Origin of the sequence: Klebsiella sp. CN_Kp091, assembly GCF_040065095.1 — a bacterium.
GTDB lineage: Bacteria > Pseudomonadota > Gammaproteobacteria > Enterobacterales > Enterobacteriaceae > Klebsiella > Klebsiella aerogenes.
The window spans coordinates 227,139-452,142 of the sequence record NZ_JBEAIO010000049.1; the positions used below are offsets into that span (position 1 = coordinate 227,139).

At 55.6% G+C, this 225,004-nt stretch carries 224 protein-coding genes and 3 pseudogenes (2 of these 227 only partly in view); 100 read left to right on the plus strand and 127 right to left on the minus strand.

Annotated elements, in window-relative coordinates:
• The 5 genes from rsxA to blr all read right to left on the minus strand — a co-directional run.
• Positions 1-540 carry the 5' portion of an electron transport complex subunit RsxA gene (gene rsxA, locus ABLV17_RS21630; protein WP_015366851.1) on the minus strand. The gene continues 42 nt to the left of window position 1, outside the view, so only the first 540 of its 582 coding nucleotides appear in the window; its start codon is at positions 538-540; its stop codon lies off the left edge, out of view.
• 78 nt (positions 541-618) lie between these two features.
• A complete protein-coding gene (locus ABLV17_RS21635) occupies positions 619-1,059 on the minus strand; it encodes a DUF2569 domain-containing protein (RefSeq protein WP_015366850.1) in 441 nt (146 codons plus the stop codon).
• 78 nt (positions 1,060-1,137) lie between these two features.
• Positions 1,138-1,353: a transcription modulator YdgT gene (gene ydgT, locus ABLV17_RS21640; RefSeq protein WP_015366849.1), complete on the minus strand. Its 216-nt coding sequence runs from the start codon at positions 1,351-1,353 to the stop codon at positions 1,138-1,140.
• 214 nt (positions 1,354-1,567) lie between these two features.
• Positions 1,568-2,938, minus strand: coding sequence for a GH1 family beta-glucosidase (locus tag ABLV17_RS21645; protein ID WP_213317643.1), 1,371 nt, complete (start codon positions 2,936-2,938; stop codon positions 1,568-1,570).
• A gap of 110 nt (positions 2,939-3,048) precedes the next feature.
• Positions 3,049-3,186 (minus strand): division septum protein Blr, encoded by a 138-nt coding sequence (blr, locus tag ABLV17_RS21650; RefSeq protein ID WP_015366847.1) that lies wholly within the window; start codon positions 3,184-3,186, stop codon positions 3,049-3,051.
• A 170-nt stretch (positions 3,187-3,356) separates the two neighbouring features.
• Between blr and ABLV17_RS21655 the strand changes: the two genes are divergently transcribed.
• Positions 3,357-4,397 carry an oxidoreductase gene (locus ABLV17_RS21655; RefSeq protein WP_308958954.1) on the plus strand — a complete coding sequence of 347 codons (1,041 nt, stop codon included), beginning with the start codon at positions 3,357-3,359 and terminating at the stop codon, positions 4,395-4,397.
• 33 nt (positions 4,398-4,430) lie between these two features.
• Here the strand turns inward: ABLV17_RS21655 and add are convergent, their stop codons facing one another.
• Both add and ABLV17_RS21665 read right to left on the minus strand, forming a co-directional pair.
• Entirely contained in the window at positions 4,431-5,435 is a 1,005-nt protein-coding gene (gene add / locus ABLV17_RS21660) for an adenosine deaminase (RefSeq protein WP_087858491.1), read from the minus strand.
• Between the two features lie 238 nt (positions 5,436-5,673).
• Entirely contained in the window at positions 5,674-6,069 is a 396-nt protein-coding gene (locus tag ABLV17_RS21665; RefSeq protein ID WP_087858492.1) for a DUF1398 domain-containing protein, read from the minus strand.
• 345 nt (positions 6,070-6,414) lie between these two features.
• Between ABLV17_RS21665 and metQ the strand changes: the two genes are divergently transcribed.
• Positions 6,415-7,230 (plus strand): methionine ABC transporter substrate-binding lipoprotein MetQ, encoded by an 816-nt coding sequence (gene metQ / locus ABLV17_RS21670; RefSeq protein WP_087858493.1) that lies wholly within the window; start codon positions 6,415-6,417, stop codon positions 7,228-7,230.
• Here metQ and ABLV17_RS21675 read toward each other — a convergent pair whose 3' ends face one another.
• The gene (locus tag ABLV17_RS21675) at positions 7,231-7,659 is read right to left on the minus strand and encodes a MerR family transcriptional regulator (RefSeq protein WP_087858494.1); all 429 of its coding nucleotides are present in this window, start codon (positions 7,657-7,659) and stop codon (positions 7,231-7,233) included.
• Between the two features lie 80 nt (positions 7,660-7,739).
• Between ABLV17_RS21675 and ABLV17_RS21680 the strand changes: the two genes are divergently transcribed.
• The gene (locus ABLV17_RS21680; RefSeq protein ID WP_348854605.1) at positions 7,740-8,966 is read left to right on the plus strand and encodes an NADH:flavin oxidoreductase/NADH oxidase family protein; all 1,227 of its coding nucleotides are present in this window, start codon (positions 7,740-7,742) and stop codon (positions 8,964-8,966) included.
• Positions 8,967-8,999: 33 nt separating this feature from the next.
• Here ABLV17_RS21680 and yedF read toward each other — a convergent pair whose 3' ends face one another.
• From yedF to malX, 5 genes are all read right to left on the minus strand, one after another.
• Entirely contained in the window at positions 9,000-9,233 is a 234-nt protein-coding gene (gene yedF / locus ABLV17_RS21685; RefSeq protein ID WP_015366840.1) for a sulfurtransferase-like selenium metabolism protein YedF, read from the minus strand.
• On the minus strand, positions 9,230-10,441 hold the full coding sequence (yedE, locus tag ABLV17_RS21690) for a selenium metabolism membrane protein YedE/FdhT (RefSeq protein WP_348854606.1): 1,212 nt from the start codon (positions 10,439-10,441) through the stop codon (positions 9,230-9,232). Before yedE ends, yedF begins: the two co-directional genes overlap by 4 nt.
• A gap of 164 nt (positions 10,442-10,605) precedes the next feature.
• Positions 10,606-10,809: a putative selenium delivery protein YdfZ gene (ydfZ, locus tag ABLV17_RS21695; RefSeq protein WP_015705242.1), complete on the minus strand. Its 204-nt coding sequence runs from the start codon at positions 10,807-10,809 to the stop codon at positions 10,606-10,608.
• Between the two features lie 92 nt (positions 10,810-10,901).
• Positions 10,902-12,086 (minus strand): MalY/PatB family protein, encoded by a 1,185-nt coding sequence (locus ABLV17_RS21700; RefSeq protein ID WP_087858496.1) that lies wholly within the window; start codon positions 12,084-12,086, stop codon positions 10,902-10,904.
• Positions 12,087-12,134: 48 nt separating this feature from the next.
• Positions 12,135-13,727: a maltose/glucose-specific PTS transporter subunit IIBC gene (gene malX / locus ABLV17_RS21705; RefSeq protein ID WP_348854607.1), complete on the minus strand. Its 1,593-nt coding sequence runs from the start codon at positions 13,725-13,727 to the stop codon at positions 12,135-12,137.
• Between the two features lie 173 nt (positions 13,728-13,900).
• On the opposite strand from malX, the gene ABLV17_RS21710 reads away from it, so the two are divergent.
• Positions 13,901-14,929, plus strand: a complete 1,029-nt coding sequence (locus ABLV17_RS21710; protein WP_015705245.1) for a Mal regulon transcriptional regulator MalI — start codon at positions 13,901-13,903, stop codon at positions 14,927-14,929.
• A 57-nt stretch (positions 14,930-14,986) separates the two neighbouring features.
• Here ABLV17_RS21710 and ABLV17_RS21715 read toward each other — a convergent pair whose 3' ends face one another.
• Together ABLV17_RS21715 and manA are read right to left on the minus strand one after the other, a co-directional pair.
• Entirely contained in the window at positions 14,987-16,480 is a 1,494-nt protein-coding gene (locus ABLV17_RS21715; RefSeq protein WP_348854608.1) for a YdgA family protein, read from the minus strand.
• Between the two features lie 97 nt (positions 16,481-16,577).
• Positions 16,578-17,756: a mannose-6-phosphate isomerase gene (gene manA, locus ABLV17_RS21720; protein WP_087858499.1), complete on the minus strand. Its 1,179-nt coding sequence runs from the start codon at positions 17,754-17,756 to the stop codon at positions 16,578-16,580.
• Between the two features lie 196 nt (positions 17,757-17,952).
• On the opposite strand from manA, the gene fumA (ABLV17_RS21725) reads away from it, so the two are divergent.
• Positions 17,953-19,599, plus strand: coding sequence for a class I fumarate hydratase FumA (fumA, locus tag ABLV17_RS21725; RefSeq protein ID WP_032714392.1), 1,647 nt, complete (start codon positions 17,953-17,955; stop codon positions 19,597-19,599).
• Between the two features lie 144 nt (positions 19,600-19,743).
• On the plus strand, positions 19,744-21,144 hold the full coding sequence (gene fumC / locus ABLV17_RS21730) for a class II fumarate hydratase (protein WP_113374684.1): 1,401 nt from the start codon (positions 19,744-19,746) through the stop codon (positions 21,142-21,144).
• On the opposite strand, the gene tus is transcribed toward fumC, so the two are convergent.
• Positions 21,134-22,066 carry a DNA replication terminus site-binding protein gene (gene tus, locus ABLV17_RS21735; protein ID WP_045392408.1) on the minus strand — a complete coding sequence of 311 codons (933 nt, stop codon included), beginning with the start codon at positions 22,064-22,066 and terminating at the stop codon, positions 21,134-21,136. The genes fumC and tus overlap by 11 nt on opposite strands.
• A gap of 73 nt (positions 22,067-22,139) precedes the next feature.
• On the minus strand, positions 22,140-23,441 hold the full coding sequence (rstB, locus tag ABLV17_RS21740) for a two-component system sensor histidine kinase RstB (protein ID WP_113374685.1): 1,302 nt from the start codon (positions 23,439-23,441) through the stop codon (positions 22,140-22,142).
• A 190-nt stretch (positions 23,442-23,631) separates the two neighbouring features.
• Here rstB and ABLV17_RS21745 point away from each other — a divergent pair, with 190 nt between their 5' ends.
• Positions 23,632-24,213, plus strand: coding sequence for a hypothetical protein (locus ABLV17_RS21745; protein ID WP_308958978.1), 582 nt, complete (start codon positions 23,632-23,634; stop codon positions 24,211-24,213).
• A 6-nt stretch (positions 24,214-24,219) separates the two neighbouring features.
• Here ABLV17_RS21745 and rstA read toward each other — a convergent pair whose 3' ends face one another.
• Positions 24,220-24,936, minus strand: coding sequence for a two-component system response regulator RstA (gene rstA, locus ABLV17_RS21750; RefSeq protein ID WP_032707933.1), 717 nt, complete (start codon positions 24,934-24,936; stop codon positions 24,220-24,222).
• A gap of 125 nt (positions 24,937-25,061) precedes the next feature.
• On the opposite strand from rstA, the gene ABLV17_RS21755 reads away from it, so the two are divergent.
• The gene (locus ABLV17_RS21755; RefSeq protein ID WP_015366825.1) at positions 25,062-25,397 is read left to right on the plus strand and encodes a GlpM family protein; all 336 of its coding nucleotides are present in this window, start codon (positions 25,062-25,064) and stop codon (positions 25,395-25,397) included.
• Here the strand turns inward: ABLV17_RS21755 and folM are convergent.
• The 3 genes from folM to ydgH form a co-directional block, all read right to left on the minus strand.
• The gene (gene folM / locus ABLV17_RS21760) at positions 25,394-26,116 is read right to left on the minus strand and encodes a dihydromonapterin reductase (protein ID WP_308958977.1); all 723 of its coding nucleotides are present in this window, start codon (positions 26,114-26,116) and stop codon (positions 25,394-25,396) included. The genes ABLV17_RS21755 and folM overlap by 4 nt on opposite strands.
• Before the next feature lie 37 nt (positions 26,117-26,153).
• On the minus strand, positions 26,154-27,536 hold the full coding sequence (locus tag ABLV17_RS21765; protein ID WP_015366823.1) for an amino acid permease: 1,383 nt from the start codon (positions 27,534-27,536) through the stop codon (positions 26,154-26,156).
• A gap of 177 nt (positions 27,537-27,713) precedes the next feature.
• A complete protein-coding gene (ydgH, locus tag ABLV17_RS21770) occupies positions 27,714-28,664 on the minus strand; it encodes a DUF1471 family protein YdgH (RefSeq protein ID WP_032711543.1) in 951 nt (316 codons plus the stop codon).
• A gap of 519 nt (positions 28,665-29,183) precedes the next feature.
• On the opposite strand from ydgH, the gene pntA reads away from it, so the two are divergent.
• The 3 genes from pntA (at position 29,184) to ABLV17_RS21785 (ending at position 32,431) form a co-directional block, all read left to right on the plus strand.
• Positions 29,184-30,713, plus strand: a complete 1,530-nt coding sequence (gene pntA / locus ABLV17_RS21775) for a Re/Si-specific NAD(P)(+) transhydrogenase subunit alpha (RefSeq protein ID WP_113374689.1) — start codon at positions 29,184-29,186, stop codon at positions 30,711-30,713.
• A 10-nt stretch (positions 30,714-30,723) separates the two neighbouring features.
• The gene (pntB, locus tag ABLV17_RS21780) at positions 30,724-32,112 is read left to right on the plus strand and encodes a Re/Si-specific NAD(P)(+) transhydrogenase subunit beta (protein WP_020078971.1); all 1,389 of its coding nucleotides are present in this window, start codon (positions 30,724-30,726) and stop codon (positions 32,110-32,112) included.
• A 130-nt stretch (positions 32,113-32,242) separates the two neighbouring features.
• Entirely contained in the window at positions 32,243-32,431 is a 189-nt protein-coding gene (locus ABLV17_RS21785; protein ID WP_045392396.1) for a YdiH family protein, read from the plus strand.
• 135 nt (positions 32,432-32,566) lie between these two features.
• Here ABLV17_RS21785 and uspE read toward each other — a convergent pair whose 3' ends face one another.
• The 3 genes from uspE to ogt form a co-directional block, all read right to left on the minus strand.
• Positions 32,567-33,517 (minus strand): universal stress protein UspE, encoded by a 951-nt coding sequence (gene uspE / locus ABLV17_RS21790; RefSeq protein ID WP_045392393.1) that lies wholly within the window; start codon positions 33,515-33,517, stop codon positions 32,567-32,569.
• A 151-nt stretch (positions 33,518-33,668) separates the two neighbouring features.
• Positions 33,669-34,421 carry a fumarate/nitrate reduction transcriptional regulator Fnr gene (gene fnr / locus ABLV17_RS21795; protein ID WP_004862555.1) on the minus strand — a complete coding sequence of 251 codons (753 nt, stop codon included), beginning with the start codon at positions 34,419-34,421 and terminating at the stop codon, positions 33,669-33,671.
• 194 nt (positions 34,422-34,615) lie between these two features.
• Positions 34,616-35,131, minus strand: a complete 516-nt coding sequence (gene ogt / locus ABLV17_RS21800; protein WP_308958943.1) for a methylated-DNA--[protein]-cysteine S-methyltransferase — start codon at positions 35,129-35,131, stop codon at positions 34,616-34,618.
• 452 nt (positions 35,132-35,583) lie between these two features.
• Between ogt and ABLV17_RS21805 the strand changes: the two genes are divergently transcribed.
• Positions 35,584-35,703 (plus strand): phosphatidate cytidylyltransferase, encoded by a 120-nt coding sequence (locus ABLV17_RS21805; RefSeq protein ID WP_087858541.1) that lies wholly within the window; start codon positions 35,584-35,586, stop codon positions 35,701-35,703.
• Between the two features lie 32 nt (positions 35,704-35,735).
• Here the strand turns inward: ABLV17_RS21805 and abgT are convergent, their stop codons facing one another.
• The 3 genes from abgT to ABLV17_RS21820 all read right to left on the minus strand — a co-directional run bounded on the left by abgT (position 35,736) and on the right by ABLV17_RS21820 (position 40,133).
• A complete protein-coding gene (abgT, locus tag ABLV17_RS21810) occupies positions 35,736-37,262 on the minus strand; it encodes a p-aminobenzoyl-glutamate transporter (protein WP_113374691.1) in 1,527 nt (508 codons plus the stop codon).
• Positions 37,263-37,377: 115 nt separating this feature from the next.
• Positions 37,378-38,823, minus strand: a complete 1,446-nt coding sequence (locus ABLV17_RS21815; protein ID WP_308958942.1) for a M20 family metallopeptidase — start codon at positions 38,821-38,823, stop codon at positions 37,378-37,380.
• Positions 38,823-40,133, minus strand: coding sequence for a M20 family metallo-hydrolase (locus ABLV17_RS21820; protein WP_348854610.1), 1,311 nt, complete (start codon positions 40,131-40,133; stop codon positions 38,823-38,825). Before ABLV17_RS21820 ends, ABLV17_RS21815 begins: the two co-directional genes overlap by 1 nt.
• A gap of 166 nt (positions 40,134-40,299) precedes the next feature.
• On the opposite strand from ABLV17_RS21820, the gene ABLV17_RS21825 reads away from it, so the two are divergent.
• Together ABLV17_RS21825 and smrA are read left to right on the plus strand one after the other, a co-directional pair.
• Positions 40,300-41,208 carry a LysR family transcriptional regulator gene (locus ABLV17_RS21825; RefSeq protein ID WP_087858508.1) on the plus strand — a complete coding sequence of 303 codons (909 nt, stop codon included), beginning with the start codon at positions 40,300-40,302 and terminating at the stop codon, positions 41,206-41,208.
• A 102-nt stretch (positions 41,209-41,310) separates the two neighbouring features.
• Positions 41,311-41,874 (plus strand): DNA endonuclease SmrA, encoded by a 564-nt coding sequence (smrA, locus tag ABLV17_RS21830; RefSeq protein WP_087858509.1) that lies wholly within the window; start codon positions 41,311-41,313, stop codon positions 41,872-41,874.
• On the opposite strand, the gene ABLV17_RS21835 is transcribed toward smrA, so the two are convergent.
• Complete coding sequence (locus tag ABLV17_RS21835) at positions 41,871-42,677, minus strand: IclR family transcriptional regulator C-terminal domain-containing protein (RefSeq protein ID WP_015366809.1); 807 nt, start codon at positions 42,675-42,677, stop codon at positions 41,871-41,873. The two genes, smrA and ABLV17_RS21835, sit on opposite strands and share 4 nt — an antisense overlap.
• Positions 42,678-42,844: 167 nt before the next feature.
• On the opposite strand from ABLV17_RS21835, the gene ABLV17_RS21840 reads away from it, so the two are divergent.
• The 6 genes from ABLV17_RS21840 to pcaC are packed head-to-tail and all read left to right on the plus strand — an operon-like array spanning position 42,845 to position 47,909.
• A complete protein-coding gene (locus tag ABLV17_RS21840) occupies positions 42,845-43,531 on the plus strand; it encodes a 3-oxoacid CoA-transferase subunit A (protein ID WP_032707939.1) in 687 nt (228 codons plus the stop codon).
• A gap of 10 nt (positions 43,532-43,541) precedes the next feature.
• Positions 43,542-44,198, plus strand: coding sequence for a 3-oxoacid CoA-transferase subunit B (locus ABLV17_RS21845; protein WP_087858510.1), 657 nt, complete (start codon positions 43,542-43,544; stop codon positions 44,196-44,198).
• 10 nt (positions 44,199-44,208) lie between these two features.
• A complete protein-coding gene (gene pcaF, locus ABLV17_RS21850) occupies positions 44,209-45,411 on the plus strand; it encodes a 3-oxoadipyl-CoA thiolase (protein WP_020078965.1) in 1,203 nt (400 codons plus the stop codon).
• A 9-nt stretch (positions 45,412-45,420) separates the two neighbouring features.
• Positions 45,421-46,773 carry a 3-carboxy-cis,cis-muconate cycloisomerase gene (locus tag ABLV17_RS21855; RefSeq protein WP_113374696.1) on the plus strand — a complete coding sequence of 451 codons (1,353 nt, stop codon included), beginning with the start codon at positions 45,421-45,423 and terminating at the stop codon, positions 46,771-46,773.
• Positions 46,763-47,530: a 3-oxoadipate enol-lactonase gene (gene pcaD, locus ABLV17_RS21860; protein ID WP_308958788.1), complete on the plus strand. Its 768-nt coding sequence runs from the start codon at positions 46,763-46,765 to the stop codon at positions 47,528-47,530. Before ABLV17_RS21855 ends, pcaD begins: the two co-directional genes overlap by 11 nt.
• Positions 47,520-47,909 carry a 4-carboxymuconolactone decarboxylase gene (gene pcaC, locus ABLV17_RS21865; protein WP_308958786.1) on the plus strand — a complete coding sequence of 130 codons (390 nt, stop codon included), beginning with the start codon at positions 47,520-47,522 and terminating at the stop codon, positions 47,907-47,909. The genes pcaD and pcaC overlap by 11 nt, the downstream gene beginning before the upstream one ends.
• A 154-nt stretch (positions 47,910-48,063) precedes the next feature.
• On the opposite strand, the gene ABLV17_RS21870 is transcribed toward pcaC, so the two are convergent.
• The 3 genes from ABLV17_RS21870 to ABLV17_RS21880 form a co-directional block, all read right to left on the minus strand.
• Entirely contained in the window at positions 48,064-49,680 is a 1,617-nt protein-coding gene (locus tag ABLV17_RS21870; RefSeq protein WP_308958785.1) for a mechanosensitive ion channel domain-containing protein, read from the minus strand.
• Positions 49,681-49,829: 149 nt separating this feature from the next.
• Complete coding sequence (fumA, locus tag ABLV17_RS21875) at positions 49,830-51,482, minus strand: class I fumarate hydratase FumA (RefSeq protein ID WP_348854613.1); 1,653 nt, start codon at positions 51,480-51,482, stop codon at positions 49,830-49,832.
• Positions 51,483-51,537: 55 nt separating this feature from the next.
• On the minus strand, positions 51,538-53,043 hold the full coding sequence (locus ABLV17_RS21880; protein WP_032707943.1) for an anion permease: 1,506 nt from the start codon (positions 53,041-53,043) through the stop codon (positions 51,538-51,540).
• A 639-nt stretch (positions 53,044-53,682) separates the two neighbouring features.
• Here ABLV17_RS21880 and ABLV17_RS21885 point away from each other — a divergent pair.
• Positions 53,683-56,460, plus strand: coding sequence for a flavocytochrome c (locus ABLV17_RS21885; protein ID WP_308958784.1), 2,778 nt, complete (start codon positions 53,683-53,685; stop codon positions 56,458-56,460).
• A gap of 62 nt (positions 56,461-56,522) precedes the next feature.
• Positions 56,523-57,473, plus strand: coding sequence for an FAD:protein FMN transferase (locus tag ABLV17_RS21890; RefSeq protein ID WP_308958783.1), 951 nt, complete (start codon positions 56,523-56,525; stop codon positions 57,471-57,473).
• On the opposite strand, the gene dcuR is transcribed toward ABLV17_RS21890, so the two are convergent.
• A complete protein-coding gene (dcuR, locus tag ABLV17_RS21895; protein WP_087858519.1) occupies positions 57,454-58,173 on the minus strand; it encodes a two-component system response regulator DcuR in 720 nt (239 codons plus the stop codon). The two genes, ABLV17_RS21890 and dcuR, sit on opposite strands and share 20 nt — an antisense overlap.
• A complete protein-coding gene (locus ABLV17_RS21900) occupies positions 58,170-59,786 on the minus strand; it encodes a sensor histidine kinase (protein WP_308958782.1) in 1,617 nt (538 codons plus the stop codon). Before ABLV17_RS21900 ends, dcuR begins: the two co-directional genes overlap by 4 nt.
• Positions 59,787-60,090: 304 nt before the next feature.
• On the opposite strand from ABLV17_RS21900, the gene ABLV17_RS21905 reads away from it, so the two are divergent.
• The 3 genes from ABLV17_RS21905 (at position 60,091) to ABLV17_RS21915 (ending at position 63,995) form a co-directional block, all read left to right on the plus strand.
• Complete coding sequence (locus ABLV17_RS21905; protein WP_308958781.1) at positions 60,091-61,011, plus strand: N-acetylmuramic acid 6-phosphate etherase; 921 nt, start codon at positions 60,091-60,093, stop codon at positions 61,009-61,011.
• Between the two features lie 244 nt (positions 61,012-61,255).
• On the plus strand, positions 61,256-62,911 hold the full coding sequence (gene mqo / locus ABLV17_RS21910; protein ID WP_316423838.1) for a malate dehydrogenase (quinone): 1,656 nt from the start codon (positions 61,256-61,258) through the stop codon (positions 62,909-62,911).
• Positions 62,912-63,068: 157 nt separating this feature from the next.
• Complete coding sequence (locus ABLV17_RS21915) at positions 63,069-63,995, plus strand: LysR substrate-binding domain-containing protein (protein WP_213317623.1); 927 nt, start codon at positions 63,069-63,071, stop codon at positions 63,993-63,995.
• Here ABLV17_RS21915 and mdcH read toward each other — a convergent pair.
• From mdcH to ABLV17_RS21960, 9 genes are all read right to left on the minus strand, one after another.
• Positions 63,985-64,887, minus strand: coding sequence for a malonate decarboxylase subunit epsilon (gene mdcH, locus ABLV17_RS21920; protein WP_348854783.1), 903 nt, complete (start codon positions 64,885-64,887; stop codon positions 63,985-63,987). The two genes, ABLV17_RS21915 and mdcH, sit on opposite strands and share 11 nt — an antisense overlap.
• On the minus strand, positions 64,887-65,504 hold the full coding sequence (locus ABLV17_RS21925; protein WP_087858524.1) for a malonate decarboxylase holo-ACP synthase: 618 nt from the start codon (positions 65,502-65,504) through the stop codon (positions 64,887-64,889). Before ABLV17_RS21925 ends, mdcH begins: the two co-directional genes overlap by 1 nt.
• A 3-nt stretch (positions 65,505-65,507) precedes the next feature.
• Positions 65,508-66,467 (minus strand): AEC family transporter, encoded by a 960-nt coding sequence (locus ABLV17_RS21930; RefSeq protein ID WP_004148291.1) that lies wholly within the window; start codon positions 66,465-66,467, stop codon positions 65,508-65,510.
• Between the two features lie 136 nt (positions 66,468-66,603).
• Complete coding sequence (gene mdcE / locus ABLV17_RS21935; protein ID WP_087858525.1) at positions 66,604-67,404, minus strand: biotin-independent malonate decarboxylase subunit gamma; 801 nt, start codon at positions 67,402-67,404, stop codon at positions 66,604-66,606.
• On the minus strand, positions 67,404-68,237 hold the full coding sequence (locus ABLV17_RS21940; RefSeq protein ID WP_012541866.1) for a biotin-independent malonate decarboxylase subunit beta: 834 nt from the start codon (positions 68,235-68,237) through the stop codon (positions 67,404-67,406). The genes mdcE and ABLV17_RS21940 overlap by 1 nt, the downstream gene beginning before the upstream one ends.
• Positions 68,230-68,529, minus strand: a complete 300-nt coding sequence (gene mdcC, locus ABLV17_RS21945; protein WP_008805033.1) for a malonate decarboxylase acyl carrier protein — start codon at positions 68,527-68,529, stop codon at positions 68,230-68,232. Before mdcC ends, ABLV17_RS21940 begins: the two co-directional genes overlap by 8 nt.
• 17 nt (positions 68,530-68,546) lie before the next feature.
• Entirely contained in the window at positions 68,547-69,389 is an 843-nt protein-coding gene (locus ABLV17_RS21950) for a triphosphoribosyl-dephospho-CoA synthase (RefSeq protein ID WP_087858527.1), read from the minus strand.
• Positions 69,389-71,044: a malonate decarboxylase subunit alpha gene (mdcA, locus tag ABLV17_RS21955; RefSeq protein ID WP_113374705.1), complete on the minus strand. Its 1,656-nt coding sequence runs from the start codon at positions 71,042-71,044 to the stop codon at positions 69,389-69,391. Before mdcA ends, ABLV17_RS21950 begins: the two co-directional genes overlap by 1 nt.
• Before the next feature lie 225 nt (positions 71,045-71,269).
• Complete coding sequence (locus ABLV17_RS21960; RefSeq protein WP_271032602.1) at positions 71,270-72,304, minus strand: AI-2E family transporter; 1,035 nt, start codon at positions 72,302-72,304, stop codon at positions 71,270-71,272.
• A gap of 448 nt (positions 72,305-72,752) precedes the next feature.
• On the opposite strand from ABLV17_RS21960, the gene mdtJ reads away from it, so the two are divergent.
• From mdtJ to ABLV17_RS21975, 3 genes are all read left to right on the plus strand, one after another.
• The gene (gene mdtJ, locus ABLV17_RS21965) at positions 72,753-73,115 is read left to right on the plus strand and encodes a multidrug/spermidine efflux SMR transporter subunit MdtJ (protein WP_087858530.1); all 363 of its coding nucleotides are present in this window, start codon (positions 72,753-72,755) and stop codon (positions 73,113-73,115) included.
• On the plus strand, positions 73,102-73,431 hold the full coding sequence (mdtI, locus tag ABLV17_RS21970) for a multidrug/spermidine efflux SMR transporter subunit MdtI (RefSeq protein WP_087858531.1): 330 nt from the start codon (positions 73,102-73,104) through the stop codon (positions 73,429-73,431). The genes mdtJ and mdtI overlap by 14 nt, the downstream gene beginning before the upstream one ends.
• Positions 73,432-73,531: 100 nt before the next feature.
• Positions 73,532-75,688, plus strand: coding sequence for a bifunctional diguanylate cyclase/phosphodiesterase (locus ABLV17_RS21975; protein ID WP_308958116.1), 2,157 nt, complete (start codon positions 73,532-73,534; stop codon positions 75,686-75,688).
• Here ABLV17_RS21975 and ABLV17_RS21980 read toward each other — a convergent pair whose 3' ends face one another.
• A complete protein-coding gene (locus ABLV17_RS21980; protein ID WP_162750230.1) occupies positions 75,689-76,501 on the minus strand; it encodes a serine protease in 813 nt (270 codons plus the stop codon).
• Between the two features lie 653 nt (positions 76,502-77,154).
• On the opposite strand from ABLV17_RS21980, the gene ABLV17_RS21985 reads away from it, so the two are divergent.
• On the plus strand, positions 77,155-77,412 hold the full coding sequence (locus tag ABLV17_RS21985) for a hypothetical protein (RefSeq protein ID WP_308958118.1): 258 nt from the start codon (positions 77,155-77,157) through the stop codon (positions 77,410-77,412).
• A gap of 158 nt (positions 77,413-77,570) precedes the next feature.
• On the opposite strand, the gene asr is transcribed toward ABLV17_RS21985, so the two are convergent.
• The 3 genes from asr to ABLV17_RS22000 form a co-directional block, all read right to left on the minus strand.
• Positions 77,571-77,990 carry an acid resistance repetitive basic protein Asr gene (gene asr / locus ABLV17_RS21990; protein WP_113374707.1) on the minus strand — a complete coding sequence of 140 codons (420 nt, stop codon included), beginning with the start codon at positions 77,988-77,990 and terminating at the stop codon, positions 77,571-77,573.
• Positions 77,991-78,162: 172 nt separating this feature from the next.
• Entirely contained in the window at positions 78,163-79,650 is a 1,488-nt protein-coding gene (locus tag ABLV17_RS21995; RefSeq protein WP_308958115.1) for a carboxypeptidase M32, read from the minus strand.
• A 322-nt stretch (positions 79,651-79,972) separates the two neighbouring features.
• Positions 79,973-81,223 (minus strand): MFS transporter, encoded by a 1,251-nt coding sequence (locus tag ABLV17_RS22000; protein ID WP_063447887.1) that lies wholly within the window; start codon positions 81,221-81,223, stop codon positions 79,973-79,975.
• Between the two features lie 131 nt (positions 81,224-81,354).
• Between ABLV17_RS22000 and ABLV17_RS22005 the strand changes: the two genes are divergently transcribed.
• The 3 genes from ABLV17_RS22005 to bioD all read left to right on the plus strand — a co-directional run bounded on the left by ABLV17_RS22005 (position 81,355) and on the right by bioD (position 84,425).
• Positions 81,355-82,257: a LysR family transcriptional regulator gene (locus tag ABLV17_RS22005; RefSeq protein WP_087858534.1), complete on the plus strand. Its 903-nt coding sequence runs from the start codon at positions 81,355-81,357 to the stop codon at positions 82,255-82,257.
• 124 nt (positions 82,258-82,381) lie between these two features.
• Positions 82,382-83,602 carry a sugar metabolism global transcriptional regulator Mlc gene (gene mlc, locus ABLV17_RS22010; protein ID WP_087858535.1) on the plus strand — a complete coding sequence of 407 codons (1,221 nt, stop codon included), beginning with the start codon at positions 82,382-82,384 and terminating at the stop codon, positions 83,600-83,602.
• A gap of 127 nt (positions 83,603-83,729) precedes the next feature.
• Positions 83,730-84,425 carry a dethiobiotin synthase gene (bioD, locus tag ABLV17_RS22015; protein ID WP_087858536.1) on the plus strand — a complete coding sequence of 232 codons (696 nt, stop codon included), beginning with the start codon at positions 83,730-83,732 and terminating at the stop codon, positions 84,423-84,425.
• Here bioD and clcB read toward each other — a convergent pair.
• The 6 genes from clcB to ABLV17_RS22045 all read right to left on the minus strand — a co-directional run bounded on the left by clcB (position 84,378) and on the right by ABLV17_RS22045 (position 90,757).
• Complete coding sequence (clcB, locus tag ABLV17_RS22020; protein ID WP_308958114.1) at positions 84,378-85,673, minus strand: voltage-gated ClC-type chloride channel ClcB; 1,296 nt, start codon at positions 85,671-85,673, stop codon at positions 84,378-84,380. The two genes, bioD and clcB, sit on opposite strands and share 48 nt — an antisense overlap.
• A gap of 101 nt (positions 85,674-85,774) precedes the next feature.
• Entirely contained in the window at positions 85,775-86,383 is a 609-nt protein-coding gene (gene dmsD / locus ABLV17_RS22025; RefSeq protein WP_308958113.1) for a Tat proofreading chaperone DmsD, read from the minus strand.
• 42 nt (positions 86,384-86,425) lie between these two features.
• Positions 86,426-87,283, minus strand: a complete 858-nt coding sequence (locus tag ABLV17_RS22030; RefSeq protein ID WP_308958112.1) for a DmsC/YnfH family molybdoenzyme membrane anchor subunit — start codon at positions 87,281-87,283, stop codon at positions 86,426-86,428.
• 1 nt (position 87,284) lies between these two features.
• The gene (locus ABLV17_RS22035) at positions 87,285-87,902 is read right to left on the minus strand and encodes a DMSO/selenate family reductase complex B subunit (RefSeq protein ID WP_348854617.1); all 618 of its coding nucleotides are present in this window, start codon (positions 87,900-87,902) and stop codon (positions 87,285-87,287) included.
• Between the two features lie 10 nt (positions 87,903-87,912).
• Positions 87,913-90,336 (minus strand): selenate/tellurate reductase subunit YnfE, encoded by a 2,424-nt coding sequence (ynfE, locus tag ABLV17_RS22040; protein WP_348854618.1) that lies wholly within the window; start codon positions 90,334-90,336, stop codon positions 87,913-87,915.
• A 148-nt stretch (positions 90,337-90,484) separates the two neighbouring features.
• A complete protein-coding gene (locus ABLV17_RS22045; protein ID WP_087860674.1) occupies positions 90,485-90,757 on the minus strand; it encodes a DUF1161 domain-containing protein in 273 nt (90 codons plus the stop codon).
• 103 nt (positions 90,758-90,860) lie between these two features.
• Between ABLV17_RS22045 and ABLV17_RS22050 the strand changes: the two genes are divergently transcribed.
• The gene (locus ABLV17_RS22050; RefSeq protein ID WP_271032466.1) at positions 90,861-91,571 is read left to right on the plus strand and encodes a YnfC family lipoprotein; all 711 of its coding nucleotides are present in this window, start codon (positions 90,861-90,863) and stop codon (positions 91,569-91,571) included.
• On the opposite strand, the gene speG is transcribed toward ABLV17_RS22050, so the two are convergent.
• Entirely contained in the window at positions 91,565-92,125 is a 561-nt protein-coding gene (speG, locus tag ABLV17_RS22055) for a spermidine N1-acetyltransferase (protein ID WP_015366764.1), read from the minus strand. The two genes, ABLV17_RS22050 and speG, sit on opposite strands and share 7 nt — an antisense overlap.
• A 51-nt stretch (positions 92,126-92,176) precedes the next feature.
• Complete coding sequence (locus tag ABLV17_RS22060; protein ID WP_015366763.1) at positions 92,177-92,518, minus strand: DUF1283 family protein; 342 nt, start codon at positions 92,516-92,518, stop codon at positions 92,177-92,179.
• A 113-nt stretch (positions 92,519-92,631) separates the two neighbouring features.
• On the opposite strand from ABLV17_RS22060, the pseudogene ABLV17_RS22065 reads away from it, so the two are divergent.
• The 7 genes and pseudogenes from ABLV17_RS22065 (at position 92,632) to ABLV17_RS22095 (ending at position 100,572) form a co-directional block, all read left to right on the plus strand.
• Positions 92,632-92,993 (plus strand): annotated as a pseudogene (locus tag ABLV17_RS22065) (YnfA family protein).
• 132 nt (positions 92,994-93,125) lie between these two features.
• Positions 93,126-94,409 (plus strand): MFS transporter, encoded by a 1,284-nt coding sequence (locus ABLV17_RS22070; protein ID WP_047048077.1) that lies wholly within the window; start codon positions 93,126-93,128, stop codon positions 94,407-94,409.
• Between the two features lie 142 nt (positions 94,410-94,551).
• Positions 94,552-95,766, plus strand: a complete 1,215-nt coding sequence (gene manD, locus ABLV17_RS22075) for a D-mannonate dehydratase ManD (protein ID WP_087860676.1) — start codon at positions 94,552-94,554, stop codon at positions 95,764-95,766.
• Between the two features lie 10 nt (positions 95,767-95,776).
• Positions 95,777-96,796, plus strand: coding sequence for a Zn-dependent oxidoreductase (locus ABLV17_RS22080; RefSeq protein WP_308959059.1), 1,020 nt, complete (start codon positions 95,777-95,779; stop codon positions 96,794-96,796).
• A 42-nt stretch (positions 96,797-96,838) separates the two neighbouring features.
• Positions 96,839-98,221 carry an MFS transporter gene (locus tag ABLV17_RS22085; protein ID WP_213315999.1) on the plus strand — a complete coding sequence of 461 codons (1,383 nt, stop codon included), beginning with the start codon at positions 96,839-96,841 and terminating at the stop codon, positions 98,219-98,221.
• Between the two features lie 208 nt (positions 98,222-98,429).
• Complete coding sequence (locus tag ABLV17_RS22090; protein WP_271032468.1) at positions 98,430-99,893, plus strand: mannitol dehydrogenase family protein; 1,464 nt, start codon at positions 98,430-98,432, stop codon at positions 99,891-99,893.
• Between the two features lie 247 nt (positions 99,894-100,140).
• On the plus strand, positions 100,141-100,572 hold the full coding sequence (locus ABLV17_RS22095; protein WP_213316001.1) for a universal stress protein: 432 nt from the start codon (positions 100,141-100,143) through the stop codon (positions 100,570-100,572).
• 45 nt (positions 100,573-100,617) lie between these two features.
• Here the strand turns inward: ABLV17_RS22095 and ABLV17_RS22100 are convergent, their stop codons facing one another.
• Positions 100,618-101,304, minus strand: coding sequence for a GntR family transcriptional regulator (locus ABLV17_RS22100; RefSeq protein WP_113373457.1), 687 nt, complete (start codon positions 101,302-101,304; stop codon positions 100,618-100,620).
• Between the two features lie 93 nt (positions 101,305-101,397).
• The gene (gene ydfG, locus ABLV17_RS22105; RefSeq protein WP_308959061.1) at positions 101,398-102,147 is read right to left on the minus strand and encodes a bifunctional NADP-dependent 3-hydroxy acid dehydrogenase/3-hydroxypropionate dehydrogenase YdfG; all 750 of its coding nucleotides are present in this window, start codon (positions 102,145-102,147) and stop codon (positions 101,398-101,400) included.
• Positions 102,148-102,319: 172 nt separating this feature from the next.
• Here ydfG and dcp point away from each other — a divergent pair, with 172 nt between their 5' ends.
• The 3 genes from dcp (at position 102,320) to ABLV17_RS22120 (ending at position 106,115) form a co-directional block, all read left to right on the plus strand.
• Entirely contained in the window at positions 102,320-104,359 is a 2,040-nt protein-coding gene (gene dcp, locus ABLV17_RS22110; RefSeq protein ID WP_348854619.1) for a peptidyl-dipeptidase Dcp, read from the plus strand.
• Between the two features lie 355 nt (positions 104,360-104,714).
• Positions 104,715-104,975: a hypothetical protein gene (locus tag ABLV17_RS22115; RefSeq protein WP_087860683.1), complete on the plus strand. Its 261-nt coding sequence runs from the start codon at positions 104,715-104,717 to the stop codon at positions 104,973-104,975.
• Between the two features lie 24 nt (positions 104,976-104,999).
• The gene (locus ABLV17_RS22120; protein WP_087860684.1) at positions 105,000-106,115 is read left to right on the plus strand and encodes an AAA family ATPase; all 1,116 of its coding nucleotides are present in this window, start codon (positions 105,000-105,002) and stop codon (positions 106,113-106,115) included.
• Between the two features lie 4 nt (positions 106,116-106,119).
• Here the strand turns inward: ABLV17_RS22120 and ABLV17_RS22125 are convergent, their stop codons facing one another.
• On the minus strand, positions 106,120-107,385 hold the full coding sequence (locus ABLV17_RS22125) for an MFS transporter (protein ID WP_087860685.1): 1,266 nt from the start codon (positions 107,383-107,385) through the stop codon (positions 106,120-106,122).
• Between the two features lie 41 nt (positions 107,386-107,426).
• A complete protein-coding gene (locus ABLV17_RS22130) occupies positions 107,427-110,534 on the minus strand; it encodes a beta-galactosidase (RefSeq protein ID WP_348854620.1) in 3,108 nt (1,035 codons plus the stop codon).
• Positions 110,535-110,742: 208 nt separating this feature from the next.
• Between ABLV17_RS22130 and ABLV17_RS22135 the strand changes: the two genes are divergently transcribed.
• The 3 genes from ABLV17_RS22135 (at position 110,743) to ABLV17_RS22145 (ending at position 113,436) form a co-directional block, all read left to right on the plus strand.
• On the plus strand, positions 110,743-111,807 hold the full coding sequence (locus ABLV17_RS22135; protein ID WP_047067385.1) for a LacI family DNA-binding transcriptional regulator: 1,065 nt from the start codon (positions 110,743-110,745) through the stop codon (positions 111,805-111,807).
• Positions 111,808-112,189: 382 nt separating this feature from the next.
• Complete coding sequence (locus tag ABLV17_RS22140; protein ID WP_087860688.1) at positions 112,190-112,438, plus strand: hypothetical protein; 249 nt, start codon at positions 112,190-112,192, stop codon at positions 112,436-112,438.
• A gap of 41 nt (positions 112,439-112,479) precedes the next feature.
• Complete coding sequence (locus ABLV17_RS22145; RefSeq protein ID WP_308957930.1) at positions 112,480-113,436, plus strand: sensor domain-containing diguanylate cyclase; 957 nt, start codon at positions 112,480-112,482, stop codon at positions 113,434-113,436.
• Positions 113,437-113,556: 120 nt separating this feature from the next.
• Here the strand turns inward: ABLV17_RS22145 and mgtS are convergent, their stop codons facing one another.
• The 3 genes from mgtS to ftrA form a co-directional block, all read right to left on the minus strand.
• A complete protein-coding gene (gene mgtS, locus ABLV17_RS22150; protein ID WP_087860690.1) occupies positions 113,557-113,652 on the minus strand; it encodes a protein MgtS in 96 nt (31 codons plus the stop codon).
• Positions 113,653-113,791: 139 nt separating this feature from the next.
• Positions 113,792-114,007, minus strand: a complete 216-nt coding sequence (locus tag ABLV17_RS22155) for a DUF4177 domain-containing protein (protein ID WP_015366741.1) — start codon at positions 114,005-114,007, stop codon at positions 113,792-113,794.
• A 61-nt stretch (positions 114,008-114,068) separates the two neighbouring features.
• Entirely contained in the window at positions 114,069-115,073 is a 1,005-nt protein-coding gene (gene ftrA / locus ABLV17_RS22160) for a transcriptional regulator FtrA (RefSeq protein ID WP_113373450.1), read from the minus strand.
• A gap of 68 nt (positions 115,074-115,141) precedes the next feature.
• Between ftrA and ABLV17_RS22165 the strand changes: the two genes are divergently transcribed.
• Both ABLV17_RS22165 and ABLV17_RS22170 read left to right on the plus strand, forming a co-directional pair.
• A complete protein-coding gene (locus tag ABLV17_RS22165) occupies positions 115,142-115,555 on the plus strand; it encodes a rhodanese-like domain-containing protein (protein WP_113373449.1) in 414 nt (137 codons plus the stop codon).
• A 142-nt stretch (positions 115,556-115,697) separates the two neighbouring features.
• A complete protein-coding gene (locus ABLV17_RS22170; RefSeq protein WP_015366738.1) occupies positions 115,698-116,801 on the plus strand; it encodes a cobalamin-independent methionine synthase II family protein in 1,104 nt (367 codons plus the stop codon).
• 29 nt (positions 116,802-116,830) lie between these two features.
• Here the strand turns inward: ABLV17_RS22170 and ABLV17_RS22175 are convergent, their stop codons facing one another.
• Together ABLV17_RS22175 and ydeE are read right to left on the minus strand one after the other, a co-directional pair.
• Positions 116,831-117,301, minus strand: coding sequence for a helix-turn-helix domain-containing protein (locus ABLV17_RS22175; protein ID WP_087860693.1), 471 nt, complete (start codon positions 117,299-117,301; stop codon positions 116,831-116,833).
• Positions 117,302-117,417: 116 nt separating this feature from the next.
• The gene (gene ydeE, locus ABLV17_RS22180; RefSeq protein WP_308957935.1) at positions 117,418-118,602 is read right to left on the minus strand and encodes an efflux MFS transporter YdeE; all 1,185 of its coding nucleotides are present in this window, start codon (positions 118,600-118,602) and stop codon (positions 117,418-117,420) included.
• Positions 118,603-118,795: 193 nt separating this feature from the next.
• Here ydeE and eamA point away from each other — a divergent pair, with 193 nt between their 5' ends.
• Complete coding sequence (eamA, locus tag ABLV17_RS22185) at positions 118,796-119,695, plus strand: O-acetylserine/cysteine exporter (RefSeq protein WP_308957936.1); 900 nt, start codon at positions 118,796-118,798, stop codon at positions 119,693-119,695.
• 42 nt (positions 119,696-119,737) lie between these two features.
• Here the strand turns inward: eamA and ABLV17_RS22190 are convergent, their stop codons facing one another.
• The 5 genes from ABLV17_RS22190 to marR all read right to left on the minus strand — a co-directional run bounded on the left by ABLV17_RS22190 (position 119,738) and on the right by marR (position 121,842).
• On the minus strand, positions 119,738-120,229 hold the full coding sequence (locus ABLV17_RS22190; RefSeq protein WP_308957938.1) for a YbjP/YqhG family protein: 492 nt from the start codon (positions 120,227-120,229) through the stop codon (positions 119,738-119,740).
• Positions 120,226-120,597, minus strand: coding sequence for an NlpC/P60 family protein (locus tag ABLV17_RS22195; protein WP_087860697.1), 372 nt, complete (start codon positions 120,595-120,597; stop codon positions 120,226-120,228). Before ABLV17_RS22195 ends, ABLV17_RS22190 begins: the two co-directional genes overlap by 4 nt.
• A 173-nt stretch (positions 120,598-120,770) precedes the next feature.
• Positions 120,771-120,977, minus strand: coding sequence for a multiple antibiotic resistance protein MarB (gene marB, locus ABLV17_RS22200; protein WP_087860698.1), 207 nt, complete (start codon positions 120,975-120,977; stop codon positions 120,771-120,773).
• Positions 120,978-121,006: 29 nt separating this feature from the next.
• Positions 121,007-121,390 (minus strand): MDR efflux pump AcrAB transcriptional activator MarA, encoded by a 384-nt coding sequence (marA, locus tag ABLV17_RS22205; RefSeq protein ID WP_015366733.1) that lies wholly within the window; start codon positions 121,388-121,390, stop codon positions 121,007-121,009.
• A 17-nt stretch (positions 121,391-121,407) separates the two neighbouring features.
• Positions 121,408-121,842: a multiple antibiotic resistance transcriptional regulator MarR gene (gene marR / locus ABLV17_RS22210; protein WP_015366732.1), complete on the minus strand. Its 435-nt coding sequence runs from the start codon at positions 121,840-121,842 to the stop codon at positions 121,408-121,410.
• Positions 121,843-122,104: 262 nt separating this feature from the next.
• Here marR and ABLV17_RS22215 point away from each other — a divergent pair, with 262 nt between their 5' ends.
• Positions 122,105-122,773 (plus strand): MarC family NAAT transporter, encoded by a 669-nt coding sequence (locus ABLV17_RS22215; RefSeq protein WP_045394562.1) that lies wholly within the window; start codon positions 122,105-122,107, stop codon positions 122,771-122,773.
• 99 nt (positions 122,774-122,872) lie between these two features.
• On the opposite strand, the gene ABLV17_RS22220 is transcribed toward ABLV17_RS22215, so the two are convergent.
• Positions 122,873-124,072 carry a sugar transporter gene (locus ABLV17_RS22220; protein ID WP_213316010.1) on the minus strand — a complete coding sequence of 400 codons (1,200 nt, stop codon included), beginning with the start codon at positions 124,070-124,072 and terminating at the stop codon, positions 122,873-122,875.
• A gap of 194 nt (positions 124,073-124,266) precedes the next feature.
• Here ABLV17_RS22220 and ABLV17_RS22225 point away from each other — a divergent pair, with 194 nt between their 5' ends.
• A complete protein-coding gene (locus ABLV17_RS22225; protein WP_087860700.1) occupies positions 124,267-125,064 on the plus strand; it encodes a PhzF family phenazine biosynthesis protein in 798 nt (265 codons plus the stop codon).
• A gap of 42 nt (positions 125,065-125,106) precedes the next feature.
• On the opposite strand, the gene ABLV17_RS22230 is transcribed toward ABLV17_RS22225, so the two are convergent.
• The 6 genes from ABLV17_RS22230 to ABLV17_RS22255 all read right to left on the minus strand — a co-directional run bounded on the left by ABLV17_RS22230 (position 125,107) and on the right by ABLV17_RS22255 (position 130,957).
• Positions 125,107-125,784 (minus strand): SDR family oxidoreductase, encoded by a 678-nt coding sequence (locus tag ABLV17_RS22230; RefSeq protein ID WP_308957942.1) that lies wholly within the window; start codon positions 125,782-125,784, stop codon positions 125,107-125,109.
• Positions 125,781-126,254 (minus strand): YhcH/YjgK/YiaL family protein, encoded by a 474-nt coding sequence (locus ABLV17_RS22235; protein WP_213316013.1) that lies wholly within the window; start codon positions 126,252-126,254, stop codon positions 125,781-125,783. The genes ABLV17_RS22230 and ABLV17_RS22235 overlap by 4 nt, the downstream gene beginning before the upstream one ends.
• Positions 126,251-127,417 (minus strand): exo-alpha-sialidase, encoded by a 1,167-nt coding sequence (locus tag ABLV17_RS22240; protein WP_308957943.1) that lies wholly within the window; start codon positions 127,415-127,417, stop codon positions 126,251-126,253. Before ABLV17_RS22240 ends, ABLV17_RS22235 begins: the two co-directional genes overlap by 4 nt.
• A 2-nt stretch (positions 127,418-127,419) precedes the next feature.
• Entirely contained in the window at positions 127,420-128,832 is a 1,413-nt protein-coding gene (locus tag ABLV17_RS22245; protein ID WP_113373440.1) for a sodium:solute symporter family protein, read from the minus strand.
• A gap of 73 nt (positions 128,833-128,905) precedes the next feature.
• Positions 128,906-129,790, minus strand: a complete 885-nt coding sequence (locus ABLV17_RS22250; protein WP_308957944.1) for a dihydrodipicolinate synthase family protein — start codon at positions 129,788-129,790, stop codon at positions 128,906-128,908.
• Positions 129,791-130,957: an iron-containing alcohol dehydrogenase gene (locus ABLV17_RS22255; RefSeq protein WP_348854626.1), complete on the minus strand. Its 1,167-nt coding sequence runs from the start codon at positions 130,955-130,957 to the stop codon at positions 129,791-129,793.
• A gap of 175 nt (positions 130,958-131,132) precedes the next feature.
• Between ABLV17_RS22255 and ABLV17_RS22260 the strand changes: the two genes are divergently transcribed.
• Genes ABLV17_RS22260 through ABLV17_RS22270 form a run of 3 tightly spaced genes read left to right on the plus strand, consistent with a single transcriptional unit; the run spans position 131,133 to position 134,110 of the window.
• Positions 131,133-132,368 (plus strand): four-carbon acid sugar kinase family protein, encoded by a 1,236-nt coding sequence (locus tag ABLV17_RS22260; RefSeq protein WP_348854627.1) that lies wholly within the window; start codon positions 131,133-131,135, stop codon positions 132,366-132,368.
• On the plus strand, positions 132,361-133,347 hold the full coding sequence (locus ABLV17_RS22265; RefSeq protein ID WP_348854629.1) for a D-threonate 4-phosphate dehydrogenase: 987 nt from the start codon (positions 132,361-132,363) through the stop codon (positions 133,345-133,347). Before ABLV17_RS22260 ends, ABLV17_RS22265 begins: the two co-directional genes overlap by 8 nt.
• A 1-nt stretch (position 133,348) precedes the next feature.
• A complete protein-coding gene (locus tag ABLV17_RS22270) occupies positions 133,349-134,110 on the plus strand; it encodes a DeoR/GlpR family DNA-binding transcription regulator (RefSeq protein WP_213316019.1) in 762 nt (253 codons plus the stop codon).
• A 10-nt stretch (positions 134,111-134,120) separates the two neighbouring features.
• Here the strand turns inward: ABLV17_RS22270 and ABLV17_RS22275 are convergent, their stop codons facing one another.
• Positions 134,121-134,999: a LysR family transcriptional regulator gene (locus ABLV17_RS22275; protein ID WP_015705323.1), complete on the minus strand. Its 879-nt coding sequence runs from the start codon at positions 134,997-134,999 to the stop codon at positions 134,121-134,123.
• Between the two features lie 105 nt (positions 135,000-135,104).
• Here ABLV17_RS22275 and sad point away from each other — a divergent pair, with 105 nt between their 5' ends.
• The 7 genes from sad to ABLV17_RS22310 all read left to right on the plus strand — a co-directional run bounded on the left by sad (position 135,105) and on the right by ABLV17_RS22310 (position 142,234).
• On the plus strand, positions 135,105-136,490 hold the full coding sequence (sad, locus tag ABLV17_RS22280) for a succinate-semialdehyde dehydrogenase (RefSeq protein WP_213794087.1): 1,386 nt from the start codon (positions 135,105-135,107) through the stop codon (positions 136,488-136,490).
• A gap of 80 nt (positions 136,491-136,570) precedes the next feature.
• Complete coding sequence (gene glsB / locus ABLV17_RS22285) at positions 136,571-137,497, plus strand: glutaminase B (protein ID WP_045394518.1); 927 nt, start codon at positions 136,571-136,573, stop codon at positions 137,495-137,497.
• Positions 137,497-137,865: a DUF4186 domain-containing protein gene (locus ABLV17_RS22290; protein ID WP_308957954.1), complete on the plus strand. Its 369-nt coding sequence runs from the start codon at positions 137,497-137,499 to the stop codon at positions 137,863-137,865. Before glsB ends, ABLV17_RS22290 begins: the two co-directional genes overlap by 1 nt.
• Before the next feature lie 114 nt (positions 137,866-137,979).
• Positions 137,980-139,401 (plus strand): diguanylate cyclase, encoded by a 1,422-nt coding sequence (locus ABLV17_RS22295; RefSeq protein ID WP_308957956.1) that lies wholly within the window; start codon positions 137,980-137,982, stop codon positions 139,399-139,401.
• A gap of 81 nt (positions 139,402-139,482) precedes the next feature.
• Positions 139,483-140,022: a GNAT family N-acetyltransferase gene (locus ABLV17_RS22300; RefSeq protein WP_308957958.1), complete on the plus strand. Its 540-nt coding sequence runs from the start codon at positions 139,483-139,485 to the stop codon at positions 140,020-140,022.
• Between the two features lie 103 nt (positions 140,023-140,125).
• On the plus strand, positions 140,126-141,577 hold the full coding sequence (locus ABLV17_RS22305; RefSeq protein WP_348854631.1) for a tagaturonate reductase: 1,452 nt from the start codon (positions 140,126-140,128) through the stop codon (positions 141,575-141,577).
• Between the two features lie 216 nt (positions 141,578-141,793).
• Positions 141,794-142,234, plus strand: coding sequence for a GNAT family N-acetyltransferase (locus ABLV17_RS22310; protein WP_348854633.1), 441 nt, complete (start codon positions 141,794-141,796; stop codon positions 142,232-142,234).
• Positions 142,235-142,393: 159 nt separating this feature from the next.
• Here ABLV17_RS22310 and denD read toward each other — a convergent pair whose 3' ends face one another.
• The 5 genes from denD to otnK form a co-directional block, all read right to left on the minus strand.
• Complete coding sequence (gene denD, locus ABLV17_RS22315) at positions 142,394-143,377, minus strand: D-erythronate dehydrogenase (protein WP_348854634.1); 984 nt, start codon at positions 143,375-143,377, stop codon at positions 142,394-142,396.
• Between the two features lie 19 nt (positions 143,378-143,396).
• A complete protein-coding gene (locus ABLV17_RS22320) occupies positions 143,397-144,713 on the minus strand; it encodes an MFS transporter (RefSeq protein WP_348854635.1) in 1,317 nt (438 codons plus the stop codon).
• Positions 144,714-144,776: 63 nt separating this feature from the next.
• Complete coding sequence (otnI, locus tag ABLV17_RS22325) at positions 144,777-145,556, minus strand: 2-oxo-tetronate isomerase (RefSeq protein ID WP_113373428.1); 780 nt, start codon at positions 145,554-145,556, stop codon at positions 144,777-144,779.
• A complete protein-coding gene (locus ABLV17_RS22330) occupies positions 145,556-146,185 on the minus strand; it encodes an aldolase (protein WP_348854636.1) in 630 nt (209 codons plus the stop codon). The genes otnI and ABLV17_RS22330 overlap by 1 nt, the downstream gene beginning before the upstream one ends.
• Entirely contained in the window at positions 146,182-147,450 is a 1,269-nt protein-coding gene (gene otnK / locus ABLV17_RS22335) for a 3-oxo-tetronate kinase (RefSeq protein ID WP_348854638.1), read from the minus strand. Before otnK ends, ABLV17_RS22330 begins: the two co-directional genes overlap by 4 nt.
• 221 nt (positions 147,451-147,671) lie before the next feature.
• Between otnK and ABLV17_RS22340 the strand changes: the two genes are divergently transcribed.
• Entirely contained in the window at positions 147,672-148,445 is a 774-nt protein-coding gene (locus ABLV17_RS22340) for a DeoR/GlpR family DNA-binding transcription regulator (protein ID WP_015705335.1), read from the plus strand.
• On the opposite strand, the gene tam is transcribed toward ABLV17_RS22340, so the two are convergent.
• Entirely contained in the window at positions 148,435-149,199 is a 765-nt protein-coding gene (gene tam / locus ABLV17_RS22345) for a trans-aconitate 2-methyltransferase (protein WP_348854639.1), read from the minus strand. The genes ABLV17_RS22340 and tam overlap by 11 nt on opposite strands.
• Positions 149,200-149,376: 177 nt before the next feature.
• Between tam and ABLV17_RS22350 the strand changes: the two genes are divergently transcribed.
• The gene (locus ABLV17_RS22350) at positions 149,377-150,177 is read left to right on the plus strand and encodes an MBL fold metallo-hydrolase (protein ID WP_348854640.1); all 801 of its coding nucleotides are present in this window, start codon (positions 149,377-149,379) and stop codon (positions 150,175-150,177) included.
• A gap of 6 nt (positions 150,178-150,183) precedes the next feature.
• On the opposite strand, the gene ABLV17_RS22355 is transcribed toward ABLV17_RS22350, so the two are convergent.
• Positions 150,184-150,474, minus strand: a complete 291-nt coding sequence (locus tag ABLV17_RS22355) for a hypothetical protein (protein ID WP_015366702.1) — start codon at positions 150,472-150,474, stop codon at positions 150,184-150,186.
• Between the two features lie 215 nt (positions 150,475-150,689).
• Positions 150,690-151,874 carry an MFS transporter gene (locus tag ABLV17_RS22360; protein WP_348854641.1) on the minus strand — a complete coding sequence of 395 codons (1,185 nt, stop codon included), beginning with the start codon at positions 151,872-151,874 and terminating at the stop codon, positions 150,690-150,692.
• 250 nt (positions 151,875-152,124) lie between these two features.
• On the opposite strand from ABLV17_RS22360, the gene ABLV17_RS22365 reads away from it, so the two are divergent.
• Entirely contained in the window at positions 152,125-152,298 is a 174-nt protein-coding gene (locus tag ABLV17_RS22365) for a hypothetical protein (protein WP_213316030.1), read from the plus strand.
• A gap of 51 nt (positions 152,299-152,349) precedes the next feature.
• On the opposite strand, the gene ABLV17_RS22370 is transcribed toward ABLV17_RS22365, so the two are convergent.
• On the minus strand, positions 152,350-153,228 hold the full coding sequence (locus tag ABLV17_RS22370) for a DMT family transporter (RefSeq protein WP_348854642.1): 879 nt from the start codon (positions 153,226-153,228) through the stop codon (positions 152,350-152,352).
• A gap of 98 nt (positions 153,229-153,326) precedes the next feature.
• Here ABLV17_RS22370 and ABLV17_RS22375 point away from each other — a divergent pair, with 98 nt between their 5' ends.
• Together ABLV17_RS22375 and ABLV17_RS22380 are read left to right on the plus strand one after the other, a co-directional pair.
• The gene (locus ABLV17_RS22375; protein WP_348854784.1) at positions 153,327-154,655 is read left to right on the plus strand and encodes a PLP-dependent aminotransferase family protein; all 1,329 of its coding nucleotides are present in this window, start codon (positions 153,327-153,329) and stop codon (positions 154,653-154,655) included.
• A gap of 174 nt (positions 154,656-154,829) precedes the next feature.
• A complete protein-coding gene (locus ABLV17_RS22380) occupies positions 154,830-156,002 on the plus strand; it encodes a YbfB/YjiJ family MFS transporter (protein ID WP_348854643.1) in 1,173 nt (390 codons plus the stop codon).
• On the opposite strand, the gene ABLV17_RS22385 is transcribed toward ABLV17_RS22380, so the two are convergent.
• Positions 155,937-156,821 (minus strand): LysR family transcriptional regulator, encoded by an 885-nt coding sequence (locus tag ABLV17_RS22385; protein ID WP_348854644.1) that lies wholly within the window; start codon positions 156,819-156,821, stop codon positions 155,937-155,939. The genes ABLV17_RS22380 and ABLV17_RS22385 overlap by 66 nt on opposite strands.
• 91 nt (positions 156,822-156,912) lie before the next feature.
• Between ABLV17_RS22385 and ABLV17_RS22390 the strand changes: the two genes are divergently transcribed.
• Positions 156,913-157,971, plus strand: a complete 1,059-nt coding sequence (locus ABLV17_RS22390; RefSeq protein WP_348854645.1) for a nitronate monooxygenase — start codon at positions 156,913-156,915, stop codon at positions 157,969-157,971.
• A gap of 18 nt (positions 157,972-157,989) precedes the next feature.
• On the opposite strand, the gene ABLV17_RS22395 is transcribed toward ABLV17_RS22390, so the two are convergent.
• From ABLV17_RS22395 to ABLV17_RS22410, 4 genes are read right to left on the minus strand one after another with little or no spacing between them, the layout of a single operon-like run.
• Complete coding sequence (locus ABLV17_RS22395; protein ID WP_161798788.1) at positions 157,990-158,649, minus strand: methionine ABC transporter permease; 660 nt, start codon at positions 158,647-158,649, stop codon at positions 157,990-157,992.
• The gene (locus ABLV17_RS22400) at positions 158,646-159,437 is read right to left on the minus strand and encodes a methionine ABC transporter ATP-binding protein (protein ID WP_213292570.1); all 792 of its coding nucleotides are present in this window, start codon (positions 159,435-159,437) and stop codon (positions 158,646-158,648) included. Before ABLV17_RS22400 ends, ABLV17_RS22395 begins: the two co-directional genes overlap by 4 nt.
• Positions 159,434-160,240, minus strand: coding sequence for a MetQ/NlpA family ABC transporter substrate-binding protein (locus ABLV17_RS22405; RefSeq protein ID WP_348854646.1), 807 nt, complete (start codon positions 160,238-160,240; stop codon positions 159,434-159,436). The genes ABLV17_RS22400 and ABLV17_RS22405 overlap by 4 nt, the downstream gene beginning before the upstream one ends.
• 18 nt (positions 160,241-160,258) lie before the next feature.
• Positions 160,259-161,287 (minus strand): isopenicillin N synthase family oxygenase, encoded by a 1,029-nt coding sequence (locus ABLV17_RS22410; RefSeq protein WP_087860825.1) that lies wholly within the window; start codon positions 161,285-161,287, stop codon positions 160,259-160,261.
• A gap of 296 nt (positions 161,288-161,583) precedes the next feature.
• Between ABLV17_RS22410 and ABLV17_RS22415 the strand changes: the two genes are divergently transcribed.
• Positions 161,584-161,859, plus strand: coding sequence for a VF530 family protein (locus ABLV17_RS22415; RefSeq protein ID WP_047048980.1), 276 nt, complete (start codon positions 161,584-161,586; stop codon positions 161,857-161,859).
• A gap of 6 nt (positions 161,860-161,865) precedes the next feature.
• Here ABLV17_RS22415 and ABLV17_RS22420 read toward each other — a convergent pair whose 3' ends face one another.
• The gene (locus ABLV17_RS22420) at positions 161,866-162,825 is read right to left on the minus strand and encodes an AraC family transcriptional regulator (protein ID WP_113373413.1); all 960 of its coding nucleotides are present in this window, start codon (positions 162,823-162,825) and stop codon (positions 161,866-161,868) included.
• Between the two features lie 104 nt (positions 162,826-162,929).
• Between ABLV17_RS22420 and ABLV17_RS22425 the strand changes: the two genes are divergently transcribed.
• Complete coding sequence (locus ABLV17_RS22425; protein ID WP_047079209.1) at positions 162,930-164,129, plus strand: MFS transporter; 1,200 nt, start codon at positions 162,930-162,932, stop codon at positions 164,127-164,129.
• Between the two features lie 193 nt (positions 164,130-164,322).
• Here the strand turns inward: ABLV17_RS22425 and ABLV17_RS22430 are convergent, their stop codons facing one another.
• Complete coding sequence (locus tag ABLV17_RS22430; protein WP_015366686.1) at positions 164,323-164,571, minus strand: hypothetical protein; 249 nt, start codon at positions 164,569-164,571, stop codon at positions 164,323-164,325.
• 275 nt (positions 164,572-164,846) lie between these two features.
• Positions 164,847-165,830, minus strand: coding sequence for a zinc-binding dehydrogenase (locus ABLV17_RS22435; protein ID WP_348854648.1), 984 nt, complete (start codon positions 165,828-165,830; stop codon positions 164,847-164,849).
• 174 nt (positions 165,831-166,004) lie between these two features.
• Here ABLV17_RS22435 and ABLV17_RS22440 point away from each other — a divergent pair, with 174 nt between their 5' ends.
• Positions 166,005-166,919 carry a TIGR03571 family LLM class oxidoreductase gene (locus tag ABLV17_RS22440; RefSeq protein ID WP_015366684.1) on the plus strand — a complete coding sequence of 305 codons (915 nt, stop codon included), beginning with the start codon at positions 166,005-166,007 and terminating at the stop codon, positions 166,917-166,919.
• Here the strand turns inward: ABLV17_RS22440 and ABLV17_RS22445 are convergent.
• Entirely contained in the window at positions 166,916-167,800 is an 885-nt protein-coding gene (locus tag ABLV17_RS22445) for an SDR family oxidoreductase (RefSeq protein WP_015366683.1), read from the minus strand. The genes ABLV17_RS22440 and ABLV17_RS22445 overlap by 4 nt on opposite strands.
• A 458-nt stretch (positions 167,801-168,258) precedes the next feature.
• On the opposite strand from ABLV17_RS22445, the gene ABLV17_RS22450 reads away from it, so the two are divergent.
• The 6 genes and pseudogenes from ABLV17_RS22450 to ABLV17_RS22475 all read left to right on the plus strand — a co-directional run bounded on the left by ABLV17_RS22450 (position 168,259) and on the right by ABLV17_RS22475 (position 170,694).
• Positions 168,259-168,444 (plus strand): general stress protein, encoded by a 186-nt coding sequence (locus tag ABLV17_RS22450; RefSeq protein ID WP_004143718.1) that lies wholly within the window; start codon positions 168,259-168,261, stop codon positions 168,442-168,444.
• Between the two features lie 88 nt (positions 168,445-168,532).
• Positions 168,533-169,033 carry a ferritin-like domain-containing protein gene (locus tag ABLV17_RS22455; protein ID WP_348854649.1) on the plus strand — a complete coding sequence of 167 codons (501 nt, stop codon included), beginning with the start codon at positions 168,533-168,535 and terminating at the stop codon, positions 169,031-169,033.
• Between the two features lie 26 nt (positions 169,034-169,059).
• On the plus strand, positions 169,060-169,275 hold the full coding sequence (locus ABLV17_RS22460; protein WP_032705768.1) for a hypothetical protein: 216 nt from the start codon (positions 169,060-169,062) through the stop codon (positions 169,273-169,275).
• A gap of 24 nt (positions 169,276-169,299) precedes the next feature.
• Positions 169,300-169,806 carry a DUF892 family protein gene (locus ABLV17_RS22465; RefSeq protein WP_015366679.1) on the plus strand — a complete coding sequence of 169 codons (507 nt, stop codon included), beginning with the start codon at positions 169,300-169,302 and terminating at the stop codon, positions 169,804-169,806.
• Positions 169,807-170,070: 264 nt separating this feature from the next.
• Positions 170,071-170,397 (plus strand): annotated as a pseudogene (locus tag ABLV17_RS22470) (alpha-amylase family glycosyl hydrolase); the annotation flags it as partial.
• A gap of 57 nt (positions 170,398-170,454) precedes the next feature.
• Positions 170,455-170,694, plus strand: a complete 240-nt coding sequence (locus ABLV17_RS22475; RefSeq protein ID WP_348854650.1) for a hypothetical protein — start codon at positions 170,455-170,457, stop codon at positions 170,692-170,694.
• Positions 170,695-170,699: 5 nt separating this feature from the next.
• Here the strand turns inward: ABLV17_RS22475 and ABLV17_RS22480 are convergent, their stop codons facing one another.
• Positions 170,700-171,146 carry a YetF domain-containing protein gene (locus ABLV17_RS22480; RefSeq protein ID WP_087860738.1) on the minus strand — a complete coding sequence of 149 codons (447 nt, stop codon included), beginning with the start codon at positions 171,144-171,146 and terminating at the stop codon, positions 170,700-170,702.
• A gap of 11 nt (positions 171,147-171,157) precedes the next feature.
• Complete coding sequence (locus ABLV17_RS22485) at positions 171,158-171,661, minus strand: hypothetical protein (protein ID WP_348854651.1); 504 nt, start codon at positions 171,659-171,661, stop codon at positions 171,158-171,160.
• 143 nt (positions 171,662-171,804) lie between these two features.
• Here ABLV17_RS22485 and ABLV17_RS22490 point away from each other — a divergent pair, with 143 nt between their 5' ends.
• Together ABLV17_RS22490 and ABLV17_RS22495 are read left to right on the plus strand one after the other, a co-directional pair.
• The gene (locus ABLV17_RS22490; RefSeq protein WP_087860740.1) at positions 171,805-172,209 is read left to right on the plus strand and encodes a YdeI family stress tolerance OB fold protein; all 405 of its coding nucleotides are present in this window, start codon (positions 171,805-171,807) and stop codon (positions 172,207-172,209) included.
• Between the two features lie 15 nt (positions 172,210-172,224).
• Positions 172,225-172,389 (plus strand): hypothetical protein, encoded by a 165-nt coding sequence (locus ABLV17_RS22495; protein WP_348854652.1) that lies wholly within the window; start codon positions 172,225-172,227, stop codon positions 172,387-172,389.
• 37 nt (positions 172,390-172,426) lie between these two features.
• Here ABLV17_RS22495 and ABLV17_RS22500 read toward each other — a convergent pair whose 3' ends face one another.
• Both ABLV17_RS22500 and ABLV17_RS22505 read right to left on the minus strand, forming a co-directional pair.
• Positions 172,427-173,572, minus strand: coding sequence for a PLP-dependent aspartate aminotransferase family protein (locus ABLV17_RS22500; protein ID WP_348854653.1), 1,146 nt, complete (start codon positions 173,570-173,572; stop codon positions 172,427-172,429).
• Between the two features lie 9 nt (positions 173,573-173,581).
• Positions 173,582-174,958 carry a pyridoxal-phosphate dependent enzyme gene (locus ABLV17_RS22505; protein WP_348854654.1) on the minus strand — a complete coding sequence of 459 codons (1,377 nt, stop codon included), beginning with the start codon at positions 174,956-174,958 and terminating at the stop codon, positions 173,582-173,584.
• A 95-nt stretch (positions 174,959-175,053) separates the two neighbouring features.
• Between ABLV17_RS22505 and ABLV17_RS22510 the strand changes: the two genes are divergently transcribed.
• Both ABLV17_RS22510 and ABLV17_RS22515 read left to right on the plus strand, forming a co-directional pair.
• Positions 175,054-175,227, plus strand: coding sequence for a hypothetical protein (locus tag ABLV17_RS22510; RefSeq protein ID WP_213794067.1), 174 nt, complete (start codon positions 175,054-175,056; stop codon positions 175,225-175,227).
• An 83-nt stretch (positions 175,228-175,310) separates the two neighbouring features.
• Entirely contained in the window at positions 175,311-175,796 is a 486-nt protein-coding gene (locus ABLV17_RS22515; RefSeq protein ID WP_045360825.1) for a hypothetical protein, read from the plus strand.
• 50 nt (positions 175,797-175,846) lie between these two features.
• On the opposite strand, the gene ABLV17_RS22520 is transcribed toward ABLV17_RS22515, so the two are convergent.
• Positions 175,847-177,181 (minus strand): gluconate:H+ symporter, encoded by a 1,335-nt coding sequence (locus ABLV17_RS22520; protein ID WP_308957979.1) that lies wholly within the window; start codon positions 177,179-177,181, stop codon positions 175,847-175,849.
• Positions 177,182-177,250: 69 nt separating this feature from the next.
• Positions 177,251-178,321, minus strand: a complete 1,071-nt coding sequence (gene uxuA, locus ABLV17_RS22525; RefSeq protein WP_308957980.1) for a mannonate dehydratase — start codon at positions 178,319-178,321, stop codon at positions 177,251-177,253.
• Between the two features lie 262 nt (positions 178,322-178,583).
• Here uxuA and ABLV17_RS22530 point away from each other — a divergent pair, with 262 nt between their 5' ends.
• Positions 178,584-178,742, plus strand: a complete 159-nt coding sequence (locus tag ABLV17_RS22530) for a YqaE/Pmp3 family membrane protein (protein ID WP_259924650.1) — start codon at positions 178,584-178,586, stop codon at positions 178,740-178,742.
• A 54-nt stretch (positions 178,743-178,796) separates the two neighbouring features.
• Here ABLV17_RS22530 and ABLV17_RS22535 read toward each other — a convergent pair whose 3' ends face one another.
• The 4 genes from ABLV17_RS22535 to ABLV17_RS22550 form a co-directional block, all read right to left on the minus strand.
• Positions 178,797-179,897: an NADH:flavin oxidoreductase/NADH oxidase gene (locus ABLV17_RS22535; protein ID WP_087860745.1), complete on the minus strand. Its 1,101-nt coding sequence runs from the start codon at positions 179,895-179,897 to the stop codon at positions 178,797-178,799.
• Between the two features lie 118 nt (positions 179,898-180,015).
• Positions 180,016-181,629: an FAD-NAD(P)-binding protein gene (locus tag ABLV17_RS22540; protein WP_308957981.1), complete on the minus strand. Its 1,614-nt coding sequence runs from the start codon at positions 181,627-181,629 to the stop codon at positions 180,016-180,018.
• A 71-nt stretch (positions 181,630-181,700) separates the two neighbouring features.
• Entirely contained in the window at positions 181,701-182,186 is a 486-nt protein-coding gene (locus ABLV17_RS22545; RefSeq protein WP_087860747.1) for a GNAT family N-acetyltransferase, read from the minus strand.
• Complete coding sequence (locus tag ABLV17_RS22550; RefSeq protein WP_015705366.1) at positions 182,174-182,440, minus strand: DUF1778 domain-containing protein; 267 nt, start codon at positions 182,438-182,440, stop codon at positions 182,174-182,176. Before ABLV17_RS22550 ends, ABLV17_RS22545 begins: the two co-directional genes overlap by 13 nt.
• Positions 182,441-182,712: 272 nt before the next feature.
• Here ABLV17_RS22550 and ABLV17_RS22555 point away from each other — a divergent pair, with 272 nt between their 5' ends.
• Positions 182,713-183,948: an MFS transporter gene (locus ABLV17_RS22555; protein WP_047067471.1), complete on the plus strand. Its 1,236-nt coding sequence runs from the start codon at positions 182,713-182,715 to the stop codon at positions 183,946-183,948.
• Positions 183,949-183,991: 43 nt separating this feature from the next.
• On the opposite strand, the gene ABLV17_RS22560 is transcribed toward ABLV17_RS22555, so the two are convergent.
• The 6 genes from ABLV17_RS22560 to surE all read right to left on the minus strand — a co-directional run bounded on the left by ABLV17_RS22560 (position 183,992) and on the right by surE (position 189,226).
• Positions 183,992-184,489, minus strand: coding sequence for a heme-binding protein (locus tag ABLV17_RS22560; RefSeq protein WP_087860748.1), 498 nt, complete (start codon positions 184,487-184,489; stop codon positions 183,992-183,994).
• Between the two features lie 95 nt (positions 184,490-184,584).
• Entirely contained in the window at positions 184,585-185,202 is a 618-nt protein-coding gene (locus ABLV17_RS22565) for a response regulator (RefSeq protein WP_213794065.1), read from the minus strand.
• Positions 185,202-186,521 carry an ATP-binding protein gene (locus ABLV17_RS22570; protein WP_308957982.1) on the minus strand — a complete coding sequence of 440 codons (1,320 nt, stop codon included), beginning with the start codon at positions 186,519-186,521 and terminating at the stop codon, positions 185,202-185,204. Before ABLV17_RS22570 ends, ABLV17_RS22565 begins: the two co-directional genes overlap by 1 nt.
• Positions 186,518-187,105, minus strand: coding sequence for a hypothetical protein (locus ABLV17_RS22575; protein ID WP_308957983.1), 588 nt, complete (start codon positions 187,103-187,105; stop codon positions 186,518-186,520). Before ABLV17_RS22575 ends, ABLV17_RS22570 begins: the two co-directional genes overlap by 4 nt.
• Positions 187,106-187,126: 21 nt before the next feature.
• Positions 187,127-188,080: a hypothetical protein gene (locus ABLV17_RS22580; protein WP_087860752.1), complete on the minus strand. Its 954-nt coding sequence runs from the start codon at positions 188,078-188,080 to the stop codon at positions 187,127-187,129.
• A gap of 276 nt (positions 188,081-188,356) precedes the next feature.
• Entirely contained in the window at positions 188,357-189,226 is an 870-nt protein-coding gene (gene surE / locus ABLV17_RS22585) for a 5'/3'-nucleotidase SurE (RefSeq protein ID WP_348854656.1), read from the minus strand.
• A 361-nt stretch (positions 189,227-189,587) separates the two neighbouring features.
• On the opposite strand from surE, the gene ABLV17_RS22590 reads away from it, so the two are divergent.
• The 3 genes from ABLV17_RS22590 to ABLV17_RS22600 all read left to right on the plus strand — a co-directional run bounded on the left by ABLV17_RS22590 (position 189,588) and on the right by ABLV17_RS22600 (position 192,798).
• A complete protein-coding gene (locus ABLV17_RS22590; protein WP_308957985.1) occupies positions 189,588-190,385 on the plus strand; it encodes a histidine phosphatase family protein in 798 nt (265 codons plus the stop codon).
• 61 nt (positions 190,386-190,446) lie between these two features.
• Complete coding sequence (locus tag ABLV17_RS22595; RefSeq protein ID WP_308957986.1) at positions 190,447-191,754, plus strand: OprD family outer membrane porin; 1,308 nt, start codon at positions 190,447-190,449, stop codon at positions 191,752-191,754.
• Between the two features lie 591 nt (positions 191,755-192,345).
• Positions 192,346-192,798, plus strand: a complete 453-nt coding sequence (locus ABLV17_RS22600) for a nuclear transport factor 2 family protein (protein ID WP_113373393.1) — start codon at positions 192,346-192,348, stop codon at positions 192,796-192,798.
• A gap of 119 nt (positions 192,799-192,917) precedes the next feature.
• On the opposite strand, the gene ABLV17_RS22605 is transcribed toward ABLV17_RS22600, so the two are convergent.
• The gene (locus ABLV17_RS22605; protein ID WP_113373392.1) at positions 192,918-193,394 is read right to left on the minus strand and encodes a hypothetical protein; all 477 of its coding nucleotides are present in this window, start codon (positions 193,392-193,394) and stop codon (positions 192,918-192,920) included.
• Positions 193,391-194,146, minus strand: coding sequence for a winged helix-turn-helix domain-containing protein (locus ABLV17_RS22610; RefSeq protein ID WP_348854659.1), 756 nt, complete (start codon positions 194,144-194,146; stop codon positions 193,391-193,393). Before ABLV17_RS22610 ends, ABLV17_RS22605 begins: the two co-directional genes overlap by 4 nt.
• A gap of 302 nt (positions 194,147-194,448) precedes the next feature.
• On the opposite strand from ABLV17_RS22610, the gene ABLV17_RS22615 reads away from it, so the two are divergent.
• From ABLV17_RS22615 to ABLV17_RS22635, 5 genes are all read left to right on the plus strand, one after another.
• The gene (locus tag ABLV17_RS22615; RefSeq protein WP_348854660.1) at positions 194,449-195,198 is read left to right on the plus strand and encodes a fimbrial protein; all 750 of its coding nucleotides are present in this window, start codon (positions 194,449-194,451) and stop codon (positions 195,196-195,198) included.
• A 76-nt stretch (positions 195,199-195,274) separates the two neighbouring features.
• The gene (locus ABLV17_RS22620) at positions 195,275-195,781 is read left to right on the plus strand and encodes a CS1 type fimbrial major subunit (protein ID WP_087860770.1); all 507 of its coding nucleotides are present in this window, start codon (positions 195,275-195,277) and stop codon (positions 195,779-195,781) included.
• Between the two features lie 74 nt (positions 195,782-195,855).
• Positions 195,856-198,573: a TcfC E-set like domain-containing protein gene (locus tag ABLV17_RS22625; RefSeq protein ID WP_348854661.1), complete on the plus strand. Its 2,718-nt coding sequence runs from the start codon at positions 195,856-195,858 to the stop codon at positions 198,571-198,573.
• A 1-nt stretch (position 198,574) separates the two neighbouring features.
• Positions 198,575-199,732, plus strand: a complete 1,158-nt coding sequence (locus tag ABLV17_RS22630; RefSeq protein WP_348854662.1) for a CfaE/CblD family pilus tip adhesin — start codon at positions 198,575-198,577, stop codon at positions 199,730-199,732.
• Between the two features lie 10 nt (positions 199,733-199,742).
• Positions 199,743-200,294 carry a LuxR C-terminal-related transcriptional regulator gene (locus ABLV17_RS22635; RefSeq protein ID WP_087860773.1) on the plus strand — a complete coding sequence of 184 codons (552 nt, stop codon included), beginning with the start codon at positions 199,743-199,745 and terminating at the stop codon, positions 200,292-200,294.
• On the opposite strand, the gene ABLV17_RS22640 is transcribed toward ABLV17_RS22635, so the two are convergent.
• Complete coding sequence (locus tag ABLV17_RS22640; protein ID WP_348854664.1) at positions 200,277-201,200, minus strand: LysR family transcriptional regulator; 924 nt, start codon at positions 201,198-201,200, stop codon at positions 200,277-200,279. The two genes, ABLV17_RS22635 and ABLV17_RS22640, sit on opposite strands and share 18 nt — an antisense overlap.
• 130 nt (positions 201,201-201,330) lie before the next feature.
• Between ABLV17_RS22640 and ABLV17_RS22645 the strand changes: the two genes are divergently transcribed.
• The gene (locus ABLV17_RS22645) at positions 201,331-202,719 is read left to right on the plus strand and encodes an MFS transporter (protein ID WP_348854665.1); all 1,389 of its coding nucleotides are present in this window, start codon (positions 201,331-201,333) and stop codon (positions 202,717-202,719) included.
• 43 nt (positions 202,720-202,762) lie between these two features.
• On the opposite strand, the gene hpxK is transcribed toward ABLV17_RS22645, so the two are convergent.
• The 7 genes from hpxK to hpxU form a co-directional block, all read right to left on the minus strand.
• Positions 202,763-203,989 carry an allantoate amidohydrolase gene (gene hpxK, locus ABLV17_RS22650; RefSeq protein WP_348854666.1) on the minus strand — a complete coding sequence of 409 codons (1,227 nt, stop codon included), beginning with the start codon at positions 203,987-203,989 and terminating at the stop codon, positions 202,763-202,765.
• On the minus strand, positions 203,986-205,227 hold the full coding sequence (locus tag ABLV17_RS22655; RefSeq protein ID WP_348854667.1) for an alanine--glyoxylate aminotransferase family protein: 1,242 nt from the start codon (positions 205,225-205,227) through the stop codon (positions 203,986-203,988). Before ABLV17_RS22655 ends, hpxK begins: the two co-directional genes overlap by 4 nt.
• Positions 205,228-205,241: 14 nt before the next feature.
• Positions 205,242-205,979, minus strand: a complete 738-nt coding sequence (locus tag ABLV17_RS22660; RefSeq protein ID WP_015705410.1) for an amino acid ABC transporter ATP-binding protein — start codon at positions 205,977-205,979, stop codon at positions 205,242-205,244.
• Positions 205,960-206,616, minus strand: coding sequence for an amino acid ABC transporter permease (locus ABLV17_RS22665; RefSeq protein WP_348854786.1), 657 nt, complete (start codon positions 206,614-206,616; stop codon positions 205,960-205,962). The genes ABLV17_RS22660 and ABLV17_RS22665 overlap by 20 nt, the downstream gene beginning before the upstream one ends.
• Positions 206,616-207,281, minus strand: coding sequence for an amino acid ABC transporter permease (locus ABLV17_RS22670; protein WP_087860779.1), 666 nt, complete (start codon positions 207,279-207,281; stop codon positions 206,616-206,618). Before ABLV17_RS22670 ends, ABLV17_RS22665 begins: the two co-directional genes overlap by 1 nt.
• A gap of 9 nt (positions 207,282-207,290) precedes the next feature.
• A complete protein-coding gene (locus tag ABLV17_RS22675) occupies positions 207,291-208,076 on the minus strand; it encodes a transporter substrate-binding domain-containing protein (protein WP_032712624.1) in 786 nt (261 codons plus the stop codon).
• 212 nt (positions 208,077-208,288) lie between these two features.
• A complete protein-coding gene (gene hpxU / locus ABLV17_RS22680) occupies positions 208,289-209,128 on the minus strand; it encodes a MurR/RpiR family transcriptional regulator HpxU (protein WP_348854668.1) in 840 nt (279 codons plus the stop codon).
• 178 nt (positions 209,129-209,306) lie between these two features.
• Between hpxU and hpxW the strand changes: the two genes are divergently transcribed.
• Genes hpxW through hpxZ form a run of 4 tightly spaced genes read left to right on the plus strand, consistent with a single transcriptional unit; the run spans position 209,307 to position 212,869 of the window.
• A complete protein-coding gene (hpxW, locus tag ABLV17_RS22685) occupies positions 209,307-210,890 on the plus strand; it encodes an oxamate amidohydrolase (protein WP_348854669.1) in 1,584 nt (527 codons plus the stop codon).
• 10 nt (positions 210,891-210,900) lie between these two features.
• Positions 210,901-211,089 (plus strand): oxalurate catabolism protein HpxX, encoded by a 189-nt coding sequence (gene hpxX / locus ABLV17_RS22690; protein WP_348854670.1) that lies wholly within the window; start codon positions 210,901-210,903, stop codon positions 211,087-211,089.
• Positions 211,086-212,483: an AtzE family amidohydrolase gene (locus ABLV17_RS22695; protein ID WP_348854671.1), complete on the plus strand. Its 1,398-nt coding sequence runs from the start codon at positions 211,086-211,088 to the stop codon at positions 212,481-212,483. Before hpxX ends, ABLV17_RS22695 begins: the two co-directional genes overlap by 4 nt.
• Entirely contained in the window at positions 212,480-212,869 is a 390-nt protein-coding gene (gene hpxZ, locus ABLV17_RS22700) for an oxalurate catabolism protein HpxZ (RefSeq protein ID WP_348854672.1), read from the plus strand. The genes ABLV17_RS22695 and hpxZ overlap by 4 nt, the downstream gene beginning before the upstream one ends.
• Positions 212,870-213,547: 678 nt before the next feature.
• Here the strand turns inward: hpxZ and puuE are convergent.
• The 3 genes and pseudogenes from puuE to ABLV17_RS22715 form a co-directional block, all read right to left on the minus strand.
• A complete protein-coding gene (gene puuE, locus ABLV17_RS22705) occupies positions 213,548-214,480 on the minus strand; it encodes an allantoinase PuuE (RefSeq protein WP_015705419.1) in 933 nt (310 codons plus the stop codon).
• Positions 214,371-215,236: pseudogene (gene hpxA / locus ABLV17_RS22710) on the minus strand (allantoin racemase). Before hpxA ends, puuE begins: the two are co-directional and overlap by 110 nt.
• Positions 215,236-215,952 (minus strand): GntR family transcriptional regulator, encoded by a 717-nt coding sequence (locus tag ABLV17_RS22715; RefSeq protein WP_015705421.1) that lies wholly within the window; start codon positions 215,950-215,952, stop codon positions 215,236-215,238. The pseudogene hpxA and the gene ABLV17_RS22715 overlap by 1 nt, the downstream one beginning before the upstream one ends.
• Positions 215,953-216,095: 143 nt before the next feature.
• Between ABLV17_RS22715 and ABLV17_RS22720 the strand changes: the two genes are divergently transcribed.
• Together ABLV17_RS22720 and guaD are read left to right on the plus strand one after the other, a co-directional pair.
• A complete protein-coding gene (locus ABLV17_RS22720; RefSeq protein WP_015366599.1) occupies positions 216,096-217,592 on the plus strand; it encodes an NCS1 family nucleobase:cation symporter-1 in 1,497 nt (498 codons plus the stop codon).
• An 84-nt stretch (positions 217,593-217,676) separates the two neighbouring features.
• Positions 217,677-218,990 carry a guanine deaminase gene (gene guaD, locus ABLV17_RS22725; protein ID WP_348854673.1) on the plus strand — a complete coding sequence of 438 codons (1,314 nt, stop codon included), beginning with the start codon at positions 217,677-217,679 and terminating at the stop codon, positions 218,988-218,990.
• Between the two features lie 43 nt (positions 218,991-219,033).
• Here the strand turns inward: guaD and uraH are convergent, their stop codons facing one another.
• From uraH to ABLV17_RS22740, 3 genes are read right to left on the minus strand one after another with little or no spacing between them, the layout of a single operon-like run.
• The gene (gene uraH / locus ABLV17_RS22730) at positions 219,034-219,360 is read right to left on the minus strand and encodes a hydroxyisourate hydrolase (RefSeq protein WP_316423904.1); all 327 of its coding nucleotides are present in this window, start codon (positions 219,358-219,360) and stop codon (positions 219,034-219,036) included.
• Positions 219,357-219,857 carry a 2-oxo-4-hydroxy-4-carboxy-5-ureidoimidazoline decarboxylase gene (gene uraD, locus ABLV17_RS22735; RefSeq protein ID WP_348854674.1) on the minus strand — a complete coding sequence of 167 codons (501 nt, stop codon included), beginning with the start codon at positions 219,855-219,857 and terminating at the stop codon, positions 219,357-219,359. The genes uraH and uraD overlap by 4 nt, the downstream gene beginning before the upstream one ends.
• The gene (locus ABLV17_RS22740) at positions 219,835-221,217 is read right to left on the minus strand and encodes a nucleobase:cation symporter-2 family protein (protein ID WP_308958836.1); all 1,383 of its coding nucleotides are present in this window, start codon (positions 221,215-221,217) and stop codon (positions 219,835-219,837) included. Before ABLV17_RS22740 ends, uraD begins: the two co-directional genes overlap by 23 nt.
• Before the next feature lie 359 nt (positions 221,218-221,576).
• Between ABLV17_RS22740 and hpxO the strand changes: the two genes are divergently transcribed.
• A complete protein-coding gene (gene hpxO, locus ABLV17_RS22745; RefSeq protein WP_348854675.1) occupies positions 221,577-222,731 on the plus strand; it encodes an FAD-dependent urate hydroxylase HpxO in 1,155 nt (384 codons plus the stop codon).
• Here hpxO and hpxR read toward each other — a convergent pair.
• On the minus strand, positions 222,710-223,645 hold the full coding sequence (gene hpxR, locus ABLV17_RS22750; protein ID WP_047048397.1) for a LysR family hpxDE operon transcriptional regulator HpxR: 936 nt from the start codon (positions 223,643-223,645) through the stop codon (positions 222,710-222,712). The genes hpxO and hpxR overlap by 22 nt on opposite strands.
• Before the next feature lie 125 nt (positions 223,646-223,770).
• Between hpxR and hpxD the strand changes: the two genes are divergently transcribed.
• Together hpxD and ABLV17_RS22760 are read left to right on the plus strand one after the other, a co-directional pair.
• Complete coding sequence (hpxD, locus tag ABLV17_RS22755; RefSeq protein ID WP_308959019.1) at positions 223,771-224,808, plus strand: molybdenum cofactor-independent xanthine hydroxylase subunit HpxD; 1,038 nt, start codon at positions 223,771-223,773, stop codon at positions 224,806-224,808.
• A gap of 15 nt (positions 224,809-224,823) precedes the next feature.
• A protein-coding gene (locus ABLV17_RS22760) for a PDR/VanB family oxidoreductase (RefSeq protein WP_113373368.1) crosses the window boundary here: on the plus strand, positions 224,824-225,004 show its beginning. The gene runs 788 nt beyond the window's last position; the window shows 181 of its 969 coding nt (coding positions 1-181); it begins with the start codon at positions 224,824-224,826; its stop codon lies beyond the right edge, outside the window.

Sequence of the window (225,004 nt, forward strand, 5' to 3'; positions counted from 1 at the left end):
CATTAATCCTGCGGTCACCAGCGCAATCGCGTTACCGCGAAACGGCGCGGGAACATCGGCAACTACTAGTCGTTCGCGAATGGCGGCGAATAACACCATCACCAGCGAGAAACCGACGGCGGCGGCGAAACCGTACAGCGCGGACTGCAGGAAATTATGCCCGAGGTTAATATTCAGCAATGCCACGCCAAGCACCGCGCAGTTGGTGGTGATTAACGGCAGGAAGATCCCCAGCAGGCGATACAGCGCCGGGCTGGTTTTACGGACCACCATCTCGGTAAATTGCACCACCACCGCGATGACCAGGATAAAGGCCAGGGTGCGCAGATAAACAAGGTTTAGCGGGATAAGGATCCAGGTGTCGATCAACCAGGCGCAAATCGAGGCCAGCGTCATCACGAAGGTGGTGGCCAGTCCCATCCCCATAGCGGTTTCCAGCTTTTTGGAAACCCCCATAAACGGGCACAATCCAAGGAACTTCACCAGCACGAAGTTATTAACAAGGACAGTACCGACAAAGAGCAGTAAATAATCAGCCATTATTGGACCTGAAACGAAAAAAAGCCGCCTATTATCGAATAAATCGATACCGGCGACAACAGGTGAACTGTGTGGTTATTACGGATTGACGAAGGTCCGCTTAACCCGCGCAGAACGTCGAAAATAGGGCGCAAACAGTGCTGCGGCAAGCAACGGAAACAGCAGTTGGCGCATGGCCAGAAGATCCGAAATCGGCGAAAAAGCGAACGCCTTAATCGCCAGCAGCAGCGAAATAAGCAGCCAGATAATGTAGTGTTTGGGTACCACCGCGCGGCGTTTGAAAAAAGCTATTGTCAGCCACAGGGTATAATACCACATCGCGACGGCGAACAGCAGCGAGGCCAGCCATAGCGCCAGATGGCCGAAGCTCATCGCTTTCAGCAATGCCCAGGTCTGCGGCGCCATCAGCGCATTCGCGTACAGTATTAATGATAGGGAGGTGCTGAGCAGCGCGAGCAGTAACCACGCCAGCGGCGCCAGTAGCCATCCGCCGATACGTTCTGCAGATTGAGAGGACATCGTAACCCCCGGATTCAACGCCAGTTAGTTAATTTCAGGGCGGGAAGTATAAGCAACTGGCGTGAATGATAACAGTCTTTATTGCACGTAACGCCATACCGACTTCGGCACCTGGCCGACATCGAACAGTTTTCCGCCAGAGACTAACTCGGCGCGGCGGTGATCGGCGGCGCGATACATGTTGACGATTTCATTGGTGTCAGAGAGAGAATAGTTAAGATGATCAAAAAGTTTTTCTAGGCTTTCCAGCGAACTAATTTTGCGGAATTTTAATAAATAATCCTGAACGGTCATTTGTGTATCCATTTAATAATCGGAATTAAGTCGAATATTACCAATTTTCTGTAAACCGTGTTTCAACTAACAGCGCCTTCTTGATGGGCCGGCGGAATTATTTCGGTTGCCAATACTAAAAACAAGAACTGATTAGGATCCTGGCATCGTAAAAAGAAATTTAAGAATATTCTACAACCAGATCAGGCGCCGGACGGCGCCTGAGGGGGGAAGATTAACGCTGTTCGCCTCGGCTGGCAATAACGTTTTGGTACCAGAAATAACTCTTTTTTCGTTTGCGGGCGCGGTTCTGCTGGTGATCGACGTAGACAAAGCCATACTGCTTCTGATAGCCGTTGAGCCAGCTTAGCAGGTCAATAAAGGACCACGGGTAAAAACCGCGGACATCCGCACCTAATGCTATTGCTTTTTCCAGCGCATTAATGTGGCTACTCAGATAGTCAATTCGCGGATCGTCGACAATTTCACCGTCAATTATCGGATCTTTTGCCCCCAAACCATTTTCGGTGATATAGATTGGGATATCGCCATAGCGCTCTTTTATCATCATGATGCCGTCGGTTAATCCCTGCGGCCAAATTTCCCAGCCCCATTCAGTATAAGTACTTTGCGGATTGCGGACGAAATAAAATAATCCATCCACGCCGGACTCGCCGACGCCTGGACCTTCTTGCGGCGTGGCGGAGACCGTCTCCCGACGATAATAATTCAGGCCGATAAAATCACAGCGGTTTTCCTTGAGCAGCGCATCGTCGCCCGGCGCAAAAAGGGGTACATTCCACAGCGCCTGAGCCTGACGGAGCAAATCGGCTGGATAGACGCCTTTCAGTACCGGATCGTATAGCCAGTGGGTATGGATAGCATCGGCCAACGCGGTGGCCCTGATATCCTCGGCGCTTTGCGTCAACGGCGTATGGGGCTGCAGGACGTTAACGAAACCGATCTGGCCGTTAATGTTCATTTCACGGAAGGTCTTAACGGCCAGCGCGTGGGCGACAAAGACATGGTGACAAGCCTGGATGGCGCGAGCCGGGTCGCGTACCGCCGGTGGATGGCAGCCATTAATATAACCGTGGCCGATAAATACGATGGTTTCGTTAAAGGTTGCCCACAGCTTGACCCTGGAACCGAAGCGCTGATAGCACAGACGAGCGTATTCGGCGAAGGCTTCCGCTGTGCTGCGAGCCTCCCAACCCCCTTCGTCCTGCAATGCCTGCGGTAAATCCCAGTGATAAAGGGTGATCATTGGTTCGATATTGTGCGCCAGCAGTTCGTCGATCAAATCGCTGTAAAACTGTACGCCGGGTTCATTGACTTCGCCACGGCCATGAGGCAATAACCGTGGCCAGGAGATAGAAAAACGGTAGCTTTGTAGCCCCATTTCAGCCATCAGGGCGACATCTTCACGAAAACGATGATAGTGATCGACGGCGATATCGCCATTGGTGCCCTGAAAGGTGGTTCCCGGCTGGTGCGAGTAAATATCCCAAATAGATGGGCCTTTGCCATCGGCATCGTGCCCGCCTTCAACCTGGTAGGCGGCCGTTGCTGCCCCCCAGAGAAAATCTTGCGGAAATGCGGCCATCAAAAAAACTCCTTATCAAGTGATAAGGAGAGTGTATTGAATGGCGCGACAAATCTGCAACCGGTTTCTGAAACCGGTTGCAGATTTGCGGCGAGTATCACTTTTTGCCTTTATTTCGCCTGTACGGTGCTAGCCGGGGGCGGGGACTGATAATCATCGATTTGATGCGCAACCACCAACAGCACAGCCGAAACGCCAAACACAACCCAACCAATAAGTTCTACAATGCGGGTAAAAACAGTCGTCATAATTCTAAAGCGGAAAGTTAAAATGGATTGAAATGTTACTAAACCGCGGAAACAACGCAAGTATTACCGCCCATGCATTGCGCAACTGACGCAAAGATGAACAGCGTGCACGGATAAGCGGAAGATAAAGGTTTATAGTAGAAGTCATGGTTGCCTGCGAGGATGACGCCATGAGTGATGCTATAAGGGTAGGACTGATAGGCTATGGTTATGCAAGCAAGACATTTCACGCGCCATTGATTTCCGGTACGCCGGGTATGGCGCTATCGGCCGTGGTCAGTAGCGACGCGCAAAAAGTACTGACAGACTGGCCGGCGACCCAGGTGGTGGCTTCAGCGAGTTCGCTATACGCTGATCCTGATATCGATTTGATTGTTATTCCGACTCCCAACGATACCCATTTCCCTTTGGCGCGAGCGGCGCTGGAGGCGGGTAAACACGTCATTGTTGACAAACCTTTTACCGTGACACTGTCACAAGCACGCGAGTTGGATGCTATCGCCAGAAGCCGCGGGCGGCTGTTATCGGTGTTCCATAATCGCCGTTGGGATAGCGATTTTCTCACGCTGAAGGCCTTGATTGCCGCAGGGGATTTGGGGGAGGTCAGTTATTTTGAATCACATTTCGATCGTTTTCGCCCGCAGGTTCGTGACCGCTGGCGTGAGCAGGGCGGCCCTGGCAGCGGTATCTGGTATGACTTAGGCCCGCATCTGCTCGATCAGGCGGTCAATCTGTTTGGCCTGCCGGTGAGTATTGCCGTCGATCTGGCGCAGCAGCGCCCCGGCGCGCAGGCGACGGATTATTTTCACGCGGTGTTAGTTTATCCGCAACGGCGAGTGATTTTGCACAGCACGCTGCTGGCGGCGGCAGAAACGGCGCGATATATCGTCCATGGTTCACGAGGAAGCTATGTGAAATATGGTCTCGATCCGCAGGAAGAACGTTTGAAAAACGGCGAACGGTTGCCGCAGGAGGATTGGGGCTACGATATGCGTGACGGTATATTGACCCGTGTTGAAGGTGAAGAGCGCGTCGAGGAAACCTGGCTGACGCTCCCCGGGAACTATCCCGCTTATTATGCGGCGATTCGCGATGCGCTCAACGGCAGCGGAGAAAACCCGGTACCCGCAAGCCAGGCGATTCAGATTATGGAACTGATTGAACTGGGGATTGAATCGGCACGGCACCGGACGGCGCTGTGCCTGATTTAACAGCATGCTCCGCCTGCACGGCGGAGCTTTGGCTTAATTAGCCTTTAGAACGCGTTGGATCAGCGCCTCTTTTTCCTGACGGCTGAGGAACGCCAGTTCCAGACCGTTAATTTGCGCCTGACGGATCTGCTCGCGGTTGAGGCCCGCCGCCGGTGCGGCGACATTGTACTCGTGAATAATATCCACACCCTGTACCGCCGGATCGTCGGTGTTAATGCAGGCCAGCACGCCGTGATCGAGGAAGGTCTTCAGCGGGTGCTGCGCCAGTGAGGCGACGGTACTGGTCTGGATGTTCGACGTCAGGCAGGATTCAATGCCAATACGTTCAGCGGCGAGGTAGTCCATTAGCTTCGGATCCTGCACGGCTTTCACCCCATGACCGATGCGTTCGGCGCCCAGTTCACGAATGGCCTGCCAGATACTTTCCGGCCCGGCTGCTTCACCTGCGTGGACGGTAATACGCCAACCCGCGTCACGCGCGCGACGGAAATGATCCATAAACAGCGCGCCAGGGAACCCCAGCTCATCGCCAGCCAGATCCAGCGCGGTGATCCCATCGCGATGGGCCAGCAGGGCGTCGAGTTCCTCTTCACAGGCCGCTTCGCCGAAGGTGCGGCTCATGATGCCAATCAGACGCGCCTCGACGCCGAAATCACGGCAGCCTTCGCGTACTCCGGCAATCACCGCTTCGACGACGCCGGCGACCGGCAGCTGATGGGTCATCGCCATATAACGCGGAGAAAAACGCAGCTCAACGTAGTGCAGGCCGTTGCGCGCGGCGTCTTCAACGTTTTCCCAGGCAACACGGCGGCAGGCTTCCAGAGAAGCCAGCACCTTCACGCCCCAATCGAGTTTCGCCAGGAAGCTAACCAGGTCTGGTTCATTGCTGGTGACCTGCACATGCGGACGCAGCGTTTCAAGGGTATCTGCCGGGAGAGTAATATTGAACTGGCGGCCAAGATCGAGAATGGTTTGGGCACGGATGTTGCCGTCAAGATGGCGGTGAATGTCTGTTAAAGGCAAAGTTGAATCAATCATGGTCGCACTCATTTTTTAGTTGAAGTGCACGATATTATACATCAGCAGCGTAACCGTTTAAAAGTACGGAAAAAATCCCATGGATACATGGAGATGGGGGGGGGCAAAGTCTGTTTTTGCGCAAATAAAAAGCCATTTCCCTTTTCTGTTGCGCAACTTGAGGTGTTGAGCGGCCCCAAGCGTAAACTAACTTCCGGGCCGTCTGAATATCTGGATGAGCGTTTAATAATTTCTGCGATTAAAAGGGGAGAATCATATTTTCCATATGCAATAATGTGTTGTCTTTTGACCAGTAATGGCGCGTTTTTTCATTAAGATCAACCACCCATTTAAATACCCCGGCATTTGCCAGTTCGGCGCAATAGTTATCAAAAGGAGTGACACCACTAAAGTGGCGTCGCGCAGCTTCTCGGGTGAGCGTTCTGCAGGCCTGCGAGTTAACACGCAGCAACTTTCTGTTGCTTTTCAGGGAAACGAAAGTATCTGATGACATAACAAAATTCACATTCCCGGTAGCAACAAAATAGATGTAATAAGAGACATTATTTTCAATGAGTACTTCAGTAAATGAAATAAAATCCGCATCAGTACGTACTCGCTCAAAAATGGTTCTGAGCAAATCCAGAAGCTCCATGGTTTTCCTTGTGGGTCGTGTGTGCGTGCGATACGGCTTTATATACAGCTAGTGTATATAAAACGTTCACTTATCTATTTATTATAATGCTAATTATATAAACTTAATTTTAATGTGTGTAATGGTATTGGAACAGTGTTTCAAGTGTTACAAAGTATTGCTTCAGCGCAAGAAATCAGCAGTTCCACTGGCGGGGGAGTAAAAGCAGCGTGGCGACTTATCAATAGCGTTTCGCTATTAGTCATAGAGAATCAGTATTTAATCTTAGTAAGACGCTTATATATAGTGTCCCGGACTGAAATTCCTGCCATCGTCAGCAGGCTATATTAAAAGGACACCGGGAAAATGGCTTTTTCACTTAAAGGTTTTACTCATTCATTGGCTCTCGTTGGCGCGTTGCTACTGGCGGGTTGTGGGCCAAAAGATCGGGATCCTAATCATATTAAGGTGGGGATTAGCGCGGGTATCGATCAGCAAGTCTGGGCGGTGGTGCAAAAAGTCGCCAAACAAAAATATAATCTCGATGTCGAGGTGGTGACTTTCAATGATTTCGTTCTGCCAAACGAGGCGCTGAACAATGGCGATCTCGATATCAATGCTTTCCAGCATAAACCCTATCTGGATAAACAGATTCAGGAGCGCGGCTATAAGCTGGTGGATGTTGGTACCACATTTGTCTATCCGATAGCCGCTTATTCAAAGAAAATTACCGCCATTTCGCAGCTTCCGGACGGCGCCCAGGTGGCGGTGCCTAACGACCCAACCAACCTTGGACGCTCACTGCTATTGCTGGAGAATCAGGGGCTTATCACTCTGAAAGAGGGAGTAGGTCTGCTGCCAACCGCGCTGGATATCGTCAATAACCCAAAGAAGCTGAAAATCGTCGAGATTGAAGCGCCGCAGCTGACCCGTGCGCTGGATGATAAACAGGTGACAATGGCTATCATTAATACCACCTTTTCCAGCCAGATTGGCCTGTCGCCGACGCGTAATGGTCTGTTCATTGAGGATAAAAATTCACCGTACGTCAATATCTTTGCCAGCCGCGAAGATAATAAAGATAGCGCAAAGGTGAAGAACCTGGTGAAAGCCTACCAGACCGACGAAGTCGCCAACGCCGCCGCCGAATTGTATAAAGGCGATGCGGTGAAAGGCTGGTAGCTATTCTTCCTTCGCCGTCCGGTCCTGCACATCCAGCACCTGAGATAACACGCGCCGCGCATTAGCGGCGCAGTCAATGTCATCCGGCTTCTGTTGTATCTCATCAATAACGCTTACCAGCTGCGCTTTACCGTACGCGAGTTTCTGTTCCAGTTTTTCAATATCCGCCACTTTTTGTTGCAGGGTGGTGAGTAGCGTTTGTCGGTCCCAGTGGTTGAGATCGGACGGTAACAGGGCGGCGATTTCTTCAAGAGTAAATCCCGCCGCCTGAGCGGTAGTAATCAGTCCCAGCACGACCAGCGTTTCTTCCGGATAGCTGCGATAGCCATTGGCTTTACGCTGCACGGTTTTGAGGATCCCCGCCCGCTCGTAATAACGGATCCGCGAAGGAGCCAGGCCGCTGCGTTTTGCCAGTGTACCGATATTCATTTTTATTCCTCATAAGCTGCTTGACCTTAAACTTAACTTTAAGGTTATGGTTTGTCCAGTTCACTGACTGGAGCCCTGACATGACCCTTTTTACCCCTCTGCGACTGGCCTCTGGCGTCGTCATTAACAACCGCATCGCTAAAGCGGCGATGGAAGAAAATATGGCCGATGCCGATCATGCGCCGTCAACGGAATTACTCATGCTTTATCAGGCCTGGGCGCAGGGCGGCGCCGGGGTGATTATTACCGGTAATGTGATGGTGGACGCCCGGGCGATGACAGGCCCGGCAGGCGTGGTGCTGGAAGATGAACGACATCTCGACAAGTTCCGCGCCTGGTCGCAGGCGGCACGGGCGAATGGCGCGCAGGTGTGGATGCAGATCAATCATCCTGGGCGACAGATGCCTGCGGGCCTGGGACAGGAGACGCTGGCCCCTTCGGCGTTGGCGCTGGATCTTGGGTCGCAATCTTCGCGCTTTCGCCTGCCGCGGGCGATGGATGAGAAGGATATCGCCGATGTGACGCGACGGTTCATCACCACCTCCCGGTTAGCGGAACGCGCTGGATTTCACGGCGTCGAAATCCATGCCGCCCACGGTTATTTGCTGAGCCAGTTCCTCTCGCCGCTCAGTAACCAGCGCACCGACCAATATGGCGGGAGCATTGAAAATCGCGCCCGTCTACTGCTGGATATCGTGCGCGGCGTCCGCGAGACGGTGGCGGCGGATTTTACCGTGGTGGTTAAACTCAACTCAGCGGATTTCCAGCGCGGCGGTTTTTCGATTAACGATGCCAGGACGGTGGTGCAAATGCTGGCGGAAAGCGGCGTCGATCTGGTCGAACTTTCCGGCGGCAGCTACGAAGCGCCGGCGATGATGGGCACCATGCGTGATGAGCGAACGCTGGCGCGGGAAGCTTACTTCCTGCAGTTTGCCGAGCAGATCGCCGAAGTGGCGACCATTCCACTAATGGTCACCGGCGGCGTGCGGCGGCGTGAAGTGGCGGAAAGGGGGGTGAATAGCGGAGTTGCGCTGGTGGGGATCGCCACGGCGATGGCGATTGTGCCCAATTTGGCGCAGTACTGGCGTGAGGGGGAGTACGATGCGCCACTGCTGCGTCAGGGTAACTGGAAGAACAAGGCCATTGCCGCCAGCGCGCATATGGCGGCGGTGAAATATCAGCTGCAGCGGTTAAGCCGCCACCGCGCGGTGCGGCCGCAGGTCTCACCACTGTGGGCGTTGCTGACGGCGCAACTGACGGCGAAACGGCAGGCTAAACGTTATCGGCGCTGGATGGCGGGCAAGTAATGACAGCCGGTAGCGCGCTACCGGCCCTTCTCGTCACTTTTGAATCAGATAGCGGATCGTCGGCCCATCCTGCTGAATATCCAGCACGGTATAGCCGTGATTTTTAGCATCGTGCGGGATGTTGTTGATTGACTGCGGACAGTCGCTCACCACTTCAAGTATTTCCCCTTTTTTTAGTGCCGGCATTGCTTCAAGCGTGGCCACGGCTGGGTAGGGGCAAGGTTCACCAACCATATCGAGGCGGTAATCAGGAACGATCTCTTTCATGCGGTTTCCTTAATACGGGTCGCCGAAGTGTTTTTCTGGCGAAAGAAGTGTTTTTCCCAGGCGATGACCAACATCAGCGCGGTAAATAGCAGCAGGTAGGTGATAAGCAGGCCGCCGAACGGACCAAAAGTCGTCAGCAGGTTAATCTTATCCCAGTTGGTGGCAAGCGTCGGCGATAAATCATCCCAGAAGTAAGCCAGCAGGGTGGAGCCGATAACGTTGCCTAACCCGACCCACCAATAATGTACCTGGCCTTCAACGGCGCGATACATCCAACCGGTTTCGCAACCACCGGCCAGTACGATGCCGAAACCGAACAGCAGGCCGCCAATTACCGCGTTCGGCCCGGCCCACATGATTTTGGGCTCCATGCCGAGCTGCACATAGCTAAAGATACCGATGGCGCTGGCCGCCATCCCGAAGATGATTGCTTTGGCCATATAGGTGCGCCCGGTCACCCACATATCGCGAAAGGCGGAGGTGAAACAGATTTGCGCTCGCTCGATGAGCAGGCCAAAGGCAACGCCGAACAGCAGGGCCAGGCCCAGTTTAGGCTGATTGGCGGCGGTCAGTAGCCCCCAGCCGATCATAGCGACAAATACCAGCATTCCCAGACGAAAGCGGCGGCGGGCCTGCGCGGGTTTTTGAGTTAACGGTGAGGCCGCGGAGACTTTCTCAATTTTGACCGGAATACGGAAAACAGGCAGCAGCGTAAAGCGCGCGCCGAACCAGGTCCCGATGGCGGTGGCGATGGCGAAGAACCATGCGTGCAGGGAAAACTGCGGGATCCCGGTGAAGAAAGCCGCCAGGTTACAACCCATCGCCAGCCGGGCGCCGAAGCCCGCGATAATGCCGCCGGCCAGCGCCTGGAAAATGCGAATGCGGCTACGCGGCATCCGCAGCTTGACGTTATTCGCCCACAGCGCGGCGGCCAGGCAGCCGCCAAACATGCCAAGGATCATCATACCGTCGATACGCGTTAACGGCGTACCTTCGAGATGGATTAATTGGTAGTAACCCCAGTTTTCGGCCGGGACGCCCATCATCTGCAGCAGCTGGCCGCCCCAGCGGGTAAATTCGCCGGTGACTGCCCAGAATGTACCGGTAATGCCAAAATAGTAAGTAGAAAGAATACCGGCGGCGATCACCGCAGGCGCTGGCGCCCAAAACTTAATTAGCCAGGCTTGTTTGAATTGATGCCATGTCATAGAAATGCCTCTGAACTCAGAAGGTAATTCGCCCCGAAAGGGCTTGAAGAGCCGCGATAATACGCCGCTTAGCTTTCAGAATCACTCGACGAGATCAAAAGCGGGAAGAATGCCTCATGAAAAAGGCCGCCAGTCAGGGCGGCCTTAAATCAACAACGCTGGAATTAATTAAAGCCCAGGCGAATAAGATTCAATGGGCAATACAATTCATGACTACCGTCTAATTCTACGCAGTCACTGCGGCGCAGCTGTTCGCTGTTTTTATTAGCGCCATGAATGGCCTTAATCACTCCCGTCGCGCCGCTGTCGGCCACCATGACCCGGCTGCCAGCGTCAATAGCATTACGGTTACGATCGTAGGTTTTCATCATTTCCTCCTCTGCATTGTCATTCGGACGTGATTGTTTCGCGTTGTTTTAATACTCCTGTGTGGTTAAAAAGTTTTTGAGGTATATCAAAATTATTTTAATTCAGGGCGCAATGATCGCAGAGCGGCAATCAATCCTTGAACCCCTTTCTCAAGCTTCGCCCGCGGGCATCCGGCATTTAGCCTGATGAAACCGTTACCCTCTTCGCCATAGGTATAACCCGGCATGATCGCGACTTTTTGCTCTTCAATCAGCGCTTTTTGCAGCGCGCGATCGTCGATACCGAGTGGACGCAGATCGATCCACGCCAGATAGGTGGCTTGTGGCGGCTGCCAGTTTAGCTGCGGGAAGGCCTGATTCAGCTGCTCGGCGATATAGCGCATGTTTTCCTGCAGATAATCGCGTAACGCATCCAGCCATGGCGCGCCCTGACGATAGGCGGCGATATGCGCGACCAGCGCCGGAACCGACGGAGAAGATAGACCATCGCGGCCTTTTAGCGCTTGCAGATAGCCATCGCGCGAAGCGGTATCGGCGATGAGCCCATAGGCGCCGGTAAATGCCGGGATATTGAAGCTTTTTGAGCCCGACGTGAACAGCGCCCAGGGGCCCTGCGCAACGGCGCACCAGGGGGTATGATGGTGTTCGCCCCAGGTCATATCCATATGAATTTCATCGCTAATAACCCGGACGTTATGCTTCGCGCACAGCTGCGCCATGGTGGTCAGTTCGTCGCGGCTCCAGACTTTGCCCGTCGGATTGTGCGGGCTGCACAGCAGCAAAATGCGGTTGTCGGGATGGGCGAGCGCGGCTTCCAGTTCGTTCATATCGCAGCGCCACTCACCCTCATCAAGCTTAAGTGCGACTGGGGCAATGCGTCGCTGGTTGCCGTCGATAGTTTTGTAAAACGCGTCGTAAGCCGGAGTATGGACCACGATGCCGTCGCCCGGATTGGACCATTGCCGAATCATTTCGGCCACCATGTAGATAACCGACGGGCCGTAAACGATGGCGTCGTGGTCGATGGTGCTATGAAAACGGCTGGCGAACCAGTGGCTGACGGCCCCGAGAAATTCGTCGTTTTTCCAGCGGCTATAGCCAAAAACGCCGTGCGCCAGGCGCTGGCTGACGGCGTCGATAATACAAGGGGCGGTAGCGAAATCCATATCGGAGATAGTGAACGGCAGCAGGTCGGCGGCGCCGAAACGGTCGGCTACGTAATCCCATTGGGTGCACCAGGTCCCGTGGCGGTCCACTGGCGTGGCAAAATCAAACATCTAAATTTCCTTCGCGAATGCCCCCTCCGGGTGAGAGGGGGCGTATGTTTAGGCCTGAACGGTATTCATCAGGGTGGCCATTTCATCTTTTACCGACTGAACCTGTGGGCCGATGACCACCTGCAGGTTGTGATCGTTAAGCTGGACCACGCCGATTGCGCGGTTGGCTTTTAACGCGGCGGTATCGACTTTGCTCATGTCGTTCACCGACAGGCGCAGGCGGGTAATACAATTATCGAGCGTGACGATATTATCAGCACCGCCGAGCGCGGCCAGAATCGCCGGCACGTTATAACCTGATTTGCCAATCGTTCCGGCAACCGCTTTTTCGATGTTGGCCGCCGTTTCTATATCGCGGCCCGGCGTTTTCAGATTGAAGCGGGTGATGGCGAAACGGAAGATACCGTAGTACACCGCGAACCAGATGGCAGCGACAACCGGCACCATATACCACTTGGTCGCCAGACCGTGCAGGATGCCAAACACCACGAAGTCGATAATGTTGCCGTCGGTGTTGCCGATGGTGACGCCAAGTACCGCCATGATAGTGAAACCAAGGCCGGTCAGCAGGGCGTGGATGACGTACAGTACCGGCGCGACGAACAGGAACAGGAATTCCAACGGCTCAGTGGTACCGCCAACCACGCAGGCAATGACGCCGGAAATGAGCAGCCCTTTAATTTTATGACGGTTTTCTGGGCGGGCGCAGTGGTACATCGCCAGCGCCGCGCCGGGCAGGCCGCCGAGGAAGGCGGGCATTTTACCCTGTGACAGGAAGCGGGTCGCGCTTTCAGAGAAGCCGTGCGTCGTCGGGCAACTCAGCTGCGCCTGAAAGATAGTCAGCGCGCCGCTGACGCTGTGGCCGCAAACGTCCAAGGTGCCGCCCGCTTCGGTAAAGCGGATCAGCGCCACCAGAATATGGTGCAGGCCAAACGGCAGCAGCAGGCGTTCTCCGGTACCGAAGATCATCGGGCCAAAATCGCCGGCGCTATTGATAACATGTCCTAGTCCGTTGATACCCATCGCGAACACCGGCCACACCAGCGGAATGACCAGACCGACCAGGCCTAACACCACGGTGGTAATGATCGGCACAAAGCGCGTGCCGCCAAAGAAGGCCAGCGCATCCGGCAGACGGATGTTGTGGAAGCGTTCGTGCAGCATCCAGACGATAATACCGGCGATCACCGCGCCGAGGATCCCGGTGTCGATCGACTGAATACCGATAATATTCTGAATGTTGTTGGCCTTGAGGATCGCCGCGTCGGTCGTCGGCAGGATGCCTTTCGCCGTCAGCCAGAAGTTGACCGCGAGGTTCATGACCGCGTAGCCGACGAAGCCCGCGAATGCGGCGACGCCTTTGTTTTCACGCGCCAGGCCGAGCGGGATAGCGATACAGAACATGACCGGCAGGAAGCTAAAAGCAAATGAGCCGACTTTACTCATCCAGACAAAAATCGCCTGCAGCAGCGGTACGTTCAGCCACGGCAGCAGCGTAATCACATCGTGGCTGCTTAACGAGCTGCCGATCCCCAGCATGATCCCGCAAAACGAGAGCAACGCCACGGGTAACATAAAGGTTTTTCCTAACTGCTGGAAAAACTCCCATAAGGTAATTTTTGGTGCTGTTTTCGCCGTCATACACGAATCCTGGTTCTGAAAAGGGTCGATAGGATGTAACGTAGCGGCAAGATAAAACGTTTTACCATTTTTTAGTGCGATAAAAATCACATAATCAAGCGATAATAAGGTTTATAAAGATAACATACTGATAAAACGTTTTATCGAAAGGCAAAGGGAGTCAGCCAGTCGTTATGGCTATCGCAAAAAAGACAACCATCAATGATGTGGCGCTGGCGGCTGGCGTCTCGGTCAGTACGGTATCGCTGGTGCTCAGCGGTAAAGGGCGCATCTCTTCGGCCACCGGCGAGCGCGTCAATCAGGCCATTGAGCAGCTCGGGTTTGTGCGTAATCGCCAGGCGGCGTCGCTACGCGGCGGGCAAAGCGGGGTAATTGGCCTTATCGTTAGCGATCTGTCGAAGCCGTTTTATGCCGAGCTAACCGCCGGGTTGACCGATGCGCTGGAATCACAGGGTAAAATGGTATTTCTCACCCAGGGCGGGCATCGCGGTGAGAAAATGCTCCAGCGCTTCGAAACCCTGGTCTCACAGGGCGTGGACGGGGTGATTATCGCTGGCGCTATCGACAAGGGCGGCGAACTGCGCGATCGTGCCGCCGAAGTGGGGATGCCGCTGGTTTTTGCCTCCCGCGCCAGCTATCTGGACGATATTGACCTGATCCGCCCGGATAACATGCAGGCGGCGCAAATGGTAACGGAACATCTGATTCGCCGCGGTCATCAGCGCATCGCCTGGCTTGGCGGGCAAAGCGCGTCCTTGACCCGCGCCGAACGGGTGGGCGGTTATTGCGCCACCTTATTGAAGTACGGCCTGCCGTTTCATAGTGAATGGGTTGTCGAGTGTGGCTCCAGTCAGCAGCAGGCGGCGGAAGCCATGATCGCGCTGCTGCGACAAAACCCGACCATCAGCGCGGTACTTTGCTATAACAGCGTCATCGCCACCGGGGCGTGGTTCGGTCTGCTGCGCGCCGGGCGGCAGAGCGGCGAGGGTAGCGTGGAAAGTTATTTTGAGCAACGCATCGCGCTGGCGGCCTTTGCCGAAGTGCCGGAAGCGGCGCTCGATGATGTCCCCTTGACCTGGGTGACCACCCCCGCGCGTGAGATGGGGAACAGCCTGGCGGAGTGTATTTTACGCCGCCTCGAGGAGGGGCAAGGCAGCGCGCGTAATCAGATTATGCCGCCGCGGCTGGTTATCAGAAAGTAGGGGCCGCCATCGATTAAGGTGTTCCCGGGCTACCTGACCGCAGCCCGGGACATTTTTTTACTGCTGCGGTTCGGCGGTGGGGAGCGTCAGGCCGAACATGGCGGCGAAATCAGCCAGCGGCATTTTCTGCCCGTTTAGCGTGACCTGGCCGTCGGCGTACTGCAGGCTGGAGGTGATCGCGTTATCTTCCATTGTGGTCAGACGGAACATCTGCCCCATCGCCGCCAGCCCTTTAACCTGCTGATCGGCAAGTTTTGCCGCATCCTCCGGCTGATAGCCTTCCAGCCCGGCAATCTGCGTCATCAGGGCGGTGGCCATATCCACCGGGATCACCAGCTTGCCGTCCAGCGATTTAACGCTGCGGTCCAGTTCATCGGCGACGGTCTGCGGCGCGGCGGTCGTTTGCGCCGGATCCTGCATCAGCACCGACAGATTCAGGGTGCTTTCGCCTTTGGCGTTTTGCCAGCTCAGCGGAGAAATCGTCAGCGACGGATTACCTTTCAACAGAATTGGCAGCGAGCTAAAGAAGATCTCGGTTAACGCCTGCTGATAAAGCTCCGGATTCTGCGCCAGCTCGGGTTTCGCCATCAGCGCCTGCGCCTGGGCGTTATACTGCTGACTGAATTGATGCCACGCCTGACCGTCGAGATTATCCAGCTTAACGGTGAGTTTGCCGCGGCCCATATCCTGGTTTTGCAGTTTCAGGCTGTTAAGGTTGTAATCAAGCTGGCTATTGATACGCTTGCCGTCATCGGAGAGCGTAGAGCGGCCGTCGATATTCATGCCTTCCAACAGCGCCAGCTCTTTACCTTCAACGCCGATAGCCAGTTTATCAAGGGAAATCTTCTGCTTGCCGATACGTTCCTCAAAGGAGGTCATTTCGGTGGCGCCGTCAGCCTTCAGGTTGCTGAAACTGAGCTGAACTTTCTGGTTGTATTCGTTGACCGCGTTGATCTGCCCGCTGGCCGCTTCGCCGCTCAGGCTAATAGTTTTGCCATCGCGATCGGCATTGAGCTGGAACTGGCCGCCGCTAAAGATAACTTTTTCATTGTCTTTAGCGTAATCCAGCGGGTTAAGGAAGATGGCCGACTGGGTATCGCCGCTGTAGGCAATGCGGGTGTCGATGTTAAACGGCGTTTGTCCTTTAGCAATATCGAACAGCGCTTTGCTGGCATCGTTATTCACGAGGGTGGTGTTGACGGAGGCCATTGCCGGCGCCAGGTTAAATGATTTTAACGAGGCAAGCGGGAAGGGACCATGATCGACCTTTTCGTCAAACACCAGGCTTTGACCGGCGGCCAATAGACTGTGTTCTTTACCGGCCTGCGGCTTCACCACTAATTGCAGATGGCTGCTGAATAACCCGCGCTGGTAGCCTTGATAGCTCAACTCTACGCCAGCTTCCGGCGCGTTGCTCTGCAGTTGGGCATTCGCCTGCTGTACCATTTCTGCAATACGGTTTTCCAGTTGCTTACCGGTAAACCAGGCTCCGCCTGTCCAGACGACTCCGAGCGCGACGATAACTCCCGCGGCGACCAACGTTTTTTTCATAGCATTTGTCCATAAATGAAACCAGGCGGAACATGCCGCCTGGTTGTGTTGTCATGATGGGGGAAGTCTAGCAACTGCGGATTAAAAGTTCAGTAACTTACTTAAGCTTATTGAACACGCGCGCCAGACGACCCTGGCCGCTGACCAGTACCGGTGATTCGTTGCAGGCGATAAACGCCGATTCACCCGGCTGCAGGGTCAGGCGCTGCTCGCCTTTACGTAGCGTCGCTTCGCCTTCCACGCAGAACAAAATCGCGGCGCTCTCTTGCGCCAGAGAGTCCTCATTACTGGACAGCTCGTGCAACGAGAAGGCGAAATCATCGACCGGGATTGGGAAATCCAGCTCGCTGCCGTGTTGTTCCGGCTGAGTCAGCAGCTCAGAGGCAGGTTTAGCGACAAATTTCACGTTCGCCACCAGTTCCGGAATATCGATGTACTTCGGCGTTAGACCGGCGCGCAGCACGTTATCCGAATTGGCCATCACTTCCAGCGCGACGCCCTGCAGGTAGGCGTGCGGGGTCTCGGCGAACAGGAACATCGCTTCGCCAGGGTTCAGTTTCACCACGTTGAGCAGCAGCGGGGAGAAGAGGCCGCTGTCATCCGGGTAGAATTCAGCGATCAAACGAATGGTCTGCCACGGTTCGCCCTGTTGGCGGTCGAGGGCGTTTTGCAGCACGCTGAGCGCATGTGCTTTTTCCTCACCTTTCATATTCAGCAGGCTGGCGAACAGCTGGCTTAAACGCCCGGCATCCGGCTGTTGAATGAATTCGCCAATTGCCGGATGCGCCTCGGCAACCGGCTGCAGCAGCGCGACAATTTCATTAAATTCGCGGAACGCGTTCATGGCGAGGAACGGCGTCAGGGCGAAGACCAGTTCCGGCTTATGGTTGGGATCTTTATAGTTACGCTCGGCGGCATCCAGCGGAATACCCGCGGCGTTCTCTTTGGCAAAGCCAATTTCCGACGCGCGTTTGTTCGGGTGAACCTGGATGGAGAGCGGCTGGGCGGCGCACAGTACCTTGAACAAGAACGGCAGTTCGCCAAAACGCTCTGCGACGTTAGCGCCGAGGAGGGCATTTTTATCGGCCTCAATGACCTCGCGCAGCGACTGCGGCTGGCCGTTGGCGTTTAGGATCCGCGAACTGCTTTTGGGATGTGCGCCCATCCACAATTCCGCCATCGGCAGGTTGTCCGGATTGGCGATACCGTAAAGGTCGGTTAACGCGGTGTGACTTCCCCATGCATAGTTTTGCACTGAGTTAATGAGCTTCTGCATTCTCAATCCCTGTTTCCATATAAAAATGTTGGCTCTATTAAACCAACAAATCGTCGAGAAGCAACTGCTGAAAGAAAAAGTCGTCCTTGTCTCAGTTTTTGTTAAAAAATTGTGTAAGATTGATCGACTCGCTTTTCTACAGGCAAATGGAGTGTCTGCCTGAAACATAATCAGCCAAGCAGTAAGTGAGAGTACAATGTCGAACAAACCGTTTGTTTATCAGGATCCTTTTCCACTTAAAAAGGATGACACCGAGTATTATCTCCTCAGCAGTGATTACGTCTCCGTCGCCGAATTCGCCGGCCAGGAAGTTCTGAAGGTTGAACCTCAGGCGCTAACCTTACTGGCCCAACACGCGTTCCACGATGCCTCCTTTATGCTCCGCCCGGCACACCAGCAGCAGGTCGCGGATATCCTCAACGACCCGGAAGCCAGCGAAAACGACAAATACGTCGCGCTGCAATTCCTGCGTAACTCCGATATCGCCGCCAAAGGCATTCTGCCGACCTGTCAGGACACCGGCACCGCGATCATTATGGGGAAAAAGGGACAGCGCGTATGGACCGGCGGCGGCGATGAAGCCGCGCTGGCGCAGGGCGTGTACAACACCTATATCCAGGACAATCTGCGTTACTCGCAGAACGCGCCGCTGGACATGTATAAAGAGGTCAACACCGGTACCAACCTGCCGGCGCAGATCGATCTTTATGCTACCGATGGCGATGAGTATAAATTCCTCTGTATCGCCAAGGGCGGCGGCTCCGCGAACAAAACGTATCTCTACCAGGAAACGAAAGCGTTAATCACCCCGGCGAAGCTGAAAAACTACCTCGTCGAGAAGATGCGCACTCTCGGTACCGCAGCTTGTCCGCCGTACCATATCGCCTTTGTGATTGGCGGCACCTCTGCGGAAGCCACGCTGAAGACGGTGAAATTGGCCTCGACCAAATACTACGATGGCCTGCCGACCGAAGGTAACGAACATGGCCAGGCGTTCCGCGATGTGCAGCTGGAGCAAGAGCTGCTGCTGGAAGCGCAGAACCTCGGCCTCGGCGCGCAGTTTGGCGGCAAATACTTCGCCCACGATATCCGCGTGGTCCGCCTGCCGCGTCACGGCGCGTCCTGTCCGGTGGGGATGGGGGTCTCCTGTTCTGCCGACCGTAACATCAAAGCTAAAATCAACCGCGACGGCATTTGGCTGGAGAAACTGGAGAGCAACCCAGGGAAATATATCCCTGAACACCTGCGCCAGGCCGGTGAAGGCGAAGCTGTGAAGGTGAACCTCAATCAGCCGATGAGCGAGATCCTGGCGCTGCTGTCGCAGTATCCGGTGTCGACTCGTCTGTCGCTGAGCGGCACAATCATCGTGGCTCGTGATATTGCCCATGCCAAGCTGAAAGAGCTTATTGATAATGGCGAAGCGCTGCCGCAGTATGTCAAAGATCACCCTATCTACTACGCCGGCCCGGCGAAGACGCCGGATGGTTACGCCTCCGGTTCTCTGGGGCCGACGACCGCTGGCCGCATGGACTCGTATGTCGATCTGTTGCAATCGCATGGTGCGAGTAAAATCATGCTGGCCAAGGGTAACCGTAGCCAGCAGGTGACCGATGCCTGCCACAAACACGGCGGTTTCTATCTCGGTAGTATCGGCGGCCCGGCGGCGGTTCTTGCGCAGCAGAGTATCCGCAGCCTTGAGTGCGTGGCTTATCCGGAGCTGGGAATGGAAGCTATCTGGAAAATCGAAGTGGAAGATTTCCCGGCCTTTATCCTCGTTGATGATAAAGGTAACGACTTCTTCCAGCAGATCCAGACATCGCAGTGCTCGCGCTGCGTGAAGTAAACGACACCGCCCTTCGGGGCGGTTTTTGTTTGGGCCGCTTTAGCGGCACGAACGACTAAAACAACTAATAATTCTGGTTAATACTTAATCCTTTAAGCAGGTGAGCTTGTCGCTATGACGCACTTTGAATCCAAGGAGAAAGTAATGACAACGCATCGCAGTGAAAAAGACTCGATGGGCGCCATCGACGTCCCGGCCGATAAACTTTGGGGCGCGCAGACCCAGCGCTCGCTTGAGCATTTCCGTATCTCAACGGAGAAAATGCCTGGTGAACTGATCTACGCGCTGGCGCTGACCAAGCGCGCGGCGGCGAAGGTGAACCAGGACCTGGGCCTGCTGGCGGCGGACAAAGCGGGCGCCATCATCGCCGCCGCGGATGAAGTCCTCGCCGGCAAGCATGCGCAGGAGTTTCCGTTAGCTATCTGGCAAACCGGCTCCGGTACCCAAAGCAACATGAATATGAACGAAGTACTGGCTAACCGTGCGAGCGAGTTGCTTGGCGGCGAGCGCGGCATGGCGCGCAAAATTCACCCCAATGATGACGTCAATAAAAGCCAGAGCTCGAATGATGTTTTTCCTACAGCGATGCACGTCGCGGCGCTAATCGCGCTGCGCGAAAAGCTACTCCCACAGCTACAGGTGCTGCGGGACACGCTACAGGAAAAGTCGCTGGCCTTCGGGGACATTGTTAAAATTGGCCGCACTCACTTGCAGGACGCTACGCCGCTGACGTTAGGGCAGGAGATCTCCGGTTGGGTCGCGATGCTGGAACATAATCTCCGGCATATTGAACACAGCCTGCCGCATCTCGCTGAGCTGGCGCTGGGCGGTACGGCGGTTGGTACCGGCTTGAATACGCACCCGGAATATGCGGTGCGGGTGGCGGCGGAACTGGCATCGCTTAGCGGGCTACCGTTCGTCACCGCGCCCAATAAATTTGAAGCGCTGGCCACCGTGGATGCGCTGGTTCATGCCCACGGCGCGCTGAAAGGGCTGGCGGCTTCGCTGATGAAAATCGCCAACGATGTGCGCTGGCTGGCCTCCGGGCCGCGCTGTGGCATAGGGGAAATCGCCATTCCGGAGAACGAACCGGGATCCTCCATTATGCCCGGCAAAGTCAACCCGACGCAGTGCGAAGCGTTGACCATGTTGTGCTGTCAGGTGATGGGTAACGACGTGGCGGTGAATATCGGCGGCGCGTCAGGCAACTTTGAGCTTAACGTCTATCGGCCAATGGTCATCCACAACTTCCTGCAGTCGGTACGCCTGCTGGCGGACGGTATGGAGAGCTTTAATGAGCACTGCGCGGTGGGCATTGAGCCAAACCGCGAGCGGATCGGCCAGTTGCTTAATGAGTCGCTGATGCTGGTGACCGCGCTCAATACCCATATCGGCTACGATAAAGCGGCGGAGATCGCCAAAAAAGCGCACCATGAAGGGCTGACGCTGAAAGCCGCGGCGCTGTCGCTTGGTTACCTGACGGAAGCCGAATTCGATAGCTGGGTGCGCCCGCAGGATATGGTTGGCAGCCTTGCTACTCGCTAGCCAGCCATAAATGCAGACGCGGGATCAGTAATCGTAACGACTGCGCCTGCGGCTTGTGGCGGTACTGCACGTTATCGGCATCGTAATTCAAAAGTTCGCCGAGATCCGGCACGCTTACCCCATGCGTGCCGGAGATAAGCGCAATTAGCGGGCCGGGGCAGGCGTACTGCACCTGCTTCTGCTCGCCGGCATACCACACTCTGGCAATCGGCTGTACCTTGACCGGGCGTTTGATTTTCAATTTTGCCCGCTGCGGCAGGGCGGCGATATCCTGAAATTCCCTTTCCAGCTTGCTTTGCCACTGTTCGCGGGTCCAGGGCGGCACCGCGCGCGGCGATTGCAGGCTCTTCTCTAGCTGCATTAATACTTCATCGCGGGTCAGATTTTTAATCACATGCTTATTGGCCCAGCCGAAGCGGATGGTGCTGGGGTCGAGCAGCGGCGTCAGGGTACGATAGGCGCTAAGGGTAATCAGGCCGGGCAGATGGCGGTGAACCCATTCGAAACGCGCGGCGGCCGGCAATCCGGAATCGACGGTGACGATTTTCTCAAATGCCGCTTTCAGCGCGTTAATGGCGCTGATTTTCTCCAGCAGCTCCGCCTGCTGTTGCGTATCAACCGCCAGGCAAATCGCCCCGGGGAGGCGTACCGCCGCCTTGCTGCTGCGGTTTTCCGACTGCTGCTGGATAAACAGGTGGCTGTAGTGCCTGAGCGCCATCTCCAGCGCGCTTTGCCCGACGTGCTGGGTGACCTGAATGGTATCCAGCGGCGCGTGCTCCGCCTCTTTACTTACCGCCGGTAATTCGAAAACCCGCGCCGCCAGCAGACGGCAGCGGCTCAGCGACGCTTTGAAGGTTTGTAGTTCGCGCTCAAGCTCACGAAAGGTGTCATTTAAGCGCGCAACGAGGTCGTAGCTAGCCATGATTACCGCCTTAGTTACAACATACTGTTAGAGTATAAACTATACGCAGGCCGTGACGCCTGCGCAAGTTCAGCTAAGCAGAGGTAAAAGCGGGAAGCTGGTGGTAAATGGGCCAGCTGAAAATGAATGCCGCGCCGCCGAGCGAGCTTTCGTCGCAGTGGACTTCACCGGCCATCGCCTGAGCAATACTGTGTACAATCGCCAGCCCCAGGCCGCAGCCGCCGGTGGCGCGATCGCGGCTGGGATCGAGACGGACAAACGGCTCGAATACCCGTTCGCGTTCTTCAAGGGCGATACCCGGGCCATCATCTTCCACTCGCAGCGTCGCCCTTGAACCGGCCAGCGACAGGCCAATCTGAATATGTTGCTGACTGTAGCGCAGGGCATTATTAACCAGGTTATCCAGCACGCGCTCCATTAAACGCATATCCAGCGCGCCGTAGTCGCCCTCCGTAAGCTGGCGCAACGCGACTTCACGCTGCGGATTGACCAGTTGTATATCCTCGACGTGCGCGCGGATCCAGGCCGGGAAATCCGGGGTAGTCAGGTTGAGTTCGTTCTGCGGGCGATCGAGGCGCGCGTAGGTGAGCAGTTCTTCAATCAGCGCTTCTAGTTGCCCGATATCGCGGTTGAGAGCCAGCGACTCGGCCTCGGTCAGATTTTCGCTCATCTCCAGGCGATAGCGCAGGCGCACCAGCGGCGTGCGTAGTTCATGGGCGATACCGTCAATAAGCTGTTTTTTACTGGCTATCAGGGCGTTGATATTATCCGCCATCTGGTTAAAGGCCACGCCGAGTCGCTCGAAGCTCGACATGCTATCGAAATGGATGCGCTCGCTAAAATGGCCTTCGCCGAAGCGCTGTGCGGCGGTTTCGATACGCAACATATCCTGCCAGTGCGGACGCATCCAGATAAACACCGGGAAAGCCAGTGAAATAGCGATAAACGCCATCAGCGCGACGTCCAGCAGGCGCATCTCATGCAAAAAATAGAGATAGGGCACCGGGCCGACCGACAGGACGTAATGGCTGCGCGGGATGCGTTGAATAAAGGTGTACTGATCGTCCAGCGCCACGATATCGCCCGCGCGCAGATGCTGCATCGAGCTTTCCGAGAGCTTGAACTTGCTTAACGGTTCAATGTGCAGATCGAAAGAGAGGTTGAGGTCCAGCTCTTTCAGCGTGTTGCTCCAGTCGCGCGGCGGGATCTCGCGCAGTTCGCTGCGCATCAGATAGAGCGAGCTTTTCATCAGATCGTCCAGCGACTGGCGTCCGGCGCGCTCGGCGGTGAATTTATACACCAGGCCGACCAGCATGGTCATGACCAGGAAGCAGACGAACAGCAAAAGGTAAAACTGCACAAACAGTTTTTTCATTAATCATCACCGGTCATTAACTGGGTTATCTTGCGTCAAAAGATTCTACAGGAGAAGGATCCCGCTCGGCAAAGTTCTCACCGACACGCCAGGCCAAATGACCGATAGCCGTATTGTGCCATTTCCCCGGCCTGTCAGGTGCCAGCCTCTCTGTTAATTTAAGCGCCCCTTAAATGATGGAGAGCGCCAGATGACTCAGCCCGTGTATTTGCATACTGGTAATGATGTTGAGATTTTGAAAACCTTCGATATGGTCCTGAGCCATATGCAGGCGATCGCCGACCCTTATCAGTGGAAGTGGGTGATTACCGGCTGGCACAGCATCCTGCAGAACGCGATGGTGTTGGCGCTGTGTCAGGGCAATGACTTTCAGGTCTACCTGGCCGACGGTAAAGCGTCGACACAAGAAATCTTCCAGCAAATCTGTAACGACGATTTCTCCAACATCAATAAACTGCAGCTGCCGTCCTTCATGGCGCTATACCGTGCGACGAGGGAGAGCAGCGCCTTCACAACCAGCGAAGTCTGTACGGTGGCGGTGGGCAAGCTTCACCAGCTGCGTAACGATTTCATCCATTATCATCCGGGAGGCTGGAGTCTACAGGTCGATGGCTTACCGCAATGGATTCAGGCGAGCGGCGAACTACTGGATCATTTCCTCGCCAGCGGTGAGGTCGTACGCTGGTATGACGAAAACGACGAAATGGCATTCAGAGAGAAATACGCTGAATTTCAAGACCGACTACACGGTGTGATGTCGGTCTATTCCTGACGCGGATTAATTATCCCAGGCGTGCGGGGCAAACAGATAGCCTTTGTTGCGCACCGTCTTGATGCGGTAGGGCTCGGTGGCGTTGTCGAGCAGCTTTTTACGCAGGCGTGAAATCGCGACATCGACGCTGCGATCCATGCCGTCGTAGCTGACGCCGCGGAGATTTTTCAACAGCGCATCGCGATCCATAATCTGCCCGGCATGGGTCGCCAGTTCCCACAGCAGGTCGAAATCGGCGGTGGATAAAGCCACGTTGTCGCCGCCGAGCAATACCTGACGGTTAACCGGGTCGATCGACAGCGAACCAAAAACAATGGCTTTATGCGGCGTCAGGGTTGCGGGAGCTGGCATCGACGGCGAAGCCACGTGCTGGCGCAGATGCAAACGCAAGCGGGCCAGCAGCACCGCAGGTGGGGTGGTTTTGAGGATGTAATCACTGGCGCCCATCTCCAACGACAGAATATGGTTCATATCGCTATCGAGCGAGGTCAGCAACACGATCGGACCCTGCCACTGGCTGCGCAGGTCGCGGCACAGCGTCATCCCGTCTTTGCCAGGCAGCATGATATCCAGCAGTACCAGATCGGGTTGTTCACGAGCAATAACCTCTTCGGCCCGGTCGCCGCGCGGCTCAACAACCACGTCCATATCATGTTTTCCCAGATAGGCGGCGATAAGCGCGCCAACTTCGGGCTCATCCTCAACAAAAACGATCTTATTCATATCTTACGCGTATAAATTAAAAAGCTAACATACACCGCCCGCAAATTGCCTGCCATTAATCTTTCATAAACAAATGTTCTTCCGTTATGCTGGTGGAAATTGTTGTTCAAATGTTAAGGCATAAAATGGGGCTGTTGATTAAAGCGCTGCTGGGAGCGCTGGTGGTGGTACTGATAGGCGTACTGTCAAAAACCAAAAATTACTATATTGCCGGCTTAATTCCGTTATTTCCGACCTTCGCGCTGATTGCCCACTATATCGTCGCCAGCGAGCGCGGCATTGAAGCGCTACGCACGACTATTGTCTTCGGTATGTGGTCAATCATACCGTATTTTATCTACTTACTTTCGTTATGGTACTTCACTGGCGTAATGCGCCTGCCTTACGCGCTGGCAGGCGCGGTGATCTGCTGGAGTCTGGCGGCCTGGCTGCTCATCCTCGGCTGGAGCCGTTTCCACTAGCGCAGCGGTCGGCCGCCGTCGACAGCGAAAGAGCGGCCAGTGACGTAGCAACTGGTGAACAGATAATCGATGAGGTCGATAATCTCTTTTTCACCCGGCGCGATTTTCATCAGCGATTTATCCAGCGCCTGTTTACGATATTCAGCGTCATCATGCTCGTTGAACATAATCAGCGATGGCGCGATGGCGTTGACCTTTACTTCCGGGGCCAGCTTACGGGCGAAAGAGCGGGTCATATTATCAAGCGCCGCTTTACTGGCGGCATAGGCGATATGCTTATCGCTGCCGCGTTCCACCACGTAGTCGGTAATGTGAATAATATCGCTGGCGGCATGACCAAAACCACGCAGCAGGCTCTCCAGCGCATGGTTAAGCAGATAGGGCGCGTGGACGTGAATCTGCATCATCCGCGATATCACCGTGGATAACGGCACACCGGGTTTTTCCGCCATCCAATCACTGGCGTTATGAATAATCGCGCGCAGGCCGTTTGTCTGCGCTTTCACCGCTTCCGCGAAGGTAAGAATACCGTCGTCGCTGCTGAAATCAGCCTGCAGACACACCGCGCCGGCTTCGCGCAGGGTGTCAATCGAAGGATAATGCTGGCGATAGCTGACGATCACCGGTTGCTGCTGGTTTAAAAAATGGTGTGCCAGAGCGAGGCCGATACGGCGGCCTGCTCCCGTGATCAGGACCGGACGAGGCTGTGCTTCAGCCATGGGTATCTCCTTTCAAGTTCAGCGGTAGGGCAACCGCTTACCCCACCAGCATCCACGTTGCCGGAACGGCGGCAACCAGCAAAAAACCAATTAATGCCATTTCACGGCGTTTGAGCATGCGATCGTGCTGGTGAGTACGCCGGGCGTACAGGAAAACCAGAAGACCCGGAGCGTAAAGTACCACCGACAATAGCAAATGCACAGGACCGGACGCATACAATAACCATAAGCCATAAACGCACGCGCCGACACCCACGGCTTTGTGTAAAGGACGCACGGCAATCTTAAGCAGGAAAGCGCCGACGAGGAAATAGGGCACCAGAATCATTTCTGAGGCGATGGTTAGCAGGGTACCGTAGTCAGATCCGGTAAGCCAAATCAGCACCAGACAAATCTGCACGCTGATGTTGGTCAACCACAGCGAGGAAGAGGGCGCATTATTCTTATTGGTTTTGGCAAACAGGCGCGGGAACGCTTTGTGCGTCGCCGCCAGATACGGCACTTCGGCGGCCATAATGGTCCAGCTTAAATAGGCGCCGCAGACGGAGATAATTAATCCCGCGGCGATCACTACCTCGCCCCATGACCCCATCATCTTGACCATCAGGCCAGCCATCGACGGGTTGCGCATTTCAGCCAGTTCTGGGCGGGCGACAACGCCCAGCGACAGCAGGGTGACCAGCAGATAAACCGCCAGCGCCGAGACCACCGCCAGTAGCGTCGCACGACCAACGTCGCGCTTATGACGGGCGCGGGCGGAAACCACGACCGCCCCCTCCACGCCGATAAATACCCACAGGGTGATCAGCATGGTGTTTTTCACCTGTTCCCATACCGGTACGCCGAGAGCGATACCGCTGAAATCGAGGCGGAAAGTATCGAGTCGGAACGCGATAGCGGCCAGCGCTACGAAAGCGCCGAGCGGCAACAGTTTAGCCAGCGTCGCCACCAGGTTAATGCCTGCCGCGGTCTGGACCCCACGCAGCACCAGAAAATGCACCACCCATAACAGCACGGACGCGCCGACGATCGCCTGCCAGGTGTTACCGTCACCAAAAATACGCATCTCCGGCGTATCGGTGAAGAAACTCAGGGCCGAGAAGACGATTACCAGGTAGGAGACATTGGCAATCACCGCGCACAGCCAGTAACCCCAGGCGGAACAGAAACCGATCAGTTCGCCAAAACCTTCGCGAGCATAGGTAAAGATACCGCCGTCCAGTTCCGGACGGATTCGGGTCAGCAATAGCATGGCGAAAGCGAGGAATAAAATCCCGACGCCGGTGATGGCCCAGCCGATAAGCAGAGCGGAGGGGCTGGCAACGGCAGCCATGTTTTGCGGCAAACTGAAAACGCCCGCGCCCAGCATGGAGCTGAGTACCAGTGCGGTCAGGGCGCTAAGGCCCAGTTTCTTTTCCATTGTATTCCCGAGGTGGCAACAGTGAATCAAGAATATTTATTTGGCGAAATCGCATAAAAATGGAGGATTACGCTAAGGCGCGGGATTTTACGGAGTGTCTTGTACGCATGCAATGGCGGCGGGCGAAAAAATGCAAAAAGGCGACGTGATGTCGCCTTTTTGAGCAGCTGAAACCGATTACTTATACAGGTCGGCGCTGATGGTGATATTACCGCCACGTTCCTGCCACTGGCGGGTGATGTGGTAATATTTCGCCCCTTTCTTGGCCGCGCGTTTCGCGGTCTGATAGGAGATTTCCGTCATGTTGCCATAGTTACCGGTGAATTTGATGCTATCAAACGGCACCATCTGCGCGGCGGTGATTTTGTTCACCTCTTCAACTTTCGTGCCGTCCGGCAGGGTGACAGTGTAACGTCCGCCTTTCGACGATTGGGTTTCGTAGAACAGACCTACGCCGGTACCGGCGCCGACCGCGGCGGAGGAGGCCACGCCTGGGATTTCGACGTTTTTAGCCGCTTCGCCGCCTTTCGCCAGAGCGGCGCGACCGGCTTCAGAATCAGCAGGAATCGCATCCGGGCTCTGCAGTACGCGCTTCTGCGCATCCTTTTTATAAATATAAGCGGTGATGCGCTGGTTGCCGCCCTGGTTGGCGTCAACCTGGCGGACGATGAAGAAGGCATACGCGCCTTTAGCTTTTGCCGCTTTGGCGATGGCGTCGTTGACTTCCGGCTGGCTACGATAGAAGCCCTGCACGGTCACTGTGTCATATGGCATCAGCGCGACGGCCTGATCTTTCGGCAGTTCCATCACGCCGTTAATAATACGGTTTTTCGGGGTATCCGCCTGCGGGGCGTTTTCTTTATAAAAATCCGCCGTTACGCGCCAGTTGCCGCCGTTGCCGAAATCTGAGGTGTCGACAACATAAAAGGAAGCTGCGCCATCTTTATCCGCCTTACGGGAAACCGCCTGTACGGCATCGCCAATCGCGTTAAAACGGCCAGTGACGACGACGCGGTCATAGGGCTTCAGCGCTGCCGCTTGCTCCGGAGTCAGCTCGGTCGCTGCATGGGCAGACAACGCGGTGGTAGCCAGAAGAGCAGACGCCAGGAGTGTGTTCTTAAGCTTCATAAAAATAATCCTTTGCCTTGCGCAAACCATGTACTGGTATTGTTGTTGACTGAAAACAGGTGATTATTGCATTTAAACAACGTAACTGTCTGCGTCATTTTTCACTTCCCGCCCGAATCGTTCGTTACAAAAATATAACAAATACAGATATGTTGAAAAAACAGCCCCTTGAACAGCAAAATCGATAATCAATATCACTTTTATAAGTTAACGTAATGTTAATGCAATGATACTGGCGGTAATAAATGGCGAATTAATCCCAAAGGTAAGCGAATTATCAGGTTCTGGCATAAAATTAAGGCAAATATTGCTGCCTGACGCAGTCAGGACTAATTTTTCTCAATAAAATCAAAAATTCTGTTTTAACGATGTAGATCACAATCGGTATTTTCAGTAGGTTATAAAAAGTTTGTTACTGTTTCATTTTCCAGATGAATACCTGAGCGGCGTTTTTGCGCCGCCGCTGGCGCATTTGTGAAAAAAATAAACCATCATCAAAAACCGATGGAAGGGAAAACTATGCGAATTGGGATACCAAAAGAGAGCTTAGCTCAGGAAACCCGGGCCGCTGCGACGCCGAAGACGGTCGAGCAGCTGCTTAAGCTCGGGTTTAGCGTGGCGGTCGAGAGCGGAGCCGGGAAACTGGCGAGCTTCGACGATGAAGCCTTCGAACAGGCGGGCGCGGAAATCGTCAGCGCGGATAACGTCTGGCACTCCGACGTCATCCTCAAGGTTAATGCGCCGAGCGATGCGGAAATTGCGAAGCTCAACCCGGGCACTACGCTGGTGAGTTTCATCTGGCCGGCGCAGAATCCGGATCTCATGGAAAAGCTGGCCGCTCGCGGTATCAACGTGATGGCGATGGACTCGGTGCCGCGTATTTCCCGCGCCCAGTCGTTAGATGCGCTGAGTTCGATGGCCAACATCGCTGGTTATCGCGCGATTGTCGAAGCGGCGCACGAATTCGGTCGTTTCTTTACCGGGCAGATCACAGCGGCAGGTAAAGTACCGCCGGCGAAGGTGATGGTAATCGGCGCAGGCGTTGCCGGCCTGGCGGCGATTGGCGCGGCGAACAGCCTCGGCGCAATCGTCCGCGCCTTCGATACCCGTCCGGAAGTGAAAGAACAGGTGCAGAGTATGGGCGCCGAGTTCCTTGAACTGGACTTTAAAGAAGAAGCGGGCAGCGGCGACGGTTATGCCAAAGTCATGTCTGAAGCCTTTATCAAAGCCGAAATGGCGCTGTTCGCCGCACAGGCTAAAGATGTCGATATCATTGTCACCACCGCGCTGATCCCGGGTAAACCGGCGCCGAAGCTGATTACCCGCGAAATGGTTGACTCCATGAAGTCGGGCAGCGTAGTCGTCGACCTGGCGTCGCAAAACGGCGGCAACTGTGAATACACCGTGCCGGGCGAAGTCGTGACCACCGCTAATGGCGTGAAAATTATCGGTTATACCGACCTGCCGGGTCGTCTGCCGACGCAATCTTCTCAGCTCTACGGCACTAACCTGGTAAACCTGCTGAAGCTGCTGTGCAAGGATAAAGACGGGAATATCACCATCGATTTCGACGATGTGGTGGTACGTGGCGTTACCGTGGTCCGCGAGGGCGAAATTACCTGGCCGGCGCCGCCGATTCAGGTATCCGCGCAGCCTCAGGCGGCGACGAAAACCGTCGAAGCGCCAAAAGAGGAGGCCAAACCAGGTTCGCCGTGGCGTAAATACGCGCTGATGGCGCTGGCGATTATCCTCTTTGGCTGGCTGGCGAACGTCGCGCCGAAAGAGTTTCTTGGTCACTTTACCGTCTTCGCGCTCTCCTGCGTAGTCGGCTACTACGTGGTGTGGAACGTGTCGCACGCGCTGCACACGCCGCTCATGTCGGTAACCAACGCCATTTCAGGGATTATTGTCGTTGGGGCATTGCTGCAGATAGGGCACGGCGGCTGGGTCAGCTTCTTGAGCTTTATCGCGGTGCTGATCGCCAGCATTAATATTTTTGGTGGTTTCACCGTCACTCAGCGCATGCTGAAAATGTTCCGCAAAAACTAAGGGGTAGCACATGTCTGGAGGATTAGTTACAGCTGCATACATTGTTGCCGCTATTCTGTTTATCTTTAGCCTTGCGGGGCTGTCAAAGCACGAAACGTCGAAGCAGGGCAACCTGTACGGCATCGCCGGGATGGCGATTGCGCTGATTGCCACCATCTTTGGGCCGGACAGCGGTAATGTCGGTTGGATAATCGTGGCGATGGTTATCGGCGGGGCGATTGGTATCCGCCTGGCGAAGAAAGTCGAAATGACCGAGATGCCGGAGCTGGTGGCGGTGCTGCATAGCTTCGTTGGTCTGGCGGCGGTGCTGGTTGGCTTCAACAGCTATCTCGACCACGGACCGGGCCTCGATCAGGTGCTGGCGAATATTCACCTGACCGAAGTGTTCCTCGGCATCTTTATCGGCGCCGTGACCTTCACCGGCTCGATCGTTGCCTTTGGTAAGCTGCGCGGCAAAATTTCGTCAAAACCGCTGATGCTGCCGAATCGCCATAAGCTGAACCTGGCGGCGCTGGTTATCTCCTTCCTGCTGCTGGTGGCCTTCGTGCGTACCGACAGCACCGGAACGCAGGTACTGTGCCTGCTGGTGATGACCATTATCGCCCTCGCGTTCGGCTGGCACCTGGTGGCGTCTATCGGCGGCGCGGATATGCCGGTCGTGGTATCGATGCTGAACTCGTACTCCGGTTGGGCGGCGGCGGCGGCGGGCTTTATGCTCAGCAACGACCTGCTGATCGTGACCGGCGCGCTGGTGGGTTCTTCCGGTGCGATCCTCTCCTACATTATGTGTAAGGCGATGAACCGTTCGTTTATCAGCGTTATCGCCGGCGGTTTCGGCACCGATGGCGGCAGTTCCAGCGGCGATGAAGAAGTCGGTGAGCATCGTGAAATCAGCGCTGAAGAAACGGCGGAAATGCTGAAAAACTCGCATTCCGTGATCATCACCCCGGGCTACGGTATGGCGGTGGCGCAGGCGCAGTATCCGGTCGCGGAAATCACTGAGAAGCTGCGTGCGCGCGGTATCAAGGTGCGCTTCGGGATCCACCCGGTCGCCGGGCGACTGCCGGGGCACATGAACGTGCTGCTGGCGGAAGCGAAGGTTCCGTATGACGTGGTGCTGGAAATGGACGAAATCAACGATGATTTCGCCGATACCGATACCGTACTGGTGATCGGCGCGAACGACACCGTCAACCCAGCGGCGCAGGACGATCCGAAGAGCCCGATCGCCGGTATGCCGGTGCTGGAAGTGTGGAAGGCGCAGAACGTGGTGGTCTTCAAACGTTCGATGAACACCGGCTATGCTGGCGTGCAGAATCCGCTGTTCTTCAAAGAGAACACCCACATGCTGTTTGGCGACGCTAAAGCCAGCGTGGATGCCATTCTGAAAGCGCTGTAATAGCGCAACGCTCTAAGCCGTCTCTGTTGAGACGGCTTTTTTATATAGACAGCGAAACCATGATTTGCTCATAAAGTGAACGGCGATGGGTGTTATACTATGCCTGTTTTTTCACCACACTGAGGATATTATGGATACCGAGTTAACCCCCACGCAGATGGCCATCGAGTACCTGCGCCGCGACACTTCCGTTATGACCCCCGCGCAGTACCTGAAGAAGCTCAAACTCCTCGAGCTCGAGTTTGCCGATCTGATGTCGCTTTCATCGATGGAGCTGAAAGAAGAGATCGACCTGGCCTGGCGTTTAGGTATCCACTAACGCATTCTGTAAGTTTATTAAATTAGCGTTGATATCCCGGGCCGTAAGGCCCTTTTTCTTTTTTGCGGGCGCGGCAAAAAAATCCCCCGGCGGGCGGGGGACGTTAGATAATATTTCAAACCTGATGAGACGCTGTTAGTCGTCGTCTTCATCGTCCAGTTCAACTGGAGTTTGATAAGCTTCAGGTTTCAGTACCAGCAGGTCGCAGCGCAGGTGGTCGATAACCTGTTCCGCGGTATTGCCGAGAAACGCGGCAGAGATGCCGGTGCGGCCAACGGTGCCCAGCACCACAATCCCGGCCTGCAGGTGTTCAGCTAAATCAGGGATAACCTCTTCAGGCAGCCCTTTCTCTACGTGGGTGCGGCTTTCATCAATGCTGAATTTCTGGCGCAGCGCTTTCATTGCCAGTAGATGCTGGCCGCGAATCGCATCGTTATAGATGCTCGGGTCAAAATCAGGTAATTCAATGGCGATGTTGATAGGCGTCACCGGATAGGCGCCAACCAGATGTACTTCGGTATGGTTAACCTGATCGGCGAGGGCGATGGTCTCCCGCACCAGTTTTTCATTGAGGGCGTTGTGATAGTTCTCTTCACTGGCCAGATTAACCGCCACCAGCGCTTTACCGCCTTCCGGCCAGGGCTGATCTTTAACCATCCACACCGGACATGGACATTTGCGCAGCAGGTGCCAGTCGGTCGGGGTGAAGATGACTGCTTCGAGTTTGTCGTGCTGATGGGCCATTTTCAGCAGCAGGTCGTGTTTATCGCTGATGATTTCCTGAATGATGGCTTCAAAGGGGCGGTTGTGCCATACCACTTTGATATCGATTGGCACCCCGGATTCAATATAAAACTTGGCCTGTTCACGGATCCAGGCGCTGCGTTGGCTAATCACGCCCTGGCGCATCGCCGTCCGCTCGTCGGGCGACAGCAGGGTGGTCATTTCGTAGGAAAAATCATAGATCGGCAAAAAGGCTTTGATGCGTCCACCAATCCGTTGGTGCAGATACACCGCGCGCCGTAATGCAGGCTGGTCGTCCTGGTTAGGGTCGATTACTACCAGCATGTTCTGATACTTCGCCATACAGGGTCTCCTTACAGCTGTAGCTACAGTCAGTATTTAAAAAGATAACCTATATGGATGAATTGAAACAGGGGATGACCCTGGCCAGATCAACAAATTAGAAAAAAATGTCGATCCGGCACAAGGTAGAAGAAAGTCTAGCGGAGATAAATCAGGCGACGTTGCGCGCCTGGCCTGCCAGTTGCGCCAGCAGATCGCTGTTTTCGATGGTGATATATTTCCCTTTCACCGCCAGCATACCGCTTTTCTGGAAACGACCGAGCAGACGGCTGATGGTTTCTACCGTCAGGCCCAGATAGTTGCCGATGTCGCCACGCGTCATGGTCAGGCGAAACTCACGTGGTGAGAAGCCGCGCTGCGCGAAACGGCGGGACAGGTTGTAGATAAACGCCGCCAACCGTTCTTCTGCGTTCTTTTTGGAAAGCAACAGGATCATGTCCTGATCGCCTTTGATCTCGCCGCTCATCAGGCGCATCATCTGCTGACGCAGGTTCGGCATTTTACCGGAAAGATCATCCAGCGTTTCGAACGGAATTTCGCATACCATCGAGGTTTCCAGCGCCTGCGCAAAGCTTGGGTGCAGGGCGGTGCCAATGGCGTCAAAACCGACCAAATCACCCGCCAGATGGAAGCCAGTAATCTGCTCATCGCCTTGTTCGGTGATGGTGTAGCTTTTGATGGTCCCTGAACGGATAGCGTACAGCGACTTCAGCTCATCACCCGCTTTGAACAGGGTTTGCCCTTTCTGAATAGGCTTCTTGCGCTCGATGATATTATCAAGCTGATCCAGCTCATGTTCGTTCAAAGTAAAGGGGATGCAGAGCTGGCTAATGCTGCAATCCTGACAATGGATTGCACAACCACCAGACTGAATGCGTCGTATAATTCGCTTTTCCGGGATCATATGTCTGCTCAAGCTTTAATTGATATTGGTCAATTTTAACATCTTTTTGAGGAGCAAGTAAGTCTCGAAACCCGGAAAGACGTAATATTAGAAGGGTAAATATATCACTCGCCATATCTCTTTGATAATAAGAAAATTATTAGGCGATTAATTATTGTAAAGTTACCTGTAATTTCCAAAAAAGGCATTATCTGTCAAAGCAGCAAATAGCCCTCATGGCGCAATAACCACTCTTTTCGCTGTACGCCCCCGGCGTAGCCAGTCATGGTGCCGTTACGGCCAATCACGCGATGGCAGGGAACCACGATGCTGACCGGATTGGAACCATTTGCCGCACCGACCGCGCGTGCTGCGCCTGGACGGCCAAGAACCTCGGCTAACTGACCGTAGTGCATGACTTGTCCGCAGGGAATCGTACGCAGCGCTTGCCACACCTGGCGTTGAAACGGCGTACCGCCGGTTGCGGTCGGCAGGGTATCGATAATCGCAAGATCGCCGTCGAAGTATTGCTGCAGCTTCGCGCTCAGCCCGCCCGGATCGCGCGCATCAACGCGATTAAAACCCTCGTGACGGTAGTGGATGTCCAGCAGTTGCTCCATACGATCACGGTGCTGATCCCATTCCACGGCGCGCAGGTTAAATTGTTCATCGCAAATGACCCACAACGGCCCCAGCGGGGTGTCGATTTTATCTTGCAGCAGCGTCAGCATCGGTCTTCCTTCTACGAGGTTATTTCGCCAAGGGCACACCATATCATGACGTGCGGCCTGCAAACTATACCTCCGAAAGGTCAGCAAATATTGAAACCTGTACTATTAATTTATAAATACGAATCGCAGTCATTTAAATTCAGTCATTCCATTGCCCGATCGCAAATTGCAGGAATAAAGGAAGGGGTGAAGTAATGTTTATTTTTGCATTAACTACCAGGCGCGCCGTGAAGGGCATTTTGCTACCTTTGTCTGGCGGCGAATTTCCCTGTGCGGAGAAGCGTTCAGTTCAAATTCCTATGCAGTTTGTCATACGCACGCGGATTAGTGTGAACTGGCTAATCCACCGGGAGGCACCCGGCGCCGCAGATAAATATACAGGCATTCCTTGAGTCAATTATTTTTCCAGCGCTTTGGCGCTGGTTTTTTTTAACCAACAGAAAGGTGGCGATATGCAATACATATTAACGGGAGTTGTTGTGTTGATTATCAGTGGGTTAGCTATCAATTTGCTGTCGGTGGTCATCGAAAGCCTGTATAAAACGTTCCTGCATCGCAGCACATCGCGTTAACGCCCGCAGGCCCTCCCTGGCCTGTCGCTGCGTTAGGGTAAGCGTGGATAAATACCTGGGCCAATCGGTAGCCCTACCAGGTACCAGCCCACCAGCAGCAGTAGCCAGACGGCTAAGAAAATGAGTGGGTAGGGTAATACCAGCGAATAGTAGGTGCCCAGTTTGGCATCGGGCCGGTAGCGCTGTAAAAAGCCGAGAAACAGCGGCACAAACGGCGATACCGGCGCGAGCGGCAGCACGGAAGAGTCAGCGATTCGGAACAGGATCTGCGCAAACGCCGGGTGAAAGCCCAGCAGCATGAACATTGGTACAAAAATGGGCGCCAGAATCGACCAGATAGCCGAACCGCTGGCGATAAACATACACAAAAACGCCGACAGCAGCGCCAGGCCGACAAACGCCGGCACGCCATTCATTCCCGCGCTTTCCAGCACATCGGTTAGACCAACGGCCATGAATTTACCCATATTGCTCCAGTTAAACATGGCGACAAACTGGGCTAGTGGGAAGACCATCACGATAAATCCGGCCATCTCCTTCATCGGCTCGATCATTAACTGCGGCAGGTCAGCCTGACGGCGAATTTTGCCGGTAGCGATGCCGTAAGCCAAAGACACGACAAAAAAGAAAAAGATAATCAGCGGCACAATCCCTTTAATAAAGGGCGAGGGCATCACGGTATGTTTGATGGGATCGCGCAGGATGCCGTTTTCCGGCACCACCATCAGCGCGATAACCGCCACAAACAGCAGCGCCGCGATACCGGCAATACGCAGCCCGAACCGCTGTTCCGCCGTCAGCGTCTGCAGCGTTTCATCACTCTGGCCTTGCCACTTTCCTAACCGCGGCTCAACCAGTTTATCGGTGATTAATCCGCCGACCAGCGTCAGAACGATGACTGAGGTGGCCATGAAATACCAGTTGTCGATAACGCTAACATGCAGCGAGGCATCAAGCGTTTTCGCCGCTTCGGTACTGATACCAGAGAGCAACACGTCGGTGGTGACAATAAGTAAATTTGCTGTAAACCCGCAGCCCACGCCGGCGATTGCCGCCAGCAAACCGGCTACCGGATGGCGGCCGACGGCGAGAAACATTAACGCCCCCAGCGGCGGCATAATGACCAGCGCCGCATCGGAAGAGATGTGGCTGAAGAAGGCGATAAATAACACCATGTAACTGGCGTAACGCGCGCTAACGTGCGATGACATCTTGACCATCAGCGACGGCAGCAGGCCGACCCGTTCGGCAAAACCAGCGCCGAGCACCAGCGCCAGAATCGCCCCCAGCGGCGCGAAGCCGCTAAAGTTTTTAATCACGTTTGGCAGAAACCAGTGCAGCCCTTCAACGCTGAGCAGATTCTTTACCACCACTCGCGAACCGTCGGTAGGGTTCTGCACGCCGACGTTTAGCGCCGACAAAATGGCGGTGGCGGCCATCAGCGCGACGATCAGATAGATAAACAGCAAAAATGGATGCGGAACCTTATTACCTATTTTTTCAACCCAGCCATACAGCTTACCGGTGGGGGAATGCGACGGTATGGATGACATACTCATGGGCGTTCCTCAGTTGTCGTTGTTGTGTTGGTTGCGGCATGCCTCATGGGTTGTCAGCTGTTGTTTTTATTGGCGATTGCCATGCGCTGTACGCTATTCCAGAGGCTAGTTTTTCTTATTTTAAAATTGATGGTACGACGTCACGCGGGATCGGGCACTGATATGGGCTAACCGCCAGTACCTGAGCCAGTTCCTGCTGGCTTGCTTCAAGCAACGGCCTGTCGCTGAACAAACGAATCGCCGTCGCTCCCAGTATCTTACCCGCCAGCAGCATCCCTTTATGGGCAATGGACGTTCTTCCCTGGCTCACCAGTTGCCAGCTATGCAGCGGCGTACCGATGGCGAAGCAGGGGCTAAAACACTGGGCCACCGGCGCTTTCCAGCTCACGTCGCCGACGTCGGTAGAGCCGGCCAGCACGTTTTCCGTCGCCGCCCACGGCGCGACTTCATCAATCAACACCGTGTCGTGATGGCGGCGGGCAAACGCTTTTCCTTCTTCACCGCTGGTGCCGGCAATATTCTTCAGGCTGTTATTTATATCGTTCACGCCGAGCGTGGCGCGAATATCCGCCGCGAAAGCGCGCTCTTCGTCACTCCATTGCGGCGTACCGTAATGACATACGGCCTGATACATTGCCGCTTCCAGCGTGCGATTGGGGAGATAGCTGGAACAGGCTTTTTCAAAACGACAGCTGACGCTGGTTTCGGTCATCAGCGCGGCGCCCTGGGCGATTTTCTCAATGCGGGCGAAGATTTGCTGCACGTCGGCCATTTCCGGAGCGCGAATTAAATACAGCACTTCAGCCTGCGCCTGCACCACGTTGGGCGACACGCCGCCGGTATCGGTAATGGCGTAGTGCACACGCGCCTTCTCGATAATATGCTCATTGAGGAAGTTACTGCCGGTGGTCATCAGCGTGACGGCGTCCAACGCGCTACGCCCCAGATGCGGTGAGTTTGCCGCGTGGGCGGCAGTTCCGGTAAAGCGCCACGCCGCCTGAATATTGGCCAGCGTGCTGGTGCTGAACATCCCGGCCCAGGCTTCCGGATGCCAGGTAAGGGCGGCGTCGATATCATCGAATAGTCCCTCGCGCACCATAAAGGTTTTACCAGAGCCGCCTTCTTCGCCCGGGCAACCATAAAAGCGCAGGGTGCCCGAGCCGCCTTGCTGCTGCAGCCACTGTTTCGCAGCGACAGCGGCGGCGAACGCGGCGGTGCCGAGTAGATTATGCCCACAGCCGTGGCCGTTTTCCCCCGGCGTCGCGGATGTTGGTTCAGCACTGTGCGCCTGTTGGCTGAGACCTGCCAGCGCATCAAACTCGCCGAGCAGGGCGATAACCGGTTTACCCTCGCCAAAGCTGGCGATAAACGCATTGGGGATTCCACCAGCGTGACGGCTTAGCTGAAAGCCTTCCGCTTCCAGCGCGTCGGCCAACCGCGCGGCGGACCAGAATTCCTGGAAGCGGGTTTCCGGATGATCCCAGATATCATCGGCAATAGCGCAAAAATCGTCGCGTCGCGATTCAATGATGTCATCAACAAATTGATAGATCTTTTCCATCACACACCTCGCTGCCAGGGAAAGTTGAGCGCGATGCGCGCCAGCGTCTCGACCGCGATGGTCATCACGCCTTCGTCGAAATCAAATTTCTCATTGTGATGTCCGGCGCTCAGTTCAGTACCGAAAATCATGTATGAAGCCAGTCCGCCGCGCTCCTGTACGCGCGCCATCATCAAAGTGGCATCTTCGGATCCCGCCGGCGCGGCAATATGATCCACCGCCTCTACCACCCCCGGCACCTGTGCTGCCTGCTCACGCAGGTATTGCACCCACGCCGGAGAGGGGGCGCTGGAGGTCGCCGCGCCCATGAGCCGTAGTTCATAGCGGGCTTCATACATCGCTGCGGCGCCGGCAATCACGTTTTGCGCCCGCTCAAACACATACTGGTTGATAGCTTCCGTCTCGCCGCGGGTTTCCACTTTTATCAGCGCGGAAGAAGGGACCACGTTGCGCCCGGTGCCGGCCTGCATAACGCCGACGTTAACCCGCGAGGCGCCGGCGCTGTGCGGCGCGATGGCGTGCAGGGCGAGGGCGGCCTGCGCGGCGGCCAGTAGCGCGTTGCGCCCATCTTCCGGTTTGCCGCCGGCGTGTGCCGCGACGCCCTCGAATTGCACGTCGAATTTGGTGGTCGCCATAAAGTTGTCACCGCCGCAGACCACGGTGCCACTGGGAACGCCGGTGCCGATATGAATGGCGGTGAAGTAGTCCACGTTATCGAGCACGCCTGCCGCCACCATCGCGCGCGCGCCGCGGGTGCCTTCTTCGGCAGGCTGGAAAATCAGCTTGATGATCCCGTTGAGCCGATCGGCATACTGCTGTAGCACATGCGCTAAACCCAGCCCGATGGCGGTATGGCCGTCATGGCCGCAGGCGTGCATCATCCCGGCGTTGCAGGAGGCGAAACCCGCGCGATGCGGGCGATGGCAATCGTCGTGTTGTTCGTTAAGATCGAGCGCGTCCATATCGACGCGAAACGCCAGCGTCGGGCCGGGGCGGCCGGTGTCCAGGGTGGCGACGACGCCGGCGAATCCGCCTTCAAAAGCTGGTAGCCAACGTTCCGGCGCTCCCTGTTCGCGGGCGCGCTGGAATGCCTGCTCCAGGGTGGCATCGTCGGGCAGCCCCATCCGGCTGTCGGCATCAATTACGTCGCGCCCCAGCGCCAGTTGATAACCGAGGCCGTCTAAGATCCCGGCAACCTTGCTGGCGGTACGAAATTCCAGCCAGCCGGACTCCGCGTGCAGGTGAAAATCACGACGCCATTGCGTCATTTCCGGCGCCAGTTGGCTGATGAATTCATGAAGTTGCGGCATAACCCTTCCTGTCATATTAAAAAAGTGTGACGGCGTTCACGAAGCGATAGCTTTTGCTTATCACATACGCCTTTCAGGCAATCTCACCCTTAACCTGCCACAGCATGATCGATTACAGTAGATGTCATTTTCTTCTGTCTGATAAGCAATGGTTATCACCTAAAACATGTCATTTCAGATTAAATTTCATCAAATTCGCGCTTTCGTTGAGGTTGCCCGCGAGGGGAGTATTCGCGGCGCCAGCCGGGCGCTTGCTATCTCGCAGCCCGCGTTGACCAAAGCGATTAAAGAGCTGGAAGAAGGGCTTTCCGCCCAACTGTTTGTCCGCCGCAGCCAGGGGGTGGCGCTGACGGAAAACGGCGAAAGTTTTTACCAACATGCGAGCCTGATCCTTGAAGAGCTTCGGGCGGCGCAGGATGAACTGCTGCAGCGTCAGGGCGAGCAGGCCGGGCAGATTAATATTGGTCTCGGCGCCAGCGTCGCCCGGTCGCTGATGCCATCGGTGATTTGCCGCTTTCATCAGCAGCATCCGCTGGTGAAGGTACGGATCATGGAAGGGCAACTCCTGGCGATGATTAATGAACTGCGGCAGGGTGAGCTTGATTTCACTATCAACACCTACTATCCCGGCCCGTACGATCATGAATTCAGCTTTGAAAAACTGTTTGAGAAACCGTTCGCGGTATTCGCCCGCGCCGGACATCCGGCGGCGCGCGCCACTTCCCTGACTGAATTGCTCGAACACCACTGGACGATGCCAACGCCGCGCGGTAGCTACTTTAAACAACTGCAGGAGATGTTTAACCAGGCCGGGCTGGCGCCCAAGGTCGATATCGTGTGTGAAACCTTCTCTTCGTGCATCAGTCTGGTGGTGAAGAGCGATTTCCTCAGCATTCTGCCGGTAGAGCTCGGAAACGATCCGATGATGGCGGATAAACTGGTGATGATCCCCATACGTGAAACGTTGCCCAGGGCAACCTACTACCTGATCCAGCGGCGCGACACGCGACAGACGCCGTTAACGGCTTCGTTAATCACCCTGTTTCGTCGTCAAAGCCGTCAATTGTTTCCTTAAATATCCTGCGTGGGGCTATTTGTCGGCAGTGGCGGCTAAACGCGTTGAGGGGCAGGCGCGAGGTGGCTATAGTAGCAGGCGATAGCCGCTGGAGGAGTGACCATGAACCTTGACGACAAATCCCTGTTTCTTGACGCCATGGAGGATGTCCAGCCTCTGAAACGTAATAATGATGTGCACTGGCATCGTGAACGCCCCGCGCGCGCGCCGCAGCGCATCGATACCCTGCAGCTCGATAATTATCTGACTACCGGCTACCTCGATATTGTGCCGCTCGCCGTACCGCTGGAGTTCAAACGGGAAGGGCTACAAAGCGGGGTACTGGAAAAGCTGCGGCGCGGAAAATACAGTCAGCAGGCAAGCCTGTCGCTTCTGCGCCAGCCGGTCGAACAGTGCCGGCAAATGCTGTTCGCCTTCGTGATACAGGCGCAAAAAGAGGGGCTGCGTAATTTACTTATCATCCACGGCAAAGGCCGTGATGACCAGGCCCACGCCAATATTATTCGCAGCTACCTGGCGCGCTGGCTGCCAGAGCTGCCTGAGGTACAGGCGTTTTGCGCCGCGCTACCGCACCACGGCGGCAGCGGCGCCTGCTACGTTGCGCTGCGTAAATCAGAGCAAGCCAAACAGGAGAACTGGGAGCTGCACGCCAAACGTAGCCGCTAGCGCAGCAGCAGCGTTAGCTCGCGGGCGGCTTTTTGTAGTTCCGGCAGCACCCGGTCCAGCATTTCGCGGGTCGACATCTGGCCCGCGTGAACCCCGACGTTTAGCGCCGCTTCCACCTGTCCCTGCGGGTTATATAGCGGTACCGCCAGCGAACGCAGCCCCATTTCCAGTTCCTGATCGTTCAACGCATATCCCTGCTGATGCACGCGTTTTAGCTCCGCGCGCAGCTTATTCACCGAATCTACCGTCTGCGGGGTGTAGCGAATCATCGTCACCCGGCCCAGCATGTCGTTCAGCCGTTCTTCCGGCTGATGGCTTAACAGTACGCGCCCCATGGAGGTCGCCCACGCCGGCAGGCGGCTGCCGATATCAAGATCGATCGTCATAATTCGCGAACTGGAGGCGCGGGCGATATACAGGATATCGTCGCCATCAAGGGTGGCGATTGAGCAGGACTCATTGAGCATTTCGCTCAGATGTTTGAGCACCGGCTGCGCCGAGCGCGCCAGCGGCGTTGAGGCCAGCCAGGCGTGACCAAGGGCAAGTATCCGTGGACGCAGCTGGAAATTCTTACCGTCTTCGGCGTAGACGAATCCCAGTTTGCTTAAGGTATACAGGCAGCGCCGTACCGCCGCGCGAGGAATGCCGGTTTTCTGGCTGATCTGCGAAATCGACAGCACCGGGCGCTGCGGGGTAAAAGCCTGAATGACTTCCAGCCCCCGCGCCAGCGACGCCATAAAGTTCGGGTCGCCCTTAAACGGATCGCCGTCGCCCGCTACTACATCATCTGGATGCTTGTCCATTTTGTTCTCCGTATTTGCCATCGATCACATTCTTTCGCTAAAGATATACGATGTTCGATTATCGCACCATATTTCGATTATCGCCCTTGACCAGCATCGTTAAGCGGGTCACATTTTGTGCGAACAACGCATATAAGTGCGATTACCGCACGTTAAGGAGCGACCTGATGATTGATAAAAGCGTGTCGACGCTGAGTGAGGCCATTGCCGGGATCCACGACGGCGCGACCATCATGATTGGCGGATTTGGCCCCGCCGGGCAGCCGACGTACCTGATTGATGCTCTGATTGAACAGGGCGCCCGCGACCTAACCATTATTAATAACAACGCGGGCAATGGCGAAGTGGGGCTGGCGGCGCTGCTCAAAGCCGGACGGGTGCGCAAAATGATCTGCTCATTCCCGCGTCAGGTGGATTCACAAATTTTCGATGACCTCTATCGCCGCGGCAAGGTTGAGCTGGAACTGGTGCCGCAGGGCAATCTGGCGGCGCGGATCCAGGCCGCTGGAGCGGGTCTCGGTGCGGTCTTTACCCCGACCGGCTACGGCACGCCGCTGGCGGAAGGCAAAGAAACCCGGGAAATCGACGGCCGCCACTATGTGCTTGAGTATCCGATTAAAGCCGATTTTGCTCTTATTAAAGCCCATCAGGGCGACCGCTGGGGCAACCTGGTATACCGCAAAGCGGCGCGCAACTTCGGCCCGATTATGGCGACCGCCGCCAAAACTACCATTGTTGAAGTCTCGCAGCTGGTCGCCCTTGGCGAACTCGACCCGGAAAACATCATCACCCCGGGGATTTTCGTCCAGCGCGTATTCTCGCTGGAAAATCTGTCCGTCGCGCAAAGCGCCTGAGGAGCCGAACATGCAAAAACTGACTCGTGACGAAATGGCCCAGCGCGTCGCCCGCGATATTCCAGAAGGCGCTTACGTAAACCTCGGTATTGGCCTGCCAACCCGTATCGCCAACTATCTACCTGCCGATAAAGAGGTGTTCCTGCACAGTGAAAACGGGCTACTGGGAATGGGGCCGAAGCCGCAGTCCGGCGAAGAGGACCCGGAACTGATCAACGCGGGTAAAGAGTATGTCACTCTGCTGCAGGGAGGCTGTTTTTTCCACCATGGCGACTCCTTCGCCATGATGCGCGGCGGGCATCTCGATATCTGCGTGCTGGGCGCCTATCAGGTTTCCGCCAGCGGCGATCTCGCTAACTGGAGCACCGGCGCGCCGGATTCGATCCCGGCGGTCGGAGGGGCGATGGATTTGGCTATCGGCGCCCGCCAGGTGTTTGTGATGATGGACCATCTGACCCGCGATGGCGAATGCAAACTGGTCGAACAGTGCAGCTACCCGCTAACCGGCGTCGGGTGTGTCAGCCGTATCTATACCGATCTGGCGGTCATCGATATTACCGACCGCGGCCCGGTGGTCCGTGAAATCTTTAACGGTCTCTCATTTGAAGAGCTACAGCGCATCACACCGGTGGCGCTGACTTTTGAACAACTGGCGGAAAGCGCGTAAGGAACCTATGATGAATCAGGCATTTATCTGTGATGCGGTACGTACGCCGTTTGGCCGTTTTGGCGGCGCATTATCGAGTATGCGCGCTGACGATCTGGCGGCGCTGCCGCTGAAAGCGCTGCTGGAGCGTAATCCGGGCCTCGATCCGGCGCTAATTGACGATGTTATCTACGGCTGCGCCAACCAGGCCGGAGAAGATAACCGTAACGTGGCGCGTATGGCGTTGTTGCTGGCCGGGCTGCCGCAGAGCGTTCCCGGCAGCACGATTAACCGCCTGTGCGGCTCGAGCCTTGATGCGATCGGCGTCGCGGCGCGGGCGATTAAAAGCGGCGAAACTCAACTGATGATCGCCGGTGGGGTGGAGAGTATGTCGCGCGCGCCGTTTGTGATGGGGAAAGCCGAGAGCGCCTTTAGCCGCTCGATGCAAATGGAAGATACCACCATTGGCTGGCGCTTTATTAACCCACAGATGAAAGCGCTGTACGGCGTGCACTCGATGCCCGAAACCGCGGAAAACGTCGCCGATGAGTTCGCCATTTCTCGCGCCGACCAGGACGCTTTTGCGCTTCGTAGCCAGCTGCGTACCGCCGCGGCGCAGGAGGCGGGGCGTTTCGCCGATGAACTGATCGCCGTGTCGGTACCGCAACGCAAAGGGGAGCCGCTGCGCTTCAGCCGCGATGAACACCCGCGCAGCACCTCGCTGGAAGCCCTGGCTAAACTGCGCGGCGTGGTTCGCGCCGACGGCAGCGTTACCGCCGGTAACGCCTCCGGCGTCAATGACGGCGCCTGCGCGCTGCTGTTGGCCAGTGAGCAGGCGATGTCGGCGAATGATTTACAGCCGCTGGCGCGAGTTGTCGGCGTGGCGACGGCGGGGGTGGCGCCGCGAATTATGGGCTTCGGCCCGGCGCCGGCGGTGCGTAAGGTGCTGGCGCAAACCGGGCTGACGCTGGCGCAGATGGACGTCATCGAACTGAATGAGGCTTTTGCCGCGCAGGCGCTGGCGGTTACCCGTGATTTAGGTCTGCCGGATGATGCCGCCCACGTTAACCCCAACGGCGGGGCCATCGCGTTGGGCCATCCGCTGGGGGCTTCCGGCGGGCGTCTGGCGATGACCGCCGCTTATCAGTTGAAGCGTACCGGCGGCCGCTATGCGCTGTGCACCATGTGTATCGGCGTGGGCCAGGGGATTGCGCTGATTATTGAACGCGTTTAAGGAGTCGCGATGAGTTTGTTGACCCCCATGTTGCGCAGCAGTCCGCTAACCGACTGGTTTAGCGATGCGCAGCGGGTACAGGGCATGCTGGATTTCGAAGCCGCGCTGGCGCAGGCGCAGGCCGACTGCGGGCTGGTGCCGCAGGCGGCAGTCTTGCCGATAGTCAACGCCTGCCGGCATGCGCTTATTGATTTCGACGCGCTTGGACAGGCTGCGGCCAGCGCCGGCAATCTGGCTATTCCGCTGGTCAAACAGCTGACCGCGCGGGTGAAAGCACAGGATCCGGACGCCGCGCGCTATGTCCATTGGGGCGCCACCAGCCAGGACGCTATCGATACCGGCTTTGTTCTGCAACTGCGCGGCGCGCTAGCGGCGACGGATAGCCTGCTACAAAGCCTGATTGACGCGCTTGCCGAACAGGCCCAGCGCTATCAACATACGGTGATGCCGGGACGCACCTGGATGCAACATGCGCTACCGGTCACCTTTGGCCTTAAACTGGCGGGGACGCTGGATGCGCTGTTGCGCTGGCAGCAGCGGTTGATTGAGATGCGCCCACGGGTGCTGGCGCTGCAGTTTGGCGGCGCGGCGGGCACGCTTGATTCATTGAAACAGCAGGCGCCGCAGGTGGCGCAGGCATTGGCGCAAACCCTTGACCTACAATTGCCGGATACGCCATGGCATAGCCAGCGTGACCGTTTCCTCGAGGTCGGCGCCTGGTTCGCTGGCGTTTGCGGTACCTTGGGAAAATTCGCCAATGATTTTTCGCTGCTGATGCAAACCGAGGTCGCTGAAGTCGGCGAACCGCTGGCGGAAGGGCGCGGGGGCTCCTCGACCATGCCGCACAAACGTAACCCGGTCTCCTGCGCGGCGATTTTAACCGCAGCGCAGCGCACGCCGGGGCTGGTCGCCACCCTTTACGCCGGTCAAATCCAACAGCATGAGCGCGCGCTCGGCGGCTGGCAGGCCGAATGGGAAACGCTACCGGAACTGATCATGCTGGTGGGCGGGGCGCTGGCGCAAACCGACATGCTGGTGCGCGAGATGCAGGTTTTCGTGCATAAGATGCGTGCCGACCTTGATATTACCCACGGGCTGATTATGGCGGAAGCGGTGACCTTGGCGCTGGCGGAGTTTATCGGCAAAGCCGAGGCGCATCATCGTGTAGAAGCGCTGTGCCGCCAGGCTCTGGACAGTCACGGTTTACTTGTCGATCTGCTGGCGGCTGACCCGCAGGTCAATCAGTATCTCTCCCGCGAACGTTTAAACTCGCTACTGGATCCGGAAACGGCCACCGGTAGCGCCGAACGCTTTGTGCGCCAGGTACTGGCGCGTTATCAGGAGCAACATCATGAATCTTGATTATCAACTCGACGGGCCGGAAGGCGCGCCGGTTATCGTGCTGTCGAACTCGCTTGGCACCACGCGCGCCATGTGGCAACCGCAAATGGAGGCCCTGACGGCGAATTTTCGCGTACTGCGTTATGACACCCATGGCCATGGTAAAACGACGAAAAACGGCAAGGTGACCCTGGCGCAACTGGGCGAAGACGTACTTGCGCTGCTCGATCACCTTAATATCGGTAAGGCGCTGTTTTGCGGTATTTCGATGGGCGGGCTGACGGGATTATGGCTGGCGCGCTTTGCGCCGGAACGTTTTTACGCGGTGGCGGTGGCTAATACCGCGGCGCGGATCGGCGATCAGTCGGGCTGGCTTTCCCGCGCCCGCGCGGTGCGTCAGGAAGGGATGGATGTGGTTGCCGCGGGAGCGGCGGACCGCTGGTTTAGTGATAATTTCCGCCAGCGCGCGCCGGAGGTGGTCGAGGCGTTATGTCACCAACTGACCCATAGCGACGCTGAAGGCTACGCCGCCTGCTGCGAAGCGCTGGCGGCGGCAGACCTGCGGGGGGAGGTCGGGCAAATTTCGATTCCGGTGCTGATTATTGCCGGGGAAAGTGACCCTGTCACGACTGTCGCCGACGCTAACTTCCTGCATCAGCAGATTGCCGATTCCCAGGTGGTGGTGCTGAGCGCGTCGCATCTGTCGAATATCGAAGCGCCAGCCGCCTTTAACGCCGCGCTGAACGGCTTTTTGCTGGGGGAGCAAAATGGAAGATAAACAACGTTATCAGCAGGGAATGGAGGTTCGCCGCAAGGTATTAGGCGATGCTCACGTTGACCGTACTCTGCAGAATCTGACGCCGCTGAACGAGGAGTTTCAGGATTTCATCACCCGTTACGCCTGGGGAGAAACCTGGACCCGTCCGGGTCTCGATCACCATACCCGCAGCATGATCACCATCGCCATGCTGATTGCGCTGAACCGCGAGGCGGAACTTAAGATGCATCTGCGCGCCGCCTTTAATAATGGCGTGACCCGTGATGAGCTGAAAGAGTTGATTATGCATTCGGCGCTGTACTGCGGTTTACCGGCGGCGAACGCCACGTTGCATCTGGCGCAGCAGGTGTTTGCCGAAATCGACGCCGCGCAGGAGTAGCGGGGCGGCGCATTGCGCCTTGTACGGGCTACTAAATCGCACAGCGCTGTAGCCCCGGTAAGCGGTAGCGCCACCGGGGATTTTGAGTTGTAGGCCGGATAAGCGCAGCGCCATCCGGCATTACCTGATGAAGCTGCGTCGGCGTGGGATGATGTTACCTGTCGCGCTCCTGCGGCGCGACGGCCGGGGCGGTATACCAATCCTCTTTGGCGACCACCACCGCGCCTTTCGGTTGCATGACAAAATTGGGCGACATAATCTGCACGCCAAATTCGTTAAACACATCGATAATGCTGCTGTGCAGCGCGTTGCGCCCCTCCGGCAGCGTCGTTTCCGGCAACAGCCGCACCTGCAGTTCATACGACGTATACCAGTCGAGCAATCCCAGTTTGCGAACCACCGGCGCCACCTGATGATCCACTCCCTGGGCGCGGTGGGCCGCCAGTTCCAGCATCGCCTGTACCTGCCGCCACGGCGTGTCGTAACCAATGGTCACGCCGGTGGTGAGGTTGATTCCCTGTTGCGGGTCATTGGCGCTGAGATTGGTTATTTTACCGCTGACCACCACCGCGTTCGGCAGGGTGACAATATAGTTCTCGCGGGTCAGGATTTTGGTCGCCAGCATGCCGATCTCGCTGACCTGGCCTTCGTTATCGGCGATGCGGATCCAGTCGCCTTTATGCAGCGCGCGGGTATAAATCAGCACCAGTCCGCTCATGGCGTGATTCATCACCCCCGCTGAGCCCAGCGTCAACATCAGACCGAAGAACACGCTAATCCCCTTGAAGGCCAGAGAGTTTGCCCCTGGCAGGAAAGGATAGGCGGCGGAGAGCGCAAAGAGCCAGATAACCACGGCGATAAGCTTTCGCGTGGCGCCGACGGTTTCCGGATGCAGGCCGGGGATCTGCAGACGCCCGGCGGCGACCTGATCCAACACCACCTTCAGCAGGCGGATGATAAACCACGTAATCAGAAAGATAAGCAGTACGATCATCAATCCCGGCAGCGCCGACACGATGGACAGCGAAATATCACGAATTACCCCTACCGACCACTCACCGAGCGATTCTCCCCATACCCGGGTCCACGGAAACAGGCTGAATACCCAACTCAGCCAGACATAACCCGCCAGTACCCCAAGCAGTAGGACCAGCATCGCGTATAACCGGCTTTCAATGTTGCCGAGAAAACGCCGCCAGTTATGTGGGATCATGCTGCGTTTTTCGAGGATCCGCAGATGGAAAAAGCGCCGTACTCGACGCCACGAACGGAACGCGAGATAACCAGCCAGGGCGAGGAGCAACGCGCCGGCGGCGGATTTTAGCGCCGCCAGCAGCAGATAGCGGGTATTGTACTGTTCACGCAGCGACGTCCGTTGCGCTTCCATACGGGCAAGAACGCGCTGCGCCGCCTGATCGAGGGTAAGATCGTCGCCTTCATCAAGGTCGGCCTGGCTTAGCAACATAATAGGTTTGCCATTCATCAGAAACAGCCGCCCCGGCTGGTTGTAGCGGGTGACTGGCACCACCTGCAGCGGCTGGCTGATATCGGCCTCGGTGAAGGCGCGTAGCGTATTGCGGATGCGCAGAACCCGTTCTTCCGGCGTGGTCTGACCGAATGTCGCCTGTAGCATGACGATCGGTTGATGGAAAATCGCGACGGTTCGCGCCTGCTCGCGAGCGGTGGGCTGCTGACGAGGTTCTGCCGCCGAAAGCGGAAAGGCCAGCCATAGCAGAAAACACGCCGTTAATAACGCCTGGATCCTGTTCATATGCGACACCGGAAAAGGGGGAATTATTGTTATTTTTCAGCTGGTCAAACTCTGAGCGGCTGCTGGATTGAGCATAGTTCAGCGTCGGATGAATTCAAGAATAAAGGGGGAGAATACGCCCGACGATGAGCCGCCGGGCGGGGAGGGAATTAGCCGTGTTGTTTACAACCGGCGCACTGCTGATTTTGGATCTGTTGGAAGAAATCGTTACCTTTATCATCAACGAGAATAAAGGCCGGGAAATCTTCGACTTCGATTTTCCAGATAGCTTCCATACCCAGTTCCGGATAGGCCACGCACTCGAGGCTCTTAATGCTCTGTTGCGCGAGGACTGCCGCCGGGCCGCCAATACTGCCGAGGTAGAATCCCCCGTGTTTATGACAGGCATCGGTCACCTGCTGGCTGCGGTTGCCTTTGGCCAGCATCACCATGCTGGCGCCGTGCGATTGCAGCAGATCGACATAAGAATCCATACGTCCCGCGGTGGTCGGACCGAGGGAACCGGAGGCATAACCGGCCGGCGTTTTGGCCGGGCCGGCATAGTAGATCGGGTGATCTTTCACGTACTGCGGCAGCGCTTCGCCGTTATCGATAAGTTCCTTCAGCTTAGCGTGGGCAATGTCGCGGGCCACGATAATGGTGCCGTTAAGGCTTAGACGCGTGGAGACCGGGTGCGCCGACAGCTGCGTGAGGATCTCGCTCATCGGCTGGTTCAGGTTGATACTAACCACATTGCCTTCGCCCTGCTGGCGCAGGTGTTCAGGAATGTATTTCCCCGGGTTGCTTTCCAGTTTTTCAATCCAGATGCCGTCGCGGTTGATTTTAGCTTTGATATTGCGGTCGGCGGAGCAGGAGACGCCCATGCCGATCGGGCACGAAGCACCGTGGCGCGGCAGACGGATGACGCGGATATCGTGGGCGAAATATTTCCCGCCGAACTGCGCGCCGAGACCGAGGTTTTGCGCTTCTTGCAGCAGCTCTTGCTCCAGTTGCACATCGCGGAACGCCTGACCGTGCTCGTTGCCCGCGGTCGGCAGGTCGTCATAGTAGCGGGCGGAAGCCAGCTTAACGGTCTTCAGCGTCGCTTCCGCCGAGGTGCCGCCAATCACAAAGGCGATGTGGTAGGGCGGGCAGGCCGCGGTACCAAGGGTACGCATCGTTTCGACGAGGTAGTTTTTCAGCTTCGCCGGGGTGATTAACGCTTTGGTTTCCTGGTACAGATAGGTTTTGTTGGCGGAACCGCCGCCTTTCGCCATACACAGGAATTTATATTCGTCGCCATCGACGCTGTAGAGATCGATCTGCGCCGGCAGGTTGGTGCCGGTGTTGACCTCTTTATACATATCCAGCGGCGCATTCTGCGAGTAACGCAGGTTGTCTTCCGTATAGGTGTTATAGACGCCCTGCGCCAGCGCGGCTTCATCGCCGCCGCCGGTCCATACGCGCTGGCCTTTTTTACCCATGATGATGGCGGTGCCGGTATCCTGGCAGGTTGGCAGCACGCCTTTGGCGGCGATTTCGGAATTACGCAGGAATTGCAGCGCGACGTATTTGTCGTTTTCGCTGGCCTGCGGGTCGAGCAGGATGGCCGCGACCTGCTGCTGATGTGAGACGCGCAGCATGAAAGCGGCATCGTGGAAGGCCTGCTGCGCCAGCAGGGTTAACGCCTGTGGTTCAACTTTCAATACTTCCTGACCATCGAATTCGGCGACGGAGACGTGCTCTTTGCTGAGCAAATAGTATTCGGTATCGTCATGCGCCATCGGGAACGGGTCTTGATAAACAAAGGGTTTCGTCGACATATTCACATACTCCATAAAGATAAAAACCGCCGGGGGAAGACCCGGCGGTTATGAATCAGAACATCATGGACATCCACGGATAGCCAATCAGCAGCAGGGCGGCCAGGAAGATGGCGCCGAAGATGGTGCCGAGGCGCCAGTAATCTTTGGTCGGCAGATAGCCGCTGCCGTAGTAAATCGGGCTCGGGCCGGTACCGTACGGAGTGATGATGCCCATCACGCCCAGCGAGGTCACCATCAGCAGGACGAAGACTTCCATATTCATTCCCGGGATAGTCGAAGCGATGGTCAGCATGGCCGGCAGCAGCGCGGTAGTGTGCGCGGTGGTACTGGCGAACAGGTAGTGCAGCAGATAGAACGCCAGCAGCAGGACGATGGTCGCAACGCCCGGAGAAATACCGCTCATCAGCGCGCCGCCTTCTTTACCCAGCCAGGCGATGAAGCCTGTGGAGGAAAGACCGTCAGCCAGCGCGACCAGCGTGGCGAACCAGACAAAGGTATTCCATGCCGCTTTGTTATTGGTGATATCGCTCCAGGACAGCACGCCGGTCCACAGCATCAGCACGATAACCAGCAGAGCAGCCAGCGCCGGTTCAATCCAGTCGGCGGCGAAGATCCACATCATCAGCGCGAAGCAAACAAACACCAGCAGCAGGATTTCATTGCGCGACAGTTTGCCCAGTTTCTCCAGTTCACGAGCGGCCCACAGCGGTACTTCGTTATTGATTTTAACTTCTGGCGGATAGAACCAGTACGCCAGCAGCGGCATGGCCAGAATCAACAGGATACCGAGCGGCAGGAAGGCGATAAACCAGGTACCCCAGGAGATGTTGATACCGACGATGCTTTTTACCAGCGCCAGCGCCAGCAGGTTCGGCGCCAGCGCCGACAGGAACATGGAACTGGTGATACAGGCGGCGGTAATGGCGACCCACATCAGATAAGAGCCAATACGGCGTGCGCTCGGATCGTTAGGTTTAGAACCGTACAGCGGCGGCAGGTTAGCAATAATCGGGTAGATGGTCCCGCCGCTACGTGCGGTGTTGGACGGGGTAAACGGCGCCAGCAGCAGGTCAGCGAAGGTAATGGCGTAGCCCAGCGTCAGGCTGCGGCGGCCAAGATATTTTACCAGAATCAGCGCCAGACGGCGGCCGAACTGGGTTTTGTCATAGCCCGCGGCGAACATGAACGCGCCGAAGATAAGCCACACGGTAGAGTTGCCAAAGCCGCTCACCGCCCATTTAAATGACGCGCCGGCCAGCTTAAAGCTTGGCGCCGCCATCTGTTCCGGGCTGAACAGCAGCCACTGGCTACATAAAGCAATCACCACCACCCCGGTGATACCGATAACGGCGCCCGGCAGCGGTTCGAAGATAAGGCCGACGATGACGCCGACGAAGATAGCAAAATAGTGCCAGGCGAAAGGTGGTAAGCCGTCAGGCACCGGGACGAACAGCAGCAGTACGGCGACGATAATGGGCAACGCCATCATGATCAGACGTTTATACGCCGCGTTAGACGCGGCACCGGCAGGCGGTATGGTTGTCTTTTTCTCTTTCATAATGAGTATCTGCTAGTAGTTGAAAATACGGTTCCGTCTTCGCTTACAACGCTCGATTTTTTTAGTTGCGAAAGTTTCTTTAATTATTAATGGTCGAGATTGCTTATTGCTTAAACGGTTATTTAACGCGTTTTTCGCGGCGTTAAATTAAATTCATTGGGTATTTATATATTGCGCTTTCACGTTGCATTGCAATTGATCGAGATCAAAAAAAACAGGTGATCTGGATCTTTTTTTTCGTTTGGCAATAACCACATATGATGATGTGGTTATTATCCGCAAGAAACGTCAATTGTTAAGGGAACGCTTAAAAAATAATAAATGGCTAAAGCAATTAATTATTTAAGTTATTGAAATTTCGTGTTTTATTTTTGTTTTGCGTGTTTTTCTAGCGTTAACAAAAGTGACCGAAATGTTATCATTCATTTGTATTATGTAAATGCGATATATAAATTTAATAATACAATGGAGGTATTGCTGTTATTGCAGGTATTAAATAGTTTTTTAACTAACGTAATTAATTTAGTAACTAAAAAACACGCTATATTATTGGCATGACAACAGGAATGAAAATAAACAATCAATAAAATTTCCGTCACCCAATTCTGAATTTCAATATTTAAAATCTGGAGTATTAATATGACCAGTAACGAACGAATTCTGCAGCCATTTACTTTACCGAATGGGACTGAACTGAAAAACCGTTTGCTAATGGCGCCAATGACCACCTGCACCGGTTATTTCGATGGTACCGTCACCAGCGAGCTCGTTGAGTACTATCGCGCCCGCGCCGGCAGCATCGGGACTATCATCGTTGAATGCTGCTTTATTGATGATTATGGTCTGGCCTTCCCGGGCGCTATTGGCATTGATAACGATGAAAAAATCGCCGGGCTGGCAAAAATCGCCGAAGCGATAAAAGCGAAAGGCTCAAAAGCGATTCTGCAGATTTACCATGGCGGCCGCATGGTTGACCCACAGTTGATTGGCGGTCGCCAGCCGGTGGCGCCGAGCGCCATTGCCGCGCCGCGCGACGGCGCCGCCATGCCGCGCGCCCTCAGTGGTGAAGAAGTCGAAGGCATGATCGCCAAATTTGGCGACGGCGTGCGTCGCGCGATTCTTGCCGGTTTCGACGGCGTCGAAATCCACGGCGCCAACACCTATCTTATTCAACAGTTCTATTCGCCGAACTCCAACCAGCGTGACGATGAGTGGGGCGGCAGCCGTGACAACCGCGCCAGATTCCCGCTGGCGGTACTGGACATCACGCATAAAATGGCCCGTCAGTACGCTGACGATGCCTTTATTATCGGCTATCGCTTCTCGCCGGAAGAGATGGAAGTCCCGGGGATCCGCTTCGACGACACCATGTATCTGCTGGAAAAACTGGCCGCCCGCGGCGTCGATTATCTGCATTTCTCGGTTGGCGCGACGCTGCGCCCGTCTATCGTTGATACCAGCGATCCGACGCCGCTGATTGAAAAATACTGCGCCATGCGTTCTGAAACGCTGGCGCAGGTGCCGGTGATGGGCGTCGGCGGGGTAGTTAACGCAGCCGACGCCGAACAGGGCCTCGATCACGGTTATGACCTGATGGCCGTCGGCCGCGCCTGCATCGCCTATCCGGACTGGGCTTCACGTATCGCCGCCGGCGAAGAGCTGGAACTCTTTATCGACAGCACCCAGCGCGAGGCGCTGCATATTCCGGAACCGCTGTGGCGTTTCTCGCTGGTCGAAGCGATGATCCGCGACATGAGCATGGGCGACGCGAAATTTAAACCGGGGATGTTTGTCGAAACCGTTCAGGACGATGCCAACGAACTGGTCATTAACGTCAGCCTCGAAAACGATCGCATTGCGGATATCGAGCTGGCCGCAAGCCCAGTACAGAGCGTTGAATTTACCACCAGCTTCGAAGAGATCCGCGAACGTATTCTGACCGCCAACACGCCGCACGTCGATGCTATCTCCGGCGCGACCAGCCAGAGCGAAGCGGTGAAAAAAGCGGTGTCCAAAGCGATGCTGAAATCCAGCAAAGCGCTGGCCGCGGAAGAGGGCGGCAACGATGCCGCGCCGAAAAGCTATGACGTTGTGGTGGTGGGGAGCGGCGGCGCCGGTCTGGCCGCGGCGATTCAGGCCCACGACGAAGGCGCCAGCGTGCTGATCGTCGAAAAAATGCCGACTATTGGCGGCAACACCATCAAAGCTTCCGCCGGGATGAACGCCGCGGAAACCCGCTTCCAGCGCGTCAAAGGTATTCAGGACAGTAAAGAGTTGTTCTATCAGGAAACCCTGAAGGGCGGCCACAACAAAAACAACCCGCAGCTGCTGCGCCGTTTCGTTGAAAACGCGCCGCAAGCCATTGAATGGCTGGCGGACCGTGGGATTATGCTTAACGATATCACCACCACCGGCGGGATGAGTATCGACCGTACCCACCGTCCGCGCGACGGATCGGCGGTTGGCGGCTACCTGATTAGCGGTCTGGTGCGTAATATCACCAAACGCGGTATCGATGTGCTGCTGGATACCTCGGTAGAAGAGATCCTGATGCGCCACGGTGAGGTGAGCGGCGTGCGTCTTATCAACGATGAACAAGAGATCATCGACGTGCAGACCAAAAGTATCATCGTGGCGACCGGCGGCTTCAGCGCCAACAGCGCGATGGTGGTGAAATATCGTCCTGACCTCGAAGGCTTCGTGACCACCAACCATAAAGGGGCGACCGGTAGCGGTATCGCGCTGCTGGAACGTATTGGCGCCGGCACCGTGGACATGGGTGAAATTCAAATTCACCCGACCGTCGAGCAGCAGACCTCGTACCTGATTTCTGAATCGATTCGCGGCGGCGGCGCTATTCTCGTTAACCAGCAGGGGAACCGCTTCTTCAACGAGATGGAGACCCGCGATAAAGTGTCTGCGGCGATTATCGCGCTGCCGGAACACTATGCTTACATCGTCTTCGACGAGCATGTGCGGGCGAAAAACAAAGCCGCCGACGAGTATATCGCCAAAGGCTTCGTCACCAGCGCCAGCTCGCCGCGTGAACTGGCGGAGAAACTGGGGATGGATTACCATGCGTTCCTCGCTACCCTGGAATGCTACAACGGCGCGGTGGAAAAACAGCACGATGAAGCGTTTGGCCGCACAACCGCGCTGCGCGCGCCGATTAACGAAGGCCCGTTCCACGCCATTCGTATTGCCCCAGGGGTGCACCACACTATGGGCGGCGTGACCATTAATACCGATGGCGAAGTGCTGAATGTGGCGCAGCAGCCGATTCGCGGCGCCTACGCCGCGGGTGAAGTGGTTGGCGGTATCCATGGCGGTAACCGCATCGGCGGTAACGCGGTCGCGGATATCATCATCTTCGGTACCCTCGCGGGCCATCAGGCGGCGAAACGTGCCAGAGGATAATAGGTAAATGCTGATGCCGGGCTGGCTTAGCCGCCCGGCTTATCCCTTCTAAGGAGAGCCCAATGTCCGATAACCGCGTCTATAGCTACTCCGCCGTGTTGATGGGCTCGCCCATCCTGCTCAAACTCTATTCCCACGATGAGGCGCTGGCCTCCCGCGTCTTTCAGTTAATTAAACGCTACGAAGATCTGCTCACCGTTAACCGCGCACAGTCGCAAGTAATGGATATCAACCATGCCGCCGGGCGTCATCCCGTCACCGTTAGCCGTCCGGTGTACCAGCTGATTAAGTGCGCTAAAGCCGCCAGTATGGTGCGCGACAGCGCCTTTAATCTGGCTATCGGCCCGCTGGTTAAACTGTGGCGCATTGGCTTTCAGGGTCATAGCGTGCCGTCGGCGGCGGATATTGCGGCGCGGCTGCCGTTAACCCGCCCGCAGGATGTCATTCTTGATGACGAAAAGCAGAGCGTGTGGCTGGCGCAGGCCGGAATGGAAATTGACCTTGGCGCAATCGCCAAAGGATATATCGCCGACCGGGTACGCGATTACCTGGGCCAGCAGGGGATTGAACAGGCGCTGATTAACCTCGGCGGCAATGTACATACATTAGGGGAATGGGCGATTGGGCTGAAAAAACCCTTTGCCGCTGAGCAGGAACTTATCGGCTGGATGGCCGTTGCCGGGCAGTCGGTTGTCACTTCAGGCACCTATGAACGCTATTTCGAGCAGGATGGCAAACGCTGGCACCATATCCTCGATCCGCGCAGCGGCTATCCGCTGGATAACGAACTCGACAGCGTCACGGTCATTTCCGCGGATTCACTGGACGGCGATATCTGGACCACGCTGCTGTATGGCCTTGGCGTGGAGAAGGGTTGCGCGGCGCTGCGCCAGCGGGACGACATTGAAGCGATTTTTGTCACCAAAAACCGCGGCGTGATTCTGTCGTCACCGCAGCGCATCCGCTTTCAACTGCTCGACAGCGGCTATCAGATTACTGACTGTACTGCTTGAGCAGGCCGTACTGCTCGGCGACCAGCCGATAGCGGTACACCGGTCGGCCGGTCGCGCCGTAATGGATGGTAGTGTAGAGAATATTGATCTGCGCGAGCCAGATCAGATACTTGCGGCAGGAGACGCGCGAGATATTTACCGCCGCCGCCAGTTCATCGGTAGAGAACTCCACATCAGGGTGGCTATCAATCCACTGGCACAGCGTGCGTAAGGTCTGCGCCGTTAAGCCTTTCGGCAGCTTACGCGCGTCAACCGCTTCCGGCGTGCCGCCGTGCAGTAGACGATCGACATCCGCCTGCTCGTAATAGGGCTGGCCGGTCATCAGTTTACGTTTTTCACGCCATGCGGTCAGCGCCTCTTCAAAGCGCGGGAACTGGAAGGGCTTAATCAGATAATCCACCACGCCATAGTGCATAGCGGTTTGAACGGTGGCTGCATCGGCGGCGGAGGTTATCATAATCACGTCGATGGCGCGGCCGCTGGCGCGAATGGTCGGCAGCAGATCGAGGCCGCTATCCTGCTGCATGTAAACGTCCAGCAGCACCAAATCGATCGCCATCTGCGGGTCGTTAATCATCTCCTGGGCTTTGCCGAGCGTCGACGCGGTGCCGCAGCAGCTGAAACCGGGGATGCGCGCCACGTACAGGCGGTTCAGCTCGGCAACCATCGCATCGTCGTCAACAATTAATACATTTATCACGCTTTTTTCCTTTTACTATCCCAGGGCAGGTGAACAAAAAATTGAGTAAATACGCCAGGCTCGGACTCGACGGACAACGTGCCGCCGAGTTCGTGGAGCTGCTGGTTGGCGAGAAACAGGCCGACGCCGCGATTCTCGCCTTTGGTGGAGAAGCCCTTATTAAAGATGGCGTCGATATTGGCCGCCGGGATCCCCGGGCCGTCGTCGCTCACTTCGCCGCTTAACCAGCCATCCTGATAGTGCAATAGCAGGCTCACTTCGCCTTCCGTCTGGCCGCTCATCGCGTCCAGCGCATTTTCAATCAGATTGCCCAACACCGTCACCAGCACGGTGACCTGTTTTTCATTGGGACAATCCGGCACCAGGCTCTCTTCGGCGAGGTTCAAAGAGAAGCCTCGCTCTTTGGCGCGCTGGATTTTACCAATCAGGAAGCCGGCGACCACCGGCGATTTTATCCGGTGCTGAATTTCGCCGATGTCGGCCTGATAGGCATGGGCGGTCTGCAGCACATATTCTTCCAGCTTGTCATAGCTTTTCATATTCAGCAGGCCGAGGATCACGTGCAGCTTGTTCATAAACTCGTGCGAAGTGGTGCGCAGGGCATCAACGTAGCTCATCATGCCGTCCAGACGCTGCACCAGTTGACTCATCTCGGTCTTATCGCGGAAGGTGCTGATGGCGCCGACGATGGCGTTCTGGCTGCGCACCGGGACGGTATTGCTGATCAGCAACAAGCCATTACAGCCGATCGCGCGGTCATAAATGGGTTCACCGCTGCGCAAAACTTCCTGCAAGTCCGCCAGCAGCGGGGTGCGATCGATGCTTTTATCCGGCCCGCTGAGTAACATGCCGCGGGCGGCCGGGTTAATCAGCGTGACCTGGCCGCTGCTATCCACGGCGATCACGCCTTCTTTCAGCGAGTGCAGCATCGCCTGGCGCTGCTGAAACTGGGTGGAGATATCCTGCGGCTCCAGCCCGAGCAGAATGCGTTTCAAGCCGCGCACCAGGCTCCAGGTGCCGATAGCGCAGACCAGCGCGCTAAACAGAATGGTCAGCAGGACGTCCCAGCGGCTATTGGCGATCTGTTCGTCGACTTTACTCAGCGAAATACCTACCACCACCACGCCAATCTGCTGATGTTGTTCATTGAATACCGGGGTGAACACGCGCAGCGCCGGCGCCAGTACGCCGTGGTTAATCGCCACGTTTTCCCGCCCGGCGAGGGTCGGGCGGATATCCTCGCCGATAAACGGTTTACCGATGATGGCGCTATCCGGATGCGAATAGCGAATGCCGCGCATGTCGGTCACAATCGCGTAAAGCAGATCGTTACGCCGGGTAATGGCCTGCGCCAGCGGCTGAATGATATTACTCTGCGGCGGCTCGCCGAGACCACGCTTTACCTGCGGCATATCGGCCATGGTGCGCGCCACCGCCAGCGCTGTCTCTTTTAAGCCGTCGCGGGTGGCGTTGCTGATCTGCATAAACCATAGCGCGTAGACCAGCAGAAGCACCGCGCCGATAACGCTGCCAATCATTAGCGTGACGGCGGTACTTAATTTCAGGTTGCGGGCGCGCTTGCGGGCGGGCGGCTGTAGCTCGGCTTCCTTCATGACAACCCCGATCGATTCGTTGAACGATCATTATCGCCGATAGGGCGGCTTTCATAAAGCCGTGTAATAACAGTAAAACCGCTTTCTGGATATTCGCTGCCTGACATGCGTAGCCCTCATGCTCGGATAACGCGCAGTCGCGCCGCGATTAGGTGTCGAGTGAACAAACTGTGACCCCCGTGGCGGTAAAGCCGTGGATGAAGGCTTTACACTGGCTGCATCAATCAAATAGCCGTGATGAATGAATGGATATTTCACCGCTGTTGATGTAGCCGCAGTGAGTTCGGTTTTAAATGGAGGTTTTATGAGCAGTAAGCCAACCGCATCAATGCTGGAACGACGCCACCCGCAAACGCGCCATATCGATACGCTCGCCACCCTCGATATGCTGACCCTGCTGCAGCAGGATAACAAACAGATAGCCGTTGCTATCGATGCCTGCCTGCCGCAGATTACCCGGCTGGTGGATAACGCCGCGGCGACTCTGAGCCGGGGAGGACGGCTGGTGATCGTTGGCGCCGGGGCATCCGGGCAGGCGGCGTTGCAAACGGTTAATGACTATTCCCCTGAAGCCAATCACTCACTGGTGGCGATGATTGCCGGTGGTGAAGGGAGCGTGCTGCAGGCCGCCGAGCGGGCGGCTAACGATTATGACGCGGGCTTACGGGATATGCAGCTATTGTCCCTGAGCGCCAACGATATGCTGCTGGCGCTCACCGTCAGCGGCAAAACGCCGTGGGTGTGGGGGGCTATGCGTCACGCCTGGTCGCTGGGCACACCGATTGCTATCCTGACGCAGCAGCCTGATAGCGAAGCCGCGCAGCTGGCGGATATTATGATTGCGCCGCAGACCGGGCCGGAAGCGGTGGCGGGTTATGGCAACCCGAAAGCGCAACTGGCGCAGCGGCAGATCCTCACCCTGTTAACCACTGGCCTGGCGGTACGCAGCGGCAGGGTGTTCGGCAACCTGCGCGTAGACCTACAGGCAACCAGCCCGCGCTGGGAGGAGCGGCAAATCGCCATAGTGATGGCCGCCACAGAGTGTACGCGCGCGCAAGCTAAAGCCGCGTTGGCCAGTTGCAATCAGCATTGTCGGACGGCGATTCTGATGCTGATGACGGGGCTCGATGCCTGGCAGGCACGGGATCTACTCAGCGAAAACAACAACCATTTGCGTATCGCCTTACGTGAAGCGCAAGAGAAAACGCCAAGTAACGTCAATTAAATTCCTCGCCGCGCCGGTTTGTTAAATAACTAAATAAACCGGCGCCAGATTTCTTATCGCCTGAATCATCCTGATTTTCCGCCGCTATTTTCACAATGAATGCCAGTGAAATAAATAAACTGCTTTTTTAAGTTAAAAAACTGTTTGCATTAAAATATCGAAGTGTAAATGATATTTTAAAATAAAGTAAAAGTGCGTTAATATGGCGGCTCTTATTACACTTTTGCTACGCGATATTTCTATTATGCCTGCAATTAAAAAAACGATTATATCTATGACCGCATTAGCGATGTTCGTCAGTACGGCGACCTACGCAAATGGCGATACCTCGAAAAAAACTGACTTTCTGCTGATCGGCGGCGGCATCATGAGCGCCTCGCTGGGCACCTGGCTGCAGGAGCTGCAGCCGGAGTGGAAACAGGTGATGGTGGAGAAACTCGACGGCGTCGCGCTGGAGTCCTCCAACGGCTGGAATAACGCCGGTACCGGTCACTCGGCAAATATGGAACTGAACTACACGCCGCAGCGTGCAGACGGTTCTATTGATGTCAGCAAAGCGCTGGATATCAACGAGCAGTTTATGATTTCGCGCCAGTTCTGGTCGGCGCAGGTCAAACGCGGTATTTTGCACGACCCGCATTCGTTTATTAATTCCACGCCGCATATGAGTTTCGTGTGGGGCGATAATGTTGATTATCTGCAAAAGCGTTATAACGCGCTGCAGCAGACCACCTTATTCCAGGGAATGAAATTCTCCACCGATCACGCGCAAATTAAACAGTGGGCGCCGTTGGTCATGGAAGGACGCGATCCGCAGCAAAAAGTGGCTGCCACCTGGACGCCGGTCGGTACCGACGTGAACTACGGCGAAATTACCCGTCAGCTAATCGGCAGCCTGAAAAAGAGCAGCAATTTCTCGCTGCAGACCTCTTCTGAAGTCACCGATTTCAAACGCAATGCCGACAACTCCTGGCACGTGACGATTAAGAACGTGAAGAGCGGTGAAGAACAGGCTATCGACGCCAAATATGTCTTCATCGGCGCCGGCGGCGGCGCGTTGAAGCTGCTGCAGAAAACCGGTATTCCGGAAGCGGACAACTATGCGGGCTTCCCGGTAGGCGGCTCGTTCCTGATGACCGAAAACCCGGAGCTGACTAAACTGCACCAGCAGAAAGTTTATGGTCAGGCCTCGGTTGGCGCGCCGCCGATGTCGGTACCGCATCTGGATGCTCGCTACCTCGATGGTAAGCGCGTGGTGCTGTTCGGGCCATTCGCCACCTTCTCCACCAAGTTCCTGAAAAACGGTTCGTTCTTCGATCTGCTGAGCACCACCACCACCAGCAACGTACTGCCGATGACCCACGTTGGCCTCGACAACTTCGATCTGGTGAAGTACCTGATTAGCCAGGTTATGCTCAGCGATGATGACCGCTTTGCGGCGCTAAAAGAGTACTACCCGAACGCGCGCAAAGAAGACTGGAAACTGATTCAGGCCGGTCAGCGCGTGCAGATCATCAAAAAAGACGCAGAGAAGGGCGGTGTGCTGAAGCTCGGTACCGAAGTGGTGGTCGATCAGCAGAAAACGATTTCTGCGCTGCTCGGCGCATCGCCGGGTGCTTCCACCGCCGCGCCGATCACCCTGAACGTTCTCAAGCAGATGTTCCCGCAGCAGTTTAACTCGCCGGAATGGCAGAGCCGCATTCGCGCCATCGTGCCGAGCTACGGAGAGAAGTTAAACGGCAACGTGGCGTTGACCCAGCAGGTTTGGGATGACACCGCCGCGGCGCTGCAACTGACCAAGCCTCCGGTCATTCAGATGCCAGAGTCCGCGCCGACCGCGACCGCCAAACCGGCAGAGACGCCGCGCGAAGCCTCGCCGCAGCACGATATGGCGCTGTAACGACGCATCCGGGCAGTGAACAAAAGGGAAGACCATGGTCTTCCCTTTTTTGCGTTATTTACCGGCTGAGGCCGCGCGCTGCCTGCAACTTTGGCCTCATAAAAGATATACTGGTTTGAATTGAAAAAGAAAATTAAACCAGGAGTGTGGAAGGGCTATGAGAGACGATATTAACCAGGAGATCACCTTCCGCAAGCTATCGGTCTTTATGATGTTTATGGCGAAGGGCAATATCGCCAGAACCGCCGAAGCCATGAAGCTCAGCAGCGTTAGCGTTCACCGCGCGCTGCATACGCTCGAAGAGGGTGTCGGCTGCCCGCTGTTTGTTCACAAAGGACGCAACCTGCTGCCGCTGCAGGCGGCGTGGACGCTGCTCGAATACTGCCAGGATGTGATGAGTCTGATGAGCCGCGGGCTTGAGGCGACGCGTAAAGTCGCCGGCGTCGGCCAGGGGCGATTGCGCATCGGTACACTCTATTCGCTGACGCTGGAAACCGTTCCGCGCATCATTATGGGGATGAAATTACGCCGCCCGGAGCTTGAACTGGATCTGACGATGGGCTCCAATCAGATGCTGCTGGATATGCTGGAAGACGATGCCCTTGACGCTATCTTAATCGCGACCAACGAAGGCGAATACAATAATTCGGCTTTCGACGTAGTGCCGCTGTTTGAAGACGATATCTTTCTCGCCGCGCCGGCGACGGAACAGCTGGATACCACTCAGCTCGCCGATCTACGCGATTACGCCGATCGCAAGTTTGTCTCGCTGGCGGAAGGATTTGCGACTTATGCCGGGTTTCAGGAGGCCTTTCAGGTAGCCGGTTTTGAGCCGGAAATTGTGACCAGGGTGAATGATATCTTTTCGATGATAAGCCTGGTGCAGGCGGGCGTGGGCTTCGCGCTGCTGCCGGGGCGGATGAAGAAAGTCTATGAAAACGATGTCCAGCTGTTAAAGCTGGCGGAACCCTATCAGATGCGCCAGCTGATCTCTATCGTCTATTCACACCATCGCGAGCGTGATGCCGACCTGCTGGCGCTGGCGGCGGAAGGGCGCATGTACGCCCGCAGTATTAATCGCTAAGCCGCTGCGCCAGATGGCGGGCGACGTCCACGCCGCTGCGCTCCAGCGAAATGGTCTCGCCGCGCCAGCCCGCCTGGCGGGTCAGGCAGGTGAGCACGCCGCCGGGCGGCATCTCGATTGCCAGCCTCGCGTCGCGTTCATCGGCGGCGATCATCGCCTCCTGCCAATGTACGGTGCGCGCCATGTTCATCGCCAGATCGTCGGCGATCCGCAGCGGATCCCACAGCACGCGCGCCGTCGAGCCGCTTAAATAGGCGCGCTGAGGGCGCGTTAAGGTGACGTCGGTAAAGGCTTTTGCCAGGGCGGCGGCAGGTTTAGCCAACAGCGCGCAGTGCGACGGCACGCTGACCGCCAGCCGTTGGGCTTTACTGGCGCCAGCCTGCAGCGCCAGCTGCGCTACCTCGGCCATGGCTTCATCGCGCCCGGCGATCACTATCTGCGTTTCGGCATTCAGGTTGGCGAGATAAACCTCATGGCCGTGCATCAGCGCCTCAACCCGTGGGCGGGTCAGCCCCATAATCGCCGTCAGCCCGTAACCTTCAGGATAAGCCTGCTCCATTAAATCGCCGCGTAGCGCCACCAGGCGCAGCGCGCTGGCGAAATCGAGCGCGCCGGCAATCACCGCTGCCGGAAACGCGCCGATAGAGAGCCCGCTGACCATCTGCGGATCCACGCCCTGGCGTTGTAGTTCGCGCGCCCAGGCTACCCCGGCGATCAGCAGACAGAGTTGTACTGCACGGGTATGCTTCAGCGCGTCGGCGCTATCGAGAGTATCGACTTCATCCCCCAGCACGGCGCGCGCCTGGGAGAGGATAGCCTCGCGATCGGGGATTGCCGCCAGCATTGCGGGGCGCTGGCCGCCCTGACCGGGAAAAGTAAATATAATCTTCATCATTCCTCCCTGTGCCACGGCGTCGCGGTTAAGCGTGCGCCGCGGGATGTTTTCAGTAGCGCGCGGCCATCGCGCAGCCACTCATTAAGGGCGAAGGCGCCGTAGGGCGTTTCTACCTGGGTATCGGCGCGGCACGGTAGTTGGGCAACTCGGGCCTGCCATTCCAGCAATGCCTCGCGGTCCAGCGGCTGCGGCGCGCGGATCAGCAGATCCAGATCGCTTGCCGCATGCAGCACTGGGATTTCGGTTGCCAGCGCGTAGCCGGTACTACCGGTGATGCCCCAGCGCCAGGGCCAGCGGTGTAAGGTAAGGGCGATAGCCGCCTGGATCGGCGGCTGCGAAACAAAAGGCGAATGGAGCAAGACCTCACGATCAACAAGCATCTCCGGGCTGACGCTGCGCACGATATTGTGCGGCTGAACCCAGCCGGCGGCGCGTTGTTCGCGCTTCATGCCCCGCACCCCAACCGGGATGCGGGCCTGGCCGTCAACGTCGCGTCTCACCACCACCGGCAGCGCGGCTCGCCACTGCTGAACCACCCACGGCTCGGCAATGTCTTCCAGGGCGCTGGCGTGGTTTAACCAAACTAAATCGTGGGGACGCGGCGTTGATGACATGGTTTACAGTCCTGAAGTCAAAGAGATAAACAGCGGTAGCGACAGGATACACAGAACCGAGCTCAACAGCAGCACGGCTTCAGCATCCGGAGACTGCACGCCGAAGCGGTTGCCGAAGACCACGCCGAAGAAGCCGGCGGCCAGCGCAATCATCAGGATCGCGGTAATGGCGATAGAGCCGTGCAGACCAAGTAACATCACCAGGCCCCAGGCAATAAACGGCTGCACCAGCAGTTTCACGATGGTTGATGTAGCGATCAGCGCATTGAGCTGCAGTTTACGTGCCGACAGGATCACCCCGGTGAGGAACAGCGCGGCGGCGGTGGCGGCCAGTCCCAGCGGTTTGATCGACGCCAGCAGCAGGTCCGGCATTTTAATGCCGATAGCGGAAAGTACCACCCCAAGCAGCGGGCCCCAGACGATCGGTTTTTTCACCGAACGCCACATCAGCACCGGCAGCATCGCCAGCGTAGAACCGCTGTTTTCACCCGCGGCGCGGGCTTTTTCACGTTCCAGAATCAGCAGGCAGAACGGGGTCATCAGTACCGAGCCGCAGGCGATAGAGACCGCCACCGACAGCGAGGTTGACGCGCCTTCACCCAGCACGCTGCCGAGGATCGGCAGACCCAGCGCGGCATAGTTTGGCAGGGCGACGGTGAGGGTCAGCACCGCGGCATCCTGCGGCGTGCGTTTGAACACGCTGGTGGCGAGGAAGTAGATCGCCGCATAGGTGATCCACATCGCGCCGGTCAGCACCAGCACTAGCGGCGACTGGGCGACGATACCGGCCCACGGCGTTTGTACCGTCGCGCTAAATAGCGTGGCGGGTAAGGCAAAATCCATTACAAAAATATTAAGCAGCGAGACGTTTTTGTTATCTACCATCCCGGCCTTTCCGGCCCAGAAACCCAGCAGCATGATAACGAAAATGGGCGCGAGAGCATGAATAATCACATAAGTCATAAATCACCTGTAAATAAAATAGAGTACTGGCGCGATTGTTATTTTTTCTAAAAGCCGTCCCTTCCCGGAGCGTTTATTCCGCGCTCCGGGAGACTGCTTCCGGCAGGTTTTCTTCTACTACTTACGTACGAACGTCTTACCAGCTGGCGCGCATGCGATCGCGAACCAGCTGTGAGCTGCGGCGGTTTTCCGCGCCCAGGCGACACTTCAGTGAGGTATCGGTGCGCGCGTCAGCGATGGCGTCGCGCAGGGTACGGCTGACCAGCGACAGATCGCCTTCGTCTGGCGCATCCGGATTGCTGATATCGAGCAGGGCGGAGAGCAGGCCGAGCGTAGCGTAGTTGCTGACGTCATAGGCCATCGGCGGGATCGTCGCCGCCAGTTTCTCCAGCGCTTCGACGGTACGCAGCGTAATGCGCGCTGCCGATTCTTTACCCATCGCGTGGACCAGCACGCCGCTATCGTTAAAGGCGATCAGGCGGTTGGCCTGATAGCCGTGGGCCAGAAACGCCCCGGACATCGCTTTTCCGACGATCAGGCCAATCACCGGGTGGCCGGCAAGACGGGCTTTGGCGTAGGCGCCTGCCGCTCCGGCCAGCGCCTGGTGGATGCCGAAGGCTTCTTCACGACGACCATAGGCCTGGCTCGGGACATCAATTACTGCGACGATCGGTCGTTTGCCAGGCCGATCGGCGTCGGCGGCGATAGTTTCATTGACCACTTTCGCCAGCGTCCAGCCTTCCAGCAGGCCGACTTCGCCGCCGGCGGCGCGCGGGTAATGGTTGTTGGCGTCAGGCACCACGGCGATAAAGCGGACGTTTTCGCCATTAATCTGGCCATCTGCGACCTGTACCGAAGGGCATAGCCCGCTCATCAGCGGCGCGTTGGGCGCCAGTTTGTTCAGCCATAGCGCGGCGCGGTTTGGGAACTGACTCATTATTTATCCTCCCGGGCAAAAAGCTGTTTAATCTGCGCGGTATCCGCCTGCTGGCGGGTATCGAATTGGCTCAAGCGACGCAGATAATCGTCATAATTGTCGCTGCGGTGCTGTGCCGGTACGCCTTTGGCGATGGCCTCGTTCATTGCGGTTTTAACGGCGTTAACGCCATCGTTAACCAGCGCGTCGACCAGCCCGCTGGCGGCGCGAATTTCACCCCCGGTCATACTCCAGATAAACGGTCGGTTGCGGGAGTCATACTCTTCAATACCGGCCTCCTGCTCGATAACCTGCGGGCCGTTGAGGCCAAGACGGGCTTCACGGGTAACGATAAGGTAGCTGCACAGCGCCGCGGCTATGGACATGCCTCCGAAACAGCCGACGGTACCGGTAATAATGCCGACCACCGGGGTGTAGCGGCGCAGGTCGACAATCGCGGCATGAATATCGGCGATGGCGGCCAGACCGAGGTTGGCCTCCTGCAGACGTACGCCGCCGGTTTCGAGGCACAGTACCGCCTGCGTCGGGATACCGTTGCGGTTATCTTCCGCCGCCAGCTCCAGCGCGGCGGCCATTTTGGCGCCGGAGACTTCGCCCATACTGCCGCCCTGGAAGGTGCCTTCGATGGCAATCACCACCGCAGGTTGGCCGTTGATAGTGCCTTTGGCGACCACCATACCGTCGTCGGACTGCGGGACGATGCCTTGTGCGCCAAGCCACGGCGACATAATGCCTTCAAACGGGTCCAGCAGTTCGCGGTAGCTGCCATCGTCCAGCAGGGCGTGGGCGCGTTCGCGAGCGCGCAGTTCGATAAAGCTGCGATCGTTACGCATGAGCGGCCTCCTCAAATACTTGTTCAATACGAATACGGGCGACGCCCGGCGTGGCGCCGAAGTCGTGGATAATCAACTGCCCGGCGGGCAGGCCGTTGATCAGGTTCAACCTGTCGAACAGCGCCTGCCAGCGCGCCTGGCTGTTATCCACTGAGGTGGTGATCTGTACGTTGAGCGTGGCGCCCTGTGCGGCGGTATAAAGCACTTCCATATCGCCAGAACCTACGACCCCTGCCAATGCTTTGCCGCTGAGGGCGCGGTTGGCAGGAAATGACAATGTAATCTGTTCCATAACATCCTCTGAATGCGTTAGCCGGAAACCCGGTCGAGAAACAGGGTGGCGGCAAGGAGATCGGCCGCGCCACCCGGCGAGGCGTTTTGCGCCAGCATCTGCGCATCAAGGCGCGCCAGCGCGGCGCGACCGGCGGCGCTGGCGCAACCGCCAGCCGCCAGAACCTCGCGGGCGCCTTGCTGCATGGCGTGCAGGCCGTTCATGCCGGCACGCGACAGCACGCAGGTATCGCTCAGCGAGGTCATGATGGCCATCAGCGCGTCGAGACGCGCCTGCGGCTCGCTGGCGCCTCGCGCCCGGCTTTGTTGCAGTTGCGGCAGCGCCAGGGTGATAACATGCGGAAATCCGCGCTGCGCTTCCTCGCGTGCGCCCGGCACCTGCCAACGGCGGCTGGCGCGCAGCCCCTTACTAAAGCTTTTCGGCGCGAAGCCGTCAGGCAGGCGGGCGAGGGCGGCGGCGGCGGCGGCGATCGCCTGTGATTGACCCTCTCCACCCAACATCGCCACCGCGCTGACCAGCAGGCCCAGCGCCCAGATGGCGCCGCGGTGGGTATTGACCCCGCCGGTGGCCATCATCATCTGCGCTTCGCCTTCGCGACCGAGGCGGCCGACGGTTTCGCGCAGGGCGATATCCGCCGGACGCTGCCAGCTTTGCTGCGCCAGCGCGTGAAAGGTCGGCTGCAGGCTGCGGGCGGAGCGTTCCATCAGTTCCAGATTAAGATCCTGATGCGCGCCGCTGCCGCGACTATCGACCAGTCCCGGTTTCGGACTCAGTCGGGCTTCGTCAATCAGACACGCGCTGGCGGTATGCGCCAGCCAGCTGACGCGGCTTTCTGCGTGTAGGGGGGAGAGATTTTTCATTACCAGCTCCGGAATTTTGCCGGTGGGTTGTACAGTCCGTCGGACCATTCCACCAGGTCGGCGACGCTGCCGGCGGCCAGTAGCGAGCGGGTGGCATCGCTGCGGCGAATGCCGATATCTTCCGGGTAGACGACTTTGCCGCTCTGGCGCAGCGCGGCGACGCGTTTGGCGTCCACGCCGAGGCCAATATCGGTGATCCCGGCCACCGCGGCGACCATCGCCCGGCGCTCTTCAAGGCTCTCCGCCCGGTACAGGTAGGCGATACCCTCTTCGGTCAGCACGTGGGTTACGTCATCGCCATAAATCATCACCGGCGCCAGCGGCATGCCGGAGGTTTTGGCGACGTCGACCGCATCGAGCGTTTCAACGAAGGTCGGTTTCACGCCGGCCTGGAAGGTTTCGACCATCTGCACCACCAGTTTTTTACCGCGCTGCATCGGGTCTGGTTCAGTGATCATATTGAGCCAGGCCGGGGTGGCGTGGCGACGACCGTGCGGGTCGTGACCCATGTTCGGCGCGCCGCCGAAACCGGAAAGACGACCGCGGGTGACGGTTGAGGAGTTAGCCAGACCATCAACCTGCAGGGTCGAACCGATAAACATATCTACCGCGTACTGACCTGCCAACTGGCAGAAGGCGCGGTTGGAACGCATTGAGCCATCCGGGCCGGTAAAGAAGATATCCGGGCGGGCGCGGATATACTCTTCCATCCCCAGTTCGCCGCCGAAGCAGTGCACGCTTTCCACCCAGCCGCTTTCGATGGCCGGGATTAAGGTAGGATGCGGATTCAGCGTCCAGTGTTTACAGATTTTGCCTTTCAGTCCGAGCTGTTCGCCGTAGGTGGGCAGTAACAGCTCAATGGCGGCGGTATTAAAGCCGATACCGTGGTTAAGCGACTGCACCTGATGTTCCGCGTAGATGCCTTTAATCGCCATCATCGCCATCAGAATGTGTTCTTGCTTAATCAGACGCGGGTCGCGGGTGAACAGCGGTTCAATGAAGAACGGTTTATCGGCGACCACCACGTAATCAATCCACGAGCCGGGAATATCGACGCGCGGCAGATCGCATTCGTCGTCCACCAGTTCGTTGACCTGGGCTATCACAATGCCGTCATGGAAGGCGGCGGCTTCGACCAGCGCCGGGGTATCTTCGGTACTTGGCCCGGTGTACAGGTTGCCTTTACGGTCCGCTTTATAGCCGGCGATCAGCGCGACGTTTGGCGACAGATCGACATACAGGCGGGAGTAGAGTTCGATATAGGTGTGGATGGCGCCGATTTCGAGCAGACCATCTTCCAGCAGCTGCGAAATTCGCAGGCTCTGCGTGCCGGAGAAAGAGAAATCCAGTTTACGGGCAATGCCTTTTTCAAACAGGTCCAGATGCTCGCTGCGCCCGACGCTTGGCATAATCATATGCAGGTCGTGGATTTTTTGCGGATTAACCTCGGCGAGCATGCGGGAGAGGAAATCAGCCTGTTTCTGGTTGTTGCCTTCCAGTACCACCCGATCGCCCGGGGCGAGCAGATTTTCCAGTACGCTGACCAGTTGGTCAGTGGGGATGACTTTGCCGGCAATCTTCGCTTCGGCTAGCCGCCGCTGTTTTTCCGTCCGGCGACGGTTCCAGACCCGTCCCGTCGTTTGTTCAGCATTCATTGTTAACCTCCTGATTCGACAAATCGTTTCGTTTGTCCTGGTGGAAGTTAGTGTGCGCGGCGCGGCGCTGCGCATCAATTAAGCACGCCGGCTAACCGTTAGCTTTAGAGTAATGATTGGATGTGCCCATTTGTGATGGGGATCAATAATAAGAAAGGAGTAACGGTCTAAGCGGAAAAGATGAAAAGAGGAGAAGGCTGGCGGATAAGCCAGCCCGATTGCCGGTTATTCTTTACTTAAGTCACTAAGTAAGAAAGCAATACTCTGCCCGCCGTTGGTTTGCTCAAGGGCGATTTTCAGAATGATGGTCAACGGCACCGACAGCAGCATGCCGACCGGGCCAAGTAACCAGCCCCAGAAAATTAACGACAGGAACACCACCAGCGTGGAGAGCCCCAGCCCGCGGCCCATGATACGCGGCTCGAGAATATTGCCGAACACCAGGTTGATAATCAGGTAACCGGCAGTGACGATCAGCGCCTCATACAGGCCGCCAAATACCATCACCTGCAGAATCGGCGGGATGGCCGCCAGTACCGAACCGATATTGGGAATATAGTTCAACGCAAAGGCCAGCAGCCCCCACATAAAAGCAAAGCGGACGTCCAATAGCGCCAGCATGCCCCAGACCACCAGCCCGGTGACCAGGCTTATCGCGGTTTTCAGCACCAGATAGTGGGACACGCTATCAATCGCCCGCTGAATGGCGCCCATCCCCTCAACCGGCCGCGACATCAGTTGCTGGAGCTTGGCGGGCAGCTGCGGCACTTCCAATAGCATGAATACCACGGTGAGAAGCAACAGGAAAATGGACGACATCGCATTCGACAACTGGGTCAGTAGACTGGTCACCAGCGTCATCACCGCGTTGGGGTCGATATACTTATTCAGCTCAATGGCGGAGACGGTAAATCCAAAGCGCTGTAGCCATGGCGTGACCGTTTTTAGCGGTTCGGCCAGCGACGTGCGGTATTGCGGCAGGGTACGCGCCAGTTCGTTAAGCGATGTGCCAAGCGACGCCAGCAGTACCACCGCCAGCAGCACGATGGCGCCCACCAGTAGAGAAATCGCCAGCACCCGGGGCACCCGGAAGCGCACCATCAGCTGGACCAGCGGGTTAATGACCACCGCCAGAAACAGCGCTAAGATAAAGGGGACGATAATATCGGCGGCAAAGCGGATGCCGGTAAGGATGATAACCAACATGCCCAGCATGATGACGATCTTGAGTCCATTAAGGGTGATGATGGGTTTGGCCATTGGGTTCCTTACGCTGGAGATGAAAACGTCCTTGATCATAGCGACTTTGCTATTCGCGTTTATGATGGAGATCAGTTTGAGAAAATACTAATCGAAATCGCACCTTGGACGTAAAGAATTGCAAAGACTTTGAGTTAATATTAACACTATGGTACAAATTTACTTGTGTTTAACTACCGAGGACAATTTTTTTCCGCAATGACGAGAAGCAACACCGCGGATAATTGTAATTTTATGAACAATCAGTTCAGCCTTTATTTTTCGACTCATCACGCATTACCTTTCATCCTTTCCCGATTTGCTGGCGAACAGCACTGGCGCTCAGCGCTATAGTCCCATTCTCTCTGCCTGAGCTGGCGCACCGCGCACGGCTAAAACTACGTCAGAATTTTTTCGGTTTACCTTCGTGAGCCGTCATGGATTGTATTCTCAAGCAGGAGAAGGGATTATGTTTTATTGGATTTTATTAGCCTTAGCTATCGTTGCTGAAATAACCGGCACGCTGTCTATGAAATGGGCCAGCGTCAGCGGCGGTCATACAGGCTATATTTTAATGCTGGCAATGATTGCGCTTTCATATATTTTCCTGGCCTTCGCCGTTAAAAAAATTGCTCTCGGTGTGGCGTATGCGCTATGGGAAGGTATCGGTATTTTATTAATTACCGTATTCAGCGTGCTGCTGTTTGACGAAAGCCTGTCTATCGTAAAACTGGCCGGGCTGGCAACGCTGGTCGCGGGTATTGTGCTGATTAAGTCCGGCACCAGGAAAGCGGTGAAACAGCGCGAGGAGAAAGCTCATGCAACAGTTTGAGTGGATTCACGGCGCCTGGCTGGCGCTGGCTATCGTACTGGAAATTACCGCGAACGTATTTCTGAAGTTTTCCGACGGTTTCCGTCGTAAGACCTACGGTATTCTGTCGCTGGCGGCGGTGCTAGGCGCTTTCAGCGCCCTGTCGCAGGCGGTAAAAGGTATCGACCTTTCCGTCGCTTATGCGTTATGGGGCGGGTTTGGGATCGCGGCGACTATCGCCGCCGGCTGGATCCTCTTCGGACAACGCCTTAATCATAAAGGCTGGGTAGGCGTCGTGCTGCTGGTAGCCGGCATGGTATTGATAAAACTGGCTTGATATGATGCCGCCTGCGTAGGCAGGCGGCAAATTCTGTCCTCTGTATTACGCTTAAAAAGCAGATTCGGCATCTTTCTGTAGGCCGCTATGAGGACAGCGCATGATCCCTTTGCCAGGCTGGCGGAATATCCCCTCTGCCAAAATTCTTTCCGTACTGGTCTTTCTCGCCGGCCTGGGGCTGGTGGTCTCCGTTATTTCTCTCTTCTATTTGTCACAACACCTGGTCAGTATTAAAACCAACGAAATTGATAAGCACCGTACGATGCTCTCGGTGGAAGGGGCTGTACAGACATCGGTCAATCGGGTGCTGTCATTGGTACTGGATAATTCGATTTGGGATGATGCGGTTAAACAAACCTATACGCCCCATCTTGACTCACACTGGCTGTATGATTCGTGGGGATCGGGTTTTAAGATTAATAATCTCTACGACGGCACTTTTATCCTGGATGAAAACTATCGCATCTTGTGGGGGGCTTTTCGCAGCGAGCCATTTACCGAATCCGATATTGGTTTTTTCGGCAGCGGGTTACAAACCCTTATCGAGCAGCACGCGGATGCGCTGAGACGCGGTGAAAATGCCTTTGCTGGTATTACCCGTACTCGCGCAGGTATCGCGTTTGTCGGTATCGGCTTGATTCGCCCGACGATCGGCCGCTTGCCGGTTTATGACAAGACCCGTCGCTATCTGGTCATTACCCGACACATTAATCCGACCATGCTGGAAACCCTGGGGACTACTTTCCAGATTAATCGCCTGCATACGACGCAGTTCGCCGGCGAATACAGCGTACCATTACGTACAGAAGGCGGCGAAACGCTGGCATATCTGAGCTGGCAGCCGCGCCTTCCTGGTGCTGAGGCGGCGCGCGCCGCGTCAAACAGCATCAGGCTTATCGCCATTCTGGCGGCGAGTTTAATTCTGCTATTCATTCTGCTCAGTAGCCTGGGGCTATACAAACTGGCGCGCGGCGAACAGCAGGCGCGAAAAAATGCGTTGACCGATTGGCTGAGCCGTTTGCCGAACCGTCGGGCGTTGATCGAACGTTTGAATACGATGGGCGACTGCGGCAAGAATGAAATGCAAAGCGTGGTATTTATCGATCTCGATGGTTTCAAAGACGTTAATGATAACTACGGCCATGACGTTGGCGACGCGCTGATAGCGCATATTGCCCGCGAACTGCAGGATCGGGTTCCGGCGGGGGCGATGCTGGCGCGGATGGGCGGGGATGAATTCGCCATGACCGTCAGCGGTGAACAAGCGGTTAATCAGGCTTCGGCGTTTGCCTGGGCGGTACTGGAATTATTAAAATCGCCCATTGAACTCAGCGCGCGCAAAATATATATCAGCGCCAGTATCGGTATTGCCAGCGGCGTGCCGGCGGTTTGTTCCAGTACCGAATTGTTTCGTCGCGCAGACATGGCTATGTACCACGCGAAGAAGAGCGGTAAGGGGAGAGCGGCCTGGTATGATGACACCCTTAACGAAACGCGCCAGCACCAGCTACACATCGAAAATGGCATCCGCGAAGGTCTCGAGAAAGGCGAATTTGATGTCTGGTATCAGCCGATTGTCAACGCCGATACGCTGGTGATGGAAGGCGTAGAGGCGTTGCTGCGCTGGTCGCGGCGCCCTGAAGGCCCGCTGGCGCCGGATGCTTTTATTCCCATCGCCGAAAGTAGCGGATTGATCTACGCGCTTGGTCAGTTTGCGCTAGCGCAAGCCTGTTACGATTTACAGCCGATGGGAGATCTGCTCCTTTCCGTCAATATCTCACCGGCGCAGTTCCGCGACCCGGAATTTGAAACGCGGGTGATCCAAACCCTGGGACGCTGTCAGTTTCCTGCGCGCCGCCTGCAGCTTGAGGTGACCGAAAGCTACGTACTGGAAAACCCGGAGCGCGCCCGCGTGGCTATCGAAAACCTGAAATCGTTGGGTATCACCGTCGCGCTGGACGATTTCGGTATTGGTTATTCCAGTATTGGTTATCTACGCAGCTGTCGTTTTGATAGTCTGAAGATTGATAAGTCGTTAGCCGGCTTGGTGGATGTCGACCCGCAGGCGGCAGAACTGGTGCGCGGCACGGTACGTATCGCTAATGCGCTGGGGATCACCGTGGTTGCCGAAGGGGTTGAAAGTCAGCAGCAGCTGGCGCTGCTGCGGCGGGCGGGATGCGATCGACTTCAGGGATATTATTTCAGTCAACCGATGCCGATCGATTCATTGCTTCAACTGCGCCAGCAGCAGGGATAATCACTCATTGGCCAGCGCTTCCAGCTTGTCGAGAAAACCGGTCACGGCAATAGCCCGGTTATCGGCGCGATAGCGATCTTTCGGGCCCGGCGCCGAGCTTTGCACCGCAATGACCTGCCAGCCGTTTTCCGTTTTTAACAGCAGCGGAGAACCGCTGTCTCCCGGTAGCGTATCGCATTGATGTGATAGAACTGAGGCCTGCGCCCATCCCGTCACCAGACAATCCTGATGGCTATAGAGGCTATCCAGATGATCTTCCGGGTAACCGGATTGCGTCACTTTGCGGTCCGTTGCTTTCAGCGCCGCGGTTAGCGCTTCTTTATCACCGCGGAAAACCGGAACTGGCGTAATGCCGCCGGGCGCGTAGCGCAGGACGATCAGGCCAAAGTCCCAGGGGGCTGCGGAAGACGGAACAATCCAACCATCGCCGTCCGCTTTAAGCCGTTTACCCAACGACGGATCGGTACGGCCATCAATCCCGTGAATTTCATAGACCCAATTACCTTTACGCGAGATAAAACGCAACGCGACGGCCTTATCCGGCTTGCCTTTCGGCGGCTGCAGCAAACAGTGACCGGCGGTGAGGGCCAGATGCGGCGAAATCAGCGTTGCGGTACACAAATTACCGCTGGCGGTTTCTAACTGGCCGATGGCATCCCACGGGGAACTGGCCGGGTCGCTGACCGCTTTACGATCGTCATGGCCGAAAAAAAGCGTTTTGATATCTTTCGCGCTCATGCCGTCATCATCGGCGTGAGCAAACAGAGGAAAAATACAAAACGAACACAGTAATAACAGTACGTCTCTACGCATATCACTCTCTGGGGAGATAATTATGTCTATTGAAAGTAGCAGGAGATTTAAGTTTATGAAAGTTAAGAATAATTTTTATTAAGCCAAACGGCAGTTAAAATGAATCCTGAAGTCATTTCATCTATGCAAGAACCATGTGAATTCAGATGGTTAACGCATTATCTCTGCTGTCGTCATTTCCGCAGAAAGCGGCGGGTAACGCAACATAATTCGTGTATCGGAACGTACGTAAAGCGCGGGAAAAATAATCACTTTGCCTTGCAGGACATTCGCAAAGCGCAATTTTTTGCGGGTGTTTTAGTCGCCTTGCGAGCACGAAAGTTCATCGTCATTGGCGTTTTTTTACCATCTTCTCAATTATTTTCACTACGAAACATTTTCTCACTGTAAACATCGTTTTCGCTGGTTCCCATTGAGTGAAATGTGAGGTTGACCCGGCCATCATAAGCGCAATGTCATTTCCCGCAGTGGGAGGGTGTATGTCTAAACAAGGTATTCGCGCATTAGTTTATGTTTCGCTGGTTTCAATTTTTATGTGGGGCGCGATGGGCTATCTCGTCATTGAGGCGGTACATGCCCTGTAATGACCCGCCAGCGCCGTGAGGTGGCGTGGGCTATAATATCCGCCAGTGAATGCAGAACTGGCGGATATGATGACTATCGATGAGACGCGATTACGGGCGGTGATTACAGGAGCAGATAGCGAAGTGTCGACCGCTGAATTGGCGGTGGAGCTGCTGGCGGCGCGGCAAAAAATTAGCGAGCTGGAACGTCAACTGGCGACGCCGATTCGCTTACCTTTCTCCAGCGCGAGCCCGGTATGCGAAATTGAAGCGGGATATGCGGCGGGAGTCAGCGATTGCCGTCAGGCGATACGTGCAGCCGGTTTTCCCATTGAGGGGGATGAATAGCGACGCCTAGTAGAGGAAAAAGCGGGTTGCCACCAGCGCGCAGATTATCAGCAGTATCAGGATGAGCTCAAAACGATAACGTCGCAGCATAGCGCTCTCCAGAAAAAAACGGCGCTGAAACAGCGCCGATTTATACAAAACCAGACTAACCGGAAAGATTATGCAGCCGGCTGAGCAGCAGGTTTAGCCGCGGTGTGTTTAGTGGTTTTGTGGTGTTTTTTGGCAGCCTGAGCTTTCTGCGCTACTGGTTTAGCGGCAGTTTTGTGGTGCTTTTTGGCAGCCTGAGCTTTCTGCGCGGCCGGTTTAGCGGCGGCTTTGTGGTGTTTTTTCGCAGCCTGAGCTTTTTGCTCTACTGCAGGTTTTGCCGCGGCTTTTTTGTGTTTCTTGGCAGCCTGGGCCTTTTGTTCTGCAGCCGGTTTGGCGGCAGCTTTGTGATGTTTCTTATGGTGAGTGGTCTTGGCAGTGGTGCTGTGAGTTGCAGCAGCAGGTGCCTGAGTGGTGCTTACTGCATCAGCAGCGAAAGCAGCGGAAGACAGACCCATAGCAGCGGCAACGACCAGAGCTAATACTTTTTTCATTCTGATATCCTCGAAAAGGTTTCTTCATTTCAACCCCACTGCGGGGCCGTTGAAGTAACTATATGCTTGTCTTTTCGAGCTTTCCGTGAGTGTTTGGTATCGGCGTGTAACCGTTTGTACAATACCCGTCTGGTCAGGCGAAACGCGCCGGAGCAGGCCCCGGCGCACAGGCTTAGAGATAACGGGCGGTAAGATGCTGGCGGAAATACTCGCTGTTGAGATCTTCGCCGGTGGCATTTTTAATCAGCTGCGAAGTGGTAAAGCGGCTGCCGTGTTGCCAGATATTTTGCCGCAACCAGTCGAACAGGGCGTTAAAATCGCCGCCGGCGATATCCTGCGCGAGATTCGGTAGCGCGCGTCTGGCGGCCGCCATTAACTGTGCGGCGTACATCGCCCCCAGCGTATAGGAAGGGAAATAGCCGAAACCGCCATCGGTCCAGTGAATATCCTGCATACAGCCGTCACGATAGTTGCCGAGGGTCGAAATACCCAGCCAGCTCTGCATTTTCTCATCCCACAGGGCTGGAATATCGTCTACTTCAATATCGCCGTCGATCAGCGCCCGCTCGATTTCGTAGCGCAGAATGACGTGCGCCGGGTAGCTGACTTCGTCGGCATCGACGCGAATGAAGCCCGGCTTCACGCGCTGGTTCCAGGCGATAAAGTTTTCCGCGCTGAACGCCGGCTGGTCGCCAAAGCGTTGACGCACGGCGGGCAGCAGGCGGTTGAGGAAGGCTTCGCTGCGGCCAAGCTGCATTTCGAAGAACAGACTCTGAGATTCATGAATCGCCGTTGAGCGAGCCAGCCCAACCGGCTGATCGACCCAGCTACGCGGGAGGTTCTGTTCATAGCGCGCGTGGCCGGTTTCGTGGATCACGCCAAATAGCGCGCTGAGCAGATCGTTTTCGTTATAGCGGGTGGTGATCCGGACGTCCTCTGGCACCCCGCCGCAGAAGGGGTGTGCGCTAATATCCAGACGCCCGCCGTCAAAATCAAAGCCTAAAACCCGCATCGCTTCCAGCCCCAGCTCGCGCTGATCGGCGATGGCGAAGGGCCCCAGCGGCTCGAGCAGCGTTTTCTGCGCTTGCTTATCGACGACGTTTGCCAGCAGCGACGGCAGCCAGGATTTCAGATCGGCGAATAGCACGTCAAGACGCGCGCTGGTCATGTCGGGTTCAAAAATATCCAGCAGGGCGTCATAGCGGGAACACCCTTTCGCTTCGGCTCGGATCTGCGCCTCTTGGCGGCTGAGCTTAACGACTTCGCGCAGGTTTTCGGCAAATCCCTGCCAGTCGTTAGCCGGACGCTGGCTGCGCCAGGCATGTTCGCAGCGGCTGCCGGCCAGTGATTTCGCCTCCACCAGGCTTTCCGGCAGTAGCGCCGCCTGCTGATACTGCCGGGTCATTTCGCGCAGGTTAGCTTGCTCCAGATCGTTAAGGTCTTCCTGTTGGGCGTGCCGCAGCCATTCGCCAACCTTCTTGTCGGTCAAAATTTGGTGCTGCAGCACCCCGAGCTCCGCCAGCGCTTCGCCGCGCGCTCGGCTGCCGCCGGGCGGCATCATGGCGAACATATCCCAGCCGGCGATGGCGGCAAGGTGAGAGAAGCGGGAGAGCCGTTGGAATGTGCGGGTGAGCTGCTGATAGTTGTTGTTTTCAGTCATAGTCTCTGCTGGCCTGTGGCGAGTGAAATAAATCTGTTGTCAGAGGGTACACTAGCGCGTCGGGGGGATTTGGTCGAGTCGTGGGAACGACATTTTGCGTGCGGCGAAAAATGCGTATGTGAATACCATAACGGACGGCGCGCCTCGCCAGCGACTACACTAATTACAGGCGCTGGCTGTCAGCGGAGGCGAGTATGAATCCGTTCACGTGGGTGTTTTTCGCACTGCTTTCTATGGATGCTCTCAGAGAACTGTTGGGGTTGCCGTCGGTGCTCGGGCTGTGGTGAGCGGACGTGACCCGTAAGGTCACGTCGTTTAACGATTATTTCAGGCGGTTGTGCAAACAGGCGCCCGTCAGCAGCGCGGCCATTAACAGGAGCGCGATAAAGCCGCCGACGCCGTTCCAGCCGTAATGATGCCAGAAGACCCCGCCGAGCGTCCCGGCAATACTGGAACCGAGATAGTAACTGAACAGGTACAACGAGGATGCCTGGCCGCGCGCGCGACGCGCCCGTGGTCCGATCCAACTGCTGGCGACCGAGTGCGCGGCAAAAAAGCCGGCGGAGAACAGCAGCATGCCGATGAAAATCAGCCACAGGGGCGAGAATAGCGTCATCAGCAGGCCAAACAGCATCACCGCAATAAAGAACAACATCACCGGCCCGCGGCCATAGCGCACCGTCAGCGCGCCGGCTTTTGGCGAACTCCAGGTCCCGGTCAGGTAGGCGACCGACAGCAGGCCAACCACCGCCTGGTTCAGCGACCATGGCGACATCATCAAGCGGTAGCCAATATAGTTGAACAGGGTCACAAATGCGCCCATCAGCAGGAAACCTTCGAGGAACAATAGCGGCAGTCCGCGATCGCGCCAGTGCAGATGGAAGTTAATCAGCAGCGTTTTCGGTTTCAACGAAATAGGGCGAAAATGGCGAGACTCGGGAAGAATACGCCAGAACATAATTGCCGCTGCGAGGGCGAAGGCGCTTATCACCGCCAGCGCCACGCGCCAGCCGAAGAAATCGGTAAAGACCCCGGTGAGCAGGCGGCCGCTCATGCCGCCTATTGAGTTACCGCTGATGTAAAGCCCCATCGAAAACGCCACCACGCTTGGGTGGATCTCCTCGCTGAGATAAGTCATTCCCACGGCGGCCACGCCGCTGAGCGACAGGCCGATCAACGCGCGCATGATCAAAATACCGTGCCAGCTGGTCATCATCGTTGATAATAATGAGCAGCACGCCGCCAACAGTAAGGCAGTGACCATCACCGGTTTACGACCAATGGCATCAGACAGCGGTCCGGTGAAAAGCAGCCCGACGGCGAGCATCGCGGTGGAAATCGATAACGAAATACTGCTGCTGGCAGGGCTTACGCCGAACTCGCCCGACAGCACCGGCAGAATAGGCTGCACGCAGTAGAGCAGGGCGAATGTCGCCAGTCCGGCGGAAAACAGCGCCAGGGTGACGCGAATAAACGCCGGGGTACCGCGTTTAATAAATTGATTTGGCTGGTTTACGGCCTTATCGCTGGCGCTGCTCGCCGGCGCGGTGCCGGCGGTTGTTGTGTTACTCACGGAGAATTCCTTGCTTATATACCGCTGGATTACAAACAAACTGATGTGACCATTCAGCTCACATTTTTAGGGTATAAAATTGTAAATATTCCGTCTAATATATTAATAATCTCAAATAAGATGTTTTAAATATGAATATCGAGCTGCGTCATCTGCGTTACTTCGTCGCCGTAGCAGAAGAGCTACATTTTGGCCGCGCGGCGGCGCGCCTCAACATCTCCCAGCCGCCGTTAAGCCAGCAAATTCAGATTCTCGAACAGCAAATTGGCGCGCGGCTGTTTGCCCGCACTAATCGCAGCGTCAGCCTGACGGCGGCGGGAGTGCAGTTCCTCGCCGATAGCCGACAAATACTGACGCAGGTTGAAGATGCCGCCGCTCGCGCCGGGCGCCTGCACCACGGTGAAACCGGTGAACTGCGTATCGGCTTCACCTCGTCGGCGCCATTTATCAAAGCGGTTTCCGATACGCTTTCCACTTTTCGTCGCCGCTTTCCCGATGTCCATATCCAGACCCGCGAAACCAACACCCGCGAACAGATCGTGCCGCTGAATGAAGGGGTGCTTGACCTTGGCCTGATGCGCAACACGCAGCTGCCGGATACCTTGTGCTGGGAAAGGGTGCTGCGCGAACCGCTACTGGCGATGGTGCCCAGCGATCATCCCCTGGCCCGTCAGCAAGCGGTCAGTCTGCTTGAGCTGGCGCGCGAGCCGTTTGTCTTTTTCGATCCGCACGTTGGTACCGGCCTGTATGACGATATTCTCGGATTGATGCGCCGCTACGATACCACGCCCGTTATCACCCAGGAGGTCGGCGAGGCAATGACCATCATTGGCCTTGTGGCTTCAGGTCTTGGGGTATCGATCCTACCGGCCTCGTTTAAGCGGGTGCAGTTAAATGAAATGCGCTGGCTGCCGATTAGTGAACCCGATGCGGTGTCGGAAATGTGGCTGGTGTGGGCCAAACACCGTGAACAGGGTCTGGCGGCGCAGCGCTTTCGCGATTATCTTCTCGCTGCCGCCGCCCTGGCGAATTAAGACAAAAACGGGGTAAAAATGTGCGGCAAATCACAAGGCTAAGTAAAAATTTGACGTGCACCATCGAAGTGCTTCACCATAGCCAAAAGTTTATTTCGAAGCGCGAAAATAAAGGGAGTCAACGGTGGTAGCGGACAGTCAACCAGGCCATATCGATCAAATAAAGCAGACCAATGCCGGCGCGGTATATCGCCTGATTGATCAGCTTGGCCCGGTGTCGCGTATCGACCTTTCCCGATTTGCGCAACTGGCGCCGGCCAGCATTACCAAAATTGTTCGCGAGATGCTGGAAGCGCATCTGGTGCAGGAGACAGAAATCCAGGAGCCGGGGAGCCGCGGCCGCCCTGCGGTCGGGCTGATGGTTGAAACGGAAGCCTGGCATTATTTGTCGTTGCGCATCAGTCGGGGGGAAATCCACCTGGCGCTGCGCGATTTGAGCAGCAAGCTGGTGGTGGAAGAACAACTGGATCTGCCGCTGCAGCATGCGCAACCGCTGCTGACGCGGATCATCGAGCAAATCGATCAGTTTTTTATTCGCCATCAGCACAAGCTTGAGCGCCTTACCGCTATCGCCATCACCTTGCCGGGGATCATCGATACTGAAAACGGCATCATTCACCGGATGCCATTTTACGATGATGTGAAAGACATGCCGCTTGGTGAAGCGCTGGCTAATCACACCGGGGTGTCGGTCTATATACAGCACGATATCAGCGCCTGGACTATGGCCGAATCGTTGTTTGGCGCATCACGGGGCGCGCGCGACGTCATCCAGGTGGTGATCGACCACAACGTCGGCGCGGGAGTGATCACCGATGGCCGCCTGCTGCACGCCGGCAGCAGCAGCCTGGTGGAGATTGGCCATACCCAGGTCGATCCTTATGGTAAACGCTGCTATTGCGGCAACCATGGCTGCCTGGAAACCATCGCCAGTGTCGAAAGCGTGCTGGAGCTGGCGCAGATGCGCATGGCAAAATCGATGAGCTCTATGCTGCATCAACAGCAGTTAAGCGTTGAATGGTTATGCCAGGCGGCGCAGCAGGGGGATTTACTGGCGCGGGATATCATTACCGGCGTTGGCGCCCATGTAGGGCGTATTCTGGCTATCATGGTCAACCTGTTTAACCCGCAAAAAATCCTTATTGGTTCGCCGTTCAACCAGGCGTCCGATATTTTGTTTCCGGCAATTTCTGACTGTATTCGGCAACAGGCGCTACCGGCCTATAGTCGTCATATCGCGGTTGAGAGTACCCAGTTCTCAAACCGCGGAACGATGGCTGGCGCGGCTTTGGTGAAAGACGCCCTCTATAACGGATCGCTCCTTATCCGACTGTTACAGGGTTAACATTTTTTCATAGTCGCACCAAAAATTGCGCTATCTCAATCTGAGCCCCGGCGGCTTCGCGTAGACTTTTCCCACTGTTGATTATTTCTCTTATGTATCTTTCGTATACACAACTTTGGGGTTAGTGATGTTTAAGCGTTTCTTTATAACAGGTACTGACACTGCTGTCGGGAAGACGGTGGTTTCCCGCGCGCTGCTGCAGGCACTTGCTGCCAGTGGTAAAAGCGTCGCCGGGTATAAGCCTGTGGCGAAGGGCAGCAAAGAGACGCCGGACGGACTGCGTAATAAAGACGCGCTGGTCTTACAGAGCGTGTCGACGCTGTCGCTGCCGTATGATGCTGTCAATCCCATCGCGTTAAGTGAAGAAGAAAGCAGCGTGGCGCACAGCTGCCCGATCAACTACGGCTTATTAAGCGACGGCCTGCAGCAGCTCAGCGGCAAAGTGGATCATGTCGTGGTGGAAGGTACCGGCGGCTGGCGCAGCCTGATGAACGATTTACGCCCGCTCTCCGAGTGGGTGGTGCAGGAGCAACTGCCGGTGGTGCTGGTGGTGGGCATTCAGGAAGGGTGTATCAACCATGCGTTATTGACCGCTCAGGCGGTGGCCAACGATGGTCTGCCGTTAATCGGCTGGGTCGCCAACCGCATTAACCCTGGTCTTGCGCACTACGCTGAAATCATCGATGTGCTGAGCAAAAAGCTGCCTGCGCCGCTGATTGGCGAGCTGCCTTATCTGCCGCGCGCCGAACAGCGTGAACTCAGCCAGTATGTTGATTTAGACGTTCTCGGCAGCGTAATGGCGATAGATCGAATCCCGGCGTAACGTCCGCGACAGTACCGATGCCAGTACGCAGGCGATCAATAAACCGGGCAGCAGCACATACTGCCCGGTCATTTCACAAATCATCAGCGTCGACATCATCGGCGCATGCGTTGTCGCAGCGAGAAACGCCGCCATTCCGGTTAAACCAATCATAATCGCCATATCGCGATCCCCGTGCAGCCACAGACCGCTAAAAGCAGCGAACAGCATTCCTATTGCCAGCCCGACGAATAGCGTCGGGGTAAAAACGCCGCCCGGCGCGCCGGAGCCGCTGCTGGCCAGCACCGCCAACAGCTTACAGACAAAGACGATGATAATGACGCTAAATAGCGGCGGCGATAGCAGATAGCTTTGCACAACGCTATAACCGTTGCCCCACACCGCCGGGGTAATAAGCGATAACATGCCGACGATGAGGCCTCCCAGCGCCAGCTGCCACGACGGCGACAGTTTCAGTCTCACGAAGCCACGGTGGCTGTAGTCCATCAGCCAGATGAATAGCGGCCCGCACAGCCCGGCCAGCAGGCCGGTTGCCAGCATTAATGCGTAATGCAGCGCGGTCAGGTTTTGCTGAAAGACGACGTGGTACAGCGGCGCGGCGCCGCCGTTGAGTAGATTGGTCAGCAGCAGGGCGATCACCGCAGAGATCACCACCGGCCCGAGCGAGGCCAGCATCAGGGTGCCGAAGAGAATTTCGGCAATAAACAGGCTACCCGCCAGCGGCGCATGATAGGCGCTGGCCATCCCGGCGGCAGCGCCGCAGGCGACCCACAGCTTCCATTCAGCGCGCGGCGTAAAACGGCGGGCGAACAGCGAGGCGGCCAGCGCGGCCAGCAGGATCATGGCCCCTTCGCGGCCAATGGCGCTGCCGGTTACAACCACCAGCAGCGACGCCAGCGATTTCACGAGGCTTGCCGGCGTATCGAAACAGCCATCGCCGGTTTCCAGCGCTTCCATGTAATCGGTCGGGGCGTGCGGACGCGAGACGCTACGCCGTTGCCATAGCCACAGCAATGTCCCGGCGGCGAGCCCGCCAAGCGCTGGCGTCAGCAGTCGACGCCACCACGGCAGCGACTGCGCGGCGTTCACCAGGCTACCGCTATCGTTACCGAGAAATAATGTTTCCAGCACCAGCATCGAGTGGCGAAACAGCGCCACGGCCAGCGCCGCAAAGATGCCGACGAGCGTGGCGATGATCAGGCGACGGAACATCACCTGCACATCAGGATAGTTATGAAGACGATGCATGGGCGGGAGTGAAATTGGGAGTCATAGCGTTATTGTGATAGGGAATAACCTTAGATGCAAAAGCTATAAGTGCCGCGCCGGGGATCGACGCGGCGGGTGAGTTAACGATACAGCTGCTTTTCCGCCACCGTGATGGGCAAATTTTCCTGCCAGTTAGCCAGCGTCGACTGCGCCAGTTGGCCCAGCGCCCGATAGAACGGATGCCCGGCGTTTTCAATAAAGACGCTCAGGAAACGCCCGGACCACGGCAGTAAATGCCAGGCCAGCAGTTGAGTAAACAACTCATCCTGATTTGTTTCGCACAGCCATGCGGCCAGCAGCAGCAAGGTGCCGAAGTGGTCTTCGGGTTCGTTGCGCTCAATATCCAGCGCGATACCGCTGGCCCGCATCCATTCGCGCAGCGCAAGCGTAGAGTCGCCGAATAACACCGACTCTTTATCCAGCCACACCGAGCCCCATGGCGGAGCGGGCAGCGCCCATGGGCCGATAAACAGACGCTGCCAGGCTTGCGGCAGCGCCTCGTCGCTGCTGGCGGCGAAGTCTATTGCCAGTGAATCGGAGACCGGGAACGGCCACTGCGGCTGCCAGCTACCATCGAGAAAAGCGGCGACCAGCGGCGCGTTTTGCTCGCTATTCGGTGCAAAAGAGAACAGCGCGCCCAACGTGCGGGCGCTTAGTGCGACGGCGTCGCGATTTGGGATCTGCATCATTACCCTATTCCTTACTGCGGCGCGCACAGGCGCGCCGTCTCGTTAACCCGCAACCGCCATACCCACGGTCATATGCAGGCCATAAAACAGGCCGCGGCCTATACACTCCGCGACTAAAACCAATACCAGCCCGATGAATAACCCGGTGGCGCGCGGCGGCTGGCGGCGGATTAACGGACACAGCCAGCAGCCGAGACCGAGCGCCAGCAGGAGCAGCCGTAGCACCTGCAGCCCGCCGTAATCCGGGAGAAGGGCGTTCGCCTGTTGTACTGAACTGTGGATCGTGGCGAGGTCAGCGCTTTGCAAGACAACAACGGCCACGCTGATGATGAGTGCGGCCACGCTAATAGCGGCAAAAAACCAGCCGTTGAAGTCAACTTTCGCCAGCTTCAGCAGCAGGGCAGCGAACAGCGGACCGGCGAGCAGTACCGTCAGGAAGAACGCGCTGGTGGTGTAGCCATTGTACCACGTTGGCACGGTGTCAATTTGGTAGACCCGGGTCATCGCCATCACAAACAGCAACCCCAGCAGCATGGTGAGAAACAACCAGATTTTGCCGAGCGCCGCCGGCATTTTTCCTGGCACCGCCAGTAGCCACCAGAATCCGCCAACGGCGAAGAAGAGGGCGCCGCTGGCGATTTCATTACTGAGCGCTGAAGCGCCAACGCGGTTCAGTGAATTAAATGCGCGTAGCGGCGAGCCGAGATGGATTACAGACGCGAGAAAAGCTATTCCCATCAATAGCCAGATAAAGAACATACTGCGCACCAGCCGCTCTCGCGATTCGCGCTGACCGGAGAGCGACACCCAGCCCAGGCCGCTGACGATGACTGCGCCAGCTACGCATTGCCCCAGTACCGTAAACAGAACTAGCGGCCATTCATGCCATCCATTTCCCATTTCAGACCTCCTTCGGATTGGCCAGATAGCCGGTGGTATCGCCGCACGGACGGCTGTTGGCGTTTGGTTTTATCACAATGCTCGGCTTGGTGAAGTGCGCTGACGGCAGCGGCGCCACGGCGGCCAGTTGGCCGTGCTTTTCACGCAGTTCGGCAATCGGCCCGAAGTCCAGTGCCCGCAGCGGGCAGGACTCGACGCAAATCGGCTTTTTGCCTTGTGCCACACGCTCGTGACAGCCATCGCATTTGGTCATATGCCCTTTAGCGGCGTTGTACTGCGGCGCGCCGTACGGGCAGGCCATATGGCAGTAGCGACAGCCAATGCACACCTCTTCATTAACCACCACAAAACCATCTTCGCGCTTGTGCATTGCCCCGCTCGGGCAGACCTTGGTGCACGCCGGGTCTTCGCAGTGGTTACAGGCGATAGAGAGGTAGTAGGCAAAAACGTTCTGATTCCAGACGCCGTTGTCCTCCTGCCAGTCGCCGCCGGCATACTCGTAGATACGACGGAAGCTGACGTCCGGCGTCAGGTTCTTGTAGTCTTTACAGGCCAGCTCGCAGGTTTTGCAACCGGTGCAACGGGCGGAATCGATAAAAAATCCGTATTGAGCGCTCATGGTTTACTCCTTAAACCTTCTCGATTTCGACCAGGTTGGTATGCTGCGGGTTTCCCTTCGCCAGCGGTGAAGGCCGCTGGGTGGTGAGGGTGTTCATGCAGGCGCCGTAGTCGACGCGATCGCCGGCCATATTGGCATCGTGCCACGCTCCCTGACCCATCGCCGTTACCCCTGGCATAATGCGCGGCGTGACCTTTGCCGGAATACGCAGCTCGCCGCGCTGATTAAAGACGCGCACCATGTCGCCGTTTTTAATTCCGCGTTTTTCAGCATCGATGGGGTTAAGCCACACTTCCTGACGGCAGGCCGTTTGTAAGACATCGACGTTGCCGTAGCTGGAGTGGGTACGCGCCTTATAATGGAAGCCAAACATTTGCAGCGGGAACTGGTTGCGTAACGGATCGTCCCAACCTTCAAAGGTGGAGGCATAGACCGGCAGCGGGCTGATGACTTCGCCTTTTTCCAGTTGCCAGCGGGCGGCAATCTCGGCGAGGCGGCTGGAGTAAATCTCAATTTTGCCGGAAGGCGTTTTTAGCGGATGCGCTTCAGGGTCGCGACGGAAATCGCGATAGGCGACGAAATGGCCGTTCGGATCTTTACGCTTGTAGATGCCCATTTTTTTAAGCTCGTCATAGCCCGGCAGCGCTGGGTCTTTGGCGACCATTTTGGCGTACAGATACTGTAACCACTGCTCCTGAGTTCGCCCTTCGGTGAAGCGCTGATGCACATCGTCGCCAAGGCGTTTTGCTACTTCACTTAAGATCCAGTAGATAGGTTTGCGTTCGAACTTCGCCGTGGTGGCGGGCTGGATGAAAATCAGATAGCCCATATTGCCGGCATAGTCGTTAGGAATGATATCTTCTTGTTCGACGGTCATCAGGTCCGGCAGCAGAATATCAGCGTATTTTGCCGACGAGGTCATAAAGTTTTCGATAACCACGACCATCTCGCATTTGCTCTCGTCCTGCAGGATATCGTGGGTTTTATTGATATCGGAATGCTGGTTAATGATGGTGTTGCCAGCATAGTTCCACAGAAATTTAATAGGGACCGTCAGCTTCTCTTTGCCGCGCACGCCGTCGCGGGTGGCGGTCATCTCCGGCCCGCGAGCGATAGCGTCGGTCCAGCTAAAGCAGGAGATGGCGGTTTTTACCGGATTCTCCAGCACCGGCAGGCGCTCAATGGTGATGGTATAGGTCGATTCGCGGGCGCCGCTGTTGCCGCCGTTAATGCCGACGTTGCCGGTTAAAATCGGCAGCATGGCGATAGCCCGCGCGGAGAGCTCGCCGTTCGCCTGGCGCTGTGGGCCCCAGCCCTGGCAGATATAGGCGGGTTTGGTCATACCAATTTCGCGCGCCAGCTTAATGATGCGATCGGCGGGAATACCGGTAATGCGCGAGGCCCACTGCGGCGTCTTGGCGGTAGCGTCGTCCCCCTGGCCAAGAATATAGGCCTTATAGTGGCCGCCGGCCGGCAAGGTTTTCTCATCGTAGCCGACGCAGTATTTATCGAGGAACGGCTGGTCTACCAGATTTTCATTAATTAATACCCAGGCGATACCGGCAACCAGCGCGGCATCGGTACCGGGACGAATCGGGATCCACTCATCTTCACGCCCTGCCGCGGTATCGGTATAGCGTGGGTCGATGACGATCATACGGGCGTTGGAGCGCTCGCGGGCCTGCTCCAGGTACCATGTAATGCCGCCGCCGCTCATGCGGGTTTCCGCCGGGTTATTGCCGAACATCACCACCAGTTTACTGTTTTCAATATCCGAGGTGCTGTTGCCGTCGTTGCTACCGTAGGTATAGGGCATGGCGCAGGCGATCTGCGCCGTACTGTAGGTACCATACTGGTTAAGAGAGCCGCCGTAGCAGTTCATCAGCCGCATCACCGGCGAGGCGGAAGGGGAAGAGCGGGTCATATTGCCGCCGACAATTCCGGAAGAGTAGTTAATATAGACCGCTTCGTTGCCGTACTCTTTCACCACGCGTTCCAGATTCCCGGCGATGGTATCCAGCGCTTCCGCCCAGCTAATGCGCTCGAACTTTCCTTCGCCGCGTTTGCCGACGCGTTTCATTGGGTAGTTAAGACGATCGGGGTGATTGATACGCCGGCGAATAGAACGCCCGCGCAGGCAGGCGCGAACCTGATGATCGCCGTAGATATCGTGGCCGGTATTATCGGTTTCCACCCACACCACTTCGTTGTCGCGGACGTGCAGGCGCAGCGCGCAGCGGCTGCCGCAGTTAACCGAGCAGGCTCCCCAGACGGTTTTTTCTTCAGCCCCGGTGGCTTGCTGCACGGCGGCGGCCGCGGCGCGTAGACTGAAAGGCAGGGACAGGCCGCCGGCGGCCAGGGCCAGTGAACCGATTGCTGAGGATTTTATGAGGGTGCGACGGCTGACGCCGCCGGGATGTTCAGGGTTGGACATTGTGCTCACTCCATGATTTTTATTATGCAAAATGCCGCTGGCAACCGCGGGGCTGCTGGCGCATGGGTGAGGAATAATACTTAAATAGGGGTAGGCGAATCTTATCTCCGGTCAACCAGAGATAAGATCCTTCACTCGAAAGCGGCGGTTATTGCCCGTCTGAATCGGTCGCCGCCGCGTCGCCGCTGCGGGTATAGATTATCTTGAAGGTGTCGTTCGCGCAGTGGCCCACCACCTGAGCGCCGGGTTGGTCAGGCTGATCGTTCGGCACTATGGCTAGGCTAAAACCGTCGGCCGGTACGCCGTTGTTGATAATCTTCTGCTGGATCTCGCCTTTTACCCGCTCGCAGGAGTCCGGCGCTGCCAGTGCGGATGCCGAACCCAGCAGCAGGGCCGCGCACAACCATGGGGATAGTTTCATCATAAGCTCCTTATTGATGTCATCCAGTTTTAAGCATAGCAGAATTGGTGTAAACAATTGTATTTGCTAAAATGATTGGAATGTTCCCAAAAAGGTAGCGGCTGTGAATAAACTGTTTTTGCTGATCCCGGCGGCGTTGCTGCTCAGCGCCTGTGACAAGCCGTCAACACCGGCGGCGTTTACCCCGGAGATGGCCAGTTTTTCCAATGAGTTTGAGTTCGACCCGCTGCGCGGCCCGGTTAAAACCTTTACCCAAATTCTGTTTGATGACCAGGGGGAAATGGTGAAGCGGGTGCGTGCGCAGGTGTCGGCAGAAGGCTGTTTCGATCTGCTGGATTTTACCGACCTCGAAAACAAAACCGGCGCCACGCTAGTACTGGACGCGAATTACTATCTCGATGCGCAAACGCAGGAGAAACGCCTGCGGCTGCAGGGGAAATGCCAGCTCGCCGAGATGCCGGCGGCGGGCGTCAGCTGGGAGACTGATGACAACGGGTTTGTGGTGAAGGCTCTTGGGAAAGAAAGCACTTCCAGCTATCGCTACGACAGCGAAGGCTATCCGCTGGGCAAAACCACCACCGCGAAAGATGAGCGCTTCAGTGTCGTATCGACGCCGTCCACCGATCCGCGTAAAAAGCTCGATTACAGCGCGGTGAGTGTATTTAACGATCGCGCGTTAGGTAAGGTGAATCAAACCTGTGACTATGACGATCACGACAACCCGATCCGCTGCGAGATGCAGGTTGTCGATGAAAGCGTCCAGCCGGCGGTGACGCGACACTACAGCATCAAAAACAGTATCGACTACTACTGAGCCGTGGGCTTGAGTAGCGTCTGGCCTTGAGGACGATGTTTCTCAAGGTACTGATGCTGGAACAGGCACATGCGAATGGTATTGCGGTATTCGCCGTTGATAAAGAACTCGTGAATCAGCTCGCCTTCGACCATAAAACCGAGTTTGCGGTAGATGTGGATCGCTTTTTCGTTTTCTTTATCGACAATCAGATACAGCTTATACAGATTCAGAACGGTAAAGCCGTAGTCCATTGCCAGCTTAGCGGCGCGCGTCGCCAGCCCTTTGCCCTGATATTCCGGGGAGATAATAATCTGGAACTCGGCGCGACGGTGAACGTGGTTTATCTCCACCAGTTCAACCAGCCCGGCTTTTTCGCCATCGCATTCGATGACGAAACGGCGTTCACTTTGATCGTGAATGTGTTTGTCGTAAAGGTCAGAGAGTTCGACGAAGGCCTCGTAAGGTTCTTCAAACCAGTAACGCATTACGCTGGCGTTATTATCAAGCTGGTGGACGAAGCGCAGGTCTTCGCGCTCAAGCGGGCGGAGTTTGACGTGAGGGGCGTCAGACATGGGAAATCCTGTGTGCATTAATAGAGGATGGCGCCCACGGGCGCCGGGGAATTATGGCGTAATAACGCGACCGGTACGGCGGTCAAGACAGCGCAGGGTGTTAGGTTCCCAGTAGGCGTTGACGTTGGCGCTCTTCTGGCAGTTATCCTGCGCATCGAAGGCGACGTCGGTTTTGTCCCACTCTTTCTCCGCGCGTTTATTCACCTTCTGCCGTAGCGAGCGGGTATCGTTCCACTGCTCTTTTTCCATTGCGGCTTGCTGACGGCTCTGCGCGCTGTCGCCGGACTCGATCACCAGTTTGTCGGTTTGCGCGAAGGACGAAGCGGTATAGACCATTGCGCTTGCCGCCAGCAGGGCGGTCAGGCACCAGCGTTTATTGCGTGTCATTTTCATCACGATTTCCTTTGAGTGATAAAAAGGGTTAACCAGTTGGACAAGTTTACTACAACTCGCCACCCGCGCCTACCGGACAAAATGGCATGGGTTCAGGCACATTATCGCGTACACTGGTGCAACAAATTGTCTCATTTACCAAACTTTAATGCTGAAAACCACGTTACTTTTCTTTGCTACCGCGCTGTGCGAAATCATCGGTTGTTATCTGCCGTGGCTATGGCTGAAGCGGGAAGGTTCGCCGCTGCTGCTGATCCCGACCGCGATGGCGTTGGCGATGTTCGTCTGGCTGCTGACCCTGCACCCGGAGGCCAGCGGCAGAGTGTATGCCGCCTATGGCGGCGTCTACGTCTGTACTGCGCTGTTGTGGCTGCGTTTCGTCGACGGCGTGAAGCTGAGCCACTATGATTGGGCGGGCGCGGCGATTGCGCTGTGCGGCATGCTGATCATCGTTGCTGGCTGGGGGCGGGCTTAACGTCGCGCAGCAGGATAAAAAATCGCCCTTTGTGATCATCCACGCTAATTTTAACCTTGATTCTTGTATGGTAGCCGACTAGTTGCCTTACTTACCCTAACCGCATCGTGCTGTTTATCGTAAGAGGCAATTATGGCTACACAAACCCTTGCCAGCGAAGCTGGCGCCAAACCCGTGCGCATTGGCCGGGTGCAAAAAGTCACCCTGACGCTGCTGTTTATCGCCGGTATCGTCAACTTTCTCGATCGTTCGTCATTAAGCGTCGCCGGAGAAGCCATCCGTGGCGATCTTGGGCTCAGCGCGACCGAATTTGGCGTACTGCTTTCCGCCTTCTCGCTATCATATGGTTTCGCGCAGCTGCCCTCGGGTATTTTGCTCGATCGCTTCGGCCCGCGAATTGTATTGGGGGCGGGGCTGATTTTCTGGTCACTGATGCAGGCGCTGACCGGGGTAGTGAACTCCTTTAGCCACTTTATTTTGCTGCGCATTGGCCTTGGTATTGGCGAAGCGCCGTTTATGCCGGCGGGGGTAAAATCCATTACCGACTGGTACGTACAAAAAGAGCGCGGCACCGCGGTCGGCATTTTTAACTCGTCAACGGTGCTTGGCCAGGCGATCGCGCCGCCGGCGCTGGTGCTGATGCAGATTGCCTGGGGCTGGCGCACCATGTTCGTGGTTATCGGCCTTGCGGGGATCGTAGTGGGCCTGTGCTGGTACGCGTGGTATCGCAACCGCGCCCAGTTCGACCTGCAACAGGAGGAGCGCCAGTATCTGGCGGCGCCGGAAAAAGCGCGCCCAACGCTGGTATTCAGCGAGTGGCTGGCGCTGTTCAAACGGCGCACCACCTGGGGCATGATTTTAGGCTTCTCCGGGGTTAACTATACCGGCTGGCTGTATATTGCGTGGCTGCCGGGTTATCTGCAGGCGCAGCAGGGATTGAGCCTCGCGAAAACCGGCTGGGTGGCGGCGATCCCGTTCCTGGCCGCGGCGGTGGGCATGTGGGTCAACGGGCTAGTGGTCGATGCGCTGGCGCGCCGCGGTTACGATCTGGCGAAAACGCGCAAAACGGCGATTGTGGTTGGCCTGACGCTTTCCGCGCTCGGCACGCTGCTGGTGGTGCAATCGAGTTCGCCGACCCAGGCGGTGGCGTTTATCTCCATGGCGCTATTTTGCGTCCACTTTGCCGGGACCTCGGCCTGGGGGCTGGTACAGGTGATGGTTAGCGAAAATAAAGTCGCGTCGGTGGCGGCGATCCAGAACTTCGGCAGCTTTGTTTTCGCCTCTTTTGCGCCGGTCGTCACCGGTTGGGTGGTGGATACCACGCACTCCTTCAACCTGGCCTTGGTTATCGCCGCCTGCGTGACCTTTACCGGGGCGCTGTGCTATTTCTTCATCGTAAAAGACCGCATCAATTAATCGCTAACGGGGGGCGCCAGTCGCCCCCCGCAACCAAACCCGTTTGTGATCCTTCGCATCTTTTTTAAATATCATACTTGTATGGTAGTAGGTCTGGTGATTTAATTTTGATCACTAACCGTACAGATGCAAGGAATTACCCATGAAGATCGTTGCCGCCGACGTGTTCGTTACCTGCCCAGGGCGTAACTTCGTCACCTTAAAAATCACCACCGATGAAGGGATTGTCGGCCTCGGTGATGCCACGCTCAACGGCCGTGAATTGTCGGTCGCCTCATACCTGAAAGATCACCTTTGCCCGCAGCTGATTGGCCGTGATGCTCACCGCATCGAAGATATCTGGCAGTTCTTCTACAAAGGTGCCTACTGGCGTCGCGGCCCGGTGACCATGTCGGCGATTTCCGCCGTTGATATGGCGCTGTGGGATATCAAAGCCAAAGCCGCCGGAATGCCGCTTTACCAACTGCTGGGCGGCGCCTCGCGCGAAGGGGTGATGGTCTACTGCCACACCACCGGTCATTCCATTGATGAAGTACTGGACGACTACGCCCGCCATCAGGAAATGGGTTTTAAGGCGATCCGTGTGCAGTGCGGTATTCCGGGGATGAAAACCACCTACGGCATGGCCAAGGGTAAAGGTCAGGCGTACGAGCCGGCGACCAAAGGCGTGTGGCCGGAAGAGCAGCTGTGGTCAACGGAAAAATATCTCGATTTCACCCCGCGGCTGTTTGCCGCCGTGCGCGAACGATTTGGTTTCAACGAGCACTTACTGCACGACATGCACCATCGCCTGACGCCGATCGAGGCGGCGCGCTTTGGTAAAAGCGTTGAGGAGTATCGTCTGTTCTGGATGGAAGATCCGACACCGGCAGAGAATCAGGACTGCTTCCGCCTAATTCGCCAGCATACCGTCACGCCGATTGCCGTCGGCGAAGTCTTTAATAGCATCTGGGATTGCAAACAGCTGATTGAAGAGCAGCTCATTGATTATATCCGCACCACCATTACCCACGCCGGCGGGATCAGCGGCATGCGGCGTATCGCCGATTTTGCTTCGTTGTACCAGGTACGTACCGGTTCTCACGGGCCGTCCGATCTCTCTCCGGTATGCATGGCGGCGGCGCTGCATTTCGACCTGTGGGTGCCAAATTTCGGCGTGCAGGAGTACATGGGCTATTCCGAACAGATGCTGGAGGTCTTCCCGCATAGCTGGCGTTTTGACAATGGCTATATGCATCCGGGCGATAAACCGGGGCTGGGCATCGAATTCGACGAGAAGCTGGCGGCGAAATACCCCTATGAACCCGCCTGTCTGCCGGTGGCGCGCCTCGAAGATGGCACGCTGTGGAATTGGTAAGGAGAGAAAAATGAAAAGCATTGTTATCCAACAGCCAAACGCGCTGGCGATTGAAGAACGGCCGCTGCCGCAGCCGGGAAATGGAGAAGTACGGGTAAAGGTGAAACTGGCGGGAATTTGCGGCTCAGATAGCCACATCTATCGTGGACATAACCCGTTCGCCAAATATCCGCGGGTCATCGGCCACGAGTTTTTCGGCGTGATTGATGCCGTGGGCGAGGGCGTGACGGATAAAATCGTAGGCCAGCGGGTGACGGTTGATCCGGTTATCAGCTGCAGCCACTGTTATCCCTGCTCGGTCGGTAAGCCCAACGTCTGCGCTTCGCTGGTGGTGCTGGGCGTCCATCGCGATGGCGGGTTTAGCGAATACGCGGTGGTACCGGCCAAAAACGCCTGGCCGGTACCGGAGAACGTGAGCGACCATCACGCGGTAATGGTGGAGCCCTTTACCATTGCGGCGAATGTCACCGGCCAGGCTAAACCACGCGAACAGGATATCGCACTGGTCTACGGCGCCGGGCCAATGGGGCTGACCACCATTCAGGTGCTCAAGCGCGTCTATAACGTGCAGCAGGTGATCGTCGCCGATCGGATCCCCGAGCGGCTGCAGATGGCGCAGCAAAACGGCGCCGACTGGACCATCAATAATCATGAACAGCCGCTGGCGCAGGCGCTGGAAGCGCAGGGGATCCGGCCGACGCTGATTATCGACGCCGCCTGCCACCCGGCGATTTTCGCAGAGGCCGTCGCACTGGCCTCGCCAGCGGGCAGGATCGTACTGATGGGTTTTTCTACCGAACCTTCAATGGTGGCCCAGCAGGGGATCACCGGCAAAGAGCTCACTATTTATTCATCCAGACTTAATGCCAATAAATTCCCGCTGGTTCTTGAATGGTTGGCAAACGGATTAATTAATCCTGATCGGCTAATCACCCATCAGTTTGCTTTCGAGCATGTTGTCGATGCCATGACGTTATTTGAAGAAGACCGCAAGCATTGTTGTAAGGTGTTATTAACCTTCAACGCATAAATATAAATAACCTCGCTGTATCCTACTTTAGAGATTATTATTATGACGACAGCTAAAAATGAGAGAAGTACCACGGATCTTATCCGCGCCGCGGTATCCGGTTGGCTTGGCACGGCACTGGAATTTATGGATTTCCAGCTTTATTCTTTAGGCGCCGCGCTGGTCTTTCATGAGATATTTTTCCCGGAACAGTCGGCGGCCATGGCGCTGATATTAGCGATGGGAACCTATGGCGCAGGATATATTGCGCGGATCGTCGGCGCTTTTATATTCGGTAAAATGGGGGACCGCATCGGGCGTAAAAAAGTTCTGTTTATTACCATCACCATGATGGGAATTTGTACCACGTTAATCGGCGTTTTACCTACCTATGCGCAGATTGGCATTTTTGCTCCAGTGTTACTGGTGACCCTGCGTATTATTCAGGGGCTGGGGGCGGGTGCTGAAATTTCCGGCGCCGGCACCATGCTGGCGGAGTATGCGCCAAAGGGCAAACGCGGCATCATCTCTTCTCTGGTGGCGATGGGCACCAACTGCGGGACGCTGAGCGCCACGGCCATCTGGGCGGTGATGTTCTTCCTGCTCGATCGCGAACAACTCATCGCCTGGGGCTGGCGTATTCCGTTCCTTGCAAGCGTCGTGGTAATGGTCTTTGCCATTTGGCTGCGTTTAAATCTGAAAGAGAGCCCGGTATTTGAACAGGTCAACGAAGCCGATGAAATTCAGGCTAAAGCCGCCGCCGCGCAAAACACGTTCGGTGCGATGTTAAAAAGCAAATCATTCTGGTTGGCGACCGGGTTACGCTTTGGACAGGCTGGTAATTCCGGTTTGTTGCAAACATTCCTCGCTGGATATCTGGTACAGACTCTATTATTTGATAAGGCTATTCCGACCGATGCCTTAATGATTAGCTCAGTGATTGGTTTTATTACTATCCCGCTGTTAGGCTGGCTGTCGGATAAAGTTGGGCGCCGTCTGCCTTATATTATCGTGAATATTTCCGCCATTATTCTGGCCTGGCCGATGCTGGCTATTATTGTCGATAAAAGCTATAGCGCCAGCACCATTATGCTATCGCTGATTGTCATTCATAACGTGGCGGTGCTGGGCTTGTTCGCGCTGGAAAATATCACTATGGCGGAAATGTTCGGCTCGCGTAATCGCTTCACCAGAATGGCTATCTCAAAAGAGGCCGGCGGTCTGGTGGCGGTGGGATTCGGGCCGGTACTGGCCGGTATCTTCTGTAACGTAACCGGTTCGTGGTGGCCGATTGTCGCGATGCTGATTTGCTATTCAGCTATCGGTCTTATCTCGTCATTACTGATGCCGGAAGTGTGCGACCGTGACCTGAGTTTGGACCATGATGCGGCGGACGCTGGTACACGTCAGGCGCTGAGCGCGAACCGCCAATACGCGAAATCATAATCATATCGTTAACCCTTGATAGCCGGGTTTACTCCCGGCTTCATTCCCGCCATTGCGCGCAGGATCACGAAACGCGACAGCGCTGAATCTTCTTGTATGGTAGTTGATGGAAATCAAAGATGTCATACCAATTGCGTGCGATGGTTTACCTCACCAAAACATTCTGTTTGAGAATGATTTATCAGTCATCATAAAAATGAGAGACACCATGGAAAACACGCTTTTAAACGCCAGGGCAACGCTTCCTTCTTACGATCGCAGCAAGCTGGTTTCTCGCATCGTTCATCTCGGTTTTGGGGCTTTCCACCGCGCCCATCAGGCGGTTTACGCTGATATCCTTGCCGCCGAACACGGCAGCGACTGGGGCTATACCGAAGTGAACCTCATTGGCGGTGAGCAGCAAATTGCCGATTTGCAACAGCAGGACCTGCTCTATACGGTGGCTGAAATGTCCGCCGATGCCTGGACCGCGCGCGTCGTCGGCGTGGTGAAGCAGGCGATGCATGCGCAGGTCGACGGCCTGGAAAGCGTGTTGGCAAAAATGTGCGAACCGCAGGTGGCGATTGTCTCGCTGACCATCACCGAAAAAGGCTACTGCCACTCTCCGGCCACCGGCCAGCTGCAGCTCGATAACCCGCTGATTGCCGCCGATCTGCAAACTCCACACCAGCCGAAATCGGCTCCGGGCGTGGTGGTAGAAGCGCTGGCGCGCCGTCGCGCCGCCGGTCTGCCGGCTTTCAGCGTCATGTCCTGCGATAATATGCCGGAAAACGGCCACGTAATGCGCAACGTAGTTTGTGCGTATGCCCGCGCAGTTGATGACGAACTGGCGCAGTGGATTGAACAGAACGTGACGTTCCCTTCCACAATGGTCGACCGCATCGTTCCGGCCGTGACCGCAGATACGCTGGATAAAATTGAACAACTCACCGGGGTGCGCGACCCGGCCGGTGTGGCCTGTGAACCGTTCCGCCAGTGGGTTATCGAAGATAACTTCGTGGCTGGTCGTCCGCAGTGGGAGAAAGCCGGGGCGGAGCTGGTCACTGACGTCGTGCCGTTTGAAGAGATGAAGCTGCGAATGCTCAACGGCAGCCATTCGTTCCTCGCTTATCTGGGCTATCTCGCCGGTTATCAGCATATCAATGATTGCATGCAGGATGATAACTACCGCCGCGCCGCGCAGGCGTTAATGTTGCAAGAGCAAGCGCCGACGCTGAGTGTACAGGGCGTGGATCTGGCGCGTTATGCTGGTTTGCTCATTGAGCGTTATAGTAATCCGGCGCTTAAGCATCGCACCTGGCAGATTGCGATGGACGGAAGCCAGAAGCTCCCGCAGCGTATGTTGGACTCCGTTCGCTGGCACCTGGCGCATCACAGTGATTTCAGCCTGCTGGCGCTGGGTATTGCCGGCTGGATGCGCTACGTGAGCGGCGTCGATGATCAGGGGCAGGCAATTGAAATCAGCGATCCGCTGCTGCCGATAATTCAACAGACGGTGCAGGGCAGTAAAGAGGGTAGCGAGCGCGTGCAGGCGCTACTAGGTATTAAGGCCATTTTCGGCGATAGCCTGCCGCAGGAACCGCGTTTTGTCGATGCGGTGACGGCGGCGTATCTCTCTTTACAGATTCACGGCGCGAAGGCGACCGTTGCCGAATGGGCTAAAGGCCAGTAAAAACGTCCGACGATGAATAGCCCGGCAACGTATTGCGTGCTGGGCTATTTTTGTATTAGCAATACGATTATCTTGTGATATTCCCCGCCTGTACATAACTCTAAATATCTATAATTAATTATATATTGTTGAAGTTTATTTTTATTACTGAAGTATTTATTTGGGTGATTGATCGTATTCCCATACGTTTAAATATGGCAGAATAAAATCACCCCAACGGTTTCTTCAGGACTAAGGAGCTCAGGCTATGTACAAAAAAATACTGTTGCCGGTCGATGTTTTTGAAATGGATTTAAGCGATAAGGCCGTTCGTCACGCGGATTTTTTAGCATCTGCCGAAGAGGGTGAAATCACGTTGCTGAACGTGCTGCCAAACAGCACCAGTTCCCTGCTGCGCGGCTTCACGGCGGATATTCGTAAATTTGAAGCCTTCATGAAAGAGGAGTCGGAAAAGAAAATGCGCGATCTCTCGCGGTTGTTTTCAATCCCGGCGACGCGGATCCATACCCGCATTGTTTTTGGCAATGTGCGCGATGAAATATTAGCGCTGAGCGAAAAAGAGAATTTTGACGTTATCGTTATTGGCTCTCGCAAACCGGGTATTTCAACCCATCTTCTTGGTTCAAACGCCGAATCCGTTTTACGCTATGCCAAAGTTCCGGTGTTAGTGGTGCGGTAATCTATTTTACGGCAGCTGACGCAACGTTGGCTGCCGTTTATCCCATTATTCTTCGCTGAACCACTCGCTATTTTCCTGACGAATCAACAATACCGACTCGCTAATTTCATGTAGATGGATATTCATCGCCTGTTCGACGGCATCAAGATCGCGTTTTTCCAGCGCTTTAAAGATATCGAGATGTTGACGCAGCAGCATATCCGGCGGGGTCACGTGATCGAGACTCATATAGCGCACCCGGTCGATGGTTGCTTTGATATTTTCAATGGTGTCCCACGCCAGCTGGCAGTCGGCGATAAGGGACAATTTCTGGTGAAATTCGTCATCGAGCTGGAAAAAATCATTGAGCTGCTGACGCTCTACCGCCACCCGCTGCTGATTGAGGTTTTGCTCCAGCTGATAGAGCTGTTCATCGTTTATCATCGATCCCGCGCGGCGCACTACCGCGCACTCAATGGCCTGGCGCACGAAACAGCCGTTACGCACCTGGGCCATCGAGATTTTATTCACATAGCTGCCGCGCTGTGGGCGGATCTGAATCAGCCCGTTTTCCGCCAATTTGATAAAGGCTTCGCGTACCGGCTGGCGGGAGACATCAAATCGCACCGACACCTCTTTCTCCGACAGCGGGGTTCCCGGCGGGATCAGGCAATGGACAATATCCCGGCGAAGGATGCGATAGATTTGCTGATTGACGGGCTGGGTCGGATTCAGTTGCGTTTCTGCGGCCATTGATGATTACTTTTTAATGGGTTATGAGCATTATTTTACTCGTTTTTTGCCGTTCCGCCCAGACCTGGCCCGCAGGCCAGGCCGCAGAGGACGTTAGCCCTGACGATGGACGCTGAGACCGGCAAAGCTCTGGCTGACCGGCATCATTTCCAGCGTGTTAATGTTGACATGTTTCGGCAGATTCGCGACCCACCACACCGCTTCGGTGACATCTTCCGGCGTCAGCGCCTGGGTGTTCTCATAAGTTTTACCGGCTTTCGCATCGTCGCCTTTAAAACGCACGTTGGAGAACTCGGTGCCGCCTACCAGGCCCGGCTCGACATCGGTGACGCGAATCGCGGTACCGTGCAAATCGGTGCGCAGATTCAGGCTGAACTGGCGCACGAACGCTTTGGTCGCGCCGTAGACGTTACCGCCAGCGTAGGGCCAACTGCCGGCGGTCGAACCGATATTAATAATATGGCCGCGATTACGCTCAACCATCCCCGGCAGCACCGCGCGGGTCATGTACACCAGGCCTTTATTATTGGTATCGATCATGTCTTCCCAATCTTCAACGCTGGCGCGATGGGCGGGTTCCAGACCTAACGCCAGGCCGGCGTTATTCACCAGAACATCGATAGCCTGCCACTGTGCAGGCAACCCGGCGATCATCTCTTCGATGGCGGCGCGATTACGCACGTCGAGTTGCGCGGTATACAGGTTATCGCCAAGCTCCTCTTTGAGCGACTTCAGGCGCTCTTCACGACGCCCGGTGGCGATAACTTTGTGGCCATTAGCGATAAAACGACGAGTAATACTTTCGCCAAATCCAGCAGTTGCACCAGTCACCAGAATAATCATCTTACTGTTCCTCAACGCTTTTTGTGTTGTCATAACATAGCACGCGATAACGCCGCGCGGTAAAGGAAAATCGTATCGTCATCTGTTGGTATAACGCGCTGGCAGGATAAATCATTGCGGCCAATCAATGAGTTGCCTAATCTTAGTGGATACCCGCGTTCAGGAGAGAATGATGTCGGACAATAACCCCTTTTTACACGTCAGCCTGCTGCCGTACCAGGCGCCGCATTTTGATTTGATTGAAGATAGTCATTATCGCCCGGCTTTTGATGAGGGCGTACGGCGCCAGCGCGAGGAGATTGCGGCGATAATCAATAACCCGGCGCCGGCGGATTTTGACAATACCCTGGTTGCGTTGGAACAGAGCGGCCAACTATTAGGCCGGGTAACCCGAGTCTTTTTCGCCATGGCCGGGGCGAATACCAATCCGCTGATACAGCAACTGGACGAACAATTCTCAGCCGAGCTCGCCGAGCTTGGCAACGATATCTGGCTCAACGAGGCGCTATACCAGCGTGTTAAACAGGTCTGGCAGCAGCGCGACGCCCTGAGTCTGGATCCGGAGTCGCGTCGTCTGCTCGAGGTGAGCTGGCAGCGTTTTCAGCTGGCGGGAGCCGCGTTGGCGCAAGAGCAGAAAACTGCGCTAAAAGCGTTGAATACCGAGGAAGCGTCACTGCAAAGTCAGTTCCAGCAGCGTCTGCTGGCGGCGGTGAAGTCCGGCGGTCTGGTCGTTGATTATCAACACCAGCTTGACGGACTGGCCGCGGATGAGATTGCCGCCGCCGCCGATGCCGCGCGCGACAAAGGCCTGCACGACCGTTGGCTGCTGGCGCTGACCAATACCACCCAGCAACCGGCGCTGCAGGCACTTGCCGATCGCCAGACCCGGCGCAATTTGTTCGCCGCGGGCTGGACGCGTAACCAGAAGGGCGATGCCAACGACACCCGTGAACTGGTTTTGCGGCTGGCGGAAATCCGCGCGCGTAAGGCTGAATTGCTGGGCGTCGCCGATTACGCGAGCTGGTCGATGGCCGACCAGATGGCGAAAACGCCGTCTGAGGCGCTTGCCTTTATGCGCCGCATCGCGCCTGCGGCCCGCCGCCGCGCCGAACAGGAGCTTGCCGACATCCAGCGAGTTATTGATGAAGAGGGCGGCGATTTTCAGGCTGCGGCCTGGGACTGGTTATATTACGGCGAGCAGGTGCGGCGCGCTAAATTCGCCATCGATGAAGCGCAGCTAAAACCCTATTTCGCTCTGGACCGGGTGCTGGAAGATGGCGTTTTCTGGACCGCCTCCCAGCTGTTTGGCATCCGCTTTGTCGAACGTTTTGATATTCCGCTTTACCATCCCGATGTGCGGGTATGGGAAATCTTTGATGCCAACGGCGAAGGCATGGCGCTGTTTTACGGCGATTATTTCTCGCGTGACAGCAAAAGCGGCGGCGCCTGGATGGACGTGTTCGTCGAGCAATCGACGCTGCGTGCCCAGCGTCCGGTCATTTACAACGTTTGCAACTACCAGAAACCAAAAGCCGGCGGCTGCGCGCTGCTATCGTGGGATGACGTCATCACGCTGTTCCACGAATTTGGCCATGCGCTGCACGGCCTGTTCGCTAACCAGCGCTATGCGAGCCTTTCTGGCACCAATACGCCGCGCGATTTCGTCGAGTTTCCGTCGCAGATTTATGAACATTGGGCCCGCGAGCCGCTGGTCTTCGCCCATTATGCGAAGCACTACCAGACCGGCGACGCTATGCCGGACGATCTGCGCGACAGCATGTTCCGCGCCTCAACGTTCAATAAGGGTTATGACATGAGCGAACTGCTGGCGGCGGCGCTGCTGGACATGCGCTGGCACAGCGTCACCCCGCAGGCGCTGCCGCAGGATGTCGATGCTTTTGAACAGCAATCGCTGCGCGAGGAGCAGATGGATCTGGCGGCGGTTCCGCCGCGCTATCGCAGCAGCTATTTCTCACATATTTTCGGCGGCGGTTATGCGGCGGGCTACTATGCCTATCTGTGGACGCAAATGCTCGCCGACGACGGTTATCAGTGGTTTGTCGAGCAGGGGGGATTAACCCGGGAAAACGGTCAACGTTTCCGCGAGGCGATCTTATCGCGCGGTAACAGCAGCGATCTCGACGCGCTGTATCGCGACTGGCGCGGGCACGATCCGCTGATCGAGCCGATGTTGAAAAATCGCGGCTTGTAGATACTGTGCGACCCGTCGCCGCCAGGGTTTTCCCCGGAGGCGACGCTTTGCGCCTTGTACGGGCTATCAAAACGCACGGCATGCCACTGTAACCAATGTACATTTTGCGACCATTCTCAATGCCAGGCGCAACAAATAAGAGTTGTTAAGATTCACAATTCCACTTTTTTCCTTCATCATTTGTCGGCCTTTACTACTAATAATGCGTGCTTACAAAGTGCAATTTGTTTTTTTTTATATTCCAGGCCGCTATGAACTATAAAAAAGTACTTACGACGATGTTTTTTCCTGCGGCGCTTGGGCGTGGCCTGGGATTTGTTCAATGACATTTTTGACCCCACTCGGGAGGAACACAGTGCACCCGTTAATTAAGGTCATGCTGGTAGGCGGCAAAGCAGATGGTCTGCTGGTCAGCGTCGCCGACACCGCGACGGAAGTTTCCGTCACCCCTGCGCAGTACGGCGCGCCATCCGGGCTGCCGCTGAACTACCGGGTGGTGTCGCAGGTTATTGATAATGAACGTCTGTTTTTTGGCGTATTTAGTGATTCACATCTGGATGCCGATAAGCTCGCCAGAGTCGCGCTAACGCGTGGGATGAAAAAATCGCTCAGTTGAGCGTCGGCGCGCCTGAGGAATGGCATGATTAACCGTATTCGTATTAACAACTTCCGTTCAGTCAGAGAGATTGAACTGGAACTGGGGCCGCTGAACATTGTGTTCGGCCCTAACGGTTGCGGAAAATCGAATATCTACAAAGCGATCCATCTGTTAACCGCCTCGGCTGACGGCCAGTTTTCCAGCTATGTCAGCGAGGAGGGCGGACTGGAGAATATCATGTGGTCGGGAAAGCAGGCGCCAACCGATCGCCATCCGCGGCGTCTGCAAATCGCCTGCCTGACCGATGAATTTGAATATGAATTGCAGGTCGGATTTCCGGAAAAACTGCCGTATCCGACGCAATTCATGCTCGATCCGATCGTTAAAGAAGAGAATATCTGGCTGTCGGGCTTTAACCGCCGGCCGTCGTCGCGTGTACTGCAGCGGAAAAACCAGGCGGCGTTCCTGGTCGACGTCAACGGTGAAAAAAGTACCTTCACCGATACTATTTACGAAAACGAGTCTATTTTCGGCCAGCTAGGCGAGCCGCATCGTTTCCCGGAAGTGTCGCGCGTGCGGGAGACCATGCGCCGCTGGCGTTTTTACCATGAGTTTGCCATCGGCAGGCTTTCACCGCTACGCCAGCCGACGGTCGGCTATCGTTCGCCGGTGCTCGATAGCGATGGCGGCAATCTGGCGGCGGCCTTTCAGACTATCGTCGAAATCGGCGCTGAGGAGTTGCTGCATGAAATCCTCGGCGAAGCGTTTCCCGACTGTACCTTTTTCTGCGAGAACGAAAACTCGCGTTTCGTGATGAAGATGCGCCGGGAGGGGATTTATCGGCCTCTGCTGGCGGCGGAGATGTCTGACGGCACCCTGCGTTTTTTGTGCCTGGCGGTGGCTTTGCTCAGCCCACGGCCGCCGGCGTTTCTCGCCATTAATGAGCCGGAAAACAGCCTGCATCGCCAGATGTTCCCGGCGCTGGCGCGACTGATTGTCGAGGCATCACGCTATAGCCAGATCTGGCTCACCAGCCATTCGGCTGAACTGGCGCAATTGATCTCGGCGCGAGCGGAGTGCCGCCTCTACGAACTGGAAAACAACGGTGGGCAAACGCAAATTAAAGCGGCGTTGCCGTCATCCCTGACGGAACGTTAATCTCTCAGGCCGCGTTGTTATACTCTGCCGCGGGTAGCAGCGTCTTACCGCCTTTTAAGGTAAACAGCGATATCAGGGTAAAGCTCAGGGTGATTGAGCCGAGGATAAGGTAGGCCTGGTGAAAACCCACGGTGTCGTACATCCTCCCGACCCAGGCCGAAAGCACTACGCCGGAAAGCTGTTTCGACAGGTTAAAGCCGATTAAAAATAGGGTGGCGGAAAGCTTAGGGTTAAATGCGGAAGATATATATTTGAAGGTCCCGACCAGCAGGAACGGTAATTCAAACATGTGCAGCATTTTTAAAATGACCACTTCCACCGCCGAAGTCGCAAATGAAGATCCGAGAATGCGCATCGACATAATTATGCCGGCCGTCAGCAGGGCGTTTTTCGCACCGATACGGTTAATAATTGCCGGGGCGCAGAACATAATCATCGCGTTGAGTAATTCACCGCCGGTGGTGACAAAGCCGAAGACCTCGGTCCCGCGCTGCGGCGTGGCGAAAAAGCCTTTAAAAAAGTTTGCGAACTGCTGGTCGAAAACGTCATACACGCTGGCGACGCCCACCACATAAATAATAAATCCCCAGAAGCGCGGCATTCGCAGCAGTTCGGCCGCCGTACGTAGAGAAAAGGCCTGGCGGTTGGCGCCGATGGCGTCAATAACCTGCGCGCTGCTGCTGGCTTCCGGACGCGATAGCCATAACAACACGCCAAGCACCAGCGCAAAACCGGAGGCTATCCAGAAGGTAATATTCGGGTCGATGCCGAATAAGATACCGGTAATTGACGCGCAAAGCGCCCAGCCGACGCAGCCCGAGACGCGCACTTTGCCATATTCAAAACGGTTGGCGCGGCTGACGCGTTCAATATAGGCCTCGACAGCGCCAGAACCGCTGGAAAATACCACGCCTAAATAAACGCCCCCCACCAGAGCGCCGGCGATAATGTTTATTTGCAGCAGCGGCGAGAAGACAAAAATAAAGAACGGGGCGAATAAAATAAGCAGTACGGTAATGGTCCACAGCAGATGTTTACGCAGCCCGAGCTTATCGGAAATCAGGCCAAACACCGGTTGGAAAATTATCGCGAACAGCGAAATGGAGGAGAAAACAATCCCTGTTTCGGTTTTCGTTAAATGGTTTACTTCCGCCAGCCACACCGGAAAAAAGGGAAAGTAAGCCGACATAATGAAATAGTAAAAGAAAAAGAACAGCATGAAATAGATAAAATTGTGCCGTTCGCGGGGCGTGAGTTCAGAGAGTTTCATATCTTATTATACCTGTGCGGTGGGGGCCGAAGCCCCCGTTATTATTGACAATGAAGCGAAACCTGATAGCGCCATTGGGCCTCGAGCAGCAGCCACTGTGGCAGAACGCTTGGTGTCCAGGAATCATCGCCGCCCACGCCCATATGCTGGCCATCGAGCGTGATCCAGACGCCTTTTTCCGGCGCCATGCGATGCCAGTGATCGGTCGTCATCAGCTGTTCCGTACTGTACGACTGCACCGAAAAGTGGAACTGGCCTGCGACGTGCCAGCGTCCCCAGTCCATCGCTTTGCAATCGCAGCGCAGACCGTTTTCGCTGGGGAAGATATAGGGCGTGCTCATCTCGCGCAGCGGCTGTTGCCAGCGTGAAAAACAGGCGCTACTTTTGCGATCCGGATAGTTTTCGTGCGGCCCTAATCCCAACCAGCTGACCTCAGCGTGCTGATCGGCGACCTGGAAGCGCAGCCCGACGCGCGCCAGCGGCGGTAACGTTGCGGCTCGTTCGCCATCAACGGTGAGCTGGAGCTTGCCGTCGGCGGTGAAGGTCATGCGCCAGTGGCTGGCAATGACCGTCTCTTCGCCGTGCAGATAGTGCCAGTAACTATCAACTATCACCTCCCGCGCCAGCTGTTGCGCCTCGCATTTCACACAGCGGGTCGTCAACTGGTACAGACCGGCGCTCTTCCAGCGCTCGACCCAGGCGTTCGGATCGATACGTTCGACTTCGCTGACGCCAATATCATTGTCCAGCGGCGCACGGACAAACTGATCCTCCAGCGGCGTCAGCAGCTGCTGTTCTCCCGCGCAATACCATTCGCTTAAACGTCCGCTTTGGCGATCGATAACCCAGCGCTGGGATCCGACGCTGACCTGATAGAGCGTGGGCTCAATCGTCAGGACGGGCGCCGGGCCTTCGGCGGAGGTCTCAGCTAGCGCCAGCGGCGCGGCAAGCGTTAGCTGCTGCCAGGCGACGCGATGACCGGGCTCAGACCATGACGTCGCCTGCGGCTGGATCACTTCGAGCTGCAGCCAGACATCGCGGGCGCCGCGCGTCAGGGACAGGCTGTCGCTAAGGGTGAATTCCGCCCGTTCTTGCGGCGCCAGCGTCAGCGCTAAGTCGCCGCTGGCTATCGTTTCTCCGGCGCACTCTACGCGCCAGCGCAGCGTTTCGTTATCGGTGGCGCGGAACAGGTATTCGCTGGTGATAGCAATCCGCAGCGGATTTTGTTCGAGCAAGGCGAATTGGAAATACTGTTGCGCATGTTTGGCCTCGATAAGCGAAGGATGGGCGCGCCGGTCGGGGAATACCAGGCCATTCATGCAGAACTGCCGGTCGTTAGGCTTATCGCCGAAATCGCCGCCATAGGCCCAGCCGACGCTACCATCCGGGAATGTTTTCTCGATTGCCTGGTCGGCCCAATCCCAGATAAAACCGCCCTGCAGGCGTGGATAGTCGCGGAAGGCTTGCCAGTAATCGGCGAAATTGCCCAGGCTATTGCCCATCGCGTGGGCGTATTCGCAGAGGATCAACGGACGCTGTTCGCCAGGCATCCCGATCCACTTTTTGATCGACCATTTGGGCACCGCCGGGAAGGGCTGGTCGCGCTCGACGCGGGCGTACATCGGGCAGATAATATCGGTGGCGCTGCTGTCGGCGCCGCCGCCTTCATACTGTACCGGCCTCGAAGGATCGTTGTGCTTCAACCATTGGTACATGGCCTGATGGTTGTCGCCGCAGCCGGACTCATTACCCAGCGACCAGATAATGATCGAGGGATGGTTGCGGTTGCTTTGGACCATACGGGTGACGCGCGCGCTGTAAGCGGCAAGCCAGGTCGGATCGTCAGACAGCCGATTCATCGGCACCATGCCGTGAGTTTCGATATTGGCTTCGTCTACCACGTACAGGCCGTAGCGGTTGCATAGCTCGTACCAGCGCGGGGCGTTGGGGTAGTGCGAACAGCGCACGGCGTTGAAATTGTTCTGCTTCATCAGCAGAATGTCCTGCATCATATCCTCTTCGTTGACCACCTGGCCGCGCTGATGATGATGTTCGTGGCGGTTGACGCCGCGAATCAGCAGCGGCTTGCCATTGAGTAACAGTAGCCCGTCACGGATTTCGACCTGGCGAAAACCCATGTCCCAGGCTTCCGCTTCCAGCAACGTCTCGCCGCGCCATAGCGACACCACCGCGCGGTAGCAATGCGGCTGCTCGGCGCTCCACAGTCGCGGGCGCTCGACGTCGAGATTGACGATTGCCCGCTCGCCGTAGCTGCCGCGTTCATCAACAATCGGCGTACCCAACGGCTGGCGCTGGCTGGCAATCCGTGTCTCGCCATCCCACAGCGCGACCTCCACTTCCAACGCCGCCAGCGCTTCAGGCGCGGCCTCGACGCTAAGTTTGACCTGCAATTGCGCGTCGCGATATAGAGCATCGAGCTGCGGGGTTAATTGCACATCGCTGAGGCGGGTCTGTGGTTTATGCAACAGCCAGACCGAACGGAAGATACCGCTCATGCGCCACATATCCTGATCTTCAAGCCAACTGCCCGCGCTCCAGCGCATCACCATCACGCACAGGCGGTTGGCGCCTGGCTGCAGATACGGGCTTAAATCAAAGGCGGCGGGCAGGCGGCTATCCTGGGAGTAGCCGACCCACTCGCCGTTGCACCACAGATGAAAGGCGGAGTTGACGCCATCAAAGATAATTTGCGTTTGCCCTTCGGCCCGCCACCCCTCATCGACGGTCAACTGTAACGAATAGCAGCCGGTAGGGTTGTCTTCGGGCACCCGCGGCGGCACGGTATCAATCGGATAGCGGACGTTGCTGTATATCGGCGCGTCATAACCCTCCATTTGCCAGTTTGAAGGCACCGGCGTCGGGCGGCTGTCGGGCAGGTCATGCAGTAGCCAGCTGGCATCCACCTGAAATGGACTGCGGGCATAGGAAAATTGCCATTCGCCGTCCAGTTGACGACGGCGGTCGGAAGGGCGGTTGTCGCGCGCCGCATCGGCATCGCGCCAGCTGGCAAAAGAGGGATGAGCGGGCAGTCGGTTGAGGTGAGTGATAGTCTGGTTCTGCCAGTCCTGGCGGGCCAGAACTTCGTGAAAAGCGGGGCCGCGAGCGGCGCCTGAATCATATCGTTGCATACGCATACCTGACGGATAATGGTAATAAATGTTATTCGCTAAACAATCTCATCGGGTTATCGGGTATTTTCCACAGACCCGCAATGTTGGCGAAAATGAAACCCATTCACGATCACGAATCACGGCGCAAATAGCAGATTTTTGTCGTAAGGAAGACATAAAATGTTAGCGTAAGACATTACGCCGTTTTCACTGACAGGAGTACGCGATGCAGCGCCGTTCAGCCACTTTAGAAGATGTCGCCCGCGAGGCGGGCGTATCGCAGCAGACGGTTTCGCGGGTGGTGAATAACCCGCAGATTGTGGCGCAGCGCACCCGTGAAAAGGTGCTGCGTGCGATGCAGACGCTGCACTATGTGCCTAACCGTTCGGCACAGCTATTGGCGGGCAAAGCGGCGGCATCGATAGGGCTTATCACCGCGTCGTTGACCTTACACGCGCCGTCGCAAATTGCCGCGGCGGTGAAACGGTATGCCGGTGAGCAGGGGCTGGAGGTCGCCATTGCCATGCCGGCGCAAAGTGATTATCCGGCGCTGCAGGCGCGGCTGGATGAGTTTCGCGCCCAGCATATTCGAGGCGCCATTATCAGCCTGCCGCTTGAGAGCAGCGTCGCCGAACGGCTGGCCGCGGAAAATACGGATATCGCCTGTCTGTTTCTCGATGTCTCGCCGGAGACGGATGTCTCCTGCGTGCGTTTCGATCATCGTGATGGCTGCGGCGCCTGCGTGCGCCACCTTTGGGAATTAGGACATCGCGAGTTCGGCCTGTTGGCCGGGCCGGAAAGCTCGGTGTCGGCGCGGATGCGCCTTGGCAGCTGGCGCGAGACGTTGCACCGGCTGGGGGTCAGTCAATCGATCACGGTATTCGGCGACTGGAGCGCCGCAAGCGGCTGGCAAAAAACCTTCGAGTTGCTGCATAAAAACCCGAAATTAAGCGCGATTGTGGTCGCCAACGATCAGATGGCGCTTGGGGTACTAAGCGCGCTGGCGCAGCTTAATCGACGCGGCAGCCAGGCGATTTCGGTGACCGGTTATGACGATACGGCCGATAGCCTTTACTTTCAGCCGCCGCTTACCACTGTCGCCCAGGATTTTGATCTGTTAGGCCGCCGGGCGGTGGAATTACTGATGCAGCAGATGGCGGCGCCGACCGGCCGCCTGCGCGAACTGCTGCCGGCGCGGCTGGTGGTACGCCAGTCGACGTGGCCGCTCGCGACGCAGGATAATACCGCGCCGCTGATCGCGGAACTTAAAGCGCTGGTGGAGAAGCTATGAGTACGTCTGCGGTTTAAGATTTATTGAACAAGGGCGTGCTAGCCTGCGAATCAGACGTAGGAAGTCCCGACGCTTTTCTACGAAAACGCTAAATACAATCTACGATCTATCCATGCAAGCATTTATTCACCGCCAGTCACATGGCGGTTTTTTTTTGCCCATTCGCTCCGGTCTCGTCGCTTGTCGATTTTATTATCTTCTGCTGGTTGCCGGTAATTTGCGCTGATAGCAGCGTAAACACGTTGTTTTTTATGGCGTAGGTCTCGGGTTTTCCGCGGGCTGTATTTTTTCAGGCAGCATAAAATGCTGATAGCTATTGGGATGGAAAAAACGGCCAGGGCTAACCATACTGATGACAATGTAACAGGAGGTGGTGCTCTCAATGAACGATGATTTTCAGGCGATTAAGAACGAATTTGCTAAGTATGCCGATACGGCGCAAGGGACCGCGGTGGCTTTCGCCATGTATGAAGATTTAGCCCGACGGCTGGCAAATTACTTCCACAACCTCGATCAGCTCAATAAACGCCGTTTTCTGCTGAAGCTGGAGGAGGGGGAACGCGAAATTGGTACCCAGGGCAGCTATGACTGGTATGGGGCGCTGACGCGCTTTTCATCTGCTGCTCATTAATCCCGCCACCCGATTTTTTCGCTTTATTGCAATGAGGTATTATGAAATTCCCAGGCGTACCGGAAAATGAAGAAGAAAGACTGAAATCGCTGTATCTGGCGGACCTGCTGGATACCCGTGATGATGAGCGTTTCGAACGCCTCACCCGGCTGGCTAAAAAAATTTTTCAGGTGCCGGTGGTACTCATCAGCCTGCTCGACCGTGAACGGCAGTGGCTGCTCGCCTGTCAGGGATTGGGGATTCGCCAGACCCGGCGCGATATCTCTTTTTGCGCCCACGCCATCTTGCAGGAAGGCGCCTTCATCGTTAACGATGCGGTCAATGACGATCGTTTTTATGATAACCCGCTGGTGACGGGCGAACCCTATATCCGCTTCTACGCGGGCTATCCTGTCCATCTGCCCGATGGCGCCGTGGCCGGCACGCTATGTCTGATTCATACCACGCCGCGCGATTTTAACGATGAAGAGATCGCCGTACTCAAGGATCTGGCGTATATCGTCGAGGATGAGTTCCAGGTGATTGGCATGGCGATGACCGACAGTCTGACCGGCATCGCTAACCGACGCGGCTTTTACCGCATCGGCGATAAACGTTTCCGTACGCTTACGAGTCACTCAACCCCGTTTAGCCTGGTCTTTTTTGATCTCGATAAATTCAAACCCATTAACGATCTGTGGGGGCATGCGGAAGGTGACGAGGTGCTAAAAACCTTTGCGGCGTTTCTGGCGCAACATCTGCTGCCAGGCGAGGTTGTCGGCCGTTTAGGCGGCGATGAGTTCGCCGCGATGATTACCCGCAACGGGCGTGCCGACACATTCTTGCAAAAGCTGCGTGAGAGTGTCGATCATTACAACCAGACGTCAGGAAAACCCTATAACATTAATTACTCTTACGGCGAGCTACAGAGCGATGTCTGCCGTTATCCGACGCTCGGGGATATGCTCAAACAAAGCGATGAAGTGATGTATTCGCGCAAGCGTAGAAAAACCTTATAAGCGGCAGTAAACAGGCGGTGGGGATGATGTGGCAGGCGTTCGAAGAAGTGACTTAAAGCAGAACGCCCCCTGGTGCAACAGCAGCAGGGGGCGCTTACGGGTGGGGATTATCGTCGTTCATCAGTCATCCCATTTGTGGCTTAGATACGCGGCCAGAAAACCAAAGAACAGGATTGTTCCCAGTACGGCCATAAAAATATGCATATTTCCCAGCATGGTCTACCTCCATTTTATTTATGCGCTAATGTTGTCCTCATTGAACAGGGTTTACGGTTGTTGAATAGATAGTATCCTGGTCAATCTAAACAAACGATTAACCAGAATGGCGTTATGTTATATGAAATAAATTAACGCATCAGATGGCGCGTTCGAGCACAAATAAATACGCTTCGCGCGACCAGAACAGGGCGCTGCGGCGGCGTTCGACCGCCATGGTTTTGACTTCCCAGCCCTGCTGCGTGTACTCAGTGAGGAACCGGCTCATTTTATCGGGATCGGCCTTGGCTTCGCCGAAAAACATACTGCCCAGCAGCCCCTCTTTATAGATAACGACGCGGCACTCTTTTTTCATCAGCTTAATCCTTGCAGGTGTAATTCAACGACGCGAATTATTGTCGCAGGCCATCTTAATATTACCACTGACCGGTGGAAAACTTTTTTCGATATTGCAGCGGGCTCACGGCGAATTGCTGGCGAAAGTGATGACGTAGCGTACTGGCATTAGCGAAACCGCAGATTTCGGCGATTCTGTCGATGCTGAGACGGCTATCGGTGAGCTGCTGGCGGGCACGAAGCAGGCGCTCATCGAGCAGCCAGCGGGCCGGTGATTTGCCGGTCGCCTGCTGAAAACGGCGCAAGAAAGTACGCGGGCTCATATCCATTCGCTGCGCCAGCGAGGCAAGGGTATGGCTCTCAGCGAGATGCTGATGCAGGTAATCAAACAGCTGGCCGAGGCGCTGGCTTTCACGCGCTGTCGCCACCGGGCGAATCACCTGCTGCGCTTGCCCACCGTCGCGGTGCGGCGACACCACCAGCCGCCGGGCGACGATATTCGCCGCTTCATGGCCGAAATCTTCACGCACCAGATGCAGACAGAGATCGATGCCCGCGGCGCTGCCGGCGGAGGTCATCAGCCGCGCATCGCCGACGTACAGCACGTCTTCCACCACCTCAATCAACGGAAAACGCTCCTGCAGCCGGGCAGTATAACGCCAATGGGTGGTGGCCTGCCGTCCATTGAGCAATCCGGCGGCGGCGAGCACAAATACACCGGAACAGATAGAGACGATTCTGCAGCCGCGCGCATACGCTGCCGCCAGCGACTGGCACAAAGCCTGAGGAACATCGCTTTCTATGCCTCGCCAGCCGGGTACGACGATGGTGTCCGCTTCATCAAGCAGCGCCAGTCCGCCATCGCTGACGATACGGATACCACCGGTGGCGCGAAGCTCGCCATCATCGACGGCGGCGACCGCGAACCGATACCAACTTTCGCCCATTTCCGGGCGCGGGAGGCCAAAAATCTCCACCGCCACGCCGAACTCAAAGGTACACAGGCCGTCATAGGCCAGAACGACGACTTTTGGTGGTGACAGTGTCACATTGTGGGTTGTCAGGATTTCAGCGTTTTCTGTCATCAATGGGGGCGGTGGTCCGGGTACGGTGGTGGTTAAAGTAGTGTTACCACAGACAAGGAGAATACGCCATGAGTGTTGTAAGCCAATTTACGCCAGCCGCCCCGGCCGATGCCGCTGCCTGGTTTGCCCATAAACTGAGTGTCGAAACCGACTGCGCGGATGTCCATCACGCCATGCAGCATGGCGAACAGGACTTTGTGCTGCTGCACGTCATCGGCAGTCAGGATGTTTTCGCCCGTCGCCACCTGCCTGGCGCGCTGCATCTGCCGCATCGCGAGATCAATGCCGCGCGAATGGCGCAGTGGCCCGCGGAAACGCTGTTTGTTGTCTATTGCGCCGGGCCGCACTGCAACGGCGCGGATATTGCCGCCTTAAAGCTGGCGCAGCTTGGCCGACCGGTAAAAATGATGCTCGGTGGACTGACCGGTTGGGCGGATGAGGGGTTCGCATTTAGCGTCAGCGAAACGAGCAACATGAAATAAATTCAATAGCCATGAATTTTTCTCGTTTGCTGATGCTCCCTCTGCATGACAGTATCTGGACATATAGACATCCAGAAGTCTAAAAATTCAAATAATGAATTATCACGGCGGGCAACTACCTGTCTGCCGTTAAGGAGAGAACATGCAACGTCACCAGGCCCCGTTCCGCGCAGATATCGTCGGCAGTTTTTTACGTCCTAACGCCATTAAGCAGGCGCGCCTGCAGCTGGCGGAAGGCAATATTGATGCCGGCCATCTGCGTGAAATTGAGAATGAAGCCATCCGCCAACTGGTTCAGCAGCAGTGCGATTGCGGCCTGCACGTGGTGACCGACGGTGAGTTCCGGCGCGCGTGGTGGCACTTCGACTTCTTCGACGGTCTGGAAGGCGTTGAACGTTACGATTCAGAGAAAGGTATTCAGTTCAACGGCGTACAGACTAAAGCGCACGGCGTACGCGTGACCGGTAAACTGGGCTTCGGCAACCATCCAATGCTGGAAGATTTCCGCTTTTTGAAAAGCGTCAGCGGTAATGCGCAGCCGAAAATGACCATCCCCAGCCCCAGCGTGCTGCACTTCCGCGGCGGGCGTAAAGATATCGATAGCACGGTATACCCGGACCTGGCCGAATACTTCGACGATCTCGCAACCACCTGGCGTGACGCGATCCGCGCTTTCTATGACGCTGGCTGCCGTTATCTGCAGCTTGATGATACCGTCTGGGCCTATTTATGTTCAGACGAACAACGCCAGCAGGTACGCGAGCGCGGTGACGATCCGGACGAACTGGCGCGTACCTATGCCCGGGTGCTGAATAAAGCGCTGGAAGGGAAACCACAGGATCTGACCGTTGGTCTGCACGTTTGTCGCGGAAACTTCCGTTCGACCTGGATTTCAGAAGGCGGCTACGAGCCCGTGGCGGAAATTCTCTTTGGCGGCGTCAATATCGATGCGTTCTTCCTCGAATATGATAACGATCGTTCCGGCGATTTTGCCCCGCTGCGTTTTATTCGTCCAGGTCATCAGCAGGTGGTACTGGGGCTGATTACCACCAAGAATGGCGAACTGGAAAACCCGGAAGGCGTGAAGGCGCGCCTGCAGGAGGCGGCGCAGTATGTGCCGCTGGAGCAGATTTGCCTCAGCCCGCAGTGCGGCTTTGCCTCCACCGAAGAGGGCAATTCGTTAAGCGAAGCCCAGCAGTGGGATAAAGTGCGGCTGGTCACAGGGATCGCCGCCCAGGTCTGGTAAGGAGATAGCCCGCTTTAAGCGGGCTTTTTCTATTTGCGCAGCAGGCGCTGTAGTCGCGCCTGTCGCCACTGGCGGATCCACCCGGCAAAGACAAACAGACGTAATCCCCGCAGCAGCAATAACGCGCCCCAGACGATCGCCACCCACACTGACCAGTAGACATCGGGTTGGGTAAAACGGTTAATCACCAGCAACAAAACGCAAACCGTGACCGCCACGCTCAGCGAGCGAAAAAAACGGCTCTCCTGATGCAGGCGGCTTTTCGCTTCTTCGATACGTAAATCGAGCGATGCTTCGTGACCGACGGGAGCATCGTCGCTGAGTTCGGCCACATTTATCTCAAACACTGCCGCCAGGGCGCTCAGGGTTTCTAACCCCGGACGATCGCCGTTTTCAATCCGTTGGATAGTGCGAACGCTGACGCCAGCCAGTTCGGCAAGCTGTTCCTGGGACCAGGCGCGCTGCAGACGTAATTGCTTTACTCGGGTGCTGCTGTTCATGATGTTAATCTCCGGATGGGAACCTGAGACCAGTGTGGTTTTTTAGCCTGCCGGGCGCCACGACGGGCACCTGACAGACAGGCGACAGCAACCCGACAGCCGTATGACGCCTGGGTTTACGCCTGTACGGTTTGCCAGGGACGCACGTTCATCCCGCGGAAAATCATCAGCCAGGCGGCGACTATCGCCAGCATTAAAATGAAGAATAGCGACCAGTGCGGCAGATGGGTAAGGATTATCCCCGTTAGCATCGGATTGAACGCCGCGCCTAACCAGCCTAACGACTGGGCGGAAAAATAGCTGGCTTTCATGCCGGGTGGGGCAATCTGATCGATCAACATATATTCTCCCGGTGCATAAATAACTTCGCCAAGGGTAAAGATAGCGGCGGAAACGCCCCACATCACCAGATTATTACCGGAGAGGATAAATCCGCCGAGTCCTACTACATAGCACAGGGTGCCGAAGGTCATCAGCGGGCGGATGTTTCGCGCCGAAAGCCGTCGCCCGACGGCATATTGCAAGGCGACGACCACCGCGGCGTTGACCGGCAGCACTACCGCGACCACCTTTTCCGCGAAGTCGCTGGTGCCTGCGGCCAGCACATACTGCGAAATGCAGGAGGCGAAAGCGCCGCCGACAAACGACGCCAGCAGGCCGGAAAAGGTAAACCACAGCAAGGCGCGGTCGCGCAAAAGCACCGACGGCGTCCACTGCGGCGCGGCGCCTTCCACGCAGGCGGCAGAGGTGCGCTCGACGAAGAGCTGGATAAACACCAGCGGAAAGGCGGCGCACAGCGCGGCCAGCCAGAAAGGCAGGTTAATGCTCTGCATCACCAACAGGGTGCCGATTGGCGGCCCAACGGTCCAGCCGATATTGAGGAAGGTATAGTTGAGCGAAAAGATGCGCGCTTTTTTCTCCGGCGTCAGCACGTCGGCAAACCAGGCTTTCAGCACGGTAGAAAAAACCGAATAAGCGCAGTTGATTAATGAGAAAAAGAACACCACCAGCGCCACGCTATTGACCGCGGGGATGGCGATAAATCCCGCGATAAACGCCGCGATGGCGATCAGCATATAGCGTTTTTTGTCGAACTTATCGGCAAGAATACCGAAGCCCATGCTGAAGATAACGCCGACGACCAGCGCGACGGAGAGCGCATAGCCGATGACATCGACTTCCAGCTGGAACCGACGGGTGAGATAAATCGTCATAAAAGGAAGCGTTGCGCCGCGGCCGATGGTTAACAGCAACGACGACGCCAACAGCGCTATCGTTGAGCGCCTGATGGTGGTTGTCATTTTTTCCTTGCCTGATGAAGTGTTTTATTTTTGTTGTGCCCGATCACAAATAGCATGCTAACTGAGCCTTGTATAGCGGGCTCCGTGTCGGAAAGTGCCTTCAGTACCTGCTAAAAATAATGATCTGTTCGAGCGGCGGGAATTTGGTTACTTTGACGTTGGTCATCGTTGACCAGAAAGACAGGGGCATCGTATGACGCGCAGAGATGGACTGCTGGCAATGCTGGTAGTGGTGGTGTGGGGGCTTAACTTTGTGGTGATTAAGCTCGGATTACACAATATGCCGCCGCTGATGCTGGCGGGGTTACGTTTTTTGCTGGTGGCGTTTCCGGCGCTGCTGTTCGTTGCGCGGCCCAAAATACCGCTGCGTCTGCTGCTGGGTTACGGCCTGACCATTAGTTTTGGCCAGTTCGCCTTTTTATTCTGCGCGATTAACCTCGGTATGCCAGCCGGGCTGGCATCTCTGGTGCTGCAGGCTCAGGCCTTTTTCACTATCGTGCTGGGCGCTTTTGTCTTTGGCGAGCGGTTACAGGGAAAGCAGGTCGCCGGTATCGCGCTGGCGATTTTTGGCGTACTGGTACTGGTTGAAGCCAGCCTCGGCGGCCAGCATGTGCCGCTGGTCGGCTTTATGCTGACTCTGGCGGCGGCGTTTAGCTGGGCCTGCGGCAACATTTTCAATAAGAAGATTATGTCTCAGCAACACAAGCCGCCGATTATGTCGCTGGTGGTGTGGAGCGCGTTGATTCCGGTGTTACCGTTCATGCTGGCGTCGAGTATTATTGATGGGCCGCAGGCGATGGCGGCAAGCCTGGTGAATATCGACGCGACGACCATGCTATCGCTCATGTATCTGGCGTTTGTCGCCACCATCGTTGGTTACGGCATCTGGGGGGCGCTACTCGGGCGTTATGAAACCTGGCGGGTAGCGCCGCTGTCGCTGTTGGTACCGGTGGTAGGGATGGCCAGCGCGGCTCTGCTGCTCGGCGAACGGCTCAATGGTCTGCAGCTGCTGGGGGCGGCGCTGATTATGGGCGGGCTCTATATTAACGTGTTTGGCCTGCGGCTTTTGCGTACCACGGCAGGGCGGGGATAAATCAAGCCCCGGTATGTGCCGGGGCTTGACGCTGTCGACCCTTTAATACTTGTTTTGGGCAGCAGATTTTGCCTGGGCTATTGCTCCGGCATTAAATATCGGTTGCTCATAATGATGGCTTACATCCCTTACGCGATATATCTTCCACTTACCATTTTCGCAGCGCATATATGCTTCAAGGTGTAAAACATCACCGTTTTCAATACCGATCCATACCGGAATAACCGTTCCCCCCATTAAAGCGCGGGCATGACCAATCTTAAGATTTGCTATCCAGGACGAATCATAATCCTGAACATAAGTAAAATAATCAGATCCGACAATCTCTTGCTCAGGAATAGCCTCGATATTACCAAGTCTGCTCAGAGTATCAGCCGAAATATATTCTTGCAGCTGATAATATTCATCATTACTGCTTGCCAGAAACTCCAGATACGATGAGTAAAACGCCTCAGCGCGGTTAGCCGGACTCTCTTGAGGATGGCCCACACACGCTGAGAGTAAAAATAGTATCATTAAGGGGAGAGCTCTCATTGATTCATCCTGTATACCTTGAACGCTGGCTGTAGACGACGATAGCCAGGACCTGGATACATGCTTCGTTGGGTGAAGTCGGATATCCACTGCTTGCCGTCATACATTGTCATGTGCCCGCTAGGGTTGCCCCCCGCATAAGGCTGAATCACTGCGACATCGCCGCGCAGTATCGTCGAACCCGGTGGCACTTCTTTAAATCCGGCGCGCAATAATATTGGCCCATAATCTTTGGCGTCGCGCGTGCGCTCAAGTTTAATTCCTCCGGCTTCTATAGCCTGGCGGATGTATTTTGCACATTCATAATGAGATTGCTTATGGGCATGCGAGCGGAGATGGGTAATAGACGTTTGCTTATTCCAAGCCACTTTTATTCTTCCCTGTATCAAATTTACAAACAGGGAATTAATACATAAATGACCGCGTCAGGATATCTGAAAATGCAAAAAAGCGAGCAAGACTAAAAAAGCTGATGCGCTAAGGAGTGGAGAACCCTCAGCACATCAGCCGAATCAATAATTATTGGTGAATGATATGGGCGTCAGTTGTAATACGGTACGCCCAGCTCATCCGATTTGTCATTGCCGGCAGCCATGTGATTAAAATCAAACGGCGAGTCGTTATGTTCGGAAGGGATAATCATCGCATCCCGGTTATTGTGGCGAACCGGAGTGGTGGTTTGCTCCGCATAACTCTGACCGGTGGCCAGCGCCATTAGCACGATGGCGGCGGTAGCGAATAATTTCATGATTTCCTCAATACGTCTTTTGCAGGCGATTAACAACAATAATTATTTAGCGGCATCAGGTAGCGGGATTCACCCGGAACGTTGGTGATGCGATATTTATGCGGCGGTACATCGAAATAGTTTTTAAACGTCCGCGTCAGCGTCTGCTGCGATTCAAAGCCGTAGCGCTCGGCCAGATACAAAATCGGCTCATTACTCTGCTTGAGTTTTTGCGCGATTTCCGTCAACTTGCGGCTGCGGATATACTGGCCCAGCGAGTGGCCGGTCTCTTTCTTGAACATTCTTTGCAGGTGCCATTTGGAGTAACCTGAGCGCTCCGAAACTTTCTCCAGCGACAATGGAGATTCCAGGTTCTCTTCGATCCACGACAAAATACTATGGATAGTGATGGCGTCGTTATTGCGTCTGGACATCATCTTACCTCTTCTTATTACGGCAGGACTTTCTTGAGCAGTTGCTCCAGCATGACCACTTCGTCTGCCGTTAGATTTTTTGTTAGTTCCTGGTGCAATTTTTGACCCACAACCTGATGACAGTGCTCACAAAGGGCTGCGCCTTCTGGAGTCAGTTGCACCAGAATGCCGCGCTTGTCATTGGGGTTGGGCAACCGTTCTATCCAGCCTTTGCAGACGAGTCTGTCGAGCATGCGCGTCATTGCGCCTGGATCGACCGACAGAACGGTCTTCAGCTCAACGGGTGTCGTACATACCTCGCAGCGAATGGAACAGAGCACCCGAAATTGGGTAGCGGTGATATCCATGGGTGAAAGGTAGTCGTTGAGCAGTCGATCTTTTTTCTGGTTAACCATCTGGATCAATCGGCCGAGAGGGATCATCTCGTTGAACAGATTGTTAGTGTTTTCCATGATAGTTGCCCAGGCAATTATTTAGTTGCGATGGATATTATTGCCGCGGCAATCATAAGTCAACATTATGAATTCGCCGATGCCACGATTTGCTAAAGATTGATAGTTTGATGGCGGTCACTTTTTTTCATTTTACTAACGCTTGTTATTTTTTATCGACGTGATTTTTTCAGTGGGTGTGGCATCTGAGTCGCTGCTGTCGATATACTCACGGGGTGAAACTGTACTGAAAAAATGATACTTAACGGGATGTTGACTCACTATGCTGGAACTCTTTAAAGCAATAGGGCTCGGTCTGGCGGTGATTTTACCGCTGGCGAACCCGCTCACCACCGTGGCGCTGTTCCTCGGCCTGGCGGGCAATATGAACAATGCCGAGCGTAACCGGCAATCGTTGATGGCATCGGTATATGTCTTTGCGATCCTGATGGTGGCGTGGTATGCCGGCCAGGTGGTCATGAATACCTTCGGCATTTCCATTCCCGGCCTGCGTATCGCCGGCGGTCTGATCGTAGCGTTTATTGGTTTTCGCATGCTGTTTCCGCAGCAGAAAGCCCATGATTCGATGGAAGCGAAAATCAAATCGGAAGAACTGCAGGATGAACCCACGGCGAATATCGCCTTCGTGCCGTTGGCGATGCCCAGTACCGCCGGGCCAGGCACCATCGCGATGATTATCAGCTCCGCCTCGACGGTAAAACACGGCGTTGATTTCCCGGAATGGGTCGTGCTGGCCGCGCCGCCGATTATTTTTGCGCTGGTGGGGATCATTCTGTGGGGCTGCCTGCGTAGCTCAGGGGCGATCATGCGACTGGTGGGCAAAGGCGGTATCGAGGCGATTTCCCGCCTGATGGGTTTTCTGCTGGTCTGTATGGGCGTGCAGTTCATCATTAACGGCGTGCTGGAAATTATCACCAACTATCACGCCTGATCGCGGTAACTTTCTGAAAGGCCCGGCGACGTGTCTGTTTCGGGCCTTTTGGGGATAGGATGTCGGCGCCGCGAGCGGCATTGACCGCCCGCGGCGTTATCATGAGTGATGCGCTTGTTGTTCATCCAGCGGCGAAGGCCAGCGGCGAAAAATCATCACTGCCCAGACCAGCGCTACCAGCGCCGGCACTGCGCCAACGTAGCCTATCGCCGACATTGACAGCTGCGTACTCACCTGGCTGCCGACCAGCGCGCCGGCGCCAATACCAATATTGAAAATCCCCGAAAACAGCGACATCGCGACATCGGTAGCATCCGAAGCCAGCGCCAGCACTTTCACCTGCATGCCGAGGCCGATGACCATAATCGCGATCCCCCAGAATACGCTGAGCAGCATGAGCTGATTGGCGTTCCTTGAGGCGGGTAGCAGCAACAGCAGGCATATCAGCAGCATGGCGATAGCGGTCGTAATCAGTCCGGAAGCATGTTGATTGCCCAGCTTGCCGAAGACAATACTGCCGATAATACCCGCGCCGCCGAGCACTAACAGCAGTAGGGTGGCGAAGTTACCGCTAAGGCCTGCGACGGTTTGAACGAAGGGTTCAATATAGCTGTACGCCGTGTAGTGGGCGGTTACCACGATAACCGTCAGCAGATAAATGCCGAGCAGCGCCGGACGGCGGAACAGCACCGGCAGGCTCTTCAGCGAACCGGAATGTTCGCTTGGCAGCGCCGGCAAGAGTTTCGCCAGGCACACCAGCGTCGCTAAAGCGCCAAGACCAATGGCCAGGAAGGTGGTACGCCAGCCGAAATATTGCCCGACGATACGGCCAATAGGAATGCCGAACACCATGGCCAGCGCGGTACCGGTGGCGATAAGACTTAGCGCCTGGGCGCGCTTGCCGGGAGGGGCCATACGGATAGCCAGCGCGGAGGTTATCGACCAGAACACCGCGTGGGCGAAGGCGATACCAATGCGGCTCACCACCAGCACCGTGAAGTTCCACGCGAAAAACGACAAGACGTGGCTGGCGATAAATAACACGAACAGGCCAATGAGCAGGCGACGGCGTTCCATCTGGCTGGTCAACAGCATGAACGGCAGCGACATCAATGCCACTACCCAGGCATAAATGGTCAGCATGATCCCGACCTGGGCCGTTTCCATGCCGAAGCTGTCGGCAATATCGGACAGCAAACCGACCGGGGCAAATTCCGTGGTATTAAAGATAAAAGCGGCAATTGCCAGCGTGACGACCCGCAGCCACGCGACTTTGCGTGAGACCGTATTTGTAAGCATAAATTCCGGGCTGGTAGTAATGAGAAGAAGAGGAGGCGATCTTAAAACGAATGCTGCTGAAAATACAATCACTTTGTGATCTGCGTCTCATTTTATGCTGACGTCTGTGCCTGCTAACAACTTAATTTTTCAGCTAATAGTGTGCATCCGCGCTTTCTGTGTCATGTTGATAGACGATAAAAAAGGGGAGCACGATGAAAGAAATTAGTTTTTACCTGGTCGATGCCTTCAGCGATCGCAATTTTGGCGGCAACGCGGCGGCAGTGTGCCCGCTCAGTGAATGGCTGCCTGATGAAACGCTTTTAAAAATGGCGCAGCAGCATAATCAATCCGAAACGGCGTTTTTTGTCCGCACTGATAGCGGCTATGAGCTACGCTGGTTCACGACCCTTGATGAGATTAACCTCTGCGGCCACGCCACGCTTGCGGCATCGCACGTGATTTTTGAATATCTCGATCATCCCACGGCAACTATCGTATTCAGCACCCGTTTTGTCGGTGAACTGCGGGTGACGCGCAGCGGCGATTGGCTGACGCTGGATTTCCCGGCCTGGCAAACGACGCCGGTGCGTGACGTACCGCCGGCGCTGTTCGCCGGGTTGGGCATCGATGACGCGCTGGAGGTGCGGGAAGGGCGTGATTATCTGGTGGTTCTGCGCGACCGGGCGCAGGTTGAAGCGGTACGCCCTAATATGGCGCTGCTGGAGACGCTGGATAAAATGATTTGCATTAGCGCCGCCGACGAAGAGTATGACTTTGTCAGCCGCTTTTTCTGCCCCGGTGAAGCGGTACCGGAAGATCCGGTAACCGGTTCAACCCACAGTATGCTGATCCCCTACTGGGGAGCTAAGCTCAATAAAACCGACCTGCTGGCGCGGCAGGTGTCGGCGCGCAGCGGCGAGCTGCGCTGCCAGTGGCGTGATGACCGTGTATTGATTAGCGGCCAGGCGACCACCTATCTGCGCGGCACGGTCTATTTGCGCGAAGGTTAATGATAGTTTCCCCCGGCTGGCGCGACGTTTAGCCGGGTTCACCTAGCCAAGCGAGGCGCCGCCACACATCACCAGCTCTTGTCCGGTCATTGCCGCGGCCCCTTCGCTAAGTAGCCAGCTTACCAGCGACACCACCTCCTGTGGCTTAATCAATCTACCGAGCGGCGGCGTCTTCGGCGGCGAATTTTCGCGCCCTGGCTGGCGCAGCATTGGCGTATCGGTGGCGCCAGGGGCGACCACGTTCACGGTTATGCCAGCCGCGGCAAGTTCCGCCGCCCAGCTTCTCGCCAGCGCCACCAGCGCCGCTTTGGTTGCCGTATACTGAGAACGGCCTGCCGCTCCGCGAGAGGTTCGGCTACCCAAAAGGATAATCCGACCGCCGCGCCCCATAACGGGCGCAAAGCGGTTGGCTAAGGTCTGCGCCGCATCCACATGCAGACGCCATAACGTCTCGCCACGCTGTGCGTCAAGTTCTCCTAGCGGCGCCGCCGCCATCACACCGGCGGCATGGATAATCGCCTGCGGCGGCGGTACTGACGACAGAGCATCAACCAGCGCGTGGCGGTCGCTCACATCGACCGCCAGATGCCTGAAGCCTTCATGGGTAAATGGCGGCGCGGAGCGGCTTAGACCGAGCACCTGCCAGCCCTCCGCCAGCAGTTGCCCCACAATCGCCGCGCCGATCCCCGAACTGGCGCCCGTGACCAGTGCCTGTTTCATGGCGCCTCCAGCATGCTGCGCGGCACTTTAAACACCGCTTTCCTCACCGGGGCGGGTGACGTAACGACGCATAGCGCCTGGTGCGGTTCGCCGGGGAGAAAGACCGCGAAGTCGCCGACGCGCAAATGCAGCGTGACGCTGTGCGGCGTCTGCTGGCTGATAAAGAGATCCGGTTTGCGCTGTTCATCGTCGGGTTGGCCACTGTACAAGGTACCGGCATGAATTATCTCCTCGCCGGCTAAAATGACCTGAATATCGGCCCATTGGAGGTGATATTCGGTATGTCGCTGTTCTGCCGCCTGGGTTTGTGCGGTGCCGATGGTGCAGTACCAGTCGCCATCAGCAGGTTGGAAACGGCCGTCTTCATGGGTTGTCAGGGCGCTAAGAGAACATTCAGCGCGGCAAAGGATTTGCCGCAACGCCAGCGGCAACCCCGCCTGAGGCAGGGCGTTCAGATTACCGATGATCATGCGATTTTTCCTTTCACCCACTGCGGCGACACGCGGACATACTTAATGGCCTGCCGGTACCAGGTATAGGCAATGTGTAAATCACCATCTTCACCCTGTTTAATACTGGGATAGGAGAATTCACGGTTTAGTTTTTGCTCTGAATTGTTGGTCATACAGTAGCCGTCGCCCTCATCAAGGTTGCGCATCCACGGCCAGCTTCTGCCGCCGTCGGCGGAGATAGCCACGGTCATTGGCGCACGCGGCGCGCCCCAGAAGGCGGTTTTGCCAGTGCATTCAGGCTCTTTACGGCCGTCATCATCTTCTATTTCATCGTATAACGACGCCCGACGCTCGCTGGCGCCTGCTGCGCTCATGTTATTGAATACCAGCGCCAGATCGCCGTTGCTCAACGTGGTAGCCTGAATGGACGAGTTATTGTTTGGCAGCGTGGTGGGGATAGGCGCTGACCAGCTTTCGCCAAAATCTGTCGACCGGCTGTACCAGATATGATCGGCCCAGCGGCTGCGGAAGAAGGCGGCCAGCGAGCCATCGGCCAGCGGGGTGATATTCATATGCACGCAGCCGAGGCTCTGCGGTACTGCCACGTCGCGCCAGCTCTTGCCGCCATCGGCTGAGATTTTTACCGCGCTGATATCGTCGTTACCGACCCATTTTTCCCCTGGACGGGTACGACAATAGAAAACCGGCAGCAACCAGTTGCCGTTGGGCATTACGGTTATGGGCTGCCGGATAAAGGTGCCGGGTTCATCGAGCAGGGTGGCGATTGCGCCCCAGTGCTTTCCGCCATCGCGCGACTGGCGATAACGCACAATAGCGGTGTCCTGATTACCGGCATACTGCGCGGTCCATAACAGCCACAGTACGCCATCAGGATCCTGAAACAGTACCGGGTTTTGTTCCGAACGCTGCGGATCGTCGGATAACTTTGTCGCTTCACTCCACGTTGTGGCGCCCGGCGCTAAACGCGCCCCCCAGACTGAAATATCCGCTTTTCCTTCCTGCGAACCGCCGAACCACACGCACATCAGCGTGCCATCGGGCAGCGGCAAAAGATTGGCGGCGTGGTTTTGCGGGCAGCCGGAGGGCAACATTGCCCATGCCAGATGAGGATCCAGTTGGTGTTGGCGAATCACGCCGTCAAAAGTTGGGGTGGTGGTCATTTTTACACTCCACGTTGTTCAATGGGGGCCGGGGATGATTGTTGCGTTTTATTGGGGATCAGACGGTCGATAACCATAATCAGGGCCGGGGTGATCAGCGCGATGTACATGTTATTGATGCCGAACGGATCGCCGAGCAAATACCACACCGAGGTCACCACACAGGCGCCAATGAGGCCCGCGTTCGCGCCGCGGGCGCTTTTAAAGAACGGCGCATAGAAGGCGATGACCGCGACCACGGTGATAGAAAGCCTGATGGCGCGGGTAAAGAAGGAGAGCTTCAGCACTTCCGGTACCAGCAGCACAAAAATAAGCGGCAGAAAACCGATGATAAGCGAGGCCCAACGGGTGGCTTTAAACTCTTGCTCCGGCGTTGGATTGCGCCACGGTACGTAAAAATCTTTTACCACCAGCGAGGCAATCGCCAGGGCAACGGTACTAACGCTAACGAAAATTGAAGCTACAAGTGACGTTGTCACCAACCCGGCAAGCCATGGGTTCATATCCTGCAGAAACACCGGCAGGGCGTACAGGCTGTTGATTTCCGGGTGAAGAAACTTCGCCGCCACGCCGATAATGGCGATCGCGAAGGCGATAGGCAGGCAGAAGAAAAAGGCAATCCAGGTAGAGCGTTTCGCCGATTTTACGTTTTTTGTCGAGCTGATCGCCTGAATGACAAACTGGGTGCAGAAGATGGAGCCGATGGTGCCGATAAGCCAGGCGCAGATCGTGCCGGCGCCAAAATTACCATCCCAGGTCCAGTAGTAATCAGGCATCTTCTCGATCATCGGCGTGAAACCGCCGGTTTTTGCCAGCGCGAAACCCATAATAATGAGTAGACCGGCATATTTTAATGCGCTGTGCAGCATGGTGACCCAGGCCACGCCTTTCATACCGCCGAAGGCAAAATAGAAAGTACTGACAATGGCGGTAATAAACGCCGCGAGGGGTAAATTGATCTTTAATACCGTGGAAATTGCCGCCGCGCCGCTGACGTAGTTGCCGACGTTCACCAGCAACAGGGCGTAAATCATAATGATGGAAATAATATTCTTGGTGCTGGTGCCGTATCGCTCGGCAATCGCCCCGGAAATAGTAATTTTGCCAGTGTTATAGATGCGTTTAACCAGTATCAGGCCAAACAATGGAAAGCCAATAGCGGCGCCCAACACCGACCAGGAAGCGGCAATCCCGCTCTCAAACGCGGCCTGTGCGGTTCCGATAGTCGACTTGGCGCCGATATATTCCGACATCAGCAGGATACCGACGATAAAGGCCGGCATCGCGCGCGAGCCCTCCATAAAATCCCCGGAGTTTTTACTTCTAATGCGGAACGTCAGCCAGGTGGTAAATAAGATATAGGCGATAACAATGCCGACAATAATAAAGGTATCTTCAGTGGTAAAATGATTCATCTTAGCCTCTCTTTGGGCGTACGAATCCTGGGCACACAGGTACCCGGTCTATTTTGTTGAAGAAACGCAGCGTTTAATTAAGATACTGCGCGATGATTCCACGTATTTGCTGCAGTTGAGATGCGCTAAACTGAACCGCGTAGCGGCTATCGCCGACCTCATGGCCCATCAGCTGCAATGCTTTTTTCACCGCGGCGGGGGAAAAGGCGACTTTGTAGAGATCGGTACGCAGGCCGGTGACGTTTTCCTGCGCCAGCCTTGAGGCTTCAATATCGCCGGCCTTGAAGGTTGACCAAATCGCGTTAATCTCCCGTGGCGCAACGTTAGCCAACCCGGAAATGCACGCTGAACAACCATCAACGAACCCTTGATGAATCAGCGAATCCGGCCCGTTCAGGACATTAAAACCGTCGATACCCTTCACCGCATCAAGAAAGCCCTTCAGGCTGTCATAACTACCGGCGCTATCTTTTATGCCAATAATGTTGTCATGCGCAGCCAGCTGACGTGCGGTTTGCGGTTCAATGGTGTTGCCGGTGCGCGCCGGGATGTTATACAGAAATACCGGAACGCTGAGCGCATCGGCGATTGCCGTGTAGTGACTCAGCAACTCATCTTGTTTTAGCGGCACGAACCACGGGGTGATGACCGACACCGCGTCGACGCCTGACTTTGCTATCTGCTGGCCAAGACGAATGGTTTCCCGCGTCGACACTTCGCCAATATGCGCCACCACCGGAGCGCGTCCGGCAACCGCCTCGACGCAGGTTTCGGCAACCGCAATTTTTTCCGCCTCATTAAGGACGAAAAACTCGCCGTTGGTTCCGCCGCAGAAAATGCCATTACCGGCGGCCAGCTGACGTTCTACCTGTTGGCGCAGCGCCGTCAGGTTCAGTTCACCGCTAGCGGTAAAGGGGGTAACAATGGCGGTTAACACGCCGCGAATGGAATGATGCATTTATTTCTCTTCTCCCTGATGAGATGACTGTGGAAACAGCGTCTGGTAAATCGCCTGGACTTCGTCCTGGTTCACGCTGCATGGGGCATTGTTCATTAATCGTTTTACTTCCAGCGCCGCGGCGCTTAGCGTTTCAATACTCTCTGGCGGTACACCCAGCGCGGCGAGGTTGTCCGGCAGCGCCAGGCGTTTCACCAGTTGCGCCAGCCAGCGGACCAGCGCATGAGATTTCTCCTCGTTATTCAAGGTCAGATCGGCGTCCGGGATCAGATCCCAGACCTGGGCGAATTTATCCACCGCGTGCGGGCGTACGACCTGCATACAGGGGGCCAGCAGAATGGCGTTCGCGACGCCGTGTGGTAAATGCCAGGTGCCGCCAAGCGGGTAGGAGAGCGCGTGCACCAGATGCGTGCCGGCATGATTGATAGCCACGCCGCCATAGTACGAGGCCCACAGCATCTCCAGTTTCGCCGTAAGATCCTGCGGGTGGGTCACGGAACGCTCAATATGCCGCACCAGCTTATGCAGGCCGATTAAGGCGGCGTTATCGCTCACCGGGTTCGCGACGGTTGAAGTAAAGCACTCCAGTAGATGACACAGCGCATCGATACCGGTGGAGGCGGCAATGGCCGCAGGCATGCTGGTAGTCAGTTCCGGCAACAGGGCCACGAAATCCGGCAGCAGTACCGGGGAGATAATCCCCACTTTGGTATTACGTTCGGGAATAGCCAGGATGGCATTTGGCGTCGCTTCCGAGCCGGTGCCGGCGGTGGCGGGTATCAACAGTGACGCCAGACGCAGACGCGGTTTCTCGCCGTCAATCAGCGCGTTGAGCGTAGAGGATGCGGGGTGTAGTAGTACCGAGAGCAGCTTCGCCACATCGAGGACGCTGCCGCCGCCGATACCGACAACCATCTGTGGCTGCGTTCCCGCGAGTTGGGCAACAATCTGCGCCACATCATGTTGACTGGGCTCTGCCGGCACGGAATCCACGATCCTCACATCAACGTTAGTCTCGTCCATCAGATGTCGGATCTGTTTGGTCGCTGCCAGCTTACCGACGTTCGCATCGGTGACCAGTAAAATGCGCTTTTTACCTGCCAGCACTGGCTTCAGGGCTGATATGGCGCCCGCGCCGCTGATAATCGTGCTGTTAATCGTCGCCACGTCTCACTCCTCTATTGTTATGATTGAATTCAATCAATATGCGTAGTGTTCACTCATTTCAATGAGCAAAAGTTATAATTTATACGGACGTTTAATAACTTGAGCTTGCTCACATTTAATCAAAAATGATTGAATATAATCATTAACGATTCAGATAAGCGATGAAGGAAAGAGAATGAGCTGCGGCGATAATCCTGTTCTGGTGCTGGCAGATGACTTTACCGGGGCCAATGATGCCGGTGTCAGTCTGGCAGAAGCGGGTTTAGCGGTTGAGGTGGCGTTTAGCGCCGGCTATCAGCCGACCACCCGGGCGTTGGTTCTCAATAGCGATAGTCGGGCGCTTTCCGGGGCGCAGGCAGCAGAGAAAGTGAACGCGATACTCCGTGATGCGGCAAATTTCGCCGCCGTCTGGCAGGTGAAGAAAATCGACTCCACCCTACGCGGCAACCCCGGCGCGGAACTGGAGGCGATGATGCGTGCGCGGGGCTGCGTCACCGCGGTCGTCGCGCCGGCCTTTCCGGCGGCAGGGCGCATAACCCGCGGCGGACGATGTTATGTCCACGGCGTGGCACTCGATAAAACGGAATACGCCAGCGACCCCAAAACCCCGGTCAGTAGCGCCGATATTGGGCAATTGCTCGCCATGCAGAGCCAGCTGCCGTGCCGTTCGCTTGACGTACAGCAGTTGACCGCCGCCCTCGCGGAAGAGAGCGACCAACCGCGTGTATTGATTATTGATGCTGAAGAAGACGCGCAACTGGATGAGGTTATCGCTGCGGTAGCCAGCCGCGCGCGGCAAACGCTGCTGGTGGGCTCTGCGGGGATCTGCGAGGCGCTTTCGCGCTACCTGCGCCGGGATGCGGCCGGGCCGTTGCTGGCGGTGGTCGGCTCAATGAGCGAAATAGCGCAGGCTCAGGTCGCCGCTTTGGCCGGCCATCCGCGAGTCGGGCGGATCGGGATTGATGTTGCCCGCGCCTTTAACGGCGATGCGTTGGCCGATGCCCGGCGAATCGCCGAGGTGCTGGCGGCAAATCATCATTGCGTGGTCACCACCTGCGCGGATAACGCTGTCCGGCACGGTATTGAGACGCAGTGCCGTGAACGCGGCTTGAGCCGCGCTGCGCTGGGAGAACAGATCTGCGCTTATCTCGCGCAGGTCACCCAACTTGCCGTTGAGCTACATGCGCCGGGGGCGCTGTATCTATCCGGCGGCGATGTTGCGATCGCCGTCGCTCATGCGCTCGGCGCGCAGGGGTTTCATATAACCGGCCGGGTGGCGCAATGCGTGCCGTACGGCCATTTTCTCGGAAGTCGCTGGCCGCGTCCGGTGATGACCAAAGCAGGGGGATTCGGTACGGAGACCACGCTGCGGGATGTCGTGAATTTTATTGAGGAGAAACTGAGTGTCTAACATGATTGCGGTAACGATGGGCGACCCGGCGGGCATTGGTCCGGAAATTATTATTAAATCGCTGAGCGAAGGCGAACTGAGCGGCGCGCCGGTGGTGGTAGTGGGCTGTGCGCAGACGCTGCGGCGGATCCTGGCGCTGAACATAACCCCGCGCGCGGAGTTGCGAATTATCGAACACCCGCGCGAAGCGCAGTTTTCACCCGCAACGATTAACGTGATTGATGAACCGTTAAGCGATCCTCAGGCCCTGCGGCCCGGCGCAGTCCAGGCTCAGGCCGGCGATTTGGCGTATCGCTGCATCAAGCGCGCCACCGCGCTGGCGCTGGCGGGGGAAGTTAAAGCTATCGCCACCGCGCCGTTAAATAAAGAAGCGCTACATCTGGCCGGGCACCATTTCCCGGGACACACCGAACTGCTGGCCCATCTGACGCAGACCAAAGATTATGCCATGGTGCTGTACACCGATAAGCTTAAGGTGATCCACGTCACCACCCATATCGCGCTGCGCCGCTTCCTCGATACCCTAAGCCAATCGCGGGTAGAGACGGTTATCCGGGTCGCCGATAATTTTTTACGCCGCGTGGGGTATTCGCAGCCGCGCATTGCGGTCGCTGGCGTGAACCCGCACGCCGGTGAAAACGGTCTGTTTGGCGATGAAGAAATCCGTATCGTCGCCCCAGCGGTTGCCGCCATGGAGGCGCAGGGTATCCATGTTGTCGGACCGTGCCCGCCGGACACCGTCTTCATGCAGTGTCACGAAGGCATGTACGATATGGTGGTGGCGATGTATCACGATCAGGGGCATATTCCGCTCAAGTTGCTTGGATTTTATGATGGGGTGAATATCACCGCCGGATTGCCGTTTATCCGCACTTCCGCGGACCACGGCACCGCCTTTGATATTGCCTGGACAGGTAAAGCGAAGTCTGAGAGCATGGCAACCTCCATTGAGCTCGCCATGCAAATCGCACAGGAATAACATGAAGGGATATAATCGGTTAGAGCAGATTATGGACTTCCTGAAAAGCCATAATCTGGTAACGGTCGACCAACTGGTTGCGGTAACTAACGCCTCGCCGGCGACCATCCGTCGCGATCTGATTAAACTCGATCAGGAAGGGGTCATTAGCCGTACCCACGGCGGCGTGACGCTCAACCGATTTATTCCCACACAGCCGACGACGCTGGAAAAAGCGCAGCGTAGCCCTCAGGAGAAATACGCCATCGCCAGGGCGGCGGCGTCGCTTATCAAGGCCGGCGATGCCATTGTGCTGGACGCCGGTACCACTATGATTGAACTGGCGCGACAGATTACGCATCTGCCGCTGCGGGTCATCACCAGCGATCTGCATATCGCGCTGTTTCTGGCTGAATTCAAACAGATTGAAGTGACGATTATCGGCGGTCGCATTGATGACAGCAGCCAGTCGTGTATTGGCGAACATGGGCGACGCTTGCTGCAGAATGTGTGGCCGGATCTGGCATTCGTCAGCTGTAACGGTTGGGATTTGCAAAAGGGCATTACCGCGCCGACGGAAGAGAAGGCGGCGCTGAAACGCGATCTGATCGCCAACGCCCGGCGGCGGATCCTGCTGGCCGACAGTTCGAAATACGGCGCCTGGTCGCTGTTCAATATCGCGCACCTCGACTCGCTCACGGACATCATCACCGACGGGCATTTGCCGGGGGAAACCCGCGATGCGCTTCAGGAACTCTCGCCGCGGCTGATTATCGCCGATTAACGTCCGGCCATCATGTTGCGCTAGCCGCCTGACGATCCTCGTTCAGCAATTCAATAAATGCCTCCAGCTGGCGCGTCTTCGCGCCGCGTCGCCACACAAGCCAGGTCGTCAGCCAGCGCCACTCTTCGGCGAGCGGCCAGGCGGAAACCTGCTGATGCCCTGGCATACTCTCCAGCATACTGCGTGGGATAAGCGCCAACCCGGCGCCGGCGATTACGCAGGCTAACATGCCGTGATAGGACTCCATCTCATGGATCCTTCCGGGCGTCGCGCGGTCGGCGTGAAACCAACTCTCAAAATGACGACGGTAGGAGCAGTTGGCGCGAAATGCGTAGACGTTCGCGCCGTTGACCTCGCTGGCGCGGGTTACCGGCGCATGGCCATAAGGGGCGACGATCATCATCTCTTCCGGGAACACCGGTAGCCCCTCCAGACCGGGATGAACCAGCGGCCCGTCGACAAACGCCGCGCTGAGCGCGCCTTCCAGCACGCCGTCAATCATGGTGCCGGAAGGGCCTGTGGACAACGCCAGGTGGATTTTCGGGTAGCGCTGGTTGAAAAGGGCTAACGTGGTTGGGATGCGCACCGCAGCGGTGCTTTCCAGCGAGCCGAGGGAAAACAGCCCCTGCGGCTCATCGCCGGCGACCACCATCCGCGCTTCATCGACTAACGCCAGGATTTGCTGGCTGTAGCGTAAAAAGCTGTGTCCGGCGGGCGACAGACGCAGCCGTTGGTTCTCGCGAATAAATAGCTCGACGCCGAGGTCGGCCTCCAGTTGGCGAATACGGGTGGTCAGATTCGACGGGACGCGGTGCACCTTCTGCGCGGCCTGGGTAATACTGCCGGTACTGGCGACGGCGTTAAACATCTCAAGTTGGGTAAGGTCCATAGTATTCTTCTTTTGTGAATGCGTTGCTTAATATTATTCATTTTCAATGAAAGGAAGGGTAGGCCACACTATCCACACTTCGCAATCCCTACAGAGAGAATAACCATGAATTTATCTGCCACCCATGCGGTTTCCGTTAACCCGACCACTGGTGAAGTCGTGTCGTCTCTGCCGTGGTCAACCGAACAACAAGTAGATTCAGCCATTGCCCAGGCGCAACAGGCTTTTCGCCAGTGGCGCCAGGTCGCGCTCGCCGATCGCGCCGCCGCGCTGCGTAAAGTCGGCAGCGTAATGCGCGCCCGCGGCGAAGAGCTTGCGCAAATGATTAGCCTTGAAATGGGTAAGCCCATCGCCCAGGCGCGCGGTGAAGTGAGTAAGTCAGCCAACCTCTGCGACTGGTATGCCGAACATGGCCCGGCGATGCTGGCGACCGAAGCCACCCAGGTAGAAGATAATAAGGCGGTGATTGAATACCGGCCGCTGGGGCCGATACTGGCGGTGATGCCATGGAACTTCCCGGTATGGCAGGTTCTGCGCGGCGCGGTACCGATTCTGCTGGCAGGGAATAGTTATCTGCTGAAACACGCGCCGAACGTGATGGGCAGCGCGCAGCTGCTGGGCGAACTGTTTGCCGAAGCGGGACTGCCGACGGGCGTCTTTGGTTGGATCAACGCCACCAATGAAGGCGTCTCGCGAATTATCAATGATGATCGTATCGCGGCGGTCACGGTGACCGGTAGCGTACGCGCCGGGCGGGCAATCGGCGCTCAGGCCGGCGCAGCGCTGAAAAAATGCGTGCTGGAACTCGGTGGTTCCGATCCCTTCATCGTGCTTAACGATGCCGATCTGGACGAAGCGGTGAAAGCCGCCGTTGTCGGCCGTTATCAGAACAGCGGGCAGGTCTGCGCGGCGTCGAAACGCTTTATCGTTGAGGCGGGTATTGCCGACGCTTTTACTAAAAAATTCGTGGACGCCGTGGCGGCGCTGAAAATGGGCGACCCGCGCGACGAGCAAAATTACATCGGCCCGATGGCGCGTTTCGATCTTCGTGACGAACTGCATCAGCAGGTTGAAGCCACGCTGAAGGAAGGGGCGACCTTATTGCTTGGCGGCGAGAAAATCGCCGGCGCCGGCAACTACTACGCGCCAACGGTGCTGGCGAACGTTACCCCGGAGATGACCGGTTTCCGTCAGGAGTTGTTTGGTCCGGTGGCTACCATTAGCGAAGCCCGCGACGCGGCGCATGCTCTTGAACTGGCTAACGATAGCGAGTTTGGTCTTTCGGCAACCGTATTTACGGCAAGCAACGCGGAAGCGGAGCGCTTTTCTCGTGGTCTGGAGTGCGGCGGGGTGTTTATCAATGGCTATAGCGCCAGCGATGCCCGCGTGGCGTTCGGCGGCGTGAAGAAGAGCGGCTTTGGTCGGGAACTGTCGCATTTCGGTTTGCATGAGTTCTGCAATATTCAAACCGTATGGAAAGACCGTCGCTAATCGACGTTAGCGCCTGACGTCCGTCGTCACGCTCTGCTATACTCGCCACCCGAATTTCGATGGTGGGCAAGGAGCCGAGTGTGGCGACGGTTATTAATAATGCAATGCTGGATGCCGTTCTGGCAGAAATCAGGCCGCTGATAGGGCGCGGCAAGGTAGCGGACTACATTCCTGCCCTGGCGCGCGTCAGCGGCAATAAACTTGGCGTCGCCATCTGTACGGTTGATGGGCAACACTATAGCGCCGGCGATGCCCACGAACGCTTCTCGATCCAATCTATCTCGAAAGTGCTCAGTCTGGTGGTGGCGATGAACCATTATCAGGAAGAGGAGATCTGGCAACGCGTCGGTAAAGATCCCTCCGGCCAGCCCTTTAACTCCTTACTACAGCTGGAAATCGAGCAGGGCAAACCGCGTAATCCTTTTATCAACGCCGGGGCGTTAGTGGTCTGCGACATGCTGCAAAGCCGCCTGAGCGCGCCGCGTCAGAGAATGCTGGAGATCGTGCGTCGGCTGAGCGGAGTGGACGATATTGCCTATGATTCAGTGGTCGCACGCTCCGAGTTCGAACACTCCGCGCGTAATGCCGCCATCGCCTGGCTGATGAAATCTTTCGGCAATTTCCATAATGATGTCGCCACGGTGCTACAAAACTATTTCCACTACTGCTCGCTTGAGATGAGTTGCGTCGAACTGGCGCGGACCTTCCTGTTTCTCGCCGATCGGGGGATTGCCCCGCATCTGGCGGACCCGGTTATCGCGCCGATTCAGTCGCGGCAGGTTAATGCGCTGATGATGACCAGCGGGATGTACCAGAACGCCGGAGAGTTCGCCTGGCGTGTCGGGCTGCCGGCAAAATCCGGCGTCGGCGGCGGCATTGTGGCGATTGTGCCGCAGGAGATGGCGATAGCGGTGTGGAGTCCGGAACTTGATGAAGCGGGTAACTCGCTGGCGGGGATCGCTGTACTCGAGAAGCTTACCCAACGTTTAGGAAGATCGGTGTTCTGATGTCTGCAATGGAAAATCTGTTCGCCCGGCTAGGGCGTTCAACGTTCCGCTCTCGTTTCCACCTCGGGGTGAAAGAGCGGCAGTATTGTTATGATAAAGGGCCGGAGGTTATCGACAGCCACGCGGCGGATTTTATCGCCAAACGGCTGGCTCCGGCGCAGATTGCTAATGATGGTAAGCAAACGCCGATGCGCGGGCACCCGGTATTTATCGCCCAGCACGCCACGGCCACCTGCTGCCGCGGATGTCTGGAAAAGTGGCATGCGATCCCGCGCGGGCGGGAACTGAGCGGCGAGGAGCAGCGTTATGTCGTACAGGTAATTCACCACTGGCTGGTGATGGAAATGAACGCGATTACCAACCGTTAACCTGTCTCGCTCAGGCATGGCAGTATGCCTAACAAATATTCTCATGCTATGATAATCCGCTAACTAATTATTTACATAATAATTGCCTGAAACAATTAGACGGATAATTACTGAATGTCTTCACTGTCGATTCGGTCATTCACGCTATTTCGCGAGGATCAACCGGTGCGCGATGCGCTGGTGTTATTCACGCTGACGATTCTGCTGCACTTTATGGGCGCTATGTTGCGTCTGGTGCAGGAGCTTTCGTTTTTTTGGCCGCTCAATGCCGTTATGGCAGGTATTTTCGCACGCTACGTCTGGTTAAATCGCAGCTATTTCTACGCTATTTGTTTTGCCGCGATGCTGGTTTATGACGGCCTGACTTCCCGTTGGGGCATGGGCTTTGCGTCGCTGCTGATTAACTTCTCCAATATCGTCTTTATCGTCATTCTGGCGCAGCTGGTGCTGTGGGATAAGCGGCGCGCCGATTCGATGCCGGGGCCAATTAACGCTCTGAATCTTTTTTGTTATTGCCTGCTGGCGGCGCTGGTGTGCGCCGCGGTAGGCGCATTGGGCTCGGTTGATGTTGAACGGGCGACTTTTATTCCGCAACTGGCGGACTGGTTTAGCGAGCAGTTCTCGACCGCGGTCCTCATCCTGCCGTTTATTCTGACCCTGACGCTGCCATCGGTGCTGGGCCGCTTTCGCTTTAGCCAACTACTACCGGTAATAGCGCTTGTGCTATCGATGGCGCTTGGGGTGGCGGTAGGCGGCGCCGGAAGCCTTACTTTCCCGCTGCCGGCGCTGATCTGGTGCGCGATTCGCTATCCGTTGCCGCTGACCTGCCTGCTGACGTTTATTACCGGTATCACTGAGATTTTGCTGGTGGCGAACTCGCTTATTCATCTGTCGCCGGATGCGCGTCCGCAGCCGTGGCAGCTGTTTTCAACCCGTCTTGGCATGGCGGCGATGCTGATAAGCCCGGTTATCGTGGCGACCAGCGTCGAGGCTATCAACAACCTCGTCAAACAGCTGGCGCTCCGCGCTGACTTTGATTTTCAGACCCGCGTTTACTCTCGTTCCGGGTTGGGCGAAGCATTGAAACGCCAGGCGCCGCAGACGGATAAACTGCTCTCGGTGATGGTGCTGGACATCGATGGTTTTAAACGAGTGAATGATACCTGGGGTCATGAATGCGGCGACTGCGTGCTGGCCCAGTTCGCCCAGCGGGTGCGTGAACTGGCGGGCGATGAGGGAATGGTGGCGCGTATCGGCGGGGAAGAGTTTGCCGTCGCGGCGCTGCTCGATAATGCTCAACAATCCCATGTGCTGGCGGAAAAAATTCGCCAGGGGATAGAATCGGAAACGTTCACCTGGGGGCAGCAGCGTATTCGCCTGACGGTGAGTCTCGGCCTGCAGTGCCGTGAAGTCGGTGAAGGACGAATCGCCGAGCTGTTTAATCAGCTGCTAATGGAAGCGGATGACCTGTTAGTCAACGCCAAGCAGGCCGGGCGCAATCGTATTTGCGTACAGGCGCTGCCTGACGGCGTGTGATAAGAAAATCCAATGGTCTTTTTGCTTGAGTTAAATATTAGTTAAAAACATAGTGATGTGGTCATTTTCAGGGAGCAACCTATGGCCACACCTATTTCACTTCGCACGCTGACGCGTGAATCTATTCTTGAATCTCTTCCACAATTAAATGAAATCCTCGCCAGCTGCGTGAACGGCGGGGCTTCGGTCAGTTTTATGCAGCCGTTTTCGCCGGACACCGGCGAGCGCTTCTGGCAGCGGATGGCGCAAAGCGTCGCCGCCGGCGAGCGGATTGTGCTGGCGGCCGAAAACCAACAACGGCAGATAGTTGGGACCGTCCAGTTGATTATCGACCAGCCGGAAAACCAGACGCACCGCGCCGATGTCGCCAAGCTTTTGGTTCACCAAAATGCGCGCCGACAGGGAGTCGCCGGGTTGCTGATGAGCGAGCTTGAGGCTATTGCACTGGCGTACGGGAAAACGGTACTGGTGCTGGATACCGCCACCGGCAGCGGCGCGGAACGCTTCTATCAGCAGTGTGGCTGGCAAAAAGCGGGGGAAATTCCGCAGTTTGCCTTAATGCCTGATGGGGAAATGACGGGCACCACGCTGTTCTATAAGATCCTCCCGGCGACAGAATAATGCGACGAGGTTTGATCAAAACGGGGTTTCGCCAACCATAAAACCTGATAACTTATTGGACCAATTACTCAGGTTGTATGACTACTCTAAGAGGGAACCCATTGTGAAAACCTTAAACCGTCGTGATTTCCCCGGCGCGCAGTACCCTGAACGTATCATCCAGTTTGGCGAAGGTAACTTCCTGCGCGCGTTTGTTGACTGGCAAATTGACCTGCTTAACGAGCATACTGACCTGAATGCTGGGGTGGTCATCGTCCGACCCATCGCCAGCGATTTCCCGCCGTCGCTGAGCACTCAGGACGGCCTCTACACCACAATTATTCGCGGACTGAATGAAAAGGGCGAAGCAGTCAGCGATGCGCGTCTTATTCGTTCGGTAAACCGCGAAATTAGCGCCTACGCCGACTATGAGGAATTTCTGCGTCTGGCGCACAATCCGGATATCCGCTTTGTCTTCTCCAACACCACCGAGGCGGGTATCAGCTACCATGCCGGGGACCATTTTGACGATGCCCCGGCGGTGAGCTATCCGGCGAAACTGACCCGGCTGCTATATGAGCGTTTCAGCCATTTTGCCGGCGCCGCTGATAAAGGCTGGGTTATCATCCCTTGTGAACTCATTGATTATAACGGCGAGGCGCTGCGTGAACTGGTGCTGCGCTATGCGCATGAATGGGCGCTGCCGGCAGCTTTCTCCGCCTGGCTTGCAGAGGCGAACACCTTCTGTTCGACGCTGGTGGACCGTATCGTTACCGGCTATCCGCTCGATGAAGCGGAGCAGATTGAAACGCAGCTTGGCTATAAAGACGCCTTTCTTGATACCGCTGAGCACTTTTACCTGTTCGTGATCCAGGGACCGAAATCGCTTGCCGCCGAACTGCGCCTCGATAAATTACCGCTCAACGTGCTGATTGTTGACGATATCAAACCCTATAAAGAACGGAAGGTAGCGATTCTTAACGGCGCGCATACCGCGCTGGTGCCGGTAGCCTGGCAGGCAGGCCTGGATACCGTCGGTGAAGCGATGAACGACGCGGAAGTCTGCTCATTTGTCGAAAAAGCGATATATCAGGAGATTATCCCGGTTCTCGATCTGCCGCGCGATGAGCTGGAATCATTCGCCAGCGCGGTAACAGGACGCTTCCGCAATCCCTATATCAAACACCAACTCTTATCCATCGCCCTCAATGGCATGACGAAGTTCCGTACACGTATCCTGCCGCAGCTGCTGGCAGGGCAGAAGCAAAGCGGTAAATTGCCACCGCGCCTGACTTTCGCGCTGGCGGCATTGATCGCCTTCTACCGCGGAGAGCGTAACGGTGAAGTCTACCCGGTTCAGGACGACGCGGAGTGGATCGCTCGCTTTCAGACGCTGTGGGCACAGCATCGCGACGGCCAGCTTGCAACGCGGGACCTGGTAACGTCGGTGTTGTCGGTAGAATCGCACTGGCAGCAGGATCTGACGCAGGTGCCAGGACTGACGGCGCAGGTAACGGCCGATCTGGATGCTATCTTACGTGACGGCATGCGCAGCGCCGTAAAACCGCTGTGCTAACACGCCAACTGAAGCGACCCGGCATGTAGCCGGGTTAATTTCTGTCATTAGTTACAACATTCTGGTTGTTATTAGCAGTAAGCCGTTGCAGTAACATCGTACCGGCATCGCTTCGCAGCGGGGAAAGGGATGAAATGTGCACTCGGCGCTTGAAGTCATTTTCAGAAAGCAAAATAATGACTTAACGATGACGTTTAGCGTGCGGAGATCCCATCAATGAATATCGACATACGTGAACCTACTGACCGGGATTACAGCGCCTGGCGAGCGTTATGGGAGGGGTACACGCAGTTCTATAATAGCCCGCAGCCGGACACCGTCACCGAACATACCTGGCGGCGTCTGCTGGATCCGCAGTCTCCGGTAATAGGCCGGGTAGCCGTGGTTGATGGTGAGGTACTGGGGTTTGCTATTTGCGTTCTGCACGAAGGCACCTGGGTGACGATGCCTATCTGTTATCTGGAAGATCTGTTTGTCGCGCCAAAAGCTCGCGGACGGGGAGTCGCGAGAACGCTGATTCAAACCCTGCAGGCTGAAGGTAAAATTCAGGGATGGTCGCGGCTGTACTGGCACACCCGTCACGATAATCCTGCCCGCCGTCTGTATGATGAATTTATCCCTGCGGACGATTATGTTCGATATCTGATGAAGCTCTAGCTGTGCGACACAGGAGAAGCAACATGGAAAAACGAATCGAAACTACCGTTAATCTGATTATGTTTCTGTCGTTACTGGCCACCGCCTGGGATCTTTCGCTGGTTCACGACTTCCCCTGGTGACATGCAGCGGCGCCGTCGGGCGCCGCTGGTACCGAACCTATTTGAGGTAATCCGCCATATACTCTTCGATCATTTCGCTGAAGCTGTGGTTAGCGCTAAACCCAAGACGCTGAGCATAGCGCGTGTCGAAATCGCCGGGCCACGAATTGACAATGCGTTCAATGGCGGCATCGGGCGTGAAGGTGATACGCTGCGCGACTTCACTGCCGGCAACCTGGCGCAACGCCACGATCATCTGTTCGACGCTGACCGACAGCCCGCAGAGATTAATCACCCGACCGTCCGTCAACTGTGTTTCAGCCAGTTCGTGGCCGTGAATTAAAGCCTTAATTGCGTTACGGGGCGACAACAGCCACAGACGTGTATCCGCCGTGACCGGGCAAACGGCGGATTCTCCATTAAGTGGCTCGCGGATAATACCGCTGGCAAAACTCGATGCCGCCTGATTGGGCCTCCCCGGGCGCACGACGATGGTGGGCATGCGCAGGCTTCTGCCATTAAGCCAACCGCGACGGCTGTAATCCGCCAGTAACAGATCGCAAATGGCTTTTTGCGTGCCGTAAGAACTTTGCGGCAACCATACCTGTGAATCACTGACTTTTTCCGGTAAGTCGCCGCCGAAAACCGCCACCGAGCTGGTGGTCACCAGTTTGACGTTCTTCGGCAACTGACGCAGATGCTCCAGCAGTTGACGGAAGGCATCAACGTTGATTTTCATCCCCAGCTCGAAGTCTTGTTCAGCCTGGCTTGAAACGATGGCGGCTAAATGGAAGACGCTATCGACCTGCGCTGGAATCGCGCTACGTAACCATTCGCTATCGCTGATGTCGCCGGTTAATACCTGTAAACGGCTATCGTCGATCCCCTGTAACGCCACGCGGTCGATAGCGATCAGTCTACCGATTTCTTGCGTTTCGCCCTGCGGGCCGCTCAACGAACCGCGCTGAAGCAGCGCCTTGACCAGTTGGGTGCCGAGAAATCCGGCGGCGCCGGTGACGGCAATCGTTAATGTATTATTCATGGTGATTTTCTCAATATTATTAATGGTTAACCATACGGGCAGGAATACGGAATATCGCAGCAGCGCCGATAAAAAGCGTCGCGGAGATGATTAAGGTGCCGGTTAGCGTCGAATGGGTCATATCGGTGAGCAGGCCCATAATCCACGGCGCGACAAAGCCGGCAAGGTTGCCAAAGGAGTTGATTACCGCGATACCGACCGCGGCGGAAGCGCCGCCAAGGAAGGCCGTCGGCAGGCTCCAGAAGAGTGGTAGGGTGCTCAATCCGCCGGCGGCGCCAATTGTTAACCCGATCATCGCTATCACCAGATCGTGGCTGAACAGCGCCGCAATAATCATGCCCATGCCGCTCATGACCGCGATGGCGGCGAGATGCCAGCGACGTTCTCTGCGTTTATCGGCGCTGCGCGAAGCGGCAATCATGGTGACTATCGCTGCGGCATAAGGAATAGCGGTTAACAATCCGACTTTCAGCACATCGCCTTCACCGGCGTTATGAATCAGCGTTGGCATCCAGAAACTGACGGTATAGAACCCGGCAATCAGGCAGAAATAGATAAAAGTTAGTAACCAAACCTTCGGATTCCTCAATACAGCCAGCATTGAACCATGCTGTTCGGTCTTATGGCTGCCATCGCTGCGCAGTCGCGCCTTGAGCAACGCTTTTTCGTCATCTGACAGCCATTTCGCCTGAGAAATGCGGTCGGTCAGCAGAAATATCACCAGCACGCCAATCAGCAGAGATGGCGCGCCTTCAATAATGTACAACCATTTCCAGCCGGCGAGACCGCCGTACTCATGAAAATGGCCCATAATCCAGCCGGAGAGCGGAGCGCCGAGGATCCCGGAAAGCGGTACGGCGGTAGCGAAGAGGGCGAACATCCGCCCGCGGCGATAGCTGGGGAACCAGAAGGAAAGATACAAAATTACCCCGGGATAAAAGCCTGATTCCGCTACGCCTAAAAAGAAGCGCACGGTATAAAACTCCAGCGGCGTACGCACGAATGCCGTCAGCGGCGCGATGAGCGCCCAGGAAATAAGTAAACCGCCAAGCAAACGTCTGGCGCCAAAGCGATGAAGGATCATATTGCTGGGAATTTCAAAAAAGAAAAAACCGATGAAAAATATACCCGCGCCGATACCGTAAACGGTGTCGGAAAATGCCAGATCGCTCGACATTTGTAATTTAGCGATACTGACGTTAACCCGATCAAGATAGGCCAGAATATAGCAAATCATTAATAATGGCAGCGTGCGGCGGACAACTTTCTTCCACACTAACTCTTCATTTATGGCAGGCGCAGCGCCCTCCAGGCTCAACGCAGAGTGGTTTGACATAGTTCTATCTCCAAAAAATGAGCGCGCATCGGCGCTCACTGAGGCATTGATATTATGTAGGTTTTAGTTATTTAACCAGGCCTGCGCCCAGTGCAGTCCGGCTTGCGTTCCGGCGCGAGGACTATATTCCGCGGCGACGTAACCATCATATTTTTCCTGCTCGAGTACGGCGAAAATCCATTGATAATCTACTTCGCCGTCAATCGGCTCCTGGCGCGCCGGTACAGATGCAATCTGGATATGGCCGATATACTCTTTATAGTTTTTCAATAAATAAGTTAGATTGCCATCGACCTGCTGGGCGTGGAAAATATCAAGCTGCAGTCGAATATTGTCGCGGTCCGCCTGGCGAATATATTCCATCGCCTGGTATTGGCTGGAAAATAAATAACCCGGACGGGTGGCGGGCGATAAACCTTCAAGCAAAATAGTGATGTTATGCGCTTTGGCTCGATCCGCCGCGTAGCGTACGTTGTCAATAAACGTGTCCGCACAGTGCTGCCGGTCGAATCCTTCGGTGACCCCCGCCATAACATGTATCGCCGGGCACTGCAGAGCCGCAGCATAATGAATGGCTAAATCAATGGCTTTGCGGGCTTCCTCTTCACGGCCAGGTAAAGCCGATAATCCCCATTCGCCGCGTGCGGTATCGCCTGCCGGAGTATTAATGCCGATAAGCTTGAGGTGATGTTTCTCTAATTCGCGGGCGACGGTCTCTACGGGATATTCGTAAGGGAACCACATCTCAACGGCATTAAAACCGGCCCTGGCCGCCAGGAAGAAGCGCTCCAGAGGCGGATTTTCGCCGAATAACATCGATAAATTGGCAGCTAGTTTCAACATTATTGCATTCCTCGAAGCACAGTCAGTTGTTGATGATCGAGATAGTTCACCGGGCTGTTTTTTAACGTGAAGAACAGGCGGGCGGACGCTTCCATTTCTTCCAGATTGTCGGCGGCATCGCGTAGCGATTTACCCACCACCACCGGACCATGATTAGCCAGCAAAAAAGCCTTATGCTGCGTGGCGCGTTCACCGAGCCATTGGCCAATCTGCGGATCGCCAGGGCGGAAATAGGGGACCAGCGGTATTTCACCGACCCGCATGACCACATACGGCGTACAGGCCGGAAGGGTATTCGCCGGATCCAGATCCTGCAGGCAGGATAAGGCCGTCAGGTAATGGCAATGCAGATGGACGACGGCGCGGCACTGCGGATTGTTGCGGTACAGCGCGAGATGAAAACTCACCTCTTTTGAGGGTTTTAACCCTGAGAGCAGTTCACCGTTCAGGTTCACGTGCGACAATTCTTCGGCGTTAAGCTCGCCAAGACAGGAGCCCGTCGGGGTAGCCAGAATCGTGCCGTCAGCAAGCTGGACGGAAAGATTGCCCGCCGAACCGGTTGCATAGCCGCGATTAAAGAAAGAGCGTGCGATAGCCACCATCTGTTGGCGTAGGGATGACTCGTTCATGCGCAAACCTCCGCGGACTGCGCGCGAGCAAAGAAATTGTCATCGCCAAAATTGCCGGATTTGAGCAGCAGGAAAAGCGGTCGGGAATCTGCCTTGATCCACGGAACGCCGGGTGAGACCGCGGCGCCAATAGCGAAATGGCTAATATCCAGCGCTTGCGTTACCGCGCCGGAGGTTTCTCCACCAGCGACGATGAACCGGCTCACGCCTTGCTGCGCGAGTTGTTTTGCCAACAGAGAAAACAGCGCCTCAACCATCAACCGACTTGGCTCGGCGCCATAGCGCTGCTGGATGTTGTGCAGCTCGGCGACCGAAGTGGTGGCGTAAACCATTGGCGCCATGACCGCATCAGACTGCTGGTACAGCCATTCAACGATCTGGCCGCAATACTCATCAAGCGTCCAACGTTTATCAAGCAAACCTGCAACATCCACGGACAGCGCTGGCGCCAGTTGGCGGTATTTTTCTACCTGCGCCTGCGTTCTGATAGAACAGGAGCCGGATAATACTACCGTGGTGGCTGCTGACGTGGTGACGTGAAAGGGAAGGGACGTCGCCGTGGCGTTGGCCCAGCTACGCGCGAGACCGGCAGCTAAACCGGAACCCCCGGTAACCAGCTTCATATCGTGCAGCGCTTGTCCCTGAATTTGCAGGTGTTTATCGTTTATTGCGTCCAGCGCGATATAACGATAACCCGAGGCGGATAAAGTTTGGATCTCGTCGCGCACGGCTGCCTCGCCGGACTCCAGAATCTGCACATTGATAAGAGCGCATGTGCCGCGAGACTGGCGTTCCATCAAACGGCGTAGATCGCTGTCATCCATGGGGTTGACCGGATGGTTGCGCATACCGGATTCCTGTAACAGGCGGTCTTCAACGAATAAATGACCCTGATACACCGTACGACCGTTAATGGGCAACGCCGGGGAGATAACCGTGGTTGCGACGCCTAGCGCATCCATTAAGGCATCGGTTACCGGCCCGATATTGCCCTTGATCGTGCTATCGAAGGTGGAGCAGTACTTAAAATAAAAGCGATCGCACCCCTGTTGTTGCAACCAGTGCAACGCATTCAGTGACAGTGTCACAGATTCTTCGGCTGATACAGAACGTGATTTCAGACTCACGACTAATGCGCGAGCATCACCCTGGTAATCTTCCCCGGGGACACCGCTAAACAGGCTGGTCGCTATTCCGTTGTTGGCCAGAAAACTGGCGATATCCGTCGCGCCGGTAAAATCATCGGCAATTATGCCTGCTCTCATATCCTGTCCTCTTCATACAGCGAGTGTTAATTTACGGTACTATCTGTTGTTAAATGTTAATATCAATGATTGATGTGATGAATACAGCGATCTGTATCACAATAAATAACATTTATTATCTATTTTTCACACCGTGTGACGCTGTCAATCCGATGTACAGCCTAATGTGATGTGATAAAATGTGAAAATATGAGATAACGAGACACCATCAGGAGAAACCGATGCTGCCGTTGGAAAGACAAGAGAAGATACTGGAAATTATTAAAGATAAGGGGGTCGTCAGCGTCGTCGAACTGGTCGAGGCGCTGGGCGTGTCGCATATGACTATCCGGCGCGATATTCAGCGCCTGGAGCAGCTTAACGTGCTGGCCAGCGTATCAGGGGGCGTGGCCCTGCCGCAACGAACCCGCCTGCTGAACGAACCTTCGCATCGCGATAAAACGCTGATGTTCCCCCAGGAAAAGGAGGCTATTGGTCTGGCGGCGCTTAAGCACATTCCCGCCAACAGTACCGTCTATCTGGATGCCGGGACCACGACGCTCGCGCTGGCCGAAAACCTGGTTGAGCGTCAGGACTTGCTGATCATCACCAATGATTTTGCCATTGCCAATTTGATGATTGAACGCGGGCAATGTGAATTGATCCATACCGGCGGACGCTTATGCCGTGAGAATCAGTCGACCGTTGGCCACCTGACGGCGAAAATGCTGGAAAACCTGTTTATCGATGTCGCGTTTATTTCGGCGTCATCATGGAATTTGCGCGGACTGTCGACGCCCAACGAAAATAAAGCCATCGTGAAACAGACCGTGGCGAAGGTAAGTGAAAAATGTATCCTGCTAAGCGACTCATCAAAATATGGAAAAATGGCGAATTACCTGATCCTGCCGCTCAGCGAGCTTGATGTCATCATCAGCGATGACCGGCTGAGCGGCAGTGTGGTAAATCAGCTGAATGCGCTTAACGTTGACGTCGAACTGGCGACTACGCGTTAGCCAGGCGTCGCGCGACAATAAACAGTCGCGGGAACAATAACAGCACTTTTCCGTTACACTGTAACGGATAGTGTTGTTGCAACAGCGTCAGATAACGCTCTAAAAACACGTTCTTTTCTGCTTCATCAAGATGTTGCAAATACGGACGCAGACCGGTCGCCTGCAGCCAATCAACGATAGCCTGGTGTGACTCCAGAGGGTGATAATAGGTGGTGCGCCAGATATCCACCTCGCAGCCGCTGTTGGTCAGCATGTCGTAATACTGCTGGACGCTGGGGAGCGGCTGTCGGCCGCTATCTGGAAATCCCAGCTCTTCCGCTACCTGGCGCATCAGGGTATGAGAGGGCTCTTGCCAGTTATCCGGCATCTGCACGGCCAGCACCCCATTATTGGCTAACTGTCTGACCAGTCGCGGGAAAAGCGTTTGATGTTCAGTGAGCCATTGCAAAGAGGCGTTGGCATAGATCACATCTGCGGGCTCAGATGGCTGCCAGTCTTCTATATTTGCGGTGATAAACTCACAATCGGGAAGCGCTTGCGCCGCCTGTGCCAGCATGGCGGCGGAATTATCAACGCCAATAATTCGCGCTTCAGGCCATGCTGCACGCAGTAAGGCCGTGCTATTGCCTGGACCGCAGCCCAGATCCACGGCCAGCTTGACCGGCTGTTGCGCAATACGCGCCGTTAACTCAGACGCCGGTCGGGTGCGCTCATCAGCAAATTTCAGATACAGCGAGGGATTCCAGTCTGCCATAGATAACCTCAAGTGAACTATCCGAGTCTATCAGCATAGAGGACACGCTGCGGTTGTGAAGCTGTTTTTTAGTGACGTCGTCACTTTTTCGAGGCGAAGGGTGCGGCGTTCATCACACCGATAGCAGGGTTTCTTCGTTACACTGGCTGCGCATATATAACAGGGATGAATGAAATAATGGCCTTAACCATCAGGGTATTACTGGAAAATCGCCTTGCGGCGCACGCCGATCCGGCGTTGACAGCCAAAGCCGGACTTAGCCTTCTCCTTGAAGATGAAACCAGCAAAGTGCTATTTGATACCGGGCCGGACGGTAGTTTTCTCAAGAATGCGCAGCGGATGGGAATCTCACTGGATGACCTGACGGCGACGGTATTATCACACGGCCATTACGATCATTGCGGCGGCGTCCCCTGGCTGCCGGAAGAGAGTCGAATTATCTGTCATCCACGGCTTGCCGAACCGCGCTATGCCGCTATCAGTGTTGGCAGGCATGTCCGCAAAATCAAAAAACTTTCGCTTGAGCTCGACTATTCCCGCTTTCGCATGGAATGCTACCGGCAGCCGTTTGCTCTCAGCGAACGGATGTTGTGGTCGGGCGAGATCGTGGTAAACCGTCCGCAATCCTTTGGCGTTTTAGCCAGCTCGCCGCTAACGCCTGATTATATCGTCGATGAAGGCGTCCTGATTTATCTCTCTGACCATGGGCTGGTCATCATCTGCGGCTGCGGACATCGCGGCGTAGAGAATATCGTGCGGCATTGTCAGAATATCACCGGCATTGAGCGGGTCCACGCGTTGATCGGTGGGCTACACCTGCGCGCCGCATCCGTCGCCAGGGTCTGGCAGGTCCGAAGTTATTTACAGCAGCTGCAGGTGGAGAAAATTTTGGCCTGCCACTGTACCGGCGCTTGGGGAAAACTGTGGCTCGCCGGCGCACAGGCGCCGGCTACAGGGGATATTTTGCAGCTAGCTTAATAAGGATCAGTCGGCATCTTTGAGCATTTCGGCGCGCCGGGCAGTGGCATAGACGAATTCCAGCATCGGTTCAAGGTCTGTATCATGACCGGCCTGGATAATTTTACCGCGTAGCCATTCGATTTCGCTGGTGATATCCGGGTGAAAGATGTTGTTGTCCTGCGCTTTACGCAACCATTTGAGAAGAAAGTTATTTTTTCCTCTCGCTCCACCCGATTTTTTCGTTTTTACGTGGATTTTCAGCGCGACCAGAATGCAGTAGTAAAAATGGACTCGCTGGTTGAAACTTTGATGCATGTCGGTATTTCCCGCCAGGGTAAGCCGCTCGCCGCGGCAGGCGACGAGTCGAATGGAGCCAGGTCACGGGGGGATCGTTTTGTTGACGACCTCTATCACTGCACCCGTACCGCCCGGCATCCAGGACTGGATGCTTGCGGAATGGTGGCACGGATATTAAAGCGTCGTCAATTATTGATTAAATTGTTACCAGTATCATGATTAATTGGCATACATCATACGTTCGACCTGGTCTGTTGCAGACGAACCCGAAGCAGCAGGATAAACGCCATGGCGACTACCACCGCCGCCAGTAGGTACAGCGTATCGAGCGCATAATAACCCGCCACCCAGCCGGCCACCGGGCCGGTCAAACCCAGTGCCAAATCGAGAAAGGCTGAATAGGTACCCAGCGCCGTGCCCTGGTTTTGTTCTTCTACCTGTTTCACCGCCTCGACGCCCAGCGCCGGAAAGACCAGCGAGAAACCAGAACCGGTGAGGAATGCGCCAATACCAGCGACCCACGCCGACGGCGCCTGCCAGATAATCAATAATCCAAGACACTCCACTACGAAGCAGACAAGCGACACCGGCACGCCGCCGTAGCGGGTAATGGTGTTGCCAAGGATCAGGCGTATACAAATAAAACCGATACTGAAAAGAGAGAGGGTGAAGGCCGCGCCCTGCCAGTGGTGAGCCGAAAAATAGAGGGTGATAAAGGTGGCAATGACGCCAAAACCTACCGTACCCAGCGCCAGCCCCAGGCCATACGGCCAGATTCTGCGAACCACCACATGAAACGGCGCTCTCACTCCGGCAGTCACGCTGACATCCAGGCGGGTGCGGGCAAAGAGCAGGCCAATTAGCGCAACCAGCACTACCACTACGGCAAAACCGCTGATGCCAAAATAACTATTGAGCATCACCCCCAGCGGCGCGCCGACGGCCATTGCCACGTAGGTCGCGACGCCATTCCATGAAATCACCCGTGAGGTATGAATCGCGCCAACGGTTTTAATGCCCCATAACGTTGCCCCGGTGGCGGTGAAGCTCTCTCCCACGCCGAGGAAAATCCGGCCAATCAACAGGGCGCTGACGGCGAGAAGCGGTATAGTTTGCAACATCACCGCCGCGAGGGTGAAAAGTCCGCTTAGCATGCAGCAGATGATGCCGAGGCTAACGACCTTTTTTGGCCCCCAGATATCGGTATAGCGGCCAGCATGCGGTCGACTTACTAGCGTTGAAATGTACTGCAGGCTGATAACGACCCCGGCGATTAGCGTACTGTACCCGAGCTGGTAGTGGATGTAGCCGGGAAGCACCGCCAGCGGCAGGCCGATGGAGAGATAGCAGATACAGGTGAAGACAACGATGGAAATAATTCGCAGGTTAAGCTGAGTGGTGCTGACAGAAGTAGTCATAACGCTAAGTGTTTAAAACGAAAGGGAGGATAAGCATAGCGCAAGCGCGGCGACTCCGGCGAGCGGACGAGCATTTTATGCCAACGCTCGGTTCATTTATTGGCAAACTGACCGATAATATAGCTATACAGGTGATAAATGACGCCCATATTATTTCTTAGAGTGATGCCTGAGTTTGAAAGGGAAATGGATGAGTGGCCAGTCTCAGCACGGAGCATGGCAATCTATTCGCTTCCTGGAGGTCATCTCGATGAAAAAATTACTTATATTGCTCATTGTTTTTGCAGCATCCGCCTGTTCCGGTGGTTCATCATCCTCTTCAGGGATGTCCCCCGGTCAGGGCTTTGATTCGCAGGCCTGCATGAACGACACCATTGACGCTAACAGCGCCTGCGGTCATTCGGTCGCGCCACAATTTAATTGATATGAGACAGCCTGATGGAGGAACACGCCTCACATCAGGCCGCCGACTATTTTAACGGGCAAAGCGCTTCGAACCGATCACGCAGAAAATGATGCCAAGCGTGACGACGACCATCAACGGGCTCACTGCTTCATGAAGGAGCAGTGCCGCCAGCGACAGACCAAAAAAGGGCTGCAATAGCTGGAGTTGACCGACCGCCGCAATACCGCCGATTGCCAGTCCTCGGTACCAGAAGATAAAACCGATCAGCATACTGAACAACGAGACATAGGCCAGCGCCGTCCATGCAGACGTACTGATACCCCTGAGACTGACGGGAAGCGTTAAGCCACAGGCTATCAACATCAGGGGTAGGGACAGGAGCAGCGCCCAACAAATGACCGCCAGCCCGCCAAGCTCTCGGGTGAGGCGCGCCCCCTCGGCATAACCCAATCCGCAGACCACTACCGCCGCCAGCATTAGCAGGTCGCCTGAAACGGACATCCCGGCACTACCGGCCAGCGCGAAACTGGCCACCAGTACGCTGCCCAGTAACGAGAATCCCCAAAAGGCAGGGCGCGGTCTCTCACCGCCGCGGATCACCGCGAAAACCGCCGTCGCCAGCGGCAATAAACCAATAAAAACAATTGAGTGTGCGGATGTCACCCGCTGCAGTGCCAGCGCCGTCAGCAGCGGAAAACCGATGACCACGCCGCCGGCAACCAGCGCCAGTGAACGCCATTGTCCCGCCTGCGGGCGCGGCAGGCGTAAAACCCAGATCACGCCCAGCGCAAGCACCCCGGCAATCGCCCCACGACAGAAAGTCAGGAAAAACGGATCGAATTCCTGCACGGCGATGCGGGTGGCGGGTAGCGAGCCGCTAAAAATAGCGACGCCGATAAAGCCGTTTATCCAGCCGGATAGGGAAGTGGAAGCGCGACGGTTGTGCACGTGTGACCTCTTTGTAGTAATCGTTAAGGTGGTTGACCGGGTCGATAGTAGGTCGCACAATCCATGACAATCAAATAATTGTCATGGATACAATGACGATGAAAAACCGCTATAAATCTCTGGTTGATCGCTATGCGGCAGAAATCCGCAGCGGTGCGCTGGCGGCTGGCAGCCAACTGCCGACCCATCGGCAATTGGTCGTTGAACACGGAATTTCTCTGGCTACCGCGACGCGGGTCTACAGTGAACTGGCGTTAATGGGGCTGGTCAGCGGCGAAACGGGACGCGGCACCTTTGTGCGTGAACTGAGCTTGCCGCCGGGACTGGGTGTCGATCAGCACGCCATTGCCCCGGATATGATCGATCTTAATTTCAACTCTCCGGCGTTGCCGGAACAAACCGTTCTCCTGCGCGAGGCATTAAAAAAGCTTTCTGGCGCGGGCGATCTGGAGGCGTTGTTACGCTATCAACCGCACGCCGGACGCATGAGCGAACGGGAAATAGTGGCCCAGCATCTTAACAGACAGGGTATGGCGGCCAGCGCCGGGCAGGTCGCTATCGTTAACGGCGCTCAGCATGGGCTGGCGGTCACGCTCGGCGGCCTGCTGCGTCCCGGCGACGTGGTTGCGGCAGATGCATTGACCTATCCGGGATTTCGCGCCCTCGCCAGGCTCTATCAACTCGAACTGGTTGCTATCCCGCACACAGCGCAAGGGCCGGATCTCGACTTGCTTCGTAACCTTTGTGAAAAACGGCGGGTAAAAGCGATTTACACCATGCCGACGCTGCATAACCCTCTCGGCTGGGTAATGAATCTGGCGCAGCGTAGCCAACTGGTTGATATTGCCCGCCAGTTCGATTTATTCATTATTGAGGATGCCGCCTATGCGTGGTTGATCGAGAACGCGCCGCCGCCGCTGATGTCTCTGGCGCCTGAGCGTACGGTCTATGTGTGCGGCTTTTCAAAAAACATCGCCACCGGTTTACGGGTTGGCATGGTGGTATGCCGAGAAGCGCTAATGCCGGCGATAGAGCGGACGATCCGCGCCACCAGCTGGAATACGCCGGCCTTAACGACGGCGCTGGTCTGCGGCTGGATCCAGGATGGGACGCTGGCCCGGCTCGAAACCATAATGCGCGCAGATGCGCGGCGGCGGCAGGCGATCGCCCGTCAGGCGCTGGCGGGTTTACCAATTATCGGCAATGAAAATGCCTGGTTTCTTTGGCTGCCGTTGGGCGAGGACATCCGCGCCGAGCGCGTCGTGAAACAGCTGCTGACCATGAATATCGCTATTTCCACTGCCGAACCGTACAGCGTCGGGCGCGATGTGCCGCACGCTTTGCGTCTGGCGCTGGCGTCGCCGAGTCTCGATAAACTGAGCGCCGCGCTGAAGATAATGCGGCCCGTTATCGAGTACGGCGTTTAACGACCGTGCGCTTCTGACAACCATCCTTCGTCGCTAACCGAAGTATCCTCTGGTTGGTGCTTTTACTCTTTGCTCAGGTGTGGCGGCTTGCTCGTCGCATCGTGCTAATACATAATAAAAAGAGAATTAAAACTAAATAACATTCTCTTTTTAAGATTAAATTATGCAAGGGGTATGGGGATGAGACAAATCAGGCCGGAGATAAACGCTTTCTTATTAGCGATGGCAGGGGCGACGGTATTAATGATTGGTATGGGTTATGGCCGCTTCGCTTTCACCGGGATCCTGCCGGTGATGTTAAGCGATCAGATCCTGACGCTGCGTCAGGGTAATCTGGCCGCCTCCGCTAATTATGCCGGATACCTGCTGGGGGCATTGTTGCTGGCGAAGGCAAAGCCGGAGCAGGCGAGCAGAATGAATATTGTCTCGGTCATTCTGACGTTAATTTGTCTGGCGCTACTGGCCTGGCTGCGTTCGTCGCTGGCTATCATTATCCTGCGCGGGTTGGCCGGGGTACTAAGCGCGGTAACGCTTATCTCCGCCTCCTTATGGCTATTGCAACATATGAAACATCATAACGGCGCGCCGGTGCTGTTTGCCGGGGTCGGGATGGGGATTTTTCTGTCGGCGGAGTTTATTGCCGCCGGTAAAGCGCAGGCGTTTAGCAGTCAGCAAATCTGGCTACTGTGCGCTATCACGGCGACGGTGCTGTTTTTATGCGCCTTGCGCGGGTTATTAAGCCCGGCGGATTCGCTGCTGGCGTTACACAGCGGACCCGCAACAACGATGCCGAGCAACGATGGGCGCACGAGCGATGCGGTAAAATTGCTGCTGATTTATGGCCTCGCGGGCTTCGGCTACATCATCACCGCGACCTATTTGCCGCTGTTTTTGCACGGCGCGCTATCGGGTATCGACCCGGTGCATCTGTGGGCGGTATTTGGTCTCGCGGCGGTACCTTCCTGTTTTATCTGGCACCAACTCGTACTGAAAATTGGCTATCAGCGGGCATTTTGTAGCAATCTCGTTATTCAGGCCTTCGGCGTGGCCTTACCGGCGTGGAGCCACTCATTCACCTTTTGTCTGTTGAGCGCGCTGCTGGTTGGGGCGACCTTCCTTGGGACGGTAACCATTGCCTTGTCAGAGGGCAAGCGGCTAAATCAGGCGGTAAAATTTAATATGATCGCCGCGCTCACGGCGACTTACGGCGTCGGGCAGATAATCGGGCCGCTGGTCGCCGATGCGTTATACAGCCTGACGGGATCGTTTAACCCTTCACTATTAACTGCCAGCGGCGTGTTGCTGGGAGCCGCCGGACTGGTTGCCTGCGGCCGGCGCCAGCAATAACTGGCGCAGGGCGTCGAGAATCGGCGACACATATCCGCGGCGCCAGATAAGCTGGGTGGCGGCCTGGGTGACGTATTGCGTCTGGCAGCCTGCGGGCAGCGTGAGCAGGGCCAGGACGCTTTCCGGGAGCAAACAGGCGTAGCGACCGGTGGCGACGTTAGCCATCATCGCGTGATAGGAGCTGACATCGACGATGTCCACGTGCGCTCCCGTCTGCTGCAGATATTCGATGCCGCGCTGGCGGTAGGTACATCCTGCCGGGAAGGCGGCAAAGCGGTAGTCGCGCCCATCAACAGGGGAGATCAGGACCAGCTGTTCGATGAAAAGCGGTAGATATTCAAGCGTCTGTGGGCATTGAAGGCTGCCGTCTGGACCGGCCGGCAGTGAAACCAGCGCGCAGTCCAGCGTTGCGTTTTCGACCAGTTCAGTCAGCTGACGGGTGGGCATGGTACGCAATGTCAGGTCGGCGTCCGGGCAGCGTTGCTGAAACAAAGGCAATATGGCCGGCAGGCGGCTGGCGGCACAGGCTTCCATCGCGCCGAGCTTTAACGTTCCCGCGGGCCGTGCAGGGTGCAGCGCCAGTTTGGCTTCTTCGGCAAGGCTTAAAATTCGCCGCGCGTAGCTGAGGAAGTTTTGCCCGGCGGGAGAAAGCAGCATCTTCTTGTTTCCGCGCACGAAAAGCTCGGCCTCCAGCTCCTCTTCTAGCTGCTGAATGCGCGTGGTGATATTGGATTGCGCGCGACCAAGTTGTTTCGCCGCCTGAGTGACGCTTTGGGTTTCGGCCACCAGTTTAAAGATCAGTAATGTGGTGTGGTTCATATTTTTCTTCTCAATATGACAATATTGTTGATCTTAACATCTTAAAAAGAGATGGTTAATGCCTCACATCGCAAATTGCACAGGATCGCCAATGAATCAGCATTTACCGCGATTACTTAATATTCGTTATCCGATTATTCAGGCGCCGATGGCTGGGGTGTCGACACCAGCCCTGGCTGCGGCGGTAAGCAACGCCGGGGGACTGGGTTCGCTTGGGCTCGGCGCGTCGACGGTTACGCAGGCGCAAGCGCTTATTGAACACACCCGACGGCTCACCGATCGTCCCTTTAACGTCAACCTTTTCTGTCATACGCCGTCGCGCCGCGATGCTGTTCAGGAAGCGCAGTGGCTGGCGCGGTTGGCTCCGGCGTTTGCCCGCTATCACGGCACGCCGCCGAAACAGCTTAACGAGATTTATCAGAGCTTCCATCAACATCAATCCATGCTCGATATGTTGCTTGAAGAGAAGCCGGCGGTGGTGAGTTTTCATTTTGGCGTGCCGTCTTCGGAGGTTATTCGCCGCTTCCAGCAACAGGGAACGGTGACGATGGCGTCCGCCACCTGCGTCGCGGAAGCGCGATTAATTGCGCAAGCGGGTATTGATGTCGTTATTGCGCAAGGGTATGAGGCCGGTGGCCATCGGGGGATTTTTGACCCACACGGCGACGATCGTCAAATGAGCACCTTCACTCTGCTTCAGGCTTTAAAGCAGGCTGTCGATTTACCCATTGTCGCCGCCGGCGGCATTATGCATGGGGCGGCGATAGCCAGCCTGATGCAGCTCGGCGCGTCGGGCGTTCAGCTGGGAACCGCATTTTTATTATGCCCGGAAGCGGGTATAGATAGTGGATATCGACAGGCGCTCACGCAAAATAGTGACGTTGTCACCTTTTTGACGGCGGCCATTTCGGGTCGGCCAGCACGCTGCGTTAAAAATAGCTGGAGCGAAATGGTGGCTTCATTCAATGAACGGGACATTCCCGCCTATCCGCTCGCTTATGACGCCGGAAAAGCGCTGGCGACGGCGGCAAAGGCGCAGGGCGACCATGGTTTCGGCGCGCACTGGGCGGGACAAGGGGTGGCGATGATCCGCGAAATGCCGGCGGCAGACCTGGTCAGGGTTCTGGTGGTAGAAGGCGGCCTGCAGTAGCCGCCTGCGAATGAGAACTTAGCGGCGATGGGCAAGCTGTCGTACCAGCCTGTCGCCGATCATTTGTACGCCCTGAACCATCACCACCAGAATCAGTACCGTACCGACCATCACCTGATCGTTAAAGCGCTGATAACCATAGCGAATCGCCAGGTCTCCAAGCCCGCCGCCGCCAATGACGCCCGCCATCGATGAAAAGCCAATCAGCATCACGATAGTCAGGGTGATCCCGGCAAGCAGGGTTGGTAGCGCCTCCGGCAGCAGCGATTTAAAGATAACGTGCCACAGATTACCGCCCATCGACAGAATGGCTTCAATGCGCCCGTAATCCACTTCATCCAGCGCGTTTTCGGTCAGCCGCGCGAAAAACGGAAAAGCGCCGATAGTAATCGGCACGACGGCGGCGGTGCTGCCCAAGGTGGTGCCGATGATAAGCCGCGTAAAGGGGATTAATGCGATCAGCAGCACGATAAACGGCAGCGATCGGCCAAAATTGATAATCGCCCCCAGCAGCGCATTCAGTTTCGGCATCGGCGCCAGGCCGTTGCGCCGGGAGACAAACAGTAACACGCCGACCGGCAGGCCGATTAAGATGGTAAACAGCGCCGCCAGCCCCACCATATAGAGGGTTTCAAGGCTGCCTTCCCATAATAAGGGCCATAAATCTTCCCAGCTCATGCGACTACGCATAAAGGCCTCCCGTGAAAGCCGTGGCGGGCAAGGAAATCTTGCTCCGCCTGCGGATTATGCAGTAACGACTGACGTAATCTGGACCACGGTGCCACCAGCAGATCGGCGATTTTCCCGCTCTCGATGACTTCGCCATGCTCCAGCAGCGCCGCGTGATCGCACAGCGTTTTGACGACTTCCAGCTCATGGGTAATAAGCACGATAGTCAGATTGAGCCGCTGATTGATATCGGCCAGTAACGCCAGCACCGAGGCGGTGGTTTCCGGATCGAGGGCGCTGGTTGCTTCATCGCATAGCAGCACATCCGGGCCGGCCGCCAGCGCACGGGCGATGCCGACGCGCTGCTTTTGACCGCCGGAAAGCTGGGATGGAAAGGCGGTTGCTTTATCCGCCAGTCCAACCAACTCCAGCAACTCGAGCACGCGTTCGCGGCGCGCACGTTTGTCGACACCGGCGATTTCCAGCGGTACCGCGACGTTGTCAGCCACGTTGCGGGCATGCAGCAGGTTGAAGTGCTGGAAGATCATTCCGGTGCGCAGACGGTGCTGACGTAAACCGGCTTTGTCTAACTGAGTGATATCCTGCCCGTTCACCACAATCCGGCCCGTAGAGGGCCGTTCGAGTAAATTGAGACAGCGGATCAGCGTGCTTTTGCCTGCGCCGCTGCGTCCGAGAATGCCATAAATCGCGCCTTTCGGGATCTGCAGCGACACGTCGTTCAACGCCGGTCGGCCTGTTCCGGCATAGGTTTTACTCAGCCCGACGACCTCAATCATGATTGCGGCGCTACCGGGATAACCGAGCCGTTATAGTTTTTGCGAATAAACTCGGCAACCTGCGGCGAGGTGAGATCTTTGGCCAGCGCTTTAATACGTGGGTCATTAGCCAACTGCGGCGTCGTCACCAGGATATTGGCGTAAGGGTTGTTGTTCGCGCTCTCCAGCCCTAACGCATCTTTCGCCGGTACCAGTCCCGCCTCCAGCGCGTAGTTGCCGTTAATAACCGCTAAATCGACATCGTCTAATGAACGCGGGATCTGCGGTGATTCAATTTCGAGGATCTTCAGATGCTTGGGGTTTTCCACGATGTCTTTCGGGGTGGCTAACGTGGTCGCCGGGTTGGTGAATTTAGCGCCGAGTATGATTAATCCCTGGCTTTGCAGCAGGAACAAGGCGCGACTGAGATTGGTGGTGTTGTTCGGCACCGCGACGGTCCCGTTTTCCGGGACGGAATTAAAGTCTTTGTGCTTACGGGAATAAATACCCAGCGGTTCAATATGCACTGTGGCAGCGACGGCAAAAGTCTTACCCAGCGCTTTTTCCTGGTCCTTCAAATAGGGAACGTGCTGGAAGTAGTTGGCATCAACATCGCCATTTGCCAGCAGTTCGTTGGCGTTAACGCCGCTGGTGAGTTCGACTACTTTGATATCGAGGCTGGGATCGATTTTTTTGATGTAATTGAGGATCTCAGCGTGCGGCACCGGGTCAGCGGCAACGCGCAGCGCGGCAGCCTGGGCGGATGTCCATGCCAGAGAAAGTGATAAAGCGACCCCTGCCAGTTTGAATGCGGCATATTTCATGTTGTTATCCTTATTAAATTAAACGATCAGTTGCTCAGTACGTTCGCGAAAAACATCCTGGTAATAACGTTCGGCGACGTCCGGGTGGGAACGCAGCCGCCCTTTGAGGTAATTCCAGCCAACATCCCGCAGCAGCGGATTTTGCGGATCGCTATCCGGGCCGAGCGCTTCCTGCGCCAGATGGGCGGGCAGGCGGTACACCGGCACCACGGCATCGAGCTGCGCGCCAAGAAAGAAGGCGATAGAGAGACGTTCCTGTTCTGCCGGCGGCGAGACCACGCGATGAACGGTGGCGCGCAGATAACCGTTAGTCGCCAGCTCAAGTAGCTCGCCGATATTCACCACAAAGCTGCCCGCCAGCGGCGTGGCATCGATCCAATGGTCCGGCGCGACTTCCACCTGCAGTCCTTTTTGCTCGTCCTGTAACAGGAAGCTTAAGAATCCGGAATCTTTATGCGCCCCAACGCCTTGGGCGCTTTTCGTTTCACGCTGGCCAGGGTAGCGAATCAATTTGATATGTTCATTCGGCTTATCGCCATACAGCGCGTCAAAGGCGTCGGCAGGCAACTGTAGCGCTTCGGCAAACGCGCGCAGCAAGGTCATCCCGACGCCGGTCATCGCCTGCTGCCAGCCCAGCAGAGTGGGTTTCAGCGACGGTAGCGCGGCGGGCCATAAATTCGGTCCCTGCAGGCGCTGCCAACGTGGCGCGTTTTCGGCGAGGGTTAAAGCCGGGCGTTCAGCGCCGATATCAAACTGTTCGCGCCAGTCCGGCTGGCCGCGAGTGAGCTCGGAAGCCGCGCGGTTATAGCCGCGAAAGTGCGGGGAGTGAATCATCGCCACCTGCTGCTTTTCGCTATCATCAAGGGCAAAAAAGCGTCGTGCCTGGCGTTGAACTTCAGTTTGCAATCCGGCGTCCACGCCGTGATTAATAAGATAAAAGAAACCAATATCGCGAGCGGCCTGGCGGAGGTCGGCAAGAAAACCGGCCTTTTCAGCAGGATTGCTATAGCGGGCCAGATCGAGAATCGGCAAAGTTGTGGCGTTCATTGTTTTCTCCGAAAACGGGGTACGGGTCATTGGCTTTAAAGTGATTCTGGGTTCGGCAACAACAACGGCGCATGATGATTTCCTCTGTCGGGTAGATGCGCTCAGCTTGCCTTAGCGCAATTTTTTCGACCAATAACGTTCTTTTCTAATTTATGTCCGCTGCGGGTTCAGTGCTTTTGCGAAAAACAGATAAGGAGTAGGGAAACTGCGTGGGTGTGATGTAAAAAAATGGCGGGATGTTGCATGATGCCGCCGCGGTCCGTATGGTGAGCGAAATTTTTCATGCAGGAAAGACAATGCACACGTCAAAAGATCCGCTTCACGGCGTGACGCTCGAAGCGTTACTCACTGACCTTGTGGCCAGATATGGCTGGGATGAACTGGCCAGACACATCAAAATCAACTGTTTCAAAAGCGATCCGAGCATAAAGTCGAGCCTGAAATTTCTGCGCCGCACGCCGTGGGCGCGTAAAGAAGTCGAAAACTTTTATCTCGATTCGCTGGAAGGGCTTATCGACAAATCTACCGCCTCTGCCGACGCTGGCCCGTGGGCCAACTGGCAGAAGAAGTAACGCTTATCAGGTTACCGCTTGTTCATTGACCCCATTGCGCAGCGCTCCCGGCGCTTTGCCGGTAATGCGTTTAAAGGCGCGGCTAAAGGCGGCGAGAGAGTTGTAGCCGAGGCGGAAGGCGACTTTTTCCAGCGCTTCGCCTTCATGGCTGATGTATTGTACCGCCAGGCGCATGCGTAATTCCGTCAGGTAGCGGGCCGGCGTGGTACCGGTGGCGGTGAGAAAACGTTCGGCGAACACGGAACGCGACAGTCCGGATTCGCGGGCTAAGTCCTCTACCTTCCAGTTGACGCCGGGCTGTTGATGCATAGCGTATATCGCGCGCGATAGCTTCGGGTCACGCAGCACCTGTACCCAGCCGGTGGCGTTACCGCAGCCGCATTCCACCCAGGCGCGGACGATCAGCGCCGCGACGACGTCGGCGAGACGTGCCAGAATACCGGCATAGCCCACCTGACGCGTCAGGGATTCACGCTCCATTGCCGCCAGCAGCGGCTGAATTTCCGGGCGGGTGCTTAACAGGCTACTGACCAGCATCACCTCCGGCATGGCCCGAACCAGCGGCTGCATTCCGCCTAATTCAAAATCCATACAGGCGCTGAAGATAACCGCATTTTCTTCGGTATTAACGCAGCCCGCGTTTTTAACGCAGGAAACCGTCCCGCAGACCGGTTTGCTGTCGAGCTCCATCACGTTCACCCGCGCGGCTTTGCTATCTGAGAGCAGAGCGTGCGCGTCGCTATTGGGAATAAACACGGCATCACCGCTCTCAAGCGAGAACTGTTTGCCGTTGCTCATTTGTAGCAGCAGCGGGCCGCGGCTGACGAAATGAAACTGCGCTTTGCCAGGAACCGAATTAAACTCCACGCCAAAAGGACGCGAGGTTTCAATCCGTCGGTATTTCACTCCCGACAGTCGCATGCCCTGTAACAGCTCGCTGGTCAGATCTAACGTTTGCAGGCTCATCTTTTTTCCGGACGAATAATCAATAATTGCAGAGTATGTATCATATATCGTCTTAACGGAAGCCACTAAGCTTGGCGAATGTTAATGATTCTGGAGAGATGTATATGAGTTCTTGCATTGTCGCTGAAGAGAGCGCAGTTAACGCCCGCCCGGCGTGGCGCGCCGTGTATGCGCTGGCGCTGGGGGTCTTTGGCCTGATCGTCGCTGAATTTCTACCGGCCAGTTTACTGACGCCGATGGCCAGCAGCCTTGGCGTCAGCGAAGGGATGGCCGGACAGGCGGTGACCGCCACGGCGTTAATCGCTCTGGTGACGGGGTTGTTGATTACCTCTGCAACCCGCAATATCGACCGTCGCTGGGTGCTGATGTTCTTTTCCGTATTGCAAATCATCTCCAGTCTGATCGTGGCCTTTGCCGGTTCACTGGAGTTCCTGCTGCTGGGACGCCTGCTGCTTGGTATCGCTATCGGCGGCTTCTGGGCGATGTCGACGGCAACGGCGATGCGGCTGGTACCGGCGGCGATGGTGCCGAAAGCGCTGGCGATTATCTTCTCGGCGGTGTCGATTGCCACCGTAGTCGCGGCGCCGCTGGGTAGCTACCTGGGCGCGCTCATTGGCTGGCGTAACGTCTTTATCATCTGCGCCGTACCGAGCCTGGTCGCGCTGCTGTGGCAGCTATGGGTACTGCCGTCGATGCGCCCGGAGAGCGCTGGCAGCTTTAGTACGCTTTTTAAGGTACTGCGGCGGCCGGGAATGGTTGGCGGCCTGCTGGCTTCGATTTTGATTTTTGGCGGACACTTCGCTTTCTTTACCTATCTGCGGCCGTTTCTCGAAACCGTGGCGCTGGCAAGCGTAGAAGGGGTATCGTTGATATTGCTGGGGTTCGGCGTGGCCAACTTTATTGGCACCTCGCTTGCCGGGCATCTGCTGGCGCGCAGTTTGCGGATGACGCTGGCGCTGGTTCCACTGGCGATGAGCGTGCTGGCGCTGATGATGGTGCTGTATGGTCATATTGCGCTACTGGATGGTCTGTTGGTCGCTCTGTGGGGATTTGCATTCGGTCTGGTACCGGTGGCCTGGTCAACCTGGCTTGCCACCACGGTACCGGATGAAGCGGAAAGCGCAGGGGGATTATTAGTCGCGGCAATCCAGCTGGCCATCAGCGCCGGGGCTGCCGGCGGTGGCGCAATATTTGATATTAGCGGCGCTAGCGGCGTATTTACCGGCAGCGGGCTGTTATTATTAAGCGCCATGCTGATTGTCTTTATTGGCGTCAGGGTGACGCCGCCGGTCAGTAACAATTAATTATTAAACGCGCCAACTGGCGCGTTTATTTTTCTTCAGGCGCAGCGAGTACTCATTTTATTTTTATAAAACGAGCGGATAGTTGATGAGTTGAAAACTATTTATGCTTTCCCGCATGAATGCGGTTGCTGGCCTCAGCGTTTTGTCAGGTGGCTTCCATCACAGATTGGGCGCTATGTTATTAATTATTCTGTTAAATAGCGTCTGTCAGTTGGTCAACGATAACTTTACCGCTGTTATCAAACTGGGTAATGCGAAAATTGACATTCCACGAGCGACGAGTATTAAATTTATCAAACAGGGAGACGCGGCCTTTTTTCTTACCCTCTTTATTGAGGATCACCCACTCAGTCACTTCGGTATACTGCTGGCTAGGTTGATGACCGCTTTGTTGTTCAACTAATTGGTCTTCAGAATCCAGTTTTAAATAATCGCGTAACATTTTGCACCTCTTTGTTAATGTTTTTTTAACGTTACTCCTTTTTTTGATTCTTTCAATCTGAATTTTTAATCGACAGTGGTAACTATTAGGTAGCAATCTAGCTGTTATATTTTCGGTAATACTCTGCTGAATCCCAGGCTCTTGTAACCATTCAGCACCACACCGACCTACGGAAGCGAAGCGATGGATGCCTCATCCAGCGGGAAGAGGTCCGTTGGATGTGGCATTGATTACCCGGTTTTTGGGATTGAGGTTATTCATCGTGCTGATGAATATTACATCACCGCTACGTACTTAATACCGTTATTGTTCTGTTTTAGCCTTTCCAGCGCCTGTGGGATCTCATCGAAACTGACGCTTTCTATCGGCGGCATCACCAGTTCGCCGCGGCCAATTTGCTGCAGCATGTTTTCCCCGGCCTGACGTAATCGACTCCACTGCCTCTGGGTTCCGTAAGGATGGATTGCCGCAAGCGCGACTTCATGCAATGAGATACTGGTAGTAAACGCCGGTAGCGGCGCGTGCTCGAGCCGGTCTTGTATACAGACCAGATGGCCGTAGTAGCCGAGCAACCCGGCAAGCGAAAGGGCATTTTGCTGATTTACGGTATCGAAAGCGGCATACAGCGATTTACCCGCCAGCGCGCGTTTTAGCTCCTGCGGCCAGGAAGTATGGTGATAATCAAAGGCCTGAATCACCCCACGAGCCAGTAGTTTCGGGTGATGCGTGGCGCTGGCAGTAACGTAGACGTTAGCGCCGCTCTCAATCAGTAATTGACTTAGCAGACTGCCGGCAGCGCCGCCCGCGCCGCTGACCAGTACATTCTCGCCAGCCGGATGGGGGATTTTCTGCGCTGCCTGCCACGCCGTCAGACCAGGGCATGGCAGCGCCGCAGCGGTGAGGTCGCTGATGTGGTCGGGAACCGCAATCACCGCTTGGGCGCTGACTAATGTATGGCGAGCAAAGCTACCGTCAAAACGCAGGTCGGTGTGATACATCACACGCGTGCCGGGGCGAAGGTGGCGGGCGTTGTGGCCAACGGCGGTAATCACCCCCATACCGTCGACGCCGGGGATCTGATCCTCCTGCCAGGCGTCGGAGAGACCAGCCATCAGCTTCCAGTCGACCGGATTAAGGCCAATAGCGCGGTTCTCGATCAGCACCTGATCGTCAGCGGGCGTGACTAACGTTTTCTCATGGCGTTCGAGCAGAAGCGGGGAGGCGTGCTTTTTCCACAGCCAGGCGTCGGTTTTTATCATTGTTTCTTCCTCTGGTGTTGGTGAGCGGTCCATTAAAACAAAATCAGAACTAAAGATAATTCCATAAATAGCAATTATCTATTGCGATTAGTGCTGTTTATTGCAATAGCATTCCATGAAACACTTTGCTCATATTTTCAACGTGATACCGCCCGGCGGTTGACGGAGTGACTCATGAGCATCGAAAAATTAACCCAGCAGCCGCTAACGATTGGCGTGGAACTGCCGCTGGACAATGACTGGTCGACCAGCGGACAGCTAAAACGGCAGCGTGACGGGCGACCGTTTGGCGTGCCGGATATGAGCGAGCACGCGGAGCGCATTAAACTGGCGGATACGCTCGGTTTTCGCGCCGCCTGGATCCGCGATGTTCCGCTTTACGATCCGCAGTTTGGCGATGCGGCTAACGTTTTTGAAGCTTTTACCTACCTCGGCTATTTATCGAGCCTGACGCAAAATATCTTGCTGGGTACGGCGGCAGTTGTGCTGCCGCTACGTCAGCCATGGCTGGTACGTAAAGCCGCCGCCACGGTGCAGGCGCTCAGCGGCGACCGGCTGCTATTGGGCATTGCCAGCGGCGACAGGCCAGTCGAATACCCGCTATTTGGTGAAGACTACGCCAGCCGCGGCGAGCGTTTCCGTCACGGCGTGAGCGTGCTGAAGGGCGAGACCGACCGTCAGCTGGAGCCAGGCCTGGAGTTGCTGCCAGCCAAACCGACCCCGCCGCTGCTGGTTGCTGGTTTGGCGCAACAAACGGCGCAATGGGTAGGCAGTAATATGGATGGCTGGCTTGCCTATCCAGGCCAGCCTGACGAGCACGTTAGCCGCGTCAAGCTGTGGCGCCGGGTAGCGGGCGAGAAACCCTATATCAGCTTTATCCATCTGGATCTGCAAGATGACGCCAATGCGCCGATTCAGCGCCATCGTTTCGGCATCAGCAGCGGCCGCCATGGTCTCATTCAGGAATTAAATGCGATGCGCGATGCCGGCGTGAACCATATCGGACTGCATTTTCGTCGCAACCAGCGTCCGCTGGCCGAGACGATGCAGGAGATTGGCGAACTGGTGCTGCCGGCATTCCATTATTAAAGTACGCCGTCACCGCCGTCTGAACACCAGACCTGGCCGGAGGCATACGAGCAGGCATCAGAGGCGAGAGTCACATACAACGGGGCGATCTCAACGGGTTGCCCTGGCCGCCCCAGCGGCGTATCGCCGCCAAAGTTTTGCACTTTTTCCGCCGGCTGTCCGCCGCTTGACTGCAGCACCGTCCAGTACGGGCCGGGAGCGACTGCATTGACCCGGATCCCACGCGGCCCTAACTGCTTGGCCAGCGATTTGGTGAATGCCACCAGACAGGCTTTGGTCTGGGCATAATCCAGCAGGATTGGGCTCGGTTTAAAAGCCTGGACCGAAGAAGTGTTGATAATCACGCTTTGGGCTTTGAGGTGCGGCAGCGCGGCTTTGGTTATCCAGAACGGTGCATAGACGTTGGTTTTGAAGGTCGCATCAAAATCGGCAGTGGTGAGTTGCTCAATTTTTTCACAGTATTGCTGACGTCCTGCATTATTCACAACAATATCCAAACCGCCAAGACCGCTTACCGCTTTTTCCACCAGCGTTTCACAGAAGGATTCCACGCGAATATCGCCCGGTATCGCCACCGCTGTACGGCCTTCCGCTTTAATAAGCGCGATGACGGCGTCCGCATCGCTCTGTTCTTCCGGAAGATAGTTAATGGCAACATCCGCGCCTTCGCGGGCAAAGGCGATGGCCACGGCGCGACCAATACCGGAGTCTCCGCCGGTAATCAGCGCTTTCTTACCCTGTAGCCGTCCTGACCCGCTGTAGCTGACTTCACCATGATCCGGTGTGGGTTCCATTTCGGCGGCCAGGCCGGGAGGCGTTTGCGGTTGATCGGGGAAAGGGGGTTGTGGCCAATGGTTGGTACGCAGTTTGTCATTATCCATAGCAATCTCCTTCACAGAAAAGAGTAATGATAGAAGGTATGCGGTTGTAGCGATAAATGTAAATCTTTGCCCAATGGGTATATTCCAGATTTTCTTTAGCCAACATACTGATATAAGGCGATTTATATGTGATTATTCATTTTATTATTTTTCGGATTATTCAATGAAATATTTAAAAATAGAATATTTAATCTTATTTACAGTTCTTTTTGCTCATTCGTCGGGCACTAAAAATTCTGGCTTTGCCGTCGCGTTTATTTCATCTGGTTAATATGATCTTAGCGAAATATTGGTTATTTTTGTCGTTCCGTTATTTATTTTTGTATTAATTATGTAACGACTGTTAATATATTTTATTTGAGTTGCATATTTCACTTATTGCTCCAGACTTAACTCTCGACGGCGATGATTTAGAGCGTCAAATCATCTTTTACTAACCCAGCTAAAAGGTAAATGTTATGGCAGAACACAGAGGTGGTTCAGGTAATTTTGCAGAAGACCGGGAAAAAGCATCTGAAGCCGGACGTAAAGGCGGACAGCACAGCGGCGGGAATTTTAAAAATGACCCGGAACGTGCATCCGAAGCCGGTAAAAAAGGCGGTAAAAACAGCCATGGCGGCGGCCGTAAATCCGGTGATAGCTAGCTTGTGAATATAAGTGATTTGATCTGGTAACTGCTGTTAAAAATACCCTGCGGGTCATCCGACCCGCAGTTTTTAAAAGGTGTGACTTATGAAAATACAAACCATTGAAGATATTTTTATCCATTTATTATCGGATACCTACAGCGCGGAAAAACAGTTAACCCGCGCGCTGTCTAAACTATCCCGCGCCAGCGCATGTGAAGAGCTACAAACGGCATTCAGCGCTCACCTTGAGGAAACGCAGGGCCATATAGAACGTATCGATAAACTTCTGCAACAGAATGATCAAATTCGCCTGAAACGGATGAAGTGTGTGGCGATGGAAGGGCTTATCGAAGAGGCCAACGAAGTGATCGAAGCGACGGAAAAGAACGAGATCCGCGATGCTGCGCTGATAGCCGCCGCGCAGAAAGTTGAACACTATGAAATTGCGGCCTACGGTACGCTGTGTACGCTGGCAGAGCAGCTCGGCTATAAAGCCGCGGTGAAACTGCTGGCGGAAACGCTGGAAGAAGAAAAAGACGCTGATATGAAATTAACGGACATCGCCGTTGGACACGTCAATCAGGATGCCCAACAGTCCGCTTAATCCTATCTAAGGCATCAGGCAAAAAAATGAGTCTTAGTCCGGTTGTAATAAAAAGGTGTCATCTCGTCGCGGCGATAATGTGGTTTGTACTGGCTATACCGTCGGTAATATGGTGGAAAGACAGTGTCCTGTGGGTCATCATTATTAGTATTTATGCAAATATTGTCGGCCACTTATCCGGGTATAGCGCAGCGCGAGCCGACCAGGCCGCAGAAGAAAATGAAGATAAGGCTGAAGAGTAATTATCTTGTTATAAAGAGGTTGTTATGACTGATATTGAAAATTATCACGATTGGTTGCGTGACGCGCACGCTATGGAAAAGCAGGCCGAATCGATGCTTGAATCGATGGTCAAACGCATCGACAGCTACCCGGAATTATGCACCCGCCTTGAGCAGCATCTTTTTGAAACCCGTCGGCAAATTACCGTGCTGGATGATATTATTGCGCGCAATAATATTTCCCGCTCGGTTCTTAAAGACTCAATGAGTAAAATCGCCGCGATGGGACAATCTATTGGTGGAATGTTTCCACAAGATGAAGTGGTGAAAGGGGTGATCAGCGGTTACGTTTTCGAGCAGTTTGAGGTCGCCTGTTATACCTCCTTATTAACCGCCGCGCAAAAGGTCAACGATCATGATTCGATTGCGGATTTAGAAAGTATTCTGGCGGAAGAGAGAGGCATGGCCGAATGGTTGCTGCAACATATTCCGGATATTACCGAGCAATATATTATTCGCTCCGAAACGCCGGGTTTTGATGCCAAGCGTTAGCGGCAAAAGGTCTGTAAATGCTTCGTCTCCTTGCTATCTTGTCGCGTATTAACGATAGCGCGCCGCCGCTAACGGCAGCAGGGCGGCAAATTACGTTAGAGATAAATTTTGACGCGCACTGTCAGTGTCCGTCGTTGACCCCGAGGCAGCAAATTCTGGTAGATAAACTGGCCAGACGCTCGAAGCCCGCGCAGAGAAAATAAGAGCTTATACCTCGGGTATGCTTCGGGCGCTCGTGATGTTCTGCTGATACGAGGGGGAATAATGCCTCGCCAACCGTGGTTTCAAAACGCTGTAATTTATCAGGTTGATACCTCGCTGTTTTATGATGCCAATGGTGATGGCTGTGGCGATCTGGCCGGGATAAGGCAAAAACTCTATTACTTACGTAGCTTTGGGGTGACGGTATTGTGGTTAACCCCCTTTTATCTGACGCCATTTCTTGATGACGGTTACGACGTGCAGGATCATCTGCAGCCCGATCCGCGTTTTGGGCAAATCAGTGACGTTATTCAACTGATTGATGACGCGCGGGAACTGGGGATACGCGTTATCATTGAGTTGGTTATCCAGCATACCTCTTACCGCCATAGTCGCCTCAATTGATCTGAACATGGCATTTCGCCATGGTGTATTGGTCATGAGTACTTGAGTATTATTGATTCATTGCTGGCTGGTGGTCGGAAATATCCGAGAGTACTTATTATGGCTAACAGGCGACATTATTTATTATGGCAATGGCCAAATTTCATGACAACGCTACAATTTATCATTCAATGCCGCAAAGTTGGAGGTGGTATGTATATTAATTATGTTACTGAAAAAGAAGAGGACGACCCGACACGGGCACCTGAGTCAGGCGATAAACAACCGGAACGCGATAAGTAACGTCTCTACGCTTCGGTCGGAATGATTGAAATCTGGCCGTTACGTTCGAGGATCGCAAATTTAATCTTCTCAAGTTGATATATACCATGGTGCTGTCGCGCGGCGAGCAATATGTCATCCACAGAGATATTGACCATTTTCATTTTATCGTCAGCGACAACACCATTTTCTACGATGATCGTCGGCGAACCATCAAGATAATTCTCTGCCTGTGAAAAGCGCTTCTTAATATAGCCAAATAAAATATCCACGCTGACCAGCGTGACAATAGTCAGCATTGAACCGGTAACAGAATAGTCGGTGCTGAGCATGGCCTGCTGGGTGGCCTCACTGATAATCAACAGTAAAATCAGATCAAAACTGGTGAGTTGCATAAGCGTTCTTCTGCCAGCAACTTTAAAAATAATCAATAAGATAAGATAGATTGCGACGGCTCTGAGCACCATTTCCATCGTTGTGGCTCCTACGGAAAGACAAATTGGTTAAAGGTGACGGCAGGTTGCCGGTTCGCCTGTAGTGTCGTGGAAAGGTTGCCAAATGTTTTTGGCGTGATAGATAACCACAGCGAAAGCGGCGCGCCACTGCTATTTTCATTGTAAACCAGTATCAGATGACCGTTAGCGCTGTACATTTTATCGGGCTGCGGTCGAATATCGCCAATTTGGTAATGGCTTAATAACGTGGGTGAAAAATCCACTGAGGTATGAGCGAGGCCACTGTTTTTTACCTGAACATTGACTTCGGTTTCGCTCATTAGCCTGGCAAAACGGTCATAGTCTACCGTTAATGATGAAGAGGAATTCTCATGATGGGCGGAGCTCAGGAAGCCAGATGAAAATAAACCGCATAATGCGGTAATTATAATAATGGCGAGAAAAACCACCCCATAGCGCCGGAAGTTATACTCGAAGCGTAACGCCCGTAGATTCTCGTTTATCTCTGGCGGATCCTGTTGATTATTGTCCATCTTTCGGCTCCAGCATGATGTTTATATTTAACGCTACGATAGCGACGTTGTTATTTTAGCTGATATCAGAATTATTGACGTTGTTAAAATCGCTATCCGCGACCAGACTTTAATAACAGTCTGCTGACATGAAAGGTGAAATAATGAGGAAAAAGCTAATCGCGACACTCTGTTTGTTACTCACCGCTGGCGTCTGGGCTGAAGAAAAGGGCGGTTTTAAAAACGATGCCGCACCGCCGCCGCCGCACCAGCTGGATGACGGCTATCGCGGTATGGAGGATGGCCGGATCATGACCATTGAGCAGGCGAAAACCATGCACGACGGCGCGACTATCTCCCTGCGCGGCAATGTGATTAAGCATGAAGGCGACGACCGCTATCTGTTCCGTGATAAGACCGGAACCATTGCGGCCATAATTCCGGCAGCCGTTTTCGATGGCCAGGAAATCAAGCCGGACAAACTGGTGAGTATTAACGGAAGCCTGGATAGCAAAATGACGCCGCCGCTGGTGCGGGTTGATAAGCTGCGCAAACAAGCGCCCAATTAACCGGAGAGCCTGAGTATGAGCAGAGTGCATCACCATGAACTCGATAAACGCGGTAAACACCCGGCGCGAGAAGAGCCGGGTAAACACGGTGAGATCCCGCGGAAACGGGATGATAGCGACGATCACCGAAGCGATCCCTATCATCCGACGGAAAACGCCAAAGCGGTATGTTTCTGCTGAGGGTAATGAAACCCCGCGCGGCGCGCGGGGTTAGCGTTTACTCACGTAGCGCGTTTCGCCAGTCAGCAATCAGGTCCTGCGGATCTTCAATACCTACCGAGAGTCGAATCAACTGCGGCGTTATGCCATTCGCCAGCCGCTGTTCCAGCGGAATGGAGGCGTGCGTCATGCTGAATGGCTGGCTCACCAGGCTTTCCACGCCCCCCAGGCTTTCCGCCAGGGTAAATAACCGGAGTTTTTTGATGATGCGCCCGGCGTAGTCATCATCTCCTTTGACCACGACGGAAATCATACCGCCTGGCAGGGCCATCTGTCGGCGAGCCAGAGTGTGATGAGGATGGCTGGCGAGCCAGGGGAACCAGACTTTCTCGACCTGCGGCTGCTGCTCCAGCCATTCCGCCAGCAGCAGAGCGTTGCTGCTATGACGTTCTACCCGCAAAGCCAGAGTGCGAATGCCGCGCAGGGTCAGGAAGCTGCTGAATGGGTCAAGTACGCCGCCGACGGCGTTTTGCAGATAGCCCAGCTTCTCCGCCAGCGCGGGGTTGTCGCCAACCACCGCCAACCCGGCGACGACATCCGAATGACCGTTGAGATATTTGGTCGCTGAATGCACCACAATATCAAAGCCCAGTTCGATAGGGCGATGGATGATCGGTGAGGCAAAGGTATTATCGGTGACGCTGATAATGTTATGTCGACGGGCAATCTCGGCAATGGCCGCAAGATCCGCCAGCTTGAGTAACGGATTGGTCGGCGTTTCCACCCAAATCATCCGCGTATCAGGGCGGATCGCGGCTTCGATGCCTGGCAGATCGTCAGGTTTGACCCAGGTCACTTGCAGACCGGCGCTACGACGGCGAACATTTTCAATCAGCCGGTATGTGCCGCCATAGACGTCATCTACCGCCACCAGATGGCTATCCTTATCCAGCAGTTCCAGTACCGTGGAAATGGCCGCGAGGCCTGAAGCAAAAGCAAAACCCCGGCTACCGCTTTCCAGCTCCGCGATGGCCGTCTCCAGCGCGTGGCGGGTCGGATTGCCGCTACGCGAATATTCATAGCCGGTATGCTGACCCGGCGCGGGCTGGGCAAAGGTGGAGGCGGCGTAAATTGGTGGCATCACCGCGCCATGCTGGTCGTTAAAAATGCCGCTATGGACGCTGAGCGTCTGTAAGTTTTTCATGTTCGTTCCTTATTGTTCCAGTCGGTTACGCCAGGTGGTCAGGACGTCGCTACGGGTGATCAGGCCGATAAACCGATCGTTATCGGTGACAACCACGACATGTCCACGGTCGAAGATATCTTTAAGCGCGCTTTCCGGGGCGTGCTTATCCAGGGTTTCGACATGGCGGGTCATCGCCTCTCTGACCGGCAGCGCGAAACGCCGGCTGTCGCCCTGGACGTGGCTTATCAGATCCCATTCATCGACGATGCCAACCACGTGGCCGTTTTCAAGCACCGGCAGTTGTGAGAAATCGTACAGGCGCATACGCGCAAGGACGGCAGCCAGCGTATCGTCGGGCGCGGCGGTGACGGTTGCGCCTTCGTCATGACGCAGGGCGATAAAATCGCTAAGATCGCCGCGCGTCGGGCGGCTTAGCAGACCTTGCTGGCGCATCCAGTCGTCGTTGAACATTTTCGACAGGTATTTGTTGCCGCTATCGCAGGCAAAGGTCACCACCCGTTTAGCGGTGGACTGCGCCCGGCAGTAGCGCAGGGCTGCTGTCAGCAGGGTGCCCGTTGACGATCCGGCGAGGATGCCTTCCACTTGCAGCAGCTGCCGGGCGGTGGCGAACGCTTCACGATCGGTCACACGCCACGCTTTGCGTACTTTCTCCAGATGGGCGAGCGGCGGAATAAAATCTTCGCCGATCCCCTCCACCAGCCAGGAGCCGGTTTCGCCGTATTGCCCGGTCTCTACCTGATCTGCCAGAATCGAGCCCGCAGGATCAGCAAGAATAAATTCGGTTTTCGGCGAGTGTTGCGCAAACCACGCCTGCAAACCGCCCAGGGTACCGCCTGAGCCGACACCGACCACCACGGCGTCAATATCGCCATCGAGCTGCTCAAACAGCTCCGGCGCGGTAGTGGTGGCATGAGCTAACGGGTTGGCTTCATTGTTGAACTGGTCAATATAAAACGCGCCCGGCGTTTGCTCCGCCAGACGGCGGGCGTAGTCCTGATAATAGGCGGGATGACCTTTGTTGACGTCCGAGCGGGTTAACTGCACGGTGGCGCCGAGCGCACGCAGATGGAAAATTTTCTCGCGGCTCATTTTGTCCGGCACCACCAGGATCAGTTTGTAGCCTTTCTGCGCGGCAATCAGCGCCAGCCCCAGCCCGGTATTACCGGCGGTGGCTTCAATGATGGTGCCGCCGGGGCGCAGTTTTCCCTGGCGCTCGGCTTCATTAATCATCGACAACGCCACGCGATCCTTTATCGAACCGCCGGGATTTTGGTTTTCCAGTTTCAGGAACAGGCTGCACGGGCCGGTATCCAGTTTATGCAGTTGTAACAGCGGGGTATGACCAATCAGGTCGCTTACAGAGTGAAAGAGTGACATAACCATTTACCCATTCGTATCGAGATAGCTGAATGGTAGAACTGTAAAAACGGCATTTTAAAGAACATAAATCTGCTGTTTAGCGCAAAATGGAATATAAGATGCTTTTTAGCCATCCAGAAGGAAAGCAGGTTATCCGCCCGGGCGTATTGATTGCTGGAATAGTGGTTTTTTGTCTTGTTTTTAAGCAAATTAGCCGCCGTCGTTGGCTGATCTATGCATTTTCCGGCAAAGCATTACTGAAAATTATCGATAGCTTGACTCTCCAGGCATAGCGATTATAAATAAATTGACTGTGCCGATACGGCAAGGCTATGACCGTCACTGGATTACCACCTGGACCGATAAGGGAATACTGATGAAACTGTGGAATAAAACGCTGATTACCTCTGCATTGTGCCTGGCGTTGTTTGGCTGCGATGACTCATCGAAAGTCGACAATAAACTGGATCAGGCCAAAGATAACGCGGAACAAATTAAAGATGCGGCCGCCGATAAAGCGCGGGCCATTAAGCAAGAAGCGGATAAGCAGATCGACGACATCAAAACGCAGGCCAATAATGAAGCGGATAGCCTGAAAACTCAGGCCAGCAGTATTAAATCTGAAGCCGACAAGAAGGCCGACGCGATTGCCCAGGATGCGAAAAATAAAGCGGATGCGGTAAAACAGGATGCGCAGCAAAAAAGCGATGCGATTATGAAAGAGGCGGGAAAAATTAAAGATAACGCTATCGTTGAAGCCAACCAGCTTTCCGCCGATGCCGCCAATAAAACCAAAGAAATAAAAGAGAGTATCGCGCCGGAGCAAGCGCCAGCGCAGCAGGCGCCGGCCAGCCAGCAGTAATATACTGGACTGCTACCGCGGCGATACCATTCTCGCCGCGGTGTATTTTATCAGGAAATAAACAGACTCAGTAATAACACCATCAACAGACCCACCACCGAGTTGATTAGCTCCAGTAAGCCCCAGGTCTTAAAGGTATCGCGCATCGAGATACCAAACGTTTCCTTAAATAGCAGAAACCCGCCGTCATACATCAGAGTAATGGTATTGCTACCGCAGGCCACCGCCAGGCACATCAGCGCTGGATTAAGATGAAATGCGGTAACCATCGGCGAAACAATCCCGGCTGAAGTAATTGCCGCCACGGCGCCCTGGCCGGTAAGAATACGAATAATAGCCGTAATCAGCCAGGCGATGATAAACGGCGACAGCGGGACGTGGCTCATCATCGTGACGATATGGTCGCCGACGCCGGAATCGATAATAACCTGTTTAAGAATGCCGCCGGCGCTGATGACGAACAGGACGTTGGCAATTCTGGCGACCGAATCCGTTACGCAGTGGTTAACCTGAACGGCGTTCATACCGCGGCGGCAGCCAAGCAGCCAGATTGCGGCGCCGGTCGCCAGCAGCATGCTAATTTCCGCGCTACCGAGGAACTGGAAGAATTTTGCCGCAGAAGAGGCCGCGCCAAACAGCGACTGAATCAGCGAAGACGCAATCATTAATATCGCGGGGATCAGCGGAATGGCAATGCTGACCGCAAACGACGGCAGCACCTCGGCAGGTTTCTCCTCCTGCGGTTTAATCATGGCATTCAACTTCATCTCGCGGATACCCGGAAGCCAGGCGGGTAATAAAATCCCCGCACAGAACAGCGCCGGGACTATCACGATAATGCCGTACAGATAAACCTGAACAATATCCGCCTGGAAGGCGCTGACTAATGCAACCGGCCCCGGCTGTGGCGGAAATAAACTATGTCCCATGGTGGCGCCGACGACCGTCGGAATAACCAGTTTCATCCACGGGATATTGGCTTTGCTGGCGATGTTGAGAACCAGCGGCATGGCAATCAAAAACGCCACTTCATAAAACATGGCGATGCCGAAGATGACGCCGATAAACATCAAGCCGACCGCCAGATAACGGGTACCGCAACGTCTGATTACCGTATCGGCAATCTGCTGGCTGGCGCCGGATTCGGTCATAAATTTGCCGATGATAGCGCCGAATATAATGATCAGCGCCAGGTGTCCCATTATTCCGCCCAGTCCTTGCTGAACCATCGAGACGATTTTATCGAGGGGCACACCTTCCATAATGGCGACAAACAGGCCGGCAATTAATAAGGCGAAAATATTGTGTACTTTGTATTTCAGATTCATGATGACCAGTAGCGCAATACCGACCACCACCCATAGCAGTGCCAGGGCTGGAGACATGGCATCCTCCCAACAGAGATTTTATTATTTTCAGTGCCGGAGAGCTCCGGCACCAGGGTGACGAGCGGATCAGGCGTGCTGGTTTTCCAGCGCTTCCCATAATCCCAGTAGGTAAGTGGCGCCGAGCGCGCGATCGTATAAACCGTATCCCGGGCGGCCGGTTTCTCCCCAGATAAAACGGCCATGATCGGGACGAATATAGCCGTCGAAGCCGTTGTCGTGCAGCGCCTGCATCACCCGGTACATATCGAGCGAGCCGTAGCGGGTAGGGTGCGCCGATTCGTAGAAATCTTTGTCTTTTATGATTTTAATATTTCTGACATGAGCGAAATGAATGCGCCCGCGCTGGCTGAATTCCGCGAGGATTTGATAAACGTTATTTTGCGGCTCCTCGGCAATAGAGCCGGTACATAAGGTAATACCGTTTGCCGGTGAATCCACCGCGCGACACAACCAGTCGAGATCGTCGCGGTTTTTAATAATGCGCGGCAGACCAAAAATAGAGTACGGCGGATCGTCAGGATGAATGGCCATTTTCACGCCGACCTCTTCGCAGACCGGGATAATTTTCTCCAGGAAATAGAGCAGATTTTCTCGCAGTTTGTCGTCATCGACCGCTTTATAGCTGTCGAATAGCGTCTGTACCTGCGCTAAACGTTCGGGCTCCCAGCCCGGCAGGGCATAGCCGTTGGCGTTGCTGAGCACTTCCGTAACGACCTGTTCCAGCGTTTTATCGATGCCGGCTTTTTCAAAAGCCATCGTCAGCGACCCGTCCGCCATCCGGTAGTTCATGTCGGTTTTCATCCAGTCGAAAACCGGCATAAAGTTGTAGCAAATGACCTTAACGCCAAAGGCGGCGAGGTTACGGATAGTTTGCTGATAGTTGGCGATATAGCGATCGCGCTCCGGCAGCCCGATTTTAATCGCGTCGTGAATATTCACGCTTTCGATAACTTCCATCGTCAGGCCGTTAGCGTGGGCCTGCTCGACTAACGCCTTAATTTTCTCCCGTGGCCAGACTTCGCCAACCGGAACGTCGTACAGCGCGCCGACCACACCTTCCACCCCCGGAACCTGACGGATCTGCTCAAGAGTGACTTTATCTTCGTCTGGTCCAAACCAGCGCATCGTCATTTGCATGAAAACTTTTCCTTACCGCGTTGTTTATAGTCTACTACCATACAAGTTAGATTAAGGATAACGACAATGCGGTGAGGGGGACATGATCGAACTCACAAAACCATACATCGGCTGAATTGCACACTCACTGAAGGAATACTCATTACAAGATGCGTAAAATCGGGTAAAAGGGGCGGCTAACGTGGCGGCATCAGGTAGAATTACTATGCTTAGAGACGAGGTCTCTTTTTTAAGTCGTTAATTTTGTTTGTATGGAGAGTGTATGGGTTTCTGGAGAATCGTATTTACTATCATCCTGCCGCCGCTGGGCGTACTGCTGGGTAAAGGTTTCGGCTGGGCATTCGTTCTGAATATAATTCTGACCTTGCTGGGCTACATTCCTGGTCTCATCCACGCGTTCTGGGTGCAAACCCGCGATTAACCCTGCCGTAATCTAGCGGCGCTGATGCGCCGCTATCATTCATATCGTTAAGCTTCAGCGATTAGCTTTTAACGTGCCTTTCAGCCCATGCGGTTCTGAACGCAGGTATTGCGGCGGCACGCTAACCTGGGCCCCCAGAGCCGCCGCAGCCTGCCACGGCCAGTGTGGGTTGTAGAGCGCTGCGCGGGCGATGGCAATCAGATCGGCGTCGCCGTTTTGCAGTGCATCTTCAGCCTGCTGCGGTTCGGTAATTAACCCTACGCCAATGACCGGAACGTTAACCTGCTGGCGGATTTCATGGGCGAACGGTAATTGATAGCCAGGACCGACCTGAATCGCCTGCTGCGGCGACAACCCGCCGCTGGAGACGTGAATATAGTCGCAACCCAGTGCTTCAAGCTGCTGACTAAAGACGATGGATTGCGCGGTATCCCAACCGCCGTCTACCCAGTCTGTCGCCGAAAGTCGCACGCCGACGGCGATATTTTCGCTGACCGCCTCCCGTATTGCCTGGAAAACCTCCAGCGGGAAACGTAAGCGGTTTTCCAGTGAACCGCCGTATTCATCTGTACGCTGGTTGCTCAACGGAGAGAGGAACTGATGCAGCAGGTAGCCGTGCGCGGCATGCAGCTCTATCAGTTCAATTCCCAGGCGTTCGGCGCGCCGCGCGCTATCAACAAAGGCTTGCTTAAGCCGCGCCAGATCGTCATGGCTCAGCGCTTTTGGCGCCCGGTCGCCGTCATGAAAAGCCAGCGCGGATGGGGCGACGGTTTGCCAGCCGCCGTTATCCAGCGTCAACTGACCGCCGCCAAGCCAGGGTGCAGCGACGGAGGCTTTGCGCCCGGCATGTCCCAGCTGGATACCGATGCGGGTTGTTGAATAGGCGCGAACATCTTCCAGCACTCGGTACAGGGCGGCTTCGGTTTCATCGTCCCACAAGCCGACGTCCGCCGGGGAAATGCGGCCCGCAGGCTCGACGGCGCTGGCTTCAATAATCACCAAACCGGCGCCGGAAAAAGCCAGCTGTCCAAGATGAATGCGGTGCCAGGCGGTCGCCTTGCCGTTTTCGGCGGAGTACTGACACATCGGGGCGATGACAATACGGTTTTCCAGCTCCAGTTTACCAATGCGCGCAGGGCTAAATAGTTGACTCATATGTACCTCGTAAGCGTTGTGCTGCCTGATAACCTTTAGTTGTAACATGCCTGAATGACGGCCTCTTTTCCGTTGTTGCGCTTAAGAGGCTGTTAGTTGTTAATCGCATGCTAATGGATCACCAATCATGACTGAACCACAGCTTACGCCGATGTCCGCTGGCCTGCTGTGAAACCGCTCTGGCCATTGCGGCGCCGATCTCCGCGCTGGCGACGAGCCCCTGAACGAAAGGACGGTCATGCATCAGCCACGGCAGCGCGCCGAAGGCAATGCGGCCGCGAGCGCACGCTGGCGCCTGCAGGGTGTAGTCATCACCGATATCCGGGATTTCATCACCGCAGGCGAGAAGCTGCTGGCGCAGCGTCGGGAAAGGGATGTCTTTACTCTTCAGCGCCTTTTGGCCTCTGGCGTCAATAAAGACGTCAAATTCGCTGCGTTGGTTATGGTGGTGGATGACCGTCAGCTGTGGTTGAACCTCCAGTTGATAATCGGACCCCAGCGGCAAAATACTAATAACCCCGGCCTCCCGTAACGCCAGCAGACGGCGAATCGATTCCGACGGAATGGCCGCGTAATTATCGATAAATATCCGGGCGAGCCCTGTTTTAAAGCGTTCGCGGTCGCGTTCATCAAGATGCGGCGTAATCGTCTCAATGACTTCATGCAGACGAAGAATGGTATACCGCCACGGCACGGTATGCTGTTGCTGTTTATTGCGTTCCACTTCCTGCAAATTGACATGTGCCCAGGCGAAGGGATCGTGTCGTTTTCTATCGATAAACCAGGCGTCGCTGAACGTATCCGCGGTCAACTGGCGCAAGCCTATCTGCCTGCACCATTGCGGCGCGGCGAGCTCCAGCTCTTTGACGATAAGCTGGAATACGCGATCCAGCAATCCCTCGCTCCCCTTAGCGATGGCCGCTTCCAGCGCCTGATGGGTGACTATCTCCAGCGGTTCATAGGGGATGGGGCAGTAGAAATCGGCCTCGGGCAGAATGCCATTTCGCGACATCAGTGTGATGTGGAGTTTATGGCTCGCGTCATTCAGCCGAAAATGGACGCTCTCATCGGCGTCAGCCGAAAAATGGCCATGCTGAATGACGACGGCGACGGCGGCATCAATACCGCTGAGTGACGTTCCCATAATACCGACCCGACACGGCGCGATCTGCGCCTGCATCAGACCGCTCCAGGGGCTGGGATAATATTCGCGGGGGGAATCATCGTCCTGCGGCCAGAGATGTCCGGTGGCGATAACGGCAAAATCCGCGCGTTCCGCTGTGGGCGCATGGTTAACCCACAGTTTGACGCCATCCTGTTCCGCCTTGAGATCGGTCACCTCGCAGGCCTCGCGCACGCTAACGTTGAAACCCGCTAACCTTGCTTTCTCCAACACCGCCAGGAACCGATCGCGATAATAGTCGCCGAGGATCACGCGTGGTAAAAATTGCCGCTCATGTAAGGCCTCACGCTCAATGCCATGCCGGCTGAGCCAGTCTTCGCTCTGATTTTGTAGCCACGTCAGATAGGTAATATAGATGGGGGGGATTTCGATACTGGCGATATTCGCCAGCATTTGCGCTGAGTTATGCTCATCGTTATAAGGCATGCCGACGCCAGCCTCTTCACCCTGCTCGTAGAGCACTATCTCCAGCGGCTCACCCCGTTCAACCAGGGAATGAAAAGTATAGATCCCGGTCGGCCCAACGCCGACAATCGCCACTTTCTTCATCGTTATCCTTCCTTTGGTGTGGTTCCCGAACTGAAAGATAAGTGTGGTAGAGAAAATGACGAAAGGTGGAGTTATTTAGGCAGCGCGAGGAAAAGAGTGCGTTCCTGGGTGGTTGAGGCTTTGAATCCGTGGTGTAGATAGAATCGTTTCGCGCTATCGGTCAGGGCATGGACCATCAGGGCACGTACGCCAACATTTTCGGCAACGCGATAACTGCGTAAGAGCGCATCATGGAGTAGATCAGCTCCCAGCCCCTGTCCGTGAAAAGCGCAGTCGATCGCCAGGCGGGCGAGAATGATGACCGGGATAGGATCGGGCATATTACGCCGCAGGCCGCCAGTGGCTTCCGTGTGATTAACGCTGCCGGTTGCCAACGAATAAAACCCCACCACCTGGTGGCTATCTTCCTTGCAGACCACGAAGGTTCTCGCGGCGCCCTGAGCCTGGTTTTTCATTCCTCGCTGTTTTAGCCATTGATCGAGAACCGTTTCTCCGCAACAAAATTCCGCAATCTGATGGTATGAGGATAGCGGTGCAGGCGCGCTTACTTTTCCCATTGCGGCTTTCTCGCCAGCAATTTATCGAGAGCGGGGTTAGCTTCAACCGGCGCATCCAGCATGTCGATAAATTCGGCGTATTGCTCATCGCTTAAGTTAAACACCCGACGGTCGAGAATAACGTTTTCTGCCGCCTGGCAGGCCATCTCAAGGATAAAGTCGGTCCGCGATTTGTGCAGAATTTCAGCGGCCGCATCAATCAGCGCCCGCTGGGACTCCTTCGCCCGGATGTTGAGTTGGATATCTGATTTCATCTTCTTTTCCTGTATAGCAATTGGTATACAGCTCATTGTAGAACAGCCGTATATCAAATGCTATACATTCTGCCAGCGCGGAATATCAGGGGACATATACTTAATTTGAAACAAATTAGCATGCTAATTAACTTGCGGCCATACGATTATTGGGTGTATTTAACATATGGGTAACTTAAGAAACTTTACATTTACATATGCAGTTGGCCCTGCATGTTCATTCGGGTAGCTGCTACATCTCCAGGCCGCTGTGCCAGGATAGGGATAACACGATGTTAGGCTGGACTTCACTACAGCGCAATGCCGCCATTGCCAGCTTCTTAAGCTGGACACTTGATGCCTTCGATTTTTTCCTCCTTGTATTCTTACTGAGTGACATTGCCCAGACGTTTCACGTTGGGCTGGAAAAGGTCACGCTGGCGATATTACTGACGCTTGCCGTACGGCCTATCGGCGCGCTCATTTTTGGACGGCTCGCCGAGAAATATGGCCGTAAGCCGATCCTGATGTTGAATATCATCTTCTTTTCGATATTCGAGCTGCTGTCCGCCGCGGCGCCCTCATTAACAATTTTTCTGGTTTTAAGAGTGCTATATGGCGTGGCGATGGGCGGTATTTGGGGCGTGGCGTCGTCGCTGTCAATGGAAACTATCCCGGACCGTTCCCGTGGGCTAATGTCGGGAATTTTCCAGGCCGGTTATCCGTTTGGCTATCTGATTGCCGCCGTCGCTTATGGGCTGCTATTTGATTTACTCGGCTGGCGCGGGATGTTTGTTATCGGCGCAGCGCCTATTTTGCTGCTGCCGTTTATCTGGTTCTGCGTGCAGGAGTCACCGGTATGGCTGGCGTCACGGGCGAAAAAGGAGAGCACGGCGCTACTGCCGGTACTGAAAACGCACTGGAAATTGTGCTGTTATCTGGTGGTACTGATGGCGGCGTTCAACTTCTTCTCCCACGGCACCCAGGACCTGTATCCGGTATTTTTGAAAGTGCAACATGGCTTTGATCCGAAAACGATCAGTATTATTGCGGTCACTTACAATATTGCGTCGATCATCGGCGGGGTGCTGTTCGGTTCGCTTTCCGAGAAGATTGGCCGTAAAAAGGCCATTATTACCGCCTCGCTGCTGGCGCTACCGGTTATCCCGCTGTGGGCATTCGCTAGCGGTTCACTGATGCTGGGAATCGGCGCATTCCTGATGCAGTTTATGGTTCAGGGCGCCTGGGGCGTGGTCCCGACCTATCTAAATGAACTGGTTCCCGCGAATACCCGGGCGGTGCTGCCGGGCTTTGTGTATCAACTGGGTAATCTTATCGCTTCGGTTAATGCGACTTTACAGGCCACGATTGCGGAACACCATGGACAGAACTATGGGCTGGCGATGGCAATCGTTGCCGGTACGGTGGCGATCATTATCGCGATACTGACCTTCTTTGGTCAAGAAAGTCGGGCGAAGAAGATAAGCGGGGCGGTTGAGCAAAACGCCATGCAGCATGTGAGTCGGTAACACGCTATGGCAAAGCGGGTAGCAATAGTCTACCCGCTTTGGATTAGCCCTGGTTAAGTTCGCCTTCGATAGATTTCAACCCGGCCATCGCGCAAGCTTCGTCGAAATTTCCCCCCGGCGCGCCGCCGACGCCAACCGCGCCAATGACCTGATCTCCCATCTTAACCGGCACTCCTCCAGCTAACAGCAGGAAGTCTGGTATATCACGCAGGTTCGCGGCCCCAGCGTTAGACTGAGAACCTTTCATGACATTGCTGGTGGCATTTTTAGTGGTTAGCGCGGTGAACGCTTTCATACGGCTGGCTTCGACGGTGTGCGGGCCGGCATTATCCATTCTCTTCATTAATAGCGGCGTACCGGCACGGTCGACCACAGTAACGGCGACGTTGTAGCTGTCTTTGGCGCAGGACTGTAGCGTGCTTTGCGCGATTTTATCCGCGAGCTCCACTGACAAATTTTTCTGACTGAGAACGCCCGTGGCGGCGCTTGCGGTAGTGACCAGGCTGCCGAGCAGGATGGCGCTTAGAAGGATACGTTTCATAGTGATGCTCCGTCGTGTTGAGTGGCGATAGGGCAATACTAGGGGGCAGGGAGCATGGCGACTATTGCCGCGAATACGGAACGTACCAGGTATTTTTACTTAGACGCGCTGGCGACATCAGCGTAAATCTTCAACAGTTTGGGCAGCGAGTTAACTTCAAGCTTGCTAAAAATATTGGCGCGATGCGCTTCGACGGTACGCGGCGAGAGTGAACACATACGGGCGATTTCTTTACTTGAGTAGCCCTGGATCAGCTGCTGGAGCATTTCATGCTCGCGTGCGGTTAGGGTGGCGAGTTTTTCCTGCAGCGGCAGTAATTTCTGTTGTTGTTCGAGGTGCGCGCTTTGCTGCGCCATCGCTTCGCCAACCACTTCGAATAACAGGTCGGCATCAATGGGTTTGGTTAAAAATTCAAATGCGCCATTTTTGAAGGCGCGACGGCATAAATCAATATTACCGTGCCCGGTCATAATAATAACCGGTAAGGTTAGACCTGACTGGCGCCACTCATCGAGCAGCGTCAACCCGGTTTTCCCCGGCATGCGAATATCCAGCAGCATACAACCGGTTAATTCGGCGAGATTCCCTGCCTGATGTTGAAAAGCGTGTGCGCTATCAAACGCCTGCGTCTGCCAGCCAACGGTTGAGAGCAGCAGACTTAATGAATCGCGTATTGCCGCATCGTCATCAATTAACCAGATATACTGCTCCATCACTTCTCCTCATTACGCAGCGGAAACCATAACCGGAAGCAGGCGCCTTGTCCGGTGATATTGCTCGCTTCTATCTTGCCATTAAGACGCTGAACAAGGGTATCCGCAAGGGCCATGCCGAGTCCCACACCATCAGTACGGGTGGTATAAAACGGTATAAAAACCTGCTCCAGCGCTTCAGATGATAACCCTGGTCCGCCATCAGTAAGAGTTAAGGCGATACCGTCATTCACTCGCTCAGCTTGCAGATGGATCCACGCGCTACCTGGAACATTTGCGCTTTGCGCCTGAATGGCATTGCTCACGATATTATGCAGAATTTGCTCTACCCATAGCAGCGGCGCTGGAAGCGCGGGTAGGTCCGACGGAAAATGGCTGGAGACGCGAACTTTCCCCGCGCTGATCTCGTTATCCAGCAATTCGCAAACGCGTAGCCACAGAGACGGAAGGTCCACCGGCTGATATTCGGCGCGCTTGCTGGTTAGCTTGAGACGAAACTGGCTGAGCAGGGCGTCAATGCGTTTTATCTGCAACACTGAGGCCTCAAGCAGTTCGGGGATCTTTACGGGATCGTTTTTTTTAATCAGGCGCACAGCCGCCTGGTTATAGCTCATGATGGCGGTCAACGGTTGATTAAGCTCATGTATGATGCCGGCGGCCAGTTCGCCCATGGTATTAAGACGAGTGAGTTCGCCATAGCGAGAGCGTAGATCGGCGATATCCCGTCGGCGTTTATTGGTTCGATACTGATTAACGAGATAGATAATCACCGCCCAGAACAGTGCTGGTGAAAGTATCAGCCACCACGGCAGTTGATGCCACTGCGGGTTATCGCCTGCGCTAATTAGCAGAGGTTGTGTTGGGCTGGCGACGGTTTTCTCCCAGCGCCACCAGGTGTTGGCAGAGGCGGTACCTTCCTCAAACAACGTGGTATCGTCCCAGAGAATGGCAAGATGTTTGAATGTCTTTTTCTCATTGAGACTGTTAAGTAGGGTGTTCAAATCAATCAGCAGGGAGATGCCCGGAAGATTCAGCCAGTAGCGTGCAGGGCTTTGCGCGACGATGGGGCGTCGCGGTTCAAGGGAATCATAGCGCCGCCATTGCACGATCTGCGGCAGGATCTGCTGGACTTCGGCGGCATTTTGACCGGCCGGAAGCAGGGGGATGATGGCATCGTGCTGCGACACCTTTACCGTGATTTCGCGATACAGGATGCGGAAGTCGGCGGAGCGCGCGTCATATTGCTGTTGAAGAAACCAGGCGCCAAGCCCCGTCGAGCTTAACAACGTCAGCATGAGCCAGCAGAGGTTTTTTATCATATCGCATTTTGTGCATGATGTTTTAATTGCCAGCGCCAAACTCGATTATGTAAATAAAATGCTGAGGTTTTTACAAACATAGCGCTGTTAATGAGTTTGATGCTCCCAGCGCTAAACAATACACCAACCAAAGCGCTTATAAGCAAACCGGCATGCCCACCAAATATGAATACCGAAATGAATGCGTAAATGAGATTTCCCGCGGCGAGCGCGGCGGTCAGGAAAATCAGACCTAGATAGAACTTAAGCGCCGCCAGAAAACCTCGAGAGAACAGCGTCATCGACGGGAAGATCAGCAGACAGTAGAGTAAACCTGTGGGGATGATACCAGCAAAAACAGCATGCGCGGGCCAGGAAAACCACTGAAAGATGGCTCCCCAAAGCGTTAGCTGCGGCATAGCAAAACTTATTACGCTTAACAGCGCGCTTAAAATAAAAGGCACGCCAGCCGTATGCAACCCGACAGGCGTTTCCATATGCTCCATCAAGTACATTTTCGCGGACTCTAACTGCTTAGGATCCTGCTCCTTTATCCTTTGCTCAACGATGGTGCCCAGTTTGAGACTGTCATTAATATATTTCATTATGCCGAGTGCTTTAACTATCTAAAATGAGAACGACTGTATAACGCCGATGACGTACTTACCGGATTGCGACACATTTTGCGGATGGCGTATTGTTCCGGTGAGCGCGCTCCCCGCGAAGGCTGAGGTATTAATAACCGCATTCGTTAATTCGCGCTGCAAAGAACGCTGTATTGCCTCAGACGGGAAACGCTTAGGGTAAAGCTGCGCCTGCATGGCCGCCTTAATTCCACCGTTAGAAATTCCTGGATTTTGGGCGCGGATGATTTCTTCTGTAATACGCTTACGTTCGGCCCGGCTCAGACTTTTGAGCCAGTTTATCGCCCCGGAGGAGGAACTGGCTTTCATTAATTTATATGTTGCAATGGTACTTTTTAAACCCGCACCAGCGCCAGCTAAAGAAACGATATCCAGGGCTGTTGAGGTTGCAGTATACCAGTCCTGGCTGTCAAGCCAGGCAATATCCTCCTCATGGCCGATACCGATAGCTAACAGACGTCCGCTACCGATAAAACACTGTAAACCTGTCGCCACACCACCGGCAGTGATCATTGCTGCCACCACGCCAGAGGCTCCGGCGGTGAGGGGGATGGCCGCGCCAGCTCCAAGCGCTAAAAAGACAGTGACCACGGCAGCACCGCAGGCTATAGCCGTGGAGGTAATTTCATTAGCCAGTGACGGTGCTTGTAGCGTTTTGATCGTGGCTTTTGCGGCATTGTGCGGCGTCGAGGATGCAATTTTTGTCACGATAACATGGCTAACGCTACTTTGGTTTGGTGTGGCGATTCTACGTGAAGGGCGCACAAGCCAGCGATTCATTCCGTCGGAATAGATTATCCCGGCTTGAGAGAAATCACGGGAGCAGTCCAGTTGTGCGGCCAGCGCGGTAAAATCAAAATCACTACCAGAGGCTAGTCCCAGGCTACGAGCAAACCCATAGTCGGGCAGATTTGAAGAATGTGCAGGGAAGGTCATGAGCTGCTCGCTACGTGAATTGTGGAATTATAGAAAAATGAGGTTAGATGTTAAAAAAACCATAAACAACCAGGAATAGTCCGAAACAGACTAACTTTTGAACTCAATCAAGTATTTACCTGATATTGGAACGGTACGCGTCGTACAGTACGGATGAGGGCTTAAGCAATATAATTAGGCGGTGATGAAAAATTGAAAACATCGCCTGCCAGCGATTTAGTGTGTCGCCGGCAGGAACGAAGTGGATGGTACAAAGTTGTGAAATAAACTGGTGAATTATTTATTCAGCAGTTCTTCATATTGCGCCTGAAATTGCGGCGCGTTCGTTGCCCCATCAAAGAGGGTGTAGGTGATATAACCTTTATTAAGCCAGCCGGAATCGGTATCGTTCTCAACGTTCTTTAACGATGCCGGGTTGATGATTTGTTTGGCGCGTCCATCAGGCAAAATATCATAACCAATCTGTGGGGTAGGGAACATCTCATTTTCGATATAGTGTACACCTTTAATTTTTGATTTTGGCAGCGGCGGATAGTTAATGCTTAAGCCCGATCCTTTAGGCACTAAAGGTGAACCAGGAACATGATTACGATTAAGCGTCTCAACAACCTCAACCACATAATCCACCGCATCAGGCCAATATTTATGTGTACTTGGCCATTTATTCTTCATTTCATCTTCGGTAAAGATATACCCAATGCTGGCCGCAATCGCCGGGAAACCATAACGTACAGCCCTGGCTGCCGCACTTACCGTCCCTGAATTGACCTGGGCCATCCCGGTATTCGGGCCATCGTTGACGCCAGAGATAACCAGGTCCGGCTGATTATTAGTGAGTAGTCCCCGTAAGCCAAAATCAACCGCATCGGCGGGTGTGCCCGGGAAACAGTAGCGTTTATCAGCAGCCTTCTTTACATCAAAGATTTTACCCGTTTTGAAGGTAATGGCCGAACCGATGCCGCTCTGATTGGCGGCAGGAGCGACCATCCATACCTCAAAACCTTTTTGCGTGAGTTTTTCCTGAAGCGAAATACTGCCCGGGGATTCGCAACCATCGTCGTTGACAATCAAAATTTTTAGCGGCGCGGCGCTTGCGGTAAAGGCGAATGCAGAGACCAGCGCAACGGCAATACATGACTTTTTCATCGTAACTCCTGTTATTCATGAGGGTAACTAAAATGCAAAAAAAAAACCTAAGGCCGCTCCTGCAACGAGTACAGAAACGGCCTTAGGTTTTGCCTGAAACAGTAACAATCCCAAGAGAATTTAAAATACGTACTGCAGATATTAACGTCCAGATGGGAATACGGTTGATATGAGGAGGATCACAATTACATAAATCATCGTTATAGATTAAGTGCAATTCAAAAGCATTAGTGATAGGGTCCGTAATAGCTGGATTGTTACTGTATCAACAGGCAAAACCTACGTTTTCTTCTCCACCTGCATGTCAGGGCGCTGAAGAGTACGTAGGTTTTTTTTTGGCTATGAAAAAGGATTCTTTAAAATGAAAAAATTATTTCTGGGTGTCTTAATGGCAGTTGCTGTCATTACCAGCCCACTGCTGATGGCGAACACTAACGATAAAAATGACCAGCAGGAGGTCATCAATATTTATTTTGCGCGCCATGGGAAAACGCTGCTTAATTCGTTTGACCGCGTGCAAGGTTGGATTGATTCCCCATTGACCAAGGATGGGGTGCAGGTTGCTCAATATTTAGGTGAGGGACTCAAAGGGATAAAGTTTGATCGTTATTATTCCAGCGATGCCGGACGGCAGCGCGAAACTATGGCAGTGATACTTAAACAGGCTGGCGTAACGGATTATCATTTAACCGAAATGACGGGCCTGCGAGAGGCGTTTTTTGGTGGTTTTGAAGGCGGTTATAATGTCGATATGGCCAATGAAGGCGCACACGCACTTGGAATGACGGACAGTAAAGCGCTTTTTAAAGCGATGAAAGCAGGTACGCTCTCGGTAAGGGAAAGCCAGAACGCGCTGGCCAAGTCCGATCCAAAACAGCTAGCGGAAGACTATGAGCAAGTAAAAGTGCGGACACAAGCTGCGCTGGCAACTATGGTAGAAAATGCTCAAAAAGAGGGTGATAAAAATATTCTGGCCATTTCTTCAGGCACGGCGATTCAGATAATGATTTCCGATCTGACGGATGACCCGGCCAAAAATCTGCCATTGTCGAATGCTGCAGTGGTGAAAATCACTTATCACGATGGTAAATACAGCGTGCCAGAAATTGGCACCATGAAATACGTTGAAGCAGGCAAGAATTCACTAAATCACAAATAATCTTACAGTTTAGTTTTCCGCCATAAATAAGCTATGGCGGATCTTTTTTCAGGAAATAAAAATGTTTAAGAACATAACTTCTGCGTTAATAGCGTGCGGGCTGGTTACGCCTGTATGGGCCGCTACAGACGCTATTTTTGATGATCCTTTTTTTACTGACTCACAGCTCACTGTCTCTGCAAAGAATTACTGGAAGTATCTTAAGGAGGAAAATGCCAATCCTAAACATGTACACAACGCCTGGGGGCAGGGATTTTCAGCAGAATACCAGTCTGGTTATTTAGCCGATATTATCGGCTTCGATGTATCATATTATAGCGCGATAAAGTTGGGTGCCAGCGACTATTTCAACTCCCGCGGCGTGCTTTATAATAATGGTACAGGTAACAAAAAAAGCAACGCCGAAGGGTATTCAAAGTTCGGCCAACGTAACGTGAAGCTTAACTACACGCTTTCTGGTGCTCAGCTAAACGCGCGCTGGGGATGGCAGATGCTGAAAAATTATGGCGTTATTTCAACATCTAACAGGCTTTCGCCGACAACGTATTCCGGAGTAAGCAGTGCTGTAAGCTACGGCCCATTTACCATAAGAGGGGCCTGGCTTGAAAATTCCATGGACAGAAACTCACCAGATAAAAAGCGATTTCAGACCAATACCGGTGAATATATTAGCCACCTGGCAAGCGGAGAAATTCTCTGGCGGGGGAAAAATTTTGATGCACAGTATGCTTATGGTGAGAGTAAAAACTACCTGCAACGGCACCTGCTGTTTACTCAGTTTCGGGCGGATTCGCAGCTAACGATTGGAACGCAAGTCTACGGCACCCACGCGTTGGAAAGTTACCGCGCAATGCCTGCGAGCAAACGGGATTTTGACAATAATGCCTGGCATTTTGCGCTGGATGCGACCTGGAAAGGTGAACGCTGGAATAGCAAAATGGGTGTAGGCTACACCAATGCTAAAAAAGCAGGTGAAGTCGGGTTTTATCCACGCCACATGAGTAAAAATTCCCGGGGAACATTTATTTCCATGGCCTACGCTGGCGACGATTACATGCGTGATGGGGAACTGATGCTGGCGAACATCACCGAATATCGATTAACCCCTGAATTAGCCGTTGGCCTGGCGGGAAACATCGGGCAATTTAACTATAAAGGGAATCATGTGCGCACCGGGGAGATCAATGCCTTTAGCCGTTGGGTTCCAACGCAGTCCATGTTTAAAAACTTCACTTTTTGGGCGATGTTCGGGCCAGGATGGTCATACAAGACGCAGGGAAAAACGCCAGTCCTTACGGACGGCCATTACACACGTACAAACACGCTGTCGTCGGAAGTGATCATGGAATATCGATTCAAGGTGTTCTGATCGCGATGGTATGCAAGACGATGCGAAGCCGCTCGGAAGCGATAGCGAACGATGAGCGGTGTTAATAACGATTTTTAAACGCGGTCAGCAAACGTTGTTGTCCGCGATTAATCTGACAACTGGCGATTGCCGTTGGCCAATAGTGCAGCCGACGCCATGGGAAAAAAGCGACATGTCAGGGTGAGGATATCATGAGGCTGGAAGTTAATCGAAACAGGAAGAACAACGATAGATGACTGTCAGTACGAGATTGGAACCAGCGCAGGCCAGCAATAACCAAAGCAAAAGAAAGCCACACGGCAAACGCCGTTATCTACCACAATCAACTTAGGTGCGCATAATGTATATTATGTTAAATTGATTTAATCACACGTACCGATGTCCTCATCAGCCTATGACCTAACGATTTGAACCACCCCTTCTTAATTGAACAAGCAACTTGATCTAAACGAGTCGATGCCGCAAATTCAAGATGCCATTTTGTTCAGAAAGAATTACCTCAATCAACTACCAACCCAACTGGCTGTTAAGTTCGTTGGGAGTCACCTGTCAGGCCTGGCACCTGACATCAAAACCATCGCAGGAGGATCAATGCTGAAAAAACCTATCGTTGCCCTTTCATTGTTTTTCGCTCTAACGCCCGCCGTTTTTGCTGGCAATAGTGAAAGTGAACTGTTGAATAAAAAGAATGTCATTGATTTTTATAATAAAGCTTTGAACGATAAAGACTTCTCCGCCGCCAGGCCATATCTCGGGGATCGTTATGTACAGCATAACCCGATGGCAAAAGATGGCGTGGAAGGCTTCGAGCAGTTTATCGCTTTTCTGAAGAGTAAATATCCCGACTCGCACAGCGAAATTAAGCAGGCGTTTGTCGACGGAGATAACGTGATCTTGCACGTTGAAGTGACCGGTCGTGAACCTGGCGTTACGCGGGCTATTGTGGATATCTTCCGCCTTAACGAACAGCACAAAATCGTTGAGCATTGGGATGTTACCCAAAACGTCCCGCCAAAAACCGCCAGCGGCAACGGCATGTTCTAAAATCCGGGCTGAATCCTTCTGCTAACGCTCTCGCTTTCCCTTTATCTTGCCCTTCCCTTGTCGGCAGATTCTCTAACCGTAAAAGGAGAATACCACCGGTATTCTCCTTCGTTTATGTGTTAATCACCCCGGCATATATAAGTGGGATAATGTCGGTCCTGGATCAGCCACACCGATGGCGAAACCTCGGAGATGGTCAGATAGTAACGGGCGGTTGGATTGGCGAAGCTTCCCCATTGCGCATCCGGCGTGTTGTCATTGTGCCTGCGCCAGGTTTTGGTATAGCTCAGTACCACCACTTTATCATCCTCCCGCCGCGACCAGACAAAATCGACGTCTCTGTCGACGATCATGCTCTGGCCATTTGCCCAGGCGGCCCCTTTATAGGCTGTCAGGCCAGTGCCGTCGCGGTGAAAATAGAACTGAGCAACGGTATTAACCCGCACTTCACTGGCCTTACCTTCGTTGCGCGTAAAATTAAACACTGTACTGCAGGCCAGTACATCCCGCTTACCAACACCGGTGGAACAATAATAAAGCGCCAGTGCGCCACCTAACAGAAAAATGCTGAGGCCGCCGATGAGTTTAATTTTCATTTCTCAGCCCCGCTTTTATAACGAATGGTTTTACACAAACTGTCTTTATTGACCGGGCATGCGCCGATAAACACTTCATCCGCCGCGACAAGGGAAAAACGAGCGCTGAAATAATAGACGCTGTACTCCTCTCGCTGGCACGCCACGTTGTTTTTATCCAGCAACGCGGCTAATTTAGATAGCACCAGCGGTCGCCCATGATCGTTAATAAGCCAGATGCTACATTTTGCAATTTTTTGCTCAACAGCCTTTAGCTTTAGCGGAGTCGTTATATTCTGCTGCTGGCGAATAATTATACCAATGCCGAATGCCGACGCTAATAATGCCGTAAATACCAGCCACCATCTCAGACGTGGTCGCTGCTGCCACTTTTCAGTTTTTTGTGTCTTCGTTTGAGGTTCGCTGACGTAATTGTTTTGCGCAGGCTGAAAAATAACATCCGCATCAAACCGGAAACCATATCGCGGTATGGTCACAATCAATTCATGATGTTCTCCCAACGACTGGAAACTTTTGCGTAACTCACTTATCGCTTTGTTGAGATTATTTCCCGAGGGCGTAAAACCAAACTCTTGCCATACGCGGGTAATCAACTCCTCACGGCTGAGTTCGCTTCCTTTATGACGAATAAACTCCTGTAACAGACGCACGGCGGGTGCCGAAAGCGTTAATACGGATTCAGGTTGTCCAACAACACTTATTGTGTGAGCTTCAGGATCAAATAACAACGAATTGTTGCATATAAAAAACATATTATATTCTCGGCTGTTGCCGCTTGCTTTTTATCCCTGTAACTGCAGGCAAGAAAGCCCCTCCTGAATTAGCTTGTTTTTTCATCAGTAGGAATTTTCTCCCCATCCTGGGTTGCGGCATTTTCTTTTAACTATACAACTTTAAAGCCTGGATTGCAGGATAAAGAACTGTATTTTTTGAGTTAACTAATACAAATTTTCACAACCTGCTGTTCCGGTTAAAGTTTCCCTGTCCTGAAGCGATACGAAAGCAGACGGTGTCGTGGTGTCAAAACGTTGTACATGAACTCAGAGCAGGCAGAATGAATGTGAAAGTAAAAAACAGAGTAAACAAATCCACTGCGCTTTATCTCGCCGCCCTGTCGATGTCATTTTTCGCAGAAATGACACAGGCCAATATGAGCGTCTACCCGATGGAACTTAACGTCGACAGTTCCGGGACGGCCCAAATCAGAGTGGCCTCTAAAAGCGATGATATTCAGTTCATTCGGGTGAGGCAAAAGAAAATTCTTAATCCTGGTACGCCACAGGAAAAAGAAGTTGAGATGGCAGCCTGGAAAGACGGAGGCGTTGTCGTCACCCCTGAAAAATTTGCTTTAGCGGCAGGTGCATTACGTATCGTGAGGCTGGTATCTCTGACGCCGCCTGAAAAAGAAAGTACCTGGCGCGTTTATTTTGAAGGTGTAAAACAGCCGGATAGCATTCTGCCCGTACCATCCGCGGGAAAGCCGGCTTCGGCCAAACTTGGCGTTAACGTTATCTGGGGAGCATTGGTGCATTTGGCGCCGGAAAAGCCGCTGGTTTCCCTGCGAATAAATCCCGCGTCAGGAACATTAAAAAATGATGGCACGTTTCGGGTACCGTTGAAAGAAATTGGCGCATGCGATGGTAATGATAAATGCCAATGGTTTAAAGAAGACGCGACTATTTATCCTGACACTGAGCGAAAGTTAAAAGTATTCGCTAAGGCTCGCGGCCAAAAATATAAATTCCGCTATTTCAACTGGATTAATAAAACAGCTGAAGAAGCAGACTTACCCGTCGTGCAATAACACGACATCACTGTCAAAACCACGAGTGGTTTGTTTAAAGAGCTAATGGAGCTCGTTTATAAATATGGAGATATCAATGAAGAAGTATATTAAACCTCTGATGATCGTTGCTGCGATGTCTACTGCGTTCAGCGCAATGGCTATTCAGAAGGATATTACGGTTAATGCCAACGTCGATTCCCAGTTGGATATGACCCAAGCCGATAATACGCCGTTACCAGCCAGCATCGATATGCAATATCTGCCGGGCCGTGGGCTGGAAAGCTACCGTCTCAATACCAAAATCTGGTCGAACTCAGCCACCAGCAACGTCAAAGTCCGTCTGGTTAGCGCCGCGAATCTGACCAATGCCGAGGGCGCCGAGACGGTACCGATGACCGTAAAACTGGGCGATAAGACCCTGAACACCACCGATGCAGAATTTACCGGCAGCGAACTGTTCCCGGGCAGCGTTGAAAACGGTTCTGCGGTCCTGCCGCTGACCATCTCTCAGACCACCAAAGGCATTCTGAAAACTGGTCAGTACAGCGGCGTGGTTAGCCTGATGCTGACTCAGGCGACTACCGCGGAAGGCGGCGCGTAACTCCATAATACGTATAAGGAAGTACATCAGAGGGCGCCTGCCCTCTGATGTCAGGATGACGTCGAGGCTCGTTCATGGCTTTTCACAGAAATGCTCTTCTTTTTGTCGTTTTGTTACCCGCTTCCGTTCAATTAGCCAGCGCCAGTATCGTCGTACCTGCGGGTTTTGAAGATCTGGCGAAAACGCAGCGCCTGTGGACGGAAGTCAGTCTGTATGGCGCGTCGCTCGGTCTGTTTGAAGCCGATATTACGCTTGAAACGGTCACCTTTGTGGCGCCGGAAACGCTTGTCGCGGCAATTAAACGTCAGTTCAACGATGATCCTGCCTTGATCGCCTCTGTGACCGGCGCCCTTTCCTCTCCGCTTGCGCGTAACGGCAATCTCGCCTGCAGCAGCAATGGTTCCGCGCCGGGTTGCGATTTTATCGACACCAAAAGCGTGGCCCTGATTTATGACGAGAACAACGCGCGCATAAACCTGTTTTTCGACAGGCAGTATCTACCCAAACAAACGGCGGAAAATCAGTGGTATCAGCCTACGCGCAATACTGAAAATGCGTTGATCCACCAGCAAAATATCAATTTCGTGGCCGACGAAAACTATCAGTCGATGACCGTGCAGGGAAATGGCGCGCTGGCCATGACTGAAGACGGGTATTTTAACCTCGACTGGACCTGGCTTGGGCAGCGCTCTCGCCATCAACAGCAGCAGGAGATCACGGTCAATAACGCCTGGTTCCGTCAGGATCTGTGGCATGAATATTACGTGCAGTTAGGGGAAATGGATACGCGCGATCTCTTCAGCGCGGCGGGTGGCAATATCAACCTCAGCCAGTTACCGCTTGGAAAAATTCGCGGTTTGCGTGCCGGCTCGACGCGAGCGTGGATCAACCCCGTTCAGCAGTCCAGTGGAACGCCCATTACGGTGCTGCTTTCCCATGACGCGCGTATCGACGCCCGCCGAGGCAATCAACTGCTGGCCAGTTTTTATCTTAATGCCGGGGCGCAAACCCTGGACACCCGTTCGTTTCCGGACGGGAGCTATACCGTGACGCTGGCGATTTATGAAAACAACCGCCTGACCCGCACCGAGCAGGTTCCGTTTACCCGCACCGGCATCACGCCATTCGACCGCGTCGAGTGGTTTATGCAGGCCGGTGAAACCGATAACGACGATATGAGCGACGAACGCAGCGCCGTGGCGCAAGCGGGCATTCGCCTGCCGGTGACTTCTACGCTTGCGGTCACCAGCGGCGCAACGGTGAAAAAGAACCAGCGTTTTGTGGAAAGCGCCGTCGACTGGAGCCGCGGATTCAATACCGGCCCCATTGATGGGGTACTCAGCACACGCTTTAGCTACCTTTATGGCAGCCAGGGCCAACGCGGCAATATCCAGCAAATCAGCTATAACGATGGCTTTTCACTGAGCTTTTATCGCAATGCCTTATCGGCCGACAACTGTAATTCCAACAGTACCGGATTTGACGCGGTGAATGGTTGCTACCGAAGCCTTTCGGTGATGTTCTCCGTTCCTGTCGGCTCGTGGTATGCCAACCTGGGTTATTCCGATAACCGCAATGAAGGCCGTTATGTCTCGCGGCGCGAATTACCGAATAATGACGATCGGCGCGACGACGGTTTGCCCTGGGAATCGGTGTATATGACCCGTTCCCGTTCGCAGGCATGGCAGGCCGGACTTAGCAACGCGTTCAGCACCCGCGGATTGAATATCAACAGCAGCATAAACCTGTTTATGCGTAACGATCATTCTGGTGATGGTAAGGATAAAGGCGGCTTCCTCAGCGTAAGCCTGTCGCTGGCACATAATCGTCAGGGCGATGCCTCCAGCTACACCTCGGTGGGGGCCACGTGGCAACAGCAGAAGCATGAAAAAAATCAGCTCAACTATAACGTCGCGCACAACTGGTACACCGACGCGCGCGGTGAAAATGAGTATGGTCTCAACGCATCCGGGATTAATAGCGACTCGCTGAATACTTCGGCCTATACCCGTCAGGGCGGCCGTTTTGGTAACGGAAGTTTGACCGTCAGCGATTCGTGGGATCGCCAGGATCATCGCCACCGGTTCAGCAGCAGCGGTAACTACAGTTCTACGCTGGCGTTATCTCGTTCCGGCCTGTGGTTTGGCCGCTGGGGTGACGGACGCCCGGCGTCAGCCATTGCGGTTAACGTCGCCACGCCGGAAGCGTCTCCTGATTCCCGCATTGCCGTTTCGCTGGATAACAGCGGTAGCGCCGATATCCCGGCAAACGCCCGCGCGCTGTTCGCCCTGCCCGGCTATCAGCAAACCACGCTGACTATTAATGAGTCGACGAACATTTCCCACGGCGCCAACAGTGAAATTACGCAGGGGTCGGGAAGCAGAACGGTATTCATGGTGCCAGGAAAAATGCTGCACAGAGAGGTGCAAACCACCACGCGTTACACCTGGCTTGGCCAGTTGACCGATGAACAACATACGCCGTTTATCGGCGGCATGCCGCTCAACGTCAGCGGCTGGAGCGATTTAGGTAATGGCGGCTTTAGCGCGGAAAGCGACAGCCTGATCCAGTCGCTCTATCTGGTGAAACAACAGCAGTTTTACCAGTGCGCGCTGAAGGTGAAGACCATGCGAGACGTCGTGCGTTATGTCGGCACGGTGACCTGCGAAGAACTGACTTATTCCGCGTTACCGGAAACCGTGCAGCAGCAGGCGCAATTACTGCTGGCTGGCCGTACGCCGGCGGTCAGCCCAACGGCGATGAATAACTCTACTCTCTCTACAGGAAAATGATGTGATAACGCGTCTTTTGATTTTACTGCTTGCCTGCATCTGTTTTGCCGAGGCTCAGGCCGGTAGTCCCGCTGGCAGAAATACCAGCGTGGCGTTCGCCTTCGATCGCCAGTCTCCGCCTGCCCGGATGGATATCTGGCTGCACGAATCCGGCGGTTATGATACGAGCGATCCGCAAAAATGGGGACGAAATACCCTGACCTGTCAGTCACGTACCGATACAACCTATGGCGCCTGCATGACCGCGCCGGTATGGTTTCCTGCGAACCCGGCCGCGCCGTATCCGATAAATCTGCGCTTTACCCACGCAATAACCAACAAGACGGTGGATGTAAAAGTCTATGGTGAACACCACATGTTCATTAATAACAAAACCTTTGTTTTCGCCAGCTACGTAACGGGCGGTACACTAGATTTGTCAGCCTGGAACAGTGCGCCGTACTTCGATTTTTACATCGTTCGTAGCGAATTAAATAAACTCGATCAGGCCGGTATCTGGACGGCAACGCTGAAGCAGGATTTGCGCGAATGGGGAAGCGCCAGCTGCGGCGGTGACTTCAATAACGTCAATATTGGTTGTCCGGGTTACCTCACCATCGCTAAATGGCAGGCTAACCTGCGTATTGAGGTGGTCGACCCGGGCAATCAGCAGATTTATTTACCGGCATTTCCGCACTCCACGCCGGTGGTGAACCTCAACCTCACCAATTTCCCCGGCAGACCCGGCGGCAGTGAAATTAAGGGCGAAAACTCGTTGGATATGTGCCTCTATGATGGCAACAACAGCACCAGTTCGCGGGCGTTTCTACGCTTTGAAGACGATGAGCTTGACGCGACCGGGCGTGCCGAAGGGGCGTTTTCCATCCGGCGACGGGGGGGCAGCCAGACAGACCCAAGAGATCGTCTCGATTATCAGGTGCTGGTGACCAACCCGACCACCGGCGCAACTGAAGTTGCCGCTAACGGTAAAACGTTGACCTGGGAGGGCACCAATAATCGCCGCTATTTGCGCCAGGTGGTATTGCCGGGCGGCCGCGAAAGCGTGTTATGCATCCCGGCGCCCATTACCCTGAAGACCCCCGCTTTTGCCGCCAGCAGCAAAAACGCGGGTGACTATACCGGTACGTTACGCGTTATCTATACCCCCAGTACGTTATAAAGAGGCTACTGTGAGCTACGTTGTTCTTGATAATAATCGCTTTTATGCGGAGGGGCTGCGCTACGCCCTTCTCCGTCGTAACGTTAAGACGAAAGTGCATAGCGGCACGGTGCAGTGGCAGCCCTTACTGTTAGAGAGCACCACCCTTGTTATTCGCTGCCGTTTCTCCATTACCGGTACGCATCAGTCGCTGGTTGATATTTTACTTACCCTCGAAGCCCATGGCTGGCAGGGAACGGGCTACCTGGTGTGTAATGAAAAAAGCTGGGGGCTGGCCACCTATCTGCGCAAGCGTTTTGAAACGTTAACGTTGCATATCATTGATGACCGCATCTCCGTGGCGGATGCTGCCTGGCTGTTATCTAAAGAGCCAAGGCGGATCCGCACCCTGCGCTGTTGCCTGACTGAGATGGAATTTAACGTCCTCGACAGGCTGGTTAAGGGGCAGTCGGTAAGATATGTCGCGCATATGACGAAGATGAGTGAAAAACAGGTCTCGACCTATAAATGTAATGCCCTGAAGAAACTCAATGCGAATAATCTTCTACAGCTTCTGGTGTAACGACTTGTCCACGCGGCATATCGCCACAATTTTCTCTCTGAGCCAGCGGTGAGCGGGATCGCGTTCCATTCTCGGATGCCACATTTGCGAGACGGTAATCCGCCGGCTTTTAAACGGCAGCTCAAAAAGATGTACCTGCTCCATGACCTGCTGATTGACTAAATAGAGAGCGGGGATCATGGCGATAAGATCCGATTGCAGCGCCACGGAAAGCGCGGTCGGGAATCCGGGGACGACGCTGGCGATTTTGCGTTTCATGCCGAGCTCGGCCAGCACATCATCAACCGAACCGTGCAGTGTACCTTCAGGTGAAGCCACCACATGCCCCCAGGCGACATAATCCGCCACGGTTATCTCTCTCAGGGCGGCCAGCGGGTGCCGCTTACGCACCACCCCCACAAACCGATCTTCAAACAGTCGTTGCAGACGTATTTCAGGCCCCATATTGCTCTGGACGCCAATCTCCAGATCGACCAGCCCCTCCCGTAGATAGCGTGACGTTTTTTCGGGCTTAGGCGCAAAGCGTAGACAGACATTGGGCGCGGCTTCGGCTACTGCCGCAATGAGCGAAGGGCCAAACGCCACCACAAAACCATCGTTTGCCCTGATGGTGAAAAGACGCTCCAGATTTTGTACGTTGAGCGCTTCGGCCGCTGGCTGCAGCACCGCCTTCGCCTCGAAGACCGCGCGACGGGCGCGATCGCGGGTCGCCTCCGCCCACGGCGTTAGCACCATGTTACGCCCGGCGCGAACCAATATCTGATCCCCGGTGACGTCGCGTAACCGGCTTAGCGTGCGGCTCATGGCTGACGTACTGAGATTCAAACGACGTGCCGCGCCCGCCACGCTGGCTTCGTTCAGTAATACATCGAGTGCAATCAATAAATTAAAATCGGGGTCTGACATGACCACAACTCCTGGAACATTCAGATAAGGCGTTTCATGCAACTATAGAGTGTAAATGGTGCGCCTTCCGCCCGGTAAAAGCCATCTTTATAGTTTCGTCATCCAGATATCCTCTGCAGGAGACAACACGATGACACTATTTTCCAGCCAACCTGGCGATGACGGCCTACCAGGCCCGGCGCGAGCGCGGGTTATGGCCGCGATAATGACCACCACCTTAATGGGCGTCTTTGATGGCACTATGGTAAACATTGCTCTGCCGTCGATGGCGCAGGAACTGCAGGCGTCAGCCAGTACCGCCGTCTGGTTCGCCAACGGGTATCTGCTGGCGGCGGCGATGACGCTGGCGATATTCGCCGCGCTGGCGGCGCGTGTCGGCTACCGCCCGGTGTTTCTGGCCGGACTGACGACATTTATTGTGGCATCAGCAGGTTGCGCGCTGGCGACGACGCCTGAGCTGCTCATCGGCATGCGGGTGCTGCAGGGGATCGGCGGCGCGGCAACGCTCAGTATCGCACCCGCCATATTGCGCTCCATTTTTCCGGCGCGACTGCTGGGGCGTATTCTCGGGATACACGCCCTGCTTATCGCTTCAAGCTCCGCCATCGGGCCGGTTCTGGGCGGCACGATCCTGCATACTTTGAGCTGGCAATGGCTGTTTGCAATAAACGTGCTCCCCGGTACCGTCGCCTTACTGCTGGCGGTGAGAGCGCTCCCGCGGCCGACAGTTGGCGGGCAAGCCGCTTTCGATACTCCCGGAGCGATATTGTCGGCGCTGCTATTGGGTTCAACGATCATGGCGGCGAATAGCATGCAGAGCGCTTCGCATCATATCGATAGTCTGTACTGGACGTTACTTGCGGCAATAAGCGGCACCGCCTTTATCTGGCGTATCCGGCGTACGGACAACCCGCTGCTGCCGCCTGCGATGTTTAAGAATGAACGCTTTACCCTTTCGGCCTTTACGTCGCTGATCGCCTTCGTAAGCCAGGGGATCACTTTTATTGCGCTGCCGTTCCTGTTCCAGAACGAGTATGGCTATAGTCCGGTGCTCTCGGCGCTGCTGTTTACTCCGTGGCCATTAGGGATAGTGCTGATCGCACCGCACGCCGGCCGCTGGGCGGACTCAATCTCTGCTCCGCTCATTTCGACGCTGGGATTGATGATTTTTGTCGCGGGTTTAATCCTTCTGGCGCTGCTGCCCGCTACGCCCGCCGCGTGGGATATCTGCCTGCGGAGCCTGGTATGCGGTATTGGCTTTGGCTGCTTCCAGAGCCCGAATAACCGGGAAATGCTGTCAAACGTGAGTCGCGAACAGGCGAGCTATGCCTCGGGCGTTTTATCCATCATGCGCACGTTCGGGCAGTGTCTGGGCGCCGCCGTGATGGGCGTACTGTTGGCAAAAGACGAAAGCGCCGTTCATCTTGCGCTGTGGATTGCCGCAGCGGCCTCGGCGTTGTCGGCGGCCGTTAGCGCCAGCCGACTGCGGAAAATAGCTTCTCCTGCAGGGGCGAGATAAGTCTGCGGCGCATCCCCGAAAAGAGGATGCGCCCGTTAGTGATTTACCCGGCAAGTTTTATCACCGCCCGGCTGAAGGCATCAATCGCCAGTTCGACATCGGCTTCGCTGACCGCTTCCGCCGGATGGTGACTAATTCCCCCTTTGCAGCGCACAAATAACATCCCTACCGGCCAGCGTTCCGCAATGGCAATCGCATCATGTCCGGCGCCGCTTGGCAGCGTCAATGCCGCTCCCTGTACCTCGCATACCGCTTCGGCAATCACCGCCTGTAATCGCGGATCGCAGGCGGTTGCCGCTATGCGATAGAACTCCTCAGCGGCAAACTGCAGGCCGCGACGCCCGGCAATCTCTGCGGCGGCCGCCAGCAATGACTCCAGTAATGCATCCAGCGGTTGATCCTGCGGACCGCGGATATCCAGAGTCAACGCGGCCTCGCCGGGAATGACGTTGACCGCCGCGGGCGAGCAGCGCAATGTCCCGACGGTGGCGACCAGGTTGCCTCCCTGCTGGCGCGTCGTGCTCTCAATATACAGCATCCACTCCGCGGCGGCGGCAAGCGCGTCCCGGCGCTGGTCCATCGGCACCGTGCCTGCATGACCTGCCTCGCCGGTAAAACAGCAATTGAGCCGCCGCGCGCCGTTGATCGCCTCGACCACGCCGAGTGCCGAACCGGCCTGTTCCAGCCTGGGCCCCTGCTCGATATGCAGTTCCAGATAGGCGGAAAAATCTTCCGCCGGGCGCGAGGCTGAATGGACGCGTGATGGATCCAACCCGGCGCTGACCATCGCCTGCGTCAGGCTAATGCCTTCGGCATCGCGCTGGTCCAGCCAGGTTTGCGGCCAGCTTCCCGTCAGCCCCTTGCTGCCCAATAGCGTGATACCAAAGCGCGTTCCTTCTTCATCGCAGAAGCCGACGATTTCGATGGCCTGCGCCAGGCGGCGCGCCTGATTATGTAAGCTCTGCACCACTTCAATGGCGGCTAACACCCCCAACATGCCATCATATCGCCCGGCGTTGCGTACCGTATCGAGATGCGATCCGAGCAAAATCGCCGGCGCCCCTTCTTCTCTGCCTTCATAGCGCCCGCAAATATTGCCGACGCTGTCCTGCCACACAATCATGCCTGCCTGACGCATCCACTGTGCAACCTGCTGATTAGCTTCAAGATGTTGTGGCGAAAGGTAAACCCGCGTTAGGCCTTCCGGCGTTTCGCTTATCGCCGCTAATCTCTCTGCCCGCGCCATCACTCGCGCTGCGGCCAGGTTCATAGCGGTTTCTCGCTGCGATAATGATCCCACGCCGCCTGCATGGCTGCCCCTTGCGTGGTGGGGAATTTCAGGTAATTGAGTACTGATTCCAGCGCGCTGAGGGTGGTCATGACGCAATCTTTGCGCGCGTTGTAACCCATTGTGCCTATACGCCACACTTTGCCGTGCAGCGGGCCGAATGAGGTGCCAATCTCAATGGCGAAATCTTCCAGCATCAGTTGGCGTACCTGGTCGCCATTAATGCCCTGCGGGATGATCACGCCCAGTACGTTATTCATTTTGTGTTGCAGGTCGCCAAAAATTTCCAGCCCCATCGCCTGAATCCCTTTCACCAGCGCGTCGCCGTGTAGTTTGTGGCGGGCAATGCCGTTATCGAGCCCTTCTTCAAGCATCAGGCGCGCGCATTCTCGGGCGGCGAACAGTGCGGATGTCGCTTCAGTATGATGGTTAAGGCGTTCTGGCCCCCAGTAATCCATCACCATCCCGAGATCGAAATAGTTGGAGTAAACCATCTCATCGACGCCATCAAGGTGCTCGGCGGTGCGGATCCCCTGCTCAACGCATTTACGTCGACGAATAGTCTCTTCCATCCGCGGACTCAGGGTAATGGGCGAGGTGCCGGAGGGGCCGCCGAGGCACTTTTGCATTCCCGCCGATACCGCATCCAGCCCCCAGGCATCGGTCTCAAGCGCATTGCCGCCCAATGAGGCGGTGGCGTCGGTATAAAACAGCACATCATAACGACGGCAGATCTCGCCCAGCTCCGCCAGCGGCTGCAGCATGGTGGTCGAGGTGTCTCCCTGCACCGTCAGCAGCATACGTGGACGCACCCGTTTGATCGCATCTTCAATCTGCTCGGGAGAGAACACTTCACCCCACGGCACCTCAATGGTATGCACTTCCGCCCGGCAGCGGCGAGCAATTTCACATAACAGATGGCCAAAGCGGCCAAATACCGGCACCAGTACTTTGTCGCCGGGGCGGATCGCGGAGATCAGAATGGCTTCAATTCCCGCCCGTGAGGTGCCATCCACCAGCATGGTCCAGCGGTTGCTGGTGCGGAATACCCCGCGGTATAACACCATGACTTCGTTCATATAGTGCGTCATTGCCGGATCGTATTGGCCGATAAGCTGGCTGGACATCGCGCGCAGGACGCGCGGGTCGGCGTTGATCGGCCCCGGCCCCATCAGCAGACGATGCGGAGGATTGATTGGTGAAAATTGAGCGATATCCATCGTAGATTCCTTTATTAATTCAGTCCGCGCACGGAGGAGATAAATTGTTTGAGTTCATTGGTTTGCGGCTGGCTGAACAGCGTTTTGCTGTCGCCCTGCTCCCAGACTCGCCCCTGGTGCATAAACACCACCCGGTCGCCGACTTCACGGGCAAAATTCATTTCATGGGTAACCAGAATCAGCGTCATTCCTTCCGCGGCCAGCTGTTCCAGCACTTTGAGCACCTCGCCCACCAGTTCCGGATCCAGCGCGGAGGTGATTTCGTCGCAGAGTAAAACTTTTGGTGACATCGCCAGCGCGCGGGCGATAGCTACCCGCTGCTGTTGCCCGCCGGAGAGGCTGGAGGGATAGAAATCCAGCCGATCGCCAAGCCCGACTTTAACCAGCATTTGCTGCGCCAGTTCGCGGCATTCGGCAGGTTTTTTTTTCAATACCCGCCGCGGCGCCAGCATCACGTTTTCCAGCGCCGTCATATGCGGAAATAAATTGAAGTTCTGGAATACCATGCCAACGGAGCGGCTAATCTCCCGCGCCTGCGAATCGCTGTCGGTAATGGTCATGCCGCCGAGCTTAATACTGCCTTCCTGGTACCCCTCCAGCCCGTTAATGCAGCGCAATAAGGTGCTTTTCCCCGAGCCGCTTCGGCCGATGATGGAGATCACCTCACCCATATTGATATCGAGATCAACTCCCTTCAGCACGTGATTATCGCCGTAGAATTTCTGCACCTGATTAATGGTGATGAGCGGCATTGAATTTATTCTCCAGATAGCGGCTGTAACGGGACAGCGGATAACACAAGATGAAGTAGCCCAACGCGACCAGCGCGAAAACCTTAAACGGCTGATACGTCACGTTGGTGAGCATGGTGCCAGCCTTGGTGAGCTCGACGAAACCGATAATCGACGCCAGCGCGGTGCCCTTTATTACCTGTACGGCGAAACCCACGGTGGGAGCGATGGCGATACGCACCGCCTGCGGCGCCACCACACGACATAACGTCTGGGTGAAATTTAACCCCAGACAACGCGATGCCTCCCACTGTCCTTTCGGTAAGGCACGGATACTGCCGTACCAGATATCCAGCAAAAAGGCGCTGGTATAGAGGGTCAGCGCCAGGGCGGCGGCGGTCCACGGCGACACATCGATCCCGAATAACGCCACGCCGAAAAAGGCGAGAAACAGCTGCATCAGCAATGGCGTCCCCTGAAAAAGCTCGATATAGCCGCGAATGAGGCGCTGCAGCCACAATTTACCCCGCAGGCGCAGAAGCAACAGCGGTAATGTCGCCAGCGCGCCGCCAATAAAGGCCGTCAGCGATAGCAGCACGGTCCAGCGTCCGGCCAGCAGCAGGTTGCGTACGATGTCCCAGTCGGTAAAGGTTGTCATCATGCCTGTACCCTCAGCCATCTACGTCCAGCCGCCATTAGCAGCTGGCGCATCGCTATCGATAACGCTAAATAGAGACCGGTCGTCACCAGATACACCTCGAAGCTCAAAAACGTTCGCGATTGAATTAAGTTGGCGGCAAAGGTCAGCTCTTCATAAGAGACCTGCGATACCACCGACGATCCGAGCATTACGATAATGCACTGGCTCACCAGCGCCGGATAAATACGCTGCAACGCCGGCGGTAAAACCACCTGAATAAAGGTCTGACTCCGGCTGAGCCCCAGTACCCGGCCGGCCTCCCACTGCCCTTTTGGCGTCACCTGGATCCCGGCGCGGACGATCTCCGTACTGTAGGCGCCCAGGTTGACGATCATCGCCAGCAGCGCCGCTTCGCCCGCCGTCATCTTCAACCCCAGATTCGGCAGGCCGAAGACAATAAAGAACAGTTGAACCACGAACGGCGTATTGCGGATAACCTCAACGTAAGCCCCCCATATCCGACTCAGCCAGCTTGTCCGTCCGCTACGCAGAGCGGCACCGATGATCCCGATAGCCAGGCCGCCGAGCGTGGCGAGTACCGTGAGTTGGATAGTGACCCAGAGTCCCGCAACGAGCTCCGGCCAATAAGGCCAGAGCGCGGAAAAATGTAATTGCTCCGTCATCGCCGTACCTTAAGCGGCAAAGTCGCTGGGCAACGGCGCTTTCAGCCACTGCTGTGATAACGTATTGAGGGTGCCGTCCTTAATGCCCTGCGCGATTAAGGCGTTCACCTTTTCCTTCAGCGCCGGTTCATTTTTTTTCAGGCCAATCACGCACGGTGAATCCTTAAGCATAAAGTTGGCGACCGGGGCTTTCGCCGGGTTTTGCCGCGAGATAGCCGCCACCACCAGATTACCCGTCGCCACGTATTGCACCTGACCAGAAAGCCAGGCCGACAGCGTGGTGTTGTTATCTTCGTAACGCTTAATCTGCGCCGCTTTCGGCGCAATGCTGGTCAGCACCATATCCTCCACCGCGCCGCGGGTCACGCCGATACTCTTACCGCTCAGTTCGGCTGCGTCTTTCAGGGCAGCTCCCTGCGGGCCGAAGACGCCAAGGAAAAACGGCGCGTAGGGTTGGCTGAAATCAATGACCTTTTCCCGCTCGGCGTTCTTACCCAGGCTTGAGATCACCAGATCCACTTTATCGGTCTGCAGATACGGTACCCGGTTGGCGCTGCTCACCGGAACCAGCTGCAGTTTTAGCTTCATCTGCTTTGCCAGATAGCGGGCCATATCAATGTCATACCCCTGTGGCTGGAGATCGGTGCCGACAGAACCAAACGGCGGGAAATCCTGGGGAACGGCGACGCGGATCACGCCGCGTTTTTCAATATCCTGGAGTTGGTCCGCGTGTGCGGCGGTGATTTGTGTCAACAGACAAGCGACCCCGGTCAGCGCAATCAGCAGTTTTTTCATCATCATTACCCGTTACGTTAGTATGAAACAAAAGATTCTTTAAATAAACTTCTGCAACTAATGTGCCAGATACGGACAAAACAAATTTGCGCTGCCTAATCGGCTTTTAGCGGGAAATGACGCGAATATTAAGCATGGCGGTAAGAAGAGTTGCCCTTCTTCTTACCGCTTATTGGCACCAAAAAGGTGCAAAGCACCAGCATGACTCCCCATTATCGTTGTTCAAGCTCATCCAACTGCTGGTATAACGTGGCGATGTCATGAATGCGCGGGCGACCGCTATCGAGAATCTCATGTAGCAAGGCGTTCGCCAGCAGGTTGATAAGACTATTGGCCGATGCGTAGCTGTCGAAAGCCGACACGCTGTCCAGCGGGGCGCAAAGCCGCCAGCGGGCCAGAGTAAACAGGCTATGCGCCTGCGGCTCGCAGATTAGCAGCTGCGGAACTCCCCGCTGTTGCAGTTGCTGCATCAGGGGACGAATAATCCGCGGCCGACGGCGAAACGCCATCACCACCACGATATCTTCCGCGCTTAAATCGACCAGCTCTTCACTTAGGCTTTGCCCCGGTTGCGGCAGCACCACCACTTGCCCACGCGCCTGAAGCAACTGCTGGCGCAAATGCAGCGCCAGCGGCCAGGAGTTACGCATCCCAATAATGACGACGCGCCTGGCATTCACCAGTGAGTTAATGGCTTCGGCAAACTGGCGGGCATCCAGCGCGTTTACCCACTGCGTCAGGTTTGCCATCTCCTGTTTATAATGCCGCGCCAGCAGCGTATTACCCTGCACCGCCTCGCGATGATCGGTCAACGGCATCCCGCTCTGGCGTAACGTGCGCAGCTCATCGCGCATATCGCGATACTTTTCATACCCCAGCCGTTTAAACAGGCGGCTTACCGTCGCTTTAGATACCCCGCTCAGCTGGGCCAGCTCGGCGCTGTTGTAGCTAATCAGGTCATCAAAGTGGTCGACAATGAAATCCGCCACCCGCTGCTCCTGGGGTGACAACGACGCATATTGCGCCTTCAGCCGTTCATCGAGTTGTTCCATAGCGCCTCTGTAACTTTTGTTTCACTGAACTATACCGCTAACCCCCTTCACAATGCATGCCACAATGAGAAAAGACAAACGGCCGCCGCATCATTGAAACTTTCTTTTCAAAGTGGAACAGCTTTTGCACGGACAGCGTTTGCAGCAGTGGCTGCATGATTCGTTACGAGGATAAGTTATGCAGAGTCATTTCTCGACCCAGGGGATGGCGGTCGCCCCCCATCATCTGGCTAGCCAAAGCGCGCTGTCCGTGCTGCGCGAAGGCGGAAGTGCAATAGAAGCGATGGTCGCCGCCGCCGCGACCATCGCGGTGGTCTATCCGCATATGAATGGTTTAGGCGGCGATGGGTTCTGGCTGATCGTACCGCCGCAGGGCGATCCGATCGCCATTGACGCCAGCGGCGCCGCGGGTTCACTGGCGACGCCGGAAGCCTATGCCGGACTAACGCACATCCCGCATCGCGGCCCGCAATCCGCCCTGACCGTCGCCGGCACCGTCAGCGGCTGGGATGAGGCGCTGAAAGTTTCACACTCGCTGACCGGTAAATCACTACCGCTTTCGCGCCTGTTACAGGACGCGATCGGCTATGCCGATAACGGTATTCCGGTGACCGCCTCGCAAGCCAGCGCCACCGCCGGAAAATTAGATGAACTTCAGCGCCAGCCGGGCTTCGCTGAGACCTTTCTGGTCAATGGCCGCCCTCCGCAAAGCGGCAGCCGCTTTTGTCAGCCTGCGCTGGCCTCCACGCTAAAACGGCTGGTTGCGGAAGGGCTTGATAGTTTCTATCGCGGCTCTCTGGCGGAACAACTGGCGGCCGGCATGGCCCGTTACGGCCTTCCTATAACGCTTGACGATCTGCGCCAGCATCGCGCGCGTCGCCCGCAACCACTGCGGTTACAGCATCAACACGGTGAGTTATGGAACCTGGCGCCGCCGACGCAGGGACTGGTATCGCTGGCCATTCTCGGCATCACTGACCGGCTGGCGATGGAGCAGACCGACGATGCGCAGACTATCCACCGTATCGTGGAAGCGACAAAACAGGCCTTTAGCCTGCGAGATAAACATATTACCGACCCGCAGCATCTGGACGTGGATATTCAAAGCCTGCTGTCCCCGCAGGCGTTACAACCGCTGGCGGAGAAGATCGACGACCAGCGCGCCGCGCCATGGGGCGCAGGCAAAGGCCCCGGCGATACCGTCTGGATGGGCGTGATGGATAGTAGCGGGCTGGCGGTTTCCTTTATCCAGAGTCTCTACCATGAGTTTGGCAGCGGCGTGGTACTTCCGGACAGCGGTATTGTCTGGCAAAACCGCGGTGCGTCGTTCAGCCTGGACCCGGCGCATTTGCTGGCCCTGGCGCCGGGCAAGCAACCCTTCCATACCCTTAATCCCGCCGCCGCACGCCTGAACGATGGCCGGGTGATGGTTTATGGCTCAATGGGCGGCGACGGGCAGCCGCAGACACAGGCGGCGCTTTTCACCCGCTATATCCTGCAGAATGTCCCGCTTCAGGAGAGTATTTCTCGTCCGCGCTGGCTGCTTGGACGCACCTGGGGACAGACCTCGGACTCACTAAAAGTAGAAGGCCGCTTTGCGCCGCAAACCCTCGCCCGGCTCAGGGAACTGGGGCATGAGGTTGAGGTACTGGCCGACTTCAGCGAGGCCATGGGACATGCCGGCGCCATTGTCCGCCATCCTGACGGCCTGTTTGAAGGCGCGTCTGACCCGCGCAGTAACGGCACCGCCGCTGGCTATTAGGGGGAGAAGCATGAAACAAACCGAAAAAGAGTGGCGCGACTGGCTTCGACAGATGGAGCAGATCCTCGCCCTTGAACTGAATGAATCGCGCCGCGCTGAGCTGCTGGCGCAATTTCGCCGCATTGCCGATATGGCTGAACCGCTGATGGCCTATCCGCTCGATCAGCGTCTGGAAATCGCCGGAGTGTATAAAGCATGAAGCTACATCAGATGACCATTGCCGACATTCAGCAGTCGCTGAGTCGCGGTGAATTTAGCGCCAGAGAGCTGGCTCGCCAGACGCTTGATGATATTGCGCAAAGTAACCCGCGGCTCAATGCCTGGACGACTGTCACCGGGAAACGGATGCTCGACGAAGCGGACGCCATTGATGCCCTACGGCGCACGAATCAGCCGCTGCCTGCGCTGGCAGGCATTCCCTACGCGGTCAAAAATCTGTTTGATGTCGCGGGGGAAACCACACTCGCCGGCGCCCAACTGTTCAGCGATAACCCGCCTGCCCGCGTCGATAGCTGGGCAGTAAGTCAAATCCATACCGCAGGCGGCCTGCTCAGCGGGATGCTGAATATGGACGCCTATGCTTACGGTTTTACTACGGAAAACAGCCACTATGGCGCGACGCGCAATCCGCACGATCTTAACCGCATTGCCGGCGGATCCTCCGGCGGCTCAGCGGCGGCGGTCGCCGCCGGGCTGGTTAATTTCTCGCTCGGTAGCGACACCAATGGTTCAATCCGCGTTCCGGCATCCCTGAGCGGGATTTTTGGTCTCAAGCCAACCTTCGGCCGTCTGTCGCGTACCGGCAGCCACCCTTTTGTTCCCAGCCTCGATCATATTGGTCCGTTTGCCCGTACGGTAGAGGATTTAGCCACAGTCTACGATGTTCTTCAGGGGCGAGACGTTAATGACGGTTTTCAGGCCGAACGCGGCGTCACCCCAGCTACGCCGCATCTGCAATATGGCCTCCAGGGGCTGCGTTGCGCGGTTTTAGGCGGCTATTTCAGCCGCTGGTGCGATGACGATGCCCGCGCGGCGGTGGCTCGCGTCGCCCGCTATCTCGAAGCCTCTGAAGAGTATCTCTTCCCCGAGGCGGAGCTGGCGCGCGCTTCTGCTTTTATCATTAGCGCTTCTGAAGGCGGAAACCAGTACCTGCCAGCCTTACGGCGTGAGCCGGAGCGCTTTGAACCGCACTCGCGCGAACGTCTGCTGGCGGGTGCGATGATCCCTTCCGCCTGGTACCTGCAGGCGCAGCGCTTCCGTCGGCACGCCCAGCAGCAAGTCGCGTCGCTATTCACCCATGCCGACGTGCTCATCGCCCCGGCAACACCATGCAGCGCCACGCTTATTGGCGAGCAGACGATGGAGATCAACGGCGAGTCTTTACCGATACGCGCCAGCATGGGCATGCTCACTCAACCAATCTCCTTTATCGGTCTGCCGGTGGTAACCGTCCCGCTACGTACAGCGACAGGGCTGCCTGTCGGGGTGCAGTTAATTGCCGCACCGTTTAATGAACAGGCCTGTCTGCGCGCCGCCTATGCGCTGGAAGCGATGGGAATAACCGATTCCCGCCCGGTGGAGGTAGCCGCATGATCGCGTCGCAAGAAATCAATATTCCGCAGGTGGTCGCTGAAGTAACGGCGGCCTTTTATCGCTATGAACAGGCACTGGTGAGTAACGATATCGCGGTGCTGGATGCGTTGTTCTGGCACGATACGCGCACGGTTCGCCTCGGCGCCGGAGAGAATCTGTATGGTATTGATGAGATCCGCGGCTTCCGCGCCGCGCGCCCTGCCGCAGGGCTTGCGCGGGAGTTACGCCATACGGTGATCACCACCTATGGGGAGGATTATGCGGTATGCAGTACCGAGTTCACCCGTGAAGGCAGCGATCGTATCGGCCGTCAGCAGCAAACCTGGGTTCGGTTTGCCTGCGGCTGGCGTATCGTTGCCGCACAGGTTAGTTTGATGGGACATTGATGCCGTTGTCGCCCCCTGCTTGCGCTGCGCTTAGCAGGCCTACAGATCACATGCCGGCGTAGATACTGTTATCGATTTGCAACGGTTTTGGTCTGGGAAAAACATGTGCTTTGTGTTAATTCTGAGCACATTGCGCTCCAGGTTAATTTTTCCGCAATATGTTTTCCGTGGCGCTGGGAGCGCACAGAGGGCGGCCAGTCGCCGCCGCCCCCTGTACCCCCGGGCTCTGGCCGCCAAAATCGCCACTTCGTGGTTCCTTCGACTAATCCCTGCAGGCTTCGGGTCGGGCCGAGGCAGCGTCCCTGCAAATCACGGCCCTCAGCCCGCATCCATGCGGGCTGCCCCGACCTTCCGGGAACGTCTCAGCGATTTTGAGGCCACCAACACCGCAGTTTCAGTAGCCATTTACAAGATAGAGATCTTAAGCTCACAATGGCACGGACCGTAGATACTGTTATCGATTTGCAACTTTTTTAAGAGGTTTTCCCGGACGCGGCGCGTTGCGCCTTCTCCGGGCTACCAAATCGCATTGTGCTGTAGCCCCGGTAAGCGGCAGCGCCACCGGGGATTTTGAGGCTACCAACACCGGCAGTATAAATTAAAGGCAGGCCGCACGGACCGTAGGTCGGGTAAGGCGTTAGCCGCCACCCGACAAATAACGGCGCAATGGGTCTGCCGCTATGGCTGGTACGGATGCACCTGCCGCCAGTGGTCGGCAATCTGCTGGCGGGTACAAATCCACACGCGCTCATGCTGCTGCACGTAATCGAGAAAACGTTGCAGAGCGCGAAAGCGTCCAGGGCGGCCCAGCAACCGGCAGTGCATGCCGATAGACATCATTTTCGGCGACGTTTCACCCTCCGCGTACAGCACATCAAAACTGTCTTTCAGATAGGTATAAAACTGTTCAGCGGTATTAAACCCCTGAGCGGTGGCAAAGCGCATATCGTTGGCATCGAGCGTGTAAGGCACGATGAGATGCGGTTTACGCTGCCCGTCGGCGCAAGGCACTTCCGTCCAGAACGGCAAATCATCGCCATAATAGTCGCTGTCGTAATCAAATCCGCCATGTTCGACCACCAGTTGCCGGGTGTTAGGGCTATCGCGCCCTGTGTACCAGCCGGTGGGCGGTTTGCCAAACAGGTCGGTCAGCACCTGCACCGCTTTATGCAGATGGTCGCGCTCCTGTTCAATCGCCATATGCTGATAGTGGATCCAACGCCACCCGTGGCTGACCACATCGTAGTTGGCCGCTTTGATCGCCGCGACGATATCCGGATGACGCGCCAGCGCCATTGCCACGCCAAACACCGTCAGCGGTAACCCCCGCTCCTGAAAGGCATGATGGATACGCCAGAAACCCGCGCGGCTGCCATATTCATACAATGAGTCCATCGACATATGGCGGTCGGGATAGCTGGCAGCGCCGATGATATCGGAGAGAAACTGTTCAGAACCCGCATCGCCGTGCAGGACGTGATTCTCGGCGCCTTCTTCGTAATTAAGCACAAACTGCACCGCGATACGCGCCTGGTTTGGCCACTGCGCGTGCGGCGGCTTTCCCGCGTAGCCGCGCAAATCGCGCGGATATAATTCTGCTGCTGGTATCATCTCCCACCCCTTCATTTAATCATTAAACACGGCAAATTTACCGCTAAGCGTTTTACGTTCCGGATAAGCTAAATCGCCGTGCTTGCTGGTTGTCAGGCCTAGCGACACCAGAGATTCCACCATCTTCACCGCCGCGCTGATGCCATCAATAACGGGTACCTGAAGTTCCCGGGTCAGTTGCTGCGCCAGGGTCGCCATGCCGCCGCAGCCCAGCACGATAGCGCCGCAGCCATCCTCCTGTAGCGCCTGAATACAGCGGGCGCGTACTTTTTCCTGCGCCACGCCGCTGCCATCTTCCAGCGCCAGCACCGGTAGATCGATCGCATGCAGACCGGCGCAATGCTCATGGAAACCATACTGATGTAGCAGATGGCGAGCGATAATCAGCGTGCGCGGTAAGGTAGTGACCACCGAGAAGCGGGTAGCGACCAGCGTCGCCATATGCATCGCCGCCTCGGCAATACCAATAACCGGTCCCTGGGCCAGTTCACGGGCGGCCAGTAATCCCGGATCGCCAAAACAGGCGATAACGTGCCCGGAAACGCCCTGCTGCCGCCCGGCTTTTATTTGCTCCAGCACGCCGACGGCGGCGATGGCTTCGTCAAAATGCCCTTCAATCGACGGCACGCCGTCTGGTGGACAGACCGCGACAATATCGGTTCCTGGCGACGCCGCGGCGCGGGCCGCCTCGGCGATGGTTTGCGTCATACCGGGATCGGTATTGGGATTGATAACTTGTATACAGATGGTGGACATTACCGCTCCTTATAGCCGGCGAACAGCCGGGCGAAATCGGGAACCGACTCCCCCGTGCGGGAAAAACATAAACTGGCAACGATGTGTTCAAAGTGATGGTTGAGCGCCTCGGTCAGCGCGGTTAGCGCTTTTTCGCGCAGCAGGCCGACAAGGCGCTCGTGGTCATCGCAGCGGCACCCCTGCCGCCACGGCGCGCCCCAGGCGGCAATCACCAGCGATGAGCGTTGACTGAGCCGGGTGACCATCTCCGTTAGCACCTGGTTGCCGGAAATGGCCTGTAACTGAATATGAAAATTAGCGGAATGGCGGATAGCCGCCGGGCCATCATAGGCCTCATGCGCCAGTTGCTCCTGCTGAATAATGGCTTCCAGCGCCGCCAGATGCGGAGGCTGGCAGCGTTGCAGTACATCCGGCAGATTCGCCACTTCCAGTAGCGCGCGGGTGCGGAATATTTCCCGTGCCTCGTCGACCGTCGGACTGGCGACCTGTGCACCACGTTTGGGCGTTAATGTCACCATTTGCACAGCGGCGAGTCGTTGCAGCGCTTTGCGTACCCCCGTGCGGCTGACGCCGAACACCTCCGCCAGCGCCTCTTCCGGCAATTTGCTGCCCGGCAGCAGCTGTTGCTCGACAATCGCGGTCAGCAAGGCTTCGTAGATAGACTCATCCTTGTCATGCAGTCCGGCTGCGGCCTGCAGCGGATTTTCATTGCCCATTGGTCCACTCCACTTTCCATTTCGATATCAAATCGTATACATAAAATAAATATTTTGTATACAAGATTAACTATTCTGGCCTGGATCCTGCAACGCCTTCCGCTATCAACGGCAAAACGTTTGTCTTCAGAGGAGCAGGATCCATGCCAAATACACAAAACACGCATCAGCTCAACGCCGGAGACCCGGCATCAGGCTACAGCCCGCGTCTTTGCAACGAGGATCTGGCGCCGACGCGCGAGCAAAACTGGAACTGGTACAACATTTTTTCTTTCTGGATGTCGGACGTGCATAGCATGGGCGGCTATGTGGTGGCGGCGAGTTTCTTTACGCTGGGTCTGGCGAGCTGGCAGGTGCTTATCTGTCTGTTAGCCGGAATTGTTATCGTCCAGCTTTGCGCCAATCTGGTGGCCAAACCCAGCCAGATTGCCGGCGTGCCCTATGCGGTCATCTGCCGTCAGGCGTTCGGCGTCTTCGGCGCCAATATTCCAGCGGTGATACGCGGGCTGATTGCTTTCGCCTGGTACGGGATCCAAACTTATCTGGCTGCGAACGCCTTAATGCTGGTGCTGCTGAAGTTCTGGCCCTCGCTGGCGGCAATGACGCAAACGTCATTGCTGGGTCTTTCATCGCTTGGCTGGATCTGTTTCGCCACCATGTGGCTGTTGCAGGCGATGGTGTTCTGGCACGGCATGAGCGCGATTAAGCGCTTTATTGATATCGCCGGCCCGGCGGTATATGTGGTGATGCTGGCGCTGGCGGGCTGGATTGTATACAAGACAGGCCTCGATGGTATCTCCTTTACCCTCGCCAGTAAGACACTGACCGCCGGTGAGCAAAGCTGGCAGATGATCACCGCCACCGCGCTGGTGGTCTCTTACTTCTCCGGTCCGCTGCTCAATTTTGGCGATTTCTCCCGTTACGCCAGAAGCATGGGCGAAATTCGCCGCGGCAACCGCTGGGGGCTGCCGTTTAACTTCCTGCTGTTCTCGGTAGTGACCGTAGTAATCGTCTCCGGGACGCAATCTTTATTTGGCCGGATGATCACCGATCCGATTGAAACGGTGAGCCATGTGGGTAACGATCTGGCGGTGGCCATCGGCCTGCTGACCATGATCACCGCCACTATCGGCATCAATATTGTCGCCAACTTCGTCTCGCCGGCATTTGATTTTTCCAACTGCGCGCCGCAAAAAATCAGTTTCCGCACCGGCGGGATGATTGCCGCCGTCGGCTCGATACTGCTCACCCCGTGGAACCTGTTTAACTCCCCTGAGCTTATCCACTACACCCTGGATGTATTGGGAGCGTTTATCGGGCCGTTGTTTGGCATTCTGCTGGTTGATTTCTATTTGATTAAACGCGGACAGGTATCGATCGACGATCTTTTCGATGATACCCCGAAAGGCAAATACTGGTACCGCAACGGCTTTAACCCGAAGGCCATCGCCGCGCTGCTGCCCTCGGTGGCGGTCGGCCTGATTATCAGCTTTATTCCCGCTCTGCATGAGGTGGCCAATTTTAGCTGGTTCATCGGCGTGCTGCTAAGCGGCAGCCTGTATCGCTGGATTGCCCGCGACGAGCGGCAGGCTGCTTCCTCCGCCCGCTTTACCCCCGGCGCGTTGGCGCAGAAAGAATAATCCCAACCGGCCGCGGCGCCTGCCGCGGCTTCCTGGCATTAAATTTGCACAACGGATACATCACCACTCAAATAAGGCGGCACCATGCTGGAATACCACACCGCGCTACGCGGTGCGTTTTTTGATATTAGCCAACCCGCCGCCAGCGCTGACGATATCGCCCGCTACGCGCGATATATTGATGATGGCGTGCTGTTTATTTACGCCGGGAAGATTCAGGCGCTACTGCCATGGCAGGAAGGCGAAGCATTACTCGATCCACATAAAGGCTATCGCGATCTGCGCGGCAAACTGCTACTGCCGGGGTTTGTCGACGCCCATATTCATTATCCTCAAACCGAAATGATCGGCGCCTTTGGCGAACAGCTGCTGGAATGGCTGACCACTTATACCTTTCCGGTGGAAAGCCAGTTTGCCGATGAACGGTACGCGGCAGATATCGCCCGTTTTTTTGTCAACCAGTTGCTCAGCCATGGCACCACCACCGCGCTGGTGTTTTGTACGCTTCATCCGGCGTCCGTGGAGGCTCTGTTTACCGAGGCATTACGTCTGAACATGCGCCTGCTGGCCGGTAAGGTGATGATGGATCGCCATACGCCGGAGTATTTAACTGAAACCGCCGAACAAAGCTATTGCCAGACCCGCGAACTGATCCAGCGCTGGCACCGGCGCGGCCGTCTGGGCTACGCTATTACGCCGCGTTTCGCTCCCACTTCCACACCGGAGCTGCTACAAGCAGTTCAGCGGCTGCGGGAGGAGTTTCCTGATACCTGGCTGCATACCCATCTGAGTGAAAACCTTAATGAAATCGCGTGGGTAAAGCAGTTATGGCCGGAGCATGAGCACTATCTTGATGTTTATCATCACTATCAATTGACCGGTGCGCGCAGCGTCTTCGCCCACGGGATCCATCTGGCGGAGAAAGAGTGGCGGTGTTTGCATGAGACCGGTTCGGCAATCGCCTTTTGCCCGACGTCAAACCTGTTTCTAGGTAGCGGTCTATTTCGCCTGCCCGCCAGCTGGCAACATCAGGTCCGGATTGGCATCGGCAGCGATGTTGGCGCCGGAACCACCTTCAGCCTACTGCGCACCCTCGGCGAGGCCTATAAAGTGGCGCAGCTACAGAGCTATCGCCTGCGCGCTAGCGAAGCGTTTTATCATGCGACGTTGGGCGGCGCGCATGCGTTACGCCTGGATGACAAAATTGGTAATTTCCAGTCGGGAAAAGAGGCCGATTTGGTGGTTATCGACCCGGCGGTAACGCCGCTACAAAAGCTGCGCGGCGCACGCTGTCATGATGTCTATGAGCAGCTGTTCGTATTGATGACCTTAGGCGATGAACGGAACATTAGTGAAACCTGGGTCAATGGCGAACAGGTATGGTGTAACGAAGGCTGAACCGCTGCCCGGCGCTTCATTCTGACCGGGCGGCGGACTCAACTTAACTTCCGCGATAGGTCGACCAGCCGCCGGGGGCAATTAAAAATGGCAGATGAAAATGGTCTTTGTCATCAATGGTAATCATAAAATCGATCTGCGCCTGCCGGTACAGGGTCTGGCGTCCATCGCGCGCAAACCACGATTGCAGTTCGGCCACCAGCTGATAGTTGCCGGGACGCAGTTGTCCCGTCGCCAGCTCGCCCAGGCGGCCATGGCTGTCTGTCACGCCTGATGCCAGGCTGCGCCCTTCGCATAACAGGGTGACCGCCACGCCTTGTGCAGGCTTGCCGGTAGAAATATCAAGAATATGGGTGCTCAGGGTGATCATTCGCTAATAACTCCCGCCAGTCTGAGTAAGGTGATTTCACGTAATTGTTCCAGCGCCGCTTCAATTTCCTGCGCGTCATTATGGGTCAGCCGTTGGGTCAGCGCCTGCAGGATTTCGGCGGCGCTGCGCCCTTTGGCGCGGATTAGAAACACGCGGTCAAAGCGGGCTTCGTAACGGGCGTTCCCTTCTTTCAGCGCCCGGGCGATAGCGGCATCGTCGGCATTAACCTCCGCCTGCTCCTGGCGAGACAGCGCGGCATGCGCTTCCCCGCCCGTCGGCTTTTCCCCGATCCGCGGATGGGCGCAGAGCGCCCGCGCCAGTTCTGCCTCTCCCCAGTGCTGCATCAGCTGTTGTGCGCGGTCCGTTAAGGCCGTCAGTGTGGCATAGGGCCGCTCCAGCGCCAGCGCTTCGCGCCAGGCGGGGAGCGCCACGCAGGGTTCAAGCTGGCGAATGGCTTCCGCCTGCGGCAGCTGATTAAAGTGGTTGAGTGTTATCATCATTGCTCCTTGCCGCTGCCGTCATGGCGGCTTTCTCTTGCGGAATAATCAGATTCAGTACAATCGCCACCAGCCCACCGCTGGTGGCCGCAGATCCAAACAGGTTGCCGATGATAGGCGGGAAATGGGCAAGGAAAGCGGGAACCGCCTCAATGCCGAGGCCAAAACCAAATGCCAGGCCAACAATCAGCATATCGCGGCGGGTTAGCGGGTTCTGGGTGATGATGCGGATCCCGGCCGCCACGACACAGCCAAACATGACCATCGTCGCGCCGCCTAACACCGGCGTGGGGATCTGGCGCAGGATCTCGCCAAAGGGAGGAAACAGCCCAAGCAGAATCAGCAATACGCCAATATAACGCCCGACATAGCGGCTGGCGACGCCGGTCATCTGGATGACGCCGTTATTCTGCGCGAAGGTGGTATTGGGAAACGCGCAGATCGCCGCGGCGATCAGGCAGCTAATGCCATCCGCGAGGATCCCGCCTTTCAGGCGTGAGCGAAACGCGCCATCATCGATGGACTGTTTTGAGATCAGGCAGTTGGCGGTTAAATCGCCGACGGCTTCAAGAATGCAGACCAGCGACACCAGCGCGACCGGTAAAAAGATGGCGCTATTAAACTGAAAGCCAAAAGGAAAGAGCGCCGGCAGACGAAACCAGCTCTCGCCGACCGGCGCCAGATGAAATTTCCCGCTCAACGCGGCGGCGATACAGCCCACCGCCATGCCGATGACCACCGACGATAAACGCAGCCAGCGGTTTTTCGCGCAGCTTAATAACACGATAATCCCTAAGGTCACGCCGCCCAATGCGATATTGCCCGGGCTGGCGAAATCCTTCGCGTGCTCGCCGCCGCTCCAGTTAATAATACTGACCTTTATCAGGCTAATGCCGATCAGCGCAATGACGCTGCCGGTAATAATCGGGGTAAAGAGTTTTTTCAGCGGTTCGATAAAGCGGCTGACGACGACCGGTACCAGCGCGGCAACAACGTTAACACCGAACAGCATGGCCATAATGTCCTGCGGGCCGCCACCCTGTGCTTTTACCCACATGCCGCCGGCAATCGCTACGCCGAGAAAAGCGAAGCTGGTGCCCTGCATACAGATCATGCCCGCACCGATCCCCCAGACGCGGTTAGCCTGAAGAAAGGTGCCAATCCCCGAAGCCATTAGCGACATACTAATTAAATATGGCAGCCATTCGCCAAGCCCTAGCGCGGCGCCAATAATCAGCGGCGGCGTAATAATGCCGACCAGCCCTGCCAGCACGTGCTGTAAGGCGCTAAAAAAAGCCGGTAGCGGCGGGATGCGCTGCTCCAGGCCATAAAGCAGGTTGCTGTTCTTTTCATCAGACATGGGGTCACCGTCTCGTCGTGGATAAGCGTTGACGATGTAGTGCACAAAGCAGGCCACATTGCTGGCTCCCTCTATCTTTACTCACCTAAAAATCGTTTTATCTTTTATTTATCAGTGAAATAGCTAAATTAAAGAGCGGGTGTTCTGTAACGAACGTTGGCGCGGGGCGTTGAAACTTTTGATTCCTTAATTCACTAAAAGAAATCTTTGATTCATAAAAAGGCAACATAATCGCAACTTTGCCCTTCTTTGGTGCACCTTTCCGCCATCACCCGTCCGTTTACCGCTGATTTCGCAGGTTCTGCTACCTGGTACGCAAATTGCTGAACCCCTTAAACAACACACCTAAGGGGAAGACAATGAAAGCAATCGTGATTGGCGCGGGAATCGGCGGGTTGAGCGCCGCGGTGGCGCTACGTAATGCAGGCATCGCCTGCGAAGTGTTCGAAGCGGTAAAAGAGATTAAGCCGGTTGGCGCCGCGATCTCTATCTGGCCCAACGGCGTCAAGTGTATGAACCGCCTGGGGATGGGCGAGATCATCGACGCTTATGGCGGCCCGATGCATTATCTGGCGTATAAGGAGTATCAACGCGGGGAAACACTCACCCGCTTCAGCCTAGCGCCGCTGGTAGAACGTACGCAGGGCCGCCCTTCGCCTGTGTCGCGAACGGAACTGCAGCGCGAGATGCTCGATTTCTGGGGGCGTGAGCAGGTGCAGTTCGACAAGCGGGTCACCCGCGTGGAGGAGCATACCGACGGCGTAACCGTCCGGTTTACCGATGGTAGCGAGGCGCACGGCGATGTGGTTATCGCCGCCGATGGCAGCCATTCGGCGCTGCGGCCATATGTGCTCGGCTATACGCCGGAACGCCGCTATGCCGGTTACGTTAACTGGAATGGTCTGGTCGATATTGATGAGTCCATTGCTCCCGCCGATCAGTGGACGACGTTTGTTGGCGAAGGGAAACGCGTGTCGCTGATGCCGGTGGCGGGCGGACGTTTCTACTTCTTCTTCGATGTGCCGTTGCCGGCCGGATTAGCGGAAGATCGCCTCACCCTGCGCGACGATTTAACCCGCTACTTCGCCGGCTGGGCGCCGCCGGTGCAAAAGCTTATCGCCGTACTCGACCCGCAGACCACCAATCGGATAGAAATTCACGATATTGAACCTTTTGATAAGCTGGTGCGTGGCAAGGTGGCGCTACTGGGCGATGCCGGGCACAGCACCACGCCGGATATCGGCCAGGGCGGCTGCGCGGCGATGGAGGACGCGGTCGTGCTGGGTAATGTACTGCGCGACAATAGCGATATTGTCACCGCGCTGCGCCAGTACGAAGTATTGCGTTGTGAACGGGTGCGTGACCTGGTGCTCAAAGCGCGTAAACGCTGTGATATCACCCACGGTAAGGATATGGCGTTAACCAAAGCCTGGTACCAGGAACTGAAAACGGAAACCGGCGAGCGTATTATCAACGGCTTGTGCGAAACCATTCAGGGCGGGCCATTAGGCTGAGAGTGAGCAGCGCTACGCATCTCCTCCATCACCAGCGTTAGTTTTTGAATCGCCATTTGCGCCGGACGAGATAGCTGGCGCGATGGCGCGGTGCATAGCGCCAGAGTCAAAGGCCGCAGCAGCTTATTACGCAGCGGCACAAACGCCAGCGAACCGTTGTTTACCTCGTCCTGCACGTCCAGCAGGCTCAGGACCGCCACCCCGCCGCCTTTAAGCACCAGCGATTTAATCAGACGAATATCATTGCAGCTAACGGTGTTGGGCGGCGAAAAATCATAATGGCGATAGAGCATTGTCACCCGGTCATGCACTATTAACGGCGCGCCGGGAATAATATGCCGTTCATCGCTAAGTTCCCCCAGCGAGATCGCGGGCGCAGCGGCAAAAGGATGGTGCGGATGCAGTACCACCCCGACTTCCATTTCAATAAACGCCAGTACGTTGAGACCCGCCTGACCTTCAGGATCGAGGATCAGACCAAAATCGACATCGGCCTGACGCACTCTGTCGCTGATGCTCTGGCTATCGGCGACCTGCAACATCAGTTCCAGCCACTCGCACTGGTTGATAATCTCTGCCAGCGCCGCGGCAAAACTCCCTTCGGCCAGCGCCTGCACCATACCGACATTCACCGTTCCGCGTTTTAGCCCCTGCAGTTCATCAAATTTCTGTTGGGTTACGCGAAACTCTTTTTGCCAGCGCAGCAGATTGTCATACAGCAACTCGCCTGCGGTGGTCATCCGCAAACCTTCCGGCAGCCGCTCAAACAGCGGCGTGCCGAAGGAAGCTTCAGCCTGCAGTATCTGGCGGTTAATCGCCGAAGCCGAAATATGCAGTTTTTCCGCCGCCCGACGCAGGCTGCCGCTGCGGGCCACTTCCATAAAATAGCGAGCAAAGCGTGAGAAAGGACTCATCGGTTACCTGTACTGATTTTTGCAACGGATAGCTGAATTAATGCTGATGGATGTCAACACCCTACTATGGCAACAATAAACTCACAACAACTAAACAATCAACTTAGCCATCAGGAAGCAAGACGATGAACAGACCACCGCTCGCGCCCCCCGCGCATTGCACCTTTGAACCTCAGGACTGGCTGCGGCTGGCAAAATGCTGGCATCCGGTGGCTCGCAGCGCTGATATCGGCCCGCAACCGGTGAAAGCCATCCTGCTGGATGAAAAACTGGTTATCTATCGCCTGCACGAACGAGTCGTGGTCGCCCGCGATGTCTGTCCCCACCGCGGGGTACCATTGACGTTAGGTTTTCATGACGAAGAAGGTATCATTTGCCCTTATCACGGCCTGCGCTTTGGGGAAGATGGCCGCTGTAACCGAATCCCCTCCAGCCCAAATCAGCCGATACCGGCGAAATTAAATCTGACCTGCTACGCGGCGGAAGAACACTATGGTCTGGTGTGGGTGTGTCTCGATTATGATGCTGACAATCCCCCGCGGTTACCGACCATGCCGCACTGGGCAGACGACGGATTCCAGCAACTGACCTGCCCGGCGTTTGAGGTCAATGGCTTTGCAGGCCGTCAGGTGGAAGGGTTTCTTGATGTGGCGCATTTTGCGTGGATCCATACCGACACCTTCGCCGATGCGGAGAATCAACAGGTTCCTGACTACCTGCCTGAGGAAACGGAAAACGGGTTTGTCGTCGACTACTGGAGTACGGTCGGCAATTATCCGGCAAGCGCCGGCTACCGCGCTCCGGAGGGATTTCAATGGCTGCGTCGCTTTGAGATGCATCTGCCCTTTACCGCTACCCTGACGATTCATTTCCCCGGAGAAGCCCGACTGGTAATAATGAATGCCGCCTCGCCCGTCTCATCACGGGTCACGCGAATGTTTGCCCCTATCGCCCGCAATTTCGACCTGCATGTGCCGGTGGAGGAAGTCTACGCTTTCAACCTTCGCGTGTTCGAAGAAGACCGGCTGATGGTTGAAAGCCAGCGCCCGGAGACGCTACCTCTGGATCTTACCCTGGAAGCACATATTCCAGCCGACCGTAGCTCAATTGCCTACCGTCGCGGCTTGAAGCGGCTGGGTTTCGGTGAGTTTTTCCTGGTCTGAGCAAGGAGTTATACGATGAGTAATCTGATTGAGGTGGTTGTCGATGGTCTCTGGCGTGAAGGCGAACATAATCTGGCGGTCAGGCTGGTAACGACTGACGGCGGTCCATTACCCGCATGGCAGCCCGGCGCCCATATCGATCTGCATCTGGCGAACGGCGTGACCCGTCAGTACTCACTCACCGGGAGCCACCGCA

Coding starts and splice junctions, on each gene's coding strand:
- folM (WP_308958977.1), bottom strand. CDS start 26,116: ATGGCTGAAGCACAGCCTCGTCCGGTCCTGATCACGGGAGCAGGCCGC.
- ABLV17_RS21940 (WP_012541866.1), bottom strand. CDS start 68,237: ATGCGTAACGATCGCAGCTTTATCGAACTGCGCGCTCGCGAACGCGCC.
- tus (WP_045392408.1), bottom strand. CDS start 22,066: ATGGCTAGCTACGACCTCGTTGCGCGCTTAAATGACACCTTTCGTGAG.
- ABLV17_RS22545 (WP_087860747.1), bottom strand. CDS start 182,186: ATGGGAAAAGTAAGCGCGCCTGCACCGCTATCCTCATACCATCAGATT.
- ABLV17_RS22215 (WP_045394562.1), top strand. CDS start 122,105: ATGCTGGAACTCTTTAAAGCAATAGGGCTCGGTCTGGCGGTGATTTTA.
- ABLV17_RS21835 (WP_015366809.1), bottom strand. CDS start 42,677: ATGGACAAGCATCCAGATGATGTAGTAGCGGGCGACGGCGATCCGTTT.
- ABLV17_RS22455 (WP_348854649.1), top strand. CDS start 168,533: ATGAAAATACAAACCATTGAAGATATTTTTATCCATTTATTATCGGAT.
- dmsD (WP_308958113.1), bottom strand. CDS start 86,383: ATGATGCAGATCCCAAATCGCGACGCCGTCGCACTAAGCGCCCGCACG.
- abgT (WP_113374691.1), bottom strand. CDS start 37,262: ATGAGTATGTCATCCATACCGTCGCATTCCCCCACCGGTAAGCTGTAT.
- ABLV17_RS22560 (WP_087860748.1), bottom strand. CDS start 184,489: ATGAAACGTATCCTTCTAAGCGCCATCCTGCTCGGCAGCCTGGTCACT.
- ABLV17_RS22135 (WP_047067385.1), top strand. CDS start 110,743: ATGCAGCGCCGTTCAGCCACTTTAGAAGATGTCGCCCGCGAGGCGGGC.
- rstB (WP_113374685.1), bottom strand. CDS start 23,441: ATGAAAAAACTGTTTGTGCAGTTTTACCTTTTGCTGTTCGTCTGCTTC.
- ABLV17_RS22580 (WP_087860752.1), bottom strand. CDS start 188,080: ATGACCTTCCCTGCACATTCTTCAAATCTGCCCGACTATGGGTTTGCT.
- ABLV17_RS22225 (WP_087860700.1), top strand. CDS start 124,267: ATGAAAGAAATTAGTTTTTACCTGGTCGATGCCTTCAGCGATCGCAAT.
- ABLV17_RS22005 (WP_087858534.1), top strand. CDS start 81,355: ATGAATATCGAGCTGCGTCATCTGCGTTACTTCGTCGCCGTAGCAGAA.
- ABLV17_RS22675 (WP_032712624.1), bottom strand. CDS start 208,076: ATGAAAAAACTGCTGATTGCGCTGACCGGGGTCGCTTGTCTGTTGACA.
- mdcE (WP_087858525.1), bottom strand. CDS start 67,404: ATGAGTCAGTTCCCAAACCGCGCCGCGCTATGGCTGAACAAACTGGCG.
- ABLV17_RS22245 (WP_113373440.1), bottom strand. CDS start 128,832: ATGAATCATTTTACCACTGAAGATACCTTTATTATTGTCGGCATTGTT.
- ABLV17_RS22365 (WP_213316030.1), top strand. CDS start 152,125: ATGAAAAAATTACTTATATTGCTCATTGTTTTTGCAGCATCCGCCTGT.
- tam (WP_348854639.1), bottom strand. CDS start 149,199: ATGGCAGACTGGAATCCCTCGCTGTATCTGAAATTTGCTGATGAGCGC.
- ABLV17_RS21890 (WP_308958783.1), top strand. CDS start 56,523: ATGTCCGATAACCGCGTCTATAGCTACTCCGCCGTGTTGATGGGCTCG.
- mdcC (WP_008805033.1), bottom strand. CDS start 68,529: ATGGAACAGATTACATTGTCATTTCCTGCCAACCGCGCCCTCAGCGGC.
- ABLV17_RS22670 (WP_087860779.1), bottom strand. CDS start 207,281: ATGACGGAGCAATTACATTTTTCCGCGCTCTGGCCTTATTGGCCGGAG.
- ABLV17_RS22355 (WP_015366702.1), bottom strand. CDS start 150,474: ATGCATCAAAGTTTCAACCAGCGAGTCCATTTTTACTACTGCATTCTG.
- ABLV17_RS22390 (WP_348854645.1), top strand. CDS start 156,913: ATGAATCAGCATTTACCGCGATTACTTAATATTCGTTATCCGATTATT.
- ABLV17_RS21880 (WP_032707943.1), bottom strand. CDS start 53,043: ATGAAAGAGAAAAAGACAACCATACCGCCTGCCGGTGCCGCGTCTAAC.
- ABLV17_RS22140 (WP_087860688.1), top strand. CDS start 112,190: ATGAACGATGATTTTCAGGCGATTAAGAACGAATTTGCTAAGTATGCC.
- hpxD (WP_308959019.1), top strand. CDS start 223,771: ATGAACAGACCACCGCTCGCGCCCCCCGCGCATTGCACCTTTGAACCT.
- ABLV17_RS22095 (WP_213316001.1), top strand. CDS start 100,141: ATGTACAAAAAAATACTGTTGCCGGTCGATGTTTTTGAAATGGATTTA.
- ABLV17_RS21715 (WP_348854608.1), bottom strand. CDS start 16,480: ATGAAAAAAACGTTGGTCGCCGCGGGAGTTATCGTCGCGCTCGGAGTC.
- hpxR (WP_047048397.1), bottom strand. CDS start 223,645: ATGAGTCCTTTCTCACGCTTTGCTCGCTATTTTATGGAAGTGGCCCGC.
- ABLV17_RS21995 (WP_308958115.1), bottom strand. CDS start 79,650: ATGACTGAAAACAACAACTATCAGCAGCTCACCCGCACATTCCAACGG.
- ABLV17_RS22405 (WP_348854646.1), bottom strand. CDS start 160,240: ATGAAATATGCCGCATTCAAACTGGCAGGGGTCGCTTTATCACTTTCT.
- ABLV17_RS22665 (WP_348854786.1), bottom strand. CDS start 206,616: ATGACAACCTTTACCGACTGGGACATCGTACGCAACCTGCTGCTGGCC.
- ABLV17_RS22465 (WP_015366679.1), top strand. CDS start 169,300: ATGACTGATATTGAAAATTATCACGATTGGTTGCGTGACGCGCACGCT.
- ABLV17_RS22030 (WP_308958112.1), bottom strand. CDS start 87,283: ATGGGAAATGGATGGCATGAATGGCCGCTAGTTCTGTTTACGGTACTG.
- mgtS (WP_087860690.1), bottom strand. CDS start 113,652: ATGCTGGGAAATATGCATATTTTTATGGCCGTACTGGGAACAATCCTG.
- ABLV17_RS22070 (WP_047048077.1), top strand. CDS start 93,126: ATGGCTACACAAACCCTTGCCAGCGAAGCTGGCGCCAAACCCGTGCGC.
- ABLV17_RS21655 (WP_308958954.1), top strand. CDS start 3,357: ATGAGTGATGCTATAAGGGTAGGACTGATAGGCTATGGTTATGCAAGC.
- ABLV17_RS22240 (WP_308957943.1), bottom strand. CDS start 127,417: ATGACCACCACCCCAACTTTTGACGGCGTGATTCGCCAACACCAACTG.
- ABLV17_RS22310 (WP_348854633.1), top strand. CDS start 141,794: ATGAATATCGACATACGTGAACCTACTGACCGGGATTACAGCGCCTGG.
- ABLV17_RS22655 (WP_348854667.1), bottom strand. CDS start 205,227: ATGGATATCGCTCAATTTTCACCAATCAATCCTCCGCATCGTCTGCTG.
- ABLV17_RS22600 (WP_113373393.1), top strand. CDS start 192,346: ATGCTGAAAAAACCTATCGTTGCCCTTTCATTGTTTTTCGCTCTAACG.
- ABLV17_RS22460 (WP_032705768.1), top strand. CDS start 169,060: ATGAGTCTTAGTCCGGTTGTAATAAAAAGGTGTCATCTCGTCGCGGCG.
- bioD (WP_087858536.1), top strand. CDS start 83,730: ATGTTTAAGCGTTTCTTTATAACAGGTACTGACACTGCTGTCGGGAAG.
- clcB (WP_308958114.1), bottom strand. CDS start 85,673: ATGCATCGTCTTCATAACTATCCTGATGTGCAGGTGATGTTCCGTCGC.
- ABLV17_RS21700 (WP_087858496.1), bottom strand. CDS start 12,086: ATGTTTGATTTTGCCACGCCAGTGGACCGCCACGGGACCTGGTGCACC.
- ABLV17_RS22085 (WP_213315999.1), top strand. CDS start 96,839: ATGACGACAGCTAAAAATGAGAGAAGTACCACGGATCTTATCCGCGCC.
- ABLV17_RS21825 (WP_087858508.1), top strand. CDS start 40,300: ATGTCATTTCAGATTAAATTTCATCAAATTCGCGCTTTCGTTGAGGTT.
- ABLV17_RS22275 (WP_015705323.1), bottom strand. CDS start 134,999: ATGGACCTTACCCAACTTGAGATGTTTAACGCCGTCGCCAGTACCGGC.
- guaD (WP_348854673.1), top strand. CDS start 217,677: ATGCTGGAATACCACACCGCGCTACGCGGTGCGTTTTTTGATATTAGC.
- ABLV17_RS21925 (WP_087858524.1), bottom strand. CDS start 65,504: ATGTCATCAACGCCGCGTCCCCACGATTTAGTTTGGTTAAACCACGCC.
- manA (WP_087858499.1), bottom strand. CDS start 17,756: ATGCAGAAGCTCATTAACTCAGTGCAAAACTATGCATGGGGAAGTCAC.
- rstA (WP_032707933.1), bottom strand. CDS start 24,936: ATGAATAAGATCGTTTTTGTTGAGGATGAGCCCGAAGTTGGCGCGCTT.
- ABLV17_RS21870 (WP_308958785.1), bottom strand. CDS start 49,680: ATGAACAGGATCCAGGCGTTATTAACGGCGTGTTTTCTGCTATGGCTG.
- ABLV17_RS21680 (WP_348854605.1), top strand. CDS start 7,740: ATGACCCTTTTTACCCCTCTGCGACTGGCCTCTGGCGTCGTCATTAAC.
- add (WP_087858491.1), bottom strand. CDS start 5,435: ATGATTGATTCAACTTTGCCTTTAACAGACATTCACCGCCATCTTGAC.
- ABLV17_RS22480 (WP_087860738.1), bottom strand. CDS start 171,146: ATGGAAATGGTGCTCAGAGCCGTCGCAATCTATCTTATCTTATTGATT.
- ABLV17_RS22375 (WP_348854784.1), top strand. CDS start 153,327: ATGAAAAACCGCTATAAATCTCTGGTTGATCGCTATGCGGCAGAAATC.
- malX (WP_348854607.1), bottom strand. CDS start 13,727: ATGACGGCGAAAACAGCACCAAAAATTACCTTATGGGAGTTTTTCCAG.
- ABLV17_RS22450 (WP_004143718.1), top strand. CDS start 168,259: ATGGCAGAACACAGAGGTGGTTCAGGTAATTTTGCAGAAGACCGGGAA.
- ydfZ (WP_015705242.1), bottom strand. CDS start 10,809: ATGAAAACCTACGATCGTAACCGTAATGCTATTGACGCTGGCAGCCGG.
- ABLV17_RS21815 (WP_308958942.1), bottom strand. CDS start 38,823: ATGGAAAAGATCTATCAATTTGTTGATGACATCATTGAATCGCGACGC.
- pntB (WP_020078971.1), top strand. CDS start 30,724: ATGTCTGGAGGATTAGTTACAGCTGCATACATTGTTGCCGCTATTCTG.
- ABLV17_RS22100 (WP_113373457.1), bottom strand. CDS start 101,304: ATGGCCGCAGAAACGCAACTGAATCCGACCCAGCCCGTCAATCAGCAA.
- ABLV17_RS22555 (WP_047067471.1), top strand. CDS start 182,713: ATGTTAGGCTGGACTTCACTACAGCGCAATGCCGCCATTGCCAGCTTC.
- ydgT (WP_015366849.1), bottom strand. CDS start 1,353: ATGACCGTTCAGGATTATTTATTAAAATTCCGCAAAATTAGTTCGCTG.
- smrA (WP_087858509.1), top strand. CDS start 41,311: ATGAACCTTGACGACAAATCCCTGTTTCTTGACGCCATGGAGGATGTC.
- puuE (WP_015705419.1), bottom strand. CDS start 214,480: ATGATACCAGCAGCAGAATTATATCCGCGCGATTTGCGCGGCTACGCG.
- ABLV17_RS21675 (WP_087858494.1), bottom strand. CDS start 7,659: ATGAATATCGGTACACTGGCAAAACGCAGCGGCCTGGCTCCTTCGCGG.
- ABLV17_RS21755 (WP_015366825.1), top strand. CDS start 25,062: ATGGGGCTGTTGATTAAAGCGCTGCTGGGAGCGCTGGTGGTGGTACTG.
- ABLV17_RS22535 (WP_087860745.1), bottom strand. CDS start 179,897: ATGAGTCAACTATTTAGCCCTGCGCGCATTGGTAAACTGGAGCTGGAA.
- ABLV17_RS22715 (WP_015705421.1), bottom strand. CDS start 215,952: ATGGGCAATGAAAATCCGCTGCAGGCCGCAGCCGGACTGCATGACAAG.
- ABLV17_RS22420 (WP_113373413.1), bottom strand. CDS start 162,825: ATGAGCCTGCAAACGTTAGATCTGACCAGCGAGCTGTTACAGGGCATG.
- ABLV17_RS22155 (WP_015366741.1), bottom strand. CDS start 114,007: ATGAAAAAAGAGTGCCGCGTCGTTATCTATAAAGAGGGGCTGCTGGGC.
- pcaD (WP_308958788.1), top strand. CDS start 46,763: ATGAATCTTGATTATCAACTCGACGGGCCGGAAGGCGCGCCGGTTATC.
- ABLV17_RS22530 (WP_259924650.1), top strand. CDS start 178,584: ATGGGTTTCTGGAGAATCGTATTTACTATCATCCTGCCGCCGCTGGGC.
- ABLV17_RS22330 (WP_348854636.1), bottom strand. CDS start 146,185: ATGAACGAGTCATCCCTACGCCAACAGATGGTGGCTATCGCACGCTCT.
- ABLV17_RS22250 (WP_308957944.1), bottom strand. CDS start 129,790: ATGCATCATTCCATTCGCGGCGTGTTAACCGCCATTGTTACCCCCTTT.
- ABLV17_RS22625 (WP_348854661.1), top strand. CDS start 195,856: ATGGCTTTTCACAGAAATGCTCTTCTTTTTGTCGTTTTGTTACCCGCT.
- ABLV17_RS21635 (WP_015366850.1), bottom strand. CDS start 1,059: ATGTCCTCTCAATCTGCAGAACGTATCGGCGGATGGCTACTGGCGCCG.
- pntA (WP_113374689.1), top strand. CDS start 29,184: ATGCGAATTGGGATACCAAAAGAGAGCTTAGCTCAGGAAACCCGGGCC.
- ABLV17_RS22350 (WP_348854640.1), top strand. CDS start 149,377: ATGGCCTTAACCATCAGGGTATTACTGGAAAATCGCCTTGCGGCGCAC.
- ABLV17_RS22485 (WP_348854651.1), bottom strand. CDS start 171,661: ATGGACAATAATCAACAGGATCCGCCAGAGATAAACGAGAATCTACGG.
- ABLV17_RS22550 (WP_015705366.1), bottom strand. CDS start 182,440: ATGAAATCAGATATCCAACTCAACATCCGGGCGAAGGAGTCCCAGCGG.
- ABLV17_RS22320 (WP_348854635.1), bottom strand. CDS start 144,713: ATGTCAAACCACTCTGCGTTGAGCCTGGAGGGCGCTGCGCCTGCCATA.
- ABLV17_RS21765 (WP_015366823.1), bottom strand. CDS start 27,536: ATGGAAAAGAAACTGGGCCTTAGCGCCCTGACCGCACTGGTACTCAGC.
- ABLV17_RS22360 (WP_348854641.1), bottom strand. CDS start 151,874: ATGACTACTTCTGTCAGCACCACTCAGCTTAACCTGCGAATTATTTCC.
- pcaC (WP_308958786.1), top strand. CDS start 47,520: ATGGAAGATAAACAACGTTATCAGCAGGGAATGGAGGTTCGCCGCAAG.
- ABLV17_RS22490 (WP_087860740.1), top strand. CDS start 171,805: ATGAGGAAAAAGCTAATCGCGACACTCTGTTTGTTACTCACCGCTGGC.
- asr (WP_113374707.1), bottom strand. CDS start 77,990: ATGAAAAAAGTATTAGCTCTGGTCGTTGCCGCTGCTATGGGTCTGTCT.
- dcp (WP_348854619.1), top strand. CDS start 102,320: ATGTCGGACAATAACCCCTTTTTACACGTCAGCCTGCTGCCGTACCAG.
- ABLV17_RS22060 (WP_015366763.1), bottom strand. CDS start 92,518: ATGAAAATGACACGCAATAAACGCTGGTGCCTGACCGCCCTGCTGGCG.
- mqo (WP_316423838.1), top strand. CDS start 61,256: ATGCCTGCAATTAAAAAAACGATTATATCTATGACCGCATTAGCGATG.
- ABLV17_RS22425 (WP_047079209.1), top strand. CDS start 162,930: ATGAGTTCTTGCATTGTCGCTGAAGAGAGCGCAGTTAACGCCCGCCCG.
- ABLV17_RS21645 (WP_213317643.1), bottom strand. CDS start 2,938: ATGGCCGCATTTCCGCAAGATTTTCTCTGGGGGGCAGCAACGGCCGCC.
- ABLV17_RS22340 (WP_015705335.1), top strand. CDS start 147,672: ATGCTGCCGTTGGAAAGACAAGAGAAGATACTGGAAATTATTAAAGAT.
- ABLV17_RS22415 (WP_047048980.1), top strand. CDS start 161,584: ATGCACACGTCAAAAGATCCGCTTCACGGCGTGACGCTCGAAGCGTTA.
- marB (WP_087860698.1), bottom strand. CDS start 120,977: ATGAAATTATTCGCTACCGCCGCCATCGTGCTAATGGCGCTGGCCACC.
- hpxK (WP_348854666.1), bottom strand. CDS start 203,989: ATGAACCTGGCCGCAGCGCGAGTGATGGCGCGGGCAGAGAGATTAGCG.
- ABLV17_RS22505 (WP_348854654.1), bottom strand. CDS start 174,958: ATGGTTATGTCACTCTTTCACTCTGTAAGCGACCTGATTGGTCATACC.
- ABLV17_RS22190 (WP_308957938.1), bottom strand. CDS start 120,229: ATGAGAGCTCTCCCCTTAATGATACTATTTTTACTCTCAGCGTGTGTG.
- pcaF (WP_020078965.1), top strand. CDS start 44,209: ATGAATCAGGCATTTATCTGTGATGCGGTACGTACGCCGTTTGGCCGT.
- ABLV17_RS22120 (WP_087860684.1), top strand. CDS start 105,000: ATGATTAACCGTATTCGTATTAACAACTTCCGTTCAGTCAGAGAGATT.
- ABLV17_RS22270 (WP_213316019.1), top strand. CDS start 133,349: ATGAAGGGATATAATCGGTTAGAGCAGATTATGGACTTCCTGAAAAGC.
- ABLV17_RS22615 (WP_348854660.1), top strand. CDS start 194,449: ATGAATGTGAAAGTAAAAAACAGAGTAAACAAATCCACTGCGCTTTAT.
- mdcA (WP_113374705.1), bottom strand. CDS start 71,044: ATGAATGCTGAACAAACGACGGGACGGGTCTGGAACCGTCGCCGGACG.
- ABLV17_RS21950 (WP_087858527.1), bottom strand. CDS start 69,389: ATGAAAAATCTCTCCCCCCTACACGCAGAAAGCCGCGTCAGCTGGCTG.
- uraH (WP_316423904.1), bottom strand. CDS start 219,360: ATGATCACCCTGAGCACCCATATTCTTGATATTTCTACCGGCAAGCCT.
- fumA (WP_032714392.1), top strand. CDS start 17,953: ATGTCGAACAAACCGTTTGTTTATCAGGATCCTTTTCCACTTAAAAAG.
- surE (WP_348854656.1), bottom strand. CDS start 189,226: ATGAAAAAGTCATGTATTGCCGTTGCGCTGGTCTCTGCATTCGCCTTT.
- ABLV17_RS22260 (WP_348854627.1), top strand. CDS start 131,133: ATGAGCTGCGGCGATAATCCTGTTCTGGTGCTGGCAGATGACTTTACC.
- ABLV17_RS22500 (WP_348854653.1), bottom strand. CDS start 173,572: ATGAAAAACTTACAGACGCTCAGCGTCCATAGCGGCATTTTTAACGAC.
- denD (WP_348854634.1), bottom strand. CDS start 143,377: ATGAATAATACATTAACGATTGCCGTCACCGGCGCCGCCGGATTTCTC.
- ABLV17_RS22290 (WP_308957954.1), top strand. CDS start 137,497: ATGTCTGCAATGGAAAATCTGTTCGCCCGGCTAGGGCGTTCAACGTTC.
- ABLV17_RS22385 (WP_348854644.1), bottom strand. CDS start 156,821: ATGAACCACACCACATTACTGATCTTTAAACTGGTGGCCGAAACCCAA.
- ABLV17_RS22175 (WP_087860693.1), bottom strand. CDS start 117,301: ATGAACAGCAGCACCCGAGTAAAGCAATTACGTCTGCAGCGCGCCTGG.
- ABLV17_RS22570 (WP_308957982.1), bottom strand. CDS start 186,521: ATGATAAAAAACCTCTGCTGGCTCATGCTGACGTTGTTAAGCTCGACG.
- ABLV17_RS22645 (WP_348854665.1), top strand. CDS start 201,331: ATGACACTATTTTCCAGCCAACCTGGCGATGACGGCCTACCAGGCCCG.
- ABLV17_RS21985 (WP_308958118.1), top strand. CDS start 77,155: ATGACTATCGATGAGACGCGATTACGGGCGGTGATTACAGGAGCAGAT.
- hpxZ (WP_348854672.1), top strand. CDS start 212,480: ATGATCGCGTCGCAAGAAATCAATATTCCGCAGGTGGTCGCTGAAGTA.
- ABLV17_RS22165 (WP_113373449.1), top strand. CDS start 115,142: ATGAGTGTTGTAAGCCAATTTACGCCAGCCGCCCCGGCCGATGCCGCT.
- ABLV17_RS22590 (WP_308957985.1), top strand. CDS start 189,588: ATGAAAAAATTATTTCTGGGTGTCTTAATGGCAGTTGCTGTCATTACC.
- ABLV17_RS21885 (WP_308958784.1), top strand. CDS start 53,683: ATGACCAGTAACGAACGAATTCTGCAGCCATTTACTTTACCGAATGGG.
- mdtI (WP_087858531.1), top strand. CDS start 73,102: ATGCAACAGTTTGAGTGGATTCACGGCGCCTGGCTGGCGCTGGCTATC.
- yedE (WP_348854606.1), bottom strand. CDS start 10,441: ATGACATGGCATCAATTCAAACAAGCCTGGCTAATTAAGTTTTGGGCG.
- ABLV17_RS22595 (WP_308957986.1), top strand. CDS start 190,447: ATGTTTAAGAACATAACTTCTGCGTTAATAGCGTGCGGGCTGGTTACG.
- mdcH (WP_348854783.1), bottom strand. CDS start 64,887: ATGAAGATTATATTTACTTTTCCCGGTCAGGGCGGCCAGCGCCCCGCA.
- ABLV17_RS22410 (WP_087860825.1), bottom strand. CDS start 161,287: ATGAACGCCACAACTTTGCCGATTCTCGATCTGGCCCGCTATAGCAAT.
- ABLV17_RS22145 (WP_308957930.1), top strand. CDS start 112,480: ATGAAATTCCCAGGCGTACCGGAAAATGAAGAAGAAAGACTGAAATCG.
- yedF (WP_015366840.1), bottom strand. CDS start 9,233: ATGAAAGAGATCGTTCCTGATTACCGCCTCGATATGGTTGGTGAACCT.
- ABLV17_RS22515 (WP_045360825.1), top strand. CDS start 175,311: ATGAAACTGTGGAATAAAACGCTGATTACCTCTGCATTGTGCCTGGCG.
- ABLV17_RS22430 (WP_015366686.1), bottom strand. CDS start 164,571: ATGTTACGCGATTATTTAAAACTGGATTCTGAAGACCAATTAGTTGAA.
- ABLV17_RS22540 (WP_308957981.1), bottom strand. CDS start 181,629: ATGAAGAAAGTGGCGATTGTCGGCGTTGGGCCGACCGGGATCTATACT.
- ABLV17_RS21710 (WP_015705245.1), top strand. CDS start 13,901: ATGGCTATCGCAAAAAAGACAACCATCAATGATGTGGCGCTGGCGGCT.
- ABLV17_RS22660 (WP_015705410.1), bottom strand. CDS start 205,979: ATGCCGCTCATCACCATTAATCAGGTGCAGAAATTCTACGGCGATAAT.
- hpxO (WP_348854675.1), top strand. CDS start 221,577: ATGAAAGCAATCGTGATTGGCGCGGGAATCGGCGGGTTGAGCGCCGCG.
- ABLV17_RS21745 (WP_308958978.1), top strand. CDS start 23,632: ATGACTCAGCCCGTGTATTTGCATACTGGTAATGATGTTGAGATTTTG.
- otnI (WP_113373428.1), bottom strand. CDS start 145,556: ATGTTGAAACTAGCTGCCAATTTATCGATGTTATTCGGCGAAAATCCG.
- ABLV17_RS22295 (WP_308957956.1), top strand. CDS start 137,980: ATGTCTTCACTGTCGATTCGGTCATTCACGCTATTTCGCGAGGATCAA.
- uxuA (WP_308957980.1), bottom strand. CDS start 178,321: ATGCAAATGACGATGCGCTGGTTTGGACCAGACGAAGATAAAGTCACT.
- mdtJ (WP_087858530.1), top strand. CDS start 72,753: ATGTTTTATTGGATTTTATTAGCCTTAGCTATCGTTGCTGAAATAACC.
- ogt (WP_308958943.1), bottom strand. CDS start 35,131: ATGCTGACGCTGCTGCAAGATAAAATCGACACCCCGCTGGGGCCGTTG.
- ABLV17_RS21805 (WP_087858541.1), top strand. CDS start 35,584: ATGCAATACATATTAACGGGAGTTGTTGTGTTGATTATCAGTGGGTTA.
- metQ (WP_087858493.1), top strand. CDS start 6,415: ATGGCTTTTTCACTTAAAGGTTTTACTCATTCATTGGCTCTCGTTGGC.
- fumA (WP_348854613.1), bottom strand. CDS start 51,482: ATGTCGACGAAACCCTTTGTTTATCAAGACCCGTTCCCGATGGCGCAT.
- ABLV17_RS22435 (WP_348854648.1), bottom strand. CDS start 165,830: ATGATAAAAACCGACGCCTGGCTGTGGAAAAAGCACGCCTCCCCGCTT.
- marA (WP_015366733.1), bottom strand. CDS start 121,390: ATGTCCAGACGCAATAACGACGCCATCACTATCCATAGTATTTTGTCG.
- uraD (WP_348854674.1), bottom strand. CDS start 219,857: ATGATAACACTCAACCACTTTAATCAGCTGCCGCAGGCGGAAGCCATT.
- ABLV17_RS21975 (WP_308958116.1), top strand. CDS start 73,532: ATGATCCCTTTGCCAGGCTGGCGGAATATCCCCTCTGCCAAAATTCTT.
- ABLV17_RS22130 (WP_348854620.1), bottom strand. CDS start 110,534: ATGCAACGATATGATTCAGGCGCCGCTCGCGGCCCCGCTTTTCACGAA.
- manD (WP_087860676.1), top strand. CDS start 94,552: ATGAAGATCGTTGCCGCCGACGTGTTCGTTACCTGCCCAGGGCGTAAC.
- eamA (WP_308957936.1), top strand. CDS start 118,796: ATGACGCGCAGAGATGGACTGCTGGCAATGCTGGTAGTGGTGGTGTGG.
- ABLV17_RS22720 (WP_015366599.1), top strand. CDS start 216,096: ATGCCAAATACACAAAACACGCATCAGCTCAACGCCGGAGACCCGGCA.
- ABLV17_RS21980 (WP_162750230.1), bottom strand. CDS start 76,501: ATGCGTAGAGACGTACTGTTATTACTGTGTTCGTTTTGTATTTTTCCT.
- ABLV17_RS22045 (WP_087860674.1), bottom strand. CDS start 90,757: ATGAAACTATCCCCATGGTTGTGCGCGGCCCTGCTGCTGGGTTCGGCA.
- ABLV17_RS22220 (WP_213316010.1), bottom strand. CDS start 124,072: ATGCTTACAAATACGGTCTCACGCAAAGTCGCGTGGCTGCGGGTCGTC.
- ABLV17_RS22395 (WP_161798788.1), bottom strand. CDS start 158,649: ATGAGCTGGGAAGATTTATGGCCCTTATTATGGGAAGGCAGCCTTGAA.
- otnK (WP_348854638.1), bottom strand. CDS start 147,450: ATGAGAGCAGGCATAATTGCCGATGATTTTACCGGCGCGACGGATATC.
- ABLV17_RS22300 (WP_308957958.1), top strand. CDS start 139,483: ATGGCCACACCTATTTCACTTCGCACGCTGACGCGTGAATCTATTCTT.
- ABLV17_RS21845 (WP_087858510.1), top strand. CDS start 43,542: ATGCAAAAACTGACTCGTGACGAAATGGCCCAGCGCGTCGCCCGCGAT.
- blr (WP_015366847.1), bottom strand. CDS start 3,186: ATGACGACTGTTTTTACCCGCATTGTAGAACTTATTGGTTGGGTTGTG.
- ABLV17_RS21905 (WP_308958781.1), top strand. CDS start 60,091: ATGAGCAGTAAGCCAACCGCATCAATGCTGGAACGACGCCACCCGCAA.
- ABLV17_RS21915 (WP_213317623.1), top strand. CDS start 63,069: ATGAGAGACGATATTAACCAGGAGATCACCTTCCGCAAGCTATCGGTC.
- ydeE (WP_308957935.1), bottom strand. CDS start 118,602: ATGACAACCACCATCAGGCGCTCAACGATAGCGCTGTTGGCGTCGTCG.
- ydgH (WP_032711543.1), bottom strand. CDS start 28,664: ATGAAGCTTAAGAACACACTCCTGGCGTCTGCTCTTCTGGCTACCACC.
- ABLV17_RS21930 (WP_004148291.1), bottom strand. CDS start 66,467: ATGACTTATGTGATTATTCATGCTCTCGCGCCCATTTTCGTTATCATG.
- ABLV17_RS22575 (WP_308957983.1), bottom strand. CDS start 187,105: ATGAAATATATTAATGACAGTCTCAAACTGGGCACCATCGTTGAGCAA.
- ABLV17_RS21855 (WP_113374696.1), top strand. CDS start 45,421: ATGAGTTTGTTGACCCCCATGTTGCGCAGCAGTCCGCTAACCGACTGG.
- ABLV17_RS22740 (WP_308958836.1), bottom strand. CDS start 221,217: ATGTCTGATGAAAAGAACAGCAACCTGCTTTATGGCCTGGAGCAGCGC.
- ABLV17_RS21840 (WP_032707939.1), top strand. CDS start 42,845: ATGATTGATAAAAGCGTGTCGACGCTGAGTGAGGCCATTGCCGGGATC.
- ABLV17_RS22520 (WP_308957979.1), bottom strand. CDS start 177,181: ATGTCTCCAGCCCTGGCACTGCTATGGGTGGTGGTCGGTATTGCGCTA.
- ABLV17_RS22170 (WP_015366738.1), top strand. CDS start 115,698: ATGCAACGTCACCAGGCCCCGTTCCGCGCAGATATCGTCGGCAGTTTT.
- ABLV17_RS22380 (WP_348854643.1), top strand. CDS start 154,830: ATGGGGATGAGACAAATCAGGCCGGAGATAAACGCTTTCTTATTAGCG.
- ABLV17_RS22565 (WP_213794065.1), bottom strand. CDS start 185,202: ATGGAGCAGTATATCTGGTTAATTGATGACGATGCGGCAATACGCGAT.
- speG (WP_015366764.1), bottom strand. CDS start 92,125: ATGTCTGACGCCCCTCACGTCAAACTCCGCCCGCTTGAGCGCGAAGAC.
- ABLV17_RS21665 (WP_087858492.1), bottom strand. CDS start 6,069: ATGGAGCTTCTGGATTTGCTCAGAACCATTTTTGAGCGAGTACGTACT.
- uspE (WP_045392393.1), bottom strand. CDS start 33,517: ATGGCGAAGTATCAGAACATGCTGGTAGTAATCGACCCTAACCAGGAC.
- marR (WP_015366732.1), bottom strand. CDS start 121,842: ATGGAAAACACTAACAATCTGTTCAACGAGATGATCCCTCTCGGCCGA.
- sad (WP_213794087.1), top strand. CDS start 135,105: ATGAATTTATCTGCCACCCATGCGGTTTCCGTTAACCCGACCACTGGT.
- ynfE (WP_348854618.1), bottom strand. CDS start 90,336: ATGTCCAACCCTGAACATCCCGGCGGCGTCAGCCGTCGCACCCTCATA.
- ABLV17_RS22605 (WP_113373392.1), bottom strand. CDS start 193,394: ATGAAAATTAAACTCATCGGCGGCCTCAGCATTTTTCTGTTAGGTGGC.
- fnr (WP_004862555.1), bottom strand. CDS start 34,421: ATGATCCCGGAAAAGCGAATTATACGACGCATTCAGTCTGGTGGTTGT.
- ABLV17_RS22610 (WP_348854659.1), bottom strand. CDS start 194,146: ATGTTTTTTATATGCAACAATTCGTTGTTATTTGATCCTGAAGCTCAC.
- ABLV17_RS22440 (WP_015366684.1), top strand. CDS start 166,005: ATGAGCATCGAAAAATTAACCCAGCAGCCGCTAACGATTGGCGTGGAA.
- ABLV17_RS21900 (WP_308958782.1), bottom strand. CDS start 59,786: ATGAAGGAAGCCGAGCTACAGCCGCCCGCCCGCAAGCGCGCCCGCAAC.
- ABLV17_RS22695 (WP_348854671.1), top strand. CDS start 211,086: ATGAAGCTACATCAGATGACCATTGCCGACATTCAGCAGTCGCTGAGT.
- ABLV17_RS22445 (WP_015366683.1), bottom strand. CDS start 167,800: ATGGATAATGACAAACTGCGTACCAACCATTGGCCACAACCCCCTTTC.
- ABLV17_RS22035 (WP_348854617.1), bottom strand. CDS start 87,902: ATGAGCGCTCAATACGGATTTTTTATCGATTCCGCCCGTTGCACCGGT.
- ABLV17_RS22090 (WP_271032468.1), top strand. CDS start 98,430: ATGGAAAACACGCTTTTAAACGCCAGGGCAACGCTTCCTTCTTACGAT.
- ABLV17_RS22640 (WP_348854664.1), bottom strand. CDS start 201,200: ATGTCAGACCCCGATTTTAATTTATTGATTGCACTCGATGTATTACTG.
- ABLV17_RS22510 (WP_213794067.1), top strand. CDS start 175,054: ATGCTTTTTAGCCATCCAGAAGGAAAGCAGGTTATCCGCCCGGGCGTA.
- ABLV17_RS22080 (WP_308959059.1), top strand. CDS start 95,777: ATGAAAAGCATTGTTATCCAACAGCCAAACGCGCTGGCGATTGAAGAA.
- ABLV17_RS22230 (WP_308957942.1), bottom strand. CDS start 125,784: ATGAAACAGGCACTGGTCACGGGCGCCAGTTCGGGGATCGGCGCGGCG.
- ABLV17_RS22620 (WP_087860770.1), top strand. CDS start 195,275: ATGAAGAAGTATATTAAACCTCTGATGATCGTTGCTGCGATGTCTACT.
- ABLV17_RS21785 (WP_045392396.1), top strand. CDS start 32,243: ATGGATACCGAGTTAACCCCCACGCAGATGGCCATCGAGTACCTGCGC.
- ABLV17_RS22400 (WP_213292570.1), bottom strand. CDS start 159,437: ATGATTGAGGTCGTCGGGCTGAGTAAAACCTATGCCGGAACAGGCCGA.
- hpxU (WP_348854668.1), bottom strand. CDS start 209,128: ATGGAACAACTCGATGAACGGCTGAAGGCGCAATATGCGTCGTTGTCA.
- ftrA (WP_113373450.1), bottom strand. CDS start 115,073: ATGACAGAAAACGCTGAAATCCTGACAACCCACAATGTGACACTGTCA.
- ABLV17_RS22125 (WP_087860685.1), bottom strand. CDS start 107,385: ATGAAACTCTCTGAACTCACGCCCCGCGAACGGCACAATTTTATCTAT.
- ABLV17_RS22495 (WP_348854652.1), top strand. CDS start 172,225: ATGAGCAGAGTGCATCACCATGAACTCGATAAACGCGGTAAACACCCG.
- ABLV17_RS21960 (WP_271032602.1), bottom strand. CDS start 72,304: ATGGCCAAACCCATCATCACCCTTAATGGACTCAAGATCGTCATCATG.
- ABLV17_RS21820 (WP_348854610.1), bottom strand. CDS start 40,133: ATGCCGCAACTTCATGAATTCATCAGCCAACTGGCGCCGGAAATGACG.
- fumC (WP_113374684.1), top strand. CDS start 19,744: ATGACAACGCATCGCAGTGAAAAAGACTCGATGGGCGCCATCGACGTC.
- ydfG (WP_308959061.1), bottom strand. CDS start 102,147: ATGATTATTCTGGTGACTGGTGCAACTGCTGGATTTGGCGAAAGTATT.
- hpxX (WP_348854670.1), top strand. CDS start 210,901: ATGAAACAAACCGAAAAAGAGTGGCGCGACTGGCTTCGACAGATGGAG.
- ABLV17_RS22235 (WP_213316013.1), bottom strand. CDS start 126,254: ATGATCATCGGTAATCTGAACGCCCTGCCTCAGGCGGGGTTGCCGCTG.
- hpxW (WP_348854669.1), top strand. CDS start 209,307: ATGCAGAGTCATTTCTCGACCCAGGGGATGGCGGTCGCCCCCCATCAT.